Genomic DNA, 230,686 nt, shown 5'->3' with positions numbered 1-230,686 from the left:
AACAATCGTAAACAAGAATGACAACCGTACTAATCGCTGATCATCACCCAATTACTAGGAAGGGGATCGTTTCTTTATTTCGCAATTCGGAAGATTATGAGATCATTGGCAAAGTGAGCAATGGAAACGAAATGTATGATGTGTTGAAGTCTAACACCCCAGATGTACTTATCATGGAGTTGGACCTTCCGCAGATCAACGGAATTATGGCCCTAAGAACCATCAAAAAAGAATTTACAGGAATAAAAGTAATTATTTTTAGCTCACATCCAGAAGAAATGTATGCGTTGAGTGCCATTAAAGCGGGCGCCTCTGCATATCTCTCTAAAACCGTTCCGACCAAGACGTTAAAAAAGGCTATCGAGCGTGTTGCCCGAGGAGGAATTTATCTTAATGATAACTTAACCCAGCAACTTGCCAATGGTAACGCCAATGAAAACAACATGGTTGTGAAATATAAAAAACTATCCTCGAGAGAAATTGAAGTCCTCAATCTTTTATCATCTGGTAAAAGAAATAAGGATATTGCCACAACACTATCTATCAACGAAAAAACAGTAAGCACGTACAAAACACGGCTATTAAAAAAGTTGAAAGTAGATAATCTTGCTGATTTAATTCATCAGTCGAGACTGTTACATATAAGTTAAATTACCCTGTTTAACTTATCAGATAATATTTTTCTAAGATAAAGGTAATCACTGATATCCGAAAGGATATCATGGTTACCTTCGTTGTTTTCTGGACTATTTAAGGACTCTTTAAGCTCCTCTATTTTTTTCCTACCAGATGCCCTCTAAGATTGAGAATAATGTCGTTTACATATTGAGACACAGAGTGCTTTTTGAGCTTTACATGTATCTCTTTGTCATGCCAACGATCAATTTTATACTTCTCTTCATTCATCAATATCTCAGTAATTTCTGAAGCAATTTCTGGCGAAACTGTATTTACAAAAACATCTACCTTAAATTCTTCGGTTTGATGGAGTTGATTGATAATAGCTCCGTATATCTCTTGAAAATTATCGTGAGCAAATTCTATCTCATCTTCCTGAAGATCCAGGTATATCTTTTCAAAAACTTTGGCGGTATGTACTTCTGGCTCCATCACTAGCTCTCCATCTTCATTCTCCTTTAGCATCATATCTTCAAATTCTTCCTCTTGTGCGCCATATAGCAACAACACTCCGATAATACTTCTTTCCAACAAATGCTGCCTATCTACTTTTTGAGGTTTTTCGGTGGCAGGTTTTACTACCTCCATCGATTTTTGAGATTGCTTTTGTTGTTTCCGCTGGTCTTTGATATCTACATTACGGATCTGAGCCAAGGTATCAAAAAGCACCTCTTCAGAAATATCCATAATACGCGAACACTCTCTTACGTAAATTTCACGCTTAATTACATCAGGAATCTTAGAAATACTGGTCACCATATCCCGAATCAACTCCGCCTTCATTATAGGATCGTCCTTGGATTCCTGTTGCAATAAAGAGGCCTTAAAGCTGATAAAATCCTGAGCATTTTCTTCTAAATACGCAGTTAGCTCTTCCAAGGTGTTTTGCTTTGCAAAACTATCAGGATCTTCACCTTCTGGGAAACTGCATACTTTCACATTCATCCCCTGCTCCAAAATCAAATCAATCCCACGAATAGATGCTCTCATACCTGCCGCATCACTATCAAATAAAACGGTAATATTTTTGGTAAGTCGATTAATCAATCGAATCTGATCGGTTGTCAAGGCTGTTCCCGAAGAAGACACTACATTTTTGATCCCTGTTTGGTAAAACTGTATCACATCGGTATATCCTTCTACCAAATAACAATTATCTTCTTTGGCGATCGTCTGTTTGGCATGAGAAATACCATATAATATCTTACTCTTATGATAGATATCACTTTCTGGAGAATTGAGATATTTTGCCGCTTTCTTTTCATTAGACAAGATTCTCCCACCAAAACCCAGAACTCTCCCCGACATGGATTGGATAGGAAACATAACACGCCCTTTAAAACGGTCAAATTGCTTCTCTTCTTTTACAATGGTCAATCCTGTTTTTTCAAGATAATCCAAGTTATACCCTTTTTTAATAGCCTCTGCGGTAAATGCATCCCATGAGTTTGGAGAATACCCCAGGCTAAACTTTTTTATAGTATCCTCGGTAAAACCTCTCTCCTTGAAATAGGTAAGCCCTATTGCCTTACCTTCCTCTGTTTTGTGTAATGAATTTTGAAAGAATGTATTAGCAAATTCGCTTACCAAGAACATACTTTCTCTCTCGTCTGCTTGTTGTTTTTGTTCGTCGGTCTGCTCGGTCTCCTCTACTTCAATATTATACTTTTTGGCTAAATATTTAATAGCCTCAGGATAAGTAAAGTGCTCATGCTCCATCAAAAAAGCTACAACATTCCCTCCTTTACCACTCGAAAAATCTTTCCAGATTTGTTTTACCGGCGAAACCATAAAGGAAGGTGTTTTTTCTTCACTAAAAGGGCTGAGTCCCTTAAAATTACTCCCAGCCTTTTTTAATTGAACAAAATCTCCAATTACCTCCTCTACACGAGCAGCTTCAAATACAGCATCTACGGTGGTTTTATGGATCATGAAAGGGTCTCCTTTTTGTGTCCAACAAAAATAATATAATTCTTGAGACACCATTTAGATCCATACTAAAATAAAAAAACCTGGCAGCCGAAACTACCAGGTTTTTAAGTTGGTTAATTATTCTAAAATTACTCTATAGTGAATTTTCTTGTGATCATTACCTCAGGCCCCATAATTCTTGCGAAATACGTTCCTGCAGGGAAAGAACTTACGTTAATCTGTGCTTCAACACCTTGGTACACTCTTTGTCCGAACATTGAGAAGATCTCAACATTTTCTAAAGGTATTTTACCAACCGAAATATTTAAGATACTACTTGCTGGAACTGGATATATTGAAAACAACTTCTCATTAGCATCAAGATCAGATAATGGATATGTGTCTACAGATCTTGCTCCACCTTCTACACAGAATGTAGTCGCTTCAGAACTAGTAAACTCTCCTCCGGTAACAATTGTACCTGCACTGCTTGATAATGCATAAGAACCGCTACCAAATCCACAGCAGATTCCATCACCGAAAGAATCAAAGATTGTAAACGTATAATCTCCATCAGCTAATCCACTGATCGTTTCAGTTACTGTAGAACCATCAGGGTTTGCAGTAGAATAGCTTTCTGATGCTACAACAGCACCACTAGAGTCTGTAACCTCCCAAGATGTTTCTTGTGGGAAATTATCGAAAGTAATGCTCAATGTTAAGTCTCCAGATACACAACCGCTACCAGATCCACCATCAGTAATAAGCGAAATATCGTCAATTGCAGCATCTGCTCTCCAGGTTGTTCCTGTTAAACGGTTGAATCGTAATTGAACTCCTGTACCTAAATATGCTGCAAGATCTACTGTAGCTGTCTGCCAAGAATTCCCTTGGTTTCCGCTTCTGCTCCAGATACTTGTCCAAGTTGCACCTTCGTCATTACTAGCTTCAAGATCTAATGATCCAAATCCGTTAGCTCCAAACATATGATATTTGAAAGAGAATGTAGCTTCTGTAGCTGGTCCTAGATCAATACATGGAGATGTAATGATCGCACGTTTGTTAGGATACCCTATTCCGTTTCCAGAAGCTTCAACATATAAGTAGAATGAACCTTCTACTGCGCTAGCTGGCCCTGTATTTCTAGATGGAGTCCCATTTGCGTCTCTTATCCAGTCAAGATCATCTCCGCTATCCTGAGTCCATGCTCCTATACCAGTTTCAAATCCTTCTCCATAAGGAGTACTAACTCCATTTAAACACCCTGTAGCTTCTGGTGTAGTCACACGAAGTGGGCTACTTACATCAGATTCGTTACCAGCTGCATCTCTAGCCAATACTGTAAATTCGTATGTTGTTTGCGGAGTTAATCCTGAAACGGTAGCTGTTGTTCCAGCCACTGTAGCTACTACTACTCCGTCTTGTAAAACATCATATTCTGTAACTCCAACATTATCTGTAGAAGCATCCCAGCTTAACGTAACCTGATTTGCAGCCAAATTAGAAGACGTTAAGTTAGCTGGTATAGAAGGCGCCTCTACATCTGGGTCTGCAGTAGTTACTGTTAATGTAGCACTTGCAGGTGACTCATTCCCGGCAGCATCTTTCGCAATTACAGAGAAATCATAAGAGGTACTTGCAGTTAATCCAGAAACATCAAAGTTTGTTGTTGCAGAAGAACCGATTACAGCTCCATCCTGATATACATCATAAGAAGTAACACCGATATTATCTGTAGAAGCATCCCAACTTAAAGTAAGTGAAGATTCTGTTACTGAAGAAGCTGCTAAATTAGTAGGAGCAGTTGGTGCCTCAGTATCCGGAGTATCAGGCTCTATTTTGAATGCCACCACGTGACTTCTTCTTACGTTTGGAGCTGGTCCTTTCATATACTCACTGATATGCCAGAATGTTAAGTCATCGGTTGGATCGATTGTAATTTGACCGTAATCTCCGTAACGTCCATCTCCTCTGTTATTTTGAGCATCTCCATCTGCAGAAACTTGCTCGGCAGCTGTCATTGTTCCTAGTGGATCGCTAGCTAATCTACCTGTAAACCTTAAAGAAGTAAATACAGTGCTACTTACAACTGTATATGCTAATCCTATATTTCCTTGAGCATCTTGTGCGATACTTCCACAAAAAGCACTTAGACCATCTGGCTGTACATATGTTCCTTCTTGGAAAATAGTCCATGGCTGCCCATCTCCAGTTTGTCTTAACTCGTACCAACGGATACCTGCTAAACTATCTGTACCATCTAAATCCACTACAAAGTTCAATACGATAGAGTTGTGTGTACCAAAACGTCTGTAGTTTGTCATATACATCATAGTTGCCTGTAATGCATCAATATCTGGCCCATTACCTGGCTCATCTAAGTTTTGGAATGATCCACCATCAAATACACTATCAAATGGTGTAGTTGTAATCTCTTGAGGTTGAGAAATAGTAGAACTTGCAGGGTTTGTCCAATCTACATTAGTTGTCCATACTTTGATATGGTCTTGAGAGATTCCAGTCCAGCTATCATCCTGTAAATACAAAATAGAATGACCCACTCCTACCGGAGGTAAATTAGGTCCTGTAGAGTGAGATCCACCTGGGCTATAGAATCCATTAGTTTCTGCTCCTGGAAGAGGGAAACCAATTAATCCGGCACTTGCATCTCCTACTAACATTTTATCTCTTTCTACCGCAAATACCACATCATTACCACTTGGGTTATTCTGATCCTTGTTTGCAGTGATATAGTATCCATCGCTCCAGATTGATAATTTTTCATAATCTGGGAATGAACCTGTATTAAATCGGTAAGTAAACCATCCGTCGTTAACCGGATCTGGTCCTTGCCCTACAGCAATCAAGAATCCATTTGGAGTATTACTAAATTGCATGATAATAAAGCGATCTGCATAATTATCATATACTACAATAGGATCTCCCAGCGTTTCTCCCGGAAAGATAGTTCCTAATGAAGCCTCTGGCACAAGTACATTTCCTGCTCTATCCAAAATACCAAAACCAGAGTTGAATGCATATACATAATGGTTTGGTCCAATGGCACCAGTTGCATCATTCAATACAGTTCCGATATGAGCATCAAAGGATGCCAAAGGAGAAGTGGTAGCCATTTTTGTTGCATTTTTTTGCTTGGCTACAAGAGGGTCTACACCACCTGCAGGTTGAAATCCTTTACCAGGTACAAAGGTATTACTACCTCTTCTTTTTGGAGGGGCAACATGCTCCAACCCTGCTGCTGAAATTACGTTATCCATTTCTGCGATAGCAGGAATACTTCTTACGTAGGCCGCTTTACCAACAGAACTGGCTTTCATCGGGGCTCCTTTTTGAGCAAATAGCCCAAAACTACATAAAGTAAATAGTGTTACATAAAAGAGTTTTGTTTTCATGTGTGTGAAATTTGATTAATTGTTTGTGTGAATTATAATTAGTATAAAATGATTTAAATGAGTGCAATTTTGAAGATTTGTTTTTAGGTTGAATAAAAGATAAAACTCGTTTATAATTATCGTGAAGAATTACTTCGATTATGACATTGTTAAATATAGAATAATTCACTTAGAAACAAAAAAATAAGATGTCATAAAATACTTACAATCAAATAATTGTGCTAAAACCGTACTCTTAATGAGGCTTTATTTTCGAATTTACATATATAACAGAATGATATATATTAGTATATTATTTAACAAATACTTTTTCGCAAACAAGAACTAACTTAACAAATCTTTGGGAAGCCCCGAATTGGCAATATGTAAGAAAAATACTTCTAACAAAAAAAGAAAAGAGTGGCCTCAAAAAAACCACTCTTTCCCCGTGAGAACATTTGCTAATGTCTAATAACTATTTTAAAAATATTTTAAAGATTTGATTTCACTCGTTTCTAACTACTAAGATAGTTCATCGATAATATTAATCGATTAAAGGTCAAATCGCAATCCAAGAGACACATTATTTTGCTCAATTTCAGCGTTTCTGAAAACTGGAGAGATATCATATTTCAAATAAAAAGACATATCTCCAAAACCCAAATACGAACTTACTCCATAAATCAAATCACTGGTATTATAATCTCTTTTAATCTTGTCTTTTACCTTATCGCCATTTTCTTTGAATTTCAGTTTTTGACGCGTACTTATATTGGCTCCTACGTATCCTCCAATTCCGATTCTAAATTTTCGAGCGGTATAATATCTAATGCTTTTTTCGGTTTCTTTTACCCTCGAAGGACCAAACTCGAAATGCACAGGCACCACAATATTATCCATTCTAAATTTGGATTTGTCAAGCTCTACCGGGAACTCTTCCAAATTCGTTTGATTGCCATTTTCTACAAAATATCGGTTTCCTGTAGGTTTTAACCCATTTGACACATAGGAGATACCATATTTAAATCTTAGGAAATTAGTATTCTTAAATACTCTTGTCTTCCAGGCCCAACCTAATTCAAAAAATCGACTACCTGCTATCCTATAGTCTAGATCGTCTAACGACTGCCCTTCTGCAATAGCATTATTTAATCCGAAAGCTACCACCAGATCCGATGTGGTTCTTCTATCGTATTTTATTTCTTTCTCTTTTACGTTTTTAATCTGGATCCCAAACAAAATATCTCCATCTTCCAGATCTTTGGCTCCCAAACCTATCTCTAGTTTTTCGGCACCCGTTCCCAGGTATTCGTCTCCATTTCTCTCTAAAAGTGCGATTCGATTATCCAAAATAGCCAATCCATTTTCGATATTTAAGGCATGAGCCTTGGCCGCTTCTTCCTTTAATTCTTGGGCTTCTGCTTTGGTAATTTCGTTATCCTCTAATCGCCTGTTTATTGCTTCTACCTCTTCTTTAAGTGCCTCTTTTTCTGCAGTAATAATTTGCTCTTTTTGCTGTTTTAATCTTTCGATTTTAGTATTGTCTGAGGTTTCTTGTGCTCCCGAAAATTGGGCAATACATGTCATGGCTACGATTGTAGCTATAGTAACTAATGTCTTCATTTAAATTGATTTTGATATTCTGCACAATCCCTTTTCATCAAGGGATTATGCAGAACTTGATTGATGAATGATTCTTAATTTTCCCGTTCTGCTACAGCAGTTCTTACTTTCTTAAAACCAGTTTTAAGCGCTTCAAAAACTCGTTGTTTAAAAGTTTCATCGATTTCATCTTCTACATCTTGCAGAAGTGCCGATGCACTAACCGTATTAGATTTTAATATTCTTTGTGATGTTATTTCTCGTTGTGCGTTACGCAATAGCTGATTGATCTCCTCTTCGGTAACTTCGTTTTGATCTTTTTGTAGCTCATCTACCTGCGCTAATACATCTGCTATTTTTTCTTCTATCACATTGGCATCTACAGGTAAAATCTCTTTTTCATTTAAAGTCGCTGCTACAGCTTCTTTAGTATCAAATTGTTCGTTTAACTCGGTTTGATCAACTTTTTCAAAAGTATCTTTTACTTTATTGCTATTACTTTTGGTAGCCTCTGCTACTTTATTATCTACAGCAAGTTGTTTTTTTACAGAAATTGCTTCAGACTTTTCCTTTTCTATTATTACTGTTTCCTCTTTCTTTTCCTCTACCGGAATAATCTCCTTCTTCTCCTGCTCATCTAGTGTGATTTCTGTTTGGTCTTTTTTCAAAATCTCATCACTTCTATCTACGATTTCAATCCTATTAGGGTCTTCAGAAAGACTTCTATTTTTCCATACGGCTGTTACCACTAATACTCCTACAAAAACGGCAGCTATACTGTACCATAAGATTTTGTTATCTTTCTTTCTTTTCTTGGCTTCGTGTACATCTAATTGTGACGCTAACTTCTCCCAAGAATTTCCTGTAGGTTCTATAGCGCGTTCTTCGAGCTTCTCTCTTATGTTATCTTCAAATTTCAATGGCGCCATTACTTAATTTATTTTGTTGGTTTACTCTGTGCTGTAGCATTTTTCTTGCTTTAAACAATTGTGATTTCGATGTGTTTTCTGAAATCTCCAACATTTTTGCAATCTCGCTATGTTTGTACCCTTCTACAGCATACAATACAAACACCATTCTATATCCTTCTGGAAGACCATCGATCAACTCCTGAATCTGTTCTACTTCTAATTCTGTATTGATATTATTCCAGGACTCTTCTTTGTAATTTGGCATTTCTTCGGTAAAGAAAATTTTCTTTTCTTTTCTTAAAAATGAAATTGATTCGTTGACCATAATTCTGCGTACCCAACCTTCAAAACTTCCCTCGAACTTAAATTTATTCAGATTTAAGAATACTTTCAAAAAACCACCGAGCATAACATCCTCTGCAAACTGGATATCTTTAATATACCTCCTGCATACACTAAGCATCTTTGGCGCATACTTAGTGTATAACTGATGCTGTGCATCCCGCTGCTGATTGGCGGCTTTTTTGATAAGTTGCGTTTCGCTTTTATAAAATTGAATTACTTTCAACGTAAAGAGTGATTAATTTGATCTTCTATTAGCATAGACGTCAAAGAAAATAAAATGGTTGCCCATGTCATTATTATTTTTTGATAAATCACAAAAAAAATGCCAAAAGACCTTTATAAACTACTGATTAAAAGGTAAGTAAATTTTTAAAAAATATTTTATTTTTTTCGGTCAATTACGTAATTCACCATAAGCTCTAGTGAAGATCGGTAATCCGAATTTGGATATTCTGACAAAATGGACAAGGCTTGATCCTTAAAATCGTTCATGATTTTAATTGCGTATTCCAAGCCTCCACTTTCTTTTACAAAAGCGATTACCTCTTTTACTCGCCTTTTGTCTTTGTTGTGATTTTTTACAGAGTTAATCAGCCATTTTCTTTTATCCTTACTGCAATTGTTGAGCGTATAAATCAAAGGCAAAGTCATTTTTTGCTCTTTGATGTCGATCCCTGTGGGTTTTCCTATAGCGGCATCACCGTAATCAAAAAGATCGTCTTTTATCTGGAACGCCATTCCTATAAGTTCTCCAAATTTTCTCATCTTTTCGACATCTTCAGTTTCTGGAGCTACCGAACAAGCTCCTAAGCCACAGCAAGCAGCAACCAATGTGGCTGTTTTCTGGCGGATAATCTCATAGTAAATATCTTCGGTGATATCTAGTTTTCTTGCTTTTTCTATCTGTAGTAATTCTCCTTCACTCATCTCCCGTACTGCTACAGAAATAATTCGAAGTAAGTCAAAGTCTCCATAATCAATGGACAACAATAGTCCTTTGGACAACAAATAATCACCTACCAAAACCGCAATCTTGTTCTTCCATAACGCATTAATCGAGAAAAAGCCACGTCTGCGATTCGAATCATCCACCACATCATCATGTACTAAAGTAGCGGTATGAATTAATTCTATTACCGAAGCGCCGCGATAAGTTCTTTCGTTTACCTCTCCTCCAGAAACCAGTTTGGCCACCAAAAACACAAACATAGGTCGCATCTGTTTTCCTTTACGGTTTACGATGTAATGTGTAATACGATTAAGGAGCGCCACCTTTGAAGACATTGAATCTGAAAACTTTTTCTCGAAAAGTTCCATTTCATCAATAATAGGTAGCTTTATTTGCTCAACAACTTTCAACAGGAGGTATTATAATTCTACTAATAATTTGCTACGAAGATAGTATAATTTGTTTTTTGATAAACCCTAATAGTGTTAATAAAGAAAAATCAAGATTTGTTAGCCAATTGACCGCAAGCTGCATCGATATCTTTTCCCCTACTTCGACGAACATTTACTACAATCCCTTTACTTTCTAATGCAGAAATATATTGATCTATTGCGGCCGATGATGCCTGCTGAAATTCGCCATCATCAATAGGGTTATATTCTATTAAATTTACCTTGCAGGGTACGTAAGAGCAAAACCTAATTAATGCATCAATATCTTTTTTCTTGTCATTAATTCCTTTCCAAACTACATACTCGTAGGTAATTCTACTTTTTGTTTTGGCATACCAGTATTCTAACGCTTCTTTAAGGTCTGTGAGTGGAAAGGTCTCATTAAAAGGCATGATCGCCGTTCTTACATCATCTAAAGCCGAATGCAGAGAAACTGCCAACCTAAACTTCACCTCATCATCAGCCATTTTTTTGATCATCTTTGGCACTCCAGAGGTAGACAAGGTAATTCGCCTGGGAGACATTCCTAATCCCTCTGGTGATGTAATTTTATCGATCGCTTTAAGCACATTATTATAGTTCATCAGAGGCTCACCCATTCCCATAAATACAATATTAGATAACGGACGATTGTAGTACAATTTGCTTTCCTTATCAATGGCTACCACTTGATCATAAATCTCATCGGGGTTAAGGTTACGCATTCTTTTTAAACGTGCTGTTGCACAGAACTTACAATCCAGACTACACCCTACTTGAGAAGAAACACAAGCAGTAGTTCTTGTTGGAGTCGGAATAAGTACAGATTCTACAATCAAACCATCATGCAATCTTACTGCATTTTTTATAGTACCATCTGCACTGCGTTGCATTTGATCTACTCGAATATGATTGATCACAAAGTTCTCCTCCAACATGAGCCGCGTTGCTTTGGAGATATTGGTCATATCATCAAAACTATGAGCTCCTTTGTTCCAAAGCCATTCATATACCTGATTCCCACGAAAAGCTTTGTCCCCATGTTCCTCAAAAAAAGATCGCAATTGGTCTTTTGTATATGCTCGTATGTCTTTTTTCTTTACTGCCATCTTGCAAAAGTAAAAGATATTGTGCTACCGACACAAATATTATTGACAACAAAAAACCCTCAGTACAGTGCTGAGGGCTTCATTGTTTTCTCTATTTCTCGAGGAATTATTTCTTAGACTCCTTTATTCTTCTCCATTCATGTACTCCTCCACCACCTTTGTACTTTACATAAAGTACATCGCGCTTCTCTTCTTCTGTCCAAATTTGACAGTCGGCTTTTTCTCCGGTCCATACATTGGTATAAGTACCACCATCATATTTATCACCACTAAAGCGCAAGTTTTTAAGGATAGTCATTCCTTCTATCTTTTTGTTTTTGTCTTCTCCAGTACATTTGAAACAAACATCATCTCTTTCAGACTCTCTCATCATTTTTTCGACAGTACCAAAAACTTTACCGTCGATGATATACACCTGAACCACGCTTAAAGCAACTCCAGATTCTTTATCAATCATTCTCCATTTCCCTAATACAGGATTTGGTTTGTAGGCAGCCAATAGATTCTCTTTCAAATCATAATCTACAGGATTTTCACCTAACCAAATTTTAAACAATGCCGTTTTGAACTCCATATTGGTCATGGTACCTAGAATGGTTCTATTTCTGAAAACAGTTAATTTCCCACCTTTGGTATGTAATATTTTGATGATATCAAATTTCTTAACATCATTAGGAAGAAGTCCAATAAACTTACGAATTTGATCTTCTAATTTGAAGCTATTACCATTGGTAGCTACTTCGATTCCACCTCTGATTAATTTTTCAAGGCCTTTTTGATTCATAGAAGATAGCACTTTGATCGTAACCGCCATTTCTTTATCCTTTTCGGCTACTTTTACTCCATCTTCTGGTCCTTCTACTTCGAAGTCAAGATATAATCCAATCGCATATAATTTTTCTCGTTCTCCGGCTCCATTAAGCATCAATTCCGTTTCTCCGAATTTATCAGTATCATTAAAACGAACTACACCGACTTTTGTTTGGGCCAAAGAGCATACAACAGTAAAAAATGTAAGGCAACACAATACTTTTTTCATCATTATCTATTTAGGTTTTGTTCAAGGTTTTTTAACAGGAAAACAAAAAACGGTCCAATTCTATAAAAAGTACCCCGATATTCTGTATTCAATATGTTATTTTCGACAAAAAACACAAATCATCGACAAAGCGCAATATTTAATTACGGTAAAACCGTAAATTTTTGTCGCCGCGAAAATAACACTTTTTTTTCATAAAAACCACTTTAACACCTTAATTTTTAAGAATATAACAAAAAACCCTGCTCAAAATATCGTTAAACAGGGTTTTCCTCAATGCTTTGCTATTTTGATTACAAGATTAACATTGCATCTCCATAGGAATAAAACTTATATTTTTCTTTTACCGCTTCTTCATATGCTTCTTTTACAAAATCATGTCCTGCAAATGCAGAAACCATCATTAACAATGTAGATTTTGGCGTATGAAAATTAGTAATCATACTATTAGCAATACTGAAGTCATATGGCGGGAAGATAAACTTATTCGTCCATCCTCTAAACTCATTAAGTGTTTTCTCTGAAGAAACAGAACTCTCTAAAGCTCTCATCACCGTAGTTCCTACTGCACATATTCTTTGCTTATTAGCAATACCTGAATTGATCACATTGGTTGCCTGAGCAGTAATGAATGCTTCTTCGCTATCCATTTTATGTTTTGATAGATCCTCTACCTCTACCGGATTAAATGTACCTAAACCAACGTGTAAAGTAATTTCTGCAAAATCTACTCCTTTTATCTCTAAACGCTTCATCAAATGTTTAGAAAAGTGAAGTCCAGCAGTAGGGGCTGCTACAGCACCTTCATTTTTTGCATATATCGTTTGGTAACGTGTCTCATCCTCTGGCTCTGTATCTCTTTTGATGTATTTAGGAAGTGGTGTTTCTCCTAAATCTGTCAGTTTCTGTCTGAACTCATCGTAAGAACCGTCATACAAAAAACGTAACGTACGTCCTCTCGAAGTTGTATTATCAATTACCTCTGCTACTAGACTCTCGTCATCTCCAAAATAAAGTTTGTTTCCGATACGAATTTTTCTTGCCGGATCAACCAATACATCCCAAAGGCGAGTTTCAGAATTTAATTCTCGTAGTAAGAACACTTCAATTCTAGCTCCTGTTTTTTCTTTATTTCCATACAGTCTGGCAGGAAAAACTTTGGTATTATTTACTACCATTACATCATTAGGCTCGAAATAATCTATTAGATCTTTGAACTGTTTATGTTCGATGGTTTGATCCTTTCTGTTAAGAACCATAAGACGAGCTTCGTCTCTATTCTCTGCTGGATATTCGGCCAACAACTCCTGTGGAAGGTTAAAATTGAAATGCGATAACTTCATTAGATTTATTTTTTGAAGATGCAAATATACAATCTCGTGACAGGGGTTGTCAAGTAAAATGCCATATATTTTAACTCTTCTGTTGTAAGGGCTTTGGAAGTGTAACAAATACTACCCCAGCGTAAAACCTAACTTCTCGAGATCTCTCCAAAAATCTGGATATGATTTGGATACTACATCTGCGTCTTCTATCGATAATGAAGTTCTAAGCGCCAGAGGAGCAAATGCCATTGCCATTCTATGGTCATGGTATGTTCCTATTAGTACGTCTTCTTCCATACGATTAGAAGCTGCCAATCGCAAACTGTCTTCTGTTATCTCAACCTCACCTCCTAATTTCTCTATTTCGGTTTTCAAGGCCTCTAATCGATCTGTTTCTTTGATCTTCAAGGTGTGTAAACCGGTTAGATAACAAGATATCCCCAATCCAAAACAGGTTACCGCAATGGTTTGCGCTATATCTGGCGAATTGGATAGGTCCAAACCATGAAGCGCTTCATAATTGGTGGTATCATTTTTTTTGAGTGTTACCGTATGATCGCCAAAAACCGTTTCAACTCCTAGATTCTTGTAAATAGTGGCTAAAGAAGAATCACCTTGATAGCTTTTCTTCTTATAACTTCCTAAAGTGATTTCTGCATTTTGAGACAGCGCAACAATACTATAAAAATAAGACGCAGAACTCCAATCCGACTCTACGACAATAGTGTTATCGATATCGTTTTTATTTTCCGGTATAGTTATTACATTATCTTTAAAAGTACCTTTAATTCCAACATCTTCTAGTAAACTAAGCGTCATATTGATATATGGCACCGAGGTCACCTTACCTTTTAACGCTATCTCTAATCCATTGGGTAATGAGGATGCCATTAACATCAAGGCAGAAATGTATTGACTGCTTACATTGGCCTGTAACTCTACTTTATTCGCTTCTGGTTTTGTTCCCAGTATATTAATTGGGGGGTACCCTTCTTCTTTTTCATATTTGATATCACATCCCAATTGCTGAAGGGCGTCTACCAAAATCTTTATAGGCCTTTCCTGCATTCTTTTACTTCCGGTAAGCGTAGTTTTCCTACCTTCTTTCAAAGCAAAATAAGCTGTTAAGAAACGCATCGCTGTTCCCGCATGATGGATGTCTACGGTTTCATCTGTACTAGCCAAAGCTCTTTGCATAAGTACAGAATCATCACTATTAGATACGTTTTCAATCTTTATATTGGGATATAACGCTTGTAAAATAAGAAGTCTATTGGTTTCGCTTTTTGACCCCGTTATCTGTAAAGCACCACTTTTTATAGCTGATACTTGCTGTAATTTCAAATTCATTATTGTCGATTTGATTTGCGTTTTCTAAATTCTAAATAATATCCAAAGATCATCCCATAGGTTAAGCCTCCAACCAAGCGGGAAAATACATAACGCATCCATCTACCATCTGCGACTCGTTCTTCGACAAAAGCGCTAAAAGCCAACCCCTTAAAATGCATAAAATGCTCGATAATGCTAAAAATAATGACAAAACCAAGTCCAATAAAGCCAACGGTAGCCCAATATTTCTTTGAAGATATTATAGAGAAAAACATTATTTTAATTTTTCATTATTATGATGGCGATCGTGATCTCTTTTTGTTTTGAGATCCAATTTTTTATCAAAAGCATCCTGCAGATCCACTCCTGTTTGATTGGCAAGACAAAGTACTACAAAAAGCACATCTGCCAACTCTTCTCCCAGATCCTTATTTTTATCACTCTCTTTCTCACTTTGCTCTCCATAACGTCGAGCAATAATTCGTGCTACTTCACCTACTTCTTCAGTAAGTTGAGCCATATTGGTTAACTCATTGAAATAACGTACTCCATGATTTTTGATCCAATCATCTACTGCTTGCTGTGCATTTTGAATATTCATACTTATATTTTTTTAAGAACCACCTGGTCGCTCTCTTTTTCAATGATTTTGTTATAAAACTCTTTGATCGAAGGATAATATTCTGGTAATATCAGCGCCGAATTAATGGTTTCGGTAACTGAAATTTGAATCATTCCATTTACGATTTTAGCATTAAACGAAAATGACCCTAAATCATCAGGTAGTTTAAATCCTCCTGACTCGGGCAACTCTGCTATCTCGTATCCTTCTGGTATCTTAATATTTACCATATACACATCCGAAAAACCATATCCAAAATCTACAGGATATCTTCGATCATCAGATTTGAATATATTCTCTTTGTTACGCAAAAATAATAAAGGTGAGAAGAACATTTCATTATCTATCACTTCAATTTGGTCTTCTACCACAAATTCGAATCGCTCATTGACCGGTTTCCCCAATTGATTAGCACCTTTCACCTCATAATTTATCAATTCATCTATTTCGTATTTTTTAAGAATTCTTTTTCCTGAGACTTCTGATCATAAATTCCGAATCGGTCACGAAAATTATGGGCCAGGTAATCCAAATGATACATATTAGATTTTCCTTTAACCGTTCCATTAGTATCAATTTCGTACTGCAAGCTACTTCGGTTTAATGAAGGCTTGCCTGGTCTGAGGTTTAAACGTTGTGATTTACCATTTTCTGCTATAATTCTAGCTGTACCCTGTATTACCCGATTGGGAAGTACGTTAGGTTCCCCATATTTATCTGTGGCGTCCAGATAAATACTATTACCATTAGGCAATTTAACTCTGGTGATCACATAATCAAATCCGCCCAAGGTAGGAAACAGAGAAGTTACTTTTTGATTAGAGGTAACCAACACTGGATTAGCTTTTACTCCTGCATGATTTAGCATCGAAGTAAGCATCAGGTTAATATCAGCCACATTGCCTGTACCTTCTTTATATGCTTTTCTAACACCGGACTGCACTGTAGCCCGATAATTACCGTTCCAATTCATTTTTTGTTTTACAAAACCAAAGATCAATCCCGCCTTTTTTATAGGATCACTAATCCCACCAACTAATTGATCAATATCTTCTTTGTAGTAATTTGTTTTATTTAGTTCCCCACCAAAATCTGCTCTGGAATACATTTTCTTGATAATTTCCTCCCAGGTGGTTGCATAGTTTTCTATAGAGGTTCCAAACTTGGTAAACTGAAGTTCGTATACCAAAGAAGAAACGTAATTATTGATATTACCTGAATAAGCTTCCGTTTTGAACGCCGGAACATCTGTAGATGAAATAGAGTTTACAATAATTTTGTAGTCTATTGGTGTAGGTTTATCCTTAGGTCGATTTGACCCATAAGATCTTGATTCTACATCAAAAAATTTAGCTCGGTTTGGAGTATAAATGAAGCTTCCATCAGCGTTGGATTCTTTTAAATCTATAGGTAAATAACCAGTAGTGAATTTTTTAAAATTAAAATACTCCGGCATTTTTATACTCACATCTAGTTTTTTGATTGGAATCTGATCTTGAAGCACAATCCTATCAATATTGTAAACAAATGGCGAAATAATCTTATACTTATATTCTATTACCGAATTATCCTGAAGCTCTGGCATGGTAAATTTGATCTGATCATAATTTTCAGAAAACTCATTCTCAAAAATCCCATCTTTTTGCAGCTTTGTTTTGATCACCTTACCTCCATCAAGAGAATAGGTATAGCCTTTTAAATCACTCATTCTCTCTTCTGCTCTTTCATTCTTATACAATAAAAAATCATCCGAAGCATAATCAAATCCATTCTTGTTATATAGTTTTACCCGACGATGTACTTCAGTTATTAAAAGAAACCATCGTACGGTAGGGTTGTATTCGTAGTACACTTCTTTTTTATCATAAAGAATCACCGCATTTGCAGTACTATCTGCTTCATAAGACCGTTCTTCCAATTCTGCTTTGGACACCTTTCCAAACTTATATTCTTGTCCGGAAGATATATAAAAGGATAGTATACATATTCCTGTTAGCAGCAGTTTATTTATAGGATTCATAATTATTTGATTGGTTTATATTTTTTTAAGACTACATGATCATTTTCTTTTTGAATGATCTGGTTATAAAATTGTTTGAGTGTAGGATAATATTCTGCTGGAATAAATGGAGTTTTCAAATTTTCAGAAATAGTGATCTGAACTTTATCAGCATTTACATTTGATCTATAAACAAAACTACCCATATCACCTGGTAATTTAAAAGCTTGACTTTTGGGTATTTCTGAAACCTCATAACCCTCGGGTATTTGAATAGAAACCATCATCTGATTAGCATACCCATACCCAAAATCTACTGGATATAAACGTTCATTGGACTTAAAGATATTTTCTTTATCTCTCAAGAAAAGTAGGGGCGCAAAGTATATTTCGTCTTCGATTACTTCTGCCTGGTCCTCTACGGTAAACTCGAACCTTTCTGTTATAGGTTCCCCTAATTTATCAACACTTTTCAATTCGTAATTACTTAAATCTGTAATTTCATATCTCTTTTTAAGCCTTTTTGTTTGGGTCTCTTTATCCTTTATCGCATGGGCAGTACGAAATGAGTGTGTCAGATAATCTTTGTGATATAAATTCGTTTTTCCGGTGATTACTCCATCCTCGCCCAATTTACATTGCAGGCTGAATCTTCCCATAGCGGGTTGCTTTGGTCGAAAATCTATTAACTGAGATGTCCCTTTTTCGGATATTATTCTACCTGAACCATGTACTACTCTATAGGGAAGAATATTAGGTTCTCCATATTTATCTGTAGCGTCCAAGAACAGAATTTGATCTCCTGATTTTACTCTTGCAATTACATAATCAAACCCTTCTAATGTTGGAAATAATGAGATCGTCTTTCGAACGGAGCTCACTAATACAGGATTAACCTCTACGCCTGCATATTTCAACATCCCAATCAACATTAAATTAATTTCTGCAGAATTACCAACACCATCTGCATACGCTTTTTTAACTCCATTTCTTGTTACTACCCCATACTTATTATTCCAATTCATTTTTTCTTGCACAAAACCGTAGATCAAAAGTGCCTTTTTGATAGGATCAGTAGTCGTTCCCAAAAGCTGGTCAATGTCTTTTTTGAAATAAGCAGTTCTTTCTAATTCATTCCCAAATCTAGGATTCTCGAAGACAGATTTTGCAACCGCCTCCCAGGTGGTAGCGTAGTTTTCTATTGAATTACCAAAGCGCGTAAACTGAAGTTCAAAAAGTATCGAAGACAAATAGTTTTCTGGATTTCCCGAATACGGTTCTTCTATAAATGCAGGAACATTGGTAGACGTAATGTTATTTATATTGACTGTATAATCAACATGATTAACTGAGAATCGAGGATGTACGCTTCCATTCCTCCTCCATCTTGAGTTAAAAGAAATATTCTTATTGCGACTAGATTCTTTGAGGTTAATCGGCAAATACCCTGTAGTGTATTTTTTGAAATTATAATATTCTGGAGTATTTACTGAGACTTCCAGTTTTTTAATAGGTATGCTCTGTTGTAAGTATATCTTGTCAATACTATAGATAAAAGGAGAAGTTATTTTATACTTAAATTCAACTATTGACCCTTCTAACAACGAAGGCATCGTAAACTTTACCTCGTTATAATTCTCTGAGTATTCATTTTCAAAAATCTCATCTTTGTCCAATTTTGTTTCGTTGATTTTATTATCAACCAAACTATAAGACACTCCTTTTAAACCGCTTATTTTTTCTTTATCACTACTATTTCTATATAGTAGCACCTCATGAGTCGCATGTTCGAATCCGTTTTTATTATATAATTTGATTCGTTGATACACCTCTGTAATCAATTGAAATCCTTGTCCCTTTGTATATTCGTACCATACTTTTTTGTTTTCGTATAATACTGCTGCATTTGTACTGCTATCAAATGGATAGGATTTTTCCAATAGTTCGTCTTTTGAAACCTTTCCAAATTCGTATTTCTGACCATAAGACATTCCGATTGAAAAAATCAAAATGAAAGAGGTGATTAAGTATTTAAAATTATTCATTAAAGTTGTTTTAGTACAATTTTGGATTTATCGATTTTCTTGATATCTGCTCTAAACTTGCGATACTCTTCGTATTTTTCTTTTGGAAATGTACCATCCTTGATCTTGAGGTATCTTTTGAATTTTAAACTGGTATCATCTATTTTTTCTAATTCCCAAGAGTATTTTCCGAACTCTGTTTCTACTATTTTTTTGTCCGGAATACTGGAAACAGCGTATCTCTGAGGGACATGAATAATATACTCGTCGGTATTGACATAGCCTGCGGATATTTCTAACGGCATTTTTCTATCCTTGTACTTTGGAAGATTACTTTGATCACAACTAAAAGCATTTGGAGCCACCAATAAACGATTCCCTACCTTCTTCATATAATTCCTGCATGAAACCTTGACCTCTTCGTTAAATGCAATCGCATCTACGTCGTTTTCAAAATTTAGCGAATTAATTTCCAGGTTATTTACATACCCCCACAGTTCCTTATAATACACCTTTTGATCTTTGGGTGTCTCGAATCGAATACCATTATTCCAATCATATTCTAATCCTTTGGACTCTCTTTTAATTTCGGCAACCATAGAAGCATCTGACCCCAAATTAATAGTCGCTTGAGTATGAAGCATATTTTCTTCGGGTTCGTAACGTTTGGTTCTTTTAATTTCTCCTCCTTCTGGTGTTACGACCAAGACATTTCGATCATCTGTAAAATCACCGATAAAATCAAAGGGAGCAGTTTGGCTGGTACATTCTAACCAAATATCTTCATCTTCTTCTGGGATATTGAGAATAACATGATTTCCTTGCATGGCCGCAAAATCCGGATCAATATCTCTTCTTTCGTTTGCAAAAACCACGGTATAATATGATAATATCCCTTGACTATCCAATAGGGCTTTGGTATAATTGGTAAGTGCTTTACAATCTCCGTATCCCAATCGGTCTACATCACTTGCCAAAAAAGGCATCCAACCCCCAACTCCCAACTGCACACTGATGTATCTGGTTTTTCCCTGTACATATTCATAAATTCGTTTTGCCTTTTCTCTTTTTGTAGTTAAACCCTCTGTTAGTTTTCCAACTTCGTTTATGGTTTCTTGCGACAATTCATCTCTTCCGGTCAGCAACTTATCATATTGCCATTTTCCCATGGTCTTCCAATCTGTGGCTGCTCCTTTTACTCCCTGGAGATAAAATTCATTCAAGGTAGCTCTTACCATGGGAACTGTATTCCTGTATGAAGGACTTAGCACTTCTCGTAATCTTGAAGGCATCCGATCAATGGTATATTTTCTTTTACCATCCGATTCGTCTTTTTTCACGGGAAAACCTTCAAAATTTGTTTCATTATACCGAATAGAAATATCAGTATTATTTACGATCGTGTAGGAAGATTTTTGTACACCTAGTCTATACCCCATTAAAGGCACCCATGGAGTAATAAACGCAGTAGATGATTTTTGCACTTCACTCTCAAACACCAATGTATACGGGTAATCTACTGGAGTATATTCAAAATACAACATTCGATCATCATTCATCAAGGAAATACCATCATGTCTACTCCTATCCCTGAAATCCTTCTTTTTATATTTTTTAATTTCTTTTCCATAGGCATCGTAGACCGTAGCCTCAAGCTTTTTAATTTTTATAGAAGGGTCATACCCCTCAAAAGAGTCTGCATAGCCTCGTCCATATTTATTAAGGACCGTAACAATCCTTTTATTTTTAACAGTAATGGAGTTGATAGCATTAATTTCTATCTGTACATCTTCAGACCTAACTACTGCGTTGGCATCTTTAAGAAGCGTCGTGTCTATTGAAGAGAACTTCAAATCTACTTCTTCTTGCGCCGAAGTTTTAACAAAACACAATACAAGGATCACTACCACAAAGGGTGGTACATTTTTGAACATGTCTATTTATTTTTTGGAGTGGTTATTCTCTATTTTTGGTATCTATTATTATGGTTACCGGTCCGTCGTTGAGCAAAGAAACTTTCATATCTGCTCCAAAGATTCCGGTCCCTACTTTTTTATCTAATTCGGTTTCAAGTTGGTTAACAAAACGCTCGTATAATGGTATGGATATATCTGGTTTTGCAGCTTTTATATAACTAGGTCTATTTCCCTTTTTTGTGCTAGCATGCAAAGTAAATTGACTTACCACAATTGCATCTCCATTTACATCCAGCACACTCTTGTTCATGACCCCATTTTCGTCTCCAAAAATGCGTAAACGGGCAATTTTCCCAGATAGCCATATAATATCTTCTTCTGTATCTTGCTCTTCTATCCCTAACAAAATGAGCAAACCAGACTGTATGCTAGAAACTAATTTTTGATCTACCAAAACTGAAGCTTCGGTCACTCTTTGTATTACAGCTCTCATACATTACTTAACTTTAGCCTATAACTTTACAATACAATAGAAAAATCATCTCATGTATTTGCAAGTATATGCAGTACCAGTTTCATTTTTTGAAACTTAGTTTTTTGTTTCCTTACCTATGTATTTCATGAATTTCTAAAATGTTACCCTTACCTTTCAAAAAAATTATTCTTCATCATAATTATTTTTACGGTAGTGCTCCTCATCCCCTTCGAGTATTTGCAAGTAACTTTTGTATCTAGACCACGCAATTTCTCCATTATCCAAAGCTAATTTGACTGCGCATTTGGGTTCATTGATGTGTAAACAATTGTTGAATTTACATTGAGCTTTTAAGGCAAAAAACTCTGGAAAATAATCTCCTACTTCCTCTTTATCCATATCCACTACTCCAAATCCCTTGATACCCGGAGTATCGATAATTTTTGCCCCTATACTCAAGTCAAACATCTCTGCAAAAGTTGTGGTGTGCTGGCCTTGCTGATGTTGTTCGCTAATTTCTGCAGTTTTTAATGATAAATTAGGCTCTATCAAATTGACCAGGGTAGATTTACCAACTCCACTATGTCCCGAAAACATACAAACTTTGTCTTCCATTAAGGACGTAACCTTATCTATATTTTTTCCTGTTTTTGCAGAAATCCCGATACATTCATACCCTATCTCTCTATACAACGCAGCGAGATATTTTATTTCCAAAAGCTCTTCCTCATTATACGTATCGACCTTGTTAAACAACAATACTGCTTTGATACCATATGCTTCTGCGGTTACCAAAAATCGATCTATAAATGCGGTAAACGTTGGTGGGTTATTTAGTGTAATTAACAAAAAGACCACATCTATATTCGCTGCTATGATATGGGTTTGCTTTGAAAGGTTTACAGATTTTCTAATGATATAATTTCGGCGCTCGTGTATATGTCCTATAACACCTGTTTCCTGATCATTTTTACTCTCCAATTTAAAATCTACGACATCTCCTACCGACACAGGATTTGTACTTTTTATACCCTGAATCCTAAACTTCCCCTTTATCCTACATTCATAAGTTTTACCATCCTGTGTTTTAACAGTATACCAACTCCCAGTAGATTTATAAACTGTACCTGTCATGAGCACAAAGATGCGAATATTAAAGTTTATTTAGCACCTAATTTTTCTTTGTTTGAAAAAAATGGCATGCCAATTGATAAGTTAGCTGATATTAATCTTAAAATTGAAATCATTATGAAAAAAACTTAACACTAATTGCACTACTTGTTCTTGGTTTAAACACGACTTTTGCTCAAGATGTCTACGAATATCAAATTGTAACGGTTATCGAATCTATTGTTCCTAGCGGACTTGGTAGGTCCAGAATGCTTACCAGTAACGAAATAAGAGATTACAAAGAATTTACTTCTACACGTACAGGTGAGGATGACAAAAGAAATAAATCAAACCGAGGAGAAATTAGAGTAAAGGGCTTTGATGAAACCAAACTCTTAAACTTCTTTAACCTTGGTGGAATCCGTTTTCAAAATATTGCAGCAAACGATGCCATTGTTACTTCAAAACTTAACGAGATGTCTACTCAAGGTTGGGAATTAACTTTTGTAAACAGCGGTGTTGAAAGTTTTGGCGGTAAAGGCGATGGAAACGGGATTTATATCACTCGATATACCTTCAAAAGAAAAAAATAAACTATTTATATAAAAAGAAGCCACTCACGAAACCTACTTGAGTGGCTTTTATATTATCCTCGTGCTACTTTCTTTTGATGATTAATTGACTCTTGGTGAATCGCTTTATAAATTCTAAGCATAAATTCTTCACTTAGTCCTTTTTCCTCTCCTTCAAGAATCATTTTACCCAAAATTTCATTCCATCTTTTAGACTGAAGGATCGCTACGTTCTGTTTTGCCTTCACTTTACCAATTTCGTCAGAAATTTTCATTCTCCTAGACAATACATCCAGCAATTGATTATCTACAACATCTATTTTTGCTCGAAGCTCGTTTAATGCTTTTTGATAAGCCTCATCCACACCAACTTCTTTTCGGATTTTTAAATCTTTCATATACTGAATTAATGTTTCTGGGGTAATTTGTTGCTTTGCATCACTCCATGCATTATCCGGGTCGTAATGTGTTTCTACAATCAATCCATCAAAATTGAGATCCAGTGCGGTTTGCGAAAGATCAAAAATAAGATCTCTTCTTCCTGCAATATGTGAAGGATCTAAGATCAGTGGTAAATCTGGAAAACGATTTTGTAGATCGATAGGAATCTGCCATTCTGGAATGTTGCGATATTTTGTTTTTTCATAGGTCGAAAATCCTCTGTGGATCACTCCCAAATTCTTTACATCTGCGGTATAAAAGCGCTCTACAGCACCCAACCAAAGCGAAAGATCAGGATTGATTGGATTCTTAATTAAAACCGGATTGTCTATTCCTTTACAAGCATCAGCGATATCCTGAACAATAAATGGCGAAACCGTACTTCTCGCGCCAATCCATAGTACATCTACTCCATGTTCCAAGGCCAGCTCTACATGATGAGGATTTGCTACCTCGGTCGCAATTTTAAGGCCTGTTTCTTCTTTTGCGCGTTGTAACCATTTTAATCCAAGAGCACCTACTCCTTCAAAATTCCCTGGTCGAGTTCTGGGTTTCCAGATTCCTGCACGTAATACTGTGGCATCAGAATCTTTAAGTTGATGTGCAATTTTTAACACTTGATCTTCGGTCTCAGCACTACAAGGACCACCAATTACCAAGGGGTGATCGAGATTGTAGTTATCTAACCATGTTCTAAGTTCCTTCTTATTTTCCATCGCTATCTTTTATACGTTATGTTTATAGTCGTTTTAATTTACTTTCTATTATGAAATTCCTTTTAAAATTGTTTTTATATAATTGGTATTTTCCATTTCCTGATTGATTTCATCAAATTTATCCCTCTCCATCAATTCTTTAAAATGATTAAGGTTGTTGATGTATTCTTGTAATGTTTCAATAACATTTTCCTTGTTTTGTCTGAAAATTGGAGTCCACATGGCAGGAGAACTTTTGGCTAATCGTACTGTAGAAGCAAAACCACTTCCTGCCATATCAAAAATATCTCTTTCATTTTTCTCTTTCTCTATCACGGTTTTACCAAGCATGAATGAACTTATATGAGACAAATGAGATACATATGCAATATGCTTATCATGCGACACCGGGTCCATATAGCGGATTCTCATACCTAATCTAGAAAAAATCTCCATGCCTTTTTCCTGTAATTTAAAAGCCGTTTTTTCTACCTCGCAAATGATATTGGTTTTACCACGGTATAAATTAGCGATTGCCGCTTTTGGCCCAGAAAATTCGGTACCAGCAATAGGGTGTGCTGCTAGATAGTTTCTTCGTTTAGCATGATCCTCTACAATTTTGCACAGTTTTTTCTTGGTAGAACCTACATCAAAAACCAAACAATCATCATTAACCTGATCAAGCACCTCGGGTAGTATCTTTACTGTAGCGTCTACAGGTATTGCAATGATCACTACATCGGCTTGCTCGAGTTGATCAAAATCGGAAGCATGGTCTATAAAACCCAAAGAAATTGCATTTTCCAAATGTTCAGGGTTACCATCAATACCAAATATTTGAGCATCATTAAAAGCTGCCTTGATATCGATCGCAAAAGATCCTCCTATTAAACCTACTCCTATAATAAATACATTCATAGCTGTTAAGCCTTTTGGTTCATTAGTTCTCTACTAAACTGTAATTCCTCGTTTTCAAATCGCTGAATAGCTTCTTTAATATTTTCTTTTGTAACACATAAGGAGAAACGAATATATCCTTTTCCATTACTACCAAAAATATCTCCTGGAGCAACAAAGATGTCTTTTTTATAGAGCACATAGTCCGTAAAAGGTATTGCTTCTAGTCCTTCGGGTAATTTTGCCCATACAAACATTCCTTTGGCAGCTTTATCAAAAGTACATCCCAATTTTGAAGCTAATTCCCAGATTAGCTCTCTTCTTTCGGCATAAATAGCGTTCATTTTATCGTACCATCCATTCGAAATCTTTAATGCAGCAATAGCACCTTTTTGTATTCCTTGAAACATCCCACTATCCATATTACTTTTCACTTTTAGTATAGCCTCGATTTTATCAGCACTGCCACTCACCATACCCACACGCCAACCGGCCATATTAAATGTTTTACTAAGAGAATTAAGCTCCAACGCAACTTCCTTTGCTCCTGGGATAGAGAGAATACTTACAGGGCTATCATTTAATATAAAACTATACGGATTATCTTTCACCAATAAGATGCTATGTTTTTTAGCAAAATCCACTATTTTTTGAAACATCTCTACATTCCCGGATGCCCCAGTTGGCATATGTGGATAATTGATCCACATTAATTTCACTTTGCTCAAATCTCTTTTTGAAAGGCTATGCAAATCAGGTTCCCATCCGTTCTCTTCTACCAAATCATAAAAAACTGGCGTTGCCCCCACTAATTTGGTTACCGAAGTATAGGTTGGGTATCCTGGATTTGGCACCAACACCTCATCCCCCTCATTAAGATACGCCAAAGAAATATGCATTACACCTTCTTTGGATCCCATAAGCGGGAGAATTTCATTTTTAGGGTTCAGATCTACTGCATATTTTGTTTTATAAAAATCTGCAATGGCTTCACGCAACTCAGGCAATCCTTGATAGCTTTGATATTTATGTGCTCCTTGTTCTAAAACGGCTTCCTGAATTGCTTTTACCACTTCTATTGGGGGGTCTAAATCAGGACTTCCAATAGCCATATTAAGTATCGGTTTTCCCGAAGAGGCTAACTCACGTACTTCTCTCAATTTTGTAGAAAAGTAGTATTCTTCTACCGTATCTAACCTTTTTGCTGTTTGAATGTTCATCCGTTTTGATTTTTATATTCTCCTAACACCTTTAATTCTAATGCCATGATTTTTAAAATCGACATTGCCTTTTGGTAATCTTCATAATTGTGAAAAGTAACATCTACAAAAAAGGAATACTTCCAGGGCATATCTATAATGGGTAAGGATTGAATCTTCGTTAAGTTCAAATTGCAATCACTCATTACATTAAGCACTGTGGCCAGGCTTCCTCTTTTGTGATCTGTATGAAACTTTAAAGAAGCTTTATTGATCTGATCCTTTGGTGTTTTTGCTTCGGACTTTGCATTAAGCACAAAAAAACGTGTACTATTTGACTTAATAGTCTGAATCTCTCTTGCCAAAATACTCAACTCATAAATAGACGCTGCCGTTTCGCCAGCAACTGCTGCCACTCCCAGCAACTGTTGTTCTCGAATTCTTCTTGCTACATCTGCGGTATCCGCATCCTCAACCAATTTGATATGGGGATGTTTCCTGAAAAAATCCTTGCATTGTAACAAAGCCATTGGATGAGAATACACTTCTTTTATATCAGAAATTTGCTGCCCTTCTATTGCCATCAAACAATGATGAATGGGTAGAAAATATTCTCCATTGATCGTGAGATCATGCTCATCTATATATGCATAATTAGGAATAATTGATCCCGCAATAGAATTTTCTATAGCCATGACAGCATCTGTACTTCTGTTATTTTCTAAACTCACCACCAATTCCTGAAACGACATACATTCATCGACCTCTATGTCTTTTCCGAAATAGGCTTGTGCCACTCCATGATGGTAAGATCCTTTTACTCCTTGTATTGCAACTTTTTTCTCAAACGTTGTTTATTTTATGTCAAAAAAAATCCCGATTTTTCATCGGGATTCTTATGATATGTTTTCACTAGTATTTACATAGCAATCCCGATCTTACTTTTAAAATAAAAGAAGAAAAAATAAAATCGGTTCCAAGTAAATACGTTGTTCATTTCGTTCAGTATTACAGTGCTAAAGTAGTTAAATCTATAATGATTCAAAATATTTTTTCATTTTTTTCACTACCAAAAACACATTATCATCAAATTCTAAATAAAGAGCGGCTATCGCTATTATATTCGAAACAAAAATGCTTGTCTGTTATAAATTTTTCAGCATTTCAACCACTAACAAACGTTCGTAATTAAATCACACCCAGTTCTTTACCAATTTTAGTAAATGCGGCTACCGCTTTTTCTAAGTGGTGTTGCTCGTGCCCAGCGGATAACTGAACTCTAATTCTTGCTTTCCCTTTGGGAACCACAGGATAAAAGAATCCGATTACATAAATTCCTTCGTCCAACAACTTGGCAGCAAACTCCTGAGCCAATTTGGCATCGTATAGCATCACCGGAACGATGGGATGATCACCTGCTAGGATATCAAATCCTGCCTTGGTCATTTCGGATCTAAAATACTTTGTATTCTTTTCGAGCTTATCTCTCAATTCTGTTGAAGCACTTAATAAATCCAAAACTTTGATCGAAGCACCAACAATAGAAGGAGCCACTGTATTCGAGAACAAATAAGGTCTGGAACGTTGCCTAAGCATATCCACAATTTCTTTTCTAGCTGCTGTAAATCCTCCAGAAGCTCCTCCAAGTGCTTTACCATAAGTTCCTGTAATGATATCGACACGTCCCATCACATCTCTATACTCATGAGTACCTCTTCCTGTTTTACCCAAAAAACCCGTAGAATGACATTCATCAATCATAACCATAGCTCCGTACTGATCTGCCAAATCACAAATTTTATCTAGCTGAGCTATGGTACCGTCCATAGAAAAAGAACCATCGGTAACAATTAATACTCTTCTACTCCCTTCTGCTTCTTTTAACTTCTTTTCTAGGTCTACCATGTTATTGTGCTCGTATCTAAAGCGTTTTGCCTTACACAAACGTATCCCATCAATAATAGAAGCATGATTTAATGCATCAGAAATGATCGCATCTTCTGGGCCAAGTATGGGTTCAAAAACTCCTCCGTTAGCATCAAAAGCAGCTGCATAAAGAATACAATCTTCCATTCCTAAAAACTCAGCGGTTTTACGCTCCAATTCTTTATGAATATCTTGTGTCCCACAAATAAAGCGCACCGAAGACAATCCATACCCATGAGAGTCGATCGCTTGTTTTCCTGCTTCAATAACATCCAGATGCGATGAAAGCCCCAAATAATTATTAGCACAAAAATTAAGTACATGTTGTGTCTTGGTAGTATCTATTTCTGCACCTTGCGGTGTAGTTATAATTCGCTCTGACTTATATAAACCCGCTTCTTTAATTTCGTCGAGCTCCTTTTGAATATCTTCTTTTATATTGGTAAACATATTTTTGTTGTTTTGTTATTCTGTTGTTTTTAAAATAATGAAAGCTTAGAGCGCTAGCATTTCCAGATTTTTTGAACCTGTTTTGTACTTTTTCTTTAGTTGCTGTATCATCGTTGTGGTTATTCCTTCCAGATCATAAGAAGGTTCCCAACCCCAGTCTTGCCTTGCTTTTGAGTCATCTATCGACTTTGGCCATTTTGAAGCAATTTCCTGTCTGAAATCCGGATTATATACCACATCAAAATCTGGATATAATTTACGAATTTCTGCAACGACTTCTGAAGGAGAAAAGCTTACCCCAGCAATATTATAAGAAGTTCTCATGGTGATCACTTCTTTTGGTGCTTCCATCAACTCTATAGTTGCTCGAATAGCATCTTCCATAAAGATCATAGGAAGCGTAGCATCCTCTTTCAAAAAACAATCAAATTTTTCTTCTAGCACTGCTTTGTGATATATATCTACTGCATAATCGGTAGTTCCTCCTCCTGGCAAAGACTGATAACCAATAACTCCAGGGTATCTAATTGATCGCACATCCAATCCATACTTTAGGAAATAGTATTGAGCCCAGTTTTCTCCAGCTGCCTTACTAATACCGTAAACCGTTGCGGGATCCAAATAAGCAGTATTGGGCGTATTATCTAAAGGAGCTCCTTCACCAAAAACAGCAATAGAACTAGGAAAGAACACCTTTTCTATATCTTGTTTCCTGGATACCTCCAAAACATTGAAAAGGGTTTTCATATTGATATCCCAGGTTTGCAATGGATTTTCTTCTCCTTTTGCAGAAAGGATGGCTGCCAGATGATAAATCTGAGTCACTTCATATTTTTGAACTACCTCTTCGATACGATGGATATCTGTAGCATCGATAACTTCAAAAATTCCTTTATATCCGTCTCTCTTTCTTAAATCTGAAGCAATAACATTATTGGTTCCAAATTTATCCTGCAAAGCCGTAGTAAGTACGGATCCTAACTGTCCGTTTGCTCCTATTATTAAAACTACCGTCTTCATATTGTATTCCTTTTACAAAAAGCGTTATTTACTTACTAAAGTAGCAAATAACCATATATCAGCCATGAATAAGAAAAAATTAAGTTATTTTTACTGCATCAAACACAAATAACCACATTTTTTACTTTTAAAAAGTTAAAAACAGGTGGTCAAAAGTAATTTTTTCAGCATGGAACAATTAGATCAAACGGATATCACTATACTTCGAATACTACAAGAGGATTCTAAAAAAACCGCAAAAGAGATTGCGAAAATTCTCAATCTTACGCCTTCTCCAGTCTATGAGAGAATCCGTCGGTTAGAACATCAAGGGTTTATCAAAAAATACGTAGCCATACTGGACAAAAAACTAATCGATAGATCAATTACGACCATCTGCCAGGTATCTATGAGATATCATAATGAAGCTTTTATCGAAAAGTTTGAAGAACAAATCCAAAATTTGCAAGAAGTACAAGAATGTTATCACATGGCTGGGCAGGTAGATTTCATCTTAAAAATTCACACCAAAAGTCTAGAGGAATATCATGATTTTGTAAAATCTAAACTATCCAAAATTGAAAATATAGGAGTTCTAAACAGTACGTTTGTATTGAAGGAAATTAAACACACTTCAGAATTTTACATTTGATAAATAGTCTTGTAACCAATGTGCTGTTTTTTTAAGGGTTCGATCCAAAGTAATTGGGTCAAAACTTGCAATGCCAAATTTAGGTATATACCCTTCGGCCCATTCGAAGTTGTCTACCAAAGTCCATAGTAGAATTCCTTGTAGACGAACTCCGTTTCTCAAAACGGTATCCATACCCACTATTACTTTTTTGTAATAGTCAATTCTTTTGGAATCATCTTCATCCTCAGCTAATGCCATACCACACTCCGACAACCATAATGGTTTATCGGGATCATACTTTGCAAATCGTTCCAAAAAGTAGGGAATCCCATCTGAATATGTTTCCCATCCCATTATGGATGTTTCTACGTTTCTATGTTTTGGTTTGACTAGCATAGCTCCTAAATATGGGATATACCAGGCACTTTTTACCACTTCTCTAGTATACGTTTGTATCCCCCAAAAATCAAAATCTGCAGCAAGATCTTGAATATCATTTTCCTTGCAATATTTTGACATTCCTTTCAGTATGGGTAAATCTTCTTCAGGATATCCCATACCTAAATGAGGCTCTATAAACAAGCGATTCATGAGTGTGTCAATACGTTTTGCGGTTTGGATGTCTCTCGAAGTGTTTTTGTAGGGCTCAATTTTGGTGCAGCTTATTGCGGTTCCTACTTGCAATCCTTCTTTCCGTTTTAAAACCTTAAATCCCTTTGCCTGTGCTAGTAACAAATGATGTGTGCTAGCCAAAAAATTACTAATTCCTATTTTTCCAGGAGCATGCACTCCTAGAAAATACCCTCCTCCCATACAAACAATCCCTTCATTTATCAAAATCCAATGGGTAACTCTATCTGCAAAATGATCTCGTAGCACTGCTACATAGTCTGTATACCAACTCACCACATCTCTATTAGTCCAACCCCCTAATTCGTGAAGTTTTTGTGGCAAATCCCAATGATAGGTGGTAATCCAAGGCTCCAGCCCCGCTTCTAGGCAATAATCGATAACTTTGTTGTAAAATTCAATTCCTTTGAGGTTGATTTTTCCAGTTCCTTCAGGTAGTATTCTGGGCCAGGAAACTGAAAATCGAAATATTTTCAGCCCAATACGTGCGGCCAAATCAATATCCTCTTGGTAACGATGATAAAAATCTATGGCTACTTTGGCGTTAGATCCGTCTTTAATTTTTCTGCGTTTTTCTGTAAACTTGTCCCAGACAGAAGCGCCTTTACCGTCAATATTATAAGCACCTTCTGTTTGAGCAGCAGCAATAGTAACTCCCCAGATAAGATCATTCATAAATCTCACAAAATATTAAGCTGTGAGGTTTAATGTTTGAACAATCCTTTTCCAAAAAAAGAATATAGTAGCATAAAGAATAACCTTTGCATCGAGCAAAAAAGTTCTCGAGCGATTTTCTTAAATAGTTGCTTCAAAAACGTAACCATAACAACACCTTTTGTATTTCAATAAATTTACAAACAAAAGACGGTAACTCTATTACCCCAATATTACCAAAGTGTTAATCTCTATTGTTTTTTAAGATCATTAAAACAATAAATCAGGAATTATTACTTTTGATACTCATAAGCACTTTTATCTATGTCCATATCTGTATCTAATATTTCCAAATTCTATAAAGACCAAAAAGCGTTAAATGATATCTCTTTTGAAATTAAACAGGGAGAAATTGTCGGTTTCTTGGGACCAAATGGAGCAGGAAAATCCACCATGATGCGAATATTAACCTCGTATTTGGATGCAAATAGTGGTTCGGCTCTAGTTAATGGATATGATGTAAACAAAGAGGCAATTGAGGTTCAAAAAAGCGTTGGATATCTTCCAGAACACAATCCCCTCTACACAGATATGTTTGTTAGAGAGTATCTCGCTTTTAATGGTAAGATCTACAATGTAAAAGCTTCCAGAATAGAAGAAGTTATCCAACTTACCGGTCTTACCCCTGAAGCTAACAAGAAAATAAATCAGCTTTCCAAAGGATATCAACAAAGAGTTGGTCTAGCATCTGCATTGCTACATGACCCTCAAGTACTTATTTTGGACGAGCCTACCACAGGATTAGATCCTAATCAGCTGGTAGGAATTCGTGAACTTATACGAGAAATTGGTAAAAAAAGACCATTTTACTTTCTACCCATATCATGCAAGAGGTTGAAGCCATGTGTGATCGAGTGATCATTATTAACAAAGGTGAAATAGCCAGTGACAAATTGCTGAAAGATCTACTCAATGAAGAAGCGCAAATCATTGAAGTCGAGTTTGACTACCGGGTAGAGGAACCCTTTTTATTAAAACTACCACATGTATCTGATGTAAAAAACATTGCTGGGTTCACCTATCACATTACATTCGACACTACCAATGACATGAGGCCAAAAGTCTTCGATTTTGCACACGATAATGAATTAAAAATTCTTCAACTATCTAGAAAAAATAAAAATCTAGAAAGTTTATTTAGAGAGCTTACCTCTTCTGATCATTCAAGCTAAGGAGTAATATTACACTCTTTTCAAAATCAATCATTTATACTTCAACCCTACTTCACCACTTGCGCCGACAAGGAATCACAAATAAAAATTAGGGTGTTTTACTTCTCCTGTGTTTTAGAATTGTAATTTAATTAATTCGGAAAACAAAAAAATGGGAAACAAAGTATTGACTATGCTGTTGATCATGTGTACTTGTGGGATAATGGGGCAGGATATTAAAAACGAAAAACCTAAAACGTTCAAAAATAGCATCAAAATACGTCCGCTAAATTTCTTTGTTAACGAATTGATCTTTGATTATGAAAGAGTGATCGGCCCAAAAAGTTCTTTGAATATTACTATAGGGCAAGGATACCAAAAAGATCGTTTATTGGTAGGAGGAACAGTAGAAAATTACACCTCATTTCTAGAAGTGGATTACAGGCGTTATTTTTCAAAAGATAAGATTGCCCCAAGAGGATGGTTTGTCGGAGCAGGAATATTTGGACTTTATGAGCTAGATCGTTTTAAAAATATAGGAGGAACTGTGGAACCAAATTTTGATCGCGATTACTTTTCCACAGGAATCTCAGTAGATGCTGGATATCAATGGGTGTTCAACAATGGCATTACCCTTGGTCTCTCTGGAGGAGCAGATTTAAGAATACCTGTTGATCACAGTATTAACTCGAGTAGCACACGACCAAATCTTAATTTTTCTGTAGGTTATTCATGGTAATATGAATATCTTAATAGGTAAAAAGCAACATGAACTAATTAAATATAGCTGTACATGACCAAAAAAACTGTAAGTGTTTGCGAAGAAAAAGTATATGAACAACTTTATCATGACCATGCAGAAAAAATATATCGCTATCTGTGTTATCGATATGGGGATATTGAAAAAGCTCATGATATCGTGCAAGATAGCTTTGCCAAACTATGGGTAAACTGTTCCAAAGTAATTTTTGAAGCAGCCAAAAGTTTCCTGTACAAAGTGGCTAACAACGCTTCTTTAAACGAAATACGGTCTCAAAAGACAATGCTGAAATATCAAGCTACGACTCAAAAGACCTACACCAATGAATCTCCAGAGTTTCAAATGGAAGAAAAGGAATTCATGGATCGCTTAAACAGAGCAATTAGTAATTTAAAAGATCGACAACGAGAAGTCTTTTTGTTAAGTAGAATGGAAAAAAAGACCTATCGGGAAATTGCAGAAATATTAGATATTTCGGTAAAAGCAGTAGAAAAAAGAATGCAATTGGCATTATTGAATTTAAGAAAATCAATCCCAAATATTTAAACAATAATATCATGAATATATCAGATAAATATTCGCAAAATGAATTTTTGATTAAATGGATACATGGTACTTTATCTACAGAAGAATTCACATCTTTTAGGAATTCTAAGCTATATAGAAATTTAGTATCATCTAAAGAAGTTAATAAAACATTATAAAAAGTCTATACAATGTCAGATTATAAAAAAGATAATAATTTTTTGGCACGTTGGTTAGCGGGAGAAATTACAGAAGAGGAAAAGAAAGTTTTTGAGAAGTCCGAGGATTACTTGGCCTACAAAGATATTCTTAACGGTGTTGAACGCTTTGATCAGCCTACTTTTGACACGATAAATAACCTGATAAAGCAAAAGGAATACAACAAAACATATCAGGAGAAAAAAACAAAAGTAGTTTCTTTTAAGCCATGGCTTTATGCTGCAGCGGCAATACTTTTGGTAATTGTAAGCATAAGAGTCTTTAGTCCAAATCGTACCGTAGTTACTACCCAAATGGCACAAACACAAACATTGACATTACCAGATAATTCTGAAGTAGTTTTGAATGCCGAATCCTCTATCATTTACGATACTGAATCCTTTTTAGAGAAAAGAGAACTTACCCTAAAAGGGCAAGCTTATTTTAAAGTTGCCAAAGGATCAAAATTTGTGGTAAAAACCAAAAATGGAGACATTTCAGTTTTAGGAACCCAATTTGATGTGTTTTCAAGAGTTCAAAAACTGGAAGTACATTGTTTTGAAGGAAAAGTGCAAGTATCCCAACAAAAGGAGCAAGTAATACTTACGCAAGGCAAAGCAGTAAAATCTACTCCAGCACAACAATTGCTATTATTTGACATTAAGAGTCAAAACCCTTCTTGGATGAATGGAATAACGCATTTTAAAGAAGTTCAACTTAAAGAGGTGATTAGTGAATTGGAACGACAGTTTGATGTTACGATCAAATCTGGTGATATTGATTCGCAACGTATGTTTACTGGATTTTTTGATCATCAAGACATCAAAAAAGCCTTGCAAACTTGTTTTGAACCCATGAATATTAATTATACATTTACAAATGATAATACCATTGAACTCCGAAATAAGTGATTAATCAAAAATTAGTGTGTTTTTTTCTGCTTCTGGTATCTCTGGGATACACGCAGGAGATTACTATTGCTAATTCTGAGAAAAAAGTACGAGTTACTAAAATTCTGGAAAGTTTTCAAACGAATCACCAATTCAACTTTTCTTTTGATGCGGATACTATTAAAGATGTTATCATCGACATCGATCAAAATCTTCTTTCTATAGAGGAACTTCAGAGCATCATTGAAAAACAAACCAGGTATAGATTACAAAAGATCAATGACACGAGTTATATTGTGGTTGAAAATGATACTTTGATTGAAGTTTGTGGTGTTGTACTGGATGATGTCACCTCTTTTGAGTTAGTACAAGCAGATATTATCAAAAACAAATCAACGGTAAAACTAACCGATAATTCCGGTTCATTTACCATTCAACTGCGGCCTGGAGACAGCTTAACACTGTCTCACCTGGGATACTACCCTAAATCCATAGCCGCAAATGCGTTTTCGAATGCCTGTGACACTATTCGTTTACAACCAAAAATCGAAAATTTAAATCAAGTTGTTATTAAAGAATATCTTACACGAGGGATTCAAAAAAATGAAGATGCCTCTGTAAAAATATCTACAAAAGAATTACGAATTCTACCCGGCCTAGTGGAACCCGATGTATTACAAAGTCTGCAATTACTCCCTGGAATTAGCAGTCCTACAGAAGATCCTGCAGGTTTATATATCCGTGGCGGTACTCCAGATCAAAATCTGGTACTATGGGATGGTATAAAGATGTATCACACCGGTCATTTCTTTGATCAAATTTCAACATTTAACCCTTATATCGTAGAGAGCGTTAATGTATATAGAGGAGGTACCAGTGTTCGTTATGGAGATCGTCTATCCGGAGTTATCGAAATAGAATCTGCCAATGATCTTACTGATAGATTTCAAGCCGGTGGAGGGCTTAATCTCACGCATGGAGATCTTTTTGTAAAAGTACCACTGTCAGAAAAAGTAGGTATTATGCTTGCTGGTCGTAGATCTTCAACAGACATTTATCAAAACATTAGTTACAACAATCTGGTACGTAAAGTTTTTCAGAATACAAGAGCAAATATTCCTGAAAACAATAAAAATGGTACAGATGAAATGGAAAAAGACGATTTTTCTTTTTCGGATAGTAATTTCAAGTTTGTCTGGAAACCGAACGACAATCACACCTTCAAAGCAAGCACTTTGTTTGTAGAAAACAGATTAGATATTATTCGGGACGTAGAAAGCGAGACAAGAGGTGATCTACGTTTAAAAGATGTTTTAAAACTGAGAAACTTTGGCTCAAGCATCAACTGGACTGCAAATCACAAGGGAGGAGTACAGCAATATGCTAATTTCTATGTTTCTCTTTACGACAAAAGATACACGCTAAATGTTGACGATAGAAACCCAAGCTCTTTTTTAGAATTTGATCGAAATATCGTGGTAAAGGATATCGGAGGAGAATATTCGATAAATATACCCTTTGAAAACAATCAACATTTGGGTGTAGGCTATCAGTTTACTTACAATGAAAATGACAATGAAGCCATAACCGACGAACGATTTGATGGAGTTGAAAATCCGTTTATGGATGAAATTAAAAACCAAAACAACAGTCATACGCTATATCTGGAATATCTTTATAAAACACCAAAATCCTACCTAAGCATTGGTCTTAGAAATTCATTACTTAGTAATACTAATCGGTTTTTGGCAGAACCCAGAATATTTTCATCTTTTGAGATTTTTAAAGATTTTAGAATCACCGCTTCCGCAGAACTTAAAAACCAACAATTAAATCGATATCTTAGTTTTAATAGCACTGCTGCTGATATCGGCTTCTTACCAGTAGCAGATGATTTTTGGGTAAATTCTGGAAGTTATCGAACTCTGGAATCTATCGATATTAGTTTACCCGTATTTAGGAGTTCTCAATTTACATTTGGGTCATTATATTCCTTTAATGGTTGGAACATTGATGTCGAGGCTTATTACAAAAGATTGGGTAACATCTCATCTTTTAATAACCTAATCCTCGATATTGCCCTTTCTGATTCTAATCAATTTGTGATTACCGGTGAAGAAAATAGAATTGGAGTAGATCTTCTGATAAAAAAACGAATTAAGAATTACAGGTTTTGGTTGGGATATTCTTTGAGTAATACAGAAGTTAAATTTCCAGATGTACAAGAAACCTTCTTCCCTGGAAATTTTGACCAACGCCATGTATTCAACATTTCTCAGACTCTAAAAGTCAAAGACTTTGAGTTTTCTTTAGGTTGGAACTACGCGACAGGAAGGCCATTTACCAATATCGTTAGAGATCCTGAAAGTTTTGCCTTTGGAGTACGAATTGATGAAAAAGGAATCAACCGAAATAGATTTAAAGATTATCATCGACTTGATGCTTCGGTACTATATCGCTTCAACCCCAATAAAGATAGCCGATGGAAAGGAATGGTCGGTTTTTCTTTAAGAAACATCTACGACCGTAAAAACACCATCAGTCAAGGTTTTTTGGGAAGAGCCGACACCCAAGACCTGACTGAATACATCGAAAGTTTCCAGCGTGAATCCTTGCGATTCACTCCTGATTTTGTGGTTCGTTTTTCTTTTTAGCCTTTTGTAAAATCTTCCCGCACTACCAAAATTTGTATTTGACTTACACTGCTTTTTCTAAATCGTTTAGTACTTCTTTTAACTTTGCCACGGTAACTGGTTTTACGATGTAATCGCTAACCAACTCATAGGATTTTGCTCTATGCATATCTTCTGGATCCACAGAAGAGGAAACAATATAAATGACGATTTTTTTGTCGCATGGGATTTTGATAAACTCATCCAGAAACTGCCATCCATCCAGAACTGGCATATTGAGATCTAAGAGAATAACATCGGGTAATTTTTCATTGTTGGATATAATGGATTTCAAATTGTGTAGTGCCTCTTCGCCATCTCTGAAAACCATTAAGCTTTTACAAAAATCAATGAGATCCATTATTTTCCTAACTCCAAAAATAAAGATAGGATCATCATCTATAATACATGCAATGTCAATTTTTTTCATATCTCAAATAAACTTTAAACGTTGTACCTAGATTCACTTCACTTTTGACTGTAATTCTTCCTCCCATGGCTTCTATTTGATTCTTGGTAATAAAAAGTCCTATACCTCTAGCATCTTTATTATGATGGAACGTTTTGTACATTCCAAACAGTTTTGAACGATGCTTTTTTAAATCAATACCCAGACCATTATCTGCTACGCTAAGAACCACAAAACCTTTCTCGATTTTAGTACTTAACTCAACATAGCTATCTCGATTTTTTGCACTATACTTTATACTATTAGTAATCAAATTCAATAAGATGCTATCCAAATAAGCCGAAATACCCAATATCCTAATATCAGGGGTCACATTATTTCTAATTTCAACTTCGGCCTCTGTAGCAATGGCTTTTACTCCTTCGATAGTTTTGTTGGTAGCAACATAAAGATCAAGACCTACCAAATTTTCATCCAACGAAGTATTCATTAACACCACCTCATTAAGATGAGAAATTGTTTCGGTAAGATGCCCAGAAGCAGTTTTGAATAATTTGATGATTTCATTGTATTTCAACTCCGGATTTTCTTGCACAAATAAATCCAATAACATTTCAAAATTACCAGAATGAGACTTCAAGTTATGTGAAACAATATGCGCAAAGTTTTTCAATCGTTTATTTTGATCTTCTGCTACTGCTAACAAGGATTTTAGCTCTTCCTTTTTCTTAATTTTTGTAATATCGTTAGCATGAATAATAATCCCTCCTACTTCATCTTCATCGGTATACCAGGGGCGAAACTCCCAGGATAACCATTGTATTGATCCATCCACATGTTTAATGCATTCTTCACTATTTTTGATTACACTTCCTTCTAAACATTTTTTGTGACTTACCTTCCATTTGTTACCAATTATAGGCAATACCTCATAATGTGATTTTCCGGTAATTTGAAGGCCTTTAAGATTAAAAACTGTTAGCCATTCTTCTGAAGCCGCCAAATACTCCATATTTCTATCAAACATGGCAATCGCTGTAGGAGCTTGCTTAATAAATTGCTTGTTACGTTCATATGCCTTTTTCTTTTCGGTAATTTCCTGATGAGAGCCTACCATCCATTCTGGGTTCCCTTCTTCATCCCAACTAACCACTTTTCCCCTATCCAAAACCCAAATCAATTTTCCATTCCGATGACGCATTCTGGCCTCACATTCATAAATTTCGGTTTTACCCGCAAAATGATCTAGTAAAAGGGCATTCGACTTTTCCAGATCTTTTTTATAAGCATATTTCATCCAGGTATCAATAGAAACGGGTTCTAGCTCTTCTAGGCTATATCCTATGATCTCTGCCCAACGTTCATTAAAAATAGTTGCACCTGTTTTTACATTCCATTTCCAGGTTCCAAGGTTAGTCCCAGTGATTACTTGTTCAAAAAAGGCTTTTTGTAATCGTAACTCTTCTTCCTTTTCTTTAACCCTAGAGATATCTGTATGCGCTCCCAACATTTTCAGAGGCTTTCCATCCGCATCTCTAAACATCATCCCCCGGCATCGTATCCATACGGTATGGCCTAACTTATGTCTAAATCTAACGATTTGATCATACGGAATTTTGGGATCCTTGGCATGGGAGGCAAAATTGGCATATATATTTTTTAGATCTTCTTCAAAAACAATGGGTTGCCACGAAGAGGATTTATGTGGCATTTTCTTGGGGTCGTATCCAAATGTAGTCCAATACTCTGGACTCATCCATACATTATCGGGATTATCAAGATCCCAAAACCATATGCCGTCAAGTATCGCTTCTTGTAAAAAATCCAATATAGAAGTATCGGATCTAATTAAATCGTATAATTCTTTTTTGAGATAGTTTTCTTCGTTACCCAACAAGGAACCCTCTAAAATCTTTTGTTCTTCTTTCATCTTTTCGTCCTTTGTGAGATGTGTTTACCTGGGGTACATATAAATTTATAAATAATCTCACAGAACTAACTGCCACAAAACCGCAGTATTTAGATGTCAATACCATAAATTTTTTATGGAAAAATAAGTTTACCGGTAAAGAATTGTTCAACCTCAACCACAGGAGGTCTGTTTACTGCGATGACATCCCCGGTACTTCGTATAGAACCTCGTAAAGAAAGTTGCGGATTAATAATAATCTTATTGGTCCCTCTATGAAAGATTTGTATATCATCGGCGATCAATTCTGCTGCCTCAAATCTCCCAGTCCCAGAAAAGATCCCCACATTAAGGCTGGTCACCGATCCTGTAATAAAAAAGGAAGCGATATTGTTACTTACTACTTCTAGTGCATCTGAATTAATATTCAAATGAAAAGTCCCCGTGGTCGTTCCTGTACTCTCATTAAAATCTTCTGACAGCAATCGTAGCGTTGGATAATTCAGAACTCCTTCAGAAGAAATATCAAATTGGGTTGCACTTCGTATTTCGGTAATATTAGGGGCGGTAACAAAAACCTTAGTTTGATTAAAATCTCGAAAAAATGCACAATCATTATCATCTTGAAGCACTAATCGATCTCCTTCTACAACAGCTGTTACCTCCTCAATCAAATTATCCCCTGTTTCAATAACAACTGTTCTATTTTCACCTTGTGTTATAACCAACTCAACATTTGGATTGACTAAAATTCGCGAAAAAGCCGGCACTTCTACTTCTTGCCTAATAATATCTCCTGTTCGCTGAAAACAATCGGGGGCATCTTCGGTATCACAACCAAACAGCAATAACACTAACCCTATGCAGTATCCTATCTTTTTCATAATCTATACCCTATTGTAAATTCCATTGCTTCGGCTTTGGCCGCATGGGATCGAACAGTAAATTCGCCTATCCAATTTTTGGAAAAGTAATATCGTAACCCTGCACGCAAATAGGTTTGGCCTTCAAAATCAAAAGGATAATATACGTAATATCCATACTGTGTTAAAACAGATACCCTGTTTACTCTTAACTCATGACCTACGTACAATCCAACACGCTTAGAATCCTCGTCTCCAGTGGTACTATCATTAAAACCACCACTAGCTCTAAAATCTATAAACCGTTCTAGGGCTTTGGAGAAGAAAAGTTCTGTTCCCAATTGAAAAGCACTTTTTTTGTTAATTCTTTTATCAATAAAAGCGCCCACAGTATAGAACGGAAATTGTCCAGACCCTACTACATCACTTTCATTAATACCGCTGCGAAACAAAAACCCGTATCCAAAAGGCTCACCACCTTTCACTAATCCCTTTTCCTTTTCCTGATATTCTGGAATATCTGTATCTAATTGATATGTAATCCCAGCATTCAAAAACAAGGTGTTTGTACTTTTATTTGGCGCCTTGGCATTACCATTAGAATAATGCACAATACCAAGTCCAGCTTGCAGCCCCAACCCTTTCAGTAAGTTTTCCTTTTTAAAATTCAATAAAAAGTAAGTAGCACTTGTTAAGTGCGAGCCATGTGCTATATTCCTAAAATTATCATCTTCGTCATAAGGGTTGGTACTATACGCAAACCCTTGTCCTAAACGGAACATGAGATGTTGCTTTAGAAAGTAAAAATTATAATGTGCAAAAAGACTAAAATGTTCTCCTAGGTATGTATTATCCAGATCATTATAAATAAAAGAAACACCATACTCTGGATTATTATATAACCTTTGCCATTCTTCGTCTCCAAATGTTTTTTTCTGAAAAGAGAGAATAACCCCAGAAGGATGCCCTGTAATCAAATGAGAAATATCGGGATTATGTTTTAAAATAGTGCCATAAAAATTATTGACATCTACAGTATACCAAGATTTGGACTCATTCTGAGCATACAGTTGGAAGCTAACAACGCATAATACGAAAGCCAGTCGTTTAATCATCGGGTAAAAGTAGTAATATTGATAAAATTACCAACACCTGAAATACACAATGTTCAAAACGTTTTGAACAACTAAAAAATTGCCGAAGCGATCTTTTTTATATTATCCGATTTCCCCATCGAATAATAGTGCAACACAGGAACTCCGTATTCCATCAATTCTTTGGACTGTTGAATTGCAAATTCTATCCCAACTTCTCGAACTTCCTTATTGGTTTTACATTTTTCTACTTCTTTCACCAATTCGTCGGGAATATCCAATTTAAACACTTGCGGCAATAACTGAAGGTGTCTTTTTACGGCTACGGGTTTAATCCCTGGGATGATAGGGACATCAATCCCAGCTGCCTTTGCTTTTTCTACAAATTCAAAATATTTTTTATTGTCAAAAAACATTTGCGTAACCACATAATCTGCACCTGCATCTACTTTATCCTTTAATCTTCGAATATCAGAATCCATAGAAGGCGCCTCTAAATGTTTTTCTGGATAACCCGCTACTCCGACACAAAAATCGGATTGATTATCTGTTTCTATTACTTCGTGTAAGAATTGTCCTTTGTTCATATTGACAATTTGTTCCACCAATTCATTGGCATAACAGTGTCCCCCTTTGGTAGGTGTAAAATACTTTTCCTCCTTCATTGCATCACCTCGAAGCGCCATCACATTATCTATCCCCAGATAATGACAATCCACCAACAGATATTCTGTTTCCTCTTTGGTAAAACCGCCACATAATACATGCGGTATTGTATCCACATTATACTTGTGTGTAATCGAAGCACAGATACCAACTGTACCCGGTCGCATACGGGTTAGTTTTTTATCCAAAAGCCCATCTCTATCAATATAAATAAACTCTTCTCGAGAGGTCGTAACATCAATAAAAGGAGGATTAAACTCCATCAATGGATCTATATTATCATATAACTCCTGAATACTTCTTCCTTTTTGCGGTGGAATTAATTCAAAAGAAAACAAGGTTTTGTCTTTTGCTCTTTTTATATGATCGGTAACTTTCATTAGTGATGTATATATTTTTATTGATGATTATTTTTTACTTGACTATAGATCAAATTAATTTGACCCAAATGGTAGATATCGTGGTCAACGGTTCCATTGACCATATATAGATTGGTATAATCTTTCCCTAAAACAAATTCGTATAACCAGGAATCGCGTTTACCTTCTAACAGCTGACATATAGTATCTTGCAATACCACAATTTGATCGATGATTTCATCTTTCTGTTTCTGGTTGTTAATTGAGACATCTGGTCGCCAATCTTTGTTCGAATTCATCTCGATGCTATAGGTCTCGTTATCCTGTAATTTTTCTACCACAAACTTTTTCCAATCCATGGTATGAACCACCAATTCTGAAATAGAATGTACACCTCCTTTTGGTTTTTGATTCCAGAAGGTTACCGGAATCTTTTTGAGGCTACTCAAAAACGAAGGACCAAACCAAGGCTGGCCATCAAAAACTTCTTCGAGACGTGAAATACAATCTTCTATATCCATTACTGTTCAATTAAGTTTGGGTTTAGCCATTTCTTAGCATGATCTAGGTCAATATTCTTTCGGTTTGCAAAATCCTCAACCTGATCTTCTTTAATCTTACCTAAACCAAAATATCTTGCCTCAGGATTACCAAAGTAATAACCAGAAACTGAAGCGGCAGGCCACATAGCCAGACTTTCAGTAAGCTCGACTCCAATAGCCTCCTTCACTTTTAACACTTCCCAAATAGTTATTTTTTCCAAATGGTCGGGACATGCTGGATATCCAGGTGCTGGTCGAATACCTTCATATTCCTCTTTGATCAACTCCTCGTTAGTCAAAAGTTCATTATTTGCATAACCCCAATCTTCTTTACGAACTTTTTCATGTAAAAATTCAGCAAAAGCCTCTGCCAATCGATCCGCCAATGCTTTGATCATAATAGAGTTATAATCATCATGATCTGCTTCAAACTGAGCCGCTAATTCCTGGGTTCCAAAACCTGTAGTTACACAAAAACACCCCATATAATCTTGTAGTCCACTTTCTTTTGGAGCTATAAAATCAGATAAGGCAAAATTAGGCTTGCCTGCGTGTTTTTTTAATTGTTGTCTTAAGGTTCTAAACGTAAATATGTCGTCTTGATGAACGATTTCAATATCATCATCATTCACCGTATTTGCTTCAAACAAACCGTAAATTGCCTTTGCCTTCAATAATTTTTGATCGATCACTTTGTCAAGCAATTCCTGTGCATCTTTAAAAAGAGAAGTGGCTTGCTCGCCCACAACCTCATCCGTTAGAATCCCCGGATACTTTCCATGCAGATCCCAGGATCTGAAAAATGGCGTCCAATCGATATAGTCGATTAGTTTAGCAAGTTCAAAATCTTCGATCACAGTCACTCCAGGATCATTGGGAACTTTAATTGTGGATTTTGACCAGTCAATTTTGTACTTATTCTTTCTGGCTTCAGCTATAGACAAATACTCTTTTTGTTTCGTTCTCCTCAAGAAACCCTCTCTGAATTTTTCATAATCATCCTTCAAATCTCCAACATACTTCCCAGAATTTCTTTTATTCAACAAATCTCCCACTACAGTAACTGCTCTAGAAGCATCATTTACATGAACTACAGCATTCTTGTATTGAGGATCGATCTTTACCGCTGTATGCGCTTTGGAAGTGGTTGCTCCTCCTATCAGCAATGGAATTTTGAAATTTTTACGTTCCATTTCTTTTGCCAAATACACCATCTCATCAAGCGAAGGTGTGATCAACCCGCTTAGCCCTATGATATCCACTTGTTGATCAATCGCTGTTTGTATGATTTTTTCGGGCGGTACCATCACTCCCAAATCAACGATTTCATAATTATTACATCCAAGGACTACAGAAACAATATTCTTTCCAATATCATGCACATCTCCTTTGACCGTAGCCATCAAAATCTTACCATTGGATTCGGTAACTGCATCTTTATCTTCTTCTATGAAAGGCAACAAATAGGCCACTGCTTTTTTCATTACACGAGCTGACTTTACTACTTGTGGAAGGAACATTTTTCCAGATCCAAAAAGATCACCAACCACATTCATACCTGTCATTAGGTGCCCTTCAATAACCTCTATGGGTTTATTCACATTTTGCCTGGCCTCTTCAACATCTTCTTCAATAAATTGGTCTATCCCTTTAACCAAAGCTCTGGTGACACGATCTTGAAGCGGTTCTTCTCTCCAGGAAAGGTCGATTGTTTTTTCCTTTTTGGTTCCTTTAACCGTCTCGGCAAAATCCAATAACCTCTCGGTAGCATCTGCCCTTCGATCCAAAATAACATCTTCTACGTGTTCTAAAAGATCTTTAGGAATATCATCATACACTTCCAACATAGCAGGGTTTACAATACCAATATTCATTCCTGCTTTAATCGCATGAAATAAGAATACCGAGTGCATTGCTTCTCGAACCACATTATTACCTCTAAACGAAAAAGAAACATTACTCACACCACCGCTTACACTACAGTGAGGTAAGTTGCTACGCACCCATCGTGTAGCCTCTATAAAATCTATAGCGTTTTTGCGGTGTTCATCCATCCCGGTTGCTACTGGGAATAAATTGAGATCAAAAATGATATCTTCTGGCGGAAAATGAACCTCATTGACCAAAACATCGTAAGAACGTTTAGCTATTTCTATTCTACGCTCATAGTTATCTGCTTGCCCTACCTCATCAAAAGCCATAACAATTACAGCAGCACCATATCTTTTTATGGCCTTAGCTTGTTTTATAAATGCAGCTTCTCCTTCTTTGAGGCTTATTGAATTTACCACACACTTTCCTTGTACCACCTGAAGGCCAGCTTCAATAATCTCCCACTTAGAGCTATCAATCATTATAGGTACCCTGGCGATATCTGGCTCTGAAACGATTAAGTGGAGAAACTTCACCATAGCTTCCTTACCATCGATCAAACCATCATCCATATTAATATCGATGATTTGTGCTCCTCCTTCTACCTGATGACGTGCTATAGTGAGGGCCTCTTCGTAATTTTCTTCTTTGATCAATCTCAAAAACTTACGTGACCCTGCAACATTGGTCCGCTCACCAACATTAATAAAGTTAGACTCTGGAGTAATAATCAATGGTTCCAGTCCCGATAGTTTCATATACCGTACTTCTTTACTCATATAGTCTCAATAGTTTTTGCAGATCTAGGTTTGTAGTCCTTTACCAAATCTGCTATAGCTTTGATATGCTCCGGAGTGGTTCCGCAGCATCCTCCAACAATATTTACCAAACTTTTATCCAAATATTCTTTGATCTGATCTGCCATTTGTTCTGGAGTTTCATCATACTCTCCAAACGCATTAGGCAATCCTGCATTAGGATGCGCCGACACAGCAAAAGGTGCCTTTTGGGCCAATACTTCTAAGTGCGGAGTAAGTTGTTTCGCTCCTAGGGCACAGTTAAATCCAACGGATAGCATTGGGATATGTGAAACCGATATCAAAAAAGCTTCGGCAGTTTGTCCCGACAAAGTTCTACCACTAGCATCTGTAATCGTACCACTCACCATTATCGGAATATCAATTCCCCTTTCATCTTTCACTTCTTCTATAGCAAAAAGAGCTGCTTTGGCATTAAGCGTATCAAAAATGGTTTCTACCAACAATATATCAGCGCCTCCATCTATGAGGCCTTCGACTTGTTGTTTATACGCTATTTTCAACTCCTCAAAACTAATTGCTCTAAAGCCCGGATCATTTACATCTGGGGACATACTTGCCGTCTTATTTGTAGGTCCAATAGCACCTGCAACAAATCGAGGCTTATGAGGTTCTGCCTGAGTAAACTCGTCTGCCACCTCTTTTGCAATTTTGGCGGATTGATAGTTCAGCTCATATGCCAATTCTTCCATTTCATAATCTGCCATTGCTATCGTTGTCCCTGAAAATGTATTTGTTTCAACGATATCTGCCCCAGCTTCAAAATACAAACGGTGGATTTCTTTAATCGCTTCAGGTTGTGTAATACTTAACAAGTCATTATTTCCCTGTAAAGGAACTTGCCAATCCTTAAATCGATCTCCTCTAAAATCTTCTTCAGTAAATTTATGACGTTGCAGCATGGTTCCCATTGCCCCATCAAGAATAAGGATTCGCTCTTCTAGTATTTCTCTAATATCTTTCATTATCTTTTATCATACAAAATAGTACTCTTTTCCCAGAGATTAGATCCTTGTATGGGAGAACCCCATAACAAAAACGATAAACTTCTTTTGTAAGAGTCTATGTATTATTAAATAATTATGATATCAAGAAAAATGAAAGGCAGGCATCATGACCTTTCTTTGGGTTATCTTCTCCTGAATTTCAGGATAGAATGTAGCACCTTCTTTAACAGATAAAGGGTTGCTAAGGTTTCACCGGGTCTACTCCCTCCACCTTTCTTGATAACAATTACATGAATTTATGAACTAAATAGCTTTTGCTATTGATTGCATACAAATTAAAGGCATAGCCATTTGTTATGCAAGTTTATTTACTACTTTTATGATTCTGGAGCCAACTCAATTTCCAACCCATCCAATGCTGGAGTGATCGGAATCTGGCATCCTAATCTACTATTATCTTCTACATAAAAAGCCTCTGCCAGCATTAAATCCTCATCATCACTCATTTCTGGTAATTCGTGATCTGATAATACGTAGCATTGACAAGAAGCACACATCGCCATTCCTCCACACGTTCCTTCTACCGGAAGCTCATAAGCTTTACAAACCTCCATCAGATTCATATTCATATCCGTTGGTCCTTGCACTTCGTGCACTACTCCTTCTCTATCCTTAATCTTTATGGTAACGTCTGACATATTTCTTGTCCTTAATGCTTTAAAAATTCAACAAATATAGTGGTGTTTGTGTTTCTGAAGAATTATTTAAGATATACTTAAGTTTTCTCTTCTCTTTTCAGAAAAGAGAAAACTCAAATTGTCTTATATGATCGCTTTTACAACTTCCTTCTTTGCCTCTTTTTTGGTACCATCAAATCCTTCTACACCCCCTACTGTTGTATACTTCATTACGTATTTCTTGTCTGGGTGAATTCTTTGGTATGCACTCTGGCACATGATAGCCGCTTCGTGGAAACCAGAAAGAATGAGTTTAAGCTTTCCTTTATAGGTATTTACATCTCCTATGGCGTAGATCCCAGGGATATTGGTTTGATAATCATAAGAATTATCAACTTTTATAGCGTTCTTTTCTATTTCTAATCCCCAATTAGCCATTGGCCCTAATTTTGGAGATAGTCCAAATAAAGGAATAAAATAATCGGTTTCTAATCGGATATCACCTTTGGTTTTATGTTTTATCCCAACAGCTGTCAAGTGGTCTCCTCCTTCCAATTCTTTTACTTCTGCTTCTGTAATCAGATTTACTTTACCTAATTTGGATAGTTCACCAACCTGTTCAACAGAATCTAACGCTCCTCTGAACTCATTTCGTCTGTGTACTAGCGTTACTTCGCTTGCTACATCTGCCAAGAAAATAGTCCAATCCAATGCAGAATCTCCTCCTCCTGCGATCACTACTCTTTTGTCTCGATACACTTCGGGATCGCGAATAATATAGGCGACTCCTTTGTCTTCAAAATCCTGAATATTTGGAATAGGAGGTTTACGTGGCTCAAAAGAACCTAAACCACCTGCAATTGCAATAACAGGGGCATTATGTTGAGTTCCTTTGTTGGTAGTTACCAAAAAGGTATCATCTTCTAATTTTTCAATAGTTTCTGCTCTCTCACCAAGCGTAAATCCAGGATTAAAAGGCTTAATTTGCTCCATTAGGTTATCTACTAATTGTCCTGCCAAAATCTCAGGGAATCCTGGGATATCATAGATAGGTTTCTTAGGATAAATTTCTGAGCACTGTCCACCTGGTTGTGGAAGCGCATCAATTAAATGCGTTTTTAACTTCAATAATCCTGCTTCAAAAACAGTGAATAACCCTGTAGGTCCAGCTCCGATGATTAAAATATCAGTCTTGATCATGTTCAACTTCTTTTTTTCCTATTAATCCTTTTGTGAATTCGTTTAGCGTTTCCACTTTTTCTTCGAAATCACCTTTTATTGTTTTTCTATATTCATTTAAATTCTTAACCAAATCGTCTATGTTTTCTGGCAATACTTCTTCAAAAAACTGACGCAATCTTTTGGCTGTTGTAGGCGACTTTCCGTTAGTCGAAATCGCCACCTTTACATTACCTTTTGTAACGATTCCTCCCATATAAAAATCACAGTATGGGGGATTATCAGCAACGTTTACCAATTTGCTTCTTTTTCTACAGTCTTTGTACACTTTCATATTCACTTCTGGCACATCTGTAGTTGCAATCACTATATGTTTATCTTTAAGGAATCGTCTATGATATTTCTTTTCTATCATTCTTACTCCAAACTTATTGGCCAGAGCAATGGTTCCTTCTCTAAACATAGGCGATACCATAGTCACCTTAGCATCAGGACTGGATTTTGTCAAGAATGTTAGTTTTTCTTCAGCTACATTTCCTCCTCCGACGATAAGCACCTCAAGATTTCTAACCTTCAAAAAAACCGGATATAGATTATTTCTTTCTTCCATCACTGTCATCCTTACGATCCAGATGCTTCTATTTTGTTTACCTCTTCATAAATTGAAGCCAGTTGCACTTTCTGTCGAACTACTTCTCCTATCACAATTATAGCTGGCGAAGACAATTCTTGATCAGCAACGACCTGCTCGATTGTTTGTATCGTACCCATACCAAACTTTTCTTTTTTGGTAGTTCCGTTTTGAATAATCGCTACAGGTACCTCTTCTTTATTTTCGGCTGCAAAAATACGAACTATTTCGCTTAACTTACTCATCCCCATCAAAATTACCACAGTTGCTTTTGATTTTGCCGCCAGGTAAACATCCTGTGATAATTTGTGGGATTTTGTTGTTCCGGTAATTACCCAGAAGCTTTCTGAAGCTCCTCTTCGGGTTAACGGAATTCCCTGGTATGCTGGTACCGCCAAAGAAGAGGAAATACCAGGCACCATATCCGTTACAATACCAAATTGTTTAACATAATCGATCTCTTCTGCACCACGACCAAAAATAAATGGGTCGCCTCCTTTGAGTCTTACTACATGACCATGGCTTTTTGCTCTCGCCACTATTAAATCATTGATCTGCTCTTGCCGGTAGGCATAGCATCCTTTCCTCTTACCTACAAATATTTTTTCGGCACTAGGAGCGTAATCCAATAACTCTTCATTAATGAGTGCATCATACAACACCACATCTGCAGCTTCTAAAGCTTTGATTGCCTTCAGCGTTATCAGATCCGGATCTCCTGGACCCGCTCCTACAACTGTTAATTTTGGTGTTTTATGAATACTCATCGTATATTCCTTTCTTTATTTTTATACTTACTTGATCACAGGTTTATCCCTCTACGAATCAAACAAATGTATAGCTTTAAGCACTTTCTACCTCAAGTGCTCTGTAAGATTGTACTTTTTGCAAAAATTGCTGTGCAATTTTGATATAATCCAAAGCAAAGTCCTTTGTTGGTGCGTTTTTCTGAATCTGATATACCAGATCAGCAAAGGTTCCTTCCAGGTTTATCTTTTTAGTCTCAACAAAAAGTTCATCAAATTGTCTGATAATCCCTGCATGTGTATTCGTCTTTTTGTTTTCTGCAATCAATAATGCTTTTGCAGAATTTACTAAAGAACTATAAGTATGATATACCGCATCAGAATACACTTCACTATCAAAAGAAGCTTTGGCATTTTGGATTTTCTCTTCACTTTCCAAAAATAGCGTAGCTACCAAATCAATTACTACACCTGCACATTCTCCTACACCAATTGCTTTTACATATTTTTCTTCATTACCCCAATCCACAAAATCTTCTGGAGTAAGGTTATCTGTTTCAGAAAGGTCAGTAAGCAAATCATAAAAATACTTTTCTCCCTGTTCTGCATAATAATCTACAAAAAGCTGATTCTTGGCATTCGCCTCAAAATCATTAAGGATACGTCTTAAAGCCTCTGGTCCTCTTCTACTTGGGATTTTTACCACCTTGTCTGCAAAACGACCATTTCCATCTCCTAAATTCCCTCCACCTAGCAATACCTGAAGTGCTGGTGCTACTAACTTATCCTTAGTACGAATCGACATCCCCTGGAAACCTATATTAGCCATATTATGCTGTCCGCAAGCATTCATACATCCACTAATTTTGATCACTAGATCTTCTTTTTCCAAGTATTGTGGGTATTCTACTTTTAGCACTCGCTCCAACTCATCGGCAATACCAGTACTGCTAGCAATTCCTAAGTTACAGGTATCCGTTCCCGGACAAGCAGTAATATCTACCGCCTTGTTGTATCCGGCTTCGGTGAAACCAAGTTTTCCTAATTTCTGATAGAAAAATGGAACTAAATCTTCCTTCACAAAAGGAATCAATATATTTTGTCGTAAAGATAATCGTAGTTCTCCTGCTGCATATTGTTCTACTAAATCTGCTAATAATCTTGCTTTGTCTGTATAAAAATCTCCTAACAACACTTTGATTCCTATCGCAACATATCCTTCTTGCTTTTGAGGAATAACATTCGTTGACTTCCAGAGTTCAAAAGCTTTCTGATCTTTGATAGCTACCACAGGGGTTTCTACAATAACTGGAGTAGAAACTTCGTAAGCTTCTGCATCAATAGGTACAGTTTTATTTACGATTGCTTTTTGTTCTGCTTCTACCAACTCTTTGAATGCCTCTAATCCGATATCCTTAATCAAGAATTTCATTCTGGCCTTGGCTCTACTCTTTCTCTCACCGTGGCGATCAAAGATTCTCAATACCCCTTCCATTAGAGGAATAATTTTATCGGTAGGCAAAAAGCTGTATAATTCATCCGCATGTCGTGGTTGTGAACCTAATCCACCACCTAGCATCACTTTAAAACCTCGAACCCCATTTTCAATTTTGGCAATAAACCCAAGATCGTGCATGTAAGATAGTCCTGTATCTTCGTCGGTTCCTGAAAAAGAAACTTTGAATTTACGTCCCATTTCCTGACAAATCGGGTTTCTCAAGAAATTTTGAAACACTGCATGTGCATAGGGAGACACATCAAAAGGTTCATTTACATCAATCCCTGCAGTTTCTGAAGCCGTTACATTACGTACTGTATTTCCGCAAGCTTCTCTTAGGGTCACATCATCTTTTTCCAGTTCTGCCCACAATTCTGGAGTTCTATTTAAATCTACATAATGAATCTGGATATCCTGACGTGTAGTGATATGCAAACGTCCTCTGGAATACTCATCAGACACTTCGCAGATACGTTTTAATTGGTTAGATTTCACTTTTCCATACGGTAGCTTAATACGAATCATCTGCACTCCTTCCTGACGCTGACCATATACTCCACGAGCCAAACGAAGGCTTCGAAACTTCTCTTCATCAATCTTACCCTTATGGAATTGCTCAATTTTATTAGCCAATTCGATGATGTCTTTTTCGACAACTGGGTTTTCTATTTCAGTTCTAAAACTTTGCATCTTTTTTGGTGTTTCGGCCCTTCAAAAAAGGACATAATTATGACTTTTGTGTATCTATTTTTTACCGCAAAAATCGTATGATTTTATTCTGTGAAAATCGACTCTATTTTTACTCTATAAATCCAACTCCTGATGTATTATTGGTTTGTGAATCTATTAATATAAAAGAGCCCGAGGCTTTATTTTTACTATATGAATCAAATGCCAATGGCTTACTTAACTGGATCTGTACTTTACCAATTTCATTAAGTGTAAGCGTATTCTTTGAAGTATCTTCTCCAGAGAAATCTGTTGCAATAGTCCCACTTATGTTTTTTACTTTAGCCAAAATGCGATTGCTTCCACTTTGCACAAAATAATTGCTCCCTGGATTTAGCGCTTTACTATCCATCCAGCAAACGGTTGCTGTTAATTGTTTTTCAACTTTTGGTTGCTCTTCTGATTTTACAATCATATCCCCTCTGCTAATGTTGATATCATCTTCCAGGGTGATGGTGCAAGAACTTCCTCTTCCTGCTGTGTCAAACTTCTTATCAAAGAAGTAAATCTCTTTTATTTTTGAAGAAGTTAGTGAAGGTAGTACAGTTACTTCGTCTCCTACAGAAATATCTCCTCCATACAATTTCCCTGCATATCCTCTGAAATCATGAAACTCTTCAGTCTTTGGCCTGATTACTGTTTGAACAGGGAAACGCACTTGCGCTTTTTCATACACATCCTGAGCATTTAACTTCTCTAGATGCTCCAGTAATGTTTGTCCTTCGTACCAAGGTGTACTTTGTGATTTTTCTACCACGTTATCTCCTTGCAAAGCACTTACCGGGATAAAGGTGATATTTTGATCTTTATATTCGCTTTTATCAATAAGTTTCTGAAAATCTGCTTTTACCGCTTCGTAAGTTTCTTCTGCATAATCTACCAAATCCATTTTGTTGATCGCTACAATCACATCCTTTACTCTCAATAAATTATTGATAAAAAAATGACGATAGGTTTGTTCTACCACTCCTTTTCTGGCATCTACCAAAATAATAGATGCTTGCGAAGTTGATGCTCCCGTTACCATATTTCGAGTATACTCAATATGTCCCGGAGTATCAGCGATGATATAGCTCTTCTTTTTTGTTGAAAAATATATGTGTGCTACATCGATTGTTATTCCTTGTTCACGCTCAGCAACTAATCCGTCGGTAGCTAACGAGAAATCTAAATAATCGAATCCATTAGCTTTACTCTTTGCTTCAATAGCTTCTAATTTATCGGTCGTTAATGACTTAGTATCGTATAGAATTCTACCAATCAAGGTACTTTTACCATCGTCTACACTTCCTGCTGTTGCTATTTTTAGTACTTCCATCCTACTATATTTGGTTGATGTTTGAAAATCAAAACTGTTATTTTATCTACAGTCTAAATGATCAACTCATTAAAAATATCCTTGTTGTTTACGTTTTTCCATCGCTGCTTCAGATCGCTTATCATCAATACGCGCTCCTCGCTCAGAAATTTTTGATTCTCTTATCTCTGCTACTACTTTGTCTATAGACACTGCTTCAGACAATACCGCTGCCGTACAAGACATATCTCCTACGGTACGAAAACGCACCATTCTTTCTTCTACGATTTCATCTTCTTCGCGAAATACCACATCGTCTTCTGCAGACCAAATCATACCATCTCTGATAAATGTCTTTCTTTTGTGGGCAAAATAAATTGACGGTATTTCGATCTCTTCCTTTTGGATATAACTCCAAACGTCAAGTTCTGTCCAGTTACTGATTGGGAATACACGTACATTTTGTCCCAAATCTATTTTCCCGTTAAGGTGATCAAATAATTCTGGACGTTGATTTTTTTCGTCCCATTGTCCAAAATCATCTCTAACCGAAAAAATACGTTCTTTGGCTCTAGCTTTCTCTTCATCTCTTCTAGCCCCACCTATCGCAGCATCGAATTTAAATTCTTCTAAAGCATCTAATAGTGTTGTAGTTTGTAAGCTATTACGACTTGCATACTTTCCTTTTTCTTCTACTACCTTTCCTTGATCGATAGAATCCTGAACATTTCGAACGATAAGTTCAACTCCAAGTTCTTCTACCAATCTATCTCTAAATTCGATAGTTTCCGGAAAGTTGTGTCCAGTATCAATATGTAAAAGTGGAAAAGGAATTTTTGCTGGATAAAAAGCTTTTTGAGCTAATCTTACCAAAGTAATCGAATCTTTTCCTCCAGAAAACAGAAGTACAGGCTTCTCGAATTGCGCTGCTACTTCTCTAAGAATGTAAATCGCTTCACTTTCTAAGGCGTTTACCTTCAACAATGAAACACTACCCAAATCCTCTTTTAATCCGTTTAGTTGCTCTACTTTCTTTTCTAGTATTTCCATGCTTCGTTCTTCGTTATTATTAGTTAGTATGCAACCCACACTCTCTGTTCTCTAACACCTTGGTTGGGTCAAAATATTTAAATTCGTTAGGTAAATTGTTTTCTTCTAAATACACATCTAATTCTGCATCACTGTAATAGTAGAAAGGACTTACTTTTAGCACTCCATCTTTCCCCACACTCAAAATATCAAGAGAATCTCTTAGTGCTGTTTGCCCCTTTCTCAAGTTGGTAAACCATACATCGGGAGCATGTTCTGCCATTGCTCTTCCAAAAGGCTCTAATTTTACTTGCTCGGTAAATTCTTTGTGCTTTGGATCATCGATATCAGGTATACCCATTACAACATCACGATGTGCAGTAGTTTGCTTAGGTACATACAATTTGACGTTTAGCGCTAATTGTTCAATTACCTGCTCTGCATGTCTGTATGTATTTGGAGTATTGTACCCAGAATCACACCAAATCACAGGCATATCTTTTTGCGCCTCAACACAAACATTAAGTATAGCCGCCTCGTAAGGTCTAAAATTAGTAGTTACCACAGCTTTTTTTGCTTGCGCAACAGCCCATTGTGCTATTTCTAAAGGAGTCTTTTCCTTAAGCTCCTTATTTAAATTTTCAATTTCTTTTTCTGTAAAGCTCATTTTATCGTCTTGATTCAGGACCTTATTTCTTTTTCAAAATCACAATTATTTTCCCCATTTGATACGATTCCAAATTCTTTCATGGAAGAAATACAGAATCATTTTGGTGACAAAATCAACAGATGCGATAGAGGTAGCCAATACGATTTCTCCAGTCAACAAGTAAGAAACCACAAGCGTATCCAATGTTCCTATAACTCTCCAGCTAATCGCTTTTGCTATACTACGAATAGGCTTTTCTGATGTCCTATCGCTGTCATAGGTCGTTTTCTTGGAAGCTACTTTATCTAATATCATTTGATCAACAATCATACTTTTTTTGCTAATTCTATTACCCTATCGGAATACTAGGATTTAAAACAAATGTATATATAAAATTTTACATAGTACATACCCTTGGTCGATTTTTATGAAATTACTAACAAAGCCTATATAAATTCATGAATATTATTACCCTTCTCCATCTTTTATGTTAAATCTTAGGTGTTATATTAACAAAACCTAAGTACTTTTATAAACAATATGACTGTAAACAAAGCGTTTATGAATGTATAAATTCAAAAAAACCTAAAAGCAAGATGAAAAGATTAGCCTTATTACTATTTTTAGCAGGTTCGACATTATTCGTTTCATGTGGTGACGATGATGACAGAGTTGAAATTAACGAATCTCTAATCCCAGGAGAATGGAATTTGACCGAGATCAGATCCGAAAATGGAAAAGCTTCAACAACTATTGAAGGTGTTCCGGTAAGTGGAGATTACAGTATTTCTGGTAAAGATTACACCGCTACAGTTACCTTCACAGAAGCTACTGCAGAAAACGAACCCAACACCGTTACAGGATCTGGAGGATTTACACTTGTCGCTAGTGTTACAATACCTACGCAAGATCCTATTGAAGTAGAACAAAATATTCCAGAATTTATAGGTTCTGGAGAATGGTCCGTATCTGGTAATACACTTACTGTTACCGTTCAAAACGAAACTACTTCTTACGAAATCACTTCATTAACAGAGCAGTCTATGACTTTAAAAATTGTTATTGATGAAGAACGTACTATAGAAAACCTTACTGTTGCTGTAACCGGCGATCAATTTATTGTGCTTACCAAACAATAGTATAGGTAACAAAAAGCATTTACGCCAAGAGAGGCAGATGATGAACTGCCTCTCTTTTTTGTTATATCCTAGCCAAAGCCTGTTCTATATCGGCAATTATATCATCAACATGTTCCAGTCCTACAGAACATCGAACCATTCCGTCCGTTATTCCAACCACTGCCTTATCCTCCTGCGCCAATTTACTGTGCGTTGTTGATGCCGGGTGGGTAACAATAGTTCTTGTATCTCCAAGATTAGCAGACAAAGAACACATTTGTATGCTATCAAAAAATGTTTTTCCTCCTTGTACACCTCCCTTAACTTCAAAAGCTACGATATTGCCTCCTAACTTCATTTGTTTTTTCGCAATATCATACTTTGGATGAGATTTTAAAAAAGGATACTTCACCCAATTCACTTTAGGATGTGACTCCAGGAATTGTGCTAATTTCAGGGCATTTTCGCAATGCTTTTCTACCCGAACTGCCAACGTTTCCAAACTTTTGGATAATACCCAAGCATTAAATGGAGACAAAGCCGGACCCGTATTTCGAGAAAATAGATAGATCTCCCGAATCAGTTCTTTTTTACCTACGGTAACTCCACCCAAAACTCGCCCCTGCCCATCAATCAATTTGGTAGCAGAATGGATCACCAAGTCAGCACCAAAAGTAATTGGATTTTGAAGGTAGGGTGTAGCAAAACAGTTATCGATAACCAAAAGCAGGTTATGTTTTTTTGCAATTTTACCCAAAGCCTCCAAATCCAGAACATCTACTCCTGGATTGGTAGGAGATTCTGCATAGATGATCTTTGTATTAGACTGTATCAGCTCTTCTACCTTTTCCAGCTCATCTACTCTGAAATAACTGGTTTCTATATTCCATTTTGGAAAATACTTGGTAAACAAAGTGTGGGTAGAACCAAACACTGATCTAGCAGAAACAATGTGATCCCCTGCATCTAGCAAAGCTGCAAAAGTGGAAAAAACCGCTGCCATTCCTGTTGCAAAAGCATAACCATCTTCTGCTCCTTCCATTTTGCAAATTTTATCCACAAACTCTGAAGTATTTGGATTGCTAAAACGGCTATACAGATTTCTTTCTTTCTCTTCGGCAAAAGAAGCTCTCATTTCTTCAGAATCTTCAAAAGTAAACCCTGAGGTCAAATACATGGGAGTCGAATGCTCCAAAAATTGTGTTTTTTCCGTTTGCGTTCTTACCGCTTGTGTTTCAAAATGTTGGCTGTTTTTGCTCATACTTCTTTATTATTTACAACCACCTTGTAATTGATGGTTGCCGTAGGCTCCAGGGTTTTTGATACAGAGCAGTACTTTTCGAATGACAATTGCGCTGCTCGCTTTGCTTTTTCTGGAGCAATATCTCCTTCTAGATACACAGTAACATCGATTTCTTTAAAAGGCTTTGCTCCATCAATTTCTACGCGTGTTCCATCTACCTCTGCTCTATAATCTGTGATCTCTTGTCTTTGTTTTTTCAGAATAGAAATCACATCTATGGCACTGCACCCTGCTACTCCCATCAATACGTATTCCATTGGGCTTGGAGCCAGGTCATGCCCTCCAACTGCTGCTTTACTATCGATATGGGTAACATGCCCTCTTTCGTTTTTTAATTCGAAGTGATAATCGTTATCTATTCTTTTTAACTGTATTTTCATTTGTTTAATTTTTTTAATGATTTCCTTTTTCGGCCAATCGAAGTATATCGCCAAATACACCTCGGGCGGTAACCGCTGCACCGGCACCGGCACCCTGAATAACGATCGGCTGATCTCCATAGGATTCGGTATAAATCTCGAATATGGAGTCGGAACCTTTTACTTGTCCTAACGCACTAGTTGCCGGAACCGAAACCAGTTTCACATCCAAATTCCCCTTTTCCTGAGAGAGATCCCCCCAAAGATCACCAATATATCTCAATACACAACCCGGCTTTTGCGCTTCTTTAACTTTTTGATATTCCTCATCCAACTCAGCAATTCGATTTAAAAAATCACTAGCCTCTCCTTCTCTCAGATTTTCCGGAATTAAATTATGGATTTGCACATCATCAAATTCATTGCTCAAATCCAATTCTCGAGCAAGAATCAACAGCTTCCTCCCCACATCATTACCGCACAAATCTTCTCTAGGATCTGGTTCTGTATATCCACTATCAATTGCCTCTTGTAATACTTCACTAAATGGCCTATCCTCTACAGAAAAGGTGTTGAACAAATAACTTAATGATCCAGAAAACACCCCTTTGATTCTGGTAATATTCTCACCAGACAAATGCAACAGTTTTATAGTGTCGATTAGTGGCAGTCCTGCCCCCACATTGGTTTCATACAGGTATTGCTTTTGATTTTCTTTAAGCTTTGCTCGTAAATCTTTATAAAAATCAAACTCCAATGTGTTTGCTACTTTATTAGAGGACACCAAATCAAAACCGTGATCGATCAATTCAATATAGTTAGACACAAAGCTTTGGCTAGCCGTATTATCGATAGCTATTAAGTTTTCGAGATGATGTTGCTTTGCAAAATCAATCACATCTTGAATCGTATATGGTTCTCCACTATCTTTAATTTCTTGCTTCCATCCAGCATAGATGCCATTTCGTTTTAGTAGTATCTTTTTGGAGTTGGCCACTGCAAAAACATTCAACTTGATATGTTTCCGGTTTTCGATTTGCTTGGCAGATTGCAAGATCTGATCAATTAAAGTTCCTCCTACCAAACCGTGTCCAAATATGGCAATATTTACCTTCTTTGAAATTTCAAAAATCTCCCCATGAATCACATTAAGCGCCTTATGTAACTGCTCTTTTTTGACTACAAGACTTACATTTTTTCCTGAAACCGTATTGTTAAACAGTAACGGAATCACCTGGTTTTTGATCAACGCATTATAAGGCTTATGAAAAGTACTCAAATCCTGACCTATGATCGAAATTACGGCAACTTGATCTTCTATAGTAATGGCGCTTACATCTCGTTTGTAAAAATCAGCTTCAAACTCTTCTTCCAGAATAAATTTGGCTTCATTAGCTTGATCCGCCTGAACCACAAAGCCGATCCCTCTTTCTGAAGATCCTTGAGAAATAATACTTACACTAATATTTCTTTGTGCCAGAGTTCTGAATATTCTAGCATCGATTCCTACTTTACCCAGTAGCCCTCTACCTTCCAAATGAATTAAAGCTACATTATCAAGAACAGACAAAGATTTTATTCCTTTTTCACTTTCTTCTGAAGTAATTAAAGTCCCCTTGTTACCGTGATCGAAAGTATTTAAAATACGTAACGGGATGTTTTTTTCTAGTAAGGGAATAATGGTCTTGGCATGCAAGATATTAGCTCCAAAATTAGCTAATTCGTTGGCCTGGGCAAAAGACAATTTTTCTATTTTCTGCGCTTCCGGAACCAGGTCGGGATTAGCCGTATAAATTCCATTGACATGGGTAAAGTTTTGCAACTCTTCGGCCTCGAGGTAATTTGCCAACAATGAGGCCGTATAGTTACTCCCGTTCCTTCCCAAAGTAGTGGTTTCCTTTTTTGTATTCGACGCAATAAAACCCGTAACCACATTAACTGTACTCCCATTGTATTTTTCAAAATGGGCCAAAATATTTTCTTTCGACAATCGATCCAGGGGCTGTGCATCTCCAAACTGTTCGTCGGTGACAATCAACTCTCTACTATCGGTAAAATTTGCATTGATATTTTTTGCCTTAAGTAGTTGAGTAACCAGTTTTGCTGAAATCACTTCTCCTTGAGACAACACCTGATCTTTTACCCGTTTGCTATAATCACCTAATAGCGAAACTCCTTCAAAAAGTTTATCCAGCGTATTAAATTCATTCTCAAACTGAACATTTTCAAAATCTGCCAACTGATATTTCTTGAAAGCTTCTAACTGTGCCTTGTAACTTTCATTTTTTCTGGCTTTTTCTAATATTTTTTCCAGCTCGTTGGTTGTATTTCCTCTAGCAGATAAAACAACGGTGATCTTTTCTCCTTGTTTGACTTTATCTTCTATAATGGTAACCACGGTTTCAATTCCTTTTCCGTTGGCTAACGATTTTCCTCCAAATTTTAGAACTTTCATTTTTCTTTTCTTTAAAAATCTCTTTCAACAATTCGTTCATTTGTTCAAACTCAATCAAAAATGCATCATGACCATGTACGGAGTCAATGATACTATGACTAATATTTTTTTTCACTTTCTTCAATTCGTTGTAGGTAGCTACATCTTCGGCTGCGGTAAAAAAGACATCAGAATTAACACTCACCAGATGAATATTGGATGAAATTTTACCAGCTACCTCAAGAAAACTTCCTCTTGATGCTGTGATGTCGATATTTGCTAGGATATAATTCAACTCTTTGTAGGCCGAAAGGGTAAAGCGGTGCTTCAATTTCTCTCCATGATGTAATAGCCAACTTTCTATATTAAACATGTCTTTGTCTTCATTATAGGTCCTATCGAACTTTTGCTTAAAGGATTCTGGTGATCTATATATCAGCATCGCATGAAGTCTGGCATCATGAACTGGATTACTAGAATTAAGTAATATTTGCTCTTGCACCAAGCAATTGGCTTTTAGCCAATCTGTAGATTTCCAATCGGTAGCTACAGGGATTAAATTTTTAATCAAATCAGGCTTTAACGCCGCTAATTCCCAAGCAATACCTCCTCCTACAGAACCACCTATCACAGCATATAGTTCATGAATAGCTAATGCCTCTAACCCTTCTGCAAAAAGAACAGCAATATCTCTTGCGTTAAACAACCTATAGTCATCAATCAAATTCTCAGCTACTCCATCATATCCGTTTCCCGGAATATTAAATGAAATCACAGTATATCTATTGGTATCGATACATTTTCCTGCACCAATGAGGCCATTCCACCATCCGCCATCTCCGCATATTGTAGAGTTACCCGTTAACGCATGATTAACCAGTACTACAGGAGCTTGATGAATCGGTTTCCCGAAAACCTCATAGGTCAGAGGAATATGATCAATATGTTTCCCTTTTACTGTTGTAAAATTTGAGATGTCTATTTTTTGCAGCATGCAAACGTATTCTATTAAGTTATTGTATCGTCTCTCTTACTTTAGAAAAAGCAACTTGCAAATCTGTCTTAAGATCTTCGATATCCTCTAATCCTACAGATAATCGAATCAAATCCTGGGTTACTCCTGTGGACTGTTGTTGCTCATCCGTAAGTTGCTGGTGTGTTGTACTAGCCGGGTGAATGATCAATGATTTAGAATCTCCGATATTCGCCAGTAACGAAAAGATTTTAGTTTCGTTTGCCACAGTTTTTGCAGAATCGAACCCGCCTTTTACTCCAAAAGTGATAATTCCACTTTGTCCTTTAGGAAGATATTCTTTTGCTAAAGCATGGTACTCATCATCTTGTAAGCCTGGATATCGTACCCAGGTCACTTCGTCTTGTTCTTGTAACCATTGCGCCAGGGCTAAAGCATTTTCGCTATGCTTTTTAATTCTAATTTCTAGTGTTTCCAGCCCTTGAAGAATTTGAAATGCATTAAATGGGCTAAGTGCAGCCCCGTGATCTCTTAATCCTTCAATTCTCACTTTGGCAATAAACGCAGCTGCACCCAATGCCTCATGATATACCAGTCCGTGATAACCTGGAGAAGGTTCTGTAAATTCTGGAAACTTTCCGCTTGACCAATCAAAAGTACCTGCATCAATAATCACCCCTCCCAAAGAGGTACCGTTACCGCTTATGTATTTGGTTAAAGAATGAATTACAATATTGGCACCGTGCTCTATTGGGTTCAGCAAAGCAGGCGTAGCTACTGTATTATCCACAATCAAAGGTACTTTGTATGCCTTCGCTTCTGTTGAAATCGATTTCAGATCCAACACATCCAACTTTGGATTCCCCAAAGACTCCACAAAAAACACTCGAGTATTTTCTTGCACTGCATCCTTGAAATTTTTGGCATCAGACGGATCCACAAAAGTCGTAGTAATTCCAAACCTAGGTAGCGTAACATTCAATAAATTGTAGGTCCCTCCATACAAACTGCTGGACGCCACAATATGATCCCCTGCTTTCAACAAAGTCAACAACGTAGTATTGATGGCCGCAGTTCCTGAAGCGGTAACGACGGATGCAATACCCCCTTCTAAGGCTGCCAAGCGTTGCTCCAAAATATCATTGGTGGGATTATTTAATCGAGTGTAAATGAATCCCGGCTCGGAAAGGTTAAACAAATTAGCTGCATGATCTGCATTGTTAAATACATACGAGGTCGTTTGATAAATAGGAACTGCTCTTGTTCCACCATTCACAGTTACATCATGACCTGCATGTAAAGCTTCTGTTGCAAATTTTTGTGTGCTCATAATTTTCTACTTTAAATTTTAACGTTGATTTAAAATTCAAATACATCAAACACTCAAACACTATTGAGTAGATATAGAAAATTAAAAAGAAAGGATATTAGAATTACCTAAAATGGTAATTACATCGAGTTATCTTTTCCTGAATCTCAGGATAGAATTTAGCACCTTCTTTAATAGTTAAAGGGTTGCTAAGGTTTCATCGGGTCTATTCCCTCCACCTTTCTTAATAACTTACTAAAATGTATAAGAAACTTCGCAACAAAGCTAGTAATTATTTTGGAACTGCAATATGATCTCCAAAAAAATTATGAATTTTGAAAATATTCAATCATTGAATGTTACACATTGCAGAAGAATTAATGATTCGTTAAATACTTTTGCATATTGTCATTTTTTTTACCTTTGCCGAGATATTTTTGGAAATAGATTGTGTTAATTACAAGCACATAGACTTGTTTGCTAGGTTGCAAAAACACCTTACCAATACAACAAACTCACCTGATAATCGAAAGTTTATCACGATAGTTTCGTCTGAAGTATCTAAAACATACAAAACAACAAAGAATGGCATATTTATTTACCTCAGAGAGTGTATCTGAAGGACATCCAGATAAAGTAGCTGATCAAATAAGTGACGCTTTATTAGACAACTTTTTGGCTTTTGATCCAGAATCAAAAGTAGCTTGCGAAACTCTGGTAACTACAGGTCAGGTAGTTTTGGCCGGAGAAGTAAAATCCAATACCTATCTCGATGTACAACAAATTGCCAGAGATGTCATTAACAGAATAGGATACACCAAAGGTGCCTATCAATTTAGTGGAGATTCTTGTGGAGTAATTTCACTTATTCACGAGCAGTCTGAAGACATCAACCAAGGAGTTGACAGAGAAACAAAAGAAGAGCAAGGAGCTGGAGACCAAGGAATGATGTTTGGATATGCTTCTAAAGAAACTGCGAATTATATGCCGTTGGCTCTTGACATATCTCACAAAATTCTGATCGAACTTGCAAAACTAAGGAGAGAAGGGAACGAAATTCCTTACTTACGCCCTGACTCTAAAAGTCAGGTAACTATAGAGTATAGCGATGACAATGTCCCGCAACGTATTGTCGCTATTGTTGTGTCTACTCAACATGATGATTTTGACAATGATGATGATGTAATGTTATCCAAAATTAAAAAGGACATCGTATCCATTTTGATCCCAAGAGTTATTGCTCAGTTTCCGGAGCATATTCAAAAATTATTCAACGATGATATCGTATATCATATCAACCCTACCGGTAAATTTGTAATCGGTGGACCTCATGGAGATACTGGTCTTACGGGAAGAAAAATTATTGTAGATACTTACGGAGGTAAAGGTGCCCATGGTGGTGGTGCTTTCTCTGGAAAAGATCCTAGTAAAGTTGACCGATCTGCAGCCTACGCATCACGGCATATTGCTAAGAATCTAGTAGCCGCAGGAGTGGCCAAAGAAGTTTTGGTTCAGGTATCATATGCTATCGGTGTAGTAGAACCAACCTCAATTTTTGTAGACACTTACGGCACGAGTAATTTAGCACTTACTGATGGTGAAATAGCCGAGAAAGTAGGTCAAATTTTTGATATGCGTCCAGCAGCTATCGAAAGTCGTCTTAAGTTGCGTAACCCTATCTATCAGGAGACTGCTGCTTATGGACATATGGGTAAAGAACCTACAACAGTTACAAAGGTATTCAACAGCCCATATTCTGGTAATGTTGAACGAGAAGTTGAATTGTTCACTTGGGAGAAATTAGACTATGTAGAGGCCGTAAAAGAGGCTTTTAATATCTAGTTCACCGGACCTTTATAGCGCTTTATCGATTTAACACCTTATTGCAAAAAAATTGTGGTTTTTCCGCAGATAAAACTCATGTAATATTACTACTTTTACTGCGTTAATGGATAGATACATAAGGTTACTATTTCGGGGGAAATAACTTATGTATTTATAAAAGTTTATTACACTAATACCAGGGCAAATAGCTTTTGAAGTGTTTTATAAACGTGGAATAGGTTTACAAATTAAACGCACTACTAATTAAAATTCAGGGAAATGAAATTAAAAGCATTTTTAATGATCGCTTTTTGTTTTCTACTTGGCACTACATTTGGCCAGGAGTATAAAAACGATTTAACCTCGGTTAAAACTATCGATAATCAACTTCAGGATGAAGAATATAGCACAGATCAAGTTGCTGTAGATAGATTATTACTGACTACACCGGTTGAAAATATTACCGAAAAGGACAAACAGTTTTTTAGCAGAAGAGAATGGAAAAAAATTAAAAAGGAAATTCAGAAAAACAAAAAGAAAATTTTAGGAGAACAAAATAGCATTCATACGACCAAAGTGATGGATACTATTTTTCTTGACATACCTATCCATCCCAGACGTGAATCGCAGCTCTCAGGATGGTAGAGAAACAAATACAAATTACATAAAAAAAGGCCGCTTCGTTAGCGGCTTTTTTTATGCTATATGTTTTTAATGCTATTGTTGCATTTTTAGATAATAATCTACCGAATGTTTTCCTGAACCGTAAAACATAAAGAAAACACACAATAACAATATTACACTTGCTACTACAAGATTTGCAGGATTCATTTCTCCCAAAAAGTTGATCAGTACCGCTCCTATCAAAAGAGGAAGTTGAGCCGTTACAGACCATCTTGTTAATAACCCAAATGCGATCAAAACCCCTCCTATTAAATGAGCAGGAGCAACATAGTGAATAACAATCATTGAACCAGCAAGATTTTGAACCGGTTTAATTAAATCAACAAGAATTTGACCGTTACTGATGAAGTTTATTCCTTTGATGAATAAAAACACCCCAAGCGCAATTCTTAATAGGTCTATCGAATAATACGAATGAGCATTTGCCCATTTATTTAATGACTTTATTGTTGGCATAACAAAACAGTATTGATTAGACTAGTATAAGATACTGATTTTTAGACCAATAAAAAAGCGTTTATCCTTTTAAAGCATGCTTAAAAAAACGAACCGTTCTTACCAGATTACTTTTAATTACAGAAATTAGATCTAAGGAATAGGTATTAGCGGTTACTTTGGCATATGCTTGCTCCCACAAAGGATATAGCTTGGTTTTGATATCGTCTTCGTATCGATAATAATTCAACACCAATGCACAAATACCAATCATAAACAACAAAGCTCCAATAACAGCTTCTACAGGAGATAAATCATGATAGAAAAAGCGACTCAAACCTAATCCAAACCAGCTTCCGTAGAGCACAAAAAAATGAATGATATAAATAGAAAGTGTTTTACCTCCAATTTTATTAATCAATGGATGTTGCAGGTAATTTCTCAGTAACATAAACACCGAAAAAAGAACGAATACATTACCCAATCGGATAAACAAGAAATTATTGTAAGCTACTGCCTTAAAAACTCCTATTTTGGTAAAGTGATATATATCCATTAATACTGCTGAAGAATAATACATCAGAAAAACTCCTAAGCACAAAGAAATCAGAATACCGTAAACATAGAACATCTTATGGTCTTTGTACTTTAAAAACATTGTAGCGATAAAACTTCCAAAACAAACGTATCCAAACCAAGGAAATAAGGTAAAAACAGATCCATTTTTATTGGTGAAGTAGTTGGCTATGGTATCTGGCAAATAGGCCAACACGCAAGTATTATAAATAGGTTGCAAAAGAAAAACTATTATCCCAATACCTAATACGCCATATTTGAACGCGTATTGATTGGTTCTGCACGAAATCAAATACACTCCAATAAGTAACAATAGTGAAGTTCCTATGCACTGCAAAACATCTACATAAAAGAAAGAAGGATTAAGCGTTCCCTCTGCAAGAGCAAACAAACTAAGACGTAATAGATATCCCCAAAAAATAACTTTTACTGCTCTCTTTACTCCTTTTATAACTCTTGGGTTTTCTAATCCCGAGGTCTTTTGTTTGATTAACAAATAGGTAAAAATAAATCCTGTAATCGTAAAAAAAGTAGGTGCTGTCATCCCTCTCATATACTCCCAAATAGTATATGCAAGATTGTCTCTATCTCGATACACATCCTCTAGTAATGCATGAACAAAATGTCCTTGTAGCATCATAAGTATAGCAAAAGCACGGATTGCATCTAGAAAATGCAACCGCCCGGCTGGCTTGTTCATAAATATTGGTTTTGGTTAGTTACCCCGAAAACGTGTTTCGAGTTATATTATTGTTAAAAAAATGGCAAATGTAACTAAATAAATTGGTTTAAATATTGATAGTTAGTACTTTATAAAAAGACTTGTTTTCCTCCTAAGTCCTTTTATTATTGAAGGTTGCCGAAAAATCGACCAAAAAAATCAACTATATCTAATACTTTAAATGAAGTAGTTTGGCATTCTTATTGAAGCATTATCAACATAAAAATAAACCATCATGAAAATAGACAGCTACACCAAATTTTTACTAACCGTTATTGCAATTAGTCTTGTCATTATTGTTGTTCGGGATATCGAAATTATTCCAAAAGCATATGCCAACACAAGTACAAATAGCGCATATGGGATTATTCCTATTAACGAAGATGGATCAATTACTGTTCGATTAAGCAGTGCTGATGAAATTGATGTCAATATTAAAAACATCGACACCTATGATAAGCTAAGAGTGGATATCAATGACATAAGTACGCAAGACGAGCTTCCGATTAACCTTGAAGAAATAGGAGGATATCCCGTGTCGAGCGGAGGACCTATAAAAGTAAAACTGCAGCAATAACCTAGCTATCGCTGCAACTTCTATAACTATCACAGATTGTATTTTATACTCAGAATCCAATACCTTGGCTGTACCATATAACTAGAGGTACTATTGAACAATTCATTAAAACTATCTCTATTGATACTATCGATATCCAAAAGGTTGGTAACCGAAAACTTATACTCCCATTTGCTATCTGGTTTTTGGTAAAACAAATCTGCATCCCAAAAGCTATATTCGTTAAGTGTGGTTTGTGTATCTCTGTAGTTATAGTAACTATAGGAGGACTTTAGTAAGAAGCCTTTTGCAAAAGACCAATCTAATCTCGCAAATGGTCGGCTGGTATAAAATGTACTTTGCGCTCCATTATTATCATAATCATTAACGGTAATGCTGTATCCAAGGTCAAAATTTGGACCTTTTTTGAAGTTGGTAGACCATTCTGTACTATAATTCTGAGTCAAACTTATACTTTCACTAGGCAATGTATTGACTACATTATTAAAACTGGACCATCCTACACGAGCACTTAGTGTTCCTTTTATTTTACCAAAACTTCTACTAAAGTTTCCAACAGCATTGAAAACCTGATCCGCTAAATTGGAATTCACAGGAGTTTCTACACGATTAATCCCTGAAAAAACACTATTGTTTTTGATAGGGTTACGTCGATTGCTGTAGCTAATCCGAGCAAAAACATTGGTGTAATTAAACATATTAAAACTAAAATAGTTCAAAGAAAAATTGTCGTACAATGCATTGTCCAAATTTCTATTTCCTCTGAACAAAGAGTTGTAATTATTAAACACAAACCCTTCTGCTAATCGATTTACATCCGTATATTCTGCCGTAATTGAGTAATTAAATCGTAAACTTTCACTTTTCTTGAATTGAGCCAGTGCAAAAAAATCAGGCAACACCAACCATTCGTCCTGTTCTAATGTTGTACCTAGTTGTTCATCCTTAAGTCTATAATTATGCAAGCTAACCCCAGGATTGAAGGTGAATATCCCAGTAATAAATTTATAATGCATGCTGGCAAAAATATCTGTGAAGTTATAGGTTACATCATTATTAAAATCCTCATCACCAAAAGTAACCGTATCCTCGTTGTCTAACACCTGAAAGATACTGGAATCAAAATTTTGTGTACTAGCAATAGATCCCAATGTAAAATTAAGATTGCTTTTTTTATTTAACACATAATAATAGTCTAGTTTGGCATCAAATTTACTAGTAACCACCTGTTTATCTTGGTTTATACTGTAGCGGTCTGCCTCCTGAAGGGGATCAAATGTATCCAATGATGGATCTGTTGGATCATTAATTTCTGTAAAAACTCCTCTGAAAGGAATTTCATCCCGTATAGCGTTATAAAAAGGATCTTCATCCTGATATAAATGCTGGGCCTCTAGAGAGAATATATTCTTCTCGTTAAGCGTGTAGTACGCATTTACATTTTGCTGTATCGAAAAAGGAGTGTTTTCTAATTGCTCCTCTATATTTTCTGAAACATCGGATCGTACTGATAAAAAATCCCCTACTTCCTCTTGACTAGAAAGCTTTCCGAACATATCATAATCCAATCTGAAATTTGCATCGGGTTTATATACAGCGCTTAGCTTTAGCAATCCCAATTTGTTTTCTTGAGTAGTATTATCAAAAGTTTCTTCTACCACATTATCTGTCGGATCTGGGGTATCATCAATATATACTCTTCTGGTATTGGTCACAAAATCAGTTTCTGTATCGCTCACAATACCATATCCACTAATATCCAATGTTTTGCTAGCAGTAAGATTAAAATTTGCTGCTCCAAATTTGGTATTGATATCATTGGCTCTGTTATCCTGTAATGTAGCAAAGGCCAAATCATCTGAGGAAACGGTAAATGTAGTTCCTCCTCTACCCAGATTTCTAAAACCTCCTGTAAAATTAAAATAATCTCTTCTTGTAAAAGGGACCTCTCCAATATCATTAAAATCGGTAATAATATTGATACTGTATTTGGGACTGTAATAGAACAATTTGGGCTTCACAATGTATCGCTCGGTCTCTCCTACTCCTGATCCAGCTTGTACATCCCCGAACCAAAAATTCTTCTTTCCTTCCTTCAATTTGATATTAATTGCGATCTGATCGTCAGAATTTCTTAACCCTCTCATTTGACTTACATCCTCATAATTCCTGAGCACCTCAACTTTATCCAAAGCATCTGCTGGTATATTTTTGGTTGCCAATTTTGAATCCCCATCAAAGAAATCCTTTCCTTCTACCATTACCTTTGAAACCGTTTTTCCTTCGACCTCTATTTCCCCATCTTCATTTACCTCAACTCCTGGGAGTTTTTCTAAGACATCCCCTAGTTTTTTTTCAGTTCCCGTAGTAAAAGAGTCCGCATTATAGACCAAGGTATCCCCTTTTACTACAACAGGCATTTCATACACCAGTTCTACCTCATCCAGGCTGTTTTCGTCAGGTTTCATTTCAAAATCAATAGAAACATCTTGTTCAGATACGGTAAATGATTTTGCTTCTGAAGAAAACCCAATAAAACTGACTCTTAAAAGATACGTATCGTTTTGAGGCACATTGACTTTATAAACCCCTTTGTCGTTGGTGATCCCGTAAGCAATCATCACATTGGTGTCTTTTTTATAGGCGATTACATTTGCCATTTCTAATGGATTACCAACAGAATCCTTTACCACACCGGTAATTTGTACTTTTTGGGCATTAGTTACCAGTGTTATTCCTAAAAGGAATAGCATAAACATTGTATTTTTAAACATGCTAGATTTTCTTTTTGTAAGCGATAAATAATTTAATTTCTCCCTCTTCTTCCGAAATTTCCTCCTCTTTGCGTGCTAAACTGATCAATCATTTCTTCGACCTTTTTTTGGGTGATCGCATTATATGCTTCTTGAGAGAGTTCTTTTCCTTTTTTAGGTCTTTTGATAGGCTCCATTTCATTGTTGCTTAGTACAATTTTATTACACAAAAGAACGGTACGTCCTTCTTGTACTTCCAATATCAACCCTGGCAATCCCCAATAGCTCCCCGGACCAGTACTAATTGGTATTTCGGGAGTATACCAGGCAACAATTTCAATTTCTTTGGGCGGTTTTTTTCGATCAGGCATAGCATTGTCAACCTTTGCCCCTTCTGATTTTTCTCTCATTTGCCTGGCCTTTCTTCTTATACTTCGCCAATCCATGATTTCCTCTACCTTCTTGGTGGTTACCGCTTTAAAACAAGTATAGTTTCCAATTTTTTTGGTTTCATTTTTCAATACCCAATCTATCGGTTGTAATGAATCTACAATCAAAAAATTCTTACCATAAAATTCCCGCTGGTCATGGTATATTCCTTCCCCATTATTTTTATAATAGTTATCCGAAGTAAATCCAGACATCATTGCCCGGAATCTACCACCTCCTGGTTCTGCTCCAACTGTGGTTTCCAGCTTTTCTTCTTCGGTATACAAGGAAGCTTCTTTATTGAACGTAAGCACAAAAATGCGCTCTGAGGCTGATTTCATTCTTTCTCCTATCATTTTCTTTTGATCTTCGGACAACTGACGGTTACCAAAATTGAGATCCACTTTAGTTTTACTGAAATAATACGCTTTTCCTTGAAATTGCTGTGCCGAGGTAAGGGTAGAGATCAATAAAACACCTAAATAGAGTATGCTTGTTTTCATTGTGAGTAGATTTTAAAGTTCTATGACCCTTAAAACCAAAACAGGTTTAATTCAAAAAAGTTAATTAATTCATAAAACTAAATACTACAATAATCGTTTCAGTAAAATCGTCACCTGTTCTACTTCTTCTGACCTTTTCTTTTTGACTTTTAATGTCACCTTTTCCTGATCTTTTCTAAGATGATTTCGCCAAATGCTCAAATCTTTACCAGTATACTCATTGATTGCCAATAACTCATCTCCTTCTCTAATTCCTAATCTATATGCTTCACTATTTTCGATTACATGCCCAATGATTATCTGATTCCCTACCCGTTTGATACTAATACCACTCATCGGAAAATAAAATGGTTTTTTGAATGTAGCATTGGGTTTGAAATACCATATCTTGTCTTGATAATCCAATATCATATTGAAGCGGTTGATAATTTTTGCCCCCAAAATACCATCATAGGCACTTGATCCAGATACTCCTGTCTTTGTTTCTGAAATGTCGATTGGCAAATCCAAAAAATCATTATTGGCAATACTCAGTTTTTGAGCAGCTCCTATGGTAAACGTGGATGTTTTGGTAAGCCCTCTGGCTTTGGCAGTAATTGTTTTACCCGTTCTACTTTTAATATTGTTTTTCTTGGCAAAAGGTGTATTAAATGCAACCGTAAGATTAGCTCCACTATCAAAAAGAAAACTCCCGCTCTCTGTCGATCCATCTTTCAATACAAAATCTACTTCTATTTGTGGTATAGGTCCTCTTTTGAACTGTAATGGTAATTCTTGATACGTATTGCGATCAGGGATTTCCTTTGAAGAGGTGTATAATTTGATCGTATGCGTCTCAAAATCCATTTGCGTAACAAACTTTTTCAAGACATCATACCCAATAATCCCCTCTAGTCGGGTTCCTGTACGCTGAGCAAGTTCTTTTAAATCTACCAATACCAAATTCACATTCTGAAATTTGATGTTTTCTATGGTTATCGATTGACCTGTTGCGATTTGATATACTTCAGACCCGTTAGCTCCTCGAGTATTCTGAGAATAATTAGATTGAATCCCTAATCTTTTTGCGACCTCACTGTCCAAAACCGCTGTAGATGCACCTGTATCAAAAACAAAATGCAAGGGCTCCTGATGCTGATTCACTTTAACCTTAATAAAAACCAACTCCTTGTCTTCAAAAGGTATTGTTGCCACTTGAGCCTGTAACAAAGACCCAAAACATAATATGATGATTAGAAAAAACCTGTTCATTTTTGATTGATTTTTGATGATTATCCGCGCACTCTAATTTGAAAACTATTCTCCCCTCCTCTTGGCACTCGATCTTGCATTTCCTTTATTTTCTTCTCCATGATTTCTTCGAACTTGTCTTCGGTAACTATTTTGCCTTTTTCGGGAGCGCTAATTGCTATTTTTTTCTTTGGGTTTAATACTATTTTATTACACAATATACGAGCATTCCCGTCACTTACCTCCATAATTAACCCTGGCAAACCCCAATAAGTAGAAGGACCACTATTCACAGGGATCTCAGGAGTGTACCACGCCACTATGGTTACTTCTTCTGTTTTGGGCTCGGATGTATTCTCTTCACTATTAATACTAACACTTCGTTGTGTCTGTACGGTTCTTGTGGCAGTGGCTTTGTAACAGGTATAATTTCCTATTTTTTTGGTTTCATCCTCAAGTTTCCAATCATAAGAAGTAAGGGCATCTTTTACCAAAAAAGCTTTTCCAAACATTTCTCTTTTTGCCGCATACTTTTTTCTTTACTATTCTTATACAAGATATCTGAGCTTTGAGATCCTGCCACCATTATCCGTACTCCGGGAGTTGAAGCGGTTGGGTTTAAGGTTTGTTCTTCCTTGTATACCGATTCATTAGTATTAAATCGTAAGGTATACTCTTTTTGAAATTGCTTACGCATCATTTCTTGTATCTGATTTTGCATTTCAGAATTTACACGTGTACTATCTAATTGAATGTCCATTTTTCGATCTGAACTATAGGTAGCAACCCCTTGAAAATCCTGAGCGGACACACTCTTTATTACAAAAAGCACTAGTAAAACTATAAGTCGTAACATAATTATATTTTTATGATTATTTCTGCAACAAAGATCAGTATTGAGCTTCATTCCTTGCGTTAAGCAGTGTTAACGAGTGTTAACCGATTCGTTGAATCCCCAAAGAGTGTATTACATTTGAAGTATGAGAAAAAGAAACTACAAAATCATTCTTTACTTTATCACAAGTGTTATCCTAATTACACTTGGTATTCAAGTGTATTGGAACTATAAGAATTATCAAGCATCCAAACAGCAATTGATCAACGAAGTTCAAATTAGCCTGGATAACGCGGTAGATGAATATTTTACCGAACTAGCCAAAGAAAATGCAGTTTTTATTATGCATGATACCATGATTGGAAGAACCGTGAGAAATCTTCATAAAATGGATAAAGACTTTATCGCTCATAGCAGCTTTAAAAGAATTGATTCTTTCAAAATTAATAAGGACACCAAAATCTCTATCGTAAAAGACTCTAATATGCAGAGTATACATATTGTAAAGGGACCTGACTTAACCAAAGATCAAGTCGTACAACAACAAAAAGATATCCTTTTACACCTTACGCAACGTCAGGAAGACTCTATACCTCAAAATCAGGATAGTATCATAAAGGTTATTAGCGGTTTAGCTTCAAAAGCAATTGTTTCTATTACGCAAGATTCGTTAAAATTGGGAAAAATTAATGAGTTGGTTCAAAAAGAATTACATCGAAAAAACATCAACATAGATTATGGTTTACGGTTTACAAATCCTTTTGGAGAGAAAACCGAAATTGACGAAAACATTATTAAAACTGCCGTTTTACAAACCAAATCAAAATCTTCTTTCTTGCGTCGACTCAGCTCATTAGAATTGTTTTTCACCAATGAGCGATTAACCATATTTAAGAAAAACCTTGGAGGTATCTTACTATCTTTTGTTTTGGTAGCTAGCGTAATTGGATGTTTATTATTTCTTTTACGTATCATCAACCAACAAAAGCAATTGGCAGAACTCAAAAATGATTTAATAAGCAATATTACACACGAATTTAAAACTCCCATTGCCACCATTAGTGCTGCGCTTGAGGCTATTCAGAATTTTAATACCAATAACGATCCTGAGAAAACCAAAAAATATGTCGAAATGTCCTCTAATCAACTAGGGCGATTAAATACCATGGTTGAAAAAATACTGGAAACAGCAACTCTGGATAGTGAAGAATTGCAGCTTAAGTTGGAGGAAATGGATTTGATAACCATTCTTAAAAACGCAGTGGAGAAAAATATGGCGACGATTTCAGAAGAGAAAACAATTACATTTGACACCAATACTGAAAAAACTATGGTAAACATCGATGTTTTTCATTTTGAAAATGCGATCAACAATATCATAGACAACGCAATTAAGTATGGAGGAAACCAGATACATGTTGCTGTAAAAAAAGCAAAAAATAACCTTACCATAGAGGTTATAGATGATGGGACTTCATTATCCAAAATCCATAAGGAAAAGATTTTTGATAAGTTCTATCGTGTTCCCAAAGGAAATACCCATGATGTAAAAGGGTTTGGCATTGGATTATTTTATACCAAAACCATTATCGAAAAACATGGTGGAACCATACAGTTATCCCTAGATAATAACCAAACCAATTTTAAAATCAACTTACCAAATGGCTGAAATTATCGATATACTATTGGCAGAAGATGAACCTTCATTAGGTTTGATTATCAAAGAAAGTTTGGAAACGAGAAACTTTCAGGTTCATTTGGCAAAAGACGGAAAAGAAGCTTTCGAACTCTACAAAAGCATTGATCCCAAACTTTTGGTTTTAGATGTGATGATGCCCAAAAAGGATGGTTTTACTTTGGCTAAAGAAATTAGAGAGGAAGACGAAACGATTCCTATTATTTTCTTGACGGCAAAATCACAGACACAAGATGTGGTAGAAGGATTTACCATTGGAGGAAATGATTACCTGAAGAAGCCTTTTAGTATGGAAGAATTGATTGTGAGGATCAATAACCTGCTGCAGAGAACTCGAATTCAAAAGAAAGCCGAAATTATTAGTGTAGGAGCATATACCTTTAATTTCCCTAAGCAACAATTGCAATTTAAAGAAGAGGAACCGTCTCTTCTAACACATAGAGAAGCCCATCTTCTTTTTCATCTTATTAAAAACAAAAATCAAGTTCTGGATCGTTCCTTAATCCTTAAAAAGTTATGGGGAGACGATGACTTTTTCAATGGAAGAAGTATGGATGTATTTATCACCAAACTCCGTAAAAAACTAAAAAAGGACGAATCGATCCAGATCCTTAATGTTCGCGGATATGGGTACAAGCTAATTTGCTAAGCCTGTTGCCATATTCGTAATTTTATCTAAAGCACCGGTAACCTTAGTCAGTACCTCATCCTTGTCTGTAATATCATGACGGTTTTGTAAATACTTTGGATCGTTGTAAGATACATTCACCGTGCCCTCTTCATCTTGCCATACCAAAATCTTTTGTGGCAAATCTAACCCAGTAGTTTGTGAAGTTTGCATAAGTGGAGTTCCTAATCTTGGATTACCAAACAAAATGATACGTGTAGGCCTTAATTCTAAATCAACAGAAGCTGCATTTTTTTGATGATCCAGCTCGGCAATGATTTTCAAATTGGGATTATTAGTAATGATATCTTTTAATGATGCATAAGTCTCTTCAAAACTCTTATTGCTTTTTTTGGTAATTACACCTTGTTGTGCTTGTATTTCCATTTGTTGTTCTGTTGTTGTTTGTGCTTCCTTAGACGTTTCATTCGGCACTTGATTACAAGCTATCAACATAAAAAAGAAGGGGAGGAAATAATATTTTACAAACTTCATAACAAAATTACTTTTTATCTAAAGATACTGCAAAATAGAAGACAGATTGTTAATCCTATTATAAAGATGATAAAGAATAGCAGATTTTTATGAAAGCCTTCTTTTATCAAGTTTTGTAAAAATATTTCTAAATAATAATCCAGTACAAATTCTTTATTATATCCCTTTTATCTTACTCATAAAATCTATTATATTTACGCCAGAACAAAGATTAACCGTTTCCCCAACAAAAATTATCTAATATGCATATAGCAATAGCTGGAAACATCGGTGCCGGAAAAACCACATTGACCCGATTACTTGCTAAACATTATAAATGGGAGGCGCATTATGAAGATGTATTAGAAAATCCATACTTGGAAGACTTCTATAACAAAATGGAACGATGGTCGTTCAATCTTCAGATTTACTTTTTGAATAGCCGTTTCAGACAAATTTTGGATATCCGAGAAAGCGGGAAAGATATCATACAGGATAGAACCATCTACGAGGATGCTTACATTTTTGCTCCCAACTTGCATGCCATGGGACTAATGACCAATAGAGATTTTGAAAACTATAAATCGCTATTTGATCTTATGGAAGCAGTGGTAGAAGGTCCTGACCTACTTATTTACTTAAGAAGTAGTATTCCTAATCTTGTTGCACAGATCCATAAAAGAGGAAGAGAATACGAAAACACCATCAGCATTGATTATCTAAGTAGACTTAATGAGCGCTATGAAGCTTGGGCACATGATTATGACAAAGGTAACTTGCTTATCGTAGATGTGGATCATCTCAATTTTGTAGATAACCCTGAAGATCTTGGTAGTATCATCAATCGAATTGATGCTGAGTTGAATGGTTTATTTTAAAGAGTAACTACACTTTCTAGACCATGGACTTTCAGGCTTTATTTCAATTTCTTGAAGAACTACAGCACAACAATCACAAGGAGTGGATGGATGCGAATAGAAAACACTATCAGGCTATCCGAAATGATTTTGTTTCCTGGCTCGATGACCTGGATAACAAATTAGCTAATATAGATCCAGAGTATTATCCAACACCAGGTAAAAAAGGAATCAATCGAATTAACAACAACCTCCTCTTTCATCCCAATAAACCTGTATACAAAGATCACTTTGGAGCTGGATTGGATCAAAAAACCAAGCAAGGAGATTTTTATATTGAAATAGGCATCAAAAAAGGAGTACTCGCAGGAGGCTACTGGAGGCCAGACAACAAATTACTGCAGAGTATCCGAGAAGGCATTGATTATAACGGGGAAGAACTCGTGAAAATCATTAACAAAAAAAGTTTTAAGGACACCTTTGGAGGTTTATATGCCGAAGATGATATGTTGAAATCAGCACCAAAAGGCTACAGTAAGGATCATGAACATATCCATTTGTTGCGCTATAGAACCTTTGCTGTGATTCATGACTTAAAACAAGAACAGATACTGGCGCCTGATTTTACGGATTATGTGATTGCCGTTTATAAAGAAATGCTTCCTTTTAGAAGGTATTTGCGCGAGGCAGTTACAGTTTAGTATCCAAATAATCTACGATCATTGCGGTAGCACCGGTGTTACTATTAATAAAGTGTCCTGCAATCATACCTGTTTTTTCTCTGAACTTTTTGTCTTCGACAAGCTTAGTCATTATGCTATTAAACTCTTCTGTACTTGATACAGAAAATAATCCCGCCAATTTCTGAAGTTGTTTGGCTTCTCTAAACTTCTCAAAGTTTTTTCCAATGATAATGGGAATACCAAAAGTGGCAGGTTCTAGAATGTTATGCAATCCTGTATTTCCCATAGCTCCACCTACATAGGCAATATCCCCATAACTATACACCCTGGACAAATACCCAATTGTATTCATCACAAAGACTTGTTGATCTGCAAGGATAACGCCTTCTTTTTCAGAATATACAACAGTGTTTTTTTCTATTTTCTGTACCAAAGGATTGACGTTGCTATTTTTAATTTCATGTGGAGCTATAATAAAACAAACCTCTTTCGGAGCATTATTTACAAAATCCAAAAACACCTCTTCATCTTCAGGCCAGGAGCTACCCATCACGATACACGTACGATCATTTACGAATTCTGAAATAAAATCCACATGATTGTCCATCTCTATCTGATGACTCACCCGATCAAATCGGGTATCCCCACTTAGAGATACATTGGTATACCCCAACCCTTCAATCAGTGCTTGAGAAGTTGCATCTTGAACAAAAAAATGATCGATTCCCTTCAAGGCATTTCTCATAAAACCTCCATACCACTTAAAAAAGGCCTGATCTTCTCTAAATGTAGTAGATATAAATACTGTTGGGATATCGTTCACCCGAAGTGTTTTAAGATAATTAGGCCAAAATTCATACTTTACAAAAACAGCCAGTTTGGGATTAACCAGTTGGATGAATTTCTTAGCATTCCTTTTCGTATCTATAGGCAAGTATACAATGATATCAGCAAGCTTGCTGTTCTTTTTTATTTCATAACCTGAAGGAGAAAAAAGTAACCAACAATTTCGTGTCCGGAAATTTGGCCTTTAACGCTTCCATTACAGGAACTCCTTGTTCATATTCTCCCAAAGAGGCACAATGAAACCAAATAATGTCACCATCACTTGATATCTTCTCCTTTAAAATCTCGAAAACCGAACGTCTTCCGTTGACAAATAACTTCAATTTGGAGCCAAACCCTCCCAAAACAGGTAGTATGAAATTGAAAATTCCAACAAAGATGTTATATATAATATGCAATGACTTCTATTTTTATGAATAGCAAAAATACAGCTCTTTACTAGAATACGGTACCAAAAATTCAAAAAGAACAACTTACATCCAAATTATCAATATTTCATTTTATTGAAACAAAAATTAATATTATCATACCTTTTTAGTTAAAAATTAATTAATTTAACATTAACCTTAACACAAACTCTTAAACCATGAAATTAAAAATTACTTTCATTGCGTTATTCTCATGCGCTATTCTTTTCTCACAAAATTTTTTAGAAGTACAACTCCCCACTCCAGACAAATTGAGCCCTTTGTTTATAGGTCCTTTGGTAAAGTCAACTATTCATTACGGAGCGACTCCACCAAACTATAACGGAAAAGTGATCGTTTTTAACCACGGATATATTGACCTTAACCAAGGGCAATTTCTTTTTGACAATTCATTTTATAGAGATACCTACAACGAAGGATATCAAGCTGTTTTTGTAGCTACCACAAGAGGTGGAGGTATTTGGGTAAATGGAGAATTACTAGCCGAATCTATCGATATTGTCACCAACAAATACAACGTTTCTGAAGTCTATCTGGTTGGGCACAGTAATGGAGGGAAAGCTTCTGAAGCAGCGATGTTTCAGTATGGAAAAAATTCGAAAGTAACCAGAGCCTTTGCACTAGGTACACCATTTTGGGGTACTTATCTTGCGGATATTTCTCAAATGCCATGGTTGAATTGGGCATGGCGACTTACCGGACTCAACGAAGGAGCCCGAACTTCTACAACCTATTACTGTAGAGATGTGGTACGACCGATACTTGATAATCATCCCAATAATGATCCAGAAAAATTTGTGATACTAGGCGCTTCTGGATTTTATAAAGGATCTACGATAGCTGCCGCTGCATTTCTGGTTACCGGAGGAATTTTATTACCCGTACAAGGTGCTAATGATGGGGTTGCTCCGTATAGCAGTACACTACGTCCTGGAGCCGAATATGTTTTCCGAAAAAATGACTCGAGAGCTATTTTTGATCATCTGGATGTAGGGCTGGGTCAATTTAGTTGGCCTTATGTGAAATCCTATATAGAGAATCCTTCATTACACAGCAATTTTAAATCAAATAATAATGCAGAAAACTCCAAAATAGTAAGTAACTACTATATTGTTCATTCTCAAAATGAGTATGATAAAATAACCTTGGACAAAGATTCTAAATATGCCGTAGCAGAGATTTTACATGAAAACCCTAAAGCTTCTTTTGATCTTTACGATCAGACAAAAAAGATAAAGAACTACACAAAACATGTAACTCAGGATCATCAAACGGTTATCTCGGTTACAGATGGAGAGTTAACCCTAAAAAGTAACTCTAATTTTGCAGCATTTATCAAACAAAATAATGGCATCCGCTTGGAGTTTCAAAATATCAAAACAGGTAATGCATCCCTCTTAAAAGCAGGTTTGTTTTCAAATCAAAAGAATTTTCACACTCCAAAGAATACCGAAGTTCGCGCGGTGATCACCCAAAAAATTACCGATCAGGGAATTCAAATCGATGGAGATCCAAAAATCGTGACTTTTACCCAAGAGAAAGATCATTTCTATTTTGACACTTCCGTTCTTGAAGATGGTGTCTATAGCCTATTTCTACATGCAGAGAGCGAAGGCAATTTCAAAAGGAATATCATTTCCGGGTTTGTAGTTGGCGATATTCAAAATGTAATAAACACCAATGTCGATAACCTTGTAATCAACGAGAAAAACGAACTACAAATAGTACCTAATGCGGTTAAAAATGAAGCTTCTCTAGTTCTAGAAACCCCAGTAACGGCTCAATCTATAAAGATTACTATCTACGACATTACTGGAAAAGAAGTCAAATCATGGGAATTACCTAATGAGCAGATTTCCAGATACGACATTTCTAATCAAGTGCAGTCTTTACATGCAGGAATTTATTTATTGAAAGTCGAAAACTTCAAAACCATTAAGTTCATCAAAACCAATTAATACGCACCAATCACCCTCTATCAAAGCATCTTGAACTTATCTGGTTAAGATGCTTTGATTTTGCGTATTACGCATCTACATTCAAAAACCACTTTTACATTGGCTATAGTTCCTTTATTTTGTACTTTCGTGAGGTTACAATACGCACATCAATGAGGAAAATACAAATGGTTGACCTAAAGGGTCAATATGAGCAAATTAAAGAACAAGTCGACAAATCTGTACTTGACGTTATACAATCTACAGCATTTATTAACGGACCAGAGGTCCATAGCTTTCAAAAAGAATTAGAAGAGTATCTTGATGTTAAACATGTAATCCCATGTGCCAATGGTACAGATGCGTTACAAATAGCCATGATGGGATTAGGATTACAGCCCGGTGATGAAGTAATTACAGCTGATTTTACTTTTGCCGCCACGGTCGAAGTAATTGCACTTTTGCAACTTACACCAGTGCTTGTAGATGTAGAGGTGGATTCATTTAACATCGACCCGGAAGCCATTCGTAAGGCGATTACTCCAAAAACCAAAGCTATTGTCCCTGTCCATTTATTTGGACAATGTGCCAATATGGATGAAATCATGGCTATAGCCAAAGAACACAACTTATATGTTATAGAAGATAACGCCCAAGGTATTGGATCAAGTTATCAATTTGCTAATGGCAAGACTCAAAAAACAGGAGCTATCGGGCATGTAGCTTCTACCTCTTTCTTCCCTTCCAAAAACTTAGGATGTTATGGAGATGGTGGAGCCATTTTTACCAATGATGATGACTTGGCACATACTATAAGAGGTATTGTAAATCATGGGATGTACAAAAGGTATCACCATGATGTAGTAGGTGTAAATTCGAGATTAGATTCTATCCAGGCTACTATTTTACGTGCCAAATTACCTAATTTGGACAGTTATAATAACGCGCGAAGAGCAGCTGCAAGAAAGTATAATACTGCTTTTGCTGGGATTAAAAACATTATCACTCCAAAAGTAAAGGGAAACAACTGTGGATCTGATGAAAATACCATTTGCGATACATGTAATTGTCATGTATTTCATCAGTATACGTTAAGAGTTATTGATATTGATCGTGATGCACTCGTAAAACATCTAAACGATAATGGAATCCCATGTGGAGTATATTATCCTATCCCATTACACAACCAAAAAGCATATAAAGATGATCGATACAATGAGGCTGATTTTACCATAACTAATCAATTGGTGAAAGAAGTAATCTCGTTACCGATGCATACAGAACTTGATGATGAACAAATTGATTTTATCACCAAAACAGTTATTGATTTTGTAAATCAATAAAATTTTAAGTCCATCTGAACTGTTTTCAATTCAGATGGACTTAAAAAACACTCATCAAATTTTACCCCAAACCTACACCAATCACTGAAATGGATTCATACTGTATCTGTTACAATATTGTTGACCACAATTTTACTGGATTACCTGCACTTCCGGAAGCCTATATCGTTTCTAAAAAAGAAGCACAATTTGAATACATAGAGAAACAGGCTACTCCTGAGATTATTTCCGAATTCAATATCCAATATCCAGGAACACCACACGAACAGCTTATTGAAATTTGTACCCTTTTGCGACCAACAGCTTTAGAACAACGTTTTAAGCCTAAAAAATCCCGAAAAAACCTTAACCTATCACAACTACTGTTGGAAGACAAAACCAAAGAACTGATCGAAGGTTTTGTAAACCGAAAACTCGGTACTTTTTATCAACTCATTACTCAAAACCAGTACCCTATTGCTTATCAGGCAAAACGTAAAGAACCCCTTGCCTCTAGTATTATTGAAATTGCAAAACTCCCACTAGATCCCATACTTAGGTTTACTAAGACAGAAAAAGGTATTGAGTACGCTTTTTCACTAAAAGACAAAGAATTATTGTTTAATCCAAAAGATAAAAACATTACTATTTTACTAAACGATCCCTCATGGATCATAGTAAACAAAAAGCTTTTCAGGATTAAAAATTTAAATGCAAACAAGCTAAAACCATTTCTACAAAAAGATAAAATCACCATAGCTCAAAAACACGTTAAAACCTATTTGGAAAAAGTCATCGTTCCGGTATCAAAGAATATTGAAGTTCAGGCAGAGGGATTTGAGATTGTAAACAAACAAGATGTTTTAGGATACACCTTAGAAATCATCCAGGATTTTATCCAGGATCTTTATGTGGCAAAAATCACATTTGAATACGAACATTGCACATTTGATTTGAATCAATCCAAAAAAACAGCCTCAGAAATCATTTACAATGAAGACCAAATTACCATTGTACAGACCCGAAGAAATTCGGATGTTGAATCTGAGATTGTAGAGAAAATTACCTCAAAAGGTCTTCTTCTGAATCAAAATTTACTTTTTGAAGTTTCAGAATCCAATGATCCTTATGGGATTATTACATGGATTACGAACCACAAAACAACATTGCAGAAAGAAGGGTTCAACTTACAACTTCCCAACGTATCTGGGCAACAAGTATGTACGACTTCACATCAACTTTCTATTCAACAAGAGCAACAAAAAGATTGGTTTAACATCAAAGGATGGGTCACTATTGGAGAAGAGGAAATCCCATTTTCAAAGTTTATCAAGTATATCCGAAATAATGACCGATGTTTTCCGCTAAACAACAATGAAACTTTTATCATTCCTTTAGAATGGATGACACGATATAAGAAGTTGGCAGATTTTGGCACATCTACCGACGATAAAATCACGCTAGCAAAAAGTAATTACACGGTTTTAAAAGAGGTTATTCCGGAAGAAGAATTGCCTCTTTATGACCAAAATGAATCGTCAGCACCTTATCAACCTTCTTCAGATCTAAAAGCTCGCCTTAGACCTTATCAGCTAGAAGGTGTGCAATGGTTAGTAAATCATTACAACAATGGTTTAGGGGCGTGTCTTGCAGACGATATGGGACTAGGTAAAACACTACAAACGATTGCAACTTTGGTACACGCAAAAGAACAATTGCAACCCAGCGAAAATGGAGTTAGCGAAATACAATTCGATCTCTTTGCCACGCCTTTGGAAACAAGAACATTCTTAAAGACATTGATCGTATTACCTTCTTCTCTGGTTTTTAACTGGGCTCAGGAAATTATCAAGTTCGCTCCACATCTTAACCTTATAAAATATACTGGTACAGATCGTAAAAAGAACGCTCCGTATTTGGAGTCATATGATGTGGTGTTAACCACTTACGGCATCATCTCCAGGGATCATGATACGTTTCAAAAATTAAATTTCAATTATTTAATTCTGGATGAAAGTCAACAAATCAAGAATAAGGATTCTAAAATTTTCCAGGCAATTAACAAGATCAATACGGCACATAAAATATCGCTGAGTGGTACTCCAATCGAAAACTCTTTGTCTGATCTATGGTCGCAAATGGAATTTATTAATCCGGGGATGTTAGGCAGTTTTGCTTTTTTTAAAGAGCATTTTAAAATGCCAATTGAACAACATCAAAATGAAGAAAAAATAACCGAACTCAAATCCTTAATTGACCCATTTATACTAAGAAGAACCAAAAATCAGGTTGCTAAAGATTTACCAGAACTTACTGAGCAAATACGGTATTCTGAGATGCAACCAGAACAAAAAGAAGCTACGAATCCGAAAAATCCGCTGCTCGCAATCTATTGTTAGGGCTTGATCATGCTGCAAAAAACAAAATTCATATCATCAACACCTTAACCAAGCTACGACAACTTGCCAATCACCCACAATTGGTTTCCAGTGAGACACAGCACACTTCTGGAAAATTTGAGGACGTCACCCATCACCTCCAAACTTTAGTTGCTGCACAAAAAAAGGTATTGGTGTTTAGCTCTTTTGTTTCTCATCTTTCCATTTACGAAAAGTGGAGTGCAGCACAAGGGATTTCTTTTCTTTCTTTAACCGGAAATACAGCTGCCAAAGAAAGAGAAACCATTGTCAATCGTTTTCAAGAAGAGGATGATATTTCATTGTTCTTTATTTCTTTGAAAGCAGGTGGAGTTGGTCTAAATTTAACCAAAGCTTCATATGTAGTATTGCTGGATCCCTGGTGGAACCCATTTGCCGAAAAACAAGCTATTGCTCGTGCGCATCGTATTGGACAAACCAATAAAGTTTTGGTCACTCGTTTCATTTCAAAAAATACCATTGAAGAAAAAATCATTCAATTACAAGAGCAAAAACAATCTTTATCAGATGAATTGATCGCTATTGATAGTATTCCAGAATATATTGAAAGTAACTTGGAAGAATTATTAAAGTAAACGGAGATTTACTTGCCTTCTGAACCTACATACCCACAAATCTCATACTGATGGTTCACTTTTTTTAGCACCAAAAAAATATCTTCTTGTACTATTTTTTCTAGTAGTCCTACGGATATAGGTTTTACTAACTTATATCGATCTGCAAAAGTCGATATCTTGGGTGCGCCCCAAAGGTGTTCTGGGTATATCAGTAATAAATTCTTTTTATAGAGTAACGTAAACACCGTCATCCGTACTGACCCATCCAATCGACCTCGAATATAGGTGCCTGAAAAAGCTGAAGGATCTACCGAAGAGAAATCAACAAATGTATCTTGTTCATTGTCCAGTAATTTTTTTCTTATTTTAGGAAATTCAATAATATCTTTACTGTACCCTACTAATTCAGGAGTACCAGTTAGATCGTTCATCCAAAAGTAAACTCTTAGCTCTTTATGCTCTTTTAGCCAAGGATGCATCCATGGTAATTCTTTATAAACCAGAGACAAACCACTATGAGGAACCAATGTGGTAAAATTTGCCTTTACATCTTTAAGCCAAACAGTATTTACACCTCTATCTATATGTCCGAAATTAATAATTGAATCCAAGGATGCAGATAGTACCCGATGTTTTTTTAAATAGCTTCTAGAGGATTTTTCATCAAAATTAATGAGATCATCCGGAGTAATTTGTCCAAACAGATTTATCGATAGTAAGCAGCACCATAAAACGAGTATTTTTATAACCATATTACATTGTTTTTCCCTAGTATTACTAAAAAATCAAAATTCAAGCCAAACTGAAAATGGGAGCCCCTTCCTCTAATTTACTCAATTACTAGCACATAGCGATTTATTTTCCATTTTTTTATTTATTTTATTGGATGTAAATCAATTGTTTTAAAGTAGCTGAATCTTCAAATATCTGATTTGGCCAATGTAACTTCTCCAAAAAGGAGTGGTTTTGCCAAATCCCTTAATTCGACTATATTTAGCATTCACATTCAAACAAATCATCAAAATGCGATATATTTTTACGCTTCTTCTTTTTTGCGCAAGTACTTCATTATTAGCACAAGACACTTATTTACAATGTGGAAAATTAGTGGATACTAAAAACGGAAAGATTCTTACCGAAAAGACAGTTGTGATTTCTGGAAATAAGATTTCCAAAATACAAGACGGTTATGTCGACGGTAAAAAAGGAGACACCACCATTGATCTTAAAAACAAAACAGTAATGCCTGGATTGATCGATATGCACATTCATATCGAAAGTGAAACCAACCCAAAAGCTTATCTGAAAAGGTATACAGATAACGAAGCTGATCTTGCTTTTGATGCAGTTGGATATGCAGAAAAAACATTGATGGCGGGGTTCACCACGGTACGAGATCTTGGTGGATCAGGAGTAAATATTTCGTTAAAAAAGGCAATTGCACAAGGTAAAATTGTTGGACCCCGAGTATTTACGGCCGGTAAAATATTGTCTACAACAGGAGGTCATGGAGACCCAACAAACGGAGGTAAAAGATCGCTTATCGGAGATCCTGGACCTAAGGACGGAGTAGTAAATAGCGTTGAAGATGCTAGAAAAGCCGTTCGTCAACGCTATAAAAATGGTGCCGATTTGATCAAAATCACTGCTACGGGAGGAGTCCTAAGTGTTGCAAAAAGTGGATCGAATCCTCAATTTACGGTCGAGGAAATAAAAGCTATTTGCGAAACAGCCAAAGATTATGGCTTTCATGTTGCAGCACATGCTCATGGTGACGAAGGTATGCAAAGGGCAATATTAGGCGGTGTAAAAACTATCGAGCATGGTACGCTAATGAGCGAAAAAACCATGGATCTAATGAAACAGCATGATGCGTATTTGGTACCTACTATTACTGCCGGAAAAGAGGTAACAGACAAAGCTAAGATTGATGGCTATTATCCTGCCATTATTGTACCCAAAGCCTTAAATATTGGTCCCAAGATTCAAAACACCTTCAAAAAGGCTTACGACCGAGGAGTTGGTATTGCTTTTGGAACTGATGCCGGTGTTTTTAAACATGGCCAAAACGGTAAAGAATTTGGATATATGGTAGAAGCAGGAATGCCTGCCATTGCTGCTATCCAAAGCGCCACAATTACCAATGCAAAAATTTTGGAAATGCAGGAACAACTAGGACAAGTATCTCCAGGTTTTATCGCTGATATCGTTGCGGTTAATGATGATCCTACACAAAAAATTGACACTATGGAAAATATTGTCTTTGTAATGAAGGAAGGGAAAATTTACAAACAATAATATTTTTTAATCGATTAATAGAAGGTCGTATTCTTTTCTAACAACCTTAGAAATCTTGTAATGGAATCAAATTATCAATGTAAAAATTGTGGACATAGTTATTCTGGTAATTTTTGCAATCATTGTGGACAAAAACATATCGCAGAACGCTGGACTTTGAAAAAGCTCATCAACAATGCAGCTACAGCAATTTTCAATCTTGAAAAAGGATTCTTTTACACCTTCAAAAAACTACTGATCCAACCCGGAAAAGTTATTCAGGAATATTTAGAGGGAAACACGGTAAATTATGCCAATCCATTTCGATATGCACTGATAGGAATTGCTATCAATGTATTTTGTATGCTCACTTTTGGGGTTTGGGATTTTCAGGTAGAAGCAATGGTTGAAACCTATAAAGATCTAGGGATCATTCAAACACCAGAAAAAGAAGTAGAAATGCGGGGATACTTTAAGATTGCGACCAAGTTTATGAATTTGCTTCCTTTTTTATTAGTACCCTTTATCTCATTAAGCTCAAAAATATTTCTAGAACGACATAAATTATATTATGCTGAGCATTTTATAATGAATACTTTTATGCTCGGACAATCTACTATTTATGGGGCTCTAAATGTTGTTATATTTTATTTTATACCAGAATTCTTTGGATTTATGCTAGTAATCGGATTCTCAATTGCCGCATTCATCTACAGTCAAATTTTTCGTGACATGTTTGGGAAAAAACAAATCGTAGGGTTTCTTCTAGGATTAGTAATTTATTGTTTTGGCTTCTTCTTTTTCGGTATATTTATGAGTATCATTAGTATTATAGTAGTTATCGGAGCTTTGGTCTATAAAGCGCTGACATAAACTGATTCTGAAACAAAAAAAACATCGATGAAAATTCTAAAAACTGTTGTCATTCTTATCATTTGCTATTCGTATTCATGGAGCCAGGAAACCAAACTCTCTGCTTTTACGCCTTTGATAGGAAAAGTGTGGAAAGCTGAAGGAAACTGGGGAGATGGAAGCAAATTTAAGCAAGAAATCGTATTTCATTTTGACCTCAACAATACGATCGTTATTGCAGAATCCAAAGGATATACTAATAAAGAGCAGACCGAATTTGGTGCTCGTAATCATGGAATCCGAAGATACAATCCTGAAAAACAAACGATCGAATTCTGGGAGTTTGATGTTTTTGGTGGAGTGACTACAGGGACCGTAAAAAGTAAGGATAAAAACATAATATATACCTATATGTATGGTACCTCAACGGTTACCGATATGTGGGAATATGTGGATGACAACACCTATACTTTTAAAGTCGGGGATTATCAAAATGGTGAGTGGAAACAACTATACCTCGAAACTAAGTTTACGGCTGGGAAATAAAAAAAGATAGCGGTTATTTCCTGTTCTTCCGCTCTTCTACCAACTTATCCTTTTTCCAAGTACCACTGGTTACTATTTCTCCGTCTTTACCATAAAAAACGCCATCACCATCACGTTGGTCATTTTTCCAGTGTCCAGTATATTTTTCTCCATTCGGCCAAAAGTAAGTTCCTATACCATTGCGGAGATCGTTTACATATTCTCCCTCGTAGCGTTCACCATCTGGCCAATAAAAAGATCCTTCTCCATGGCGTAGATTGTCTTTCCACTCACCTTCGTATCTACTTCCGGTATCGAATAGCGCAATACCAAAGCCGTTTGCTTTGCTATTGTTTACCTGACCTACATAATGCAATTGGTGCTTTTTGGGGTTTTTAAACGTAAGATACTCCCCATATGACCTTTTTTTGAGTTGTTTTTTTATTCTGTTCAATTGAACTTTAGCCTTTTCAAGGGCAAAACTTAAAGAATCGTAGGCTCTAAGTTGAATTAATGTCTCTGCAACCCCCACATTGGTGGTATCTATTTCCTGAACTGAATCTGACAAAGAATGATCTTCATAGATTTCTTTATGCAAATTCATAAACTGTTGGGCTACCTCTATCCGAAACTTTACACTTTCTTTTTCATCACCATCATTGATTACAGCATCAAATTGTTCTTGATAAGCATTCAACGCAGATCTATATTCTCCTTTGATCAATATAGAATCTATTTGAAGAAGGCTCCGTTCTAAAATAGAGTCCCGTGATGCTTTAGCTCTTTCTTCTTCCAGAGTATGGAGTTTGTTTTTAAGCTTTTTAGCGCGAATGGTGTTATAGGTTGCCGCAAAAACAGCGAGAGTCAAAATACTATATAATAGGATGTTGGCGTTCTTTTTTTTCATTGGGTTTAGGGCTTACATCAAATTTTTGCAATATTAATCATCTAAATGAATTGCAGGCAACTTATTCTTAACTTTTCTGAAATCTGGTGAAAAGTACAAGTGAAATCGAAGTGTCCAATTCTGCTTAAAAACAGAAGCATCACTCAAAGTTTGCCCTTGAGAATACATAATCCCCGTTGCTACTGTCATTCTAGGATTCAAAATATATCCAAAAGAAGCGTGTAAACGCAAATCTTCCATAGGGCTACCTATAACCGCTTTACCACTTTGCATGATCAATTCGGCCTCGGGAGAGACATAAAACGTCTTTGGTTTAAATTTATCCGAATTGATAGGAATCTTGGCTTTAAACATATATCGCCATCGATTCCTGAAAATGTATTCACTGTTTTCTTCAAATCCTTGAGTCCAACGATGTTCAATACGAATACGATGATAAAACATCATAGAAGAAAGCGGCATCGCAAACATATATTGATGCCATATGCGCCATTCGGGTACTAGATTACGATCTACAGATTCTGGATCTGTATTGAAATTAAGCCTTAATACACCCCCAAGGCTAACATTAAAATATTTTGAATAAATATAACCAATAGCGTGTCTATTGTATACTTGACCTACCTGACCAGCAAAAGGTGTGCTTTCTGTTTCTTCAAACCTGAAATGGGTTTGAGCAACCCAAAACAAGCGTTTGGAAATTCTAATATTCCCGTAGGTATTGATCCATAACTTGGTTACTGGCTCTTTAAACTTTGATTCGGTTGGGTCTTCTTCTTGTGCTATCGCCTCAACTGAGACAAAAAAGCAGATGATCACAAAAAACAAATATGTACAGTATTTTTTTATCATCTACTAGTCTTGGTTAGTTGCTACAGGGACTTTAAAACGCTGCAATACTACAATAGGATCTTTTTCCTTTTTTAGCTTTCGCTCCATCTTTCTGGTATCTTCATCTCTCAAAATCAAGAGTTGCTTATAGGTAAGATCAACCATATTCATCCAGCTCTTTGCTTCTTCACATGGCAATCCTTCCTCTACCTGTTGTAGAAAGTAAGGGATCAACACATCATCATAAGCAGAAACGATACGCTTTTTCACCATTTCATCCATCAGCGTAGCAATAAATGGATTCCAGACAGCGTCCATATATTTTTCATGTATTTCCTTTTGTTGTTCAGGAAGTTTTAAAACCCGCTCTCCTACTTTACCGTAATCTTCAAAACAGTGCACCAAGGTTCTCCCGAACTCCAACTTTTTTCAAGGTTTTCTATCTCAGAATAGGCTTTCAATTTATCCTCTGCAGTTTTCTTTAACTGATCTATTGCCTCAAAAAACAATGCTGGTATAGAGTCTGCTCTGCCTCTCTCCCCTAGTTCTTCCAGATAGTTATGACGAGTAACCATCTCTTTTTCCAGGGCAATAGCTTCTTGTTGCTTTACTTGTTTATCTATTTTACTTTGTAGTGTTGCTTGTATCGCTTCCAGGCGATAAAAAGTCTGTTCGGACACAATTTTCAAAACATTAAAAACATTATCCTCTGGATTGATCTTTCCTTTTAAAGAAATCTTATATTTTTCGAAGTTCTGTAATTGAGATATTCCATTCTCCCACAAGTTTGTAAGGATCTTATCCTTTTCTATATGAGTAAGAATTTCATCTTTATGATATTCATTTACTTGTTGTAATGGTTGTAAAATGCTTTCAGAAATCTCCGCTACCTCATCTTCCAAAGAACGAACATCTTGATCTGATAATTTCCGAATATTGAGCTGCGAATCGTTTAATAAAAAATCACTTATGCTTCTCGATTTTTGGTAATAGGCTACTGTAGCATCAATAGCCTCTTTTTCATTAGATGCTAAAGGATAAAAGGGAACAACTACCTTGAACTCTGGTGAGAATGAAGAGGACCCCAAAGCAGATAAAATGTCGTCTATATTTTGATAATGCCCTTCATTAGTGGTTAACAAATAGGTAATTCCACCTTCTCGAACCTTTCTAGCATCACTATCTGATAATAGAAACTCAAGGATCTTCATGTATTTTTCTCCTAAGGAAATAACCTCAGTTCTTGTATTCAAACCCTTAAAAACTGGTATACTTCTGCTACCGTTTCTTGAATTTACTTCTATAGTCTGTAAAACACCTTCATCAAAATACCAGGATTCTATTTCGTCTAACTCTCTATCTGAAAATAATGTCCATTTATCGTGAGCAAGTCCATTCCTCAAAAACCTTCCTACCAGTTCCTGTTGTTGATCTTCAATTCGAAAACTTTGTTGAGGAACTCCTTTTTCAAAAGTGATGACACTATTAAAATCAACTTGTCGGACTTCAGAATCCTTAATTTGCTGTACTTTAATGGTCCATGTCCCATCAGGCCTTCCTTGTAGTAGGCTCCCAGACGCTACTCGTTGGTTTCCGTCTACATTTACCACATAGCGATAGTCCTCAACTGCATTATTATCACTCGACTGAAACTCATTGAATCGAAAAGACCAATTCCCTTCTGGATAGTTATTCGTAAACTGTCCTTGGATCGAAAAAGAGACGTCTTCTTTTTCTAACAACGCTTTCAGATTAGAACGGTTAAATGTAAAAGGACCATTCAAAATAGTATCTGCATCTTTCAGGAGATAAGAATAGCTAGCTTCTCCTTTGTACTTTTGAAGTTCTAGTTCACCTTTAAAAGTGCGTACATCCTGGGCATGAAATATCCAGGGAAGCCATAAGAGCATCCCAACACAATATGTCGTTATTAAGTCTTTATATTTCATGATTTTAACAATTCAAATAAACTAAAATTATTCGAAATTATTTTATCAAGAACGTAAAACATCCCAATATGAGCGGGACATCGCTTTATTACATATATGACAAATAACAGTAGACACTATCAATAATTTATTGATATCGTCATTTTATTGCATTTCTTCTTTCTTTCACAGAAGAAATTAGCTAAGTTTATAAAAATTGACCTATAACCAGGATCAATTAAAAATCTAAATAAAATATCAATTATCACGTTAATTTATGGAATTTGTACGACCCGATTTTAAGCGTTTTGAACACATTACTGATTTTCCATATCAAGAAAATTACATCTCCTTTGAGAATCTACAAATGCATTATATCGATGAAGGAGCAGGAGAAACTATCCTGGCACTTCACGGAGAACCCACATGGTCTTACTTATACCGAAAATTTATTCCCGTACTCAAAGATTATCGTTTTATAGCACCTGATTTTATTGGTTTCGGTAAATCAGACAAAATTGTGGGTAGAAAAAACTACTCTTTTGATCTACATTTCAGGTCTCTTGAAAATTTTATTGAAAAATTGGAACTTAAGGATATGACTCTCGTTGTTCAAGATTGGGGAGGGCTTCTGGGCTTATCTTTATTAGGGAAATACCCAGAAAAATTTAAACGTGTTGTTATCCTTAATACCTTTCTACCTATTGGCAAAAAAATGTCACTACCCTTTAAAATATGGCGGATGTTCACCAAGTATCATCCTTCATTACCGGTAGGAGGTATTATACAGTACGCTTCTCACCAAAAGTTATCCAAAGATGTGATTGCTGCTTACAATGCTCCATATCCTAATAAAAAACACAAAGGAGGCGCAGTAGCTTTTCCTCTATTGGTCCCTGCTCATCCAAAAGATCCTGCAGTAGCACCAATACAAAAAGCCAGAGATGTACTTTCTACATGGGATAAACCTGCATTGGTCATGTTCTCTGACAAGGATAAAGTACTAGGCGGATTAGAGAAGTTTTTCTATAAATTAATCCCAACTAGCAAGGATCAAAAAAAGATAATCATCAAGGATGCTGGTCATTTTTTGCAGGAAGAAAAGGGAGAAGAAATTGCTGGTTACATAGATCAATTCATGAAAGATCAATTACTTATAAACAAATAGGTTAATCACATAAAAAAGCCCTAGCAAATATGCCAGAGCTTTTCTGTATTTGTATTGTATACCGCAAGATTACACTGCAGCTAATGTAGTTTCGGCAGAGCGATCTATCTTTTTTACCAAACCAGACAATACCTTACCTGGTCCTACTTCTGTGAATAAAGTAGCTCCGTCTTTGATCATATTCTGTACACTTTGCGTCCATTTTACCGGAGCTGTTAACTGTGCTATTAAATTCTTTTTGATTTCATCTGGATCTGACACTGCTGTTGTCGTTACATTTTGGTAGATATGACAAACAGGAACATTAAATTGAGTAGCTTCAATAGCTGCCGCCAACTCTTCTCTTGCTGGCTCCATCAATGGAGAATGAAAAGCTCCTCCTACGGGTAGTAACAATGCTCTACGTGCTCCTTCTTCTTTCATCCATTCACAAGCTTTTTCTACCGCAGCTACCTCTCCCGAGATTACTAATTGACCAGGACAGTTGTAATTGGCAGCAACCACAATACCATCTATAGCTCCACACCCTTTCTCTACTACGTCATCATCTAATCCTAGAACTGCGGCCATTGTAGAAGGTTGTAATTCGCAAGCCTTTTGCATGGCCATTGCTCTTTTGGCAACTAACTGTAATGCATCTTCAAAATTAAGCGTACCATTAGCTACCAAAGCTGAGAATTCACCCAAAGAATGTCCTGCAACCATATCAGGCATAAAACTGTCTCCTAACACTTTACTTAGGATTACAGAATGTAAAAAGATGGCAGGTTGAGTAACTTTGGTTTGTTTTAACTCATCAGCTGTACCTTCAAACATGATTTTGGTAATTTCAAAACCAAGAATATCATTCGCTTTATGAAAAAGTTCTTTTGCGAGATCCGAATTTTCGTAAAGATCCAGGCCCATTCCTGAAAACTGTGCTCCTTGACCAGGAAATACATATGCGTTCATACGATATTGTGTGTTATAAATTTTGACAAAAGTAAGGATAATAAATTATTCGTCTAGCAATTGGCTAACGATTTGACAATCTTCTGAAAATCATCAAGAATAGCTCTCAATTATCCTTTTTACCGACGTATAATAAGAGCTTCCAAAAAGATTCAAATGCACCAACAAATAGTATAATTGAAAAAGAGGAATTCGCTGTTTCCACCATTTTTGCAAAGGAAAGATTTCATGGTACACTTCAAATAACTGCGGGTCAAATCCCCCAAACAAATGCATCATCGCTATATCCATTTCTCTTGGAGAATAGGCAACCGCAGGATCTATCAAACAAGGAGCTCCTTTATCATCTTCCATAAAATTACCACTCCACAGATCACCATGTATCAAGCTAGAAGGCTCTTGGGGTATAGTGCCTTCAATGTTTTTATAAAAAACATCTAGCTTCGAAAATGAAAACCCATTTTTTGAAGCCAGCTGAAACTGTGGTTCTAATCGCTGTTGTATATAAAACGCTGAAGCTGTTTGGCATTTTGTATTGTACTGAGGCAAACTACCGATATAGTTATCTTCTTCAAAGCCAAAATACTCCTCACCGATTTGATGCAGTGTCGCCAACTGTTGGCCAAACACTTCCCAAAAATCCGAAGCCCTTGAAGCACTATCTACATATTGCAAAAGCAAATAAGATATCTCATCAACTTCTCCATAAGCAATAGCTTCAGGAATTGAAAAAGTGTTGGTCCTTTTAAGTTCATCAAGCCCCTTTGCTTCTGCTTTAAACATTCCTGGAAATCGGGAAGCACTATTTAATTTTACTACAAATTTGTGATTTGCAGTTTGCAGCAGATACACATCATTGATGTCTCCTCCTGATAATGGAGATGCCTCAAGATTCTTTACTGAGAGTAGTTCTTCTAGATGAGTAATCAACGCTTTAGAAAGCATTACTTTCTTTTATAAGTAAGATACGTAAACGGAAACTTATGCCTATCATCCACATCGTGAAATTCTTCTTTGACTAACTCCCATGTATTTTGATCAATTTCGGGAAAGAAGGCATCCGCCTCAAAATCAGAATGCACACGAGTAAGCTCTATACAATTGGCAACATCCAACCCTAGTTTATAAATCTCACCTCCACCAATAATAAACGGATTCTTGTCATTTTTGGCAATTGCCAAAGCGTCTTGCATTGTTTGCACCACTATCGCTCCTGGAGCCTGATAACTGGTATTTCTAGAAATAACAACATGAATTCTATTGGGCAACAACTTTGGAAAAGATTCAAAAGTTTTCCTACCCATTACGATGTAATGCCCGGTAGTTAATTGTTTGAATCGTTTAAAATCATCGGGTAAGTGCCATACCAGATCATTATCTTTACCTAACGCATTATTTTCTCCTGCCGCAGCAATCATTGTAATGATTTGTTCATTTTTTTCCTTCACTTCGGTGTTTTGTTTTTCTGTAATAAATGCTTCTTTCTTTTGTTGTAAATCATCTTTGGGATACATCAAGTCAATATCTTTTTGAATCAAAGCGATTTCTTCCTTTTGCTTGACTACTAATCTTTCCATCTGCTTATCGGTCCACTCCTGCCCCATAAAGGTGCTGAATAACCATACATTACAAAAATGTATTACAAAAAGAAACGCCCAAAATACTATAGCTATAACATACCAATTAACCCCAAAAAAAGTGAAGTCTTTGCCATACCCAAAAACAAGGTTTAAAATAGCGAAAAAAGCAGATCCTACTATAAACACAACAAAATGATAAAAGAGTCTTTTTTTCTGAATAACTCTTTTTCGAGCATGCTCATACAACTCTCTTTGTTGGGGATCAATTTGTGGTGTTTCTTTCATTCTTGAGAACATATTAATGCTAACTTAGTATCGGCAAGTAAAGATATAGTTTTTACCAAAAATCACCTTACAATTGCTTATGAAGAATTTACGAAATGAATTCCCCGTTTTACAACAATATACCTACCTCAACACTGCTTCTTCTGGATTACTATACGATACTCTCCTAGACTTTAGACAGGAACATGACTTGGATTTTTTGATCGGAGGAAGCAAATTTAGAGATACGCAACAGCAATTCTTGAATTCGGTAAGAGCAACTATTGCAGAGTTTTTTGGAGCCTCTGCAAAAAACACCATCTTAACACCAAACTTTTCTACAGGCCTCAATACTATCCTTCAAGATCTTTCAAAAGATCAGAAAGTACTGTTATTGGATGATGACTATCCTTCTATCAATTTTTCTGTAAGAAGCAAAGGATTCGATACCTGCTATGCGAAAATAGATGAGCACCTGGAACAGAACATCAAGTCTTCTATCGAACAGCACAAACCCGATATTTTCATTTTCAGTATCGTGCAGTATATCTCGGGAATCAAGATTGGTCTGGATGTTATCAAGCAATTAAAAACTTCTTATCCAGAGCTGCTTATTATTGCCGATGGGACTCAGTTTTGCGGCACAGCGGTTTTCAACTTTGCTGATTCTGGTATTGATATCTTAGGATGTAGCGGATACAAATGGTTATTGGGAGGCTACGGAAATGGTTTTCTATTATTTCAAGACGGCATGCTAGATCATTTAACTCCAAAAACGTATATCGAAGCGGCAAAAAATGAAAATTACGACAGTTCTTACACCAGTCTACCTGCTCGGTTTGAATGTGGACACTTAGACACTTTTAATTTTGGGAGCCTCGAGTATTCGTTAAGGCATTTATCCAAAATTGGACTATCAGAAATTGAACAAAAAATAAAGATACTTGGTAGCTATGCCAAAGAAGAATTACAAAAACTTAACCTGTTAGGAAGTGAAGTGGTTTCGAGAAAAAAACACAGTACAATTTTGAATATCAAAGGAGATCAAAAGCTATTTTTGCACTTAAAAGAACAGGATATCATTACCTCTCTAAGAGGTCATGGTGTTAGGATTAGTCTTCATTTTTACAACACTATCGAGGATATTGACCAATTACTTACCCAACTACATCGTTATCGTTAATAACTTATTGAAAATCTGAAACTTCTCTCATTCTTTGTTTTTATATTTTACCGTAACTTAGAACAACTCTATTAACCTAATCATTAATTTTTAAATCAAAATTATGGCGATTACCAAACAATATTTAAAAACAAAGCCTATTTGTAAAGTTACTTTTGTTGTTCCAGCAAAAGAAGCTTCATCTGTATGTGTTGCAGGAGAATTTAATAATTGGAACACGGAAGCTACTATGCTTAAGAAATTGAAAAATGGGAATTTCAAAGGAACAATTGATCTTCCAAAAGACAATCAATTTGAATTTAAGTATGTAGTTGATGGTGAGTGGACTAATGAAATAGAAGCAGATGGGTATCAATGGAGTGATTATGCTTCTGCAGAAAATAGTTTATTGATATTATAAACAAACTACAATATAAAAAGGTGTTGAGGGTTATTCTACAACCTCAACACCTTTCCAAAATGCTACATATCCTTTAATCTGCTTTGCCAGATCACTGGTTTCTGGATAATACCAAGCTGCATCTTGATTCTCTTTTCCATCGACCTCTACCGTATAGTATGAAGCTACACCTTTCCAAGGACAGTTGGTATGAGTATTACTTGATTTAAAAAATTCTTCTTTTATCGCTTCTGGCGGGAAGTAGTGATTTTTTTCTACTACTTTTGTTTCATTACTTTCGGCAATGACTTTGCCATTCCAAATTGCTTTCATGCTCTATCTCTTTATAATTATTTACCCTACACTTTTAATTTTGGTAAGTAAATAGTCTTTATAATCCATATTTTGATCCGCAAAAGACTGACTAATCTCTAACCCTGATTCTTCTGCCAACCATTTTACAATATCATCATCGTATTTTTGAGAAATCTCGGTATGAATACTTTCCCAGGCTTCAAAATGAACTTGTAATGACAGATCATCGATATCTACGGTTTGTTTTTCTGTACTTACCAAATAACTCTTAGCCGTTCCACTTTCGGGATCATAGGTTTCCCAGTGCATAAACTTATCAAGATCAAAATTTGCATTAAGCTCTTTATTGATTCTTGTAAGCACATTTTTATTAAAGGCTGCTGTTACACCAGTTTTGTCGTTATAGGCATCCAAAACTTTCTGAGGATGTTTCTTTTGATCAAACCCCATTAACACCAGATCATTTGGATTCATAGCATTACATAGTTTCTTTAAAAATTGAATAGCTCTTTGATGCAACAAATTACCAATGTTGGATCCCAAAACCATGATTACCTTTTTACGGTCACTCAGTTGTTTTAAACGATCCAACACTTCGAAATACTCTCCTATTTCACCATTCACATCTATTCCTGGCATTTCACTAGCAAGATCATTTACCAAACCTTCAACTGCATTTTGACTAATATCAATAGGCACATAGGTAAAATCAAAAGCTTTATCACTTAATTCTTTAAGCAAAACTTTTGTTTTCTTCCCATCTCCTGCACCTAATTCAATCAAATCAAAGCCTTCCTGATTTGTATCAAAACTTTGGACAATTTCTGATCTATGGGTTTCAAAAATCTCATATTCTGCTCGTGTAAGATAGTACTCTGGCAGCGCCATGATTTGCTGAAAGAGTTTATCTCCTATCTCATCATAAAAGTATTTTGACGATAAATATTTAGGAAAGGCAGTAAGTCCTTCACACACTTCCTTCTCGAAAGTAGAGATTTGTACTTTTTGATCTTTAGTATTCATAAAGGGTAAATTATTTGCATTTCACTAATCTGAACCCAGTGAATTGCCATCTAAGATGAGGGTGAAAAAAATTACGATATGTGGGTCGGGTATGGTTTTGAGGGGTAGCTACAGATCCTCCACGTAATACTTTTTGATTAACCATAAATTTCCCATTATACTCCCCTAGGGCTCCTGGAGCTTTGGTATAATTAGGATAAGGTAAATACGCACTCTCTGTCCATTCCCATCGGGCTCCCCAATTAAAAGCTGACTGTGCCACCTCCCATTCAAATTCTGTAGGTAGACGTTCGCCTCGCCATTGCGCAAAGGCAAAAGCTTCATAATAGGAAATATGAGTAACCGGGGTGTCCGGATGAATATCAGAAAGGCCTCTTAGCGTATATTGTTGGAATACACCATCTATTTTATGCCAATACAAAGGAGACTCTACATTTTCATTCTGCAACCAATCCCAAGCCTCTGCATGCCACAATAAACTATTTTTATATCCACCATCTTTGATAAAATCAAGGTATTCTTTATTGGACACCAACGTGTTACAAATTTCAAATTCAGAAAGAAATACTTTATGCCTCCCTAATTCATTGTCATAACAAAAATCTGCTCCTTGATGTCCTATTTCATAAACTCCTTCTTCTACACCAATATACCTTGTCGGAACATCTGGAACGCGATGCTCTGTAAACGTATCATTATACTTGGGCAGCAAAGGGTTATTCCCCAGAATGTATTTGATATCAGTTAGTAGTAATTCCTGATGTTGCTTCTCATGGTGAATACCTACTTCTACCAGCTCTTGTATATGTTCTTCATCATTCTCCTCGAGAAAAGCCTGTAAATGCGTTGTTACATGATCTCTGTACTCATATATCTCACTAACTGTTGGACGGGAAAGATTCCCTCGATTGGTTCGAACTACTCTTTTACCTACACTTTCGTAATAACTATTAAACACAAAAGCATACTCCGGATGGAACCTTTCGTATCCTGGCACATATTTGGACAAAATGAATTCTTCAAAAAACCAGGTGGTATGTCCTAAATGCCATTTGGGCGGTGAAACATCAACAATGGGTTGTACCACATAATCTTCGGTTTGAAGAGGAGCACAAATTTCTTCGGTATCTGATCGGGTCTTTAAAAAGAGGGTAAGTAAACTATCTGTAAGAATCATAAAAAAAGTGTACACGACTTACGGGTACACTCAAATTTACAGATTTTTATAATTCTCTACTCTCAAACAAGGTTAATCCCTTGTTAAAATATATTGAAATTTATTCTGGCTTAACAAAAGTAATAGGCACTTCGTAGGCAACAGCAATCGGCTTATTACCCCATTTTCCCGGTTCCATTTTTGGGATAGCACGTATGATACGAATCGCTTCTCTTTGCAGATATCTATGCGCACCGTGCACATCTAATACTTCTACTTTTCCTTTCTTATTGATGATAAACTCCACAGTAACAGTTCCTGAAAGACCTTCGTTCAAGGCAATTTCCGGATACTCAAAGTTCTGAATAATATGAGTTCTAAGCTTCCCATCAAAACATTGTGATGGTGTTTGTCTGGACCGTTCACATTTGGGCCATATTGGGGAAATCCCCTTATCATTGGCATTCTCCTGCGAAAGAACTAACCCGTCCTGTCCAAAGGATATGCTTGTAAACAAAATACATAGTATAAGTAGTAGTTTTTTCATAATTTATAGTTTTAGTTTAGGGCTAAACTGCTACCACTCCTTTAATATGAGGGTGCGGATCGTAGTCTACTAATTTGAAGTCATCAAAAACGAAGCCAAAAATATCTTTCACCTCCGGGTTGATGATTATAGTTGGTAATTTTCTTGGTTCTCTTGAGAGTTGAAGCTCAAGTTGTTCCAGGTGGTTATTATATATATGAGCGTCTCCAAATGTATGAATAAACTCTCCTGGTTCGTATCCACAAACCTGAGCCATCATCATTGTAAACAACGCATACGATGCAATATTAAAAGGCACTCCTAAAAAGATATCTGCACTTCGCTGATAAAGCTGACAAGACAATTTCCCGTCGGCTACATAAAATTGAAAAAAGCGTGGCAAGGAGGAAGTGCTGCTTTGCCATCGGCCACATTATCAGAAAAAGATATACTAGTATCTGGCAGCACGCTTGGATTCCAGGCCGAAACCAACATCCTTCTACTATTCGGATTATTTTTCAAGGCCTCTACAACCTCTTTAATTTGATCAATTTCGTCTCCATTCCAATTACGCCATTGGTATCCGTACACTGGTCCAAGGTCTCCATTTTCATCGGCCCACTCATTCCAGATTCGCACACCGTTTTCCTGAAGATACTTTACATTAGTATCCCCTTTCAAAAACCATAACAATTCGTATATAATTGATTTAAGGTGTAGTTTTTTGGTAGTAACCATCGGAAACCCTTCACTGAGATCAAATCGCATCTGGTAACCAAAAACACTTTTTGTTCCAGTTCCGGTTCTATCTCCCTTTTCATTTCCATTTTCAATCACATGACGTACAAGATCAAGGTACTGCTTCATATTCCTCCTACAGTTTGTGTTAGTTTTTTTGTTTGTTAGTTAAGTGTGTTCCAAATATACAAAAAATAGGATACCATGTATCCTTTAATACTTTGATTAAGGGTTAGTTGTACAATAGTTTTCAACAATAACGATATCGAAAAAGATTTATCCGATAATCATACCCGCTATAGTAGCTGAAAGCAAAGAAGCTATAGTTCCTCCAAGAAGTGCCTTCATCCCAAATTCTGAGAGGGTTTTACGTTGCCCTGGAGCCAGGGAACCTATACCTCCAATCTGAATACCTATGGACGCAAAATTGGCAAACCCACAAAGCATATACGTTGCCATAATCACCGATTTATTGTAGGTAAGATGCAAAGGATTTGCAGGATTCTTAAGATCTGCCAGTTGTATATATCCTACAAACTCACTAGCAGCTAATTTAATTCCTAATAACTGCCCCATAAGCATCATATCTTCTTTGGCTACACCAATCAACCACATTAATGGAGCGAATATAGTACCAAGAATAGCTTCTAATGAAAATTTATCATAAGGGGTGTTTTCTGCAATAAAAGAATTTAAGGTGGTCACATTTCCGAACCAGCCCAATACACCATTCAACATAGCAATCATTGCTACAAAAACCAATAACATTGCTCCCACATTCGCGGCGAGTTTCAACCCTTCGGTAGTTCCATTGGCTATAGCATCCAATACATTTGCTCCAATTTTATCTTGTGTAATTTCTATATTAGAATTAAACTCTTCTGTTTGAGGATACAAAATTTTGGATATCACAACTGCACCAGGAGCAGCCATTACAGAAGCTGCTAATAAATGTTTCGCAAAGATCAATTTTAGCACTTCATCATCTCCTCCTAAAAAACCGATATATGCAGCAAGAACTCCTCCAGCAACCGTAGCCATTCCTCCAATCATAACGAGCAATATCTCAGAACGATTCATTCTCTCTAAATACGCTTTGATCATTAAAGGAGCCTCTGTTTGCCCTAGAAAAATATTACCTGCAACACTTAAACTCTCCGCCCCAGAAATTTTTAGCAGTTTAGTAAGAATCCAAGCCAAAACCTGAACTATCTTTTGAATTATTCCCAAGTAAAATAGTAAAGAAGTAAGTGCTGAAAAAAATATAATGGTAGGCAACACTTGAAAAATAAAAATGAAACCATAAGAACTCACATCCATTATTCCTCCTAACAAAAATTCACTACCTGCAACAGTATAATCAAGTATCGCAACAAATAGACTTCCTACAAATTCAAAAACCGCTTGCACGAATCCAATTTTCAAAACTCCGATTGCCAACAACAACTGCGCTCCAAGTCCAATACCCACAGTCTTCCAGTTCACTTTTTTTCGATTACTACTAAACAGAAATGCGATTAGCACTAACACAATCATTCCAAGAACGCCTCTCCATAAACTTGTAAATGAAAAACCTTCGCTAGCTATGATTGTATCCTGAGAAGTTTGTAGCTTAACATATTCAGGGTGATCTATAGTAATCAAAGATATAACTTCATTCCCCTTTTTTAACTTCAGTGAATTTGTTGATTCATCCACAATTTCATAATAAACTTCTACTACTTTTGGAACCTTTTGTTTTAGTATAATTAAGTTATTATTCTGAATCCAATATCCACTTGTATAAACTTTATTAATGAGAGAATTGTACGCTCCATTATCCTTTAACTCTAAAAAATCTTTTCCTTTATTAAATTCCTTACTTCCCAAAATACTATCAGGATATTTGAAATAAGAAGTATGATCTGAAACTTGCCAAAATGACAATAAAGTTTTAGAACTTTCTTCAGTAGTTTGAATCAAACTATCGACAGGTCTTTCAACACTAGATTGTGAAAATAATATGGTAAAAGTAAAAAGCGAAAACAGAAAAGCAAGTAGTTCTCTTTTCATAAAAATAGAAGTCATAAAAAACAATTAGATCCCTTTATTGTATTGATGAGTTATCCTCTTTTAGAAATTTCATCTCTAATTCTTGCTGCCAATTCGTAATCCTCATTAGCAACAGCTTGTTCCAACATGCGATTCAACTCTTCCAGGGATAGATCTTTATAGCTAGTTTCTTTACCCACCATTTCTACATCTTCAGAAACTAACTCATCCACCAAGAGGCTTTCGGGGTCATTTTCATCATCTTTCTTAGGGTTTACTTTCAAATAAATCCCTGCCTGATCTAAAATGTTTTTATAGGTAAATATAGGTGCCTGAAAACGAAGTGCTAATGCAATAGCATCACTGGTTCTAGCATCAATAATCTCTTCTATTTTATCTCTTTCGCAGATGATACTAGAATAAAACACTCCATCTACCAATTTATGAATGATGACTTGTTTGACTACAATATCAAATCTATCTGCAAAATTTTTAAAAAGATCATGTGTAAGAGGACGAGGAGGTTTTATTTCCTTTTCCAAAGCAATTGCTATAGACTGTGCTTCGAAAGCGCCAATTACGATAGGCAATTTTCTTTCTCCATCCACCTCGCTCAAAATCAACGCATAGGCCCCATTCTGGGTTTGACTGTAAGATATTCCTTTTATATTCAGTCGAACTAAACTCATAGATACATTAATAAAAAAAGGCTGTTTGAACAAACGGACTTTTACCTAAGTTCAAACAGCCCTTAATCGAGCACAATTTATGAAAATTATGCGTTATTCGACTTAAATTCCTTTAATTTTTCAATAAGTTTAGGCACTACTTCAAACGCATCTCCTACGATTCCGTAATCCGCAGCTTTGAAGAAAGGTGCTTCAGGATCGTTATTAATAACCACTTTAACTTTACTTGCATTAATCCCTGCAAGGTGCTGAATAGCTCCCGAAACTCCGATAGCAATATACAAGTTAGATGCTACTGGTTTTCCTGTTTGCCCAACGTGTTCGCTGTGTGGTCTCCATCCCATATCACTTACTGGCTTAGAACATGCAGTTGCCGCTCCAAGTACATCCGCCAAATCTTCAATCATATTCCAATTTTCAGGACCTTTTAATCCACGACCACCAGAAACAACGATTTCTGCATCAGCAATAGATACCTTATCTGTAGCTTTATCTACTGAAGTTACACTTACTCCAAAGTCCGCATCAGACAATGAAGGAGCAAATGCTTCTGCTGCAGCTGCACCAGATGCTTCTTTAAGACCAAATGCATTATTAGATAATCCTACTACCTTAACATAGGTATTAATCTCAGTGATATTAAATGCTTTATTAGTAAATGCGGTTCTTTTCACCGTAAAAGGTGCTGCACTTTCTGGCAATGCTACCACATTTGAAGCATATCCTGCATCCAAATTAACAGCCACCAAAGGAGCCAAAAACTTACTATCAGCAGTAGAGCTAACTACCACTACTTTTGCACCTTCTTTTTCTGCAGCTTGTTTAATTGCATCAGCATATGCTTTTGCATTAAACTCAGTTAATTTATCGTCTTTTACCTCTAGTACTTTATCAACTCCATATGCTCCTAATTCGCTAGCATCTCCTCCGTTAATACTTACAGCAGTTACTGTACCTCCTAACATATTCGCCACTTCTTTGGCATAAGACGCAACTTCAAAAGCTGCTTTTTTAAATTTTCCTCCTTCGCTTTCTGTATATACTAAAACTGACATATTTTTTTCTTTTAAATAGCTTTTGCTTCGTTATGTAATAAATCGATTAATTCCTGTACGTTGTCAGGAGAAACTAACTTAACGTCACCTTTTGGCGCAGGCTTCTCAAACTTTACAGCTTTTGTTTCCTGTCCCGCTTCTACCGGTTCAACAACAGTAAGAGGTTTTTTACGAGCCATCATAATACCTCTCATATTAGGAATTCTAAGGTCGCTTTCTTCTACTAATCCTTTTTGTCCTCCTACTACCAAAGGTAATTTTGTAGTAGAAGTTTCTTTACCTCCATCGATCTCACGAATTGCAGTAGCTGTATCGCCTTCGATTTCTAATCCAATACACGTATTCACAAAATTCGCCCCTGTTAAGGCTGCTACCATACCAGGCACCATTCCTCCATTGTAATCAATAGATTCCCTACCTGCTATCACCAAATCATAACCACCATCTTGAATAACCTTTGTCAATTGTTTTGCTACATAAAATCCATCAGTCGCTTCGGCATTTACTCTAATGGCGTTATCTGCTCCAATTGCCAAAGCTTTACGCAATGTTGGTTCAGTTTCAGGACCACCTACATTTACAACATCCACAGATGCTCCTTGTTTTTCTTTAAACCACATGGCGCGAGTAAGTCCAAATTCATCATTAGGGTTGATCACAAATTGCACCCCATTGGTATCAAATTTAGTATCACCATCCGTAAAATTAATTTTGGAAGTTGTGTCAGGCACATGGCTAATACATACTAATATCTTCATTTTATATAGGTATTTTTTGAGAATTTAATAATAAATGCGAAGGTACAAATAAAAAGTCGAATTTACTATGCGTGCATAATAAATTTTTTAATTTTCAGGTCTAACTAAAGGGTATTAATTGCTACTTTTGCCTTTCGTGTAGCACAAAAATAACATATATATCTATGAAAACGATACAATTCAGAGAAGCAATTTGTGAAGCCATGAGTGAAGAGATGCGTAGAGACGAATCTATTTATTTGATGGGAGAAGAAGTAGCAGAATATAATGGAGCATACAAAGCAAGTAAAGGAATGCTTGACGAATTTGGGCCAGACCGTGTTCTGGACACTCCAATCTCTGAATTAGGTTTTGCTGGTATCGGTGTAGGTAGTGCTATGAATGGTAATCGACCTATTATCGAATTCATGACCTTTAACTTTTCATTGGTAGGTATCGATCAGATTATCAATAATGCTGCAAAGATGCGCCAGATGAGTGGTGGTCAGTTCAATATTCCAATAGTGTTTAGAGGACCAACTGCTTCTGCAGGTCAATTGGGAGCTACGCACTCACAGGCTTTTGAGAACTGGTTTGCAAACACTCCTGGTTTAAAAGTGGTGGTACCATCAAACCCTAAAGATGCCAAAGGTCTTTTGAAATCCGCAATTAGAGATAACGATCCCGTGATCTTTATGGAAAGTGAGCAGATGTATGGGGATAAAGGTGAGGTGCCCGAAGGAGAATACACCATCCCATTAGGAGTTGCAGATCTTAAAAGAGAAGGAAATGATGTTACTATCGTTTCTTTTGGTAAAATCATCAAAGAAGCCTACAAAGCAGCAGACGAATTAGCAAAAGAAAATATCTCTTGTGAAATCATCGATTTAAGAACGGTTCGTCCTTTGGATTTGGACGCCATTTTTACATCAGTCAAAAAAACAAATCGCTTAATTATTCTCGAAGAAGCATGGCCTTTGGCTAATATTGCTTCTGAAATAACATACCAAGTGCAATCTAATATTTTTGATTACTTAGACGCACCTATTATCAAAATTAATACAGCAGACACGCCTACTCCATATTCTCCTGTATTATTAGAAGAATGGCTTCCTAACAGCAAAGATGTTGTTAAAGCTGTAAAAAAAGTGATGTATAAATAAAATAAAGCGCTTATTTTGCGTTCATCAATTTCAAGCTACCGTCAAAAAGTGGCCTGAAAATTGATGATGTGATCCACTAACTATCACAAGTATTAATTTTAATAACTTTGGATGAAACATTTGATTTTAGGAGGAATATTAACGCTATTTAGCTGTTCCTTTCTTCTTTCGCAAACTAAAGTTGGTGGTCAAGTATACGACAGTAATAAACAACCAATTCCTTTTGCCAATATTGTATTTGTAAATTCTACCGTGGGTACAATTACCGACGAGAATGGTAGGTTTTATATGGAATCTGATGACAATCACTCAAGCATCAAGATTTCATTTATTGGTTTTGAAACTAAAACAATCAATCTGACCAAAAAGGTGACCTATAATATGGAAATCACCTTGGAAGAAGAAGCCGCTGCTCTGGACGAGGTTGTTATTTATAAAGGAAAAACTTCTAAAAAGAACAACCCTGCCATCGATATCCTAAGGAAAATATGGAAAAATCGAAGAGGTAACGGGGTAAAAAAATTCAAGCAATATCAATACGACAAGTATGAAAAGCTGGAGTTTGACTTGAATACCATTGATAGTGCCCTCATCAATAGCCGTATTTTTAATGGTATGGAGTTCATTTTTGACGATGTGGATACTTCCAGGATTACAGGAAAAACCTATCTGCCAATTTTCTTAAATGAAGCTATATCCCAGGTATATGGTGATAACACTTCCAACGACTACAAAGAAGTTCTGAAAGGAAATAAAAATGCAGGTTTTAGTGATAACCAAACTCTAATCGCCTTTGTAAAAGACTTGTATTCGGATTACGATGTTTATGATAATTATTTGAAGTTTTTTGATAAAAGTTTTACCAGTCCGTTATCCAGAACGGGAATCGATGTATACAACTATGTACTTTCAGATAGTGCTTATATAGACAATAAGTGGTGTTATAACATTGTATATTATCCTCGTCGAAAAAATGAACTTACTTTTCAAGGGGATTTTTGGGTAAACGATACCACATGGGCCATTAAAGACATCAATCTTGAAGTTACCAAAAGTGCTAATATCAACTGGGTAAAAGATTTATATATCGAACAAGAGTTTGACGTACTTAATGACTCCATCTTTTTGATCACCAAAGATTATTTTCAATCTGACTTTGCGTTTAGCAAAAAAGAAAAATCCAGAGGAGTTTACGGAAAAAGAACTACCCTTTATGACAACTATAAATTTGATGTCAAAAAGAACAAAAAGTTTTATAAAACTCAGGTAGACCCTTACGATCAGGATATTTACAACCGAGAAGATTCTTTCTGGCAAAACGCTCGAATGGAAGAATTGAATAAAGATGAGAAAAAGGTTTACAAGCTGCTTGATACGCTAAGAACTGTAAAAGCTTTTAAACGTCTATATAATATAGGTACCATACTGGCATCCGGTTACGTAGAATTTAATGGTTTTGATTTTGGACCTTTATTCTCTACTGTTGGATTTAATGCTATTGAAGGATGGAGAGTTCGTGCTGGTGGGCGTACGTATTTTACACCAAATGACCGCTGGCGTATCGAAGGATATGGAGCTTATGGTTTTAGGGATAATAAATTTAAATACGGTGTTTCAGGAAAATACCTGGTAGATCGTAAATCCAGATTAATTGTTTCTGCCGGAAACCGAAGAGATGTCGAGCAGCTCGGTGCAAGTCTTACCAACACGAATGATGTAGAAGGAAGAAGTTTGGCTTCTTCATCGATTGTAACCACTGGAGATAATACGAGATTAACCTCGATTAACCTTTCTGCATTTTCTATGCAAATAGAACCTCGAAAGAATTTCACCTTTGGAGTTACAGGATCATTTAGGACCTTAAAACCAGCTGATCGTGCTTTATTTAGTCTTGATTTTATCGACGAAGACACTAACGAACTACGCTCAGAAATCAAACAGACCGAAATTTCTACACAACTTGCTTATACTCCAGGAAGGAAAACAACAGGTTATGGAGTAGATAGAATCACAGTAAATGACGGGGATTTTGCTACACTGTTTCTTAATTACAGTGTTGGAGTTAAAGGAATTTTGGAAAGTGATTTTGATTATCAAAAAGTACAGTTTTTCTATAGACAACCTTGGAATATCGGTGGTTTTGGAGTATTAAATAGCTCACTCGAGCTTGGAAAAACATATGGAGAAGTGCCTCTTGGACTATTGAGTGTAGTTCCGGGTAACCAAACTTATTTATCAATTTACAATACTTTTCCTCTTCTAAACTTTTATGAGTTTGTTACCGACACCTATGCTTCTTTACATTTAGAGCATAATTTTAATGGTAGAATATTCTCAAGAATCCCTTTATTAAGGAAGTTAAACCTTAGAGAATTAGTAGGAATTCGAGGTGTTTGGGGAGAATTATCCGAAGAGAATTTATTACTAAGTGCTCCTTCCAACGAAATTCTAATCGCTCCTGATGATGAAATCTATTGGGAATATAGTCTTGGTGTTGGTAATATTTTCAAGATCTTCAGAATTGATTTCCATTTTAGAGGGAATTATTTTGATAATCCAGACGCTAGAAAATTTGGAGTTACAGGATCATTCGGGTTTTACTTCTAATCCTTTTTTGCTTTTTAATCGCAGGTTTTTTTGAATTTTCTGACATTAGAAAACGTTATAGTTTATCTTAACATTAAAATTTTCGTATTTATTCAATATTTCTTGCGATAAATTTTAACTAACCCCTTGTAATACCTATCTTTGCCGCCCATTAAATGAAAACAAAAATTATGAGCGCAGCTACCAAAGAAAGCTTTGACGTACTAATTGAAATTCCAAAAGGGAGTCGTAACAAATATGAATATGATTTTGATATAAAAAAAATACGCTATGATCGTATGATATTTTCTTCAATGATGTATCCTGCAGATTATGGTTTTATTCCAGAAACAATGGCGCTAGATGGTGACCCACTAGATGTTTTGGTTTTGGTTACAGAACCTACTTTTCCAGGTTGTGTAATGGAAGTAAAACCAATTGGTGTATTTCATATGACAGACGAAAAAGGACCGGACGAAAAAATCATCTGTGTACCTGTTGCCGATCCAATTGCAAATCGTCTGGCGGATTTAAAAGAAATGAATCCGCATTTGATCAGCGAAATCGAGCACTTCTTTCAGGTATATAAGGATTTAGAAAAAAAGAAAGTTGATGTAGGTGGATGGGGTAATATCGATGAAGCCAGAGAAATCATTAAAGCTTGTGTAAAGCGCTTTGATGATATCGAAAACAAACCAGAAGGATTGTTTAGTATTCATTAAGTTTTGATTAAAAAAACATAAAAAAGCTCAATATTTTCTAATTAATATTGAGCTTTTTGTATTTAGGGTATTTTTACTACTTTTAGCGACTAATTAACTTAAAATATATTTATGGAATCAAACATGATCTTCGTGCCAATCGCATTGGCTATTCTGGGGTTACTTTTTATGTTTATTAAAATGGCTTGGGTAAAAAAGCAAGCTCCGGGAAATGAAAAAATGCAAGGCATTTCAAAAAGTATCAAAGAAGGAGCTCTTGCTTTCTTGGCTGCAGAATATAAATTATTATTAATTTTCGTAGTTATTGCTTCAGCTGCACTTTTTGGTATTTCGATGATAGTGCCTACTACAAGTTGGATGATTGTTCCGGCTTTTGTTTTTGGTGCTATTTTTTCTGCTCTTGCAGGAAACATCGGAATGAGAATCGCTACCGAAGCGAACGCTCGTACTGCCGAAGCAGCAAAAACTAGTCTTCCGCAAGCATTAAAAGTATCTTTTGGAGGCGGAACGGTTATGGGATTAGGAGTAGCAGGACTGGCAGTTCTAGGATTGAGTTTGTTTTTCCTTTTCTTCACTTCGCAATTCATGAACAATGAAGGATCTTTCTATACCAACATGACTATCGTTCTTGAAGCATTAGCTGGATTCTCCCTAGGAGCAGAATCTATTGCGCTATTTGCACGAGTTGGAGGTGGAATTTATACCAAAGCTGCCGATGTAGGTGCTGATCTTGTTGGTAAAGTCGAAGCAGGGATTCCTGAAGATGACCCTAGAAACCCAGCTACTATTGCAGATAATGTAGGTGATAATGTAGGTGACGTAGCCGGAATGGGAGCCGATCTTTTTGGTTCTTATGTAGCTACAGTACTAGCGGCAATGGTGCTTGGTAATTATGTAATTCGAGATATGTCGGCTACTACTCAGTTCACAGATAACTTCGGAAATATGGGACCTATCCTATTACCAGTGGTTATTGCAGGAGTTGGTATTCTAGCTTCAATCATCGGAACGTTTTTGGTTGGAGTTAAAAATAACGATGCCAAAGAAGCACAGGTACAAAAAGCACTAGATTTAGGTAACTGGGTGGCCATTGTACTTACCGTTGTAGCGAGCTACTTTTTAATACAATATATGCTTCCGTCTACCATGCAAATGAACTTCTTTGGAGAAGGAATGAAAGAAGTATCATCGATGAATGTGTTCTATTCAACACTTATTGGTCTTGCTGTTGGAGCATTGATTTCGATAGTAACCGCATACTACACAAGTTTAGGTAAAAAACCAGTTCTTGATATCGTACAAAATAGTTCAACAGGTGCTGCAACAAATATTATTGCAGGTCTTGCCGTTGGGATGAAATCTACGTTCTTATCCGTTATTTTATTTGCAGCTGCCATCTTCGGATCATATGCGCTTGCTGGATTCTACGGTGTGGCGTTGGCTGCTTCTGCAATGATGGCTACTACGGCTATGCAGTTGGCCATTGATGCATTTGGACCTATTGCAGATAACGCAGGAGGTGTAGCAGAAATGAGTGAATTAGAAGATCATGTACGTGAGCGTACCGATATTTTAGATTCAGTAGGTAATACAACAGCAGCCGTTGGTAAAGGTTTTGCAATTGCTTCTGCAGCATTAACAGCATTGGCCCTATTTGCAGCGTATGTAACATTTACCGGAATTGACGGAATTAATATCTTCAAAGCAGACGTTTTGGCGATGCTATTTGTTGGAGGAATGATTCCTGTTGTATTCTCTGCATTAGCCATGAAATCTGTAGGTAAAGCTGCTATGGAAATGGTACAAGAGGTTCGTAGACAGTTTAGAGAAATTCCTGGAATTATGGAAGGAACTGGTACTCCAGAATATGCAAAATGTGTAGATATATCTACCAAAGCAGCATTAAGAGAAATGATTCTTCCAGGATTGATCACTATTATTACTCCAATCATTATCGGACTTTTATTTGGAGCTGAGCCTCTAGGAGGGTACATGGCTGGTGTTTGTGTGTCTGGTGTAATGTGGGCAATCTTTCAAAACAATGCCGGTGGTGCTTGGGACAATGCTAAAAAATCTTTTGAAGCAGGAGTAGAAATTGATGGTGAGATGACCTACAAAGGATCTGATGCGCACAAAGCTGCGGTAACAGGAGATACTGTTGGAGATCCATTTAAAGATACTTCTGGACCATCAATGAACATTTTAATCAAATTAACATGTTTGGTAGGGCTGGTAATAGCTCCTATACTAGGTGGACATACTGAAGAAGAAACGGCAGTAGCAAAAGAAACTATTGAAGTTATAGAATCTGTACCAGAAAAGAGTACAAAAAATGATGCAAAAGAGATTCAAATCACTTCTATTGCATCTCCTTCAAAATAAAAAATCTTAAAATTATAACGTACAACCCCGCTCTTTTTGGCGGGGTTGTTTATTTTTATACTAAAATCTATCGTTTCTAGATGTTTAAGAAAAAAGCTTTACGGATTAATACTTATCTTGGATATGGCACGAATACTCTCTTCCGTGCCACCGGAAGAGCTCTAGAAGACGAGAATATAGATTTTAGCACGAATCAACGAATTTCAAAAACTTTACGTAACATTTATCGTCAATTTGAAAGCGATGAAGTCAGAAACGTATCCATAATTATTACACTCCCCGATGGTACCGTCTTTGAAACAAAAACGGATCATGAAGGCTATTACAACTTTACAATAGATATCTCTTCTTGTACTGATCACAAGGATGAAAACGGTTGGTTTTCCTATAAGGTATCTTATAAAAGTGATGAAATCAAAAAGGAAATCATTGATGATAATGAATTTCCAAGTCAAATGCTTATCCCCTCCACCAAAGCCGAATTTGGTATTATCAGCGATATTGACGACACCATTATCCATACTGGGGTAGCTTCCTTTTTTAAATGGAGAGTCATTGCTAATACCATCTTCAAAAATTTTGATAAAAGACAAGCTATTGAGGGAACAGTAAAGTTCTACAAAAAACTACAAGAAGGCACCAATACAACACCCGAGAATCCGTTTTTCTATGTTAGTAACAGTCCTTGGAATTTATATGATTACTTAAGCGCATTTTTCAAAAAAAACAATTTCCCAAAAGGCCCTATTCTACTTCGGGATTTTAGAACTCCTTTTGATAAGACACCAAAACCAAAAATTCCGCATAAAAAATCAGAAATTCTAAACCTACTACAGACTTATCCAAAAATGAAATTCGTTCTCATAGGCGATTGCGGAGAAAAAGACGCCTATATCTATCGAAAAATGGCAGAAGATTTTCCTGGTAGAATTCTGGCAATCTATTTGCGAAGTGTAAATCACAGAAGAAAAGAAAAACGCATTCAAAACATGATGAGCACTTTCACTTCTTGTCCTGTATTACTGGTCCGTACCTCTGATGAGGCTCTTGATCATGCCAAAAAAATTGGCCTAATCCATTAATTTTTTAAGCTTCTCACTTCAGACGTTAACACCTGCATCGCTTCTTGTAGTTGTTTGATGCTTGCGTTATCAGAATTGGCATCTACATTAAAACTCAACTTGCTATTTACTTCCCACAACTCTACGATCTGATGTGCCTGAATAGTATAGGGTAAATATTCTGGATTCAAAGAAACCAAAGTAATAGTCGAAGCATCTTCATTCTTTCTAATCTTTTTTACAACGACACTATCTTCGAGCACGATCACACATATTACATTACTCCCAATTTCGGAAAGATTGTTGATTGCCTTTCCTATCACCCATTCTTTAGGTTCTAGAACAGGCATCATACTATCTCCCTCTACTTGAAAACCTCTGTATGTAGCATTTCTGTACTCTGGCAAAGGAATATCAAAAGCTGGCAACTGTTGATACCAATCCAAGTCCTGAACATTATGTGGATATCCTGCTGCTGCTTTTACATTAACGAGCACGATATTTTCATTATTCTGTGGATCTACAGTGACTACTTTGGGAGACACATCCCCATGCTCTAGTGCTATTTTCTTTTGATTACTTTCTCCAAATAACCACAACGGATTGATACTAAATTCCTGCAGTAATTTGGCAACTACTTTACCAGAAATTTTTGTTTTGCCTCTTTCGATATCTGCTGTAGAGTTTTTGATATCCAAGACTTTGGCAAAATCTGATTGGGTATAATGATTCTCTTCGCGAATTTGTTTAAATCGCTTAACGGTTTGGTCAGTCATTTTATCCATAAAATCAGGATTTTAATTTTTATCTCATAAATACACCTAGGAGTTTGGGATAACTAGTAACAAATATACGAGATTTTGGAATAATTCCAATTTTAACATAAATAAATTTTAAATTATATGGAATTTTTCCATAAATTTGGAAAAATTACTACTAAACATACCACCCATGTCAACACAGACCATCGCTTTACATCAAAAAGTCCCTGAAAAAATCATTAAGCATTCCTTGAACAATAAACTTGAAGTAATTCATAGTTTAGAAAAAAAGTTGAATGAAAAGGGATATCACTTTTTACAATCCCAAACCATAGGAAGATATCACTTCGACTTTTTTTGTCCTAAACTCCGTATTGCTATAGAGATTGATGGCTACGCTCACGAGTTTACAGATATTTACAATCTGGATGCACCTAAAAAATTGTTTATTTCATCGTTAGGAATAACTGTCTTACGATTTACTGATCATCAGGTATTGGTAGATATTGATGAAATCTTGAGAACGATCAGACAACAAATAAAATCTTCGAACACGCCTTATGTCGTTTGATCGCATCAAAGAAAAACTCTCTATTCTAGCAGACGCGGCAAAATATGATGTTTCGTGTGCCAGTAGTGGAGGCAAGAGAGCGAACACCAACAAAGGCTTAGGAAACAACACAGGCATGGGTATTTGCCACAGCTATACCGAAGATGGTCGCTGTGTATCGCTATTAAAAATATTAATGACCAATCATTGTATTTATGATTGTGCATATTGCGTGACCAGAAGAAGTAATGACATAAAAAGGGCGGCTTTCAAAATTCAGGAAGTAGTAGATCTTACCATCAATTTTTATCGACGAAATTATATCGAAGGGTTGTTTTTAAGTTCCGGGATTTTCAAAAATGCCGACTATACCATGGAACGCCTAATTCGGGTTGCCAAAAAGCTTCGATTAGAAGAAAATTTCAACGGATACATTCACCTCAAATCCATACCAGGAACCAGTGATGAGCTCATGCGCGAAGCGGGTTTGTATGCCGATAGATTAAGCGTAAATATTGAAATCCCCACTATTTCTGGATTAAAACTGCTAGCTCCAGAAAAGAAACATGAGGATTTTATTAAACCTATGAATAAGGTAAGTACCGAAATTACCAAATACCAATCTGAACGAAAAATCATTAGAAGCACCCCCAGATACGCTCCAGCCGGACAAAGTACCCAAATGATTATAGGAGCGACGGGAGAAAGTGATTGGGACATTATTCGATCTGCTACATATTACTACAAAAAGTTTAATATGCGTCGTGTATATTATTCTGGTTACGTACCTGTTTTATCTGATGCTAGATTGCCATCTTTAGGTTCTCAGGTCCCTATGCTTCGTGAAAACAGATTATATCAAACCGATTGGTTACTTCGGTTCTATGGATTTTCTGTTCAGGAGATCGTTAATTCCCAACATCAAAACCTGGATCTGGATATCGACCCCAAATTAAGTTGGGCCTTAAGGAACCTTGAGCACTTCCCTATTGATGTCAACACCGCGGATAAACGCATGTTGGCAAGAGTACCAGGAATAGGGATGACTTCGGTTTCAAAAATTATTCAGGCAAGAAAATTTAGACGACTTAATTGGTCACACCTGAAAGCTATTGGTATTGCACTTAATCGGGCCCAATACTTTATTGTTTGTGATTCAAAAGACTTCTACACCAAAGAATATGCTCCGGAAACCCTGAAGCAAAAAATACTTAAAAATAGCAGTACAAAGTATAAAAAGTATTTTGATGGACAATTAAGTCTATTCTCCTAAAAAAGATCGAAGCTTATGAATCCAACTACAAATTTACAATACGACGGAAGTTTTGATGGGTTCTTAAGTTGTGTATTTGTCGTATACGAACAAAAAATCTCAACTCCGACAATTCAAAAAGAATTTCAGAGTAATGCTGATTTTTTTGCCACCATCGAAACTGTATTTACTGATGCGGAGAGAGCCAAAAGAGTATGGAAAGCGTTTTGCAAGAAAACAACTCCTAAAGAGCAAAAAGATGTCTTCAAGGTTTTTCTGAGTGAAATTAAAGGGGTAGAGAACACATTATTGAGGTACATGCAGCATACTTTTAAAAATGACCCCTCTAAAGACATTGATTTCAGTAATAAAGATATTCTCAAAATTAGTCAGGTAGCACGAATGGTTGATCGGGAAAAACATAGAATGGAGGCTTTTGTAAGATTTCAATTGACCACCGATCAAATTTATGTTTCAACGGTAGAGCCCGACTTCAATGTATTACCATTAATCATCAACCATTTTAAAGATCGATATGCAGATCAAAAGTGGTTAATTTTTGATATGAAACGGAAGTATGGAATCTTTTATGATTTAATTTCGGTAGACACCATCACTTTTGAGGATAAAGAAGAGCATATACTCAAAAAGATATCAGACAACTACGATGATAAAGAAAGTGAATTCCAACAATTATGGGATACCTATTATAAAAATGTAAATATCAAATCCAGAAAAAACACCAAACTTCATCTTCAACACCTCCCCAAAAGGTATTGGAAATACCTAACTGAAAAAAAACCTCAATAATCTTCTTTTCTACTCTATTTACAAGAGTTTACTCGTGAAAATGCCTCAAAAAACAGGCTGTTTTAATCATAAAGTGTGGATTTTTTACCCACCAATATTTTCAAAAAAACGAAATAAAACACTATGTTTGACGTTAAAGTAACCAATTAACTATATCTATTTATTATGAAAAATTTTTTTCTAGGAGCTTTGGCTCTAATGTTCGCTGTATCGGTAACATCTTGTAGAGAAACTGCTAATAAAGCAGAAGAAGCTGCAACTGAAGCTGCAACCGAGGCTACTGAAGCTGCAACTGAGGCTGCTGGTGAAGCAGTTGAAGCTGCAAAAGACGCTGCTGATGAAGCTGTAGATGCTGCAAAAGATGCTGCTGATGAAGCTGTAGACGCTGCAAAGGATGCTGCTGGCGAAGCTGTAGACGCTGCGAAAGACGCTGCAAAAGAAGGTACCGAAAAAGCATCAGATGCGGTAAAGGACGCCTTAAAACAAAAACAGTAATTACTGTTATAAGATTAAAACGAAAGCCATCTCACATTGAGATGGCTTTTTTATTTTCATTCCAACCATTGGATCTTGTTTGCTATAGGTTCTCTTTTCGATTCTAAAGGTTCTTGTTTGTCATAGTTTCCAACATAAAACAATCCTAGACAACGTTCTCCTTCTTCAAAGTCAAAAAATTCTCCTAGATAATCAATCAGTTTTGGGCTACTCCAATAACAGCCCACCTCGTGAGCAGCACAGGTCAGCCACATATTCTGCACTGCCATAGCCGTTGATGCTACCTCTTCCCACTCCGGCACCCTTTCTTTCAAATCTCTTTGCATGCATATCGCTATGATAACATTGGCAGATTTGCAATTATTAATAATTTTTTTGTGTTTAAAAGGTGAAAAATCAATATCCGGAGTAATATCTGTGTAGGTATCTGACAAAAATTTTCCTAATCGATCTTTGGCCTCTCCTCTTAACACCTTAAATCGCCAAGGTTCGGTTAATCGATGTGTAGGAGCCCAGTTCGCATTTTCTAAAAGTTCATTGACTAGCTTGTCTGAAACTGGAATATTATTATATTGTGCAGGAAAAACGGACCTCCTGTTTTTAATAAGTTCACTAATATCCTTCATACAATTTTGTTTTCTGTAAAGTTACCACTATTATTTAGACCAATTCTAAAATACTTAGTTAAATACCCATTGTGAATCCAAAAGTTAGACTAAACATTCCTGAACAATTAGATGACCTATCACTTTCTGGCAAAGCACTTGATGACACTTTATCCAGCCTAGGAACCATCAATTCGATTTTTGGAAATCATCGACAGCTAACCCGATCAGTATTGAAGTATTGCAATGGTAAGAAGTACAAAGAGAACATTCGTATCGTTGACTTGGGCTGTGGTGGTGGAGACAGTTTACATTACCTGTCCAAAAAACTACGACAAAAGAATATTGACGCATCATATACGGGAATTGATGGAAACCCTAAAAGTATCGAGTTTGCTAAAAAAAATACCCCCGCCAAACTTCAATACAGTTTTTGGTTGCCGATATCCTCTCTCCTACATTTGAAATTCCAGAATGTGATATCTTAATTAGCAGTCATTTTATATATCATTTTGATAATCAAAAACTTGCAGATTTTTTGAAAAAAATTCAGTCAAAAAACGTAAAACATATTATTTTTAGTGAGTTGTATCGAAGTCCTACAGCTTATGTTCTCTTTAAAATTGCTAGCCGTCTTCTCCCCATTTCAGAAATGGCAAAAAAAGATGGATTACTCGCAATTCAAAGAGCATTTACCAAAAAAGAACTTGAAATGATCATTCGGCAAGGAAACGTAGAAGACTATATTGTGCGGAAAAAACCTTTTTTCAGAATGATCGCAACCCTTGATCTACCCTCATAAACATGAAACAATTTTTAGCAACTCAATTACAAACTCTGAAAAGCACTCCTAAAACACTTTTACTCACTTATATCGTGATATATTTCGGTTGGGGGTTAGGTATGAATCAGTTTGGTGCAGAAATGGAAATTGCCCGATTTTCGTATTGGTGGCAAGTCATAACGTGTTATATTTTATATATGGTGCCCATTTCTATACTGCTCAAAGAATACAGTTTTTTTCATCAATACGCATACGGGTTGGTTGCTATGGGTATTTTAGAATTTTTGGGATATTGGTTACAAACCTCTTATGCTTATCCAAACAACATACTGGATCAACTATTTAGCCCACAAAACTTCAGTTTAGGAATGGCCTTATTTTTTGCATTGTATTTCCCTGCCGGGAATTGGTTGGTAGCCAAAGTACACCGACTTATTTTTTAGGAACAAGAACAAATTGTTGTTTGCCTTGCTTTTTTACTCGGTATCTACTGGCGATATCACCAGCACCTTCTACATCCCAGGTATCATCGATATAATCAATCCAATCCTGACGATCTACAATGGCATTATCCAAAATAGCATCGGTTAGCTTGGCTTTATCAAATTTAGCCCCCCATAAAGTAGCTTCAGAAAGATCTGCTCCTGTAAGGTCTGCTCCGTACAAATTGGCATGGGTAAGATCTGCACTTAAGAGCTCCGCTCTTTTAAGGTTTGCCTGATGTAGTTTAGACCTTTTTAGATTCGCATCCGAAAGATTAATTTTACTCATTTCCGCTTCCTTAAGTTCTGCTCTTTCGAGATTAGAAGCAGGCATTTGTGCTTCAGAGAAATTCGCATAGTTTAATCGTGCGTATTTCAGGTTAGCCCCAGAACCTAAATTTACTTTTTTAAGATAGGTATAGTCAAAATCTGCAGAGTTTAGGATATCCTGTGATGATTCTGCTCCCAAGTCACTTTTCAAAATACTGAATAGTAATTGACCTCTTTCTGGACTGACTGGTGTTTCGATCAGTTCACCATCTTCTATAAATTGATAAGGTTTCATGGCCATGCATAATCCAATAATTCGAGCTTCTAGAGTCTTACTAATATTACGGCCACCAGATCCTTTGTATTTTAATTCTTCATTCAGATCAGCCAATACATCCCCCATTACAAAAACCAAAGAGGATCTTCTATCTGCCTCGACCAAATTATTTTGACTGGTGATCAGTTTATTCTGATTGACTAATAGTTTGGTTTGAAAAATTAAAACCGCAGCAGGAATTACTCCTACCATAAACGCAAACAATCCTATACGAGTAACTCTCCATATCACACTAGAAGAAACATCAGAAACTGTATCTACAGATACCGTTTTATACTCTTTATACTCATTAATTGCGTTGCTAATGCTCTTTTTAAGACGTTTCCCAAAGAGTGGAGTACTTGATTTTTTGAGCAACCATAGCCTAAATCTTTTCTTCTTTTGCTTTCCTTGATTGATCTTATCAAGTTTATCCTGAAGAATCTTGTTTTCGGTTTTTAACCTTTCGATATATTCTTGTTCGTTGTTCACTTGTCTAGGGGATTTGGATTTTAAACGCTTAAGATATAAAAGATATTATGACATAAAAAAAGAAAGCCTGATTTATCATGGATAAAAAAGGCTTTCTTCAAAACATAAAGGCATCCAACAAATACTGAGCTTAATTTAAGTACGTTGAGATATCACTAGCGATATCTTCGACCAGTGAGGATTTTTCTTCTTCATCAATCTGATTCACAATTTTGATTAGTAGATGCACATATCCTTTTACATATTCCCTTTTAAGCTCGTCACTCACATACTCTTTACCCTCAACCACAATGAACGTAATCAGGTTTCGTATAATCAATCTTATTTCGGCAATGCTCAAACCCTCTTTCATCTTGTTGATTTTTAGAACTTTCCGATGGGAAATGCGGTTAAGAGGTATTAAAGTACTTTTGAAAACCATAAAAAAAGAAATTGAGTCCTAATTAATCTACGATTTTCGATAAAAAACACATTTCATCGTTTTTTGAGGAATTGACATTTACCCTTCTTATTTATTACTTTTGTAATAGATCCAACCAAATACAAAGCTTCTATGAAAAATGTATTTTTTTATAGCATACTCATTTTATTGACTTTTATTTCCTGTGGTAAAAACGAAAAAGGAACTACCTCAACCTCCTCGTCTGCAGAAGAGGAAGCTGGTGTAGTCATCAAAGACACCTTATTTTATCTGTATGAAACCACCGCTCAATCTTCGGATCAACAAGAGGTAAACCTAAATGTCATCTATCGATTTATCGTAAAAGGAGCCGCCGAAGAAACTATTGAAGAAAAAACTATAGAAGATCTTAATGCCACTGAGATCAAACCCGCAGTAACCGAATATCTAAGAAAACTGATCAAAAAATATCCCAAAGCCGATTTAAGAACACTAAAAGATCAGGTTGAGTTGTCTAAAATCAACAAAAACTTAAGCAATAAACATCCGGTAGAAATCATAAGTCTCAAACCCACCGTAAAGTTTAAAGAACTCATCATTAAATAGATAACTTTTATCTATAGTATTAAGAAGTATATACAACCAAAAAGCCCTGAGAAAACCTCAGGGCATATAAGGACTTTGAATACGGAATATCTTTGGCTAATCCCAATAATCAAAATTTCCCTTATTGCAAATTAACAAAAAGCACGCGTCAAAAGCAAAAAGTGCTTAAAAATACCCCGTTTTTGTTGCAAAATTGACAATTTTATAAAGAACAGGATCAAATTCCCCAGTATCTCCTATTCTCAAAAATTATATTCTAATGTTGCCTTAAGAAAGAACGGTGTCCCTGGAGTAAAATGAATTTCTTCGAAAGATTGAGCTTCATTTTGTAAACGGGATTCAGTAGCAAATTGAGTTTCATTCCATTCAACATCAAATAGGTTTTGTATTTGAATCCCTAAACTGAGTTTATCCCAACGGTACCCTGCACTTAGATCAGTAACGGTGTAACCTTCTGCCAAAATAGAGTTGTCCTCATTTGCAGGACGATCATTGATATGCCTTACGTTAATATTGCTAAACAATCCTGATTTGTGAATAATACTAAGTCCACTAGACAAGGTAAAGTCTGGTGCCAGTGGGATATAATCTTGACCTGAAGGTTCTTCGATAGATCGAGCATATGTATAATTGGTATCCAAATTCCAAAATAACCATGGCAAAATCTGGTATCGATAACTAAGCTCTATTCCCTGGCGTTCGGTTTCTCCACTAGGTTCCACAATACCCGCATCTCCCACGTAAACAAACTCTTGTTCTAAGTACAAATACCAATACGCAACATTCAATAGCATTTTGGAAGTAGGTTTCCAAACAAATCCTACATCGGCACCCAACGCAGATGGTAGTATCGTTTCTCCTTGCTGAGCAACCACCACTCGTGTATCATTAGAGTGAAATCCTTTTCCGGCCTTTGCATAAAGTTGTAATCGCTTTGATGGATTGTAAAACACATTTAACCTTGGGCTTACAATTGCCTTGGTCTCTTCTTGAGTTTGGTAGGCATCTAACAACCTGTCGTTATACTTAAAATCAAAATAATCAACCCGTACGGAAGGATTAAACGTCCACTTATCAAAATTAATATTTGCACCCAGATAGCCTGCAACATTAGTTTCGTTGATATCTCCCAACTGGATTTGCTCCAAAGTTCCCGTTCGATTTAAAGTACGTGATAATTCATTGTCCTTGCTCTGATCATTTCTTAAGCTAATTCCGGCTTGCCATGTTCCTTCTAATTTATCTGTAGAAAATGATCTTTGGTATTCACTATTCAACCCAAAAATATTTCTATCCTCCTTTTGTCTGATCTGGTCTCCGTTTACAGGATCTTCTAAGAAAAAAGTAAAATTGGAATACAATTCAAAGTCATAAGCACTCCAATATAAATTACTCTTCAACGTAGATTTCTCATCCAAAATCTTATCGTAATTCATAGAAAAATTGGTACGAGAGGTATTTCCTCCTTCTGTGTCATCAATGGCTCCAAATCGAGAAATTAAGCCACTGTCTACTGCTCGTTGCGGAATTTGCCCGGATGCATCCCACTCGCTTGTAAAGTGAGAGATGGTAAAGCCCAATTTATCATATTCGCTAACAAAACCCGTATACTTTCCAAAAACATTAATTCTATCAAAGTTTTGCGGACTGTCAAAAAAACCGTCTGTAGATAGATATTCTGAAGCTACATAGGCATTGTGTTTTGCAGTATTCAATACATTAAACATTCCTAAAAGACGATAGGTATCAAATTGCCCTCCTTCTAACTTGATGGTACTATTACCTAAGGTTTCTTTGGTTTTAAAATCTACATATCCAGCGGTAGTGAAATTTCCTTTGTCCTCATAATAAGGTCCTTTTCCAAAATCCACATTTTCGATAGTCTCAGGAATTACAAAATGCAAGTCGGCATATCCCTGCCCATGAGCATGAGACACCATATTTACCGGTAGCCCATCAACGGTAAGATTAATATCTGTCCCGTGATCAATATCAAAACCACGTAAAAAGATTTGTTCTGCTTTTCCCCCACCTGCATGCTGTCCAATAAATAAACCAGGAACTTTTCGCAAGATATCCTGGGAAGAGTTAACCGGAGTTGTTTGTACATCAATATCACTAATTAGTTGAAGAGAATTTACCTCTGGAGTGATCACCACCTCGTCCAAATTAATAGCTGCAGGGTATAACACAATCTCCAAAGGAATACCAGGATCTTCTATAACCACTTCTTCTCCTTGGTATCCTACACAAGAAAAGATTAAGGTATCTCCTACGGACACATTTTTTAAGCTGAAACTACCATGTATATTAGGATGTGTATGTTTGTCCGTTGCTTTGTTTAATATATAAGCTTCTTTAAGAGGCTGTTGGTTTTGATTTACCACCTTTCCCGTTAGAATTTGAGCCTGAATCGAGTGATTAAGGAATAAAAGTAAAATGGATGAAAAGAGTAATTTCATTTATAATCTCATTTAAGGTTTGTTTATTAAATTTGGGGCCAAATGTAGAGAATCCTTTAATGCGACGATATCGCATTAACAAAATTATAAGTTTAATTTCACACTCTATAAAAAGCTCCTTCCACAACAGGTAAATTTTGTTTTTACCATGGTTGCATGATTATATACGAGAAAAAAGAAAGTTGGTTTTTACATTTACACAGATTATGTAAATTCGTGTTACAATAAAAAACTCTTCTTAATCGAGGAAACAAAAAAAGCCCCGTAAATATTTCATTTACGAGGCTTTTGTACTGAAGGCGGGACTTGAACCCGCACGGACATTACTGTCCATTGGATTTTAAGTCCAACGTGTCTACCAATTCCACCACTTCAGCATGGACTTTATGTATATCTCAGAGCGAAAGACGGGATTTGAACCCGCGACCCTCACCTTGGCAAGGTGATGCTCTACCCCTGAGCTACTTTCGCAATCTTTAATGAACGTCGCAATTCGTTATTGCGGATGCAAATTTAATACAATTCTAATAATACCAAAGTCTTTTTAGCAAAAAGAATAAAAAAATTTACACTTGAGAAGCTTTCTTCCTGGTTAACATGCGTTTAATTTCATTAAGCTTCATCAAAGCCTCAACAGGAGTAAGCGTATCGATGTCAATATCTAGAATTTCTTCCTTAATTTCTTCAAGCAAGGGATCATCCATATTAAAGAAACTTAACTGCAACTCATCTTCCTCCTGTATTCCTTTAATTTTATCAGTAAGCTCTTCACTACTATGCGACTTTTCGAGCTTTTTAAGCATCTTATTTGCACGATGCAGTACTTGCTGAGGCATTCCTGCCATTTTAGCTACATGAATCCCAAAACTATGCTCACTGCCTCCCGGAACTAATTTTCGGAGAAACAGGACCGTATCTTTTAACTCTTTGACAGCTACATTATAATTCTTTATCCGACCAAAAGTCTCACACATCTCGTTCAACTCGTGATAATGGGTTGCAAACAATGTTTTTGGACGCGCGGGATGTTCATGCAAAAATTCACTAATCGCCCAGGCAATAGAAATCCCATCATAAGTACTGGTTCCTCTACCAATCTCATCGAGCAATACCAAACTTCGATCAGAAATATTATTCAATATACTAGCCGTTTCATTCATCTCTACCATAAAAGTAGATTCTCCCATAGAAATGTTATCACTTGCCCCTACTCTGGTAAAGATTTTATCGACTACACCTATTTTTGCCTCTTCTGCAGGAACAAAACATCCCATCTGTGCTAACAAAACGATCAGCGCAGTTTGACGTAAGATCGCAGATTTACCACTCATGTTAGGTCCGGTAATCATTATGATTTGCTGCGTATCTCGATTTAAAGAAACATCGTTAGCGATATAAGACTCTCCCGGTGGTAACTGCTTTTCGATAACAGGGTGGCGTCCATTTTTGATCTCCAAATCAAAATGATCATCAATCAACGGTCGAACGTAATTATTTTGTTGCGCCAATAGAGCAAACGAGCACAAACAATCCAATTGACCGATTAAGGCTGCATTTAATTGCACAGGCTTTATGTATTCGTTCATCCAAATCACCAGATCATTAAACAGCTGCTGTTCTAGCGCTAAGATTTTTTCTTCAGCACCAAGAATCTTGGCTTCGTACTCTTTTAACTCTTCGGTGATATAGCGTTCTGCACTTACCAGAGTTTGTTTACGTATCCAGGTATCCGGCACCTTATCTTTGTGCGTATTTCGTACTTCAATGTAATATCCAAAAACATTATTGGATGCAATTTTTAAAGAGGTGATTCCGGTAGCTTCAGACTCGCGCTCTAACATCTTGTCCAAATAGTCTTTCCCAGAAAAAGCAATTGTTCTTAGTTCATCCAATTCATCCAAGTATCCATCGGCAATGGTATTCCCTTTCAGCACATTTACCGGTGCTTCTTCATTAAGAGTTTCTTTGATTTTGGAACGCAACAATTCGCAATCATTAAGGGTGTCTCCTATAATTTTTAGCGCTTCATTATCGCTTGCTACCGTCTGCGCTTTAATCGGCACAATAGCTTCCAAAGAGTTCTTGAGTTGAATTACCTCTCGCGGATTTACCTTTCCGGTAGCCACCTTAGAAATTAAGCGTTCGATATCTCCTATTTGCTTAATCTGATGTTGTATTTTTTGATGCAGTGAAGGAGTATCTAAAAAGTATTGTACCACCTCATGCCTTTTTTGTATTGCACTTACATTTTTGAGCGGTAAAGCTAACCACCTTTTTAAGGTACGCCCTCCCATTGGAGAAATCGTTTTATCAATCACATCCAACAAAGTAACTGCATTGGCAGCATTTGCATGGTACAACTCAAGGTTTCTGATGGTAAAGCGATCCATCCAGATATATTGATCCTCTGCAATACGCTGGATTGCGGTGATATGCTGTAATTTGTGATGCTGCGTTTCTCCCAAATAATGCAGAATAACTCCTGCAGCGATGATTCCCTCTTGCAAATCCTGCACTCCAAATCCTTTCAAGGATGCAGTACCAAAATGATCATTTAGGGTATCGGTTGTATAATCGGTTTTGAACACCCAATCTTCGAGAAAAAAAGAATGATGAGATTCGCCAAAATCATTGTAAAAGTTTTTCTTCTTTTGCTTAGCAACCAACACCTCGCTGGGGCTAAAATTTTGGATAAGCTTATCAATATGCGCAACATCTCCCTGAGCGGTCAAAAATTCTCCCGTAGATACATCCAGAAATGCAATCCCAAGCTCCTTTTTTCCATAATGAATGGCGCTCAAAAAGTTGTTGGTTTTACTTTGTAACACCTCATCGTTGAGAGCCACTCCTGGAGTTACCAATTCTGTAACCCCTCTTTTTACAATTGTTTTGGTTTGCTTAGGATCTTCGAGCTGATCACAGATAGCAACGCGTTCTCCAGCCTTTACCAATTTGGGCAAATAGGTATTCAACGAATGGTGTGGAAATCCCGCTAATGCCGTTTCCTGCTCGCTTCCGTTTCCTCTTTTGGTTAAAACAATATTGAGAATGGCTGCTGTTTTGATCGCATCTTCTCCAAAAGTCTCATAAAAATCTCCTACTCTAAATAATAATAATGCATCAGGGTATTTTGCCTTGATCGCATTATATTGCTTCATTAATGGAGTTACTTTCTTTCCGCTCTTTCCTGCCATTCAAAATTGTAATTATGTGAACCATGCTAAAGTAGCTATTCTCCATTTTTTTTGAAATATCCCTATAACGAGTTATTCAATTTTATTCACAATTCGTTTTCTCTGCTATCCATGATTACATCTAACGAATAAATAATATTTTTGCAGGGATGAAAAACAGAAAACTAAAAAACCGCGAGCTTGATCGCAAAACCATAGAAGAGTTTAAATCTTCGGACAAAACTCCATTGATCATCATCTTGGACAACATCCGGAGTCTGAATAATATTGGTTCCGTTTTCAGAACAGCAGATGCCTTTCTGATCCAAAAAATATACCTATGTGGTATTACCGCCACTCCACCGCATAAGGACATTCAGAAAACAGCTTTGGGAGCCACCGATACCGTGAGTTGGGAATACCACAAGGACACTATAGAATTGATCACTTCCTTGAAATCGCAAGGCATCAAAATACTGTCTATAGAGCAAGCAGAAAACGCAGAAATGTTGGATCAATTTATCCCAGAAACTGATCAATCGTATGCTCTTGTTTTTGGAAATGAGGTAAAGGGGGTCCAACAAGAAGTGGTTTCGGCAAGTGATACTGTACTCGAAATTCCACAATTTGGAACCAAACACTCCTTAAACATTTCGGTAAGCGCAGGAGTGGTAATCTGGGATTTGTTTTGTAAGTTTAGAGTGAACTAGAACACTCACTCATGAAATACAGCACACCATTCATTTGTCTCTTCTCTTTACTTCTTTTTCTTGTAAACAAGAAACCAAACCCTTAGAAGAGTCTGAGGATCAACAACTACTAAACAGAGCTAAAGAAATACACAGTAAAGTGATCACTCTGGATACCCACTGTGATATCAATGTGAAAAATTTTACTCGCACAACAAACTACACACAAGATCTAAACACCCAGATCACCTTGCCCAAGATGGACAAAGGAGGATTAGATGTAGCATGGTTAATCGTGTACACGGGTCAAGATTCTTTAACCGCAAATGGTTATAAAAAAGCCCACCAAATTGCAATGTCAAAATTTGACGCCATTCACAAACTCGTAGATTCTATAGCTCCAGATCAAATGGAATTAGCACTTACTTCTGATGATGTTCGTAGCATCCATAAAAAAGGGAAAAAAGTAGCGATGATCGGTATTGAAAATGGTTATCCTGTAGGAACCGATATTAACAATGTAAAGAAATTCTATGATCTTGGTGCTCGATACATGTCGCTCTCGCATAACGGGCATAGTCAGCTTTGCGATTCGAATACCGGAGAAGCAGATGATGTATGGCTACATAATGGCCTGAGCGAACTGGGCAAAGAAGTGATCGCAGAAATGAATAGGTACGGAATGATGATCGATGTCTCTCACCCTTCAAAAGAATCCATGCGCCAAATGATCGAACTCTCTAAAGCTCCTATCATTGCCTCTCACTCTTCGGCAAGAGCGCTTTGCGATCATAGCAGAAATCTTGACGATGAGCAACTCGAATGGCTCAAAAACAATGGTGGTGTTGTGCAAACTGTAGCTTTTTCTTCGTATTTAAACACAGAAAAGTTTGAAAAACGAGTGATAAAAGACGTGGAAATAGCAAAACAGATCGCGGATTCTATGGGAGTAACCTGGCTAGAACGCGAGGAAGTAATGAAACTGAGTAGCGAAGAAAAAGAAAAATATTATGACTTTTTAGGAACGATGGCAGCGGTTCGACGAGCAAAAGTAAAAACAATGAAAGATCTTCCTCCTGCTGTAGATGTGGCTGATTTTGTAGATCACATTGATTATTTGGTCGAGAAAATCGGGATAAACCATGTAGGTATTAGCTCTGATTTTGATGGCGGTGGCGGTATCGAAGGATGGAGCGATGCTTCAGAAACTTTTAATGTCACTCTAGAATTGGTAAGACGAGGATATACAGAAGAAGAAATCGAAAAGCTATGGAGCGGCAACTTACTTCGTGTTCTGGACGAAGTGCAAACAGTAGCCCAAGAGCTTCAAAAAAGCTAATCGCAAATCTCTTGTAGTATTTTTACAAAATCCGTTCGATTTTCCACAAAATCCAGTTCGGAAACATCAATGATTTTTACATTAAAATCAGTACGAGATTTAATAAATTGCAAATACCCCTGGTTGATTTTATTCAAGTATTCTGGCGGGATCTTTTGCTCATAATCTCTACCTCTATTTTTGATATTTTGTAATAGTCTTTCGGTATTTTGATAAAGGTAAATATACAAACCGGGCTTCACTAGATTGCGATACATGAGGTCAAATACTTTCTTATACAAAGCAAATTCATCATCCTGCAAAGTAACCTTAGCAAAAATTAATGATTTAAACACATCGTAATCACTAACCACAAAATCACTAAAAAGATCAAATTGTGCAATATCGTCCTGAAGCCGTTGATAGCGATCCGCAAGAAAAGACATCTCCAACGGAAAAGCATATCGTTCCATGTCTTCATAAAACTTAGGAAGAAATGGATTATCTGCAAATCGCTCCAGAATCAACTTTGCATTAAACTCCTTAGAGATCAACTGTGCCAAACTTGTTTTACCCGCTCCAATGTTACCTTCAATAGTGAGGTATTGAAATTGAGACAAATTATACGCATTCTTTGGAGGAATTATCTTTTCTGAAACTTGTTCGATTTGTGAATCATCGTTTACTTCTTCAAGCAGCTTAGCAATGCTTTTTTTGTAAACAGGATGCACTGCATTATCCGCAATATCTGCCAAAGGTTCCAAAACAAACTTTCGATCTTGCATTGCAGGATGTGGTACTTGAAGATGTTCGGTTTTTATGATCCCTTCTGAGGATAGCAAAATATCCAAATCAATGGTTCTTGCTTGATACCCTTTTTGATCTGCTGCTCGATTCCTCCCCAATTCCGTCTCTATCTTTAATAACAAATCTAGAACCTCTTGGGTGGTGTAAAAAGTATCTACAGTAATGCAAGCATTATAAAAATCCTCACTATCAAACCCCCAGGAAGGTGTTTGATACACGTTTGAAATAGCGATAACATTGCCGATAGATTCAAAAATAGCATCTACGCCTTTTTGAAGAAAATCAATACGATCTCCTATATTACTTCCTAATGATATATGAACAAGATGTGATGTTTTCAACAGCAGAGATTTATTAATCTAAGAAGAACTCCTTATTTTTAAGGCAAATTAAGCAAAACAAAATCACTTCATGCTACTATTGCATGAAGTATTATTAACTATTTTATTTTGAACGAAACTATATTAAATCCTAAAGATAAACGAGATGCTTTTAGGATTTACCTTATTCTCGGGGCATTATTCATCTCCTCTTTGGTAGCGTCTAATTTAATTTTTCAGAAGTTTTTTTATTGGGATTTTTTTGGGATCTATACTTTTGAGGTTTCTGTGGGTATCTTGCCATATCCCATCACCTTTTTGATTACGGATATCATAAGCGAAATTTTCGGAAAGAGAAAAGCCAATCAAATCGTTACTGCAGGAATATTTGCTTCTTTCTTTTCCTTACTCATTGTTTCGGTATCGGGAGCTGTGCCAGCTACGTCCTGGTCTCCTATCGATGACCAAACCTTCAAAACTGTTTTTGGTGCTACTGCAATAGCCGTTTTTGCCTCGATGATGGCTTATCTTTTTGCTCAATATGTCGATATCCAGATTTATCATTTTTGGAAAAGATTTACCAAAGGAAAACATTTATGGTTGCGCAATAACTTCTCTACTTTTTCTTCTCAATTGATCGATACAGCAACGGTATTACTTTTGTTATGCTCCACAGGCATTATAAGTTGGGACCGTTTTGGACTACTATTGCTCAACGGTTTCCTTTTCAAAATTTTGGTGGCTGCCTTGGATACACCCCTTCTATATGCTGCGGTTTATTTTTTACGTAAGCGATTTAAGCTAGGTGTTGGTGGTGAAGTAGAGTTAGAAGTATAAAATCTAACAAATAGTTAACTTTAAAAAAGCAACATAGTATCTTTGTAAACCGTTATTTTATACGGCTCAATTATCTAATTACATGAACGCATGAAAAAAGCCCTAAAAATATTCGGTATCGTCATTCTTCTCGGCATTATTGGAATTATTGCCATACCCTTTTTATTTAAGGGAACGATACAAGACAAAGTACGCTATCTTATCAATCAGCACGTAAATGCAAAGGTCGATTTTGCTAATATCGATATTAGTTTGCTTCGCAGTTTCCCTCAGGCCTCTGTAGTCATAGATGATCTATCGGTGATTAATTACGCACCTTTTGAAGGAGATACCTTGGCCTATTCAAAACGAATAGCACTGGATATGGCCGTTAATGAATTGTTCAAAGACGCTACAGAACCGATTAGTGTTCAAAAGATAATTATCGATGAAGCCAATATTGCTATCAAAACAGATTCTCTGAGTCGTTCTAATTTTGATATTGCCAAGACTGAAGGCTCTCAAACCGAAGAAACGCCTACAGAAGATGGCAGCTCTTTTACTTTTGCGCTAGAACATTATGAGATTAATGATGGTAAGATTTTATATCAGGATGATGTGAGTAAAACACATCTGCTTATGACACATTTAAATCATAGCGGTGATGGTTCTGTTTCTGGAGAAAAAGTAATTTTGGATACAAAAACCAGTTCTGAAGTCTCTTTTGGGTTAGATGACACGCAATATTTAGACAAAAACAAGGTACAACTCGATGCGCAACTAGAACTAGATTTAAAAAATCAAAAATATACCTTCAAAGAAAACAAAGCATTGATCAATAGATTACCCTTAGAGTTTGCCGGGTATGTGCAAACTTCCGAAAAACATACTGATGTAGATCTAAGTTTTAAAACACCAACTTCGGATTTCAAAAACTTCTTGGCGGTGATCCCAGAAACCTATGCCAAAAACCTGGACGGAGTAACTACTAGTGGTGATTTTTCAATTGATGGTATGATAAAAGGAAAAGCAGATGACACCTATATCCCAAAAATGGATATTAAAATTGTATCTCACAACGCTTCTTTTAAGTATCCTGACTTGCCAAAAGGTGTAAGCAACATTAACATTGACACGCAAATAAAGAATGAGACAGGACTGGTTGATGACACCTACATCCAAATCGGAAATCTAACTTTTAAAATTGATCAGGACACTTTTGCTGCCAAAGGGAGTTTACGAAACCTTACTCAAAATATGATCGTAGATATGGCAATGCAAGGAACTTTAAATCTTGCTCATCTGGATCAAGCATATCCTTTGGAATTGGAAGAAAAAATCAATGGTATTGTTAATGCCAATATTCAAACCCGTTTTGATATGGAATCGCTGGAAAAAGAGCAGTATCAAAATGTCAAAAGTTCTGGAACCGCAAGTATATCTGGTTTTTCTTATGCTTCTGAAGAGCTTCCTAATACCATCAATATTCAAAATGCAGATGTGAGCTTCAATCCTCAAACCATTTCTTTAGAAAAAATGGAGGTCACTACAGGGAAATCTGACCTTTCTGCCAAAGGAACCATTGACAATCTGATGGGGTTCTTATTTGCCAAACAAGATCTGAAAGGAAATTTTGATGTTTCTTCAAACACTTTTGCGGTTAATGATTTTATGATGCCAGAAACCGGTACTTCAGAAACTGAGAACACCAACGAAACAGCTTCCGAGGATGAAACCATGAAAATCCCTTCTTTTTTGGATGCCACACTTAATTTTGACACCCAAAAAGTGATTTATGATAATTTGACCTTATCCAATGCCAAGGGGACTGTAAAAATTAAAGATGAAACCGCGTATTTACAAAATGTAACTTCGAATATTTTTGATGGCGGTTTAGCCTTCAATGGTAATGTGTCCACAAAATCTGAAGTTCCTGTTTTTGATATGGCCTTGGATTTAAGTAAAATTGATATCGCACAATCTTTCAATAATCTCGAGTTAATTAAAGGATTAGCCCCAATTGCACGTGCCCTTACCGGAGATCTTACCACTCAAATTAATTTAAACGGAAAATTAAATAGCGATCTTACTCCTGTGCTCACTTCTTTAAAAGGGAAGGCATTGGCAGAAATCCTAAATGCAAAAGTATCTACTGCCAAAACACCATTATTATCAGAACTGGATGGTAAGATGAACTTTGTACAACTAGACAAGCTGAATCTAAAGGATATCAAAACCAATCTTAGTTTTGAAGATGGAAACATAAAAGTAAAACCTTTTGATTTTGAAGTAGAAGGTATTAAAATCACTGCTGGAGGAAACCACAGTTTTGATCAAAGCATGAGCTACAACTTAACGCTTGATGTTCCTGCAAAATACTTTGGAAATGAGGTTAGCGGTTTATTATCGCAACTTAACCCAAAAGAGGCGAACGCTGCAACTGTGCAACTCCCTGTTGGCATATCCGGAAATTTCACAAATCCTAAAGTAAACCTAGACGCCCAACAAGGTATCAAACAGTTTACACAAAACCTGATTAGCAAACAAAAAGATAAGGCAAAAGAACAACTGGTAGGACAAGGGAAAAAAGTAATTTCAGATCTTTTGGGAGGTTCAAAAAAACAAACCGACTCTACACAAACAAAAACCAATACAGAGGACGCCCTTAAAAACACAGCAAAAGATATTCTTGGCGGCTTTTTGGGAAAGAAAAAGAAAAAAGACAGTACAAAGACTGGTAATTGATTTCGTTATAATAGCGATATAACAATACCTCTTTTAGATTGAAAACATTCTCCCAATAATCTGATTATTGTGGATAACTCTTGTATGCTGTAAACAATAAATTTCATAAAACCGGGTTAACGATTTAGTAAAGTTATAGTTGTCTATGAAGTAATGGTATAATTTTAATTTTAATACCCCAACCAAAATACCCCCGTTTATGAAATTGAATGCATTACTCCTCGTTTTGTGCTGCAATGTATCTATTGTGGTATGGTCTCAAGCAGACATAAAAAACAATCACATGGATTGGACCAAGGGATGGACCAATTTTGACCCAAATCTTCAGGATTACCCTGAAGCCGAAGAAATACTTCCCAGTACTATTGAAACCAATGCTTACCTCAGAAATGATGTAGTCTATCTAATGTCCGGAAATGTATATGTTACCAACAATGCTACGCTTACCATACAAGAAGGTACGATCATACGTTGTGACACAAAGAATCCAGCAAGTTTAATCATTGCTAAAGGATCGAAATTGATAGCTAAAGGCTCCAAAATGTCCCCTATCATTTTTACCTCGAATGAAGCTCCCAAATCCAGAAAACCTGGAGACTGGGGCGGAATTATAATAGCAGGAAGCGGGAAAATAAATTCTCCTGCCGTTACCAAAGTGATAGAAGGAAATTTTTTACCTCAATATTCGATGTACGGAGGCACTGGTGAAGATAAAATGACTGCAGACTTGGATTATGTACGTATCGAATTTGCCGGCAAAAAGACCAACAAATCCAAAGAGCTTAATGGACTATCCTTATATGCACTTGGCAAAAGATCCAGCATAAGCAATATCATGATTAGCTATTCTGCCGACGATTCGTTCGAATGTTTTGGGGGCAGTGTCCCTATGAGTAATCTTATTTCTTACAAAGCCAAAGATGACGATTTTGATTTTACCCTCGGGTACTCTGGAGAATTATCCAATATCCTAGCGATAAGACACCCATATATTAGTGATATTAGCGGATCATTTGCTATAGAAATTGACGGATATGATAAAAAAGATGGTTTTATGAATGCCTCTTCTTTGTCTTATATTAAAATAAAAAATGCCACACTGATCAATCTATCAGACAAGAGTAATTATCAGCATACCACCGCTGCAATTTCCTCCAAAAACCTAGCGCGTATAGAACTTACCGAATCCAAAATATCTGGATTTGCTAATGTGGTAAAGTTTGATAAAACTTACCAATCCTACACAGATATTGAAAAATGCTTTTTGCTGGAGAACAGTATTTTCAATGTGCATGATATTGCCATAACCACTGGATTTACATCAAATAAGGATCTTGGTCAACTTTTAAAATACAATATGTATACCAATAATTTTAAAAGTGCAGAGGATTTGTTTACCGATCCTACAGATACCAAAAATCCAAAATTCACCATAAAAGAATCAAGTAATTACACCTTTATGCAATAGCATAAATTAACACATCGTCTTTAAAAATTCCCCTACAATGAAAACAATCACTTTTAGCATTCTATTCTTTTTGATTTTCAATTTCACGTATTCACAAACCAAGAAGAATGTATTCTTTGATCAACAAGCTTTGATTTCAAAATTCCACACCATTGATGAACTGGAAGACATGAAAAAAGGGGAATTGATTAAGCTATACACCGAACGAGTAAAAGAAGTCACTACAGTATTACCCTACCTTGCATTGACTAATGAAGCAGGCGTGAAACTATCAGATATTGGTATCAAAGAGAGTTCTGATCATCTAAAATCATTAGACAAACATCATGAAGCCATATTAGATTCTTTTGAGAGTACGAATAATATGATCTCCGAATTTATCCCTTATGCAGATACCGAAAAAATTGTTTGGGCCATTTTATATTTTGAAGAAGTCATCAAAAAAATACGTATAGGAGCCAATGGAAATTTCTAATTTCCAATTTTCCTTTAAACTCACAAAAACCAGTTGTAACTAACTGGTTTTTTTATTCATTATAAGTAAGGTTTTTAACATTTAAGTGTAGCTACTGACACAAAACACTTAAATTTTTGATTCAACTTACTCTTTTAATCATTTATATATCAGCAAAAAAAGGGCAAAATCTTCCAAAAAACACCCTTTTTGATGGGGGGATTTCCCCCTTACATATTTTTGTTTAATTTTCAGTCAATTGAAATAAACATTTATTAATTTTTTGATTTTCAGTGGCATAAGAAAAATAAAGTAGGAATTATACTCATAATATTTTGCCAATTTTTCTTAAAAAGACGACGAACGTACAAAGTTTACGGTAAACACGTAACCGACTTTAACAAAACTCTACTAACTTAGTAATCCCAAAAGTTGGAAGAAAGAAATTTCCTCCAAGAAGTTAACCCCAAAATAATCTACTATGAAAAAAAGAGCTACCCTGATTACCCTATTCATTTTGTTTTTATACACCCCAACACTTAAAGCACAAGACTTTGGAGAAAACGAAGAAAAATGGGCAAAAGGCTGGACAAATTTCTCCCCTAACAAAACAGATTATCCCGAAGCAGAAGAGAAACTCCCTAACATTATCGCCAACGACACTTATTTAACTAACGATGTGGTCTATTTAATGTCAGGTGATGTTTATGTTACTCAAGGTGCTTCATTAACTATTGAAGAAGGTACAGTTATACGTTGTGACCATAAAGATCCTGCTAATCTTATAGTGACAAAAGGTGCTAGACTAATAGCCGTAGGTTCTAAAGCATATCCAATTGTTTTCACATCCAACAAAGCCCCAAAATCAAGAAATAGCGGTGATTGGGGTGGTATTTCAATTGCCGGATCAGGAAAAACGAATACCGTTTCCGGAAATGGTCTTATAGAAGGAAATTATAATCCGCAATTTTCAGTATATGGAGGAGATAGACATGAAGAGCAAACTACTGTTCTTAGATATGTAAGAATCGAATACCCTGGAAACACTACCAAAAGACAACAAGGATCCAATGGTCTTTCTCTTTATGGAATTGGATCAGGATCGATTATAGATAATATTATGGTTAGCTATTCTGGTCAAGATTCTTTTAACTTTCATGGAGGAATAAACGATGCTCAAAATCTTATTTCCCTAAAAGCAAATGATGATGACTACCAAATGGCAGAAGGTTTCAAAGGAAATCTTAATAATGTTATGGCGGTACGTCACCCATATATTACCAGTCCTGCCGGATCTTATGCTATAGAAGTAGATGGATATGATGAAAACATGGGCTATGTTGACCCAAATTCGGTAACAGATGTTACTATTAGCAATGCTACCTTAGTAAACCTATCAAATAAGACAAACTACCAACATACTGGTGCTGCTGTATATTCTTCTAATTCTGCATTAACCTACATCCATAAATCTAAAATCTCTGGTTTCTCTGATGTGGTGCAATTTGACAAGTCCTATACATCTGTAGCGTTGATCCAAAAGAGATTTATGATGGATAATAGCTTTTTCAATATCCATGGAGAAGGAGTACGTGTAGCACACCAATTAATAGAAAAGGGAGCATTAAACATTTTAAAATACAATAGATTCACTAAAGATTTTGTTGATACCAAAGATCTTTTTGATGATCCAGAAAATAACTTAATGCCAAAATTTCAACTGAAACAATCTATGAATAACTACATGGTAATGCAGTAATCGAATTTTAAAAACAGTCCCCCCAATTTAAATTGATCCCTGTTCAACAAAACCGATTTTTGTCTAATCAGAGTTATATATTATGTTTAAATTATTAGTTAGTTTTGTTTTCCTTCTAACATTACAAAGTACAATTGCACAAAAAACAAACGACGCCGTATTTTTTTCGCAAACCAAGCAAATAAATCGTTTTTATACGATTAGCGAACTGGAAGCCTTAAAAAAAGGAGAACTCATACACCTTTATAAACAACGTGTTGAGGAAATTATGATTATACTGCCGTTTCTATCTCTCACCAACGAAGCGGGAGTGAGGCTCAGTGACATTGGGATAAAAGAAGATTCTAGAAATGTAAAAGTACTAAAGAACAACACTGAAGCCGTAGCCAAAAGCCTGGAAAGCACAAAAGTGGCTATCGAGGAATTGGTTCCATATGCGGATACCGAAAAGATCATTTGGACCATACTCTACCTTGAAGAAATCATTAAAAAAATGAGAATTGGAGTTAACGGTAACTTCTAAAGATAATTGTAATGTGTTTAAATTATCATTAATTACTTAGGGTGCAAAAGCGACTGTTTAAGGTCGCTTTTGTGTTTAAAAGAATTTTAGCTGTAAGATTATTATATTTACTACTACTAAGATACTATGACCGTACTATATCTTTTTTTAGGAATCATCATTGCCATAATTGGTGCAGTACCCTTAGGAGCTGTTAATATCGCCGTGATCAACACATCGATCAAAGAAAATATAAAAAAAGCTTTTTATATCGCTTTGGCTGCAGGTGTTGGAGAAGTTCTTTTAGCTCTTTTTGCTTTGCATTGTAGTATGGAGCTCTCTGCATTTTTTGAAAACAATCCTTGGATACAAGGTTCTTTTATAGCACTCTTTTTTGCCATTGGCATCTATTTCTTAATATTTGCCAATAAGAAGAAAAATACAGCTAGTGGCAAATCCAGAAAAAAGATCAAAGCGCCTAAGTCAAAATTTTTAACTGGTTTCTCTCTTGCGATTTTAAATCCTCCAGTGATTATCTATTGGCTCATAGCCATATCTTTAACCAACAAATACGTATTTGCATTAACTATCCAAAATCCAATATCTTCTCTTGCCTTATTCTTTTTAGGAATATATCTAGGCAAAATAGGCACTCTATATTTTTACGGAAAATGGGGGAATAAGATGTCTCAGAAACAAGGAGATTCAAAAACTAAAATTCACCGAATTATAGGAGTGGCATTGATTGCAATATCGATCGCGCAGAGTATAAAATTTGTTATCGAGTAATTGACACCAAACAGTGATTAATTAACCGTTAGCTCTACCACGTACCCTTCATTATTTCTAACATTAAATACGGTATTATCTTCAAAAATGAGATATTGACCTTTGATTCCCTTTAAAATTCCTGAATATTCTGGTGTCTTTTCCAGATTCAGACTTTTTAACTTTTCAGGGTATTGTAGTACAGGGAAATGTAATTCGGTTTCTTTTCCGTTCTCGATAAAATACTCCTGAACCTCTTCTGGCAAAAAGGGCTTTAATCTGTTTTTGTGCGCTATCAAATCCTCGTCTGCGACTTCATTTTTGAGCATTGTACGCCAATTCGTTTTATCTGCTACCTGTTCTTTTAATGCCACTTCGGTAATCCCCGCCAGATATCGATTAGGAACTTCTACTATTTCTATAGCTTCATGAGCACCTTGATCAATCCATCTTGTAGGCACTTGTGTTTTGCGAGTTACTCCTACTTTTACATTACTAGAATTTGCCAGATATACAATATGCGGCTGTAGCTGCACTTTTTTCTCAAACTCAAGATCTCGATCCTCTATATCCAAATGTGCTTTACTCAATTCGGGGCGCATCACCCAATCCCCTACTTCTGGCCTGTTGTAAAAATCATCATAACAGTAGCCTTGTCGATAAATTTTTTTGTTCTCACCACATGCTAAACATTGATATCCCACAAAAGAGATCTTAATTTTTTTATCCAGTAATTGATTGACATTGATAAAATCTGATTCAAAAACCAGGTAATATTGAATAGGTTCTCCTATTTCAGTTTGCATCTTGGTAAGGACCCCTTGATATTGCATAAAACTATGTTATAAATTAAGGTTAGAAGAAGAATGTAATTATTTTTATTATTTTAGTTTTCTGATGGCGGCCATCTAAAACAAATAAACCACAATTTTCGCATAAATATACATCAAAAAATGCCAATCCCATTAGTTAATTCTATAGCCAGTTGGTTCTTGAAAAAAAGATTTCATCAAATGGAGCTTTTTTTGAAGTACCCTAATGAAGTACAGCTAGAATTATTACATGTACTATTGGAAACTGCGAAAAACACAGAGCTTGGAAAGCAATATGATTTTGCTTCCATAAATAACTATGAAACCTTTAAAGAACGAGTTCCTATCAGATCATATGAAGATTACGAATCTATGATCGAAAGAAGCCGATTAGGAGAAAGTAATATCTTTTGGCCAACACCTATACGATGGTTCGCAAAATCAAGCGGTACTACAAGCGCCAAGAGTAAATTCATTCCAGTAAGTCAAGAATCTCTAGAAGATTGCCATTTTGCAGCCGGAAAGGATTTACTGTGCATGTACCTTAACAACAATGAAAACTCGAAGCTATTTACCGGAAAAAGCTTACGCCTTGGTGGTAGCAAAGAACTGTATAAAGAAAATGGCACTTCTTTTGGGGATTTGTCTGCCATTATTATAGACAACATGCCTTTCTGGGCAGATTTCAGCTCAACTCCCAGTAGTGAGATATCCCTGATGAGTGATTGGGAATATAAGATGAAAGCCATCGTTAATGAAACCATTCAAGAAAATGTAACCAGCTTGGCTGGTGTACCTTCCTGGATGTTGGTTCTTCTTAATCAGGTTCTGGAAACAACAGGTAATGAAAACTTGTTTGAAATCTGGAATCATCTTGAAGTGTATTTTCACGGAGGAGTAAGTTTTGAGCCATATCGCGATCAATATCAAAAGATACTTCCTAATAACGCTTTCAAATATTATGAAATCTATAATGCCTCTGAAGGATTCTTCGCAATTCAAGATCGAAACGATTCTTCAGAATTGCTTTTAATGTTGGATTATGGAATCTTTTACGAGTTTATACCTATGGACACTTTTGGAACTCCAAAACAAAAGGTAATTCCATTAAGCGAAGTAGAAGTAGATAAGAATTATGCAGTAGTAATCACCACTAATGCCGGATTATGGAGATACATGATCGGGGACACTGTTCGTTTTACTTCGGTTAATCCTTATAGAATCAAAGTATCGGGCAGAACAAAACATCATATTAATGTCTTTGGCGAAGAGTTAATTATCGAAAACGCCGAAGAAGCCCTTAGAAAGACCACTCAAATTACGAATAGTGAAATCGTAGACTATACGGTAGCTCCTATTTTTATGGAAGGAAGGGAAAAAGGGGCTCACGAATGGATTATAGAATTTAAAAAATATCCCAACAACCTGACAGAGTTTGCTTTTGTACTGGACCAGCAGTTGCAGGAAGTAAATAGCGATTACGAAGCAAAAAGATACAATAATACTACTTTGAATATTCTTCAAATCCGGGAAGCCAGAAAGGGATTGTTCTATGATTGGTTAAAAAACAAGGATAAACTTGGCGGGCAACACAAAATCCCCAGACTATCGAACACAAGAACCTATATTGAAGAATTATTATCCCTAAATCAGGTAAGTTCTTACTAATGAGCTGGTAGCATTTCTGCATTTTGAAAAATCTGACGTTTTTCGGGTAAAATCAGGTAAGAAACCTATAAAAAAATACGGTTTTACCGTAAAATTTTTATGTAAGAATACTTGTTTTTAACAAAAAAAGTAGTATTTCATCGACCAAAAAATGCGTTTAATCTAAAAATTCCCAAATCACTTTTCAACAACTCTTTTTCATATTAAATTTGTTACCAGATAGTTACAAACTTACTAAAGCCCCGAAATATGAAAACTACATTATCTTTATTATTATTTTTATTTGTTGTTACTGGAATGAGCGCTCAAGAGAATGCGAGTACTACATCTGCAAAAGAAACAACCAATGAAACTATTAAGGATATAGCAAAGAACGAAGATGCGGCAATCGCTAGAGTTTCGGCTAAACAAAATGCTTCTGATGATATGGCTTGCTACGGAGAAATATCTAAGGTTACCTTTTATGAAGCATTAATCATCCAAAACAACTTTGATATTCAACTTAAGGATAGCAATAATCACAAGTTAGTACTAAGAAATACCGAAGATATAATCACAAACTCAAAAGAGAGAATATCATATACAGACTAAATAGTATATTCCAACTATTCAACCAACAAAAAAGCCGTTATAGTTATATAACGGCTTTTTTGTATTTATAAAGTAATCAACCTTAAGCTTAAGACACTGCCTTAAGCTTTTTAATAGTGGATTTATTCAGTTTCTTTTCTGCATAGTCTTTGGTCACTCTCAATTCACTTTCGTCGCTCTCAGGCAACTCAAACATCGCATCTGTTAAGATCGCTTCGCAAAGTGAACGTAGTCCACGAGCTCCCAGCTTATATTCCATTGCTTTGTCAACGATATAATCCAAAGCACCATCTGTAATAGAAAATGTGATATTATCCATCTCAAACAATTTCTTGTACTGCTTGATAATCGCATTCTTTGGTGCCGTTAGGATAGAACGAAGTGTCTCTCCGTCTAGTGGATTCATATAGGACAGCACTGGCAATCTCCCTATAATTTCAGGAATAAGACCAAAATCCTTTAAATCCTTTGGAATGATATACTGTAACAAGTTATCTTTTTCTATAGCATCTTCACTTTTTGAAGCACTATATCCAACAGCCTGCATATTCAATCGCTTTTGGATGATTTTTTCAATTCCGTCAAAAGCACCTCCTGCAATAAATAGTATATTTTCAGTATTTACCTCAATAAACTTCTGGTCTGGATGCTTTCTTCCTCCTTTTGGTGGCACATTAACAATTGTTCCTTCTAGTAATTTAAGAAGTGCTTGTTGCACACCCTCTCCAGAAACATCTCGTGTAATACTAGGGTTATCACTTTTTCTTGCGATTTTATCGATCTCATCAATAAAAACAATACCGCGCTGTGCTTTTTCTAGATTATAATCTGCTGCCTGCAAAAGCCTGGTTAAAATACTTTCCACATCTTCTCCTACATAACCAGCTTCGGTAAGCACGGTAGCATCTACTATTGCCAAAGGCACATTAAGCATTTTTGCAATAGTTTTTGCCATTAGTGTTTTTCCTGTTCCGGTCTGCCCAACCATAATGATATTACTTTTTTGTATTTCAATATCATCCTCGGTTTGAGGTTGCAACAAACGTTTATAATGATTATAAACCGCAACAGACATGATCTTTTTTGTAAACTCTTGTCCGATTACATATTCATCCAAAAACTTCTTGATCGCCATCGGCTTGCGCAACATTAACTCATTACTCAGCTCTCCGGTTTCTTCATCTTTGGCTTCTTCAACAACAATTCCATGTGCCTGAACAATACATCGATCACATATATGGGCATCTAATCCCGCAATAAGCAAGTTTGTTTCAGGCTTCTTTCTCCCACAAAAAGAGCATTCTAAATCTTCTTTCGCCATCGTTATTTAGTTTCTATTAATCTTTCTCTTTGTATTACAAAAAATATATCCCAATTACGTTTACTATAATAATCGTGTGAAACGAAACATTTTAGAACGCTTTTTTCAGCAATACTATGTTATTTTCATTAAGTCGAAACACAAGCTTCGAACTCAACAAAAGAATGTTATTCTCTTGTTAAGATTTCATCAATCATTCCGTACTCCAAAGCTTTATCAGCTTTCATCCAGTAATCTCTATCACTATCCTCATAAATCTTTTCATACGTCTGTCCAGAGTGCTTCGCTATGATCTTATATAATTCTTCTTTCAGAATCAATATCTCTCGAGCTGTGATTTCAATATCACTTGCTTGTCCTTGCGCTCCACCTAGAGGCTGGTGAATCATTACACGACTATGAGGCAAACCAGATCTTTTTCCTTTTTGACCTGCACAAAGCAACACAGCGCCCATAGAAGCCGCCATTCCAGTACAAATCGTAGCTACATCAGGTTTGATAAACTGCATCGTATCATAAATTCCTAAACCAGCATACACGCTTCCACCTGGAGAATTGATATAGATCTGAATATCTTTTGAAGCATCTACACTCTCCAAAAACAAAAGTTGTGCTTGCACAATATTAGCAACCTGATCGTTGATACCAGTTCCTAAAAATATAATACGATCCATCATTAATCTTGAAAAAACATCAAAAATTGCAATATTCATTTGACGTTCCTCAATAATATTTGGAGTCATATTGGTTGGATACATACTATTAATCATCTGGTTATAATACGTACTGCTTATCCCATGATGTTTTGTAGCATATTTTTCGAATTCTTTTCCGTAATCCATATGTTCTTTCTCTGAAATTTTATTTATAAAAAAAGGCGTTTACCACAACGTGGTTTAACGCCCTAAATATAAGTATAAATTCCTTAGTAAATTACAACATTAATTATTTGTAAACTTCTTTTATGAATTCATCAAAGCTTACTTCTTTGGTTTTAAGCTTTGCATTCTCCTTGTAAAAATTCAATAATTTTTTGCTCATCAATTGCTCAGAAATTCTTTTCACCTCGTCTTGATTTGATAAGATACGTGCAGCAATATCCTCTAACTCTTTGTCTTGAGGAGACATCTGTCCAAACTGAGCCATTTGCCCTTTGATCAAGTCTTTCGCAAAGTCTTTCAATTCTTCAAAAGTTACCTGCAAATTGTTATCGCTAATGATTTTACCTTCTATCAATTGGTAACGCAACCCTTTTTCACTTTTCTCAAACTCATCTTTAGCTTGATCTTCAGTTAATGGCTGCTCTCCTGTAGTGCGAATCCATTTTTGCAAAAATTCTACTGGTAAATCAAACTGAGTATTTTCAAGAAGTGACTCCGTAATAGCGTTTAGCAATTGCTGATCAGACTGCTGCTCAAACTGTAACTCAGAATCCGTTTTAATTCTTTCCTTTAATTCGGTAACACTTGAAATAACACCTGGACCGTATAACTTATCAAATAACTCCTGATCCAAATCAGCCAACTCTTGTTTATTAATTTCATTAACTGTAAAAGCAACTTCAATATCTAGATCTTGAGCCTCATCATGAGTTATTTTCAGAGCACTGATCAAGTCATGATCGTCATTAAATAACCCTTTTGTTTTTAGTGTAAGTGTATCCCCTATCTTTGCTTTTAAAAACTTATCTAGATTTCTTTTTCCTTTAATTTTTTCTAAAGCAACAGTAGTAGGATTATTGATTTCTTTTTCTTCATTTACGAAAACACCAGCAACCAAATCTTCTTTTTCTGCAGCATCTTTAGCAACTAATTTACCGTACTGTTTTTGGATGGTATTTACCTGGTTATCGATCATCTCATCGCTAGCAACAATTTTGTAATGAGTAATCGCTTTTTTGCTGTTAAGTTTAACATCAAACTTTGGCGCTAACCCTAATTCAAATTCGAAAGAATAATCATCAGCATCCCAATCAAAATTTTCTTGTTCTTTTGGTAAAGGGTTACCTAAAACATCTAATTTTTCTTCGGTTAAATATTTGTGTAAAGCATCTTGCAATAATTTATTCACCTCATCTACCAATACTGCCTTTCCATACTGTTTCTTAACAAGTCCAATAGGAACATGACCTTTTCTAAACCCAGGAATATTCGCGTTTTTGCGGTAATCCTTCAGGATTTTCTCTACCTTACCAGTATAATCTTCTTTGGAAATATCAACAGTTACTACTGCATTTAAATCGTCTAATTGCTCTTTTGAAATATTCATTATCTCTACGTTTACTACTAAAAATTGGGTTGCAAAAGTAATACTTTTTTACGTCACAACAAATTTTTAACTCCTTGAAAAACAGCTAGCTTTTGTCTTTTATTAAAATTGAATGTAGGATTGATTGAAATACCGATAACAAAACACTAAATATCAACGCCCAAAGCCATCCATTGACTGAGAATCCATCGATAAAATAATCGGCCAACAAAATAATTGCAGCATTAATTACTAATAAAAATAACCCCAAAGTAACAATGGTAGCCGGTAACGTCAAAAACACTAGAATTGGCTTTACAATAGTATTTAAGACTGCCAAAACTACCGCTACAATAAGTGCACTTACATAATTATCAACCTGAGCGCCCGGTAGAATTTTGGCCAATAATAAAACGGCCAATGCGCTTAAGACTAATTTTAAAAGAAATTTCATAATATAATTGGTTATGGTTTGTATGCTATGAATATAAAAAAACCTGCTAAAAAATAAGCAGGTTTTTTCTATTTTGAATATCTATTGTAATCTTAGTTCACTTCGTTACTTAAGGTAACTGTACCAAAATCTCCTGGATCTACTCTAGGAAGCTGTGCTCCATAAGTTTCTTGAATAGCATCTAGAATTCCGTTGGTCACCAAAGCATGAGCTCTAGGAGTAGGATGCACTCCATCTAAAGAGAATCCTCCACCGGTAACAAAATCTGAAGTGATGATACCTCCATTAAAAGGTATACCTCCATTTGCAGCTTGTGACAAATCACTTGCCACATCATAGAAAGCAATACCATTAGCCGTAGCTAAACCAGCAATAGTAGCATTAAAAGAAGTTCTAGCTGTTTCTATAGCAGTAAGCTCATCACTATCTAAAGCGTCTTGATCATCGATAGCACTGATCGCAGCTATCACTAATGCACCTTGCTCTGCAGTAGGCATTCCTCCTGCTTGTAGGATCCCAAGTACCTGAAGTACTTCTGGAGTTAACACTACGGATCCATAACCTTGCGCCAAAGCAGCCTGATCAATAGTAAGCACCAACAACTCTTCTTCGGTCATTTGACGGAAACCAAGCGGGTTTGCAGGTGTTACTTCGGTTTTGATTAAAAATCTGTTTGGTCCAGCATTAAATGTAATCGCATATTGCGATGCTACTGCCTGTGCTTGAGCTAAAGGAGCTCCGGTTCCTGCAATTTGAGCCGTTACAATACCAACTACCGCCTGGAAGAAACCAGTAAGACTTGCCGCCTGAGTAGCATCTAGTACCAATGCATTATTAGGAACAGTTGTAAAAAATGGTAAAGACGTTACGTCTGGCAAGTTCAATACAACTCCCCCTGCACCGTTTGCTGTAAGACCTTGTAGCAGCTGACTATACACCCCTGCAAACGTTGTATTGTTAGTAATATCATTAGGTCCATAGTTTTCTGGATTTTGCTCACCAGTTTGATTGTGATCTAGACCAACACCTCCAGAAGTAGCATAACTAAGAATATCATTATTACCTATCCATAAACTAAAGAAGGTTGGGTTTTGAGCTATCGCATCTCCAAGCACTGTTGAAGTTGCGGACGATGCAAATCTTGCATAATAAGGATTCGCTAATCCCGCAGCAACACCTGCAGCATTTCCATAACCAGGAAAACCTAAATGATAACTCTTAGCTCCTGGAACCCCCATATTATTAAAAGAACTCCCTAAGTTATTTGTAAAATCTGTAGTTGGCGCAGCACCAGTAAATCTGGCAGGACCAGGGTTTCCTTGAGCATCAAAAGCCAATACAAATCTGGTAGGGAATGTTACTGGATCATTACTAAATCCTCCTGCATTATCCGCCATCAAAGGTTGTGTAAATTCTCCCCCACCCGCTAATGCAAATTGTTGAGATAGAATATTTGGAAAAGAATTCTCTTGCCCTGTGATATATAAGGCTCCATCAGCAAATCCAGCAGTTAATGAATTTCCTAACGCTACGAAGTTACTAAAGTTAGCTTCTCCACTGGTAAATACTCCAGATTCATCGATTGGATTATCAAATTCTGGCTCACAAGCCACCAATCCAACAGCTAGAATCGCTAAATATTTTATATTTTTTATCATCATGAATTACATTTTATAAGTTAAACCAAGACCTGGCGCAAAAGCGCTTGATTTATAGGTTCCTTCAAAAGGAACTGCTTGCCCTGAAACAGGATCTACACCAAAGTCATACGACTCATCGATTTCATCAAATCTCAAGTAAAAGAAAGACGCATCGATCGCTAATCTCGGAGTTACCGCAAAGCTAAATCCTCCAGAGAATCCATCAGAATCATTACGAGGTGTTTCTGGCGCGAAGAAACCTGATTGTACAGGAGATTCATCTCTATAATAACCTGCTCTAAGTGCAATCTTTTCTGTAGCTTGGTATTGTAATCCAAAACGATACACTGAAGAGTTCTTATAGTTACGTGGGTTCAAAGAGGTTGCCCCATTTCCGAAGGTAAGATCCAAAGATTCATATACCTCCCAGTATTGTCTATTGAAGTCAAAAGCAAATAACCATTTCTTATACTCATAAGACAATCCAACGGTTAACTCAGCAGGTAGTGGTAATTCTGCGCTAAATGTTGTATTTCCGTTTGCTGGGAATGCAGGAGAATTTGGAAAATTGGCAAAAGTTGCTTCTCCATCTTCTGCTTCAAGGATGATTTCACTTCTATAGCTAAATCCTATACGAAGGTTTTCGGTTGGATTAAACATCGCACCTACACTCCATCCCCAATTACTTACTCCAGAATCATCTACAGTAATATTAGAACGGTTTCCTTCGATATCTGTCAAACTTCTATTAAAATTACGATTAAAGTTTACTGAACCGGTAACATATATAGGTCCTCCACCAATACTGAAATAGTCTGAAAGCTTGAAAGACACAACAGGTTGCACATAAATCGCTGCCAGATCAATATTGTTTACCAAGTGAGATCCTGCCCAATCTGTTGGCCAAGTAACCTCACTTCCGTAAGGAGTATATACACCAAGACCTACAGACATCCAGTCATTCACTTTATAAGAACCATATAGGTTAAGTGGTGTTCCTACAGAACTATCTGTTTCAGCAGAGGTTCCAAGTGATGCATTTTGATAAATCACATCTGTAAAAATAGCACTAGCACCAACACTCACATTCAGGTTGTTTTCCAGATACACAAGACCTGCAGGGTTAAAAAATACAAGTTCAGCACTATTCACAACAGCTACTCCAGTGTGCCCCATTGCAATCGCTCTCTGACCTTGCACACTAACTCTATATCCACCGGCATAAGTAGCCGAAACTACAGAGATGAATAGAACTAACGATAGAAGTTTTTTCATAATAATTTAGAATTGTTTTTGTTTTAGGGTTTGTAAAAAGATTCCCCAAAAATAGTAGAAAATACCAATTAGACAACGAAATCCTAAAAATATTATGCATACATAGCATTTTTTACTTAATTTTTAACAAATTCCAATACTTCGGCCAAAAATTGAGATGGGTTTTCGGCGTGTAACCAATGCCCTGCAGCAGGAATTTCACGTATGTAGGCATTGGGAAATTGACGAGTAATTCCAGGCCGATCTTCCTCTAAAATGTAATTGGATTTTTCTCCTTTTAAGAACAAAGCCGTACCGTCATAACGATATTCTTCTCCTAATACTACTCCAATTTCTGAAGCATTTTTGATGAGTGCACTCAGGTTCATTCTCAATCCAAGCACTCCTTTTTCCTTCCAGTATAAGTTCTTCATCAAAAACATTCGCACTCCCATATCTGGAACATATAGACTCAATTCCTTATCCACTTCTCCCCTAGACTTCAATACTTCAAAATCAAGTGCATTCAATCCATCCAAAATATCTTGATGATGCAAAGGGTAATACTTTGGTCCGATATCCGCTACAATTAGTTTTGAGATCAACTCTGGGTGTTTTACCGCAGCCAACATCGCTACTTTACCTCCCATAGAATGCCCCAGCAAATGGATAGCATCCAAATTGTTCGTAGTACAGTACTCCAAAAGATCCTCTACCATATAATCATAACTAAATTCATCACTATGTGGGCTTCTTCCATGATTGCGCTGATCAATTAGATGAACTTCAAACCCCTGTTCAGAAATTTTCTTTCCTAAGGTTTTCCAGTTGTCTCCCATCCCTAAAAAACCGTGAAGAATTAGCAAGGGCTGCCCTGCCCCAAAAACATTAGCGTGTAATTGCATAACTATATTATTTAAGACGGTGTAAGTACATCTGAATCACATTTTCTAAGCCAAGATAAATGGACTCACTAATTAATGCATGGCCTATTGACACTTCCAAAAGACCAGGAACATTTTCCTTAAAAAACTGAATATTATCTAATGACAAATCATGTCCAGCATTGACTCCAAGACCTAAATCTATTGCCAATTGTGCACATTGGGCATATGGTGTAATAGCCTCTTTATTTCCTTTACCATATTCTAAAGCAAATTCTTCGGTATAAAGCTCTATACGATCTGCACCTGTTTTGACTGCTCCTTCTATCATATCAATCACCGGATCCACAAAAATCGAGGTTCTGATATCATTTCGTTTGAATTCTGAAATCACTTCATTCAAAAAACTTTCGTTCTTTTTGGTATCCCATCCAGCGTTACTGGTAATCGCATCAATAGCGTCGGGAACCAGAGTAACCTGGGTAGGTTTTACCGCCAAAACCAAATCCACAAACTTTGGAATCGGGTTTCCTTCTATATTATATTCGGTATGAACAATGGGTTTTAAATCATAGGCATCTTGATATCGAATGTGTCTTTCATCTGGCCTTGGGTGAATAGTAATCCCCTGCCCTCCAAAATCCTGAATATCACTTGCTACTTTCAGCAAATTCGGCACATTACCCCCTCTTGAATTACGAAGCGTTGCAATTTTATTGACATTAACACTTAACTTTGTCATAGTTTTTGATGTATTTATCTAAAAAAGCAAAAATACAAAGTTGAGAACGCCTTGATTGCATATTTTTTGATTATTTTGCATCATATAGGGGTCCAAAAAACATATGAAGACGAACTTATACATAGTAAACGAAATTGAACCTTTAGACATCTCGGTTAAGGTAACTGAAGCTCAATTATTATTTAATGAGCTAACGTATACCCATTTCCCGATAATAAAGGACAAAACCTACTTAGGTTGTATTTCTGAGACAGATATACGATGTTTTGAAACCGACAAGACTCTGGAAGCCTACCAGTATGCGTTAGAAGGTTTTTTTGTTAGAAAAGATCAAAATTGGTTGGATATTTTGGAAGCTTTTGCACAAAACCAATCGAACATCATACCGGTACTGGACGATAACAATAGCTATCTGGGACTTTTCGAATTGGGAGATATCATGAACCTTTTTAATGAAACTCCTTTCCTTAGTGAACCCGGTAATATTCTGATTGTAGAAAAAGGAATCTTGGATTATTCATTCAGTGAAATTTCTCAAATCATCGAATCAAATAACGCCAAGGTATTAGGATTATTTATTTCTAATATGGAAAATGATGTAGCACAAATCACTATCAAAATTGGAGATAGTGATATTAATAATATTGTTCAAACCTTTAGAAGATATAGCTACAATATTGTTTCGAAACACCAAGAAGACACCTTTTTAACCAATTTAAAAGAACGATCAAAATATTTGGAAAAATATTTAAATATTTGATCGTTTATATAACCAACTCATACAAACCATATCGTGATGAAGATCGGTATTTACGGGCAGTTCTATCATAAAAATTCAGGGATTTATATCCAGCAATTACTAGACATTCTTGATAACAATGATGTCGAGGTAGTTATCGAAAAGAATTTTTTAGAACTCATTCATCTTCATGACGAAATCGACAAAAGCTATTCTCATTTCAGCACTTTTGAAGAACTGGATACATCTTACGATTTGTTTTTCAGTATTGGTGGTGATGGAACCATATTAAGAACGATTACTTATGTTAGAGATTTAGGAATTCCTATTGCGGGGATTAATACTGGAAGACTAGGATTTCTAGCCACCATCCAAAAAGAAGAAATACAAGACAGTATTGATCTTATCCTTAATAAAAAGTATGTCATATCCCCAAGAAGCTTGGTTACCGTAGAAACCGTAACTCCAACAGACGAGTTTGGAGTTTTGAATTTTGCGATGAATGAAATTGCCGTTAGTAGAAGAAACACCACTTCGATGGTTACCGTGCATACCAGTTTGAATGATGAGTTTTTAACTTCGTATTGGGCAGACGGACTTATTGTTGCTACACCTACCGGATCTACGGGATATTCTTTGAGTTGTGGCGGACCCGTTGTAATGCCTGATGCAGAAAGCATGTTACTTACCCCTATAGCCCCTCATAATTTAAATGCAAGACCTTTGGTTATTCCTGACGACACAGAAATTAAACTTCAGGTTACTGGAAGAGAGGATTCTTATTTGGTTTCTCTAGATTCCAGAATCCACACATTACCTAATGATGCTACTGTGATCATAAAGAAAGCTCCTTTTAAAATAAATATGGTTGTTTTGCAAGGCAATAGCTTTCTGAAAACACTACGTAAAAAAATGTTGTGGGGAGAAGATAAACGTAATTAAACAATAAAATCTGCTAAAAAGTGTTTTTTAAGTCATACTATTTTACTCAAATTCTTGTGTACTAAAGTTAATTGTTATATTTGCAAACTTTTGAAAATCTATGAGATACTTAGCATCACTATTATTTATTGTATTTTTCGTACAATCTGCTACATCCCAAACTTACGAAGTAGGTTTGATGGCCGGAGGCGCCAATTATATAGGTGATGTAGGGTCGACGTACTACATTGCTCCCAACGACGTAGCTTTTGGGGTAATTGCAAAGTGGAACAGAAGTAAAAGACACGCATTTAGAGCTTCGTTTCTATATGCAGGACTTGATGGAGACGATTCTAAAGGTGATGATCGTAGAAAAGAAAGAGGATTAAGTTTTGATAATTCTGTAAAAGAACTATCAGTAGGTATGGAATTTAATTTCTGGGATTGGTTTTTATATGATGGAAAACCCCAGTTTACTCCGTATCTTTATAGCGGATTAACGGCTTTTAACTATGGTGCACAGGCAATAGATGCTAGCAACCAAATAGAAGCCTATAGCGATAAATGGAGTTTTGCTATTCCTATGGTAGTAGGAGTCAAAAAAACATTAGGTAGGGATTTTGTTATCGGAGCAGAAATAGGTGCTCGATACACGTTTACAGATAATCTAGACGGAAGTGATCCCGATGATAGATTTGGTACAGGATTTGGTAATTTAAACAACAATGACTGGTATGTATTTACAGGTATTACAATATCGTATACCTGGGGTAGGATACCGTGTTATTGTGCTTTTTAAAAATGATTGACAAAAAACAGTTAAATGATAATATTCCTCAGCACGTTGCAATAATAATGGACGGCAATGGCCGATGGGCCAAAAAGCAAGGCTTATTCAGAAGCGTTGGTCACGAAAAAGGAACAAAAGCAGTTCGTGAAGCTGTAGAAAGCAGCGCTGAAATTGGGGTAAAATATCTTACATTATACGCGTTCTCGACCGAGAATTGGAACAGACCAAAATTAGAGGTAGACACCTTAATGAGACTTCTAGTCACCTCTTTAAAAAAAGAAATCAAAACACTTCAAGAGAATAACATTAAGCTCAATGCTATTGGCAACCTTCAATCTTTGCCAGACAAAGCAAGAAAAGAGCTACTCGAAGTTATAGAAAAAACCAAATCTAATGACCATATGACATTAACCCTTGCGTTAAGTTATGGAAGTCGCGAAGAACTTATAAAAACAATAGAAGAAATCAGTATTAAAGTTAAAAATGGTGTAATTTCGCCACATCTTATAAATGAATCAGTCATTAATGAGCATTTGTATACTAAAAACTTGCCAGATGTGGATCTTCTAATACGTACCAGTGGAGAAAAACGTATTAGTAATTTCCTATTATGGCAAATTGCGTATGCAGAGTTATATTTTACAGAGATTTTATGGCCAGATTTTAGAAAAGAACATTTATTTGAGGCCATATACAACTATCAAAAAAGAGAAAGAAGATTTGGAAAAACTAGTGAGCAGCTCAGTTAAAAAAATGACAAAAAGATTACCAATTGCGTATTTTACGTTACTTGCTTTATTCATAAACACATTATCAGTTTCTGCACAAACTATTCCTGGATCAGGAGGAAAAGAATACATTTTGGGTGAGATCAAAGTGACTGGAACTACTAGTTATAACGAAAACACCGTTATTACCTTTACAGGATTACGAAAAGGAGAACGCCTCTATTTACCAGGAGATCGCATCAGTAAAGTCATCAAAAAACTATGGGATTTAGAATTGTTTAGCGATATCAATTTCTACATTACCAATGTGGAAGGAGAAGTTGCAGACATCGAACTTAATATACAAGAGGTTCCAGAATTAAATGAGGTTCGTATCGAAGGTGTAAAAAAACGTAAAGGAGAAGATCTTATAAAAGACAATAGCCTTACCAAAGGAACCAAAGTAACAGAAAACCTTATTACCACTACACGAAATTTTATCGGTAATAAATATAGAAAGGAAGGTTTCTTGAACACCAAAGTTGCCATAAACACTACTCCGGTAACCGATACTGTTGCTACCAACAAAGTAAATATGCTGGTTAGAATCGACAAAGGTGATCGTGTAAAAGTATCCAAAATCAATATTGAAGGTAATGAGAAACTTTCTGATGGCAAGGTAAGAGCTGCTATGTCTAACACCAAACAGAAAAAGCCTTACAGATTCTGGAAACGCTCTAAATATATCAAATCCGATTATCAGGATGACAAGGACAATATCATCAAAAAATATAAAGAAAAGGGTTATCGAGACGCTCGTATTGTTGGAGATTCTCTAATTGTAAACGATGATAGTACGGTTTCTTTAAATCTGGATATTGAAGAAGGAAATAAATATTATTTCGGAAACATAAATTTCTTAGGAAACAGTGTATATACCGACAGACAACTGGCTAGACAGCTTGTAATCAAAAAAGGAGATGTATACAACGGTATTTTATTAGAAAAACAGATCGCTGACAATACCAAACCAGATGCAGATGATCTAACCAACTTGTATCAGAACAACGGGTATTTATTCTCTAGCATAGATGCAGTAGAAACCAACGTTTATAATGACACTATCGATTTTGAAATACGTATCCGTGAAGGAAAATTGACCTATTTTGATCATATTACAGTTACTGGTAATGACAAAACTAATGATCACGTAATTTATCGAATTCTAAGAACCAAACCGGGACAGCGTTATAGCAAAGATCTGGTAGTACGTACCGTTCGAGAAATTGGACAATTGGGATTCTTTGATCCAGAACAATTAGAACCACAATTCCAAAATGCAAATCCGCAGGCGGGTACCATTGATATTAACTACCCTGTTGTAGAAAAAGGATCTAGCCAGATTGAACTCCAAGGAGGTTTTGGAGGTGGAGGTTTTGTTGGTACGCTAGGTTTGGCATTCAATAACTTCTCGATTCGAAATATCTTTAATGGTAAGGCCTATAGCCCACTTCCTATGGGAGACGGACAAACTTTACGTCTAAGGGCTCAAGCCAGTAGATTCTTTCAAACCTATAGCCTATCCTTTATTGAACCTTGGTTAGGAGGTAAACGTCCATATCAATTATCTACATCATTCTCTCATACCATTCAGTTTAGGTTTAATAATATCAACCGTGATGTAGACAGAGATAGTAAATTCCTTATTACTGGAGGGTCTATTGGTATTGCAAAAAGATTGAATTGGCCAGACAACTATTTCACGCTTTCTCAAGCAATTAGCATCAGGCACTACGATCTTAAAAACTTTAACACCAGGCTATTTACTTTTGGTAACGGATCATCAAATGACCTATCCTATACCATAGGTTTAAGCAGAAATAATACTACGGTAAACCCAATCTTCCCAATTGGAGGGTCAGAATTCAATATTGTTGCCAAATTATCGTTACCTTACTCCTTGTTTGATGGAAATGATTATAGTGCACTTGCTACCCAAAGAGATGCCCTTGAAGATGAGTTAGGCAACCTTGATCTTACAGACTCACAACAACTGGTAAGAAGTCAGGAAATAAATGATGAGATCGGAGAAATCGACCAAGAACGTTTCAAGTGGTTAGAATACTATAAGATTAAGTTTGACGGTACTTGGTATACCAGTCTGATTAATTTAGGTAAGAAACCTCTGGTATTAAGAACAAGAGCAGAATATGGGTTCTTAGGAGCATATAACAGTAATAGAGGGGTTATTCCTTTCGAAAGATTTTTACTAGGTGGTGACGGTTTGGGGGCTACTGCCCTTGATGGCCGTGAAGTTGTAGCGTTAAGAGGATATCCAAATCAGTCCTTAATTCCTTTAAGCAGACCTACGAATCAAGATTTTGATGGAGACGGTGCAACAATTTATAATAAATATTCGTTAGAACTTCGTTATCCAATAACGTTGAAACCAGCAGCATCCATTTATATGTTGACATTTTTGGAAGGTGGTGCTACGTATGATAGTTTTAAAGAATTCAATCCTTTTCAACTAAATCGTTCTGCTGGTGCAGGTTTACGTATCTTTATGCCAGCTTTTGGTTTATTAGGGATCGATTTTGGATATGGGTTTGATCCAATACCAGGTACTAATACTGGGCCTAATGGATGGGAAACTCATTTTATTATTGGACAGCAGTTTTAGTTTTGGCACGATTATTTCAATAAATAAACAAAATTATGAAAACAAAGATTCTTTTAATGCTCGCCGCGATTGTCTGGTTGTCATTCACATCATCTGCAAGCGCACAAAAAGGCATCAGAATTGGTTACATCGATATGGAGTATATTCTAGAAAATGTTCCCGAATATAACCAAGCCTCTGCTGAACTTGAATCCAAAGTACAAAAATGGAAGGTCGAGATCGAAGCTGAATTGAAAGAAGTAGATGAAATGCGAAAGGATCTGAATAATGAAAGAGTTTTGTTAACCAAAGAATTGATCGAAGAAAGAGAAGAAGACATTCTTTATAAGGAAAAAGAAATATTAGAATATCAGCAAAAAAGATTTGGCCCTAATGGCGATTTGTTTTTACAGAAAAAACGACTCGTGCAGCCAGTACAAGATCAGGTTTTTGTAGCGGTACAAGAAATCGCAAAAAACAAACGATACGATTTTATTTTTGATAAGACTGCTGATTTGGTAATGTTGTATTCTGCAGATCGATATGACATCAGTGATCAGGTTTTATTGAGAATCAATAGAGCCTCAAAAAGAAAACAGCTGAATAACAAAAGAGAGAAAAAAGCTTTAGAAAGATCAGAAAAAAGAAGTGCTGCTCAGGAAAAAGAAGTGACGGACAGAGAAAGAGCTACCTTGCAAAAACAATCTGAAAGAGAACAACTTCTTGCACAGCGTAAAGCCGAAAGAGATTCTATACGTGCTGCAAAAAGAAAAGAGTTTGAAGAAAGAAGAGCAAAATTATTAGAATTACAAAAAAAGAAAAAAGACTCAATAGAGGCTTTGAAAGCCGCCAAGCAGAAGTTAAAAGAAGACGATGATTCGCAATCTGATGGTGGAGATAGTAACGAATAAATAACTTTAAATTTTATAACACCCTTTAATATTACTACAATGAAACAATTTAGAACATTACTAGTAGCTATTGCAATTACTATGGGAACCACTGGTTTTGTAAATGCACAATCAAAAGTAGCACACATTGCATCGCAAGAATTAGTTGAGGCAATGCCTGCTTTCAAAGCTGCTAAAAGTGAGATCGAAAAGCTTAACAAGACTTATGATGCAGAGATTAGAAATATGGTTCTAGAATTGCAAAGCACTATTAAAAAGTATTCTCAAGAGGCTGAAACAAAAACTGATGAGGAAAACTTAAAAAGACAGCAAGAAATTCAAGCTACAGAAAAAAGTATCAACGATTATAGAACCAATGCTCTTCAAGATCTTCAGAAAAAAGAGATAGAATTGATGAAGCCTATCTATGAAAAAGCACGTACATCTATCCAAAAAGTAGCAAGAGCTCAAGGATTTAACTACGTACTTGATTCTACAACAGGAACCGGTGTAATCATGGCCGATGGTAAAGATCTAATGGCTGATGTAAAAAAGGACTTAGGTATCTAATTGAAACCAAATTCTTTTTAAAGATAAAATTAAGGACAGTGAAGACTATTTCTCACTGTCTTTTTTATTTTTGAAACTAATTGCACGGTAGATGACACAAAATCAACCCATCGGAATATTCGACTCTGGAGTTGGCGGCACCTCCATATGGAAAGAAATTGCTGCGCTTTTACCCAGCGAGGACTGCATTTTTTTGGCAGATAGCAAATATGCCCCATATGGTAAAAGAAGTAAGGAGGAGATTCTACAGTTGAGTATCAAAAACACCGAAAAACTACTGGAATTAAACAGCAAAATTATCGTAGTTGCCTGCAATACAGCTACTACTAATGCGATAAAAACTTTACGCGACACTTATGATGTGCCATTTATAGGCATTGAACCTGCCATAAAACCTGCGGCTATTCGTACTAAAACCAAAAAAGTCGGTGTGCTGGCTACCAAAGGAACTTTATCCAGTGAGCTTTTTGCGCAGACCTCTGATCTTTATGCTCAAAATATTGAAGTAATAGAAATTATTGGAACCGGATTGGTAGAACTCATCGAGGAAGGTGAAATCCATTCCAAAAAAATGCTCGATCTGTTACAATCGTATATGGACCCTATGCTGGAGAAGGATATAGACCACCTTGTTTTGGGTTGTACGCATTATCCCTATCTAATCCCTGTGTTAAAAAAGATACTCCCGAGCAAAGTAACGATTATTGATTCTGGAGAGGCTGTTGCACGACAAACCAAAGCGGTGTTAGCTACCAATGGGATTTTGAATTCAAAATCCGATTTGGGAACGCATCAATTATACACTAACGCTAATCCTGAAATCCTTGTAGATATCGTCGCTTCAACAACAGTATCCCCTATGGTAAGCTTTTTGGACTTTTAGTTATTTAAAACAATCCAGCAAAGCTCCTTTTTTTGAAGAAGAGACAGCCAACTCTTTCCCAGAAGTAAGCACCACACTTCCTCCTTTTCCTTTTCGATATCTGGTAATTCTTCCAATATTTACCAAATAACTTTTATGTATTCTTAAGAAACCATGTACTTTGAGTAGATCTTCAAAATATTTCAAGGTTTTGCTGACTAGCTTCTGCCCTTTTTCCAGATAAATTTTGGTGTAATTATCATCCGCTTCGCAATATAAAATATCAGCCACTTCAAGTATTTCAAAACCATCTTGCTGCGGAATAGTAATTTTGCTTTCCACTGCGGCCATTTTTGGTACCAATACAGCATCTTGCAGCGCCATTTCTTTCTGTTTGATATGAGTAACATGATCTACCGCTTTGATCAGGTTATCAATTGCAATAGGTTTTAATAGATAATAGGTAGCTTGCGCATTTAACGCTTCAACAGCATAATGATCATAGGCCGTTACAAATACTATTTCGAAAGTACGATCTGGAACTTGCTCCAAAAGATCAAAAGCATTTCCGTAGGGCATTTCTACATCTAGAAATAACATATCTGGTGTCATTTTTTCTAAAAGTTGTAGTGTTTCTTGTACACTTGCAGCTTCACCTAATATGGTCACAGAAGTACAATATTTCTCTAAATAGTTACGCAGGATTAACCTACTATTTGCCTCATCGTCTACAATAATTGCGGTTAAATTCATTTATCTTTTTTAAGTATTAATTGTACTCGAGTTCCTTCTTCATTTTCGTTTAGGTCAGAAACGAAAACATCAACTTTATCTTTGTACATTTCGTTAAGAATTTCTATTCTTTTTTTGATATTGCTCATCCCTCGAGATTTTTGCAACTTCTGATTATTAGTTTTTAATGCTTTGGATTGCTTTCTCCCAATACCATCATCTTCTATAACAATCTTGATACTACCTTCATCTACCTTATCAAATCGAATAGATAATGTTCCTTTTTCTGATTTATATCGTAGCCCATGCCAAACGGCATTCTCTACATAAGGTTGTAAAAGCATTGGTGGGATTACATATTCGGCTACATCTATCGCCGGATCTACCTCCACCTCATACTCAAATTTATCCTGAAATCTAAAGTGCTCTAGCTGCACATACAAGCCTAACAGTTCTATTTCTTTTTCCAACGGAATAAAATCCTCTTCACTGTTTTCCAAAACTGCTCTCATCAACAATGAAAAGTCGGTAAGATATCGATTTGCTGTTCTTTCATCACTAGTAGCAATAAAGGTATTTACCGAATTTAAAGCATTGAAAATAAAATGAGGATTCATCTGGGATCGCAGTGATTTTAATGCCAAAAGATTATTCGCATACCGTTGTTGTTTGATGTTTCTAAACATCAAATATGCCATTAACAATAATAACACTGAAAGGCCAACCAAGAAATAAATCATCACCTGTTGGCGTAAACTTTTTTGATCTAAAATTTCCTGAGAAGCGAACGCAAGTTGATAACGGGCCTCATTAAGTTCTCGGTCTTTCTCTAAAGTCTCAATCCTATTGGCGCTCAAAGCTAATTCCCTACCAAATCGCGCCGCCTGAGATATTTCTTGCTCCTTTTGGATATACAACTTATCTACGATCACTTCATACTCCTCAAACTCTTCTGAAGCTTTTTCTAGCTCTCCCTTTTCACGATACACCTCTCCCAATTTTCGGGTAGCATCTTTTTGTACGATAAGATCATTTTTTGAAGCCGCTTCTTTTTTACTCTCTTCAAAATAACTGATCGCTTCGTCATATTTTTCTTGTGCCACAAAAGCATTAGCAATCTTATAATTTTGTACTTGCGGTGTAATTGCTCTGTCCTCTTCCAACAGCTCATCTTCAGCATTTTCTTCTATTTCTTCAATATCTGCTAGTGCTTCTTTACGTAATTGTATTTCTTTATCGTAGCTATTGCTCTTGTTATAAAAATCGGCCGCTACACTACGCTGTCTTGCAGCCGTTTTTCTATCTTGTTGCTGAGCTAGCTGTACAGAATTATCTAAATACCCCGCAGCATCAGAAGTATTTCCTTGTTCTTGAAGTACATCTGCCAATTTGGTATTTAAAGATATTTCTTTATCATCAAGATTTTTCCTCTTACTTAGAGACAGTGCACTATTATAATTTTGAATAGCTCCCGAAGAATTTTCTAATCCTTTATTACTATCTCCCAAACCTTCTAAAACCAAAATTTTTTGTTCTGCATTTAATCGAGAACGTTGCAATTCACCAAACGTTTTAAAAGCACCCTGATAGTTTTTATCCTCTAGTTGCGCTTTTCCTAATTTAATTTTTACATTGGTATTATAAGCATAGGATAAGCTAATTCTGTAATTGCTTTCTGCCAAATCAGGCTGTTTTGAAAAACTATAGATATCTGCAAGGGTTTCGTACAGTTCTGCCCTCTTCATATCCCCTTTCGGATCATCTTCCTGGATACTTTCTAGCGATTTTGTGATATATCCAATACTCGCAGATACATCCTTTCTTATTGTACTTCGAGCTAGTCGGAGGTTTTCCTGATATTCTGACTCTGTCTTTTTCTTGGATAACTTTTGTGATCTTATTGTTAACGGGTTTTCCTTTACTTCAACATCAACTCGCTGTCCGTCTTTAACAACATATCGCACCGTCTCGAAACTGTCATGGCTAATAACAATCTCATCTCCTACCCGTGCCTGTATTCTAAAGTCCCCAAAAACATCAGTCAATACTGTACCCTTACCCATTATGGTAATCTCTACATCTTTGATCGCTTTTTTGGTCTTTTTTTCTTTTACAGAACCCTTAATCACCATTGGCTTAGTTACGACGGGGGCTTCATTTTCTTCTTGAGAAAAACCTTGAAAAGGCACTATCAAAAATAACAGCAGCATTACGCCAGACCACTTTATCATCTTCTGTTTCATAAGGATAAACTTAATCCATTTCATTGGGAAAATAAAATTCTCATTCTGCAAAAACAGGAACAATACGGCGTTTTTGGGTTTAAAAAAGTACTTTCCCTAATTCTGTATATCCGTTTACTAACTAGAAATGCCATTTCCCTCATTCCAGATTTTTCTCCAAAAAAGTTCAGGGTACTTTTAACCACGAATTTAAAAAACAACATCATGAGAATTTTTTATATATGGAGTATGTTTATGTTGCTTATTCATATTTCTTGTAATGCAAACACCAAACAGAACAATGAGGTAGCAATAACCAAAGAACCTCATAAAATATTAACGACCAAAACCGATCCAAATACCAGTAACATTCAAGTGGCTTTGTTGCTCGATACTAGTAATAGTATGGACGGACTTATAGAGCAGGCCAAAGCGCAACTATGGGAAATCGTTAACGAATTGTCGTATGCTAAATGTGGACACAACAAAATCAAGTTACAGATTTCGTTATATGAATATGGTAATGATGGATTGCCATCAAAAGAAGGTTACATCAGGCAGGTATTGCCATTCTCTGATGATTTAGATGAAATTTCCAAAGAGCTATTTGGGTTGACTACCAATGGAGGTAACGAATACTGTGGAAAGGTAATTGCCACATCCATCAATCAATTGGATTGGAAAAAAGTAATGACGATCTTAAATTAATATTTATTGCCGGAAATGAACCGTTTACTCAGGGACCTACCAATTACAAGGATGCAGCTACCGATGCTTTGGAAAAAGGGATCACAATCAACACTATATTTTGTGGAAACTTCAGACAGGGGATCAACACGATGTGGAAACATGGTGCTGACCTAACTTATGGAGAATACAGTGCTATCGATCATAACCATCAAACAGTTCATATAGCAACTCCATTTGATGATATTATTCTTCAGCTTAACAATCAATTAAACGATACTTACATCTATTACGGTAGTCGTGGAGCTCAAAAAAGAAGCATGCAAATGGAACAAGACCAAAATGCCAAGTCGTATAGCCCGGCAAATGCAGTAAGTAGAACTATTAGTAAAAGCTCTGGTTTTTACAAAAATAAAAGCTGGGACCTTATCGATGCTGCCGAAGACGAAGAGTTCGAAATTGATGAAATAGCAGAAGAGCAACTTCCTATAGAATTACAAGATAAATCTACAGCCGAATTAAAAAAACACATTGCCGAAAAAAGCGCTAAGCGTAAAGAAATACAGCAAAAGATCCAGGAGCTGAACAAAAAGCGTGTGGAGTATATCAAAACTAATAGTAAGAAGAATGACACCAGCCTAGAAACTGCTTTATTGAACGCTATTAAAAGTCAAGGTAAAAAGAAATCCTTCAGTTGGGAAGATTAAAACAAAACACTATGAGAACTGTACTATTTATTATCATAACAAGTATATCGTTTACTATGACATCACAACCCAAAGCAAAACTTCAAAAATCTATGGTAGATTATGACTCTTTTTTAGAAGTTTCTGAAGAAGTAATGAGTTATCGAGAGAAAAGATTAATTCCTCTGGATGTTTTTCTTGAGTACATGAAGGATGAAAATACCATTTTGTTGGACACACGTTCTAAAACCATGTATAGCCAAAAACACCTTAAAGGAGCGATTCATATCAATTTTTCAGATTTCACCAAAGAGGAATTGGCAAAGCATATCCCTTCAAAGGATACAAGAATTTTGATTTATTGTAACAACAACCTAATAGGAGATACGAAGTTTTTTGCCAGTAAAAGAGCACCTTTGGCTTTAAACATACCTACATTTATCAATCTCTATGGGTATGGATATAAGAACATATACGAACTGGCTTCGTTGGTTTCAATAAATGATCAACGATTGCAGTTTGAGGGAAAAGCAGTACGCTAAATTTTATAAATTGGAATACAAAAAGCTCGCAAATGCGAGCTTTTTGTATTTTCAACCTACTATTATAATATCCATTTGGAAACGGTATAAAAATTGTGGCTTTGTTGCGTGGATCTGGATAGATGAAATCCCTAGAAATTAAATCTTTTTCTAATGAAATACTTAAAAATCCTATTTACGTGTTTGATGATGTTTCCTTTACTTTCTTATGGGCAGCAAACATTTGAGTATGAACAACCAAAGATGGTTTCGGATGGATGGGAAACCGAAAATCTTGAAAAACTGTATAACAACACCTCTTCCCTTTTTGAAGTATTACGTCAATTAGAACATAATGATCATAAAATTAATAGCTTTCTTTTGATAAAAGACGGTAAGCTACTTTTGGAAGAATATTATAATGATCGTACAATTGGGACTCCACAAGATTTACGGTCGGTTACCAAAAGTATCATTTCAATTTTGATGGGAATCGCTGTTGATAAAGGATTCGTAACCTCCATAGATGATCCCATACAGAAATACTTGCACAACATTCAACCTACTAAAAACCTAATTCCCTCAAAAGAACAAATTACCATTCGCCATCTTCTTACCATGTCTACAGGTTTGGATTGTAACGACTGGGATAAAAAATCAAAAGGCCAGGAAGACAAAGTCTATAAAAAAAAGGATTGGATTCAATACACACTGGATTTACCAATGGCTCAAGAACCTGGAGTAATATCAACATATTGTACAATGGGGGTCGTCATTGTTGCACAAATCATCAGTAATGCTTCCAATATGCCTTTGGATCAATTTGCAAAACAGTTTTTGTTTACACCTCTAGGAATAAATAATGTCGTTTGGAAACATACTTCAAAAAAAGAGGTTATCGATGTAGCAAAGAGAATACAAATGACACCTCGTGACATGGCTAAAATTGGGCTCTTATTATTACACAACGGCAAATGGAATAACTCCCAAATTGTTTCTAAAGACTGGATTAAAGAGTCTTTAACTGCGCATACCAAAATTAGCAATATAGACTACGGTTTTTTGTGGTGGACTATCCCTTTTGGTTCTAAAACAGCAAAGGTAGCTACAGGAAACGGAGGGCAATATATTATGATTTTCAAAGATTTACATCTAATTGCCATATTTACTGGGAGTGCATACAACTCTCAGGAAGACAAATTACCATTTACAATCATGAACAAAGCAGCACTTCCTATGCTTTTGGAAAAATGATATTAAACTACTAGAAAATAATAGTCAAAAAATTACTTAGAATTTACCGCAGGACATTTACAGTTCCAACGCTCTTTCTGTTTCGCGAAGTCATATCCTATGGTAAGCTGATGAAATCCTCCATTGCTGAGCACTACAGAATTGGATTGATAACTATATGTATACCCAACCAACCATTTTTTATAATTCACACCCAAGAATGGTGTAATATACTGTAATTGTTGGTTTTCTACTGCTAATCCATCCTGTGAGAATTCTGCACCATCCAAGCTCCTTCTGTAGGAGATTCCTCCCCATAATGTGGTAAACTCACCCAAATCTTTGTATACTTTCATATTGGCATCGATCGTACTTTCTTGGGTTTGATCTGTTGCCTGATACAATAATGAAGGTTCTAGACTAAATCCATCTATGCCTCCAACCCCAAACAGATATCCTAAAGAAAAGATATACCGGCGTTGATTGTTGGACTCGCGAATCGGTGCACGCGCAGGGTCTGTCTGATTAAAAATATCTCTTGCTACTGGTAACAAGTTTTTTACTGTAAAATGTGCATACCATTCTAAATAATGATAGGACATCCCTACATCCACATTATAATAAAAGTCTTTTTGTACCCGATCGAGAATTACAGGATCTGGATCAAAAGGATCATCAAGTCCTCTCAAATCCACATTAGATTGGATAAAACCAGTGCTCGCACCAAATGAAAGCATATTGAGATCTGTTCTATCTCTCGAAAACAATAGGTGATAAGCAAAAGTTAAATAGGCTCCAGACTGGTTAAATCTTCCGTTTTCATCTTTGTAAACGATGGCTCCTAAACCGGTCTTATCTCCTACTCTAAAATTTATATTTGCGGTTTGTAAATTAGGTGCATTATCAACGTCAAACCATTGTGCTCTGGCGGTTAACCTAATTTTGTTGGCATTTGCTGCTCCCGCCATAGATGGATGCACCAAATATAGATTATCTGAAAGATAGTCTGCAAATACAGGTATTCCTTCTTGCGAAAAGGCAAATTGGGAAAGCCACATCAGGGCTACTACATAGATCGCTTTTAAGTTCATTTAGACACTGTCATTTTATGGGGACAAACAGGTTTTGTGAATTAAATGTAAACTGTCAAAAACAGTTTATATTGTGGGGCTTCACAATTATTTTTAAAATACATATTCCAAATTCGTACGTTTCCAAAGATATAAATTTTTACCAGAACGCCTATTTTAAAGTTGACTACCTCAATTCGTTAAAAAATGTTAGGGATATAAATACTATGCGTATATCGTATTGCTTTTTAGTAAATTTGCCAAAAATTAGAGCATGGAAAAGAATTTTGAAATAAAGATAGAAAGCACTTCGAACCCTAGTATCATTAAGTTTGAAGCCAATTATTTCCTAACACAACATACGAGCTACGAATTTGAAAATATAGATCAGGCCAAAAATTCTCCCTTGGCGCAACAATTATTTCATTTACCATTTGTAAAAAGAGTATTTATTGCTCAAAACTTTGTGGCTATCGATAAATATGAGATTGTAGCTTGGGAAAATGTACAAGAAGAGGTTGCTGAGCAAATTAAAAATTACCTGAATAGTGGCCAACCTGTAGTTTTAGAATCCGAAAGCAATAAAAAAGTACCAATTACCATTTATGCAGAAAGTACACCTAATCCTTCTGTATTAAAGTTTGTAGCAAACAAAAAATTGGTTACTGCCGGTCATGAGTTTAAAAGTATTGACGACACCAAAGAGGCTCCTCTAGCACAAGAGTTATTTCATTTCCCTTTTGTAAAAGAAGTATATGTAGACGAGAATTATATTTCTATTCAGAAGTATGATATGGCGGATTGGAACGATGTTACACTAGAAATTCGAGAGTTTCTAAAGTCGTACTTAGAACAAGGTAAAGAAATTTTAACGGCCAATGCTACGGTATCACAAAGTGAAGTACAAAAACAAGCTGATCAAAATTTTGATCAGTTGGATGATGTTTCCAAAGAGATTGTCAATATTATCGAAGAATATATCAAACCTGCCGTTGCAAGTGATGGAGGAAATATTTTATTCGATTCCTACGATCCGGAAAGCAAAATTGTAAAGGTAATCTTGCAAGGGGCTTGTAGTGGTTGCCCATCTTCTACCTTTACATTGAAAAACGGAATTGAAAACATGCTAAAGGAGATGTTGAAAGATAAAATTGCGCATGTTGAAGCATTGAATGGGTAGTTCAACGAAAAAGCTGTAATTATATCGGAAAAAGCCTGTAAATATTCATTGCTTTTGCTTCAATAAAACTCAAGGATCTCGTATCTTAGAAGGACCATTCGTAAAATATTAACTAAAAAACTATTGAAATGGCAATTGTTAAAACTATTGAGGTTATAGCTAGCTCTGAAAAAGGCTGGGACGATGCAGCAAAAAACGCAATCAAACAAGCTGGAAAATCAGTAAAAAACATTCGATCTGCTTGGGTAAGTGATCAAAAAGTTATTGTAAAAGATAATGAGATTTCTGAATATCGAGTAAACTTGAAAATTTCTTTCGAGATCGACTAAAAAAACGACTCAGAATAAAAAAGCATCTCAGTTCTCGAATTGAGATGCTTTTTTATATTTTAGACACTAGTAAACGCGTTATTATGAAATATTGGTTCATTGTCATTCTTACGATCACCTATTCTTGCACAAGTCAAAACAAATCTGCGATGGAATACGCATACACAAATGATCTTATTAACGAAACGAGTCCTTACTTATTACAACACGCGCATAATCCGGTAAACTGGAAACCGTGGGGAGAAGAAGCATTGGATATTGCAAAAAAAGAAAACAAATTAATGATCATCAGTATAGGATATGCCGCTTGTCACTGGTGTCATGTTATGGAGCATGAAAGTTTTGAGGATCCCGAAGTAGCAAAATTGATGAATAACAGTTTTGTGAATATCAAAGTAGATAGAGAAGAACGGCCCGATGTGGACCAGGTGTATATGAGCGCTGTACAGTTGATGACTGGCAGTGGTGGTTGGCCTCTTAATGTAATTACGCTACCGGACGGCAGACCCGTATGGGGAGGTACCTATTTCCCAAAAGGGAATTGGGTAGATGCTTTGAAACAAATTAACGATTTGTATCAAAAACAGCCAGAAAAACTGGTTGAATATGCCGACAAGCTAGAGCAAGGTATCAAAGAAGTAGATATTATTGAGGTAAACACCGATGAAATAAAGTTTGAGAAAGAGTTTATCGCTACCGCAGTAAAAGAATGGGGCAAACAATTTGATCATCAAAAGGGAGGCACCAAACGTGTGCCTAAGTTTATGATGCCCAATAATTATCATTTTTTGTTACGTTATGCCCATCAAACTCAAGATCAAGAGCTACTGGATTTTGTAAAAAGTACACTCACAAAAATATCGTTTGGCGGGGTTTATGATCATGTAGGAGGTGGATTCTCGAGATACTCTACAGACGGGAAATGGCATGTGCCACACTTCGAAAAAATGCTATACGATAATGGGCAATTAGTAAGCTTGTATGCAGATGCTTATCTTGCCACCAAAGACCCCTGGTATAAGACCGTGGTATACGAAACACTGGATTTTGTAAAACGGGAACTCACCAACGAAGAGGGAGCTTTTTATTCTTCTCTGGATGCGGATAGTAAAACAGCTGCCGGAGAATTAGAAGAAGGAGCTTTTTATATCTGGAATAAAGAAGAGCTTCAAACACTATTAGGAGATGATTACAAGCTTTTTTCCAACTACTACAATGTAAATGCCTATGGTCTTTGGGAAAAAGGAAATTTTGTGTTGATTAGAAAAGATACCGATTCGGATTTTTGTAAAAACAACGAGATTGATATTGAAACCCTGAATGGTAAAATTTCTTCATGGAAAAGCACATTGCTCGAGTATAGAGAAAAAAGATCTAGACCACGATTAGATGACAAAACACTTACTTCCTGGAATGCCATTATGCTAAAGGGGTATTTGGATGCGTATCGCGTGTTCGGAGAAAAAGAATTCTTGGATATCGCATTAAAAAATGCAAACTTTATTAAGGAGCAGCAACTCAAAAAAGATAATTCCCTATTTCATAGTTATAAAAATGGTAAAAGTACGATCAATGCCTACCTAGAGGATTATGCACTAGTTGTTGATGCTTTTATACAACTTTATCAAAATACATTGGATCATCAATGGCTTGATATCTCAAAAGAGCTTACAGACTATGCCATTACTCATTTTTTGGATAATGAGAAAAACATGTTCTATTTTACTTCGGATGAAGATCCTGAACTGATATCGCGTTCCATCGAATATAATGACAATGTGATCCCCGCTTCAAACTCGGTAATGGCCAAGAACCTATATGTTCTAGCCCACTATTATGACCAAAACAAATACGCCGATTTGAGCAAACAAATGCTGCATAATATAAAACCGCAAATGGAACAATATGCTTCTGGTTTTTCTAATTGGTTGGATCTAATGCTTAATTTCTCCTATAATTTTTATGAAATTGTAGTTGTAGGCGATAATGCTCATCAACTACTCAATGATTTTCAGGACACCTATGTCCCTAACAAATTAATTGCTGGTAGTATTAAAGACTCTGAACGTTCTTTACTAAAAAACAGATTCGTTGAAGATGAAACCTACTTTTATGTCTGTGTAAATAACGCTTGTAAATTTCCTGTAGACACCGCACAAAAAGCACTAAAACTTTTGGAGTAAAACAATGAGCTAAATATTTGCTTTTCAACATTCTAATTCAATGAAAAACTGTTAATTTTTAAGATAAGCATTACTTAAAATTGACATAAATCGAGTCTATTATAACGTTTTCGTAGTCAAAATCTTACAAAAATTACGGTTAAACCTTAGTTTTTTTATGTAGAATTTATTGAAAAAAGCCATTTTCATTCAAAATAATGAAGTAGAACCTTAATATACATTAACATATTCTCAAAAATTTAGCGATTATTTAATATAAATTGTATTTAAAAAGGTATTTGGTTACATTTAATTCACCTAAATCAGTGAATCATGAGAATACTACTACTTTTACTTTTTATTCTAATTTCGCCTGCCCTTTTTGCACAGTTACCCAGAAGTTTAATGAAGTCTGCGGAGAAGATTACACTCTTCGAAGAATATGACGGTTCTATGTATATGAAATCCAGATACAAAGAATCTAGCGTTATCGATGAGAAGTCTGGAACATATGATACCAAGTTAAAATACAATATATATACCGACGCTCTCGAACTCGTTCAGGGATCCAAGTATTATGAAGTGGCAAAAAGCCCAACCGTTCACGCAAGGATCGATGGAGATTATTTTTATTATTGTGAATTCAAAAATCAAAGAGGTCTGAGTAGAGATGGATACTTTATTCTTGTAGAACTGAATGATAAATATAGAATCTATAAGAAGCTTACCTTAGACATTAAGGATCCTGAGAAAAAACAGCGAATTAATAGTGGACTAGGAGAACCTGGAGAACTAAGAATGGTAACTACATATTTTGTAGAAGAAGGAGGAACTATCGTCGAACTACCAACCAACAAAAAAGATATGCTGGCTACCTTCAACGATAAAGAACAAGAACTTGGGCAGTACTTAAAAAAGGAAAAAATTCGATTAAAAAAAGAAGAAGATCTCATACGGTTTGTTGCCAGATATAATGCTCTCAAGAGTTCTGATGCCAATCCGTCTCAACGATTGCTAAGTAATATTACCAGAGGTAATTAGTAACAATAACATTCTCAAAATTGAATAAAAAACACCAGCTAGAATCTAGCTGGTGTTTTTATTGTTCCTATAAAATAATAAATTAATTTCGAAATTTTGTCACCCCACCATTACGATTGAATTAACTATGTATTAACTCAAAAACACTAGTTTTTTCTGGCAATTCCTCAGCTATTTTACTTCTGTACAACATTAATTTCTTATAACTATTTCGCTAGTAGTATTTTACCTATTTATTTTCTTTTAAAAACTAAAAAATCTCAATTTTAAAAAAACATTAATTAACGAAAACAGGAAATTCTCACCATCTCTTTTTACTGCGTTTTTAAATATTTTTGCAACAAACTTTTGGCCCTCAAAATAAATACCCCCGAAAAGATATGAGAAAAGTATTACTTTTTTTACTGTATTAATTGTCAACATAGCCCCCGCCCAAGTACCATCATCCATCCTACAATACACTCAGGAATTTCCTATGTATGAAGGATATGATGGGTCTATATACTTACAAAACAAATTTGTGGAGTCCAGTATTATCGACGAAACCTCTTCTGGGACTTATGATTCTGAATTAAGATATAATATCTACACTGATGCTGTAGAGTATAAAGAAAATTCAGAATTGTTTGAATTGAGCAAGAACCCAAAGATCCAGGCAAGGATTGGTGAGGATTACTTTTATTATTGTCAATTTAAAACGCAACGTGGAGTTGATAGAGAAGGTTATTACATTTTGGTAGAACTGCATGACCAATACAGGATTTACAAACGATACGAAGTAAAAATTAAAGATCCTGTAAAAATGGATGTATACAATGGTACTCCCGAACCAGGAAGTATCAGAAAAAAGGTGAGTTATTTCCTTGAAGAAAATGATATCATCGTAGAATTGCCTTTGGATAAAAAAGAAATATTGACGACAGCTTTTAGTGACAAGTCAGACGAACTAAAACAATATATAAAGAAGGAAAAGATTAGACTTAAGAAAGAAGAAGATCTCGTACGATTAGTTGCCAAATACAATGCATTAAAAAACCTTAGTTCTTCTCCATCCAATAGCCTTCTTAGCAAATATTAGTTTGGATATAATCTAATCTCTTCATAATAATTTTAATTTACAAAAGGAACAGAAATCTGTTCCTTTTTTTGTCTAGTAGGGTTAAATTCTTCAATTTCAGCTTATTTGTTAAGAAAAAGTTAGTATTAATTTGTTTTTTATCGGTATTTTTAATACTTTAATCTTAGATAAATGCAGTCATTATGAGAAAAATACTACAAATATTGCTTTTTCTAATTACCCCAGTATTTGCTTTTGCTCAGTTTTCGCAGGCAATAAATACGAATGAAAAAGTACAAGAGTTAGAAAAATATGCCGGAAGTGTATATGTAAGCAAAGATTATGAACAAGCTACAGTAATCGATCAAAATTCAAAAACGTACGATGCTCGATTAAAGTATAATATATATACGGATGCCCTAGAGCACCAAAAAGCAGGAAAACTACACGAGGTTATCAAATCCCCGACAACCTATGCCAGAATCAATGATGAGTACTATTACTTCTGTGAATTCAGAAATGAACGTGGCCATAAAAGGTTTGGATATTATATTCTAATCGAAATGAACGATGCCTATAGAGTATATAAGAAATATAGCCTTAAAATAACAGATCCTAAGGAGTTAGACCCGATGACAGGGAACTCTGTAACTGGAAAAATTAAAAGAATAGCTACTTATTACCTTGAAGAAGGTAATGAGATCAAAGAATTACCATTAAACAAGAAAGATATCTTAACCGCATTTTCTGATAAAGAAGAAGAGCTGAAGGATTATATCAAAAAAGAAAACATTCGTCTTAAAAAAGAGGAAGATTTAATACGATTAGTTGCCAAATACAATGCACTCAAAAACATTGATTCTAACCAGCAACGAAGTCTTTTAAGTAGTAGGGTTCAAAATAACTAACATCCTCAAAATTTCTGGACGAAAATTTGGAATACGCCACAGTTGCCATCTCATTTGCAGATGGCAATTTTTTTTGAATAAAAACTGCATTGGGATGCTCACAGATTTTTGAGAATTTCTCTACCCCATTACCAATAAAATGAACTTTTCCTTGTTCTAAATATTCTGAAAAGGATGAGGCATTCAGGATATCTGCTTTTGTTTCCCGAATCACTTCGTAATCTGAAGAAAAAACTGATGCGTACACCTCCATTCTGCGTGCATCTAACATGGGGACAATAAACTCACCTGTTTTGGCTTCAACCTGTTTTGATAAAGATAGAAGAGTGGGAACAGAAATTAAAGGTACATCTAGGGCATAACAAAGCCCTTTGGCCGCAGAAACGCCTATTCTAAGCCCTGTATAAGATCCCGGGCCTTTACTAACAGCTACAGCTGCAATAGCACTCATTTCTATTTTAGCGCTAGCAAGTACTTCTTTAATAAATACATGTAAACGTTCTGCATGCGAATAACTATTGCTATAATCTTCCGATAGCACAATAACTTTTTCATTATTTGTTATTGCAACAGAACAGTTGGTCGTTGAAGTCTCGATACAGAGAAGGTGTGACATGATCCAAATTTTGGCAAAGATAGTCTAATTGAGTCAACTAAGATCTATGTTCTACTCTTCAAATATTACTTCGCTTTTTCTTTGGTATTTTTCTGATCTTCAGAGATCACCTTATCTCCGGTTTTGAGCGTCTTGGTAACCAAATTGTACGGCCCAGTAATCACTTCATCACCTTCAGATAAGCCTTCGGTTATTTCGATATTAGTATCGTCCTGAATTCCGGTCTTAATTACTTTTAACTTGGCTGTTTCTCCATTCTTAACAAAGACACATTCAAACTTTTCTTCAACAGCAGTGGTAATTTTATCTTTTTTTGCTCCTTTACGAACGCTAGAGGTATCATTTTTGATCACTATCGAGCTGATAGGCACGCCAACAACGTTTTCTCTCTTGTTAGTAATTACATCCACAGTTGCCGTCATCCCAGGTCTAAAAGGAGAGAAACTCTCTGGTTTCCCTTGTAATAAATCTTTATAAGACTCTTCCAAAATACGTACCTTAACTTTGAAATTGGTAACCTGATCAGCACTTACGGTATTTTCTGCAGAATTAGCGATTTCTGTCACCAAACCTTTGAATTCTTTTTTAAGATACGCATCCACTTCAACAATAGTAGAATCTCCTATCGCAACTTTTACAATGTCATTTTCATTCACATCTACCTCAACCTCCATATTACTCAGATTAGCAACACGAACGATCTCTGTTCCTGCCATTTGTTGAGTTCCTACAACACGTTCTCCTAATTCTACAGACAACTTAGAGATAGTTCCGCTCATAGGCGCATAAATGGTAGTTCTGCTCAAATTATCTTTGGCTTCATTAACCGTAGCCTGAGCACTTCTCACATTGTAAAATGCAGACTGTTTAGAAGCCTCAGCCACTTCGTAAGCTGACACCGCTCTATCCCACTCTGCTTTAGAAATTACACCTTTCTCAAACAATTCTTTATTGCGATCGTAACTAAGTTTAGCCTCTTTAAGACTAGCCTCGGCCTGTTGTAATCCTGCTCTTACATTTTGTAAGGCAGCCTGTGATCTATTTAATCCTGCCTGAATAATATCTGGGTTGATACGAACCAGCAAGTCTCCTTTTTGTACTTGCTGTCCCTCCTTGATCGGTAAGTCAATAATCTCTCCAGAAACCTCTGAAGATAATTTTACTTCTACTTCTGGTTGTATTTTACCAGTTGCGGCAACGGTTTCTACAATATCAATTCTTTCTATTTTGGCTACAGAAACTTCCTTAAAGTTACCGTCTTTACCAAACCATCCTGCCTTTTTGCCAACAACCAGCATAATGATTAAAAATAAAACTCCTCCTAAAATAAAAAGTAATGTTTTTCTACTCATGACTTACTTCACTATTAATTCTATATGATGAAATTACAATTTCTTTTAAAAAGTAGCCAAAAAATAGAAAGCTACCAGTTATAATTTAATATCTGCAATCTTTATCCCGAAATAAAGTTCCAGAACTTTTAGTTTAAAAATATAATCAAATTTGTTTTGAACTTCCTGGCTTTGCGCATTCTCTAATCTAAACTTAGATTGGCTAAAATCAAAAGCATTAGAGAGTCCCACGTCATAACGATCCTTTGCAAACTGGTAGGCTCTTTCTTGTGCTTTTACAGCCACTTGAGCTGCTTCATAAGCTTCTGCAGAACCTTTGGCATCCAAATAGGCTTGATATATATTACTATCCAAATCTAATTCTGCCTGTTCTAATTGAAACTCTGCCCTTTTTACATTAATCTTACTTCTCTTCACCTGGTTCCTTGAGGCGAACCCATTAAATACTGGTACGTTAAGAGATAATCCGTATGATATACCATCGTTTAAATACAACTGCTTAATGGTTTTTTCGGGAGTAATTTCTTGATCATTCAAAAAATTTGGTATAATAACATTTTGATTGGTCCCTTCGACTACACCTATCACCCTGGTTGGATTATCTGGATCAATACTTCCGGGCACAAACGCACTAGCTCCTGACTCCCTTGTATTATAGTTAAAGCCTGCACTAAGGGTAGGATAATAAGCTCCTCTTGCTATTTCTAAGTCTTTTTGAGCCAATAACCTATTTTGCTCTGCTATCTGAACTTCGTATCTAGCTTCTCTTGCTCTACCAATAATCTGATCTATAGGCTTTTCTAATATCTCTGACCCTGGTATTAAATACTCTTGTTCTGCAATATCAAAATTAGCATAGTCTTTTATCAATAATGTTTGCGCCAAACTCACCAGGGAAATTTGGATAGCATTTTCTGCTTGTACGATTCGAGTTAATTCATCTGCAGACGTAGCTTCTATTTCTAGCAAATCTCCTTCAGGAAGCACTCCTGCTCCTACCAAATCTTTGGTTCTTTGCAACTGCTCTAGTGTAATTTCATGTTGCTTTTCAATAACCTTTAAAGATTCCTTATTTAGCAATACTTGTAAGTAACTATTAGCGACAAATAAGGCGATATCATCTTTGGATTTACCAAGATTGTATTGACTCAATAACTGATTCAGTTTAGCTCTTTGAAACTGCTTTACATTTCTTAGACCATCAAACAACGTTAAACCTACATCTATTCTATAAGAAGAACTTCTAAAAGTCAATGTTCTGTTGGTACCTGTAATAGGGTCAGGACTTAAACCTGAACTCCAAAAATTGGAACCTGAAGCATTTAAGGTCGGTAAAAAGTTACCTAAAGCATCGATCTTATTAATATCTGCAGTCTCAACATCAAGTGCTGATTGTTTAATGGTGATATTATTTTCAAGAGCGTATTCTACACATTCCCTTAATGTCCATTTCTTTTCTTGCGCTTTTGCCCCCAATACACTAAAAAGTGTAAGTAATAAAATTGAAATTTTAATTCGCATAATGCCTATATGTATCTAATTGAATGATGTTGTTACAATTATTTCCTAAAAAAATTTTAATTCTCAAATTCTGACTTCTTAATTTGATTCCAAACTTTGATTTTGTCGTCCTTGGTAATACCGCTTTTAATCTCGACATTAATCCCATCACTTACTCCTAAGACCACATCTCTGTTTTCGAATTGTTGTTCTCCGGTTTCTATTTCTACATAAGGCTTTTGCGTTTCAGAGTCATATTGTATAAGCGCTTCTTTTACCGCCATAACACTGTCTGCTTTGGCCAAAATAATAGATGCATTAGCACTAAGTCCAGCTCTAATAAACGTAGAATCGTTCTTATCTAATGACCCTTTAATTTCAAATTGAATTGCTCCATTTTCTTCTTTTCCTTTAGGCGCAATATAATCCAGTACAGCGTCGAACTTCTTATTTTCGATTGCTCCTACCGTAATTTCTAAAGGTAAATTTTCTTTGATTTTTCCTACTTCACTCTCGTCTACCTTCCCTTCGAATATCATTTTCCCTACATCTGCAATGGCAGCGATAGTGGTACCATCATTAAAGTTATTTGCTTCAATAACTTGATTTCCTTCTTTTACAGGCACTTCTAATACCATTCCTGTAACTGTAGATCGGATTAATGTATTTGCTACACTCCCCAATCCTCTTGCGGTACCTGTTTTTACGATTTGATAATTTTGCTGAGCCGCTTCGTAAGATTGTTTCGCTTGTTTGTACGCCACATCCACTCCATCAAATTCGTTGGCTGAAATTACACCTTTATCAAACAGCTCCTTTTGTCTGTCGTATACCTTTTGCTGATTCTCTAGATCAATTCTAGCGCTTTGCACCGAGTTTTTGGCACTTTGCAAGGAAGATATATTAGGCACTACTCTAATCTTTGCGATAAGGTCGCCTGATTTAATCTGTTCTCCTGCTTCAATATAAATCTCTTCGATAATTCCAGAAATATTGGGTTTGATCAATACTTCTTCTTTAGGAACTATACTTCCCGTAGCTACTGCTTTTTTGATAATAGTTTCTACAGATGCTTGCTCTGTTTCGTAGGTAACAGGATCTTCCTGATTCTTTTGATATAAGTAATACAAGGATCCCCCGAAAACTAAAGCAATGATGATTAAAATAATAATGGTTACTGTTCTTTTCATAATAAGTACACTTCTATTGGATTTCTTAACATCCTACATCTGTAGGACCGTTTTTGATTGATTAATTTATTCTGTTCTTAATGCGTCTATTGGCTTGGTTTTGATTGCTACTTGAGCGGGTATCAAACCGGCCAACAAACCACTGGTTATTAATATAAATAGTGCTACAAACACCACTGTTAAGTCTACACTTGGATTAGCAAACATGGTATCATTATCTGCAGGAGCACCCTCCAACATTTTATTGATGGCAAAAATAATTCCTGTAGACACTGCAATACCGGCCATTCCCGAAATAATAGTCAGGAAAATTGATTCTAATAAAATTTGCCCTCTTATTGCCCAGGGCGATGCTCCCAAAGCTCTACGAATACCAATTTCTTTGGTGCGTTCCTTTACTACAATCAGCATGATATTACTGATCCCAATAATTCCGGATAATAATATAAGGGTCCCTACAAAATAAGCGACTCCCTGAAGGGCTATAAACAGACCGTTTATTTTCTTGAATTCTTCGTATAAATCAAAATTACCAACTGCTCTGTTATCTTCGGGATGAATAGAGTGATTGGTTTTCACTACATCCATTACATCTCCCTTTAAATTGGTAATTGATTGATCATCGTTTGCCGTGATAGCCATCCATCCTACTACCTCACCATAATTAAATGCTTGAGAAAATGCGGTAAACGGCACATAAATTTCTTTTTGAGACTCTTCCCCATCTCCATTATTTGATTTTTTGGAGTAGGTACCGATCACCATGAAATTTACACCTTGTATTTTAATATATTCTCCAATTGGATCTTCGCCTTCTGTAAATAATTCTTTAACGACTCCACCTCCAATCACTGCTACTTTCCGTTTACTTTCTATATCTCCATAATTTACAAAGCGTCCTGAGGTAATATTAATTGGATCTTGCTTGATAATTTCGGGATAATCCCCATATACGTTAAAAGCTCCTGTATTTAACCCTCTAGTTACATTATTTGAGCCTCTAAACCCTCCTAATTGGTTTCTTGGAGAAATATATAGCAATCCAGGTACCTGATCCCTGATGGATTGTACATCAGATATCTTAAAGTTATATCTTCTACCTTTTGGCAGTCCTTTATACGGTTTTGAAACCGTTTGTGTCCACATAAACATGGTATTGGTAGCAATATCTCCAAACCCTTGTTTAACTCCGTTTTCTAGTCCTTTTCCTGCGGCTAATAAAATAACCAGTATAAATATTCCCCAAAACACACCAAAAGCGGTTAATACCGTTCTAAACCAATTGGCTGTAAGTGCTTGAAGTATTTCGTCCCATCGATCTCTATTAAACATATTATTCGTCTCTAAGTGCTACAATAGGTTTTATTCTTACGGCTCTCCAAGCAGGGAAGAAACCTGCAAGAGCTCCAGCAAAAATCAAAATAAAAACAGTGGTCAAGGCCACATTAAAATCTACCGAAGGGTTTAATATAAATTCGGTTTGTACCAATGGTCCTGCAAACTCTAAAAGCGCTAATCCTAGAATAAGCCCTACAAAACCGGCTAATGCAGTTACAAAAATAGCTTCTTGTAAAATAAGACCTATAATTGAAGCGGGTTGTGCCCCTATAGCTTTACGAATACCTATTTCTTTGGTACGTTCTTTTACAATAATCAGCATAATATTGCTTACCCCTACAATTCCGGCAATAATGGTACATATTCCCACCCACCAGAAAAAGGCTTTGATCATAAAGATCAAATTATAAAAGCGTTTTGCATTTTCGAGATTATTGTTTACCCCGATAGCACGATCATCTTCGGGAGCTATAATATGTTTTGCTTTAAGGTAAGTGGTCATTGCCTCTACAAACTGCTCTGATTTTTGAACTGCTGTTTCGAAGTTTTCTTCGGGAGCTAAAGAAAAAGCCAACCCATTGATATTGGGTCCTAACCCAAAAATCTGCTGCGCTATTGGAGATGGGATAAAGACTCTATCTTCTTCTCGCTCTCCTGCTTTATCAGAATACACTCCAATCACTTTAAAAGGAATTCCGTTAATCTCGATATATTCTCCTACGGCCTCTTCATCCTTTTTGAATAAGTCTCTTTTGATTTTGTTTCCTATTACGGCAACTTTATTTTGTTCATCAATATCATTTTGATTCACATATCGTCCGCTAACCATCTCTTCATTTTCGATAACCTGAAAGTCCGGATAAATTCCTTCGATACCATAACTTCCTGATTCTTTACCATAGGTAACCAAAATCCCCCATCGTCTTGCTCGAGAAGAACTGTGTTCTAATGTACTTTCATTACTTTTATTGATAAAGGCATAATCTTCGTTGGTAAGATTAATTCTTCTTCCTGGATTTAATCCTTTATATTCTACAGAAGTAGTTCGTGTCCATACCCAAATACTGCTGGTTGAATCTCCTTCAAATTCTTTGGCAATTCCATTTTGCATACCCTGACCTACTCCCAATAAAAGAACAAGAATAAAAATCCCGGATGCAACAGATACACCGGTAAGGAAGGTACGTAGTTTATTTTTGGAGATCGTTTCGAAAATTTCTTGCCATCGTTCTATACTAAACATGAGCTACGGCTTTTACCTGTTCTACTAAAGTATCATCAATGATCACCCCATCTTTAAGATTAACAATCCGCTTGGTCATGTTGGCAATATCAGGTTCGTGCGTAACAATAAGAATTGTTTTCCCTTCATCATTAATTCCTTGAATCAGCTCCATAACCTCATATGAGGTTTTGGTATCCAAAGCTCCTGTGGGCTCATCTGCTAATAACACTTTTGGTTCTGATGCCAAAGCTCTGGCAATAGCAACTCTCTGCTTTTGTCCTCCTGAAAGTTCATTAGGAAGGTGCGAAGCCCAATCTGCCAGCCCAACTTTTGAAAGATAATGCAAGGCTTTTTCTAAACGTTCTTTTCGTTTTACTCCTTGATAATACAAAGGCATGGCTACATTATCCAATGCGCTTTTGTAGGTAATAAGATTGAAGGACTGAAAAATAAATCCTAAAAACTTATTGCGGTATTTGGCCGCCACTTTTTCGTTTAAATTTTTGATGGGCATCCCATCGAGAAAATAGCTTCCACTATCTGCTTCATCCAACATCCCTAAAATATTAAGTAATGTGGACTTTCCGGAACCTGAAGATCCCATAATAGAAACCAGTTCTCCTTCTTTAACGCTAAAATCTATTCCTTTAAGTACGTGAAGCGAATTGCTCCCCATCTGGTAAGATTTATGCAAGTCTTTGATTTCAATCATAACTTTTCGCTTGATTAGATGAATGAATAGGGCACAAAAAATGTACCTTATTTTTGATTAAGACTCACAAAACAGTTTTATACGAAACTTTTTACAGCAAATAGCTAGTTTTCCCTGCTAGTAATTTGTTGATGGGTTAGTGTAGTCTTGTTACATAAGACTAGCTAATTACAAGCTTTGTTACACTTATTCCTGTTATGAAAATGTTAAATGTTAATCTTCTATAGGTTTTATTTTTTTCCTGTTTCGGAAAATAAAATACCCTACTACCCCTATCAAAACATAAGGAATGATCATCAAATACACTATTCCATCATTGATTCCTTTTGCCGTTTCTTGCCCTTCTTCACTTTCTAATACAGCCCTACACATAGAACATTGTGCTTCTGTAGGAAGAGCAACCAAAAATAAAAGAACCGTTATGTAGAAAATTTTTGTCTTCAAGGAATTCGTATTAGTTACGCGTAATAAGGAGATATCATCAAATACACAATAACACCAGTTACCGCGACATATAACCAAATAGGAAATGTAATTCTTGCTATTTTTTTGTGACGATCAAATCGTTTTGCTAATGCACGAACATAAGTAACCAACACAAACGGAATAACCACAATAGATAATATGATATGAGTAATTAAAATAAAGTAATACACATATTTAATAACTCCTTCTCCTCCAAATTTGGTGGAGTCGCTAGTCATATGATAAGCTACGTACATTCCCAGAAACAGCACAGAACAAACAATGGCAGTTTTCATCAAGCCCTCATGCAATTTGATGTTTTTATTCTTAACCGCCCAGAGTGCAGCTACCAACAAAATTGCAGTCAACCCGTTGATCGAAGCATAAATTGGAGGTAAGAAAGTAAGCGGCTCCACATCGTATCCCATTTTTCTAAGGTTTACCCCAAAAAGCCCAGCTACGACTACAGGTATCGCTATTGATAAAATAACAATCCACTTGTTGTATTTCTTTTCTATGGCAACGCTATCACTCATTATTCTTCTAATAATTTTTTAATATCTTCTAACAAAACGGTAATCTGCTCTTCTTCTCCATTTTCATCCATCTTTTCTTCAACTCCTATAGTACCTCTATAATATATGATTGGATTTCCAGATTGATCATATCTTGAACGCATATACCCATCTTTATCAATCAATGCAAAATATCCATTATGTTCGAATCCACCGGGCACTTCTGGGTTTTCTGCTGCATAAATATTAAATCCTGCATTGGCTAAATCGTATATATCTTCTCGATCTCCAGTTAGAAAATGCCAATCAGGATCAGTAACCTTATAGTTCTCTGCATATTTCTTCAAACGGGTCGGTGTATCAAACTTTGGATTAATGGTGAATGAAGCAATTCCAAAGTCGGGATAATCTTTCAGCTCATTCTGAAGATAAACCAAATTGCGGTTCATTCTAGGACAAATTGTAGGACAACTGGTAAAGAAAAACTCAGCTACAAATACCTTCCCTTTATAATCATGATTGGTAATTAATATACTATCCTGATCAAGAAAAGCAAATTCAGGCACTTTCCTTGGCTCACCATTAATTTTCAGGTAAGCTAGCTTTTCATTTGCATAAGGATTATCAGCACTCATTCTGTCATTCTTCACCACCGATGTATCTTTTACTCTATTTACAATTCTTGGAATAAATATGATTCCAAAAATTAAAACAATAAAGGAAATTCCTACATAAGAATATTTTTTCATAGTTATTTATCTTTACGATCTGCCTTATACTTTTTTAGCGCCAGACGATATTCTGCCAAAACCACTTTTATATCGTCTACCATTACGTTAGACAAATCGGCCACAGAACTTGCATCATATCCATACACCGTAGGTTCATCTTTCTTAACACTTCCATCTCTACCTCTAAGACTACCATCTTTATCAATGACATACACATAATTGGTTGCATAATTGGCATCGAGTTGGTGCGGTGTTTTTAAGGATGCAAACAACCTTTCTATTTGTTCTGGTGTTCCGAAAAGAAATTTCCATTGTACTACATCAGTAATAACACCTAACTCCTCTAATAGTTCTTTTGCCGCCTGTTCACTACCATATGGCAATACCATAACAAACTGAAAGTCCCTAAAACCGTAATTTTTTTTGTAAATCTTTTGATTAAGGTTAAAAGCGTTCCCCTGTTTATTGTGGATTTCCTTTCCTAAAAAACCGAGGACTGTAATTTTATCATCAAGAGTGATTTCTTCTGAAGTTAAAGATTCAAAGTCTGTCAAAGTACCGACTTCGGTATTTAACACAGGGAGTTTTGCAAAATTATGTACTCCAGAAGCAAAGAATAAGTATGCCACCAACGGCAATACAAACAAAGTACCTAAAACTAGTATTTTCTTCATTTATGTAAATAGTAGATTATCTACCAAAATAGGTTGTGCAAAAATAAAAAAGACGGTTCAAAAAACCGTCTTTTTACAATGCTTTTAACTATATATTTCAGGATTTAGAAATCCCAGCTTTTGTGTCCTGCTTTGAAAACTTCATACACATAATCTCCTTCTGTCAATAGAATAAAGATCAGGTAACAAATCAAGAAAATAGCAGTCCACACTACAGATCTTCTAAGTCCTTTAGTTTCTCCTTCCATGTGCATAAAAGCCCATGTAATGTAGTATGCTTTCCAGATCGTAAGAATGATAAAGATCCAGTTTAATAGCTTCATACTTATTAAAGTAGTCTCTATAAGAAACGCAGGTTTAATAATACCTAAAATAACTTCAACAATAGTAATCACAGAAAGTAGGAAAAATACTTTCCATATTCTTGATATATTTGATTCGTGATGTGCTGTATCGTGTGCCATATTATCTATCTACTATTTTTTATTAAACCAGGTAAAAGAATGTAAATACAAATACCCAAACTAAATCTACAAAGTGCCAGTACAAACCAACTTTCTCTACCATCTCATAATTCTTTCTTCTCTCATACGTTCCTAAAATCACGTTGATAAAGATAATGATATTGATAATCACCCCAGAAAATACGTGGAATCCGTGAAAACCAGTAATAAAGAAAAAGAAGTTTGCAAATAACGGAGTTCCATACTCATTATGTACAAGGTTTGCACCTTCTACAATCCCAATAGCATCCGCCTGTAATCTTCTTAGGGATTCCTCTCTTGATAGGATTGTCTTTTCTCCTTTTTCTGTTAATACCTGAGTACGAATCAAAAGATCTTTTCTCTTTGCAAATCCAGCACGGATCTCATCAATCGTATAGGTTGGAAGTGCAGACTCTTTATCGTACCATACACCCAATTTACTTTCGTGCTGTGTTCTTTCTTTATGCGTATCCAGAATAGCGATCTCTTTCAACCCTACACGGTGACCTTCAGCATCAACAAATTGTAAAATTTGACCTCCTCTAGTTTCTACTGCTCCGTATTCTCCCTTGATGAAGTTTTTCCACTCCCAAGCCTGAGAACCTACGAAAATCAAACCACCAATAATGGTCAAGAACATGTAAAGGATTACCTTCTTCTGTTTCATGTGATGACCAGCATCTACAGCAAGTACCATAGTTACAGAAGAGAAAATTAATATAAAAGTCATTAACGCCACATAGTACATAGGAGCATCTACTCCATGTAAAAATGGAAAGTGATTAAAAACTTCGTCGGCTATAGGCCAAGAATCTATAAACTTAAATCTTGAAAAACCATATGCGGCAAGAAAACCTGAGAATGTAAGTGCATCAGAAAGGATAAAAAACCACATCATCATCTTACCGTAACTCGCTTTCAGTGGCTCGTTACCACCTCCCCAGATTTTACCCTCTGTACCTGTTTTAGTAACAGCTGTTTCCATATAAAGAATTTGGTATTGTTAAATTTTCCACAAAAATAATCAATTTTATCATTTCACCTCCTTAAATCCATTTTTTAATTTGGTCAAATATCATCGTGTATGATAATCTATTTTATTGGCGTAAAATCCGCATTATTACTTATTTCACGAAATACAAGAACAAGAAGAGATAAACCCACAGAAAATCAACAAAGTGCCAATACATTGCACCTAGTTCAAGCCCTAAAGTTTGTCCCTTTTTATACTTTTGTTTAAAATGATTATAAATTACCACCAAAAGAACCAGCAGCCCTCCTACAATATGGGCTAAGTGTGTTACTACAATGATAAACATGAATGTAGACACAATATTAGAAGTTGGTCCTGTAAAATGATATCCTTGATTGATAATATCGTTAAAACCTTGAAATTGTAAGTTTACAAATAATGCTCCCAAGCCCAAGGTAGCCAATAATAGTCCAGTAGCTAACCCCCTATTATTTTGATCTATTGCTTTTTTGACAAAATGAAAAGTAGCACTACTCAACAGAATAACCAGAATACTAATCACAAAAGCCTGTGGAAACTCCAAATCTGTTGCCCAGTCTTTTCTAGATTTACTCACTACATAAGCACTGGTAAGTCCTGCAAAAACCATTGCCATGCTGATCATGGCAAACCACATCATCGTCTTTTTGGATCTATTGATCTTTTCTTGCGTAGTCCCCTGGGTTAAATCCATACTCTAATAAATTTATCTGCCACATAAATGATTTGCAAAAGTGTAATGTATAAAACACTCATTAGCATCAATTGCTTAGCAGTTTTTGCATCTCTATTTTTATATAATCGAATTGCTGATCTGAGTAAAACCAATCCTAATATCAGGATAACAACTCCTGAAACTGGTGTAAGATAAAGCCTTCCTGTAACTCCAAAAACAGGTACGATAGATGTTACCACTGTCCACAGCGTATAAATCACCACCTGTGTCGCAGTTCCCTTATCCCTTTTTCCTGTAGGAAGCATAAAGAACCCTCCTTTTTTATAGTCATCAAACAAGAACCATCCTATCGCCCAGAAGTGCGGAAACTGCCAGAAAAACTGAACCATAAATAAGGTACCTGGCTCAATCCCAAAATCATTGGTAGCAGCCACCCATCCTAACATAAAAGGGATAGCACCCGGGATAGCACCTACAAAAACAGAAAGAGGTGTTTTTGTTTTTAAAGGAGTATATAAACTCACATAAAAAAAGATGGAAATTGCCCCAAACATTGCGGTTTGCGGATTAATTACATACAATACTGTAATTCCTGCTATAGTAAAAAGGGTAGCAATAGCTAAAGCAGTATTGACAGACATCCGACCAGAAGGTACCGGACGATTTTTAGTACGATCCATTAATTTATCAAGATCTCTTTCTATCACTTGATTGAAAGCATTAGACGCTCCCACCATCAAATATCCACCAATTGCCAAAAGAATCAAAGTAGTCCACGAAACTGTCTCAACACCCAACAAATATCCGGCTACCGAAGAGAAAACCACACTTAATGCCAAACGCATTTTTGTTATCTCTTTAAAATCCTGAACAACAGAAACTTTAATTGTATCGACTTGGGTTACGCTCAAATCTTGCACGTTTTATATATCGCTTTTGTAAAAGTGGTGCAAAGATATATCTTAAAAGCCTTTTAGACAACTTATAACTCCTTATAATTCACCTTTTAACACCTGTTGATGACTTTACCCAAAGATTTTGAGCACCTTACACCCTCAGAAACGTAATTTTTACATCATCCTTGCGACCAACAGGGATAAATCATACTACAAACTTATGAAACGATTATTTCTACTCACTCAACTTTTAACAGCTTTACTCGTCAATGCACAAAACAAAGAAGTGACTATAACTATTGATCCTGTAGCTCAAAACATCTATATGCTTACCGGACAAGGAGGTAACATTGGAGTATTTAAAAATGAAAAAGGACTCTTTATTATCGATGATCAATTTGCGCGATTATCAGAAAAAATATTTACAGGTCTTAAAACGATTAGTGATCAACCCGTAACTATGGTAATCAACACTCATTATCACGGAGATCATACCGGTGGTAACGAAAACATGGCAAAAAAAGGCGCTACGATCTTTGCTCAAAAAAATGTACGTTCTAGAATGGAACGTAATCAAAAGGAAAAAGGAAATGTAGTAGCCAATTCGCTACCTGTAATTACTTTTGATGAAGGTCTTCAGCTTTACTTTGATGCAGAAAGCATTCAAGCGTTTCATGTACACAACGCGCATACCGACGGTGACGCTTTGATTTATTTTGCCAAAGGAAATGTATTACACATGGGAGACACTTTTTTTAACGGTCGCTACCCCTACATTGATTTAAACTCTGGCGGAAGCATTAAAGGTTACATCAAAGCTTCAGAAAAAGCACTACTGCTTGCAAATGAAGACACCAAAATTATTCCCGGGCATGGTGCTTTGGCCACCAAAAAAGACCTTCAGGATTTCTTGAAAATGCTAAAAGATATCACAGCAAACATCCAAAAAGAAATTGATGCCGGTAAATCCGAAGAGGATATTATAAAAAACGAAACATTAACTGCCAATTACGACAGCAAAGGCTACGGAAGTGGTTTTATCAACTCCGAACGTATGCGTAAAACTATTTATTTGAGTCTTACGAAGTAAACACAATCCCCATATTATTGCAAAAGCCCGTTAGCGTCATGCTAACAGGCTTTTTTACTTATGTGATGCTTAAAAATTTAATTGTGTATTTTAAACATGATAGGTAAGTGATACTTTACCGTTACATCCCTATCTCTTTGTTTTCCTGGAGTCATTCTTGGAAAAGTTTGAACCACTCGTGTAGCTTCTTTTTCTAAAAGTCTGTGCGCAGCTCTCGCCTTTACATTCTGAATAGTTCCATCTTTATACACTTCAAACTGGACATAAATTCTTTGTACACCTTCTAACCCAAGATCCGATCCTAATCCTGTATTGAATTTCCTTGAAACAATTCGTTTCACTTTTTCAGAAAAACAACTTGCTCGCTCTTCATTTGTCTTCAAAGTTTCACAGCCAGGAAACACAGGAACAAACTCCACCTTATTAAAGACCACTGTAATATCTTCATCTATCTCTACATCTGGTATTGATTCAATAGAAGGCGCTTTCGTTACTATGGTTTCCTTAGGCTGTTCATTCACAAATTCTTTTTCAAATGCCTCAAGCACATCATTGTCTTTCTTTTGAATAAATTCAGTAGGAATGACCTTAGGTTTTACTTTGACCGCCAATTCTTTTGGAGCTGGCTTCTTTTCAATCACAAAAGTATCCATACTAAAATTAACCTCTTCAGGAAAATCATCAACAGGAGACTCTACCGCAACATCAGGTAGCGCTACGGTATACACTTCAAACATCACATAGGTAAATAATAGACTTGCTACAAGTCCAATCTGAAAATTGACAAACGTACTTTTTCGTACATTTACGTCGTGCTTGTTACTCATAATATTTAGTTTTAACGTTACAATTAAAACCTGAATCAACAAGCATACCAAAAAAGAACCCCGTTACAGCTGTAACGGGGTTCCATATTATAAAAAAGTATTTTTTTAATCCTGTACCTGGAATACAATCGGAAGTGAGTATAATACCCCTACTGCCTTTCCTCTCTGCTTACCAGGAGTCATTTTTGGCAATAACTTAATTACACGTCCTGCTTCTTTCTCTAATCTTGGGTGCGGCCCTCTAGCCTGTACACCTACGATATTTCCAGATCTATCAATCTTAAATCTTACGTAAATTCTATTTACTCCTGTAAGACCAAGCTCACTACCAAGTTCTGTATTAAACTTACGGTTAACAAATTTCTTAACCTTGTCACTCATACACTTTTTCTTTGCAGCATTTCCTCCAGCATTTTCACATCCAGGGAAAATTGGCACGTTTTCAATTACTGCAAACGGTACGTCAGCGATTTCTTCTTCTTCTTCAACATCTTCTACCTCTTCTACTTCAACAATCTCTTCTTCTTGATTTGTTTCTGTAGATTCGATAATAGTTTCTTCTACCTCTTCTTCATCCTCCACTACGTCAATAACTTCTGGAGCAGGTGGCGGAGGTGGAGGTGGTGGAGGTGTATTCAAGTTTTGTGTAATTGGCACATCCTCTTCTTCCAATTCATCAAGATTTACCTGACCAATATCAATATTACTTCTATCATAAGTTTTCCACTCAATTGCTGCCCAAGTAAAAAACAGTACTGCAATCAGTCCTAGCTGAAGGAATAAAGTACTTTTTCTACTTAAATCTGCTTTAGGATTTTTCTTCGGTTCCATAATTATATCACGTTATAGGATTGCTAAAATAGCTATTTTCTTTTGTAATTTCCAACTAAAGATAAAAATGTAAATCAAAAAAGTAGATTTTTTAACTTTTATCTCGTTTCAAAACAAACACTAAATCATCTTTAAATAGATTAGCGCTGTCTTTTATGCTCTGCTTGATTCAAATCTAATCAATTTGTTTTCAAACACTTTCAATAAAATTACCACAAAAATTATACCGCTTGTGTTTGCCAGCACATCTTTCCATTCAAAACTTCTATAATCGGTTAATGTTGCCTGAGCAATCTCCATCGCCAAACCATACAAGAAACAAATAAGGAATGATTTGATCAAACTCTGATTAAACCCTTCTGATCTTTTTCGAGAAAAGAAGAGGAATAAAAACCAAATAAAAGCAAAAACAAAATAGGCACCAAAATGTGCAATTTTATCTGAGTCTTTTACATCTACTTGTATTGGATTAACAAATTTGGCTAATGAGGCCCAGGTGATCAACCCGGTATACAAAATTGCTTGTAGTAAAAGGTAGTTATGCCCCAATAATTTCCTTATAACCATCTGCCGATAAAAGATCATCGATTTGAGAGGTATCTGAAATTTTGATTTTGATCATCCACCCTTCTCCATAAGGATCTGAATTCACTACCTCTGGGTCACTTTCAAGAGCTTCATTAAACTCAATAATTTCGCCAGATAATGGTAAAAATAAGTCTGAAACCGTTTTTACTGCCTCTACAGTACCAAAAACTTCTTCTCTATCCAGTTCCTCATCAAGAGTTTCAACTTCTACGTATACGATATCTCCTAGTTCGCCTTGTGCAAAATCTGTGATGCCTACTGTAGCAATATCACCATCAATTTTTACCCATTCGTGGTCTTTTGTGTATTTTAATTCTGAAGGAATGTTCATCCGAAAAGTATTTACGAGTTTTTACTATTTGCGACGAAAATAATTCTAATTTATTAGATTTTAGAAAAACCTATGTAAAAATTATCAAAAAACAATTGTCGATAACCTTTTTCCCGTAAAAGTTCATTTTCTTAATTCCCAAAATTATACCTCAACGTAAAACCTCCTCTGATGGTGGTCTGCGGAAAAGCGGTAGAAATCGAATACTCAGAAAACGTATGATCATAGAAAAACAGTGCAGTTAGATTCTTACTTAATGCGTAATCGGCAGTAAGTTTAAAACCATAGATATCCTGCCCTGCGGTTACCTGAGTATTATCAAGGTCCAAATAACGAATCAATGTTTCATTTTGGCGTAAAGACAAATCTGCTCTGATATTCAGATCACTCTTTATCACCTGTTTCCTTCCGGCAATTCTAGTCGCGAAGCTTAAGTCCTGTAATCTATATCCCAGACCAATGATATATTCGTTTCCTTGGATTTCGGTAAGTAGATTATTATCAAAACTTAATGATAGTGCTCTATCTTTTTTCCACTCGGCCAGAATCTTGACAGAGTTCTTCATCTCCATATCTAATCTGAAAAGCGGACTAAATTGCTCGGTAAGATTGATATTAGAATACAATATTGGATTTCTAAAATTCCCAGCCTGATCTACATCGTTAGCATTATTAAACTCTAGATTGGTTCTAAACTGATTAATCGTATAATTAGCTCGATATCCATGAGCTACAGAGAAACGTTTAAATCGCTTCTTGAACCACTTCAAATTCATCAAACCGGTATATTTCACATCCCAATTTGGAAGAGGCACATCTCTAAATGCTCCTCTTTGGACTTTATCAGGATCAGATCCAGAATAGGCTGCTAAAAACGCTGGTAACAACACGGCTTGATTCGTTCTACCAAAGCCAACTGGATAGCGGTATCCATTAGGCTCTTCTTCTGTACTTCTTGGAAAAGATGTTGTACCATAGAATTCTGTTGCCAAACGATCAGCGATGATCTCTCTATTTTGCCTAAAGTCATCAAAAGCTTGCGAATTAAACTCATCGCTTTTCTGGAAGGAAGTTTTAATTAACAAGGTAGAAATTGTAAAATTCCCAAAGACATTTGGTGACAACGAAGAGTATGGATTATCCGTATCAATGTTCCCATCGGTATCAAGATTCACTCTATAATTCTCTGTATACGTTTCAGAGTAGTTTCGGTTTGCACTAATATCCACCTTAAGATCTTTCAATAATCCCAATGAGGCTTGTACATTAAGCTGGCGTCCTTCTACCTCTTGATACTGCTGGTTGAAATCCTGAAACAGCGTCAACCATCCGTTACGCGCAGCAATATCTCTAATTTCGGACTGGCTACCAAAGGTAAACCCTACGGTAGGTTTTAACGTTCCTACAAAACCAGGCTCTCGAACGTATCCCGGAAGGAAAATACCGTTATCTTGTTGATAATTGACATTGATCTTTTTTACTGCGGTAACCAGACCAACCAATGTATTATACGCCTTATCTCCAACGGTAAGTTTTGTCTTTGTTGGTTTTACTTTTTTCTTTTTCTTCCCATCCTTACCTTCTAATGCTGGCCCTTCTTTTTCCTTTGGCTCTCTTTTTAAAGTAGAGGATTTTTTCTTTCTCCCTGGTTTGATCTTGGTCAACCCTACATATTTATACAAGGTATTCATATCTAATGAACCGTTCAAAGTGTGTACATTAGCATTTTGTACGGTATTACCAAGATCCGGAATACCTTCTAAGGTTTTTAATGCCTCACTACCTTTTATCCATTGGAAGTCTGCATTATAGGTATATGTACCTCGCATAAATTTCAACAACGGGATTTTCTTGAAAGGCAGTTCGTAATTTACCTGTAGTTGTTGGCTGTGTGTATTTGCATCTCCAATATCAAAGAAACCACTCCACACACCTATAGTATTATCTACTTCATTATTCTCATCAATAAAATTCTTTACGATTCTATTGTTTGCAGAAGTAAAACTAAAATTCAAAGATTTAGTAATTTGATGGTTGATTCCATATTGCCAATCAAATAGGAAATTCCTTTGAAATAGTGCAGGAAGTCTAATATCATCTGGCCCTAGAGTGATATCTCTAAACACTTGTTCATTATACTGACGATTGATATTAGAATTCACCGAAATACTTGTAGGTAAAGGGTTGAAATTAAAATCTTTTAACAAATCGAAATACCTGCTTTTACCCAGGAACTTTATTTTCTTGAAAGGCTCTATCTCTTTTGGCTTAAAGCTAAAGTCATAAGTAGCCCCCACTCTTACATTTTGATCAATAGATTTCTCTATCTCAAAATCTCGATGATCTGTTTGATTGTAGGTTCCCGAGAAAGTAAAATTCTCTACATCATAAGGCATCGGTTTTTTACCTCCAGTACGTTCCTTACGCAACCCAATCACGTTAAAACTCTGTCTTTTTGTATAGTCTGTAGATTGCTGTTCTACGCGTTCTTTTTCATCCGGATCAGTAATGTTATCTAATCGATCTTGCAGCTCTAGATCCTGAAACTCAGGATCGAATTGAGGCGTAATTAATTCTTCTCCTCTACTATAGTTAAATGGAATTTGAACACCCCATTTTTTTGGTAAAAGTTGTCCAAGGTTCACATTTGTGGTAAGATCGTATTGCCTAAAATCTTCTCGGCTTCTTTCGTTAGGCCCTTGCTCAATACCTCCAAAACCAATGGTACTGATTCTACCAGACGCACTTATATTGGCAAAGTCAGCAATATTGGCATCCATATTAGCAACAGCTGCCCACCCTCCTCTATTTTTAAGGTCTGAAAGTCGCATTTCATTAAACCAAACAAAACCAGATTGATTGCTTCCACTATCATTTTTTACCCCTACCATCATAAATCTTACATCACCAAAATTTGGGTTTCCTTTGATTCCTACTCTTAAATTATTAGGCCCATCAAAGAAATTAAGATCATTAACACTAAGTGCATCATTACCCAATACAGTAGATTTTATTTCCTGTAAAAATTCCAACGGAAGACTTAATCGGTTGGCAGAAGGCCAAACTCCTTCTTGGGAGCTGTCTCCTAAATCTGACACCTCCAAAGGCAATTCTATCTGGTAGAAGTTATTCGTAAAATCATTACCCATTCTGATGAATGCCTTCAGCTCTCCATCTTCCAAAGAGGTGTTTCCTGGTAAGTTTTCTGCATGCAAGAACATTTCGAGGTTTTCATATTGCCTCATGTCCACATTAAAGTTCTTATACACCCCACGTGCATCACCTGATTGCAGATCGGCAACTCCCAAAGCAAGAGATCTTTCATCCTCTCGAATAATGTTGTTGTTGTTATTCAGCTGCTCACGCACTACTCCGGGAGGCGTAGTATAATTATTAGTTTCCTCGGCACTCACCGAAGTTACGATCACCTCACTATCTCCAAAGACATTAAGACCACTGGTTGGATCGTTGGTTTCGTTACCTTCAACAATATATCTTCTATAGTCTCCTCTTACCAGATCCATGGTTCCAAAACGCAACAATGCCGTTTGATCAAAGTCGGTAAGATACATACGCATAAAGCGGATAGATCTAAAGTCACTAATGTTTATTGCATTGGTAGGCTCATAAATAGGTACTTTAAATCGCACCCATCTGGTTTCGATAATACGACCTCCTACTTCAGACTGCACAATATCAGGAACATCAGAAATATATCCTGTATTTCCGTCATTCCCTATATCCATCCCTTCAAAAATCGGAATCTCATACTCAAAATAACTATTAATCGTATTCATTGTATTATCCCGGTTCACATCTTCTGCTGTAGGGAAAGTAGTATTTCCTCGATCTGTATTACCTACGTCGGTTGGCGAGTTTCCTTGAGTACCATTATAATTTCGATAACGCTCAACGATACCTCCATCTCCTTGCAAGAAAAATCTATAGTTATCCCCAGATGGATCATCCAATGATTGGAATAAAGCAAATTCTGGCTTCGCTTTCTCTTCTGCATCACTCAACCCATCAAAACCTGCATCTTGATCTACTCTCGCTTGCCCTTCGGTATCAAAAGCATAAATCAATGATTGATTTACCGGTACTCTTGCATATTCTGTATCCACAGTTGCTCCATCGGTTCCTTGAGCAGGAAGTCCATTTTCGTACTGCTTTCTTCCGTCCTTGAGTACATCTTCACTAATGTTACCCAGGTTAAAAACAATGGTACCACTTGTAGTTTCTGTCAAAGGTTCTTGTGTTCCATTAGTCCCTCTGTAAAAAGGATCCATCAACCAAAATTCGATAAACTCTACATTAGATTGCTCAAAATTGGTAGATGTTAATTGCCTGGTAATTCCTCCAAAGTTCTCTTCAGGATCTGGTGTTGGTAATGTGCTCCCTGGAGCATAGGCAGGGTTGAAATTATATTGACCTCTAACTCCTGGTTCATAATTTAAATCCAGAGTAAATAGTGCCAATGATTGCCCTTGAGGTATATCGGTATTTGGAAAAATCTCGTCGATAAAGGTTCTTCTGGTTCTATTGGATGCCAGATCTTCGTCGGTAATCCCGCTCGGCCTACTCGCACTATAGAAAATAGGGTCTATCGAATACCAGGATAACTTTGCACGTTTATATCCGGACTCTAAACCATCGACTACAATTTGACTTGTTGGGTTATTTGGATCTCCAAAACCAATCGGTACACTGGATAACTCCCAAGATAGTGGAGAAGACACATCGATTCGGGTCTGAGCCCCTTCAAAATCATCGATATATGTGGTTACCCTACCATCGAAATCTGCTCCTTTTGGCGCTCCTGCAATCAAATATGCCCCTTCGGCTCTTACCGAAACATTTGATGGCACATCGGTGTCGATATTAGGTAATTTATTTACTAATCTCGTCAAAAAAGGAACTTCGGTAGAATAGCTAAGATTGAATCCCAAAATTGTGTTATTAATAGGTTCAAAATCATAGCTTGACTTTTGTGTAATCGGTCGTTCATTCAAATTTAAAAAGGTACCTCCAACAATGAAATCATCATTGAACTTATGTTCAACATTAATTCCTGTAAATCGTTTTGTCTGCTGACCAAACACCGCATTATTTTCTGTTGAAACCTGAATTGGAGTATTCGACGACAACAAGGCTTCGTCTAGAATATTTACTCTTCCCAACTGGTAATTCACTGTATAATCTACCCCTTCCTGAAGCACTCTACCTCCAGCAGTTACGGTAACCGATCCCTGCGGAACATTAAATGCTCCCAAAGGAATACCGTCTTGCCCTGAAGACTTGTATCGCCCCTTTAACTGAAAATAGTTTCTATCTGCAGATTGTTGCTCTGCAACAACTTTGGTCTGCGTATACAGATCTCTAAATACGTATTCTGCCTGATTAGGGTTATAAGTAGTTGGATCTGTATAATTAGCCCCTGCAGGCCCATTATCTAATTTATCAAAGAGGTGCTCTCCAAAAGGCTCAATTGTGGTAAAAATAATCCTTCCATTTTCTGTATCCACTGTTATTCCAGGGACATAATCAAAGAAACCATCTCCTCCTGATACGGGGTCATTGTTAGGATTCAAACGATCCATATTGAACACCTGCAACAAGGTGGTTTGTTCTACATCATCTGGTAAAGGTACCGAAGAACCTTCAGCAGCTACAATATAATTTAATGGTGATGGGTTCGTATATAAAATATTTAATCTGAAATCATTTTGTTCTAATCGAAATGCACCTGTGCTATAGATATTCTTCATCATCAGATCCCAAATCGGAAGGTTTACATTCGTAATCGGGCTTTTCAACATTTTAACCACTAAACTCTGGCTAGAACCAACTTCTACTCCTGTACCTCCTCCGGTATTTGCGTTATCACCTATGGTAGCATCCACACCATCATTAGCAAATTCTCCAACCTGGAAAACCCGACCTCCAACGGTATACTGAAAGGCAACACCAAGCACCTCATCATTATTCAGACGTTGGTTTAAGGAGATATATCCCAATTGTGTATTTAAGGTATATTCTGAAGGCAATAGCTTTCTAGCATTTTCCAGAATAGCATAATCAAAACCTTCTGCAAAATTCGAGATTGGACCAATAAAACCTTGTTGTACTGTAGGTATTTGTCGTACCGCATCCGTAATTGGCCCTGCTGGACCTATTGCAGTTGGATCTAAATCATTATTTGGGTTATCCGGAAATGCTCCCGGACCAGTATTAAAAAGTGTCCCCGGAATCGTAAAGTTTCCAGGGTCTGGAGCCTCTCCTAAATCCTGAAGCGCAACAATATTACGCGCGTTGGTAAGAGTTTGCGCACTCGTAGCTCTGTTCGTCACCCAAACCTCGAGTCGAGTGATCTGAACATTGTTATTGATAAAGGGATAGTTGGTTAATGCAGCATCATAATTATCTCTGAAATAGTGTGCCAAGAAAAAGTGCCGATTTTCATCATAGTTCCATGCAAAAAGTTCAAAATCTTCAACAGTTCCTCCTCCTTGCACATTTACAGATCTGGTCTCGGATCTTTGCTCAGAGAATACTCCCGTAATGGTTGTCCGACCAAATTGAAGTCCCATCTTTACTCCAAAAAGACTTTGCGCTCCCTGAATCAATGAACTATTTAAAGGCATACTCACATTACCTACCTCGATACTTTGAATAATATCATCCTCTGTAGGCGTGTATTCTAATTTTAATTGATTCTGGAAGTCGAAAGTAGATTCGGTATCATAATTAGCGGTTATTTGTAATCGTGTACCGATTTTACCCAAAAGGCTTAGGCTAATACGCTGATCAAAATCAAAGGTAAAATTACTCCGGTTACGAGGGGAAAAAGCAGGGTTATCCTGTTTTGTATACAATAAACCCAGATCCATTTCTACAGATCCTTGCGGAATAATTTCTATTTCATTTCCTCCGAATACAGATTCAAAAAGCTCGAGTTTACGTAAAAAATAGGAAGTAAGTTCTTTCGCTTTTCTTCACTTCCATCTTTTTTACCACTAAACGCCTCTATTTTTTCTTTAAAATATGCTCTTCGTTGCTCCTCTGCTACCAAAGCTTCATACTCCTCTGGAGTTAAAAAAAGCGGATATCTTACATTAAAATCCCCCAACATTTCTCGATAAATATATCGATTGGTGATAGGATCATATTCATATTTTGCAACAATACTATTAGGATCTGGCAGTGAGAGTTCTCCCAAAGTATATGTAGTACTGGTAGAATCGCGTACGGTTTCATTTTCCTGTCCGTACAACACCCCACTATAAAGTGTTATCAAACATACTAGTATTCTAAAAAAATTAAAGCGTAAGTAATATAACGAACTCAAAGTTTTTATAAATTTTTTAGTGCTTGTTTAATAATATTTTCAACTGTTTCGTTTGGGGTGTTTTTAAGAATTCTATCAACAACTTTGGTGGCGAGCTTTCGATTAAATCCTAGGGTTTCTAATGCAGATAACGCTTCATCCTTGTTCGTATTGCTTTGGGACACCGAAACTTCATCAATATTGTAAACTTTAAGAATTTTATCTTTTAGGTCGATAATAACCCTTTGCGCAGTTTTGGCTCCAATACCTTTTATGGACTGAATAGTTGCTACATCATTTGATGCGATTGCTTCTTTAATTTGATTAGGGTGCAATGATGATAACATGGTTCGAGCGGTACTTGCACCAATTCCTGAAACTGAAATTAGTAGTCTAAAGATTTCGCGCTCTGATTTTTCAACAAAACCAAATAGGGTATGCGAATCTTCTTTAACCTGTAAATGTGTGTAAAGCTGTAGTACTTCTTCATCGGGCAGTAATGAAAAAGTATGTAATGAAATATGTAACAAATACCCTACTCCACCACAATCTATTACTACATCAGTTGGATTTTTTTCAACAAGCCTCCCCTTGATATGTGTGATCATGTGTTAAGTTGATGTTAAGCAACCAAATGTAATAAAATTATACTACATAAAATGCTAAAAAAATAAGCTTTAAAAAATTCAATTTTTAAAGCTTATCTATTCTTGTTTTTTTAAGGTTTACTTCAACTCTTCCAGCACTCCTTTTGCGATACTAGACAAATCTCGGTCTCTCTTTTCCTTCTCTTGCGCATCAATCACGGCAACTGCGGCCATGTTGATCATCTCATCAACACTTGCACCAAGTTGTAGAATATGTACAGGTTTGTTCATTCCCATCATAATGGGTCCAATCGATTCTGCACTATTTAACTCACTCAAAAGCTTGTAGTTACTATTGGCAGAATCCAAACTAGGAAATACCAATGTATTTACTTTTTCACCATTAATTTTGGAGAAAGGAAACTTATCTTTTCGCATTTTTCTATTGAGTGCAAAATTCATTTGTAGTCCTCCATCCACAATCAGACTAGGATAATAACGATGCAGATACGCCACCGCATCCTGAACTTTTTCTGCACTAGGATGATTCGACGATCCGAAATTAGCATATGAAATCATTGCCACAACAGGTTTTACACCAAACATTTCTACCGTCCTTGCGGTCATTTGAGCAATTTTGGCCAGTTCCTTTGATGTAGGGTCAATGTTTATAGAGGTATCACTTATAAACAATGGCCCTTTATTGGTCATCATCACATTCATAGTGGCAATACGCGTGGCTCCTTTTGCCAAACCAATAAGATCCAACATCGGTTTCACCACCGTAGGATAACTACGAGAATACCCAGAAAGTAAGGCATCTGCATCCCCCTCGTTGACCATCATAGCAGCAAAATAATTCCGTTCTCTTAATAATCTTTGAGCATCATACAAGGTAATCCCTTTGCGTTTATTTGCCTCCCAATATTTACGAGCGTAATGATTTTTACGTTCTATTTCTTCATCGGCTTTGGGATCTATAATATCGATTCCTTCAGGATCAAAATCAATCTCATTCATCAGTTCGATGATAATATCTTTTCGCCCCAATAAAATAGGATAAGCAATACTTTCCTCTTTAACAGCTTGTGCAGCCTTCAGCACATCCAGGTGATCTGCCTCTGCAAAAACAACACGTTTGGGGTTGGTTCTAGCACGATCCAAAAGTAATCTTACTAGCTTATTGTCATTACCCATGCGTTCTAACAATTCGTCCTCGTACTTTTGCCAGTCGGTTATAGGCTCAGTAGCAATCCCACTATCCATCGCCGCTTTTGCGACAGCAGGAGGTACTTTTGCGATCAACCTTGGATCAAAAGGTTTTGGAATGATATATTCTTTACCAAAATTAAGACGCGTTTCTCCATAAGCAATATTTACCTGTTCAGGAACCGGTTCTTTGGCCAACTCTGCCAAAGCTTTTACCGCTGCCATTTTCATTTCTTCATTAATTCCTGTAGCGCGCACATCCATGGCCCCTCTAAAGATAAATGGGAAACCTAATACATTATTCACCTGGTTAGGATGATCACTTCTACCAGTAGCCATAATCACATCCTCCCTTGTTTTGATGGCTAGATCATAGCTAATTTCGGGATCTGGATTTGCCATAGCAAATACGATTGGATCATCATTCATAGACAACAACATCTCTGGTGTTACCAAATTTGCCATAGACAATCCGATAAACACATCTGCGCCTTCCATCGCATCTTTTAGTTCGTGCAAATCTCGACCTGTAGCAAACTCTGCTTTTTCTTTGGTGAGATTATCTCTATCCTTTCTTATGACACCTTTACTATCCGTCATAACGATATTTTCGGCTCTGGCACCAAAGGCTTTATACAGCCTTGTACAGGAAACAGCAGCTGCTCCCGCTCCACTAACTACAATTTTGACATCCTCAATATTTTTCTCTGCTATTTCGAGTGCATTTAATAAGGCCGCTGCAGAAATGATTGCTGTTCCATGTTGATCGTCATGCATCACAGGGATATCCAGTTCTTCCTTTAATCGTCTTTCGATCTCAAAAGCTTCTGGCGCTTTAATATCTTCTAAATTGATCCCTCCAAAAGTGGGAGCAATATTTTTTACCGTCTCGATAAAAGCATCTACATCTTTTGTATCTACTTCGATATCAAACACATCTATTCCTGCAAAAATCTTAAACAGCAGTCCTTTCCCTTCCATAACCGGTTTGGATGCTTCGGGACCAATATCCCCAAGACCTAGTACTGCCGTACCATTGGATATTACCGCCACCAAATTTCCTTTGGCTGTATATTTGTATACGTTAGAAACGTCCTTTTCTATTTCTAAACAAGGCTCAGCAACTCCTGGAGAGTACGCCAAAGACAGATCTCTCTGAGTATTATATTTCTTGGTAGGTACTACTTTGATTTTACCGGGGGTGGGCTTGGCATGATAAATTAATGCCTCTCTTCTTTTACTTTCGATACTCATACTAAATCAGGATAAATGTGAGAATACTAAGTATACAAAGGTACAAGTCTGTATGAGATGCTAAAATTTAAACCGGGTAATCTTTGAAAAAATAGAGATAACTAAAAACAATCATATTTTTTAACAGTTTGATTGATAATTTATCATATATCAGGTTTGTTTACTGAAAATATCGTCAGGATCGATCAATTGATCTAATTGCATTCTGAATTCTTTATTCAATATTGATAATCCTAATTGATATGAAGCATTCATCCAACCAAAACCGCTTGAGGTAATATAGTCAAACTGGGTCCCAACATTACCATACTCTGCATACACCTTATGTGTGCACGCTACAACATCATATTTTTCTGGGATTGTACCATTATAATTCACCGCATTTTTGGTAATCATCCATAACCATCGGTACACTAATTCCTGTACTTCTTTTTGGTAACCATAGTTCTGTAATCCTCTCCAAATTAGCATCTGGTGCGGTGCCCAACCATTTGGATAATCCCATTGTCGTTGAGGAGCATTGTGTTCTATTTCTGTAATATTAGAAGTACCTGCTACCCCACCATTTTGTACCAAACGATCAAATAGTTTACTAACTAGCTTACCTGCTTGCTCTTCATTACAAAGACCTGCCCAAAGTGGATAAAAATTGGTAGCTGAATCTACAAGATGTGGTTTTTTAGACACAAAATTGTAGTCGTAAAAAGACGCTTCTTTATCATTCCACAGATATTTGTTAACCAAAGCCTTTCTTCTGTTCGCTTTATCCAACCAAAAAGCCGAGTTATATCCTTCAAAAGAATCATTGAATATGTTCTCTATCAAATAGGCAATGTCTATTTCATATTTATACAACAGACTATTTAGGCCAACCGTATTAAGATTTGCACAAATATCATCTAGTCGATTTGAGGTATCATGACCACTTTCCCTAAGGGAGCGATCGTGCATAAAATAAGCATCTAATTCTGGATCTTTCAAAGTACCATCATCATAAGCCTGGATAAAAGCTTCCAGACTCAGTACATGCTTTTTCGCAAACCGCTGCAGTACAAAATCAAAATGTCCTTCTTCAGTTTCTGGGGGATTCCTATTCCTTCTCCCAAAAAACGGTTAAGGCCTGTTTCGGTTAATCGCACACCCTTTTGCATCCATACTTTTTCGTATTCCTTAATCACCATTTTCAGGTTTCGACTCATCCAGTCCTTAGAAACTTCCGGATCATATTGATAAATTTCTTTTAACAACGAACTAAAAAACGGAGGTTGAGTTCTGGTTAGAAAATAGCTTCTATTTGCATTCAGAATCTTACCATAATATCGAATTTGATAGGCAAAATTATCGGCCATGGCCATAGCCAAGTCTAATCTATTATCGATAAGTAATCCTACAGATTCGAAATAACTATCCCAACCATACATCTCATTAAAACGTCCTCCTGGAACTACAAATGGTACTCCACTCCCATCTTTGAGTGCCAATGACAACAATCCTGGCTTCTTATTGATCGATTTCACATATGTTGGTGTAATTTGTTCTGGCAATATTTGAATCTCCAAAGCTGGCAACTCCTTCTTTAAGGCTTTATAGTATTTAATCCCTTCCAAATCTTTTTCAGGAACATAAATCCTTTGTATCGTATCCTGAATTTTTTCATCTCCAAGAATTCGATGCAGCCCTTTCTTATCTATAGTACGAGTTAAATCATTCCAGAAGTAATCTCTAATCATTCTAGAAATTCGATAAGACGGCAACTCTTCTATTTTTTCGACAGGGATTTCGGCTGTTGTTTTTCCTAATTGACGTTCAAGAGCTAACTCCTGTAACAAGTTACTAAGATGGTATGTTCCTTTTACCTCGTATATAGTACCTCGTATACATTTCAGTTTAAAGTGCTTAGGCCCCTTATCCTCTATGGTAATTTTATTATCTGCATCAGTATCTTCCTGTTGCAATAAAGCTTGTAACGTTTCTGAAATTGGTAGTTTAAAGTGCATTTTTTGAAGTAACTTTTCTTAAGATGAAGTAAGAAATTAATAACAATCCCATAGGTATCAAGGTGTAGTAAAACGCATTTTCAGGGCCTTGATTTTTAAACAACCAACCTATTATTCTGGATCCAAAAGTCCCTCCTAGTGCAGAAAACACCACAATCAGTCCTGTCATTGGGCTGTGTAGTTTTTCTGGAAGTGCACTGAGCACAACGGAGTTGAGCAACGGATAAATTGGCGCAATAAATAAGCCTACGATAGGAAAAGCAAAACCAATAAGCGGGATATCTGTAATAGCAGAAATTTCTCCCACATTGGTATTTATCGTTTTGGGGAGGATGAAAATCACTAACAACATTGCAATTATGGTACATCCAGAGAGCACCCACAACCAGTTGATTTTTTGTGTAATGATTCCCGCCAAAATTCTCCCTATCGCCAGGCAAATTGCCAAAACGCTAGCCATCATGATACTCACATTTTCTGGTAGTTGTAATACTTTATCATTAAAAGATGGCAACCAAGTCATTATCCCTTGTTCTATCATCACAAACAAAAAAGCACTAATTACAAAAACAATAATCAAGAGCCTGGCTAACAGCCTGAACATTTCTGCAAAATCTTGTGCCAGATTAGCTCCAGGTATTTCTGGTTCCTTTTCAAATTTCGTAAACAAGAGAAATAAAAATGAAAGTAAGGACATTCCTGCCAGCAACCAATACACATTGAGCCATGAATCAGGTTTTTCTTCTATATTAAAAGCCGGAAAAAGGAAATACGCCAAGGCAATCCCAATCATAAAAACTCCCTCTATAGAACTCATCAAACTATTGTGTTCCTTTTCTCCCTGGGTCACCATCCCGATCATAGAATACACAGAAACCTTAATCAATGCAAAGGAGACTCCAACGGTAGCAAATAAAATCTTTGCAGAAGTAAAAGAATTCCCATAATACATAGAAATACAAGCTACAGACACTAAGGCCAATCCGATTAACATTGCTTTTTTATATCCTATTCTGGGCAAAAAAGAAGCTAAAAAGAAAGAAACAATGGCAATTGGCAAATCCTTAAAAGCTTCTAGTATACTCGCTTGAACTTCATCAACACCATAGTTATTTTGAGATTTTAGTATTACAATTCCAACGCTATTCAACAAGATGGCAAAAACGAAGTAATTGAGATATAATGAAATTTTAACGGAAAGGTTTTTCATTAGAGAACAAGAGGTATTAAGTAAAGAATCAATGGTTTAGTGCTTATATAAATGTAAGAAAATTTTAGCATTGCAAGCAATATATCCCCTACCTTCATCTCATCAAAGCAGGGGATATATACTACGCTAACACAAAAAAATTAGAAATCAAGAGCGACAGACATACGCACCGCTCTTCCCAAAATCGGTCTTGCCAAAAACACATCATCATTGGCACTGGTCGTTCCTCTTGGGTTTCCTTCTGTAAGTCCTATTTCATTAAATAGATTAGAAGCATCTACTCCAAATCTAAGATTATCTATTTTATAAAAAGCTCCGGCATTAAATACATTGAAAGATGGAAGTTCGATGGTATTCGCCTCATCCTGGTATTTTTTTCCAAAGTGTGACCACTGTGCATAAATCCCTAGATCTTTGATCACTTCTACCTGTGGTCTTAGGGTAAAGTATACATTAGGAATTCTACGAGCAGTATTGCCTTCAAAATCAAAAGTTGAACCATCAGCATTGGATCCTGAAAAATTATCATACTCTGGTCGTTGTACAGTGATATTGGCTTCAATATCAAAAACTCCATACTTGGCATTGGCCTCCAGCTCTAATCCTATATTATTTACATCGGCAAATCTATTTTCTGAAGTACCGTCGGCAAGGATATCGGTAAATGCGATATTATCCATATTCATATAGAACAAATTGGCATAGATCCCGATGTTGGAGGTAGAATATTTAAATCCTAATTCGGTCTGATCCACTTCTGTGATTTCAATCCCACTTAGATCCGCGGCATTGTCATAATACGATTCTTCTATTGGTGATCTAAATCCGTGACTATGTCTGGCATACATCGCCATATTATCACTGAACTTATAATTTAAAGCCGTGGTATACGACAGTTCTTCCACATCATAATCCCAATACGTATATGGGTTACCATCTACCACAGTGATAGCATCGTCTGCAGTGTTGTTTGGAAGTAAGCCTAAATCTGTTGAGAAAAAACGTGCATTATCTCTAAATCCAGAATATTGATCATCATCGTATCGTAAACCAAAATTGGCAGTTAGTTTTTCTGTGATATCTACTTCGGCATCCAGATAGATCGCATTAAGCAATCCTTTGGTTTGCGCGTCTCGTTCTAACCAGGTTATTCTTTCGATACCATTGTAGGTTCTTGATACCCTGGTACTGGTATCTACCAAGTTAACCAGACGTGGATCATCGGACACATCTACCAGATAATTACTCCAGTTCCAATATTGATTCGATTTCCAATTGGAATAATAATATCCTAGGGTAAGATTGACATTTTCAAAATTAAAAGAGAAAGCTAGATTATTTGCAAAATTAGACATGTCTTTATCTATTGCCCAATGATCTGCTCGCATTACTAGAGTATTGGGATCCAAGGTTTCTCCTGTGTCTACATAGGTATATTCGGCATTGGCCGCATCATCCAAAGGAAACTGTGTGGTACCTGTAGCAAAATCCGCTTGTGTATTTGGACCTCCTGTACTAAAGATCGCATTGTAGTTTAAGTCAATTGCAGTATTTCTGAAGGAGTTTTTTACCGATACCTTATCCGAAATGTCATACTTAAATTCACCTCCAATAGCATCTACATTAGGATTAACCCCATCTTCAAGATCTCTTTCGAAGAAACCTCCTCCCACTTGTGGCACTCTTAGTCTGCTGAAATTTCTTGAGGTTAACGTCCCGAAATTAGCGTCGAAACCTTCGAACTCCGCCGGATTACCATCGCTATCTCCTCGTAAAGGGATTGGTAATAAAAATAGGTTTCGATCTTCAAGCTTTTTGAAATACACGCGTGCATATCCCTTATCGAATTTGTAGGTAAGGTTAAATTTCATTTGGCCCCCGTTATTTGCAGCAAATCCAGGATCTCTAATCCCCTGATCCACTCGATAGAAACCTCCGATATTAAAAAACAATTTATCTTCGATAACTGCTCCACTAATATTAAGGTCTGTTCTAAACAAGCCATAATCTCCTACACTCAATTTGGCTCTACCCATCAACTCATTTTGCCCTGTTTTAGAAATAAAATTGATAATTCCTCCAGGAGCATTTGTTGCAAAAATAGAAGCCGATCCCCCACGAATAGCCTCCATATTTTTTACGGTTTCATCTAACCTATAGAAAGCATCTGCATTTGCGAACTGTAGTGCTCCATCTTCAAAAACTGGTAATCCATCCTCTTGGATTTGCACAAATTCGTATGCCCCGGCAGAAGGAATTCCTCGGGCAAATAAGTTGTTTCCTACTTCACCCCCAGAGGTCTCCACCAAAAATCCCGGTACGGATTGTAATATATCTGCTGTGCTTTGTGGTGCTTTTTGTTCTATTTCTTTTGCTCCCATTGTGGTGATTGCAACACTGGATTCTAATTTAGTTCTTGGATTAGAAGTTCCTGTGACTACAATTTCATCTAGCGAGAGTAAATCCTCTTGCAGAACAATATCTTTGGTAATATTTCCTGTTACTGTAATGGTTTCCCGTACCGTTTTAAAACCGATAGACGATACGACTATAGTATAATCCACCCCACTCTCTAGATTATCTATACTATATTTTCCGTCAAAATCCGTAGTAGCCCCCCGGTTTGTTCCTTCCAAAAGTACATTTACTCCCAAGACTGGAATATTTTGAGCATCCGTAATCGTTCCCGAAATACTTCCACTTTCCTGAGCATGTGAGTAAACTACCCCCATAAGAAGCAATGCCATAAAAATTAATCGTAATTGTTTCATTTTCTGTAGTTATTTAATTCACTGCAATTTCTCAATTGTTTCATCTAGCTTACATCAAAAGTGTTTTCAAGAAGCGATCGAAAACGATTTCGAAAAAATCGAAAACGATTTCGAAACTTATTTTTTTCAGAAAATCAATCCATTATGATTTTAAATATGTAGTACAGACAAAACCAATTAAAAATCAGCAGTTTCAGAAGAAAGAAGTACATTATTAGAAATAGAAAACCATAGAAAACACCTTAAAAAATTCCCTCTAAACACATTTTTTACCATTAAAAATTTAGGATGGATTTATCAGTATACTTCAGCATTAATTGTATCTTGAAATTGAAAATTGTACTCATGGAAATTACCACACTCAAGGACATTGCTAGTAAACTTGGTATTTCGGTAGCTACGGTATCAAAAGCGTTAAAAGATTATCCGGATGTGAATAAAGACACCAAAAAAAAGGTGCTTCACATGGCCAATAAGTTGAATTACACTCCAAATCAACTAGCCGTTAATCTGAGAACCAAACAAACCAAAACCATAGGAGTTATCATACCTACTACCGTGCATCATTTTTTCTCAAAAGTAATTGATGGAGTAATTGCTGAAGCAGAAAAAAAGGATACCTGGTTATCATTCTACAGTCTGACGAGAAGTTATTTCTTGAAAAGCTGCATGTCAATCTACTTATTGATAAACGCGTAGACGGAATCCTAATGTCCTTATCCAATAAAACCAATGAGTTTGTGCATCTAAAAAAAATAATCAGCAGAAATATTCCCTTGGTTCTTTTTGATAAAGTAGAACCTAGTATTGCCTGCTCCAAGGTGCGAATAGATGACCAAAAAGCGGCCTATGATGCAGTTTCACATTTGATAAAAAAAGGATACCGAAAGATTGCCCATTTCCGAGGAGATCTAAACCCAAAAATTTCGAATGACCGTTTTGAAGGGTATCGAAAAGCCCTTTTAGACCATCAGATTCCCTATGATCCTTCTTTGGTGTATGTCTGCAATAACAATAAGGATTTTGAAGATGGTTATCAAAATGCACAAAAGCTGATCAAAGAGCATAATGATGTCGATGCAATTTTTGCAATAACCGATCTGGTCGCGGTAGGGATTATTAAATATTTTAATGAACTAAGCATCAAAATACCTGATGATATCGCTGTAGTTGGATTCAGTAATTGGTTTATGTCTTCGGTAGTAACTCCAACACTTACCACTGTAGATCAACCTGCTTACAAAATTGGCAAAACGGCTACAGAAATTCTTTTGGAAGAAATCGAACTACAACATCAAGAGCAACCTATTACTCATAAAGAAGTAATTCTACCTACGCATCTCATTTTAAGGGAATCGAGCTAATCTTACCAGAAAAAGCCTACTATTATTGACGTGATGAACAATAAAATGATCGAAAGCACTCTATAATTTTTATACCATGCTAATCCCACCAATTCTTTGGATTCTTGGGCGAACATTTTCTTTTTGTAGGTGTACTCCGAAACTTGCTCTATCGACTGAGGTTTTGTTATTAAACTAATGATTACGTGTACAATCAGACTGATTACAAAAAGTATATTGGCCTTAGCCAAAAAGTGCAGTTCATTAAGATCCGGAGCAATTTCATATTTAAGAGATAGAATCATAAATAAAGCTACCGCACCTCCTACCAATAAACTAATAAATGCACCGTTACCATTTGCTCTTTTCCAAAACATACCCAGTATAAATACAGCAACTACTGGTGGGCAAGTAAATGCGATTACCAGCTGTAGGTAACTCCATAGAGAATCGCTTACCTTTTCTATTACCGGAACCCACAACGAAGCTAAAATCACTAAGATTAAGGTAGCAATTTGACCAGCTCGAACTAGTTGTTTACTGGTCATATCAGGTTTTAGCTGTTTTACAAAATCCATTGTAATTAATGTTGACGCAGAATTAAATGTGGCAGAAACCGAAGACATCATAGCAGCCATAAGCCCGGCAACTACCAATCCTAAAACTCCTACTGGAAGTAGTTGAAACAACAATACAGGATAGGTAAGATTTGGACAATCCGAAAGATTTTGACACATTGTTCCATCTGCCAAAGGGTAATTTAACCCTGAGATATCAAGCGTACTAAACAGTAACAAAGCCAATACTCCTGGTACTACCATTATAAAAATCACTGGCAGTTTAAGAAATCCAGCAAATAGTGCTCCCCATCGTCCATGATTTAGACTTTTTGCTCCCAAAACTCTTTGCACCATAAACTGATTATTAGCCCAAAAATAGAATCCGAGAAGTGGAACTCCGCTAAGTAATCCCCACCAAGGCATGAATTCGTCATTGTTGGGTCTAACTAAACTAAACACTTCTTCAGAATTAGCAGGAATAAACTTTCCTTCGGCGGCTCGATCTCCAAAATCTACATCTCCTGCCGCTAACATACCATCCAGTTTACTCATCATATCCGACCATCCACCTCCTAGCCGATCAAATGCAAAATAGGTTAGTAAACAAGATCCTAAAATTAATAAGATTGCCTGGATTACTTCAGTTTGAATTACTGAGTTTAAACCTCCAGGAATGGTGTATGCTGCCGCCGCAATTGCCAAACCAATAATAATGATTGTTGAGGAAGTTTCCGGAAACAACAACTTGAGAACTATACTTCCTACATATAAACCTGCCGCAGTATCGACCATAACATTACCTATCACAGTAATCAATGAAAAGTAATAACGAGATCTTTTATCATAACGCCGTTCTAAGAACTCCGGCATGGTATACACTCCTGAACGCAGGTAAAAGGGTAGAAAAAAGATCGCAAAGAAAATTAATACCACTACCGCGTACCATTCGTAATTGTATACATTGATATTGGTCTGATACGCATCTGAAGCCAACCCTACCAATGTAGAACTAGAAATATTTGCAGAAAACAGGGCAATCCCTACAATGGGCCAGGTCATGGTTCGACCGCCTAGAAAATAATCTTCAGAGCTTCCTCTTTTTGACTTTGATATTCCATAAATAATAATTCCGATTAGGTAAACTACAATGACACCAATGTCAATATATGATAACTCATTCATATGCGAAGTGATTTGTGCTATGAACAACTTACTGCTTAATATTATTATAGATCAGGGGAAGACAAAAGCAATAAAGTCGTAACTTTTTATAAATATACCTGATGAATATACAAGATTATTGCAAAAAGATTATGAATTTTTTATTCAAAATTCCACTTAGAAGTTATGCAAACGTTTGTATTATGAAAATTGCAACAAAGCACCCTTAATTTCGACACTTACTTTTCTTTTAGGAATTGAATATTTCTTTGCAATCCAGAAAATTTAGTTCTTTTGACGGCAGATTTCTGAAAGACTTTAGAAAACACTTCCTGAGTAATTTCTTCCCAATCCTTTTTGGTCATTTCTAACAATTCTGGTTTTGGGTTAAATAGTGGTTCATTATGTGGTTTTGAAAAACGATTCCAGGGACAAACATCCTGGCAAACATCACAACCAAACATCCAATCATCAAAACTACCTCTGAAACTCTCTGGTATTTGATCCTTGAGCTCTATCGTAAAATACGAAATACATCTACTTCCATCTACAACATAGGGCTCTACAATGGCTTGAGTAGGACAAGCATCAATACAAGCGGTACAGGTACCACAATGATCGGTAACCGGAGTATCGTAGTCTAGCTCTATATCGATGATAAGCTCTGCAATAAAATAAAAAGAACCCACCTGTTGGGTAAGCAGGTTACTGTTTTTACCAATCCATCCCAAGCCACTTTTGGCTGCCCAGGCTTTATCCAATACTGGAGCCGAATCCACAAAAGCGCGACCATGAACATCTCCAATTTCTTCTTGAATAAAGTGGAGCAACTGCTTCAGCTTATCCTTGATCACAAAATGGTAATCTGTACCGTAGGCATACTTAGAAATTTTTGGGGCTTCGGGATCCGTTTGAGATGCTGAAGGGAAATAATTGAGTAATAATGAAACTACACTTTTGGATCCTTCAACAAGCTTAGTGGGATCTAATCTTTTGTCAAAATGGTTTTCCATATACTTCATCTCTCCGTGCATTTCTTTTTTTAACCAGGATTCCAGCCTTGGTGCTTCTTCTTCCAAAAAAGCTGTTTTGGAAATACCGCAGGATAGGAACCCAAGTCGTTTCGCTTCGGTTTTGATAAGGTTCGTGTATTTGGTTTTTTGACTCAACAGAAAGTTTTTGATTTCAAAACTCAAAAGTAATCCATATTAAGGGCATAAAAAAACCAGAACACTATTGTGTTCTGGCTTGTAGCTCAATAATCATTTTAAAAATAATTAGCTACCCCAAATAATTATAAACTCAACTTATAATTCACATATTTCTACACACACATTGGCAGGATACCCTGAGTTCACACATTTCTTATAACAAAAAATAGGATTATCCCAGGGATTGCCTCTTTGTCCACCAATTATCTGCTTTTGTGCAGTTTTACTAATTGTTTTTATTCCTTTGATGTTCGTGGTTTTCATTTGTATTGGTTTTGATTATGTAATCTTGCGTGTAGGTTAAAGTTCGAATGGTTTATTTAGACATTCGATACACCAGGCCAACATTCCGTTGGGTCTGCGACAGGAAGGTTTTGTACAATCGACTGGTCTTGGCGGATAGCATTCGGGTCTGTCATCACAAACTTGCTGTAACCCACCATTAATTAATTTTTGAGTTTCACGATTAATCAGTGTTGCTCCTTTTACATTTAGAATTTCCATAATTATGATTTTTAGCGTATAATTCCTTGAACATTTCAAGACACCTAGAAATATGTCTTTTTAATATTCATCTGATATTGATCGTGAAAGTACAGTTTAGGATAAAAAGAAGAGTGTCATATTCTTGAAATTCAAAAATATGGCACTAATTATTACTTAAAGAGCATAACTCATCTAGAGGTAAAAGTTAGATACGCATTTTGTGGTTTAAGGGTGATCAGAGGTTTAATCTCAATATGATCAAAAGCAGGTGTAATTTTGTAAGTGCGCACAAGCTGGCTTATTGCCAGAACCATTTCATACATGGCAAAATTATTTCCGATACACATCCGAGGTCCAGCTCCAAATGGGAAGTATTGATTAGCATATTCCTTTTTATCTACAGTAGGATCAAATCGTTCTGGTTTAAACTGTTCTGGTTTTTCCCAAAAATCTTTATGCTTATGAATTTCAAAAAAGGAAATCAAAACTGTTGTCCCTTTCGGCAAATCCAAATCTTTATATTGATCATCATCGATTACCAGGCGATCAGAAAAATATGCCGGAGGGTATAATCGCATGGTTTCTTCTATACACTGTTTGGTATACTGATATTTCGTAATTTCTTGTAGAGGATCTAAATTGACTGCTTCTCCTCCTACCACTTCTTGATATACCTTATCTTGTATTTTGGGATGCTTTCCTAGCAACATTAGGGCAAATGTAAGTGCATTTGATGTGGTTTCGTGACCAGCTGTGAAGAGTATCAGAATTTCATCGATCAACTGTTCATTATCCATAGCGCTTCCATCCTCATAGCGGGCATCCAACAACATATCTAGTAAATCATCATACCGTTGTTTGTCTTTTTTACGTTCTTCGATCAGTGAATTAAGAATATCTCTTGCCTCTTGAGTTAGGGTTAATGTCTTTTTCACCTCTCCGGTAAGATGAAACCACCAACGCTTATAAGGTTGTCGTATCTCTTTAATTAAAAACTTTTGTGCGGTTTCTGTAATATGTTGCAATCGCGAAATTGCATCGGTTGTGCCTGAATAGCTAAATAAAGATTTAGCCACCACCTTAAATGCCAGATCATTCATTAAGGGAAACACATCTATTGTAGTGTTAGGTTGAATTATGGCCAGCTCTTCTTCTACAACAGCTTTTATAGTGACCACCAATTTCTCCAATTTCTTTTTATGAAAAGCGGGTTGAATGAGTCGACGTTGTTTCAGCCATTTTTCTCCATTGGCAGTTAGTAATCCCTCTCCAATATATTTTGCCAAATCTTTTGACTGTAGCTCTGACTTATGATATTTGCGATGGTGTTTTTGAAGCATATGCCTGGCAAAGGCTGCATCTCTGGTAAACAACACATAGTTACCAAAACCCAGGCTCACTCTAAATACATCTCCGTATTTCTCGAAATTTTCGTTATGAAAAGGAAGAGGGTTCTTAAGAATACGACTCGCATTCTTAATTACTTTAAAAAATGAAACTGTTTCAATGTTGTTATCCTTCATAGTGACATTCTAGCCAAAATATAGCTATGTATTTAGAGGTATTTTCAAAACAATCCTCCTTGGATACCTCCTGGAGTTCTCCCCAGATGCTTATACGCCGCTTCGGTAACTTCTCTTCCCCTTGGTGTTCTTATGATGAAACCTTGTTGTATCAAAAAAGGTTCGTATACTTCTTCTATGGTTTCGGCACTTTCACTAACTGCAGTAGCTAATGTTGTAATTCCAACCGGGCCTCCCTTGAATTTATCTATTAAGGTGGTCAGAATCTTATTATCCATTTCATCCAATCCATTGGCGTCTACATTAAGCGCTTTAAGGGCAAATTTGGAGATTTCTATATCTATCTTACCATTTCCTTTGATTTGGGCAAAATCACGCACTCTACGCAGCAATGCGTTTGCTATACGAGGTGTTCCTCTACTTCTACTTGCAATTTCGATAGCTGCCTCCATAGAAATAGGAACATTTAGAATATGTGCACTTCGTTGCACGATAGTAGATAATAATTCTGTAGTATAATATTGCAATCTAGATTGTATACCGAAACGAGCTCTCATAGGAGCCGTAAGCAAACCAGATCGTGTTGTAGCTCCTACCAATGTAAACGGATTCAAATTAATCTGTACTGTTCTGGCATTGGGTCCGCTCTCGATCATAATATCGATTTTGTAGTCTTCCATTGCAGAATATAAATACTCCTCGACAATAGGACTTAAACGATGTATCTCGTCTATAAACAATACATCTCTATCATCTAGATTCGTAAGTAGTCCTGCCAAATCCCCAGGTTTATCCAATACTGGTCCAGAAGTAACTTTGATCCCCACTCCCAATTCATTCGCCAAAATATGAGCCAATGTAGTTTTTCCTAAACCCGGAGGGCCATGAAACAAGGTGTGATCCAAAGCCTCATTTCGCATGTTGGCCGCTTGTACAAAAATCTGTAAGTTCTCCAGCACTTGATCCTGACCCGTAAAATCTTCGAAAGCCAGTGGCCTTAAAGCTCTTTCGATATCCAAGTCTTCATTAGAAAAGTTTTCGTTTGTTGGGTCCAGGTTTTCGTTCATCTACTCTTATGCTTTAACAGAACATCCAGGGGTTCTTCTTCACGTTTAAAACAAATATACTAGAAAAAGAAAAAGCCTTTTCATAAAAATGAAAAGGCTTTTCAATATTTTTAAACATCCATTAATGATGTAATTCTTCTTCTCCTTCTTGTAATGGCACTGTTTGCGGAGCAAAGTCCTGTCCGGCGATTACATACTCTCCGTTTTCATTAGTCTTACTATAGTCGTAAGGCCATCTGTATACGTGAGGAATCTCTCCTGGCCAGTTACCATGCATATGCTCTACAGGAGTAGTCCATTCTAAAGTATTGGATTTCCATGGATTTTGAACCGCTTTCTTACCATAGAACATAGAACTGATAAAGTTATACAAGAACACCAATTGAGCTGCCGCTGTGATGATTGCAAATACAGTGATCAATACATTGGTATCTGCTAAATCGTCAAAATATGGAAAGTTTGAGTTGGTATAATATCTACGAGGTAAACCTGCCATACCTATAAAGTGCATTGGAAAGAATACTCCGTACGCACCAATAGCCGTCACCCAAAAGTGTATATAACCTAGATTTTTATTCATCATTCTACCGTACATCTTTGGGAACCAATGATACACTCCGGCAAATAAACCATATAATGCAGAAATACCCATTACCAAGTGGAAATGTGCTACCACAAAGTACGTATCGTGAACGTTAATATCTAATGTACTGTCACCTAAAATAATCCCAGTAAGTCCTCCAGTAATAAAGGTAGAAACCAATCCAATTGAGAACAACATTGCCGGGTTGAGTTGCAGATTACCTTTCCATAAGGTGGTAATATAGTTAAATGCTTTTACCGCAGATGGAATCGCAATTAATAAGGTTGTAAATGTAAATACAGATCCTAAGAATGGGTTCATACCTGAGATAAACATGTGGTGACCCCATACAATTGTTGATAAAAATGCAATTGCCAAAATCGAAGCTACCATCGCTCTATATCCGAAAATCGGTTTACGAGCATTTGTTGCAATAATCTCTGAAGTAATTCCTAATGCAGGTAATAATACAATATATACCTCTGGGTGTCCTAAGAACCAGAATAAATGCTCAAATAAAACTGGCGATCCACCCTGATTATGTAATACCTCTCCTTGTATATAAATATCACTTAGGTAGAACGAAGTACCAAAACTTCTATCCATAATAAGCAACAATGCTGCAGATAATAATACTGGGAATGATACAATACCAATAATAGCAGTTACAAAGAACGCCCAAATTGTTAAAGGCATTCTAGTCATCGACATCCCTTTTGTTCTTAGGTTAATTACCGTAACCACATAGTTTAATGACCCAAGAAGTGAAGAAGCAATAAATATTGCCATAGACACTAACCATAAAGTCATCCCCATTCCAGATCCACCAATAGCTTGTGGCAATGCACTAAGTGGAGGGTAGATTGTCCATCCTGCAGATGCTGGTCCAGCCTCTGCAAACAATGACAACACCATGATTACACTACTCAAGAAGAACAACCAATACGAAATCATATTCAAGAAACCAGATGCCATATCTCGCGCTCCAATCTGTAATGGAATTAAAAGGTTACTGAAAGTACCACTTAAACCGGCAGTAAGAACGAAGAATACCATAATAGTACCATGTATCGTTACCAAAGCAAGGTAAATACTAGGATCCATTATTCCATCTTCACCAAATTTTCCTAAAAATATTTCGTAGATCGTAAATTGATGATCAGGCCACGCTAATTGCATTCTGAATAATAGAGACATAGCAATCCCTATAATCCCCATAATCAAACCAGTAACTAAGTACTGCTTAGAGATCATTTTATGATCCTGGCTAAATATATATTTAGTGATAAATGTCTCTTTATGGTGGTGTCCGTGATCGTGATCGTGGTTATCTCCGTGTGTTGCTGACATAACGCTATTTGTTTTTAAAAACTATATAATTTTTCTTTTTCTCTCTTAATTACTTGCTTGTGCAGACAATTGCTCTCCAAAAGTCTGTTGTGTTGCTAGCCAAGCATTAAAATCTTCTTCAGATTCTACTACCATCTTCATTTGCATATTGTAATGCGAAGCACCACAAATCTTATTACATAACAAATAGTAATCGAATTCGTATGGTTCTAACGCTTCTTCACCAGCAGCTACAAGTTTCTTGCTCTTTTCTCTTCTGATTTTATTTATCGTAGCTACTTTTTCTACCATAAATTCACTATTCCTCATTTCCTCTGAAGTCATCGTTGGAGTATAAGAAAATTCAGTGATCATACCAGGAACTACATTCATTTGTGCTCTAAAGAATGGCATATACGCTGAATGTAAGATGTCTTGAGATCTCATTTTGAAGATCACCTTTCTGTTAACTGGTAAGTGCAGTTCGTTGGTAATCTTATCGTCTTTACCATAGTTATCAGAAGCATCTACACCAAGTGTATTTACACCTTCGATAAAACGAACATTTGCCTTTCCTAAAACATTATCTTCTCCAGAATATCTTGCTCTCCAGTCAAATTGATACGCATACAATTCAATGATTAACGGATCACCTTCTTTCTCGTCGATATTCATAATATCTGTCCAAGTAAATAATCCATAAATAATTAAACCTGCCAATACAATTACTGGAATAATTGTCCAGATAAACTCTAACTTATCGTTATCAGCAAAGAATAATGCCTTGTTTCCTTCTTTACCTCTGTATTTATATGCAAAGTAATGCAATAAACCTTGAGTAATGATTTGTACAAACATGATCAACACCATAGAAATCAACATCAATTGATCATATGCTATTCCATGCTCAGATGCTGATTCCGGCAAGAAGAATGTATGGTATTTTACAAAACAAAATATGGTAAGTAAGTAGATGAATATTACAAAACCAAGCATCAGCTTACCTTGCATATTATTGTCCTTATCATTAGCCACTTGAGAATCGTCTGCGCCTTTAAGTTGTGACAATTTCAAGATTTTCGACATTTGCCACAAAGTGATTCCGAAAAGCGCTATAACTATTATGGTTAAGAATACAGTCATTTTTATCTATCTTCTTTTTATAAATTCTAAATTTTAATAATGGAAGTGTTTACTTTCCTCTAAATATGGGTTTCCTTTTGCCAATAAAGGTGCTTTGGTAAGTGCTCTGAACACAACAAACAAGAACAATCCTAAGAACAATAAAACTGCACTAATTTCGCTGATTCCTATAAACCAAGACTCACCTACTGTTGCTGGCATTACCATGTTAAACACATCTATATAGTGACCACAAAGGATTACGATACCTGCCATTACCACAAACCAGTTTACTCGTTTGAAATCGCTATTCATCAATACTAATAATGGGAAAATAAAGTTCATTACCAGCATTCCGAAGAATGGTAATTTGTAATCTTCTATTCGCGTAATAAAGTAAGTAACCTCTTCCGGAATATTTGAATACCATATCAACATGAACTGAGAGAACCAAAGGTAAGTCCAGAAAATACTGATACCGAACATAAACTTAGCCAAATCATGAATGTGACTATCGTTTACGAACTCTAAGTATCCCTTAGATTTCAAATAAATGGTGATTAACGCTATTGTTGTAATTCCAGAAACGAATAAACTCGCGAATACGTACCACCCAAATAGTGTACTGAACCAGTGTGGATCAAAACTCATAATCCAATCCCAAGACATCATAGATTCTGTGTAGATAAAGAACACTAAGAATCCAGCAGAGATCTTGAAACTTTTCTTATACCACTTGTTACCTGTACTATCTTCATCTTGCTTTCTTGAGTATTTTACAGCAAAGTGACGGTATAACAACCATCCTCCTAAAAATATAGCTGCTCTAATGATAAAACCTGTACCATTTAACCATCCAGCTTTACCTTGGATCAGTTTGTCATGAGCTACAACTTCTGGGTCTGCCCAAACAAACAAGTGGTTTACATGGAATCCTGATAGCGCTAAAATCACAAATAGAATAATCCCTCCAGGCACTAGATAAGCGGTAATCGCTTCCATTACCCTGAACAATACTGGAGACCATCCAGCCTGAGCAGCAAATTGTATGGCATAAAAAGCCAACACTCCTAAAGCAATCATGAAAAAGAAGAATGCCGCTACATATAATGCAGCCCAAGGTTTGTTTTGTAATTGGTGCAAAACGTGCTCGTAGTGAGCATCACCACCGTGAGCATCATCAGCGTGTTCGTTACCGTGATCCTGAGCAGCAGCTCCGTGACCTTCGCCATGCGCATCGTGCGCTGCCATCATTTCTTTTACCTCTTCTATAGATTTTGGTGTTGATAAAAAACCAGAAATCAATCCGATTCCTCCAACAATCATCAGGATGAAAGAAAATAATCTTAATCTATTTGATAGCGTATACATATCTTATATCGTTATTCTTAACTTTAAATAATAGCACTAGTGTGCTGCGTTGTGTTCTTCTGTTGATTCGTGAGCTTCTTCTACAACAACCGGAGTAGCTTCAGCAACATCTGCATCAATACGAGCTGTTTTTCCTTCTAAATCGGCTTTAAGCTTCTCTACGTATTGAACAATCTGCCATCTTTCATGTTCACTAGTCTGAGATGCATAAGATCCCATAGAATTAATTCCGTAATACATCACGTGATAGATACTACCTTCGGTAATCGCTCTTCCTGCATCATCATAACTTGGAACCCCAAGTATTTTTTCTCTTTGTACCAGAATTCCTTTTCCATCACCTTTCTTACCATGACAAACTGCACAATAAATATCATACAACTCTTTTCCTTTTTCCTGATTTTCTACCGTATAACGGATAGGGTTCTTCAAGGAATCTTTAGCCATTTGATAACCAGCATTAGAATTCTCTAGCTCGTAAGGCATCCATCCTCTTGGCACAGATCCTTCTGCAGGTAACATCGCTTCCTGTTCTCCGGGGAACACCTTGTATTCTCCATAGGTTTCATAACCTACAGACTCATACATATTCGGCATATACTGATAATTAGGTCTGGAGTCTTTTTGGCAAGACACAACACTAATCACTGTTGCTACTGCTACTAATATTTTTATAGTATTCTTCATTAGTATTAATGGTTATCTTCTTCCTTATCAATTACTTTAATTTCTACCGCCCCAGTATCTGTCAATAAGCTGGTCAATGCATTCACATCATGATGTCCTGCATCTACTTCCATCAAGAAATGGTCGTCTGTAGTTCTTACATCAGGATTTTCTGCTTCTTTAAATGGCCATAACTTACTTCTCATATAAAAAGTAATTACCATTAAGTGAGCTGCAAAAAATACGGTAAGCTCAAACATAATTGGAACAAAAGCAGGCATGTTCTCGATAAAACTAAAACTAGGCTTACCTCCAATATTTTGTGGCCAATCTTCGATCATGATATAATTCATCATCGTAATTGCAACTGTTAATCCCACACAACCATACATAAATGCAGTAATGGCTAAACGTGTATGAGGTAGTCCCATTGCTTTATCCAACCCGTGAACTGGAAAAGGGCAATACACCTCTTCAATATGATAATGCTCTGAACGAACTTTTTTTACAGCGTCCATTAGGACATCATCATCTGTATATAATGCATGTATAACTTTTGATGCCATACTTCTAGTTATTTTTAAGTTTTGCGGCCTGACCTGCCCAATCGTCGCGTTGTGCTCTTCCTGGGAAAGACCCTGTAATACTATCTAATAAATCATATTCGGTAGCGGTCATTTTACTAACCTGATCGAATGTAAAGATTCCTATTTGGTTAAGCTTCTTTTCCATTACGGGTCCGATACCATTTACTTTTTTAAGATCGTCTGCTTGTTGAGTCTCCGGGTCAAAAGTACCTAGATTGCTCAATAAGCTATTAATATCTTCTTCGCTAGCTTCAACTTTTTCTGTTGTAGCTTCTGCTTCTTCTTCAGTTACTGTAGCTTTTACTTTAGGAAGCTCATCTCTGTGATCAATTCCTGCTTCTCTTAACTTCTTATATTTCTCTCCAGAAGATTTCAATATTGTTTTTACCTCTGCCTGTGCAATAACTGGGAATGTACGCGCATACAATAAGAACAATACAAAGAAGAATCCAATAGTACCAATAAAGATTCCAATATCTACAAACGTTGGAGAGAACATTGTCCAAGATGATGGTAAATAATCTCTGTGTAGAGAAGTTACAATAATCACAAAACGCTCAAACCACATTCCTATATTTACAACTATAGAGATAATGAAAGAGAACATGATACTTCTTCTCAATTTTGGGAACCACATAAACTGTGGAGAGAATACATTACAACTCATCATTGCCCAATACGCCCACCAGTAAGGACCAGTTGCCCTGTTTAAGAATGCATACTGTTCGTATTCTACACCAGAATACCAAGCAATAAATAACTCTGTAATATATGCCACACCTACGATAGAACCTGTAATCATAATTACAATGTTCATCAATTCGATGTGCTGGATAGTAATATAGTCTTCTAGGTTAGACACTTTTCTCATGATGATAAGAAGTGTATTTACCATTGCGAATCCTGAGAAAATCGCTCCCGCAACGAAATAAGGTGGGAAGATCGTGGTATGCCAACCAGGAATTACCGAAGTAGCAAAGTCAAAAGATACAATCGTGTGTACAGAAAGTACAAGTGGTGTTGCCAAACCAGCAAGTACCAATGATACTTCTTCAAAACGTTGCCAGTCTTTTGCTCTTCCACTCCATCCGAATGACAATAATCCGTATATCTTTTTATTAAAAGGAGTGATTGCTCTATCTCTAATCATTGCAAAGTCAGGTAACAATCCTGTCCACCAGAACACCAATGATACAGAAAGATAGGTCGAAATCGCAAATACATCCCAAAGTAGCGGAGAGTTAAAGTTTACCCATAGTGATCCAAATTGGTTAGGAATAGGTAATACCCAATATGCTAACCATGGACGTCCCATGTGAATGATTGGGAATAAACCTGCCTGAATTACCGAGAAGATCGTCATCGCTTCTGCAGAACGGTTAATCGCCATTCTCCATTTCTGGCGGAATAACAATAATACTGCCGAGATCAGGGTTCCTGCGTGACCAATACCTACCCACCAAACGAAGTTGGTAATATCCCAGGCCCATCCTACGGTTTTGTTTAATCCCCAGACTCCAATACCTGTGGATATGGTATAAATTATACAACCTATTCCCCAAAGGAAAGCAAAAAGAGCGATCGAAAACACGATCCACCAAGATTTGTTTGCTTTACCTTCAACTGGTGCAGCCACATCTACAGTTACATCGTGATATGTTTTATCACCAGTTACTAAAGGTTTTCTTATAGGTGCTTCGTAATGAGACATAATCCTTTATAATTGAATTGATTCTTTATTTTAATTAATTAGGCTTCAGTAGTATTTCTTACTTTCGTTTGATACATCACGTTAGGTTTTGTACCTACATGCTCAAGTAAGTGATACATACGATTATCTTCTTTAAGCTTAGCTACTTTACTATCCTTATCGTTGATATCTCCAAATACCATTGCTCCAGAAGAACAAGCCGCAGAACATGCAGTCTGGAATTCTCCATCCTTCACCATTCTACCTTCTCTCTTGGCATCCAAAATGGTCTTCTGTGTCATTTGAATACACATAGAACATTTTTCCATAACCCCTCTAGAACGTACTGTTACATCTGGGTTAATCACCATTCTTCCTAAGTCATTATTCATATTGTAGTCAAACTCGTCGTTGTTGTTATACAAGAACCAGTTGAATCTACGCACTTTGTATGGACAGTTATTTGCACAATATCTTGTTCCTACACAACGGTTATAGGCCATATGATTCTGACCTTGTCTACCGTGAGAAGTTGCCGCTACCGGACATACAGTCTCACAAGGAGCATGATTACAATGCTGACACATTACTGGCTGGAATACTACCTGAGGATTATCTGAAGCACTTTCCATTTCTCCAAACTCAGACAATGAACTTCCTAGACCAGCGATATTATCTTTCTTCTCATTATCACTTTCGAAGCTATCTTGAGAAGAATAATAACGGTCGATACGTAACCAGTGCATATCACGAGATCTACGCACTTCTGACTTCCCTACTACAGGAACGTTGTTTTCTGCATGACAAGCAATCACACAAGCTCCACAACCTGTACAAGCATTTAAGTCTATTGAAAGATTAAAATGATGTCCTACAGAACGATCAAATTCATCCCAAAGATCTACTTCTGGAGAAGTCACTTCGTACTCGATGTGATTTTTACTTACTTCAGGAATCGCATTCCAAACATGCTTATCCTTAGTATTGAATATTTCTAAAGTCGTTTCTTTTACAATATCTCCACGACCCATTAGTGTATTATGCAACTGTACACAAGCAAACTCGTGCACACCTTCTGCAGCAACTACAGACACTTCTTGTACAGCATTAAGGTTTTGATAGAAAGGATATGCATTTACCCCGACCATCATTTCTTCCTTAAGACCTTTAGTTTTTCCGTATCCTAATGCTAATCCAACAGAACCTTTTGCCTGACCTGGTTGAATGATCACTGGCACAACAGCCTCTGCCCCTCCAACAGTTACTTTTGCATAACTTCCATTTAAGGCCCCATTAGCTTCGTTTTCGTTGGTTAATCCTAATTGCTCTGCATCTGCACGAGAAACTGTTAAATAGTTATCCCAAGATGCTCTTGTAATTGGATCTGGCATTTCCTGCAACCATGGGTTACTTGCTTGCTGCCCATCTCCCATTGCAGTTTTGGTATACAAAATAAGCTCCATACCGTTAGCTTTTGCTATCGACAATCTTCTTGCCGCGGCATCAACGTCTGGTCCAGCAGTTACTGGTGCTTCTTCACCTTCTACCACATCTCCTTCTGGAGCTGCGATAGCATCTACCAATTCTTGTTTTGGAAGTGCTGGTGCAACCAACACTCCATCATGCAATGCCTGGCTCCAAGAGCTTCCTCCCAAAATACCAGTCCATGCACTTTTGATATAATCATGGTAAGAAGCTGTATTCCCTGTCCACTTCAATAAAGTTTCCTGGAACTGTCTAGTATCAAACAACGGTCTGATCGTTGGTTGCGTTAGACTATAGCTTCCTTTTTTCATTTCTACATCTCCCCAAGACTCTAAGTAATGAGGGGTAGTAGCTATATAGGTACACAATGAAGCTGTTTCATCATCGTGCATACTAAATCCTACTGAAAGATCTACTTTCTCCAGACCTGATTTAAACTCAGCTGCGTTAGGTAACGTATATGCTGGATTAACTCCTGCTATTAAAAGTGCTCCTACACGACCTGCGTTCATATCTTTCACCAACTGTGAAACCGCCTTGGCATTACCTTGACGTATCGTACGCGGAGTACTCTCATTAAACGCTTTGCTATTAATTGCCTTATTGATCGCTAAAACAACTAATTGTGCATCCACATCCTGGATACCACTAACTACAACTGCATTTCTTCCTGCTTTTTGAATACTCTTTGCAGCTTTTACTACTTGAGCATCCAAATCAGCATCTAATGAGCTTTTTGAACCTGAACCAGTCACATAAGCATACAATGCTGATAGCACTTGTTTTTGTTGTGATGGAGTAACAGGAACTCTTTTATCTGCATTTGCACCAGTAAGCGACATGTTTGATTCGAACTGGATATGCTTAGACATTTTCCCGTTTTTAGGAACACGCCCATGAGCATAACCACTATCATAACCACCACCTTGCCAATCTCCAAGAAAATCAGCACCAACACTTACTATAGTATCTACTTTACCAAAATCGTAATCTGCCAATGCTCTTTCTCCATACATCATTTGATACGCATCCAAAGCTTCGCTTTCTGATACTGCATCATACACTACATGATTAACATTTTGGTATTTTGCTTTAAATTCTGAAATTAACTTTGAAGTAGAAGGACTTGCGAAAGTTTGTGTAAGTAGTACAATTTGTTTACCACCTAACGAGTTCAACTTTGCTCCAACTTCTTTATCCAAAGTTTCCCAGCTAATATCTTCTCCACCTTTCTTAGGCCCTTGAAGACGAGAACTATCATACAACGATAACACCGAAGCATTTACCCTTGCATTTGCATCTCCGTTTGAAGCAGCAAGATTATTGTTCTCTACTTTAATAGGTCTACCTTCTCTGGTTTTGATCAAAACACTAGCAAAATCAAAACCATCTGCAATTGTAGTTGCATAGTAGTTCGCAACACCAGGAACGATTCGTTCTGGCTGCACTACGTAAGGAATTGATTTTTTTACAGGTCCCTCACACGCAGCCAAAGTAGCAGCCGCTGTACTGAACCCTACATATTTAAGAAAGTCTCGACGCGTAGTCGAAGAACTCTCTAAAGATGATTTATCTCCTAAAAACTCATCCGTAGGGATTTCCTGTACGAATTCGTTTTGTTGTAGCGTCTCAACAATAGAGCTATTTTCGTTTAGCTCTTCAACACTTTTCCAGTATTTCTTGTTTGATGACATATATAATTGATATTAGCTTCTTACTTAATTCGGTATTTACCCGACTCTTTTTTTAATAGTGACATTTACCACATTCTAAACCTCCCATTTGTGCAGCTGTTAACTTGTCTACACCATACTTCTTAGAAAGTTCTTTGTGGATCTTTTCATAGTACTTATTATCTGCCACTTGTACATTAGTTTCTCTGTGACAATTGATACACCATCCCATGGTTAGTGGAGCATGCTGATACATAATCTCCATTTCTTCTACAGGACCGTGACAGGTCTGACATTCTACACCTGCAACGCTTACGTGTTGTGAGTGATTGAAATATGCAAAATCTGGAAGGTTATGAATACGAACCCATTTTACAGGTTCAGTCTTACCAGTATATGATTGACTAGCTTCATCCCACCCTACTGCTTTGTAAAGCTTCTTGATTTCACCGTCATAGAATTCTTTAGAATAATCTTCAGTAGCTGTAGTTTCTGCAACCTCACTAATTGACTTGTGACAGTTCATACAAACATTTAGCGAAGGAATTCCAGAATGCTTAGATACTCTAGCAGAAGAGTGACAATACTTACACTCTATTTGGTTTTCTCCAGCATGGATTCTATGCGAATAATGGATAGGTTGTATCGGAGCATATCCCTGATCTATACCTACCTGCATAAAGTATCCATACACAAAGTATCCACTTGCTAACAGTAAGAAGATCGCAGTAACTAATACTAAGAACTGATTTTGAATAAAAGCTTTCCATATTGGAGTTCTTGGTTCACTAACTACAAGCTCCACATTATTCGCTTCAGCAAAACTTCTTAATGTCTTGTTTACCAGGTAAAGCACTACCATTAGCATTGCAAATACCAATGCCAAGATACCTAAGATCACATCCGTTGACACTCCTGATCCTGTTTCTCCAGTTGTAGCAGCACCTCCACCAGCAACAGTTACAGGTGGATCTGCTTTTGGCACCATTACATACGCCAAAATGTTATCGATATCAGTATTCGACAACTGCGGAAAAGCATTCATCGCAGTTTTATTATACTCTTCATAAATAGCTACCGCTTGTGGATCACCTGCCGCGATCATTGCTGCACTATTTTTTACCCAAGAATAAATCCATTCTCTGTCGTACTTATCCGCAACTCCAAAAAGAGCAGGACCCGTCATTTTCTTATATCTTTTATGACATGCTGCACATAAAGATTTAAACAACTCTTCTCCTTTGGCTACATCTCCTCCAGACGCAGCTTCAGTGGCAGCAGCAGTATCAGCCGCAGCTTCATCCTGTCCAAATACAGGATTCAAAAAAGTAAATAAAAAAACAGTTCCTAGGATTAGGATTTTAGAGGCTGAATTTCGGTGTTTCACCTGTTTCATATTATCAAGTAGAATTATCGTCGTAATTTTGGTATGGTTTTTTCTCTAGTATCTTTAAAAAAATACACAAAACCTCCATTTTTAATTCGACGACAAAAGTACTATATTAAGTCGATTTTGGAAATGTTAGAGAAGCGTTAACTACTAATTTATAATAATTCTAAATAATATTTTTTGACAATTTTGAGTTATTAAACTTTACCTTTGTACTAAATTAATTTGTAATGAGAATGTTAAACCTAAAACGTTGTAGTTTTTTAATCAGTTTTCATCTAATTGGGATATCAACTTTGATGGCTCAAAATAACCCAAATCCAACCGTTGAAAACCAAAATAATGGTGATTTTGTACAAGTAGGTATCACAGAACAACCAGAAGCTACAGTTACCATTAATCAAGATCCTAAAATCCAAACCCTTTTGGCTATCAAATCCAAAATGGAGAAAGATGGTGATTTTAGCGATAGATACAAAGTACAACTATACAATGGCAATCTGAACAAAGCCAATGAAATTCTAAGAAAAGCCAAAGAGACCTTCCCACAATGGGACGCATCTATTCGTTGGGAGACTCCAAATTATAAAGTTTGGATTGGTAATTATAAAACCAAACTAGAAAAAGACAAAGCACTACGAGAAATCAGAAAAGAGTTCCCTAGCGCCTTTGAGTTTATTCCTGGAAAGCAAAAAGCTCCTGTCAACAAATAAATTCAAAATATCACATAATAAAAAAACCTCTGTTTTCACAGAGGTTTTTTTATTATATATTGTTATCGTTTCTTACAACTTCTTCTTCACGGCAACTTCTTGATACGCTTCAATCACATCTCCGATCTTGATATCGTTGTAATTCTTCACCTGTAATCCACAATCATATCCTTTACCTACCTCTTTTACGTCATCTTTGAAACGTTTTAACGAAGCAAGCTCTCCAGTATATACTACTACACCTTCACGGATTAATCGAATTCCAGAATTGCGATAGATTTTACCATTCTGCACCATACATCCTGCAATGGTACCCACTTTGGAAATCTTGAAGGTTTCTCGAATCTCTGCCGTACCCGTAACTTCTTCTTTCATTACAGGAGACAACATTCCTTCCATCGCATCTTTAAGATCATTAATCGCATCATAGATGATCGAATACGTTCTGATATCGATTTCTTCTTTATCAGCAACTGTTCTCGCATTTCCTGCAGGTCTCACATTAAATCCGATAATAATCGCATCTGAAGCCGAAGCAAGAAGTACATCACTTTCTGTAATCGCTCCAACGGCTTTATGTATAATGTTTACATGAATTTCTTCTGTAGATAATTTCTGGAACGAATCTGTAAGTGCTTCTACAGAACCATCCACATCTCCTTTCAGGATAATGTTTAATTCTTTGAAGTCTCCTAACGCGATTCGTCTTCCGATCTCATCAAGCGTAATATGACGTTGCGTTCTTACTGATTGTTCTCTATGCAACTGTGCACGTTTTGAAGCAATATCTTTAGCTTCGCGCTCATCTTCCAGCACATTAAATTTATCTCCCGCCTGTGGTGCGCCGTCCAGACCCAAAATAGATACTGGTGTTGATGGCCCTGCTGCTTTCACAGCGTTACCACGCTCATCGTGCATTGCTTTTACTTTACCACTATTCTTTCCGGCTAAAACGTAGTCTCCAACTTTCAACGTACCGTTTTGCACCAAGATAGTAGACACATATCCTCTACCTTTATCCAGGAATGCTTCAACCACCGTACCTGTAGCTAATCGGTTAGGATTCGCTTTTAGCTCTAGAATTTCAGCTTCCAACAATACCTTTTCCAATAATTCATTAACACCTAGCCCTGTTTTTGCTGAAATATCATGGGATTGAATTTTTCCACCCCAATCTTCAACTAGCAAATTCATACTTGCAAGTGCTTCTTTAATTTTATCAGGATTTGCAGTTGGCTTATCTACCTTATTAATTGCAAATACAATAGGCACTCCTGCCGCTTGTGCGTGACTAATAGCTTCTTTGGTTTGCGGCATCACATCATCATCGGCAGCAATTACAATAATTGCTAAATCCGTTACTTGTGCACCACGAGCACGCATCGCCGTAAAGGCTTCGTGACCCGGTGTATCTAAAAACGCAATCTTTTGTCCGCTTTCAAGCTGTACTCCATAAGCACCAATGTGCTGCGTAATACCTCCACTTTCTCCGGCGATTACATTTTCTTTTCGAATATAATCCAGTAAAGACGTCTTACCATGATCTACGTGACCCATTACTGTTACAATCGGCGCACGATTCAAAAGATCTTCTGGTTTGTCCTCTATCTCTTCTATCGCTTCTTCGATATCAGCGGTTACGAAGTTTACTTCATATCCAAACTCGTCTGCTACTATCGATAGCGTTTCTGCATCAAGACGCTGGTTCATGGTAACCATGATACCTAAAGCCATACAAGCAGAAATCACCTCGGTTGTAGACACATTCATCATCGTTGCTACTTCAGAAACCGTAACAAACTCGGTTACCTTAAGCACTTTGCTTTCTTGCTCCTGTTGTGCTACGTTATCCTCAGCTTTCTGACGGTGCTGATCTCTTTTATCTCTACGATATTTTGCTGCTTTAGATTTATTAGATTTCCCTTGTAGCTTCTCCAAGGTTTCTCTAACCTGCTTTTGCACTTCTTCTTCGCTAGGCTCTTCTTTAACAATAGGAGGTCTTTTGGCTTTTCCACGCCCTCTGTTATTGTTATTTCTTCCACCACCTTGCTGGTTTCCGCCTTTTCCACCGTTGTTCTGAAATCCGCCTCCTTCTTTACTAATTCTCCTTCTGCGTTTCTTTTGATCTCCGGCGTTATCTTTTTGATTTTTATCCTCTTTCTTTTTCGCAGGCTTTTTAAACTGTGTAAGATCGATTTTCTGACCTGTAAAATTAGGTCCATCTAACTTTTTATACTGCGTTTTCACCTTTTCTGGTGCTCCAGAGGTTTCAGTTTTTGCTTCTACCTCAGGTTTCTTTTCTTCTACCACTTTTGCTGGCTTTGCTTCCTCTACCTTTTCTTTGGGTTTTGGAGGCGCCTGCTTCATGATTTTTATCCCCTTTTTCTCGGGTCTATTTGAAACCTTTTCTGGTTTTGAAGGCTTAACTTCTTCTTTTTTAGGAGCCTCTTCCACCTTCTTCTCGGGCTGTGGTGTTTCGGCTTTTTTGTTCCCTAATTCGATTTTCCCTACTTGTTTAGGGCCGCTAATTTGAGCTTTGGCTTTTACAACTTCGCGCGCTTCTGCAAGCTTACGTTTTTCTTCCTGCTCATTTTCAATCTGCACACGTAACGCCTCTTTCTCTTTTCTTTTTTCTTCTCCTACTTCTTTTGAAGCTACCTTTTTACTCTTATCTGTTTGAAATTCATCAAACAGAAGTTGGTAAATATCCGGAGAAATTTTTGTGGTAGGACGCGCATCTATCTCGTGACCTTTTGAATTCAAAAAGTCAACAGCCCGATCAAGCGAGATATTGAATTCGCGTAGTACCTTATTTAACCTCATTGTTTTTGCTTCAGCCATAAATGCCTTTTATTTTATGCTCAAATATAAATTAATTGTGTTTATTAATCCTCAAATTCTGATTTTAATATTCTAATCACCTCACTTACAGTCTCTTCCTCTAAGTCAGTACGTTTCACAAGATCTGATACATCTTGTTCTAGGATACTTTTTGCAGTATCCAATCCGATTTTAGAAAATTCTTCAATAATCCAAGAATCAATTTCGTCAGAAAATTCAGTAAGCTCTACATCCTCTTCTACACCTTCTCTAAACACATCTATTTCAAAACCTGTTAATTGACCAGCCAAGCGAATATTATGACCACCTCTACCGATAGCCTTAGACACCTCTTCTGGTCTTAGCATCACCTCGGC

The 230,686-nt window shown here is 36.3% G+C and carries 199 protein-coding genes, 2 tRNA genes, 6 pseudogenes and 2 riboswitches (1 of these 209 running past the window's edge); of the genes and pseudogenes, 72 read left to right on the top strand and 135 right to left on the bottom strand.

The genetic code is table 11. The annotated features are described in order from the left end of the window. The first annotated feature begins 17 nt into the window (after nt 1-17). Nucleotides 18-650 (top strand): response regulator, encoded by a 633-nt coding sequence (locus AC0L3Q_RS04890; RefSeq protein WP_073315465.1) that lies wholly within the window; start codon nt 18-20, stop codon nt 648-650. Here the strand turns inward: AC0L3Q_RS04890 and dnaG are convergent. From dnaG to rsgA, 18 genes and pseudogenes are all read right to left on the bottom strand, one after another. Further along, nucleotides 647-2,610 (bottom strand): annotated as a pseudogene (dnaG, locus tag AC0L3Q_RS04885) (DNA primase). The gene AC0L3Q_RS04890 and the pseudogene dnaG overlap by 4 nt on opposite strands. Before the next feature lie 128 nt (nt 2,611-2,738). Beyond that, the gene (locus AC0L3Q_RS04880) at nt 2,739-6,002 is read right to left on the bottom strand and encodes a fibronectin type III domain-containing protein (protein ID WP_473285557.1); all 3,264 of its coding nucleotides are present in this window, start codon (nt 6,000-6,002) and stop codon (nt 2,739-2,741) included. 531 nt (nt 6,003-6,533) lie between these two features. Further along, a complete protein-coding gene (locus AC0L3Q_RS04875) occupies nt 6,534-7,604 on the bottom strand; it encodes a coiled-coil domain-containing protein (RefSeq protein WP_473285556.1) in 1,071 nt (356 codons plus the stop codon). Nucleotides 7,605-7,678: 74 nt separating this feature from the next. Further along, a complete protein-coding gene (locus AC0L3Q_RS04870; RefSeq protein WP_473285555.1) occupies nt 7,679-8,512 on the bottom strand; it encodes a hypothetical protein in 834 nt (277 codons plus the stop codon). Continuing rightward, nucleotides 8,493-9,062, bottom strand: a complete 570-nt coding sequence (locus AC0L3Q_RS04865; protein ID WP_473285554.1) for an RNA polymerase sigma factor — start codon at nt 9,060-9,062, stop codon at nt 8,493-8,495. Before AC0L3Q_RS04865 ends, AC0L3Q_RS04870 begins: the two co-directional genes overlap by 20 nt. A gap of 158 nt (nt 9,063-9,220) precedes the next feature. After that, nucleotides 9,221-10,198, bottom strand: a complete 978-nt coding sequence (locus AC0L3Q_RS04860; protein ID WP_473285553.1) for a polyprenyl synthetase family protein — start codon at nt 10,196-10,198, stop codon at nt 9,221-9,223. A gap of 89 nt (nt 10,199-10,287) precedes the next feature. After that, nucleotides 10,288-11,328 (bottom strand): dual-specificity RNA methyltransferase RlmN, encoded by a 1,041-nt coding sequence (rlmN, locus tag AC0L3Q_RS04855; protein WP_473285552.1) that lies wholly within the window; start codon nt 11,326-11,328, stop codon nt 10,288-10,290. 106 nt (nt 11,329-11,434) lie between these two features. Continuing rightward, nucleotides 11,435-12,367, bottom strand: a complete 933-nt coding sequence (locus tag AC0L3Q_RS04850) for a chalcone isomerase family protein (RefSeq protein WP_473285551.1) — start codon at nt 12,365-12,367, stop codon at nt 11,435-11,437. A 293-nt stretch (nt 12,368-12,660) separates the two neighbouring features. Continuing rightward, nucleotides 12,661-13,710 (bottom strand): tRNA preQ1(34) S-adenosylmethionine ribosyltransferase-isomerase QueA, encoded by a 1,050-nt coding sequence (gene queA, locus AC0L3Q_RS04845; protein WP_073315474.1) that lies wholly within the window; start codon nt 13,708-13,710, stop codon nt 12,661-12,663. A 111-nt stretch (nt 13,711-13,821) separates the two neighbouring features. Further along, the gene (locus AC0L3Q_RS04840) at nt 13,822-15,042 is read right to left on the bottom strand and encodes a 3-phosphoshikimate 1-carboxyvinyltransferase (RefSeq protein ID WP_473285550.1); all 1,221 of its coding nucleotides are present in this window, start codon (nt 15,040-15,042) and stop codon (nt 13,822-13,824) included. Next, nucleotides 15,042-15,299, bottom strand: coding sequence for a hypothetical protein (locus AC0L3Q_RS04835; protein WP_473285549.1), 258 nt, complete (start codon nt 15,297-15,299; stop codon nt 15,042-15,044). Before AC0L3Q_RS04835 ends, AC0L3Q_RS04840 begins: the two co-directional genes overlap by 1 nt. Next, complete coding sequence (locus AC0L3Q_RS04830; protein WP_073315477.1) at nt 15,299-15,625, bottom strand: nucleotide pyrophosphohydrolase; 327 nt, start codon at nt 15,623-15,625, stop codon at nt 15,299-15,301. The genes AC0L3Q_RS04835 and AC0L3Q_RS04830 overlap by 1 nt, the downstream gene beginning before the upstream one ends. Nucleotides 15,626-15,627: 2 nt before the next feature. After that, entirely contained in the window at nt 15,628-16,083 is a 456-nt protein-coding gene (locus AC0L3Q_RS04825; protein WP_473285548.1) for a hypothetical protein, read from the bottom strand. A 5-nt stretch (nt 16,084-16,088) separates the two neighbouring features. Beyond that, on the bottom strand, nt 16,089-17,666 hold the full coding sequence (locus tag AC0L3Q_RS04820; RefSeq protein ID WP_473285547.1) for a DUF3857 domain-containing protein: 1,578 nt from the start codon (nt 17,664-17,666) through the stop codon (nt 16,089-16,091). Nucleotides 17,667-17,668: 2 nt separating this feature from the next. After that, nucleotides 17,669-19,690: a transglutaminase gene (locus AC0L3Q_RS04815; protein WP_473285546.1), complete on the bottom strand. Its 2,022-nt coding sequence runs from the start codon at nt 19,688-19,690 to the stop codon at nt 17,669-17,671. Then, nucleotides 19,690-21,603, bottom strand: a complete 1,914-nt coding sequence (locus AC0L3Q_RS04810) for a DUF3857 domain-containing protein (RefSeq protein WP_473285545.1) — start codon at nt 21,601-21,603, stop codon at nt 19,690-19,692. The genes AC0L3Q_RS04815 and AC0L3Q_RS04810 overlap by 1 nt, the downstream gene beginning before the upstream one ends. A gap of 22 nt (nt 21,604-21,625) precedes the next feature. Continuing rightward, a complete protein-coding gene (dtd, locus tag AC0L3Q_RS04805; protein WP_473285544.1) occupies nt 21,626-22,078 on the bottom strand; it encodes a D-aminoacyl-tRNA deacylase in 453 nt (150 codons plus the stop codon). 165 nt (nt 22,079-22,243) lie between these two features. Further along, nucleotides 22,244-23,194 carry a ribosome small subunit-dependent GTPase A gene (rsgA, locus tag AC0L3Q_RS04800; RefSeq protein WP_473285543.1) on the bottom strand — a complete coding sequence of 317 codons (951 nt, stop codon included), beginning with the start codon at nt 23,192-23,194 and terminating at the stop codon, nt 22,244-22,246. A gap of 134 nt (nt 23,195-23,328) precedes the next feature. Here rsgA and AC0L3Q_RS04795 point away from each other — a divergent pair, with 134 nt between their 5' ends. Beyond that, nucleotides 23,329-23,763, top strand: coding sequence for a hypothetical protein (locus AC0L3Q_RS04795; RefSeq protein WP_473286887.1), 435 nt, complete (start codon nt 23,329-23,331; stop codon nt 23,761-23,763). A 53-nt stretch (nt 23,764-23,816) separates the two neighbouring features. Here the strand turns inward: AC0L3Q_RS04795 and AC0L3Q_RS04790 are convergent, their stop codons facing one another. The 6 genes from AC0L3Q_RS04790 to AC0L3Q_RS04765 form a co-directional block, all read right to left on the bottom strand. Next, a complete protein-coding gene (locus tag AC0L3Q_RS04790; RefSeq protein ID WP_473285542.1) occupies nt 23,817-24,899 on the bottom strand; it encodes a chorismate mutase in 1,083 nt (360 codons plus the stop codon). A 48-nt stretch (nt 24,900-24,947) separates the two neighbouring features. Then, nucleotides 24,948-25,796, bottom strand: a complete 849-nt coding sequence (locus AC0L3Q_RS04785) for a prephenate dehydrogenase (RefSeq protein WP_473285541.1) — start codon at nt 25,794-25,796, stop codon at nt 24,948-24,950. 5 nt (nt 25,797-25,801) lie between these two features. Next, nucleotides 25,802-26,995: a pyridoxal phosphate-dependent aminotransferase gene (locus AC0L3Q_RS04780; RefSeq protein ID WP_473285540.1), complete on the bottom strand. Its 1,194-nt coding sequence runs from the start codon at nt 26,993-26,995 to the stop codon at nt 25,802-25,804. Continuing rightward, complete coding sequence (locus AC0L3Q_RS04775) at nt 26,992-27,804, bottom strand: prephenate dehydratase (RefSeq protein WP_473286885.1); 813 nt, start codon at nt 27,802-27,804, stop codon at nt 26,992-26,994. Before AC0L3Q_RS04775 ends, AC0L3Q_RS04780 begins: the two co-directional genes overlap by 4 nt. 358 nt (nt 27,805-28,162) lie before the next feature. After that, nucleotides 28,163-29,350, bottom strand: coding sequence for a glycine C-acetyltransferase (kbl, locus tag AC0L3Q_RS04770; RefSeq protein ID WP_473285539.1), 1,188 nt, complete (start codon nt 29,348-29,350; stop codon nt 28,163-28,165). A gap of 45 nt (nt 29,351-29,395) precedes the next feature. Beyond that, the gene (locus AC0L3Q_RS04765) at nt 29,396-30,370 is read right to left on the bottom strand and encodes an NAD-dependent epimerase/dehydratase family protein (protein ID WP_473285538.1); all 975 of its coding nucleotides are present in this window, start codon (nt 30,368-30,370) and stop codon (nt 29,396-29,398) included. Between the two features lie 169 nt (nt 30,371-30,539). Here AC0L3Q_RS04765 and AC0L3Q_RS04760 point away from each other — a divergent pair, with 169 nt between their 5' ends. Further along, complete coding sequence (locus AC0L3Q_RS04760; protein WP_073315489.1) at nt 30,540-31,001, top strand: Lrp/AsnC family transcriptional regulator; 462 nt, start codon at nt 30,540-30,542, stop codon at nt 30,999-31,001. Here the strand turns inward: AC0L3Q_RS04760 and AC0L3Q_RS04755 are convergent. Further along, nucleotides 30,984-32,288, bottom strand: coding sequence for a glycoside hydrolase family 1 protein (locus tag AC0L3Q_RS04755; RefSeq protein ID WP_473285537.1), 1,305 nt, complete (start codon nt 32,286-32,288; stop codon nt 30,984-30,986). The genes AC0L3Q_RS04760 and AC0L3Q_RS04755 overlap by 18 nt on opposite strands. A 303-nt stretch (nt 32,289-32,591) precedes the next feature. Here AC0L3Q_RS04755 and gldA point away from each other — a divergent pair. The 5 genes and pseudogenes from gldA to AC0L3Q_RS04730 all read left to right on the top strand — a co-directional run bounded on the left by gldA (nt 32,592) and on the right by AC0L3Q_RS04730 (nt 38,505). Beyond that, nucleotides 32,592-33,499, top strand: a pseudogene (gene gldA / locus AC0L3Q_RS04750) (gliding motility-associated ABC transporter ATP-binding subunit GldA). Between the two features lie 151 nt (nt 33,500-33,650). Further along, on the top strand, nt 33,651-34,217 hold the full coding sequence (locus AC0L3Q_RS04745; protein ID WP_473285536.1) for a hypothetical protein: 567 nt from the start codon (nt 33,651-33,653) through the stop codon (nt 34,215-34,217). A 54-nt stretch (nt 34,218-34,271) separates the two neighbouring features. Further along, the gene (locus AC0L3Q_RS04740) at nt 34,272-34,784 is read left to right on the top strand and encodes an RNA polymerase sigma factor (protein ID WP_073315493.1); all 513 of its coding nucleotides are present in this window, start codon (nt 34,272-34,274) and stop codon (nt 34,782-34,784) included. A gap of 170 nt (nt 34,785-34,954) precedes the next feature. Beyond that, complete coding sequence (locus AC0L3Q_RS04735) at nt 34,955-35,872, top strand: FecR family protein (protein WP_473285535.1); 918 nt, start codon at nt 34,955-34,957, stop codon at nt 35,870-35,872. A 14-nt stretch (nt 35,873-35,886) separates the two neighbouring features. Continuing rightward, nucleotides 35,887-38,505, top strand: coding sequence for a TonB-dependent receptor plug domain-containing protein (locus AC0L3Q_RS04730; RefSeq protein WP_473285534.1), 2,619 nt, complete (start codon nt 35,887-35,889; stop codon nt 38,503-38,505). A gap of 43 nt (nt 38,506-38,548) precedes the next feature. Here AC0L3Q_RS04730 and AC0L3Q_RS04725 read toward each other — a convergent pair whose 3' ends face one another. The 17 genes from AC0L3Q_RS04725 to AC0L3Q_RS04645 form a co-directional block, all read right to left on the bottom strand. Then, entirely contained in the window at nt 38,549-38,953 is a 405-nt protein-coding gene (locus tag AC0L3Q_RS04725; RefSeq protein ID WP_073315496.1) for a response regulator, read from the bottom strand. Then, a complete protein-coding gene (locus AC0L3Q_RS04720; RefSeq protein WP_473285533.1) occupies nt 38,940-40,862 on the bottom strand; it encodes a PAS domain-containing protein in 1,923 nt (640 codons plus the stop codon). The genes AC0L3Q_RS04725 and AC0L3Q_RS04720 overlap by 14 nt, the downstream gene beginning before the upstream one ends. 113 nt (nt 40,863-40,975) lie before the next feature. Beyond that, the gene (locus AC0L3Q_RS04715) at nt 40,976-41,725 is read right to left on the bottom strand and encodes a head GIN domain-containing protein (protein WP_473285532.1); all 750 of its coding nucleotides are present in this window, start codon (nt 41,723-41,725) and stop codon (nt 40,976-40,978) included. Next, complete coding sequence (locus AC0L3Q_RS04710; RefSeq protein ID WP_473285531.1) at nt 41,722-42,819, bottom strand: acyloxyacyl hydrolase; 1,098 nt, start codon at nt 42,817-42,819, stop codon at nt 41,722-41,724. The genes AC0L3Q_RS04715 and AC0L3Q_RS04710 overlap by 4 nt, the downstream gene beginning before the upstream one ends. 71 nt (nt 42,820-42,890) lie before the next feature. Then, nucleotides 42,891-43,844 (bottom strand): methylenetetrahydrofolate reductase [NAD(P)H], encoded by a 954-nt coding sequence (metF, locus tag AC0L3Q_RS04705; RefSeq protein ID WP_473285530.1) that lies wholly within the window; start codon nt 43,842-43,844, stop codon nt 42,891-42,893. A 17-nt stretch (nt 43,845-43,861) separates the two neighbouring features. Then, complete coding sequence (locus AC0L3Q_RS04700; protein ID WP_473285529.1) at nt 43,862-44,344, bottom strand: DinB family protein; 483 nt, start codon at nt 44,342-44,344, stop codon at nt 43,862-43,864. Further along, on the bottom strand, nt 44,344-47,016 hold the full coding sequence (gene metH, locus AC0L3Q_RS04695) for a methionine synthase (RefSeq protein ID WP_473285528.1): 2,673 nt from the start codon (nt 47,014-47,016) through the stop codon (nt 44,344-44,346). The genes AC0L3Q_RS04700 and metH overlap by 1 nt, the downstream gene beginning before the upstream one ends. After that, nucleotides 47,013-48,020 carry a homocysteine S-methyltransferase family protein gene (locus AC0L3Q_RS04690; RefSeq protein ID WP_473285527.1) on the bottom strand — a complete coding sequence of 336 codons (1,008 nt, stop codon included), beginning with the start codon at nt 48,018-48,020 and terminating at the stop codon, nt 47,013-47,015. Before AC0L3Q_RS04690 ends, metH begins: the two co-directional genes overlap by 4 nt. A 161-nt stretch (nt 48,021-48,181) precedes the next feature. Further along, nucleotides 48,182-48,288: riboswitch (SAM riboswitch) on the bottom strand. Between the two features lie 91 nt (nt 48,289-48,379). After that, nucleotides 48,380-48,700, bottom strand: coding sequence for a 2Fe-2S iron-sulfur cluster-binding protein (locus tag AC0L3Q_RS04685; protein WP_073315504.1), 321 nt, complete (start codon nt 48,698-48,700; stop codon nt 48,380-48,382). Nucleotides 48,701-48,823: 123 nt separating this feature from the next. Continuing rightward, nucleotides 48,824-49,879 carry an NAD(P)/FAD-dependent oxidoreductase gene (locus tag AC0L3Q_RS04680; RefSeq protein ID WP_073315505.1) on the bottom strand — a complete coding sequence of 352 codons (1,056 nt, stop codon included), beginning with the start codon at nt 49,877-49,879 and terminating at the stop codon, nt 48,824-48,826. Beyond that, nucleotides 49,866-50,468: a precorrin-2 dehydrogenase/sirohydrochlorin ferrochelatase family protein gene (locus AC0L3Q_RS04675; RefSeq protein ID WP_073315813.1), complete on the bottom strand. Its 603-nt coding sequence runs from the start codon at nt 50,466-50,468 to the stop codon at nt 49,866-49,868. The genes AC0L3Q_RS04680 and AC0L3Q_RS04675 overlap by 14 nt, the downstream gene beginning before the upstream one ends. 11 nt (nt 50,469-50,479) lie before the next feature. After that, nucleotides 50,480-51,256: a uroporphyrinogen-III C-methyltransferase gene (gene cobA / locus AC0L3Q_RS04670; RefSeq protein ID WP_473285526.1), complete on the bottom strand. Its 777-nt coding sequence runs from the start codon at nt 51,254-51,256 to the stop codon at nt 50,480-50,482. A gap of 76 nt (nt 51,257-51,332) precedes the next feature. After that, entirely contained in the window at nt 51,333-53,423 is a 2,091-nt protein-coding gene (locus AC0L3Q_RS04665; RefSeq protein ID WP_473285525.1) for a HEPN domain-containing protein, read from the bottom strand. Between the two features lie 109 nt (nt 53,424-53,532). Next, the gene (locus tag AC0L3Q_RS04660; RefSeq protein WP_473285524.1) at nt 53,533-54,780 is read right to left on the bottom strand and encodes a sulfate adenylyltransferase subunit 1; all 1,248 of its coding nucleotides are present in this window, start codon (nt 54,778-54,780) and stop codon (nt 53,533-53,535) included. Between the two features lie 69 nt (nt 54,781-54,849). Next, nucleotides 54,850-55,809, bottom strand: a complete 960-nt coding sequence (gene cysD / locus AC0L3Q_RS04655; protein ID WP_473285523.1) for a sulfate adenylyltransferase subunit CysD — start codon at nt 55,807-55,809, stop codon at nt 54,850-54,852. Between the two features lie 19 nt (nt 55,810-55,828). Next, nucleotides 55,829-56,455, bottom strand: a complete 627-nt coding sequence (locus tag AC0L3Q_RS04650; protein WP_473285522.1) for a phosphoadenosine phosphosulfate reductase domain-containing protein — start codon at nt 56,453-56,455, stop codon at nt 55,829-55,831. A 45-nt stretch (nt 56,456-56,500) separates the two neighbouring features. Further along, nucleotides 56,501-56,767, bottom strand: a complete 267-nt coding sequence (locus AC0L3Q_RS04645) for a DUF2061 domain-containing protein (RefSeq protein ID WP_170864571.1) — start codon at nt 56,765-56,767, stop codon at nt 56,501-56,503. A gap of 266 nt (nt 56,768-57,033) precedes the next feature. On the opposite strand from AC0L3Q_RS04645, the gene AC0L3Q_RS04640 reads away from it, so the two are divergent. Beyond that, nucleotides 57,034-57,576 carry a lipocalin family protein gene (locus tag AC0L3Q_RS04640; RefSeq protein ID WP_473285521.1) on the top strand — a complete coding sequence of 181 codons (543 nt, stop codon included), beginning with the start codon at nt 57,034-57,036 and terminating at the stop codon, nt 57,574-57,576. A gap of 61 nt (nt 57,577-57,637) precedes the next feature. On the opposite strand, the gene AC0L3Q_RS04635 is transcribed toward AC0L3Q_RS04640, so the two are convergent. From AC0L3Q_RS04635 to AC0L3Q_RS04615, 5 genes are read right to left on the bottom strand one after another with little or no spacing between them, the layout of a single operon-like run. Next, nucleotides 57,638-58,816 carry a trans-sulfuration enzyme family protein gene (locus AC0L3Q_RS04635; RefSeq protein WP_473285520.1) on the bottom strand — a complete coding sequence of 393 codons (1,179 nt, stop codon included), beginning with the start codon at nt 58,814-58,816 and terminating at the stop codon, nt 57,638-57,640. Then, nucleotides 58,813-59,238 (bottom strand): OsmC family protein, encoded by a 426-nt coding sequence (locus AC0L3Q_RS04630; protein WP_473285519.1) that lies wholly within the window; start codon nt 59,236-59,238, stop codon nt 58,813-58,815. The genes AC0L3Q_RS04635 and AC0L3Q_RS04630 overlap by 4 nt, the downstream gene beginning before the upstream one ends. Nucleotides 59,239-59,251: 13 nt before the next feature. Then, entirely contained in the window at nt 59,252-61,672 is a 2,421-nt protein-coding gene (gene thrA, locus AC0L3Q_RS04625) for a bifunctional aspartate kinase/homoserine dehydrogenase I (RefSeq protein ID WP_473285518.1), read from the bottom strand. After that, nucleotides 61,620-62,645, bottom strand: coding sequence for an alpha/beta fold hydrolase (locus AC0L3Q_RS04620; protein ID WP_473285517.1), 1,026 nt, complete (start codon nt 62,643-62,645; stop codon nt 61,620-61,622). The genes thrA and AC0L3Q_RS04620 overlap by 53 nt, the downstream gene beginning before the upstream one ends. A 19-nt stretch (nt 62,646-62,664) precedes the next feature. Continuing rightward, nucleotides 62,665-63,954 (bottom strand): O-acetylhomoserine aminocarboxypropyltransferase/cysteine synthase family protein, encoded by a 1,290-nt coding sequence (locus AC0L3Q_RS04615; protein ID WP_473285516.1) that lies wholly within the window; start codon nt 63,952-63,954, stop codon nt 62,665-62,667. A gap of 126 nt (nt 63,955-64,080) precedes the next feature. Further along, nucleotides 64,081-64,187: riboswitch (SAM riboswitch) on the bottom strand. 331 nt (nt 64,188-64,518) lie between these two features. On the opposite strand from AC0L3Q_RS04615, the gene metK reads away from it, so the two are divergent. Together metK and AC0L3Q_RS04605 are read left to right on the top strand one after the other, a co-directional pair. Further along, nucleotides 64,519-65,775: a methionine adenosyltransferase gene (gene metK, locus AC0L3Q_RS04610; protein WP_473285515.1), complete on the top strand. Its 1,257-nt coding sequence runs from the start codon at nt 64,519-64,521 to the stop codon at nt 65,773-65,775. A gap of 261 nt (nt 65,776-66,036) precedes the next feature. After that, nucleotides 66,037-66,402 (top strand): hypothetical protein, encoded by a 366-nt coding sequence (locus AC0L3Q_RS04605; RefSeq protein WP_473285514.1) that lies wholly within the window; start codon nt 66,037-66,039, stop codon nt 66,400-66,402. A 72-nt stretch (nt 66,403-66,474) separates the two neighbouring features. Here AC0L3Q_RS04605 and AC0L3Q_RS04600 read toward each other — a convergent pair whose 3' ends face one another. Beyond that, nucleotides 66,475-66,897 carry a DoxX family protein gene (locus AC0L3Q_RS04600; RefSeq protein WP_473285513.1) on the bottom strand — a complete coding sequence of 141 codons (423 nt, stop codon included), beginning with the start codon at nt 66,895-66,897 and terminating at the stop codon, nt 66,475-66,477. A gap of 61 nt (nt 66,898-66,958) precedes the next feature. Further along, entirely contained in the window at nt 66,959-68,152 is a 1,194-nt protein-coding gene (locus tag AC0L3Q_RS04595) for a heparan-alpha-glucosaminide N-acetyltransferase domain-containing protein (protein ID WP_473285512.1), read from the bottom strand. A 256-nt stretch (nt 68,153-68,408) separates the two neighbouring features. Between AC0L3Q_RS04595 and AC0L3Q_RS04590 the strand changes: the two genes are divergently transcribed. Next, nucleotides 68,409-68,750, top strand: coding sequence for a hypothetical protein (locus AC0L3Q_RS04590; protein WP_473285511.1), 342 nt, complete (start codon nt 68,409-68,411; stop codon nt 68,748-68,750). 29 nt (nt 68,751-68,779) lie between these two features. Here the strand turns inward: AC0L3Q_RS04590 and AC0L3Q_RS04585 are convergent, their stop codons facing one another. From AC0L3Q_RS04585 to AC0L3Q_RS04565, 5 genes are all read right to left on the bottom strand, one after another. Next, nucleotides 68,780-71,503, bottom strand: a complete 2,724-nt coding sequence (locus AC0L3Q_RS04585) for a carboxypeptidase-like regulatory domain-containing protein (RefSeq protein WP_473285510.1) — start codon at nt 71,501-71,503, stop codon at nt 68,780-68,782. Nucleotides 71,504-71,556: 53 nt separating this feature from the next. Next, the gene (locus tag AC0L3Q_RS04580) at nt 71,557-72,435 is read right to left on the bottom strand and encodes a GLPGLI family protein (RefSeq protein ID WP_473285509.1); all 879 of its coding nucleotides are present in this window, start codon (nt 72,433-72,435) and stop codon (nt 71,557-71,559) included. A gap of 84 nt (nt 72,436-72,519) precedes the next feature. Next, nucleotides 72,520-73,686: an aspartyl protease family protein gene (locus tag AC0L3Q_RS04575; RefSeq protein WP_473285508.1), complete on the bottom strand. Its 1,167-nt coding sequence runs from the start codon at nt 73,684-73,686 to the stop codon at nt 72,520-72,522. Between the two features lie 20 nt (nt 73,687-73,706). Beyond that, nucleotides 73,707-74,177, bottom strand: coding sequence for a GLPGLI family protein (locus tag AC0L3Q_RS04570; RefSeq protein WP_473285507.1), 471 nt, complete (start codon nt 74,175-74,177; stop codon nt 73,707-73,709). Beyond that, nucleotides 74,153-74,521, bottom strand: coding sequence for a hypothetical protein (locus AC0L3Q_RS04565; protein ID WP_473285506.1), 369 nt, complete (start codon nt 74,519-74,521; stop codon nt 74,153-74,155). Before AC0L3Q_RS04565 ends, AC0L3Q_RS04570 begins: the two co-directional genes overlap by 25 nt. A 124-nt stretch (nt 74,522-74,645) precedes the next feature. Between AC0L3Q_RS04565 and AC0L3Q_RS04560 the strand changes: the two genes are divergently transcribed. Then, a complete protein-coding gene (locus tag AC0L3Q_RS04560) occupies nt 74,646-76,169 on the top strand; it encodes a sensor histidine kinase (protein WP_473285505.1) in 1,524 nt (507 codons plus the stop codon). Further along, a complete protein-coding gene (locus AC0L3Q_RS04555) occupies nt 76,162-76,845 on the top strand; it encodes a response regulator transcription factor (RefSeq protein ID WP_473285504.1) in 684 nt (227 codons plus the stop codon). The genes AC0L3Q_RS04560 and AC0L3Q_RS04555 overlap by 8 nt, the downstream gene beginning before the upstream one ends. On the opposite strand, the gene AC0L3Q_RS04550 is transcribed toward AC0L3Q_RS04555, so the two are convergent. Then, a complete protein-coding gene (locus AC0L3Q_RS04550) occupies nt 76,834-77,358 on the bottom strand; it encodes a DUF302 domain-containing protein (RefSeq protein WP_473285503.1) in 525 nt (174 codons plus the stop codon). The genes AC0L3Q_RS04555 and AC0L3Q_RS04550 overlap by 12 nt on opposite strands. 242 nt (nt 77,359-77,600) lie before the next feature. Between AC0L3Q_RS04550 and AC0L3Q_RS04545 the strand changes: the two genes are divergently transcribed. Beyond that, complete coding sequence (locus AC0L3Q_RS04545) at nt 77,601-78,215, top strand: deoxynucleoside kinase (RefSeq protein WP_073315527.1); 615 nt, start codon at nt 77,601-77,603, stop codon at nt 78,213-78,215. Nucleotides 78,216-78,238: 23 nt separating this feature from the next. Beyond that, nucleotides 78,239-78,895 carry a DUF2461 domain-containing protein gene (locus AC0L3Q_RS04540; RefSeq protein ID WP_473285502.1) on the top strand — a complete coding sequence of 219 codons (657 nt, stop codon included), beginning with the start codon at nt 78,239-78,241 and terminating at the stop codon, nt 78,893-78,895. Here AC0L3Q_RS04540 and AC0L3Q_RS04535 read toward each other — a convergent pair. Next, a pseudogene (locus AC0L3Q_RS04535) lies at nt 78,885-79,950 on the bottom strand (3-deoxy-D-manno-octulosonic acid transferase). The gene AC0L3Q_RS04540 and the pseudogene AC0L3Q_RS04535 sit on opposite strands and share 11 nt — an antisense overlap. A 359-nt stretch (nt 79,951-80,309) precedes the next feature. Between AC0L3Q_RS04535 and AC0L3Q_RS04530 the strand changes: the two are divergent. The 4 genes from AC0L3Q_RS04530 to AC0L3Q_RS04515 all read left to right on the top strand — a co-directional run bounded on the left by AC0L3Q_RS04530 (nt 80,310) and on the right by AC0L3Q_RS04515 (nt 86,423). Then, entirely contained in the window at nt 80,310-82,109 is a 1,800-nt protein-coding gene (locus AC0L3Q_RS04530) for a T9SS type A sorting domain-containing protein (RefSeq protein ID WP_473285501.1), read from the top strand. Between the two features lie 152 nt (nt 82,110-82,261). After that, complete coding sequence (locus AC0L3Q_RS04525; RefSeq protein WP_473285500.1) at nt 82,262-83,431, top strand: DegT/DnrJ/EryC1/StrS family aminotransferase; 1,170 nt, start codon at nt 82,262-82,264, stop codon at nt 83,429-83,431. 89 nt (nt 83,432-83,520) lie between these two features. Beyond that, nucleotides 83,521-85,809, top strand: coding sequence for a DEAD/DEAH box helicase (locus AC0L3Q_RS04520; RefSeq protein ID WP_473285499.1), 2,289 nt, complete (start codon nt 83,521-83,523; stop codon nt 85,807-85,809). Continuing rightward, on the top strand, nt 85,803-86,423 hold the full coding sequence (locus AC0L3Q_RS04515) for a DEAD/DEAH box helicase (RefSeq protein WP_473285498.1): 621 nt from the start codon (nt 85,803-85,805) through the stop codon (nt 86,421-86,423). The genes AC0L3Q_RS04520 and AC0L3Q_RS04515 overlap by 7 nt, the downstream gene beginning before the upstream one ends. 8 nt (nt 86,424-86,431) lie before the next feature. On the opposite strand, the gene AC0L3Q_RS04510 is transcribed toward AC0L3Q_RS04515, so the two are convergent. Then, complete coding sequence (locus tag AC0L3Q_RS04510; RefSeq protein ID WP_473285497.1) at nt 86,432-87,157, bottom strand: hypothetical protein; 726 nt, start codon at nt 87,155-87,157, stop codon at nt 86,432-86,434. 271 nt (nt 87,158-87,428) lie between these two features. Between AC0L3Q_RS04510 and AC0L3Q_RS04505 the strand changes: the two genes are divergently transcribed. Genes AC0L3Q_RS04505 through AC0L3Q_RS04495 form a run of 3 tightly spaced genes read left to right on the top strand, consistent with a single transcriptional unit; the run spans nt 87,429 to nt 90,080 of the window. Further along, nucleotides 87,429-88,703 (top strand): metal-dependent hydrolase family protein, encoded by a 1,275-nt coding sequence (locus AC0L3Q_RS04505; protein WP_473285496.1) that lies wholly within the window; start codon nt 87,429-87,431, stop codon nt 88,701-88,703. A 60-nt stretch (nt 88,704-88,763) separates the two neighbouring features. Further along, a complete protein-coding gene (locus tag AC0L3Q_RS04500; protein ID WP_473285495.1) occupies nt 88,764-89,555 on the top strand; it encodes a DUF3667 domain-containing protein in 792 nt (263 codons plus the stop codon). Nucleotides 89,556-89,582: 27 nt separating this feature from the next. Continuing rightward, nucleotides 89,583-90,080: a hypothetical protein gene (locus AC0L3Q_RS04495; protein ID WP_473285494.1), complete on the top strand. Its 498-nt coding sequence runs from the start codon at nt 89,583-89,585 to the stop codon at nt 90,078-90,080. A gap of 13 nt (nt 90,081-90,093) precedes the next feature. Here AC0L3Q_RS04495 and AC0L3Q_RS04490 read toward each other — a convergent pair whose 3' ends face one another. Genes AC0L3Q_RS04490 through AC0L3Q_RS04475 form a run of 4 tightly spaced genes read right to left on the bottom strand, consistent with a single transcriptional unit; the run spans nt 90,094 to nt 93,746 of the window. Continuing rightward, entirely contained in the window at nt 90,094-90,966 is an 873-nt protein-coding gene (locus AC0L3Q_RS04490; RefSeq protein WP_473285493.1) for an MORN repeat-containing protein, read from the bottom strand. 33 nt (nt 90,967-90,999) lie between these two features. Next, on the bottom strand, nt 91,000-91,818 hold the full coding sequence (locus AC0L3Q_RS04485) for a DUF2490 domain-containing protein (RefSeq protein ID WP_473285492.1): 819 nt from the start codon (nt 91,816-91,818) through the stop codon (nt 91,000-91,002). 3 nt (nt 91,819-91,821) lie between these two features. Next, the gene (locus AC0L3Q_RS04480; RefSeq protein WP_473285491.1) at nt 91,822-92,220 is read right to left on the bottom strand and encodes a hypothetical protein; all 399 of its coding nucleotides are present in this window, start codon (nt 92,218-92,220) and stop codon (nt 91,822-91,824) included. Further along, entirely contained in the window at nt 92,169-93,746 is a 1,578-nt protein-coding gene (locus AC0L3Q_RS04475; RefSeq protein WP_473285490.1) for a hypothetical protein, read from the bottom strand. Before AC0L3Q_RS04475 ends, AC0L3Q_RS04480 begins: the two co-directional genes overlap by 52 nt. A 256-nt stretch (nt 93,747-94,002) precedes the next feature. Here AC0L3Q_RS04475 and AC0L3Q_RS04470 point away from each other — a divergent pair, with 256 nt between their 5' ends. Further along, nucleotides 94,003-94,893: a haloalkane dehalogenase gene (locus AC0L3Q_RS04470; protein ID WP_473285489.1), complete on the top strand. Its 891-nt coding sequence runs from the start codon at nt 94,003-94,005 to the stop codon at nt 94,891-94,893. Nucleotides 94,894-94,962: 69 nt separating this feature from the next. Here AC0L3Q_RS04470 and fabD read toward each other — a convergent pair whose 3' ends face one another. The 3 genes from fabD to AC0L3Q_RS04455 all read right to left on the bottom strand — a co-directional run bounded on the left by fabD (nt 94,963) and on the right by AC0L3Q_RS04455 (nt 97,709). Beyond that, the gene (gene fabD, locus AC0L3Q_RS04465) at nt 94,963-95,844 is read right to left on the bottom strand and encodes an ACP S-malonyltransferase (protein ID WP_473285488.1); all 882 of its coding nucleotides are present in this window, start codon (nt 95,842-95,844) and stop codon (nt 94,963-94,965) included. 93 nt (nt 95,845-95,937) lie between these two features. After that, the gene (locus AC0L3Q_RS04460) at nt 95,938-96,789 is read right to left on the bottom strand and encodes a fructosamine kinase family protein (RefSeq protein WP_473285487.1); all 852 of its coding nucleotides are present in this window, start codon (nt 96,787-96,789) and stop codon (nt 95,938-95,940) included. Further along, the gene (locus AC0L3Q_RS04455; RefSeq protein ID WP_473285486.1) at nt 96,789-97,709 is read right to left on the bottom strand and encodes a dihydrofolate reductase; all 921 of its coding nucleotides are present in this window, start codon (nt 97,707-97,709) and stop codon (nt 96,789-96,791) included. The genes AC0L3Q_RS04460 and AC0L3Q_RS04455 overlap by 1 nt, the downstream gene beginning before the upstream one ends. Before the next feature lie 79 nt (nt 97,710-97,788). Between AC0L3Q_RS04455 and AC0L3Q_RS04450 the strand changes: the two genes are divergently transcribed. Together AC0L3Q_RS04450 and AC0L3Q_RS04445 are read left to right on the top strand one after the other, a co-directional pair. Further along, nucleotides 97,789-98,871 carry an aminotransferase class V-fold PLP-dependent enzyme gene (locus AC0L3Q_RS04450; protein ID WP_473285485.1) on the top strand — a complete coding sequence of 361 codons (1,083 nt, stop codon included), beginning with the start codon at nt 97,789-97,791 and terminating at the stop codon, nt 98,869-98,871. 103 nt (nt 98,872-98,974) lie between these two features. Beyond that, nucleotides 98,975-99,271, top strand: a complete 297-nt coding sequence (locus AC0L3Q_RS04445) for an isoamylase early set domain-containing protein (RefSeq protein ID WP_473285484.1) — start codon at nt 98,975-98,977, stop codon at nt 99,269-99,271. Between the two features lie 30 nt (nt 99,272-99,301). Here the strand turns inward: AC0L3Q_RS04445 and AC0L3Q_RS04440 are convergent, their stop codons facing one another. From AC0L3Q_RS04440 to AC0L3Q_RS04400, 9 genes and pseudogenes are all read right to left on the bottom strand, one after another. Beyond that, a complete protein-coding gene (locus AC0L3Q_RS04440; protein ID WP_473285483.1) occupies nt 99,302-99,583 on the bottom strand; it encodes a DUF427 domain-containing protein in 282 nt (93 codons plus the stop codon). Between the two features lie 21 nt (nt 99,584-99,604). Next, on the bottom strand, nt 99,605-100,588 hold the full coding sequence (egtD, locus tag AC0L3Q_RS04435) for an L-histidine N(alpha)-methyltransferase (RefSeq protein ID WP_473285482.1): 984 nt from the start codon (nt 100,586-100,588) through the stop codon (nt 99,605-99,607). Nucleotides 100,589-100,598: 10 nt separating this feature from the next. After that, a complete protein-coding gene (egtB, locus tag AC0L3Q_RS04430) occupies nt 100,599-101,765 on the bottom strand; it encodes an ergothioneine biosynthesis protein EgtB (RefSeq protein ID WP_473285481.1) in 1,167 nt (388 codons plus the stop codon). A 100-nt stretch (nt 101,766-101,865) separates the two neighbouring features. Beyond that, a complete protein-coding gene (locus tag AC0L3Q_RS04425) occupies nt 101,866-102,291 on the bottom strand; it encodes an energy transducer TonB (RefSeq protein ID WP_473285480.1) in 426 nt (141 codons plus the stop codon). 22 nt (nt 102,292-102,313) lie between these two features. Beyond that, nucleotides 102,314-103,137, bottom strand: a pseudogene (locus AC0L3Q_RS04420) (thymidylate synthase). Between the two features lie 147 nt (nt 103,138-103,284). Continuing rightward, the gene (locus AC0L3Q_RS04415; protein ID WP_473285479.1) at nt 103,285-105,060 is read right to left on the bottom strand and encodes a NupC/NupG family nucleoside CNT transporter; all 1,776 of its coding nucleotides are present in this window, start codon (nt 105,058-105,060) and stop codon (nt 103,285-103,287) included. A 50-nt stretch (nt 105,061-105,110) separates the two neighbouring features. After that, entirely contained in the window at nt 105,111-105,728 is a 618-nt protein-coding gene (locus AC0L3Q_RS04410; protein WP_073315550.1) for a bifunctional nuclease family protein, read from the bottom strand. 86 nt (nt 105,729-105,814) lie between these two features. Further along, nucleotides 105,815-106,783 carry an electron transfer flavoprotein subunit alpha/FixB family protein gene (locus AC0L3Q_RS04405; protein WP_473285478.1) on the bottom strand — a complete coding sequence of 323 codons (969 nt, stop codon included), beginning with the start codon at nt 106,781-106,783 and terminating at the stop codon, nt 105,815-105,817. A gap of 11 nt (nt 106,784-106,794) precedes the next feature. After that, entirely contained in the window at nt 106,795-107,541 is a 747-nt protein-coding gene (locus AC0L3Q_RS04400) for an electron transfer flavoprotein subunit beta/FixA family protein (RefSeq protein WP_073315552.1), read from the bottom strand. A gap of 164 nt (nt 107,542-107,705) precedes the next feature. Here AC0L3Q_RS04400 and AC0L3Q_RS04395 point away from each other — a divergent pair, with 164 nt between their 5' ends. The 5 genes from AC0L3Q_RS04395 (at nt 107,706) to AC0L3Q_RS04375 (ending at nt 115,455) form a co-directional block, all read left to right on the top strand. After that, nucleotides 107,706-108,683 (top strand): pyruvate dehydrogenase complex E1 component subunit beta, encoded by a 978-nt coding sequence (locus AC0L3Q_RS04395; RefSeq protein WP_473285477.1) that lies wholly within the window; start codon nt 107,706-107,708, stop codon nt 108,681-108,683. 111 nt (nt 108,684-108,794) lie between these two features. Next, complete coding sequence (locus tag AC0L3Q_RS04390; RefSeq protein ID WP_473285475.1) at nt 108,795-111,290, top strand: DUF5686 and carboxypeptidase-like regulatory domain-containing protein; 2,496 nt, start codon at nt 108,795-108,797, stop codon at nt 111,288-111,290. Between the two features lie 170 nt (nt 111,291-111,460). Further along, nucleotides 111,461-111,991, top strand: a complete 531-nt coding sequence (locus tag AC0L3Q_RS04385; protein WP_473285473.1) for an inorganic diphosphatase — start codon at nt 111,461-111,463, stop codon at nt 111,989-111,991. Nucleotides 111,992-112,102: 111 nt separating this feature from the next. After that, the gene (locus tag AC0L3Q_RS04380; protein WP_473285471.1) at nt 112,103-114,373 is read left to right on the top strand and encodes a sodium-translocating pyrophosphatase; all 2,271 of its coding nucleotides are present in this window, start codon (nt 112,103-112,105) and stop codon (nt 114,371-114,373) included. A gap of 80 nt (nt 114,374-114,453) precedes the next feature. Then, nucleotides 114,454-115,455 carry an App1 family protein gene (locus AC0L3Q_RS04375; RefSeq protein WP_473285469.1) on the top strand — a complete coding sequence of 334 codons (1,002 nt, stop codon included), beginning with the start codon at nt 114,454-114,456 and terminating at the stop codon, nt 115,453-115,455. Here the strand turns inward: AC0L3Q_RS04375 and AC0L3Q_RS04370 are convergent. After that, nucleotides 115,452-116,219: an XRE family transcriptional regulator gene (locus AC0L3Q_RS04370; protein ID WP_473285467.1), complete on the bottom strand. Its 768-nt coding sequence runs from the start codon at nt 116,217-116,219 to the stop codon at nt 115,452-115,454. The genes AC0L3Q_RS04375 and AC0L3Q_RS04370 overlap by 4 nt on opposite strands. Nucleotides 116,220-116,385: 166 nt before the next feature. Between AC0L3Q_RS04370 and AC0L3Q_RS04365 the strand changes: the two genes are divergently transcribed. The 4 genes from AC0L3Q_RS04365 (at nt 116,386) to AC0L3Q_RS04350 (ending at nt 119,302) form a co-directional block, all read left to right on the top strand. Further along, entirely contained in the window at nt 116,386-116,766 is a 381-nt protein-coding gene (locus AC0L3Q_RS04365) for an endonuclease domain-containing protein (protein ID WP_473285465.1), read from the top strand. Continuing rightward, nucleotides 116,756-118,018 (top strand): putative DNA modification/repair radical SAM protein, encoded by a 1,263-nt coding sequence (locus tag AC0L3Q_RS04360; RefSeq protein WP_473285463.1) that lies wholly within the window; start codon nt 116,756-116,758, stop codon nt 118,016-118,018. Before AC0L3Q_RS04365 ends, AC0L3Q_RS04360 begins: the two co-directional genes overlap by 11 nt. Nucleotides 118,019-118,033: 15 nt before the next feature. Beyond that, the gene (locus tag AC0L3Q_RS04355; protein WP_473285461.1) at nt 118,034-118,807 is read left to right on the top strand and encodes a TIGR03915 family putative DNA repair protein; all 774 of its coding nucleotides are present in this window, start codon (nt 118,034-118,036) and stop codon (nt 118,805-118,807) included. 165 nt (nt 118,808-118,972) lie between these two features. Beyond that, entirely contained in the window at nt 118,973-119,302 is a 330-nt protein-coding gene (locus AC0L3Q_RS04350) for a hypothetical protein (RefSeq protein WP_473285459.1), read from the top strand. Between the two features lie 56 nt (nt 119,303-119,358). On the opposite strand, the gene AC0L3Q_RS04345 is transcribed toward AC0L3Q_RS04350, so the two are convergent. Continuing rightward, nucleotides 119,359-119,928, bottom strand: coding sequence for a nitroreductase family protein (locus AC0L3Q_RS04345; RefSeq protein ID WP_473285457.1), 570 nt, complete (start codon nt 119,926-119,928; stop codon nt 119,359-119,361). A 71-nt stretch (nt 119,929-119,999) separates the two neighbouring features. On the opposite strand from AC0L3Q_RS04345, the gene AC0L3Q_RS04340 reads away from it, so the two are divergent. Genes AC0L3Q_RS04340 through AC0L3Q_RS04330 form a run of 3 tightly spaced genes read left to right on the top strand, consistent with a single transcriptional unit; the run spans nt 120,000 to nt 121,134 of the window. Continuing rightward, nucleotides 120,000-120,395 carry a methyltransferase domain-containing protein gene (locus AC0L3Q_RS04340; RefSeq protein ID WP_473285455.1) on the top strand — a complete coding sequence of 132 codons (396 nt, stop codon included), beginning with the start codon at nt 120,000-120,002 and terminating at the stop codon, nt 120,393-120,395. Nucleotides 120,396-120,445: 50 nt separating this feature from the next. Next, nucleotides 120,446-120,709, top strand: coding sequence for a hypothetical protein (locus tag AC0L3Q_RS04335; protein WP_473285453.1), 264 nt, complete (start codon nt 120,446-120,448; stop codon nt 120,707-120,709). Between the two features lie 2 nt (nt 120,710-120,711). Beyond that, nucleotides 120,712-121,134: a hypothetical protein gene (locus AC0L3Q_RS04330; protein WP_473285451.1), complete on the top strand. Its 423-nt coding sequence runs from the start codon at nt 120,712-120,714 to the stop codon at nt 121,132-121,134. On the opposite strand, the gene AC0L3Q_RS04325 is transcribed toward AC0L3Q_RS04330, so the two are convergent. Together AC0L3Q_RS04325 and AC0L3Q_RS04320 are read right to left on the bottom strand one after the other, a co-directional pair. Further along, a complete protein-coding gene (locus tag AC0L3Q_RS04325; protein WP_473285449.1) occupies nt 121,124-122,251 on the bottom strand; it encodes a pentapeptide repeat-containing protein in 1,128 nt (375 codons plus the stop codon). The genes AC0L3Q_RS04330 and AC0L3Q_RS04325 overlap by 11 nt on opposite strands. 130 nt (nt 122,252-122,381) lie before the next feature. Then, nucleotides 122,382-122,603, bottom strand: coding sequence for a hypothetical protein (locus tag AC0L3Q_RS04320; protein ID WP_473285447.1), 222 nt, complete (start codon nt 122,601-122,603; stop codon nt 122,382-122,384). Nucleotides 122,604-122,804: 201 nt separating this feature from the next. Between AC0L3Q_RS04320 and AC0L3Q_RS04315 the strand changes: the two genes are divergently transcribed. Next, on the top strand, nt 122,805-123,257 hold the full coding sequence (locus tag AC0L3Q_RS04315) for a hypothetical protein (RefSeq protein ID WP_473285445.1): 453 nt from the start codon (nt 122,805-122,807) through the stop codon (nt 123,255-123,257). Nucleotides 123,258-123,499: 242 nt separating this feature from the next. Here AC0L3Q_RS04315 and AC0L3Q_RS04310 read toward each other — a convergent pair whose 3' ends face one another. The 4 genes from AC0L3Q_RS04310 to mutS all read right to left on the bottom strand — a co-directional run bounded on the left by AC0L3Q_RS04310 (nt 123,500) and on the right by mutS (nt 128,913). Continuing rightward, complete coding sequence (locus tag AC0L3Q_RS04310) at nt 123,500-125,719, bottom strand: TonB-dependent receptor (RefSeq protein WP_473285443.1); 2,220 nt, start codon at nt 125,717-125,719, stop codon at nt 123,500-123,502. A gap of 291 nt (nt 125,720-126,010) precedes the next feature. Next, nucleotides 126,011-126,096, bottom strand: a tRNA-Leu gene (locus AC0L3Q_RS04305). Between the two features lie 22 nt (nt 126,097-126,118). Beyond that, nucleotides 126,119-126,190 (bottom strand) — tRNA-Gly (locus tag AC0L3Q_RS04300). 95 nt (nt 126,191-126,285) lie between these two features. Next, entirely contained in the window at nt 126,286-128,913 is a 2,628-nt protein-coding gene (mutS, locus tag AC0L3Q_RS04295) for a DNA mismatch repair protein MutS (RefSeq protein ID WP_473285441.1), read from the bottom strand. A gap of 149 nt (nt 128,914-129,062) precedes the next feature. Between mutS and AC0L3Q_RS04290 the strand changes: the two genes are divergently transcribed. Next, a complete protein-coding gene (locus AC0L3Q_RS04290; RefSeq protein ID WP_473285439.1) occupies nt 129,063-129,602 on the top strand; it encodes an RNA methyltransferase in 540 nt (179 codons plus the stop codon). 34 nt (nt 129,603-129,636) lie between these two features. After that, a complete protein-coding gene (locus tag AC0L3Q_RS04285) occupies nt 129,637-130,920 on the top strand; it encodes a dipeptidase (RefSeq protein ID WP_473285437.1) in 1,284 nt (427 codons plus the stop codon). Here the strand turns inward: AC0L3Q_RS04285 and folK are convergent. Further along, nucleotides 130,917-132,047 carry a 2-amino-4-hydroxy-6-hydroxymethyldihydropteridine diphosphokinase gene (gene folK / locus AC0L3Q_RS04280; protein ID WP_473285436.1) on the bottom strand — a complete coding sequence of 377 codons (1,131 nt, stop codon included), beginning with the start codon at nt 132,045-132,047 and terminating at the stop codon, nt 130,917-130,919. The genes AC0L3Q_RS04285 and folK overlap by 4 nt on opposite strands. Before the next feature lie 108 nt (nt 132,048-132,155). Here folK and AC0L3Q_RS04275 point away from each other — a divergent pair, with 108 nt between their 5' ends. The 7 genes from AC0L3Q_RS04275 (at nt 132,156) to AC0L3Q_RS04245 (ending at nt 140,559) form a co-directional block, all read left to right on the top strand. Beyond that, entirely contained in the window at nt 132,156-132,863 is a 708-nt protein-coding gene (locus AC0L3Q_RS04275; RefSeq protein WP_473285434.1) for a queuosine precursor transporter, read from the top strand. A gap of 90 nt (nt 132,864-132,953) precedes the next feature. Beyond that, on the top strand, nt 132,954-135,587 hold the full coding sequence (locus AC0L3Q_RS04270) for an AsmA family protein (protein WP_473285432.1): 2,634 nt from the start codon (nt 132,954-132,956) through the stop codon (nt 135,585-135,587). A 199-nt stretch (nt 135,588-135,786) separates the two neighbouring features. After that, complete coding sequence (locus AC0L3Q_RS04265; RefSeq protein WP_473285430.1) at nt 135,787-137,055, top strand: hypothetical protein; 1,269 nt, start codon at nt 135,787-135,789, stop codon at nt 137,053-137,055. Nucleotides 137,056-137,092: 37 nt separating this feature from the next. Then, a complete protein-coding gene (locus tag AC0L3Q_RS04260) occupies nt 137,093-137,530 on the top strand; it encodes a hypothetical protein (RefSeq protein WP_084549458.1) in 438 nt (145 codons plus the stop codon). Between the two features lie 460 nt (nt 137,531-137,990). Next, complete coding sequence (locus AC0L3Q_RS04255; RefSeq protein WP_473285428.1) at nt 137,991-139,268, top strand: hypothetical protein; 1,278 nt, start codon at nt 137,991-137,993, stop codon at nt 139,266-139,268. A gap of 82 nt (nt 139,269-139,350) precedes the next feature. After that, a complete protein-coding gene (locus tag AC0L3Q_RS04250; RefSeq protein ID WP_473285426.1) occupies nt 139,351-139,791 on the top strand; it encodes a hypothetical protein in 441 nt (146 codons plus the stop codon). Nucleotides 139,792-139,917: 126 nt separating this feature from the next. Continuing rightward, nucleotides 139,918-140,559 carry a LysE family transporter gene (locus AC0L3Q_RS04245; RefSeq protein WP_473285424.1) on the top strand — a complete coding sequence of 214 codons (642 nt, stop codon included), beginning with the start codon at nt 139,918-139,920 and terminating at the stop codon, nt 140,557-140,559. A 17-nt stretch (nt 140,560-140,576) separates the two neighbouring features. Here the strand turns inward: AC0L3Q_RS04245 and AC0L3Q_RS04240 are convergent, their stop codons facing one another. After that, nucleotides 140,577-141,371 (bottom strand): DUF2797 domain-containing protein, encoded by a 795-nt coding sequence (locus tag AC0L3Q_RS04240; RefSeq protein WP_473285422.1) that lies wholly within the window; start codon nt 141,369-141,371, stop codon nt 140,577-140,579. A 120-nt stretch (nt 141,372-141,491) separates the two neighbouring features. On the opposite strand from AC0L3Q_RS04240, the gene AC0L3Q_RS04235 reads away from it, so the two are divergent. Then, nucleotides 141,492-143,018, top strand: a complete 1,527-nt coding sequence (locus tag AC0L3Q_RS04235; protein ID WP_473285420.1) for a GH3 auxin-responsive promoter family protein — start codon at nt 141,492-141,494, stop codon at nt 143,016-143,018. Between the two features lie 249 nt (nt 143,019-143,267). Next, nucleotides 143,268-143,609 carry a hypothetical protein gene (locus tag AC0L3Q_RS04230; RefSeq protein WP_473285418.1) on the top strand — a complete coding sequence of 114 codons (342 nt, stop codon included), beginning with the start codon at nt 143,268-143,270 and terminating at the stop codon, nt 143,607-143,609. An 88-nt stretch (nt 143,610-143,697) separates the two neighbouring features. Here the strand turns inward: AC0L3Q_RS04230 and clpX are convergent, their stop codons facing one another. The 8 genes from clpX to AC0L3Q_RS04190 form a co-directional block, all read right to left on the bottom strand. Then, complete coding sequence (gene clpX / locus AC0L3Q_RS04225) at nt 143,698-144,930, bottom strand: ATP-dependent Clp protease ATP-binding subunit ClpX (protein ID WP_073315589.1); 1,233 nt, start codon at nt 144,928-144,930, stop codon at nt 143,698-143,700. Nucleotides 144,931-145,097: 167 nt separating this feature from the next. Further along, entirely contained in the window at nt 145,098-145,772 is a 675-nt protein-coding gene (clpP, locus tag AC0L3Q_RS04220; RefSeq protein ID WP_473285416.1) for an ATP-dependent Clp endopeptidase proteolytic subunit ClpP, read from the bottom strand. 103 nt (nt 145,773-145,875) lie between these two features. Then, a complete protein-coding gene (tig, locus tag AC0L3Q_RS04215; protein WP_473285414.1) occupies nt 145,876-147,198 on the bottom strand; it encodes a trigger factor in 1,323 nt (440 codons plus the stop codon). 85 nt (nt 147,199-147,283) lie between these two features. Continuing rightward, nucleotides 147,284-147,631, bottom strand: coding sequence for a phage holin family protein (locus AC0L3Q_RS04210; protein ID WP_473285413.1), 348 nt, complete (start codon nt 147,629-147,631; stop codon nt 147,284-147,286). 92 nt (nt 147,632-147,723) lie between these two features. After that, entirely contained in the window at nt 147,724-149,292 is a 1,569-nt protein-coding gene (locus tag AC0L3Q_RS04205) for an SGNH/GDSL hydrolase family protein (RefSeq protein WP_473285411.1), read from the bottom strand. A gap of 3 nt (nt 149,293-149,295) precedes the next feature. Next, complete coding sequence (locus AC0L3Q_RS04200; protein ID WP_473285409.1) at nt 149,296-150,546, bottom strand: OmpP1/FadL family transporter; 1,251 nt, start codon at nt 150,544-150,546, stop codon at nt 149,296-149,298. 116 nt (nt 150,547-150,662) lie between these two features. Continuing rightward, nucleotides 150,663-151,430 (bottom strand): alpha/beta fold hydrolase, encoded by a 768-nt coding sequence (locus AC0L3Q_RS04195; protein WP_473285407.1) that lies wholly within the window; start codon nt 151,428-151,430, stop codon nt 150,663-150,665. Between the two features lie 7 nt (nt 151,431-151,437). Further along, complete coding sequence (locus AC0L3Q_RS04190; protein ID WP_473285405.1) at nt 151,438-152,151, bottom strand: pyridoxine 5'-phosphate synthase; 714 nt, start codon at nt 152,149-152,151, stop codon at nt 151,438-151,440. A gap of 103 nt (nt 152,152-152,254) precedes the next feature. On the opposite strand from AC0L3Q_RS04190, the gene AC0L3Q_RS04185 reads away from it, so the two are divergent. From AC0L3Q_RS04185 to murI, 8 genes are all read left to right on the top strand, one after another. After that, nucleotides 152,255-152,911 (top strand): CBS domain-containing protein, encoded by a 657-nt coding sequence (locus AC0L3Q_RS04185; RefSeq protein ID WP_473285403.1) that lies wholly within the window; start codon nt 152,255-152,257, stop codon nt 152,909-152,911. A gap of 36 nt (nt 152,912-152,947) precedes the next feature. Continuing rightward, a complete protein-coding gene (locus tag AC0L3Q_RS04180; RefSeq protein ID WP_473285401.1) occupies nt 152,948-153,832 on the top strand; it encodes an NAD kinase in 885 nt (294 codons plus the stop codon). A 100-nt stretch (nt 153,833-153,932) separates the two neighbouring features. After that, a complete protein-coding gene (gene porG, locus AC0L3Q_RS04175; RefSeq protein WP_473285399.1) occupies nt 153,933-154,610 on the top strand; it encodes a type IX secretion system protein PorG in 678 nt (225 codons plus the stop codon). Between the two features lie 2 nt (nt 154,611-154,612). After that, a complete protein-coding gene (locus AC0L3Q_RS04170; RefSeq protein WP_473285397.1) occupies nt 154,613-155,350 on the top strand; it encodes an isoprenyl transferase in 738 nt (245 codons plus the stop codon). Nucleotides 155,351-155,354: 4 nt separating this feature from the next. Next, nucleotides 155,355-157,991, top strand: coding sequence for a BamA/OMP85 family outer membrane protein (locus AC0L3Q_RS04165; protein ID WP_473285395.1), 2,637 nt, complete (start codon nt 155,355-155,357; stop codon nt 157,989-157,991). 35 nt (nt 157,992-158,026) lie between these two features. Next, nucleotides 158,027-158,881, top strand: a complete 855-nt coding sequence (locus tag AC0L3Q_RS04160; RefSeq protein WP_473285394.1) for an OmpH/Skp family outer membrane protein — start codon at nt 158,027-158,029, stop codon at nt 158,879-158,881. Nucleotides 158,882-158,920: 39 nt separating this feature from the next. Continuing rightward, nucleotides 158,921-159,430, top strand: coding sequence for an OmpH/Skp family outer membrane protein (locus AC0L3Q_RS04155; protein ID WP_473285392.1), 510 nt, complete (start codon nt 158,921-158,923; stop codon nt 159,428-159,430). Between the two features lie 91 nt (nt 159,431-159,521). Next, on the top strand, nt 159,522-160,313 hold the full coding sequence (gene murI / locus AC0L3Q_RS04150) for a glutamate racemase (protein WP_473285390.1): 792 nt from the start codon (nt 159,522-159,524) through the stop codon (nt 160,311-160,313). Here the strand turns inward: murI and AC0L3Q_RS04145 are convergent, their stop codons facing one another. Continuing rightward, nucleotides 160,314-161,045, bottom strand: coding sequence for a LytR/AlgR family response regulator transcription factor (locus AC0L3Q_RS04145; RefSeq protein WP_473285388.1), 732 nt, complete (start codon nt 161,043-161,045; stop codon nt 160,314-160,316). It lies immediately after the preceding gene. Beyond that, nucleotides 161,042-163,267 (bottom strand): tetratricopeptide repeat-containing sensor histidine kinase, encoded by a 2,226-nt coding sequence (locus AC0L3Q_RS04140; protein WP_473285386.1) that lies wholly within the window; start codon nt 163,265-163,267, stop codon nt 161,042-161,044. Before AC0L3Q_RS04140 ends, AC0L3Q_RS04145 begins: the two co-directional genes overlap by 4 nt. Before the next feature lie 204 nt (nt 163,268-163,471). Between AC0L3Q_RS04140 and AC0L3Q_RS04135 the strand changes: the two genes are divergently transcribed. The 4 genes from AC0L3Q_RS04135 (at nt 163,472) to AC0L3Q_RS04120 (ending at nt 166,394) form a co-directional block, all read left to right on the top strand. Beyond that, the gene (locus AC0L3Q_RS04135; protein ID WP_473285385.1) at nt 163,472-163,954 is read left to right on the top strand and encodes a hypothetical protein; all 483 of its coding nucleotides are present in this window, start codon (nt 163,472-163,474) and stop codon (nt 163,952-163,954) included. Then, complete coding sequence (locus tag AC0L3Q_RS04130; protein ID WP_473285383.1) at nt 163,924-164,640, top strand: hypothetical protein; 717 nt, start codon at nt 163,924-163,926, stop codon at nt 164,638-164,640. The genes AC0L3Q_RS04135 and AC0L3Q_RS04130 overlap by 31 nt, the downstream gene beginning before the upstream one ends. 11 nt (nt 164,641-164,651) lie before the next feature. Further along, on the top strand, nt 164,652-165,161 hold the full coding sequence (locus AC0L3Q_RS04125) for a rhodanese-like domain-containing protein (RefSeq protein WP_473285381.1): 510 nt from the start codon (nt 164,652-164,654) through the stop codon (nt 165,159-165,161). A 153-nt stretch (nt 165,162-165,314) separates the two neighbouring features. Continuing rightward, on the top strand, nt 165,315-166,394 hold the full coding sequence (locus tag AC0L3Q_RS04120; protein WP_473285379.1) for a serine hydrolase domain-containing protein: 1,080 nt from the start codon (nt 165,315-165,317) through the stop codon (nt 166,392-166,394). A gap of 32 nt (nt 166,395-166,426) precedes the next feature. On the opposite strand, the gene AC0L3Q_RS04115 is transcribed toward AC0L3Q_RS04120, so the two are convergent. Continuing rightward, nucleotides 166,427-167,464 carry a PorP/SprF family type IX secretion system membrane protein gene (locus AC0L3Q_RS04115; RefSeq protein WP_473285377.1) on the bottom strand — a complete coding sequence of 346 codons (1,038 nt, stop codon included), beginning with the start codon at nt 167,462-167,464 and terminating at the stop codon, nt 166,427-166,429. Between the two features lie 253 nt (nt 167,465-167,717). On the opposite strand from AC0L3Q_RS04115, the gene AC0L3Q_RS04110 reads away from it, so the two are divergent. From AC0L3Q_RS04110 to AC0L3Q_RS04085, 6 genes are all read left to right on the top strand, one after another. Further along, nucleotides 167,718-168,623 (top strand): NifU family protein, encoded by a 906-nt coding sequence (locus tag AC0L3Q_RS04110; RefSeq protein ID WP_473285375.1) that lies wholly within the window; start codon nt 167,718-167,720, stop codon nt 168,621-168,623. A 128-nt stretch (nt 168,624-168,751) separates the two neighbouring features. Then, nucleotides 168,752-168,952 carry a dodecin family protein gene (locus AC0L3Q_RS04105; RefSeq protein ID WP_473285373.1) on the top strand — a complete coding sequence of 67 codons (201 nt, stop codon included), beginning with the start codon at nt 168,752-168,754 and terminating at the stop codon, nt 168,950-168,952. Between the two features lie 83 nt (nt 168,953-169,035). After that, nucleotides 169,036-171,135 (top strand): thioredoxin domain-containing protein, encoded by a 2,100-nt coding sequence (locus AC0L3Q_RS04100; protein WP_473285372.1) that lies wholly within the window; start codon nt 169,036-169,038, stop codon nt 171,133-171,135. A 312-nt stretch (nt 171,136-171,447) separates the two neighbouring features. Continuing rightward, entirely contained in the window at nt 171,448-172,155 is a 708-nt protein-coding gene (locus AC0L3Q_RS04095; protein WP_473285370.1) for a hypothetical protein, read from the top strand. Nucleotides 172,156-172,675: 520 nt separating this feature from the next. Then, entirely contained in the window at nt 172,676-173,233 is a 558-nt protein-coding gene (locus AC0L3Q_RS04090; RefSeq protein ID WP_473285368.1) for a hypothetical protein, read from the top strand. Between the two features lie 182 nt (nt 173,234-173,415). Next, nucleotides 173,416-174,120: a hypothetical protein gene (locus AC0L3Q_RS04085; protein ID WP_473285366.1), complete on the top strand. Its 705-nt coding sequence runs from the start codon at nt 173,416-173,418 to the stop codon at nt 174,118-174,120. Here the strand turns inward: AC0L3Q_RS04085 and tsaB are convergent. The 15 genes from tsaB to cyoE all read right to left on the bottom strand — a co-directional run bounded on the left by tsaB (nt 174,074) and on the right by cyoE (nt 187,522). After that, nucleotides 174,074-174,736, bottom strand: a complete 663-nt coding sequence (tsaB, locus tag AC0L3Q_RS04080; RefSeq protein ID WP_473285365.1) for a tRNA (adenosine(37)-N6)-threonylcarbamoyltransferase complex dimerization subunit type 1 TsaB — start codon at nt 174,734-174,736, stop codon at nt 174,074-174,076. The two genes, AC0L3Q_RS04085 and tsaB, sit on opposite strands and share 47 nt — an antisense overlap. A gap of 65 nt (nt 174,737-174,801) precedes the next feature. Next, entirely contained in the window at nt 174,802-176,088 is a 1,287-nt protein-coding gene (locus AC0L3Q_RS04075) for an efflux RND transporter periplasmic adaptor subunit (RefSeq protein WP_473285363.1), read from the bottom strand. Between the two features lie 78 nt (nt 176,089-176,166). Next, nucleotides 176,167-177,609: a TolC family protein gene (locus AC0L3Q_RS04070; RefSeq protein WP_473285361.1), complete on the bottom strand. Its 1,443-nt coding sequence runs from the start codon at nt 177,607-177,609 to the stop codon at nt 176,167-176,169. A 56-nt stretch (nt 177,610-177,665) separates the two neighbouring features. Beyond that, complete coding sequence (locus AC0L3Q_RS04065; RefSeq protein WP_473285359.1) at nt 177,666-178,778, bottom strand: efflux RND transporter periplasmic adaptor subunit; 1,113 nt, start codon at nt 178,776-178,778, stop codon at nt 177,666-177,668. Between the two features lie 66 nt (nt 178,779-178,844). Beyond that, nucleotides 178,845-180,110 (bottom strand): ABC transporter permease, encoded by a 1,266-nt coding sequence (locus tag AC0L3Q_RS04060; RefSeq protein ID WP_473285357.1) that lies wholly within the window; start codon nt 180,108-180,110, stop codon nt 178,845-178,847. 1 nt (nt 180,111) lies between these two features. Continuing rightward, nucleotides 180,112-181,359 carry an ABC transporter permease gene (locus AC0L3Q_RS04055; protein WP_073315620.1) on the bottom strand — a complete coding sequence of 416 codons (1,248 nt, stop codon included), beginning with the start codon at nt 181,357-181,359 and terminating at the stop codon, nt 180,112-180,114. After that, complete coding sequence (locus AC0L3Q_RS04050) at nt 181,352-182,053, bottom strand: ABC transporter ATP-binding protein (protein ID WP_073315621.1); 702 nt, start codon at nt 182,051-182,053, stop codon at nt 181,352-181,354. Before AC0L3Q_RS04050 ends, AC0L3Q_RS04055 begins: the two co-directional genes overlap by 8 nt. A gap of 213 nt (nt 182,054-182,266) precedes the next feature. After that, nucleotides 182,267-182,497 (bottom strand): hypothetical protein, encoded by a 231-nt coding sequence (locus AC0L3Q_RS04045; RefSeq protein ID WP_473285354.1) that lies wholly within the window; start codon nt 182,495-182,497, stop codon nt 182,267-182,269. A 14-nt stretch (nt 182,498-182,511) separates the two neighbouring features. Continuing rightward, nucleotides 182,512-183,054: a DUF420 domain-containing protein gene (locus AC0L3Q_RS04040; protein ID WP_473285352.1), complete on the bottom strand. Its 543-nt coding sequence runs from the start codon at nt 183,052-183,054 to the stop codon at nt 182,512-182,514. After that, nucleotides 183,054-183,782 (bottom strand): SCO family protein, encoded by a 729-nt coding sequence (locus AC0L3Q_RS04035; RefSeq protein WP_473285350.1) that lies wholly within the window; start codon nt 183,780-183,782, stop codon nt 183,054-183,056. The genes AC0L3Q_RS04040 and AC0L3Q_RS04035 overlap by 1 nt, the downstream gene beginning before the upstream one ends. A gap of 2 nt (nt 183,783-183,784) precedes the next feature. After that, on the bottom strand, nt 183,785-184,438 hold the full coding sequence (locus tag AC0L3Q_RS04030) for a hypothetical protein (RefSeq protein ID WP_473285348.1): 654 nt from the start codon (nt 184,436-184,438) through the stop codon (nt 183,785-183,787). A 104-nt stretch (nt 184,439-184,542) separates the two neighbouring features. Continuing rightward, nucleotides 184,543-184,902: a cytochrome C oxidase subunit IV family protein gene (locus AC0L3Q_RS04025; RefSeq protein WP_473285346.1), complete on the bottom strand. Its 360-nt coding sequence runs from the start codon at nt 184,900-184,902 to the stop codon at nt 184,543-184,545. Between the two features lie 22 nt (nt 184,903-184,924). After that, nucleotides 184,925-185,908, bottom strand: coding sequence for a cytochrome c oxidase subunit 3 (locus tag AC0L3Q_RS04020; RefSeq protein ID WP_473285344.1), 984 nt, complete (start codon nt 185,906-185,908; stop codon nt 184,925-184,927). Nucleotides 185,909-186,047: 139 nt separating this feature from the next. Further along, entirely contained in the window at nt 186,048-186,629 is a 582-nt protein-coding gene (locus tag AC0L3Q_RS04015) for a cytochrome c oxidase subunit 3 (protein WP_073315628.1), read from the bottom strand. After that, complete coding sequence (gene cyoE, locus AC0L3Q_RS04010; protein WP_473285341.1) at nt 186,620-187,522, bottom strand: heme o synthase; 903 nt, start codon at nt 187,520-187,522, stop codon at nt 186,620-186,622. The genes AC0L3Q_RS04015 and cyoE overlap by 10 nt, the downstream gene beginning before the upstream one ends. Nucleotides 187,523-187,727: 205 nt before the next feature. Here cyoE and AC0L3Q_RS04005 point away from each other — a divergent pair, with 205 nt between their 5' ends. After that, nucleotides 187,728-188,597: an MBL fold metallo-hydrolase gene (locus tag AC0L3Q_RS04005; protein WP_473285339.1), complete on the top strand. Its 870-nt coding sequence runs from the start codon at nt 187,728-187,730 to the stop codon at nt 188,595-188,597. 77 nt (nt 188,598-188,674) lie between these two features. Here AC0L3Q_RS04005 and AC0L3Q_RS04000 read toward each other — a convergent pair whose 3' ends face one another. The 10 genes and pseudogenes from AC0L3Q_RS04000 to AC0L3Q_RS03955 form a co-directional block, all read right to left on the bottom strand. Beyond that, the gene (locus AC0L3Q_RS04000) at nt 188,675-189,424 is read right to left on the bottom strand and encodes an energy transducer TonB (protein ID WP_473285337.1); all 750 of its coding nucleotides are present in this window, start codon (nt 189,422-189,424) and stop codon (nt 188,675-188,677) included. A gap of 105 nt (nt 189,425-189,529) precedes the next feature. Beyond that, nucleotides 189,530-190,255, bottom strand: a complete 726-nt coding sequence (locus AC0L3Q_RS03995) for an energy transducer TonB (RefSeq protein ID WP_473285335.1) — start codon at nt 190,253-190,255, stop codon at nt 189,530-189,532. A gap of 153 nt (nt 190,256-190,408) precedes the next feature. Beyond that, nucleotides 190,409-190,804: a VanZ family protein gene (locus tag AC0L3Q_RS03990; protein WP_473285333.1), complete on the bottom strand. Its 396-nt coding sequence runs from the start codon at nt 190,802-190,804 to the stop codon at nt 190,409-190,411. Continuing rightward, complete coding sequence (gcvH, locus tag AC0L3Q_RS03985; protein WP_473285331.1) at nt 190,794-191,174, bottom strand: glycine cleavage system protein GcvH; 381 nt, start codon at nt 191,172-191,174, stop codon at nt 190,794-190,796. Before gcvH ends, AC0L3Q_RS03990 begins: the two co-directional genes overlap by 11 nt. A gap of 131 nt (nt 191,175-191,305) precedes the next feature. Beyond that, a pseudogene (gene sov / locus AC0L3Q_RS03980) lies at nt 191,306-198,531 on the bottom strand (T9SS outer membrane translocon Sov/SprA). Then, complete coding sequence (ruvA, locus tag AC0L3Q_RS03975; RefSeq protein ID WP_473285329.1) at nt 198,528-199,109, bottom strand: Holliday junction branch migration protein RuvA; 582 nt, start codon at nt 199,107-199,109, stop codon at nt 198,528-198,530. Before ruvA ends, sov begins: the two are co-directional and overlap by 4 nt. 117 nt (nt 199,110-199,226) lie before the next feature. Beyond that, on the bottom strand, nt 199,227-201,551 hold the full coding sequence (locus tag AC0L3Q_RS03970; RefSeq protein ID WP_473285327.1) for an NADP-dependent malic enzyme: 2,325 nt from the start codon (nt 201,549-201,551) through the stop codon (nt 199,227-199,229). A 150-nt stretch (nt 201,552-201,701) separates the two neighbouring features. Beyond that, nucleotides 201,702-203,548, bottom strand: a pseudogene (locus tag AC0L3Q_RS03965) (trehalase family glycosidase). Beyond that, nucleotides 203,538-204,758 (bottom strand): MFS transporter, encoded by a 1,221-nt coding sequence (locus tag AC0L3Q_RS03960; RefSeq protein WP_473285325.1) that lies wholly within the window; start codon nt 204,756-204,758, stop codon nt 203,538-203,540. Before AC0L3Q_RS03960 ends, AC0L3Q_RS03965 begins: the two are co-directional and overlap by 11 nt. A 140-nt stretch (nt 204,759-204,898) precedes the next feature. Next, on the bottom strand, nt 204,899-207,529 hold the full coding sequence (locus tag AC0L3Q_RS03955) for a TonB-dependent receptor (protein ID WP_473285323.1): 2,631 nt from the start codon (nt 207,527-207,529) through the stop codon (nt 204,899-204,901). A gap of 345 nt (nt 207,530-207,874) precedes the next feature. Here AC0L3Q_RS03955 and AC0L3Q_RS03950 point away from each other — a divergent pair, with 345 nt between their 5' ends. Beyond that, on the top strand, nt 207,875-208,228 hold the full coding sequence (locus AC0L3Q_RS03950) for a LacI family DNA-binding transcriptional regulator (protein WP_473285321.1): 354 nt from the start codon (nt 207,875-207,877) through the stop codon (nt 208,226-208,228). Continuing rightward, nucleotides 208,150-208,893: a substrate-binding domain-containing protein gene (locus tag AC0L3Q_RS03945; protein WP_473287051.1), complete on the top strand. Its 744-nt coding sequence runs from the start codon at nt 208,150-208,152 to the stop codon at nt 208,891-208,893. Before AC0L3Q_RS03950 ends, AC0L3Q_RS03945 begins: the two co-directional genes overlap by 79 nt. 2 nt (nt 208,894-208,895) lie before the next feature. On the opposite strand, the gene AC0L3Q_RS03940 is transcribed toward AC0L3Q_RS03945, so the two are convergent. From AC0L3Q_RS03940 to AC0L3Q_RS03875, 14 genes are all read right to left on the bottom strand, one after another. Continuing rightward, a complete protein-coding gene (locus AC0L3Q_RS03940; protein ID WP_473285319.1) occupies nt 208,896-210,614 on the bottom strand; it encodes a sodium:solute symporter in 1,719 nt (572 codons plus the stop codon). A gap of 218 nt (nt 210,615-210,832) precedes the next feature. Next, complete coding sequence (queG, locus tag AC0L3Q_RS03935) at nt 210,833-211,762, bottom strand: tRNA epoxyqueuosine(34) reductase QueG (protein ID WP_473285317.1); 930 nt, start codon at nt 211,760-211,762, stop codon at nt 210,833-210,835. A gap of 138 nt (nt 211,763-211,900) precedes the next feature. Then, the gene (locus AC0L3Q_RS03930) at nt 211,901-212,068 is read right to left on the bottom strand and encodes a hypothetical protein (RefSeq protein ID WP_473285315.1); all 168 of its coding nucleotides are present in this window, start codon (nt 212,066-212,068) and stop codon (nt 211,901-211,903) included. Nucleotides 212,069-212,104: 36 nt separating this feature from the next. Then, nucleotides 212,105-212,308: a hypothetical protein gene (locus tag AC0L3Q_RS03925; protein WP_473285313.1), complete on the bottom strand. Its 204-nt coding sequence runs from the start codon at nt 212,306-212,308 to the stop codon at nt 212,105-212,107. 170 nt (nt 212,309-212,478) lie between these two features. Continuing rightward, nucleotides 212,479-213,813, bottom strand: coding sequence for a cytochrome P450 (locus AC0L3Q_RS03920; protein WP_473285311.1), 1,335 nt, complete (start codon nt 213,811-213,813; stop codon nt 212,479-212,481). A 44-nt stretch (nt 213,814-213,857) separates the two neighbouring features. Then, nucleotides 213,858-214,880, bottom strand: a complete 1,023-nt coding sequence (gene ruvB / locus AC0L3Q_RS03915) for a Holliday junction branch migration DNA helicase RuvB (protein WP_073315644.1) — start codon at nt 214,878-214,880, stop codon at nt 213,858-213,860. A gap of 121 nt (nt 214,881-215,001) precedes the next feature. Continuing rightward, nucleotides 215,002-216,813, bottom strand: coding sequence for a cytochrome c oxidase subunit I (locus tag AC0L3Q_RS03910; RefSeq protein ID WP_473285309.1), 1,812 nt, complete (start codon nt 216,811-216,813; stop codon nt 215,002-215,004). A 45-nt stretch (nt 216,814-216,858) separates the two neighbouring features. Next, nucleotides 216,859-217,935 (bottom strand): cytochrome c oxidase subunit II, encoded by a 1,077-nt coding sequence (locus AC0L3Q_RS03905; RefSeq protein ID WP_473285307.1) that lies wholly within the window; start codon nt 217,933-217,935, stop codon nt 216,859-216,861. 33 nt (nt 217,936-217,968) lie between these two features. Beyond that, nucleotides 217,969-219,285, bottom strand: coding sequence for a quinol:cytochrome C oxidoreductase (locus tag AC0L3Q_RS03900; protein ID WP_473285305.1), 1,317 nt, complete (start codon nt 219,283-219,285; stop codon nt 217,969-217,971). Nucleotides 219,286-219,321: 36 nt separating this feature from the next. Continuing rightward, entirely contained in the window at nt 219,322-219,972 is a 651-nt protein-coding gene (locus AC0L3Q_RS03895; RefSeq protein WP_473285303.1) for a c-type cytochrome, read from the bottom strand. A gap of 5 nt (nt 219,973-219,977) precedes the next feature. Beyond that, entirely contained in the window at nt 219,978-220,517 is a 540-nt protein-coding gene (locus AC0L3Q_RS03890) for a DUF3341 domain-containing protein (RefSeq protein ID WP_073315649.1), read from the bottom strand. Between the two features lie 4 nt (nt 220,518-220,521). Next, nucleotides 220,522-222,252 (bottom strand): NrfD/PsrC family molybdoenzyme membrane anchor subunit, encoded by a 1,731-nt coding sequence (nrfD, locus tag AC0L3Q_RS03885; protein ID WP_473287049.1) that lies wholly within the window; start codon nt 222,250-222,252, stop codon nt 220,522-220,524. A 35-nt stretch (nt 222,253-222,287) separates the two neighbouring features. After that, nucleotides 222,288-225,407, bottom strand: a complete 3,120-nt coding sequence (locus AC0L3Q_RS03880) for a TAT-variant-translocated molybdopterin oxidoreductase (RefSeq protein WP_473285300.1) — start codon at nt 225,405-225,407, stop codon at nt 222,288-222,290. A 52-nt stretch (nt 225,408-225,459) separates the two neighbouring features. Beyond that, nucleotides 225,460-226,782 carry a c-type cytochrome gene (locus AC0L3Q_RS03875; protein WP_473285298.1) on the bottom strand — a complete coding sequence of 441 codons (1,323 nt, stop codon included), beginning with the start codon at nt 226,780-226,782 and terminating at the stop codon, nt 225,460-225,462. A gap of 224 nt (nt 226,783-227,006) precedes the next feature. On the opposite strand from AC0L3Q_RS03875, the gene AC0L3Q_RS03870 reads away from it, so the two are divergent. Next, entirely contained in the window at nt 227,007-227,489 is a 483-nt protein-coding gene (locus AC0L3Q_RS03870) for an SPOR domain-containing protein (protein WP_139241950.1), read from the top strand. A gap of 72 nt (nt 227,490-227,561) precedes the next feature. Here the strand turns inward: AC0L3Q_RS03870 and infB are convergent, their stop codons facing one another. Both infB and nusA read right to left on the bottom strand, forming a co-directional pair. Next, a complete protein-coding gene (gene infB, locus AC0L3Q_RS03865; RefSeq protein ID WP_473285296.1) occupies nt 227,562-230,330 on the bottom strand; it encodes a translation initiation factor IF-2 in 2,769 nt (922 codons plus the stop codon). A gap of 44 nt (nt 230,331-230,374) precedes the next feature. Continuing rightward, nucleotides 230,375-230,686 carry the end of a transcription termination factor NusA gene (gene nusA, locus AC0L3Q_RS03860; protein ID WP_473285294.1) on the bottom strand. 921 nt of this gene lie beyond the right edge of the window, so 312 of the gene's 1,233 nt are visible here — the last part of the coding sequence; its start codon lies beyond the right edge, outside the window; it ends in the stop codon at nt 230,375-230,377.

The sequence above is a fragment of the Aquimarina sp. KJ22-3 genome (assembly GCF_055808215.1).
Note: the sequence above shows the minus strand (reverse complement) of the source record. Positions and strands in the feature narration are given on the sequence as shown.

Bases quoted from the DNA above. Each gene is read 5' to 3' on its own strand.
- AC0L3Q_RS04055 (WP_073315620.1), bottom strand. From the start codon at position 181,359: ATGTTTAGTATAGAACGATGGCAAGAAATTTTCGAAACGATCTCCAAA.
- AC0L3Q_RS04500 (WP_473285495.1), top strand. From the start codon at position 88,764: ATGGAATCAAATTATCAATGTAAAAATTGTGGACATAGTTATTCTGGT.
- AC0L3Q_RS04255 (WP_473285428.1), top strand. From the start codon at position 137,991: ATGAAAAAAAGAGCTACCCTGATTACCCTATTCATTTTGTTTTTATAC.
- AC0L3Q_RS04030 (WP_473285348.1), bottom strand. From the start codon at position 184,438: ATGAAGAAAATACTAGTTTTAGGTACTTTGTTTGTATTGCCGTTGGTG.
- AC0L3Q_RS04400 (WP_073315552.1), bottom strand. From the start codon at position 107,541: ATGAAGATATTAGTATGTATTAGCCATGTGCCTGACACAACTTCCAAA.
- AC0L3Q_RS04820 (WP_473285547.1), bottom strand. From the start codon at position 17,666: ATGAATCCTATAAATAAACTGCTGCTAACAGGAATATGTATACTATCC.
- AC0L3Q_RS04835 (WP_473285549.1), bottom strand. From the start codon at position 15,299: ATGTTTTTCTCTATAATATCTTCAAAGAAATATTGGGCTACCGTTGGC.
- AC0L3Q_RS04635 (WP_473285520.1), bottom strand. From the start codon at position 58,816: ATGAGCAAAAACAGCCAACATTTTGAAACACAAGCGGTAAGAACGCAA.
- AC0L3Q_RS04125 (WP_473285381.1), top strand. From the start codon at position 164,652: ATGAGAACTGTACTATTTATTATCATAACAAGTATATCGTTTACTATG.
- AC0L3Q_RS04790 (WP_473285542.1), bottom strand. From the start codon at position 24,899: ATGGAAAATAAGAAGGAACTTAGAACATGGTTAGATAACTACAATCTC.
- AC0L3Q_RS04620 (WP_473285517.1), bottom strand. From the start codon at position 62,645: ATGCTGCAAAAAATAGACATCTCAAATTTTACAACAGTAAAAGGGAAA.
- AC0L3Q_RS04595 (WP_473285512.1), bottom strand. From the start codon at position 68,152: ATGAACAAGCCAGCCGGGCGGTTGCATTTTCTAGATGCAATCCGTGCT.
- AC0L3Q_RS04605 (WP_473285514.1), top strand. From the start codon at position 66,037: ATGAAATTAAAAGCATTTTTAATGATCGCTTTTTGTTTTCTACTTGGC.
- AC0L3Q_RS04025 (WP_473285346.1), bottom strand. From the start codon at position 184,902: ATGGCACACGATACAGCACATCACGAATCAAATATATCAAGAATATGG.
- AC0L3Q_RS03970 (WP_473285327.1), bottom strand. From the start codon at position 201,551: ATGAGTATCGAAAGTAAAAGAAGAGAGGCATTAATTTATCATGCCAAG.
- AC0L3Q_RS04875 (WP_473285556.1), bottom strand. From the start codon at position 7,604: ATGAAGACATTAGTTACTATAGCTACAATCGTAGCCATGACATGTATT.
- AC0L3Q_RS04190 (WP_473285405.1), bottom strand. From the start codon at position 152,151: ATGACAAAGTTAAGTGTTAATGTCAATAAAATTGCAACGCTTCGTAAT.
- AC0L3Q_RS03930 (WP_473285315.1), bottom strand. From the start codon at position 212,068: ATGAAAACCACGAACATCAAAGGAATAAAAACAATTAGTAAAACTGCA.
- AC0L3Q_RS03995 (WP_473285335.1), bottom strand. From the start codon at position 190,255: ATGGAACCGAAGAAAAATCCTAAAGCAGATTTAAGTAGAAAAAGTACT.
- gcvH (WP_473285331.1), bottom strand. From the start codon at position 191,174: ATGAACATTCCTTCAGAATTAAAATACACAAAAGACCACGAATGGGTA.
- thrA (WP_473285518.1), bottom strand. From the start codon at position 61,672: ATGAAAGTTCTAAAATTTGGAGGAAAATCGTTAGCCAACGGAAAAGGA.
- AC0L3Q_RS04755 (WP_473285537.1), bottom strand. From the start codon at position 32,288: ATGAATGATCTTATCTGGGGAGTTACTATTGCTGCTGCTCAAACAGAA.
- AC0L3Q_RS04405 (WP_473285478.1), bottom strand. From the start codon at position 106,783: ATGTCAGTTTTAGTATATACAGAAAGCGAAGGAGGAAAATTTAAAAAA.
- AC0L3Q_RS04000 (WP_473285337.1), bottom strand. From the start codon at position 189,424: ATGAGTAACAAGCACGACGTAAATGTACGAAAAAGTACGTTTGTCAAT.
- AC0L3Q_RS04765 (WP_473285538.1), bottom strand. From the start codon at position 30,370: ATGAAGACGGTAGTTTTAATAATAGGAGCAAACGGACAGTTAGGATCC.
- AC0L3Q_RS04020 (WP_473285344.1), bottom strand. From the start codon at position 185,908: ATGGAAACAGCTGTTACTAAAACAGGTACAGAGGGTAAAATCTGGGGA.
- AC0L3Q_RS04180 (WP_473285401.1), top strand. From the start codon at position 152,948: ATGAAGATCGGTATTTACGGGCAGTTCTATCATAAAAATTCAGGGATT.
- AC0L3Q_RS04005 (WP_473285339.1), top strand. From the start codon at position 187,728: ATGAAACGATTATTTCTACTCACTCAACTTTTAACAGCTTTACTCGTC.
- AC0L3Q_RS04560 (WP_473285505.1), top strand. From the start codon at position 74,646: ATGAGAAAAAGAAACTACAAAATCATTCTTTACTTTATCACAAGTGTT.
- AC0L3Q_RS03920 (WP_473285311.1), bottom strand. From the start codon at position 213,813: ATGAAGGATAACAACATTGAAACAGTTTCATTTTTTAAAGTAATTAAG.
- metH (WP_473285528.1), bottom strand. From the start codon at position 47,016: ATGAGTAAAGAAGTACGGTATATGAAACTATCGGGACTGGAACCATTG.
- AC0L3Q_RS04105 (WP_473285373.1), top strand. From the start codon at position 168,752: ATGGCAATTGTTAAAACTATTGAGGTTATAGCTAGCTCTGAAAAAGGC.
- AC0L3Q_RS04380 (WP_473285471.1), top strand. From the start codon at position 112,103: ATGGAATCAAACATGATCTTCGTGCCAATCGCATTGGCTATTCTGGGG.
- AC0L3Q_RS04645 (WP_170864571.1), bottom strand. From the start codon at position 56,767: ATGATTGTTGATCAAATGATATTAGATAAAGTAGCTTCCAAGAAAACG.
- AC0L3Q_RS04065 (WP_473285359.1), bottom strand. From the start codon at position 178,778: ATGAAAAGAACAGTAACCATTATTATTTTAATCATCATTGCTTTAGTT.
- AC0L3Q_RS04840 (WP_473285550.1), bottom strand. From the start codon at position 15,042: ATGAATTTGAAATTACAGCAAGTATCAGCTATAAAAAGTGGTGCTTTA.
- AC0L3Q_RS04410 (WP_073315550.1), bottom strand. From the start codon at position 105,728: ATGAGTTTAGTTCGACTGAATATAAAAGGAATATCTTACAGTCAAACC.
- metK (WP_473285515.1), top strand. From the start codon at position 64,519: ATGGCATATTTATTTACCTCAGAGAGTGTATCTGAAGGACATCCAGAT.
- AC0L3Q_RS04310 (WP_473285443.1), bottom strand. From the start codon at position 125,719: ATGAAATTACTCTTTTCATCCATTTTACTTTTATTCCTTAATCACTCG.
- AC0L3Q_RS04355 (WP_473285461.1), top strand. From the start codon at position 118,034: ATGAATCCAACTACAAATTTACAATACGACGGAAGTTTTGATGGGTTC.
- AC0L3Q_RS04330 (WP_473285451.1), top strand. From the start codon at position 120,712: ATGAAACAATTTTTAGCAACTCAATTACAAACTCTGAAAAGCACTCCT.
- AC0L3Q_RS04440 (WP_473285483.1), bottom strand. From the start codon at position 99,583: ATGAAAGCAATTTGGAATGGCAAAGTCATTGCCGAAAGTAATGAAACA.
- AC0L3Q_RS04580 (WP_473285509.1), bottom strand. From the start codon at position 72,435: ATGAAAACAAGCATACTCTATTTAGGTGTTTTATTGATCTCTACCCTT.
- AC0L3Q_RS04155 (WP_473285392.1), top strand. From the start codon at position 158,921: ATGAAACAATTTAGAACATTACTAGTAGCTATTGCAATTACTATGGGA.
- ruvA (WP_473285329.1), bottom strand. From the start codon at position 199,109: ATGATCACACATATCAAGGGGAGGCTTGTTGAAAAAAATCCAACTGAT.
- AC0L3Q_RS04665 (WP_473285525.1), bottom strand. From the start codon at position 53,423: ATGCAAAGTTTTAGAACTGAAATAGAAAACCCAGTTGTCGAAAAAGAC.
- AC0L3Q_RS04715 (WP_473285532.1), bottom strand. From the start codon at position 41,725: ATGAAAAAGATAGGATACTGCATAGGGTTAGTGTTATTGCTGTTTGGT.
- AC0L3Q_RS04015 (WP_073315628.1), bottom strand. From the start codon at position 186,629: ATGGATTTAACCCAGGGGACTACGCAAGAAAAGATCAATAGATCCAAA.
- AC0L3Q_RS04260 (WP_084549458.1), top strand. From the start codon at position 137,093: ATGAAAACAATCACTTTTAGCATTCTATTCTTTTTGATTTTCAATTTC.
- AC0L3Q_RS04235 (WP_473285420.1), top strand. From the start codon at position 141,492: ATGCCAATCCCATTAGTTAATTCTATAGCCAGTTGGTTCTTGAAAAAA.
- AC0L3Q_RS04375 (WP_473285469.1), top strand. From the start codon at position 114,454: ATGTTTAAGAAAAAAGCTTTACGGATTAATACTTATCTTGGATATGGC.
- AC0L3Q_RS04370 (WP_473285467.1), bottom strand. From the start codon at position 116,219: ATGGATAAAATGACTGACCAAACCGTTAAGCGATTTAAACAAATTCGC.
- AC0L3Q_RS04880 (WP_473285557.1), bottom strand. From the start codon at position 6,002: ATGAAAACAAAACTCTTTTATGTAACACTATTTACTTTATGTAGTTTT.
- AC0L3Q_RS04450 (WP_473285485.1), top strand. From the start codon at position 97,789: ATGAAGAATTTACGAAATGAATTCCCCGTTTTACAACAATATACCTAC.
- AC0L3Q_RS03875 (WP_473285298.1), bottom strand. From the start codon at position 226,782: ATGAAACAGGTGAAACACCGAAATTCAGCCTCTAAAATCCTAATCCTA.
- AC0L3Q_RS03895 (WP_473285303.1), bottom strand. From the start codon at position 219,972: ATGAAGAATACTATAAAAATATTAGTAGCAGTAGCAACAGTGATTAGT.
- queA (WP_073315474.1), bottom strand. From the start codon at position 13,710: ATGAAGTTATCGCATTTCAATTTTAACCTTCCACAGGAGTTGTTGGCC.
- AC0L3Q_RS04050 (WP_073315621.1), bottom strand. From the start codon at position 182,053: ATGATTGAAATCAAAGACTTGCATAAATCTTACCAGATGGGGAGCAAT.
- AC0L3Q_RS04890 (WP_073315465.1), top strand. From the start codon at position 18: ATGACAACCGTACTAATCGCTGATCATCACCCAATTACTAGGAAGGGG.
- AC0L3Q_RS04265 (WP_473285430.1), top strand. From the start codon at position 135,787: ATGAAATTGAATGCATTACTCCTCGTTTTGTGCTGCAATGTATCTATT.
- rlmN (WP_473285552.1), bottom strand. From the start codon at position 11,328: ATGGCAGTAAAGAAAAAAGACATACGAGCATATACAAAAGACCAATTG.
- clpX (WP_073315589.1), bottom strand. From the start codon at position 144,930: ATGGCGAAAGAAGATTTAGAATGCTCTTTTTGTGGGAGAAAGAAGCCT.
- AC0L3Q_RS04035 (WP_473285350.1), bottom strand. From the start codon at position 183,782: ATGAAAAAATATTCTTATGTAGGAATTTCCTTTATTGTTTTAATTTTT.
- AC0L3Q_RS04525 (WP_473285500.1), top strand. From the start codon at position 82,262: ATGAGGAAAATACAAATGGTTGACCTAAAGGGTCAATATGAGCAAATT.
- mutS (WP_473285441.1), bottom strand. From the start codon at position 128,913: ATGGCAGGAAAGAGCGGAAAGAAAGTAACTCCATTAATGAAGCAATAT.
- AC0L3Q_RS04850 (WP_473285551.1), bottom strand. From the start codon at position 12,367: ATGAAAAAAGTATTGTGTTGCCTTACATTTTTTACTGTTGTATGCTCT.
- dtd (WP_473285544.1), bottom strand. From the start codon at position 22,078: ATGAGAGCTGTAATACAAAGAGTGACCGAAGCTTCAGTTTTGGTAGAT.
- AC0L3Q_RS03955 (WP_473285323.1), bottom strand. From the start codon at position 207,529: ATGAAACAATTACGATTAATTTTTATGGCATTGCTTCTTATGGGGGTA.
- AC0L3Q_RS04320 (WP_473285447.1), bottom strand. From the start codon at position 122,603: ATGAAAGAGGGTTTGAGCATTGCCGAAATAAGATTGATTATACGAAAC.
- AC0L3Q_RS04425 (WP_473285480.1), bottom strand. From the start codon at position 102,291: ATGAAAAAACTACTACTTATACTATGTATTTTGTTTACAAGCATATCC.
- AC0L3Q_RS04710 (WP_473285531.1), bottom strand. From the start codon at position 42,819: ATGATTAAACGACTGGCTTTCGTATTATGCGTTGTTAGCTTCCAACTG.
- AC0L3Q_RS04395 (WP_473285477.1), top strand. From the start codon at position 107,706: ATGAAAACGATACAATTCAGAGAAGCAATTTGTGAAGCCATGAGTGAA.
- AC0L3Q_RS04120 (WP_473285379.1), top strand. From the start codon at position 165,315: ATGAAATACTTAAAAATCCTATTTACGTGTTTGATGATGTTTCCTTTA.
- AC0L3Q_RS04720 (WP_473285533.1), bottom strand. From the start codon at position 40,862: ATGAAAGAAGAACAAAAGATTTTAGAGGGTTCCTTGTTGGGTAACGAA.
- AC0L3Q_RS04470 (WP_473285489.1), top strand. From the start codon at position 94,003: ATGGAATTTGTACGACCCGATTTTAAGCGTTTTGAACACATTACTGAT.
- AC0L3Q_RS04725 (WP_073315496.1), bottom strand. From the start codon at position 38,953: ATGAAAAAAATTGACATTGCATGTATTATAGATGATGATCCTATCTTT.
- AC0L3Q_RS04100 (WP_473285372.1), top strand. From the start codon at position 169,036: ATGAAATATTGGTTCATTGTCATTCTTACGATCACCTATTCTTGCACA.
- AC0L3Q_RS04630 (WP_473285519.1), bottom strand. From the start codon at position 59,238: ATGAAAATACAGTTAAAAAGAATAGATAACGATTATCACTTCGAATTA.
- ruvB (WP_073315644.1), bottom strand. From the start codon at position 214,880: ATGAACGAAAACCTGGACCCAACAAACGAAAACTTTTCTAATGAAGAC.
- tsaB (WP_473285365.1), bottom strand. From the start codon at position 174,736: ATGTCACACCTTCTCTGTATCGAGACTTCAACGACCAACTGTTCTGTT.
- AC0L3Q_RS04165 (WP_473285395.1), top strand. From the start codon at position 155,355: ATGACAAAAAGATTACCAATTGCGTATTTTACGTTACTTGCTTTATTC.
- AC0L3Q_RS04545 (WP_073315527.1), top strand. From the start codon at position 77,601: ATGCATATAGCAATAGCTGGAAACATCGGTGCCGGAAAAACCACATTG.
- AC0L3Q_RS04815 (WP_473285546.1), bottom strand. From the start codon at position 19,690: ATGAATAATTTTAAATACTTAATCACCTCTTTCATTTTGATTTTTTCA.
- cobA (WP_473285526.1), bottom strand. From the start codon at position 51,256: ATGAGTATTCATAAAACACCAAAATTAACAGTTGTAGGAGCGGGTCCA.
- AC0L3Q_RS04170 (WP_473285397.1), top strand. From the start codon at position 154,613: ATGATTGACAAAAAACAGTTAAATGATAATATTCCTCAGCACGTTGCA.
- metF (WP_473285530.1), bottom strand. From the start codon at position 43,844: ATGAAAGTTACCGATCATATAAAAAGAGCAAAAGACAAAACCTTGTTT.
- AC0L3Q_RS04510 (WP_473285497.1), bottom strand. From the start codon at position 87,157: ATGGTTATAAAAATACTCGTTTTATGGTGCTGCTTACTATCGATAAAT.
- AC0L3Q_RS04415 (WP_473285479.1), bottom strand. From the start codon at position 105,060: ATGAAAAGAGAACTACTTGCTTTTCTGTTTTCGCTTTTTACTTTTACC.
- AC0L3Q_RS04140 (WP_473285386.1), bottom strand. From the start codon at position 163,267: ATGAAACAGAAGATGATAAAGTGGTCTGGCGTAATGCTGCTGTTATTT.
- AC0L3Q_RS04085 (WP_473285366.1), top strand. From the start codon at position 173,416: ATGAGAAAAATACTACAAATATTGCTTTTTCTAATTACCCCAGTATTT.
- AC0L3Q_RS03880 (WP_473285300.1), bottom strand. From the start codon at position 225,407: ATGTCATCAAACAAGAAATACTGGAAAAGTGTTGAAGAGCTAAACGAA.
- AC0L3Q_RS04390 (WP_473285475.1), top strand. From the start codon at position 108,795: ATGAAACATTTGATTTTAGGAGGAATATTAACGCTATTTAGCTGTTCC.
- AC0L3Q_RS04360 (WP_473285463.1), top strand. From the start codon at position 116,756: ATGTCGTTTGATCGCATCAAAGAAAAACTCTCTATTCTAGCAGACGCG.
- murI (WP_473285390.1), top strand. From the start codon at position 159,522: ATGACACAAAATCAACCCATCGGAATATTCGACTCTGGAGTTGGCGGC.
- AC0L3Q_RS04475 (WP_473285490.1), bottom strand. From the start codon at position 93,746: ATGAAATATAAAGACTTAATAACGACATATTGTGTTGGGATGCTCTTA.
- AC0L3Q_RS04270 (WP_473285432.1), top strand. From the start codon at position 132,954: ATGAAAAAAGCCCTAAAAATATTCGGTATCGTCATTCTTCTCGGCATT.
- AC0L3Q_RS04615 (WP_473285516.1), bottom strand. From the start codon at position 63,954: ATGAGCACACAAAAATTTGCAACAGAAGCTTTACATGCAGGTCATGAT.
- AC0L3Q_RS04870 (WP_473285555.1), bottom strand. From the start codon at position 8,512: ATGGCGCCATTGAAATTTGAAGATAACATAAGAGAGAAGCTCGAAGAA.
- AC0L3Q_RS04385 (WP_473285473.1), top strand. From the start codon at position 111,461: ATGAGCGCAGCTACCAAAGAAAGCTTTGACGTACTAATTGAAATTCCA.
- AC0L3Q_RS03900 (WP_473285305.1), bottom strand. From the start codon at position 219,285: ATGTATACGCTATCAAATAGATTAAGATTATTTTCTTTCATCCTGATG.
- AC0L3Q_RS04640 (WP_473285521.1), top strand. From the start codon at position 57,034: ATGAAAAGATTAGCCTTATTACTATTTTTAGCAGGTTCGACATTATTC.
- AC0L3Q_RS04650 (WP_473285522.1), bottom strand. From the start codon at position 56,455: ATGAGCTTTACAGAAAAAGAAATTGAAAATTTAAATAAGGAGCTTAAG.
- AC0L3Q_RS04540 (WP_473285502.1), top strand. From the start codon at position 78,239: ATGGACTTTCAGGCTTTATTTCAATTTCTTGAAGAACTACAGCACAAC.
- AC0L3Q_RS04060 (WP_473285357.1), bottom strand. From the start codon at position 180,110: ATGTTTAATAGAGATCGATGGGACGAAATACTTCAAGCACTTACAGCC.
- AC0L3Q_RS03925 (WP_473285313.1), bottom strand. From the start codon at position 212,308: ATGGAAATTCTAAATGTAAAAGGAGCAACACTGATTAATCGTGAAACT.
- AC0L3Q_RS04290 (WP_473285439.1), top strand. From the start codon at position 129,063: ATGAAAAACAGAAAACTAAAAAACCGCGAGCTTGATCGCAAAACCATA.
- AC0L3Q_RS04250 (WP_473285426.1), top strand. From the start codon at position 139,351: ATGTTTAAATTATTAGTTAGTTTTGTTTTCCTTCTAACATTACAAAGT.
- AC0L3Q_RS04680 (WP_073315505.1), bottom strand. From the start codon at position 49,879: ATGATCAAGACTGATATTTTAATCATCGGAGCTGGACCTACAGGGTTA.
- AC0L3Q_RS04460 (WP_473285487.1), bottom strand. From the start codon at position 96,789: ATGCTTTCTAAAGCGTTGATTACTCATCTAGAAGAACTACTCTCAGTA.
- AC0L3Q_RS04785 (WP_473285541.1), bottom strand. From the start codon at position 25,796: ATGAATGTATTTATTATAGGAGTAGGTTTAATAGGAGGATCTTTTGCG.
- AC0L3Q_RS04600 (WP_473285513.1), bottom strand. From the start codon at position 66,897: ATGCCAACAATAAAGTCATTAAATAAATGGGCAAATGCTCATTCGTAT.
- AC0L3Q_RS04520 (WP_473285499.1), top strand. From the start codon at position 83,521: ATGGATTCATACTGTATCTGTTACAATATTGTTGACCACAATTTTACT.
- AC0L3Q_RS04210 (WP_473285413.1), bottom strand. From the start codon at position 147,631: ATGAAATTTCTTTTAAAATTAGTCTTAAGCGCATTGGCCGTTTTATTA.
- AC0L3Q_RS04700 (WP_473285529.1), bottom strand. From the start codon at position 44,344: ATGGATATAGAAGATTGTATTTCACGTCTCGAAGAAGTTTTTGATGGC.
- AC0L3Q_RS04135 (WP_473285385.1), top strand. From the start codon at position 163,472: ATGAGAATTTTTTATATATGGAGTATGTTTATGTTGCTTATTCATATT.
- AC0L3Q_RS04485 (WP_473285492.1), bottom strand. From the start codon at position 91,818: ATGATAAAAAAATACTGTACATATTTGTTTTTTGTGATCATCTGCTTT.
- rsgA (WP_473285543.1), bottom strand. From the start codon at position 23,194: ATGACAGGTACAGTTTATAAATCTACTGGGAGTTGGTATACTGTTAAA.
- AC0L3Q_RS04760 (WP_073315489.1), top strand. From the start codon at position 30,540: ATGGAACAATTAGATCAAACGGATATCACTATACTTCGAATACTACAA.
- AC0L3Q_RS04110 (WP_473285375.1), top strand. From the start codon at position 167,718: ATGGAAAAGAATTTTGAAATAAAGATAGAAAGCACTTCGAACCCTAGT.
- AC0L3Q_RS03910 (WP_473285309.1), bottom strand. From the start codon at position 216,813: ATGTCAGCAACACACGGAGATAACCACGATCACGATCACGGACACCAC.
- egtD (WP_473285482.1), bottom strand. From the start codon at position 100,588: ATGAATACTAAAGATCAAAAAGTACAAATCTCTACTTTCGAGAAGGAA.
- AC0L3Q_RS04230 (WP_473285418.1), top strand. From the start codon at position 143,268: ATGAAAACTACATTATCTTTATTATTATTTTTATTTGTTGTTACTGGA.
- AC0L3Q_RS04070 (WP_473285361.1), bottom strand. From the start codon at position 177,609: ATGCGAATTAAAATTTCAATTTTATTACTTACACTTTTTAGTGTATTG.
- fabD (WP_473285488.1), bottom strand. From the start codon at position 95,844: ATGAACGCATATGTATTTCCTGGTCAAGGAGCACAGTTTTCAGGAATG.
- AC0L3Q_RS04575 (WP_473285508.1), bottom strand. From the start codon at position 73,686: ATGAACAGGTTTTTTCTAATCATCATATTATGTTTTGGGTCTTTGTTA.
- AC0L3Q_RS04505 (WP_473285496.1), top strand. From the start codon at position 87,429: ATGCGATATATTTTTACGCTTCTTCTTTTTTGCGCAAGTACTTCATTA.
- AC0L3Q_RS04690 (WP_473285527.1), bottom strand. From the start codon at position 48,020: ATGAAAGATATTAGAGAAATACTAGAAGAGCGAATCCTTATTCTTGAT.
- AC0L3Q_RS04115 (WP_473285377.1), bottom strand. From the start codon at position 167,464: ATGAACTTAAAAGCGATCTATGTAGTAGCCCTGATGTGGCTTTCCCAA.
- AC0L3Q_RS04365 (WP_473285465.1), top strand. From the start codon at position 116,386: ATGTCAACACAGACCATCGCTTTACATCAAAAAGTCCCTGAAAAAATC.
- AC0L3Q_RS03940 (WP_473285319.1), bottom strand. From the start codon at position 210,614: ATGAATGAGTTATCATATATTGACATTGGTGTCATTGTAGTTTACCTA.
- kbl (WP_473285539.1), bottom strand. From the start codon at position 29,350: ATGTTTACCAATATAAAAGAAGATATTCAAAAGGAGCTCGACGAAATT.
- AC0L3Q_RS04590 (WP_473285511.1), top strand. From the start codon at position 68,409: ATGAAAATAGACAGCTACACCAAATTTTTACTAACCGTTATTGCAATT.
- AC0L3Q_RS04350 (WP_473285459.1), top strand. From the start codon at position 118,973: ATGAAAAATTTTTTTCTAGGAGCTTTGGCTCTAATGTTCGCTGTATCG.
- egtB (WP_473285481.1), bottom strand. From the start codon at position 101,765: ATGATTCTTACAGATAGTTTACTTACCCTCTTTTTAAAGACCCGATCA.
- AC0L3Q_RS04660 (WP_473285524.1), bottom strand. From the start codon at position 54,780: ATGGAAGTACTAAAAATAGCAACAGCAGGAAGTGTAGACGATGGTAAA.
- AC0L3Q_RS04185 (WP_473285403.1), top strand. From the start codon at position 152,255: ATGAAGACGAACTTATACATAGTAAACGAAATTGAACCTTTAGACATC.
- AC0L3Q_RS04160 (WP_473285394.1), top strand. From the start codon at position 158,027: ATGAAAACAAAGATTCTTTTAATGCTCGCCGCGATTGTCTGGTTGTCA.
- porG (WP_473285399.1), top strand. From the start codon at position 153,933: ATGAGATACTTAGCATCACTATTATTTATTGTATTTTTCGTACAATCT.
- AC0L3Q_RS03960 (WP_473285325.1), bottom strand. From the start codon at position 204,758: ATGAAAAACCTTTCCGTTAAAATTTCATTATATCTCAATTACTTCGTT.
- AC0L3Q_RS04240 (WP_473285422.1), bottom strand. From the start codon at position 141,371: ATGCAATATCAAGGGGTCCTTACCAAGATGCAAACTGAAATAGGAGAA.
- AC0L3Q_RS04675 (WP_073315813.1), bottom strand. From the start codon at position 50,468: ATGGAAGAAAGAAATAATCTATATCCGGTTTTTTTGAAGGTTAGAAAT.
- AC0L3Q_RS04810 (WP_473285545.1), bottom strand. From the start codon at position 21,603: ATGTTCAAAAATGTACCACCCTTTGTGGTAGTGATCCTTGTATTGTGT.
- AC0L3Q_RS04745 (WP_473285536.1), top strand. From the start codon at position 33,651: ATGGGAAACAAAGTATTGACTATGCTGTTGATCATGTGTACTTGTGGG.
- AC0L3Q_RS04555 (WP_473285504.1), top strand. From the start codon at position 76,162: ATGGCTGAAATTATCGATATACTATTGGCAGAAGATGAACCTTCATTA.
- infB (WP_473285296.1), bottom strand. From the start codon at position 230,330: ATGGCTGAAGCAAAAACAATGAGGTTAAATAAGGTACTACGCGAATTC.
- AC0L3Q_RS04040 (WP_473285352.1), bottom strand. From the start codon at position 183,054: ATGAGTGATAGCGTTGCCATAGAAAAGAAATACAACAAGTGGATTGTT.
- AC0L3Q_RS04585 (WP_473285510.1), bottom strand. From the start codon at position 71,503: ATGCTATTCCTTTTAGGAATAACACTGGTAACTAATGCCCAAAAAGTA.
- AC0L3Q_RS04455 (WP_473285486.1), bottom strand. From the start codon at position 97,709: ATGAAAGAAACACCACAAATTGATCCCCAACAAAGAGAGTTGTATGAG.
- AC0L3Q_RS04530 (WP_473285501.1), top strand. From the start codon at position 80,310: ATGAAATTAAAAATTACTTTCATTGCGTTATTCTCATGCGCTATTCTT.
- AC0L3Q_RS04570 (WP_473285507.1), bottom strand. From the start codon at position 74,177: ATGTTTGGAAAAGCTTTTTTGGTAAAAGATGCCCTTACTTCTTATGAT.
- AC0L3Q_RS04830 (WP_073315477.1), bottom strand. From the start codon at position 15,625: ATGAATATTCAAAATGCACAGCAAGCAGTAGATGATTGGATCAAAAAT.
- AC0L3Q_RS04495 (WP_473285494.1), top strand. From the start codon at position 89,583: ATGAAAATTCTAAAAACTGTTGTCATTCTTATCATTTGCTATTCGTAT.
- AC0L3Q_RS04445 (WP_473285484.1), top strand. From the start codon at position 98,975: ATGGCGATTACCAAACAATATTTAAAAACAAAGCCTATTTGTAAAGTT.
- AC0L3Q_RS04245 (WP_473285424.1), top strand. From the start codon at position 139,918: ATGACCGTACTATATCTTTTTTTAGGAATCATCATTGCCATAATTGGT.
- AC0L3Q_RS04200 (WP_473285409.1), bottom strand. From the start codon at position 150,546: ATGAAAAAACTTCTATCGTTAGTTCTATTCATCTCTGTAGTTTCGGCT.
- clpP (WP_473285416.1), bottom strand. From the start codon at position 145,772: ATGGATTACGGAAAAGAATTCGAAAAATATGCTACAAAACATCATGGG.
- AC0L3Q_RS04490 (WP_473285493.1), bottom strand. From the start codon at position 90,966: ATGAAAAAAAAGAACGCCAACATCCTATTATATAGTATTTTGACTCTC.
- AC0L3Q_RS04735 (WP_473285535.1), top strand. From the start codon at position 34,955: ATGTCAGATTATAAAAAAGATAATAATTTTTTGGCACGTTGGTTAGCG.
- AC0L3Q_RS04565 (WP_473285506.1), bottom strand. From the start codon at position 74,521: ATGTTACGACTTATAGTTTTACTAGTGCTTTTTGTAATAAAGAGTGTG.
- cysD (WP_473285523.1), bottom strand. From the start codon at position 55,809: ATGGAAATACTAGAAAAGAAAGTAGAGCAACTAAACGGATTAAAAGAG.
- AC0L3Q_RS04145 (WP_473285388.1), bottom strand. From the start codon at position 161,045: ATGAATTTAACCGCAATTATTGTAGACGATGAGGCAAATAGTAGGTTA.
- AC0L3Q_RS04195 (WP_473285407.1), bottom strand. From the start codon at position 151,430: ATGCAATTACACGCTAATGTTTTTGGGGCAGGGCAGCCCTTGCTAATT.
- AC0L3Q_RS03890 (WP_073315649.1), bottom strand. From the start codon at position 220,517: ATGGCATCAAAAGTTATACATGCATTATATACAGATGATGATGTCCTA.
- AC0L3Q_RS04345 (WP_473285457.1), bottom strand. From the start codon at position 119,928: ATGAAGGATATTAGTGAACTTATTAAAAACAGGAGGTCCGTTTTTCCT.
- tig (WP_473285414.1), bottom strand. From the start codon at position 147,198: ATGAATATTTCAAAAGAGCAATTAGACGATTTAAATGCAGTAGTAACT.
- AC0L3Q_RS04550 (WP_473285503.1), bottom strand. From the start codon at position 77,358: ATGAAGTTTGTAAAATATTATTTCCTCCCCTTCTTTTTTATGTTGATA.
- AC0L3Q_RS04205 (WP_473285411.1), bottom strand. From the start codon at position 149,292: ATGATGATAAAAAATATAAAATATTTAGCGATTCTAGCTGTTGGATTG.
- AC0L3Q_RS04740 (WP_073315493.1), top strand. From the start codon at position 34,272: ATGACCAAAAAAACTGTAAGTGTTTGCGAAGAAAAAGTATATGAACAA.
- AC0L3Q_RS03905 (WP_473285307.1), bottom strand. From the start codon at position 217,935: ATGACTGTATTCTTAACCATAATAGTTATAGCGCTTTTCGGAATCACT.
- AC0L3Q_RS04075 (WP_473285363.1), bottom strand. From the start codon at position 176,088: ATGAGTAGAAAAACATTACTTTTTATTTTAGGAGGAGTTTTATTTTTA.
- AC0L3Q_RS04095 (WP_473285370.1), top strand. From the start codon at position 171,448: ATGAGAATACTACTACTTTTACTTTTTATTCTAATTTCGCCTGCCCTT.
- AC0L3Q_RS03950 (WP_473285321.1), top strand. From the start codon at position 207,875: ATGGAAATTACCACACTCAAGGACATTGCTAGTAAACTTGGTATTTCG.
- AC0L3Q_RS03870 (WP_139241950.1), top strand. From the start codon at position 227,007: ATGAGAATGTTAAACCTAAAACGTTGTAGTTTTTTAATCAGTTTTCAT.
- AC0L3Q_RS04780 (WP_473285540.1), bottom strand. From the start codon at position 26,995: ATGAACATTCAAACAGCAAAAAGGTTAGATACGGTAGAAGAATACTAC.
- AC0L3Q_RS04315 (WP_473285445.1), top strand. From the start codon at position 122,805: ATGAAAAATGTATTTTTTTATAGCATACTCATTTTATTGACTTTTATT.
- AC0L3Q_RS04685 (WP_073315504.1), bottom strand. From the start codon at position 48,700: ATGTCAGACGTTACCATAAAGATTAAGGATAGAGAAGGAGTAGTGCAC.